The sequence below is a fragment of the Negativibacillus massiliensis genome (genome assembly GCF_900148495.1).
GTDB lineage: Bacteria > Bacillota > Clostridia > Oscillospirales > Ruminococcaceae > Negativibacillus > Negativibacillus massiliensis.
Genome location: NZ_FTRU01000008.1, coordinates 1 through 230,686, shown reverse-complemented (window position 1 = coordinate 230,686; position 230,686 = coordinate 1). Strand labels below are relative to the sequence as shown.

Here is a 230,686-nt window from a genome sequence, read left to right as displayed (position 1 = left end):
TCATCAACAAAGACATTGACTTTTGCTACCTGGAAGCCAGTTGCTTCTTCCACAGTATAGCGAACCTTGTTGACAATGCTCTTAACGATAGCCGAGATATTGACGCCATAGGTAACAGCAATGTGCAGGTCAATGACCAGACCGCCGCCAACATAGCGCACCTTTACTCCCTTATCCTGTGCCTCATCTTTTTTCAGAATATATCGTAATCCCTGGGAAGCCGTGCTTTCGACCATTCCGGCAACACCAAAACATTCCGAAGCAGCGTGGCCTACCAGGTTTGCAAAATAATCCTGGGAAATTTCGATTGATCCGAGATGATTTTCAAATTTAATCATAAATCACACGTTCCTTTCTTTGCGCCGGAACGACGCTTTTTAAGGGCATACCTATCAATGATATAATTATACCTTATTTACGCCCGTTTGAATAGACTTTCCCGTTTATTTTTCGCTATTTCATGCTTTATTTACAAATATGTGGGAATGGAAATTCCATTCCCATGTTAAGTTTAACAAGTGTTACAATATTCTTACTGCCAATCTTCCATCTGATAGAACAGATTATTGCGGGTCGCATTTACCGAAAGGGAGTATTTTCTGGCAAGTGAGAAGGTATTGTTGCGAAATGCCAGCGGAATAACCGGATATTCCTGCTGGAATGTGGTAACAAAAGTATCCCAGCCTTCCCCGGTAGAAAATGCGGTCTGATAGGCAGCTGTCAGCGCCTCAGATGGTGCTGAACCATATCCATATCGCTCTCCTTTGGTGAGCAGATGACTCAGATCCATATCGTCTCCAAGCAGAATCTCTCCCAAATACAGGTCATAAGAACCGGAATTGAGCGTCGAAAAATATTCCTCCTGATTTTTCGCTTCCAGCGTCACTTCGATTCCAACCTCGGCAAGCTGGGCCGCAATCTGGTTGGCTGTCTGCAAGCGATCTGCACCGTCACTGCAATAAAGCAAACTTAATTGCAGTGTACTTCCTTCCGAAGTAAGTCCTGCATCTGAAAGCAGTTTTTTTGCTCCCTCCAGATCCTGTGTTGGTGTACTGGACAAAAAGTTAGGGTGAAGCGGCGAAGCAGAAGCAATCGCAGAAGTCGAAAATGCTGACTGAATTAGATACTGTCTGTCCAAAGCAAGACTGATTGCCTGGCGCAAAGCTGCATTGGCAGTATCTCCTCTAGTCGAGTTTGCTCCCAGGAAAATCAACTGGTTTGAGGTAACTGGATAATTGCTGGTAGAAAGATTTGCAATATCCGAAGATGCTCCTTCGGTATAAAGTCCATCGATCTCACCCAGTTTCAGGCTGTAGGTTGCAACATCCTTTTTGGTCAGTGAGATCAGTTCAATCTGGTCGATGCTGGAAGCCTCGCCCCAATAGGATGGGTTTTTCTTTAAGATGGTACTGTCCTGTGAGGATTCTCCCTTTGCTGAGTAAACATATTTTCCCGTACCGATATAGGTGCTTCCAGAAAGTTTTGCCACCGGAAAGGTCAGAAGATTTGCAAACAGAGCGTCCGCTGTGTTCAATGTAACCTCCACCTGTGTATCGGATGTCGCCTTATGGGAACTGATATTGGTTAAAGCATTGCGGTAATAGGAACCTTCCGCCATTGCCATTGTCAGGCTGTTATCGATGTCCTGTGCTGTCAATGCAGAACCATCTGAAAAGGTCACCCCATCCCGAACTGTTAGTGTCCACTGTGTTCCGGAACCGGAAACAGTCACCAAAGCTGGTTCTGCCTGAAATTGCTGTGTCAGGAAAACAGGGGAATCATAAAGAAGCATCGCTGCCTTGCGGCTGTTCTGATCCGCACAATTCCACGGCGAAGCAATCAGGGAATCATAGTCACAGGGAAGCTTGAGAGTGTCTACCTTCTGCTGTGTATTCTCTTGGGTTTGCTCCTGAGATTCCCCCACTGTCAAATTCGGATTAAAAGACTGTTTTTCCCCAATCGTCGATGGACCGCATCCTGAAAGCATCAGGATACCCATAAGCAGCGCGATCAAGCGAACTGTCAGTTTCATCGTATCCTCTCCCAAAACTCCAGAAGATTATCTGGGTTATTTTATCATAGCACAAAGTTATGTCAAAAGCTCGTACTTTTTGTTTGCCTGGTTTCCATTCTTCCATTATTCTTCGATACGGATGCGCTGGATATCCTGTGCTTTTCCGCTTGCATTGTCGATTTCGATCAAAACCGCATTGAGTTCCATATCCTGATGGTCATACTCAAAGCGTGCCGGAAGATTGGTTAAAAACTTCTGGATAATGATTTCTTTTTTTACACCCAGCACTGAGTTTTTGCCGCCGCACATTCCGGCATCGGTGATATAGGCAGTTCCTTTTGGAAGGATCCGTTCATCCGCGGTCTGAACATGGGTGTGTGTTCCCAGAACAGCGGAAACTCTTCCATCCAGATAATAGCCCATTGCTTTTTTCTCGGAAGTCATCTCAGCATGAAAGTCTACCAGAATATTTTTATACGGAAGTTCCTGTAACAGCTGATCGATCTTCTCGAACGGATTGCCGCAGGGTTCCATTCCAGCCTGTCCCTGAAGATTGATGACACAAAGCTGCCAGCGCAGCTTGTCCAGCACAAACACACCGGTTCCCGGAGCACTGTGATGATAGTTTGACGGACGGATAATTCCGTTTTGTTCGTCCAGTTTTGGAAAGATTTCTTTTCGTTTCAGGACATGGTTTCCTGTTGTGATGACATCGGCTCCGGCGTCAAACAGCATTCTTGCGCTGTCCGGTGTAATTCCGTTTCCTTCTGCCGAGTTTTCTCCATTGATAATACAAGCATCCACTCCATACGTTTTTTTGATGCTTCCCAGATGCCTTGCCACAAAATCGCATCCTGATTTTCCAACAACATCTCCCAAAAACAAAACTTTCAATCTATTCGCTCCCATCTGCCTCTGATACAAAAACACTAAATGTTGATAACTTACTATTCTGATAAAATTTGTCTGAGCTTTTATTATAACACTTCTTTGGAAAACTTCCAAACTAATCTGTAAATTTTACAAAAATTACCGTAAAAAAAGCGGGAACCTTCGTTCCCGCTTTTTTAACTATAATACTTTAGACAAAAATTCTTTCAATCTTGGATCTTTTGGATGGGAGAAAAACTCTTCCGGAGGTGCCTGCTCTTTTACAACACCTTCGTCAATAAACATAACGCGGGTTGCAACTTCTTTTGCAAAGCCCATCTCGTGAGTAACCACTACCATGGTCATACCGTCATCTGCAAGTTCCTTCATCAGCTGCAGTACTTCTCCTACCATCTCTGGGTCCAGTGCGGAGGTAGGTTCGTCAAACAGCATTACATCCGGATTCATAGCCAGAGAGCGCACAATAGCAATACGCTGCTTCTGTCCACCAGAAAGCTGTGCCGGATAAGCATTTTCCTTATCTGCAAGTCCGATTCGGGAGAGCAGTTCTCTTGCTTTTTTCTCTGCATCCTGCTGATTCATCAGGCCCAGTTTTACTGGAGCAAAGGTGATATTCTGCAGAACGGTCATGTGAGGGAACAGGTTAAACTGCTGGAACACCATTCCCATTTTCTGACGGATCTTCTGGATATCACATTTTGGATCGGTGATGTTTTCTCCCTCAAACCAGATTTCTCCCTGAGTTGGTGTCTCCAGAAGATTCAGGCAGCGCAGGAAGGTCGATTTTCCCGAACCGGATGGACCGATTACAACCACCTTTTCTCCTTTGTTGATGGTCTCGCTGATTCCTTTGAGAACATGGGTATTTTCGTCAAAACTTTTACACAGATTTTTAGTGGTGATCACTTGCTGCCAGTCTCCTTTCAAACATTCCAAGCAGTTTGGTCAGGCCTAAAACGATAATCAGATAGATGCCCGCGGCAATGAACAGCGGAGGCAGAACATCCCATGTTCTGGAACCGATGTACTGTGCTGCCTTGGTCACGTCGGTAACGGCAATCGCACCTGCAACAGCGGTCTCTTTGATCAGGGTAATAAACTCATTGCCCAACGCCGGCAGGATATTTTTGATTGCCTGTGGAAGGATAATCGATTTCATGATGGTTCCCTGGCTGAGACCTAAGCTCTGACCTGCCTCAAACTGACCTCTGTCGATCGACTCGATTCCGGCACGGATAATTTCCGAAACATAAGCACCGGAGTTAATGCCGAAGCAGGTAATTGCGGCATAGATTTCCATATTGCGGGCAGTAAAAATCAGGTTTGCGATAATAAAGATCTGAAGATAAACCGGGGTAGCTCTGATTACTGTTACATAAAGTTTGCACACCTTATCCAAAAAACGAATAACAGGATTTTTGCTTCCCTTTGCAACATATTTCACCACTGCCACCAGCACACCCAGCAGCACACCCAGCAGTACCGCAAACAGCGAGATAATCAGCGTATTTTTAATACCCTCCAGATAAGCTGTATAGCGGGCATCAGCAAAAAATGCGTCGTAGTAACGCTGTCCCAGATTGAGAATGTAATCCAAAATTGCACCGTTCCTTTCTTTATCCTGATAAAGTATCTCAAAACATGACGCAACAGCAGACACTACACTGCGCCTGCTGTTGCACTGATTTTATTCTGTTTCTTATTCTGCGGTTGCGTGATTTGCAGTAAATTCTTCGATCTTGCCGTCTGCGATCAGCTGATCGATTACCTCATTGATCTGGTCAAGCAGTTCCTGGTTGCCTTTTTTCACTGCAATTGCATACTGGTCAACGAACAGTGGGTTTTCTTCGTCCAGAATCTTCAGTTCTGGGTTTGCTGCTACCAGTTCCTGTGCTGGATACAGGTCCATAACGATTGCATCAATCTTGTTGTTTTTGAGGTCCTCAGCAGCCTGAACAAATTTGGTATAACGTTTTACCTCTGCATCCGGATAATTATCGGTTACCCAGATATCTGCAATATTGCCCTGCTGAACACCGATTACCTTGTCAGCAATCTCTTCGTTTGTATTGACAGTACCTGCACTTGCGTTAACAACTACAACATCGCTGGAATCAACATAGTTGTGGGAGAAGTCCATTACCTTCTGACGTTCTTCATCAACCGAAACAGCTGCTGCAACAAAGTCTACCTGACCCTGCTGTACTGCATTGAGCGCTCCGTCAAAGTCCATGTTTTTGATTACCAGCTCTTTGCCCATTGCATCTGCAATTGCATGTGCAATGTCCATATCAACACCGACTACTTCGTCACCGGACATATACTCATATGGTGCAAAACCAGCCTCAGTACCAACATACAGTTTGTTGTCGTCGGATGTTGCTTCTGCGGATGTGTTCTCGCTGCCTCCGCATGCGCCCAGGGAAAGAACCATAGCTGCGCACAGAACAGCTGCAAATAATTTTTTCATTTTGTTTTCCTCCTTAAAATACTCTCTCTTTTCTATCGCTCGATATATTAATTCCAAAAGCTTACCGCTTATCCTTTGCGGTTTTGATCGATGTTCTTTATTATACTGAATATTTTTGCAATTTCAAGAGGTTTTTTGAAAAAATATTCATTGCAGCTCTTTTTTGTTCGTTTTGCATAAATTATAACAAATCGTGGATATTTTATACCAACTTTTGACGATCGTTATTCCCCTTATCCGCTTATTTATCCGCATTATTTTTTGTTTGTCTTTGTTTTCTATTCCATTATTCCAAAAGATATTCAATGCTTTACAGAAATAAAGTGTTGGATAACTTATGTATATTTATTCGTTTATATCGAGGTTTAGCCCCATTTTTATACAAAGTTCTTGCATATCCGGCAAAAGCGGACAATCCACCCTGATTTCTTCCCTGCTCACCGGTTGAGGAAATGCAATATGCCGGCAGTGAAGTGCCTGACGGGAAATCAGTTCACTTTTTCTTCCGTACAGTTCATCCCCCAAAACCGGACACCCAAGATAAGCCATGTGCACTCGGATCTGATGGGTTCGTCCGGTTTCCAGCACAAAATCAACCAAGCTTAAATTTCCGCTTTGCACCAGTACCCGATAATTGGTGACGGCGCGCTGTCCGTCATCTGCGACGATACGACGCATTTCCTCTGGAAATTCTCTCCGAATCGGGACATCCACTCTGCCTTCCATCTGCGGCGGAATTCCATCCAGAATCGCCTGATAAGTCTTGTGAAAATTATTGGTAACAGTGGCTGCTGCAAACCGATTTTTAGCAACCAGCACCGCTCCGCTGGTATCGCGGTCCAGACGGTTGAGCGGACGATACATCAAATCCATTCCCAACTTATCACAGTGCGCAGCAAAAACATTTGCCAGAGTGTCTGCAGCATGTCCGCAGGACTGATGGCAGGGCATATCCGCAGGTTTGTTAAAGACGATTAAATCGTGGTCTTCATAAACGATCTGAACCTGACGGTTGGAACGAATGAAATGCTCCACGCCATGTTCTTCGCTGTCCAGAAAGGTAATTTCCAGCACATCTCCAGGGTGAAGCAGATCGATGGTTCGGGTGTGTGCCCCGTTTAAATACATTCCTCTGTCATAGTGCTTTAGCTTTACGATAGTGCGGCTGGAATAGCCATGTACCTTTTTCAGGTATCGCTCGACGTTCATTCCGTCATATTCCGGTGTAATTTCATATCTGAGTGTTCTCATCCCATTCTCCTCTTAACACAAAAATCAGGGGCAGGTGCCCCTGATTCTTTCTGCTATTGTTTTTTTACATTTCCTGAACATTTTCGCTAGTAAATTCCGGCATTTCAATTTCAATATCTTCGTTACGATTTTCGATCAGACTATGGATCTCCATGCTCAGTGCACAGGTTTCCGGAATGTCCGTAGTTTCGGTCACTCCTAACGCTTCCACCAGACCTTTGAGTGCAAATTCCATATCCATCTTCATGGTCTGGTCATTAATCACTCCGTTTTCAATCAGCATATCGCAGTTGATTCCCGAAATTTTGAGAGAATTGAACAACTGTTTTTCCATTTCAACAACTGCAGCAATCTGCTGTTCGATCAGAGTATCCAGCTGATCCTGACTCATTGTTTCCGGATCGAGCTGCATACTTTCCATCATCGCATTGACCTGTTCCTTGACGCTTGCGCGCATCTGTTCCTCCATTGCTGGAATTACGTCGTCAATCATCATGCTGCTCATGCTCTGCTGCATACCTTCCAGCTGTTCCTGCGGCATGGTAAAGCTCACGCGAAGCCCTTTTTCTTCTTCGGCAAAGGCAAAATCTTCTGCTGCTTTTGCACCTTCTATATAAAGATCAACCATTTCGTCCTGTCCCAAGGTGAGCAGTTTCTGGTAATCCATCATTGCGGTTGGAGACTGTATTTTGATGTACTGTTCACTCGATGGATCTTTGGTATAGCTAAAACCATCCAGCTGATAAACCTCACTGTCAATCGGCATTCCCATAATTGTACCGCTTATCTTCATTGCCATGGTCTGCATCTGGTCTTTTACTGCTCCATCGATTGCAAGTTCCATCGGAATGGAATCTTCGCCCAGAGTAACCTGTGCATTCATCTGCGCAGAAATCTTGCCGCTGTTCATCTCGTATCCGGCATTCAGTGCTTCTCCCATCTGCTCAATCGCTTTTTCCTTGTTCATGCCGCATCCGGTAAGCAGGGTCAAAAGCATTACCATCGACAAAACTACCGCTGTTATTTTCTTTGTTTTCATACTCACGCCTCCTTCTGGATTGTTATCCTTTCGATTTTTATTATACTGCATTTTCCGATTCATGTAAATAATAAGCTGCCCGAATTTTGTGTGTTCGGACAGCTTTTGTAAGCCAAAGCTATTTCATGTTTTTATAGTACAGAACGCGCAGACCTTTGAGCAAAAGATTTGGGTCATGTGTAATTTTGTGTTTGCAGTATGGAACCACATTTTTTGCCAGACCGCCGGTTGCAACGACTGCCAGCTCTCTGCCCATTTCTTCCTGAATGCGATCAATCATTCCGTCAATCATCGAAGCGGTTCCATAAATCATGCCGCTGTCCATCGCATCGGTAGTATTTTTTGCGATAACACTCTTTGGAGGAATCAGATCGATGTGTGGAAGCAGGGAAGCCTTGCTGGAAAGCGCTTCCAACGAGAGACGCAGTCCCGGCATGATTGCTCCACCGATAAATTCTTCCTTCTCGTTAATAACCGACATGGTGGTAGCTGTTCCCATATCCACTACCATCAGCGGAAGCTGGTAATCGTGAATCGCTGCTACAGTATCTGCGACGCGGTCTGCACCCAAAGATGTCGGATTATCCAGCTTGATATTGAGTCCTGTCTTAAGTCCCGGACCAACAACCAGCGGCTTTTTGCCGGTAATGGTGCGCAGTGCCATCTTCATCACACTGGTCAGCGGCGGAACTACCGAGGAGATAATCGAACCTTCCATCTCCTTTGCACTGTATCCATACAGGTGCAGGATCTGGTGGATTTCCACCGCATACTGCTCTTCCGTTCGGCGGACATCGGTTGCTACCCTTGCGGTAAACTCGATGCTGTCATTTTCAAATCCGCCAATCACGATGTTGCTGTTTCCAATATCGATGGCTAAAATCATTTGGGATTCCCCACTTTCTTCTCTATCTCAAAACAAAACTTATTTCTTTATAAACTTGAGCAGAACCTTGCCCACTGCGGTGGTGATCAGCGCCGCTACAATCGCCTCCGGAATACCATTTGTTGCAATGACAGCAAGAATAGTCTTATAGATCATATCTGCTGCAACGCCCTTTGCACTGCCCCAACTTTCTCCAAAAAAGACGTAGATCAGGTTCATAACCAGAATGGTATTGACCATCGAACCGATAAATCCGGCAATTCCAAGTGCAATAGAATCCCTCTTGCTTAATTTCCTGATTCCCTGATACACAAAGTACGGAACGACTCCTACCAGAATGCGGGGTACAAAACAGATGACCAGACTCCAGAAGTTTCCGTGTGCGTCACCGAGCGAATAAAATGGTGTAAACACAAAGGAGGTAAGGTTTGGCGTAATGGTATTTACCATAAAGCTGGTCAGCCCAAACAATCCGCCTAAGACTGCGCCTGACTTCCATCCAAGTAAAATCGAGCCTAGAATGACGGGGATGTGGATGGTAGTTGCCTTGATGACGCCAAGCGGAATATATCCCAGCGGCGTTAAGGACAGTACCACAATGATTCCCGAGAACAGTGCCAGTTTTACCATGTCCTGTGTTTTTCTGCTTGCTTGATTCATATTCAATTCTTCCTTTCGCTGTTGTTCTCCCACTGGATGCTGGAAAAAGCTCCGAGAGATACAATGCAAATATTTTTAAAACAGCTAAATTATATAGTATCTGTTCTGCAATTGCAAGTAGAGTTAACAGAATTTCTGCACCAAAAAAGGAGCAGGATTGCTGCTCCTTTTGGGAAATTTTATTTTGCCTTTGTACTGTTCTGCTCCTGAATGTAAGCAATTGCTGCTTCTTTGAGCTCATCTCTACCCTCTTTGATTCCCTCAACTGTTGGATACACTTCTATATCAGGCGAAAGGCCAATTCGCTGGGTCTGGCCACCGTCTGGAGTATAAATTCCTAAACTCGTAAAAGTAATCTTATGGCCGTTTAGAAGCGGAAGATAGGTAATGTTCCCATCTGCACCAATAGAATTGTTTCCCAGCACAGTCACATTTTCTCCGGTACGCAGGGACATCGTTGTATATTCCGCATTGCTCTGCGTTGTCTCACTTATTAATATCACTACTGGTTTATCATAGTAATAGCTTTCTTGACCTGGCATCATCATTCCAGAGTAAACCTGTCGCTTCCACATAATTCCTGGCACTGCCTGGGATGGACACGCTATTGTTACAAATGGAGAATAATTTTTTTTGAGATAAGGTGCCAGCGTAAGCTGTAAGGTTGTATCTGATGGATACTGACGCAAATCCACGATCATTCCATCCGTTGTTCTGAGCTCCTGCATGATGGTGTCGATTTCTCTAGATTTGAGTGCAGACGGATTGATCAGTCCAATATTTCCCTCCAGAATTTCGTGAGAAATTAAAGGTTGTTGCGGCATACTATACAGCATATTTGGTACACCTTTAACGTGAACGATCTCTTCTTTTCCATCCCGCAGCACTGTAAGAGAGATCATCTGGTTATCGGAACGAAGTAAATATGGAAAAACCTGATTTGCAAGCTTTTCTTTATTTGGAACTGAGATATACTTTATAAAATATGTCGCTACATCTTCTATTGACAGATCGTCCTGCTTCAAAACGACGTCACCTGCCTGAAGAGAGCAATCTGTCCCATAAACTTGTTTGATAACAAACTTTCCATCCGCTCGAATCAAGTCCACAGGCACAGCGTATTTTTTTAACAAGTAATCCGTTTCTCCTCCATTCATCAACATGACATGAGCGTCATGGAGATGTGCGGTCAATTCCATAATTGTCAATTCAAAACTTTCTAAGTCGGAACCCTCCATCATTTTTGGAATATACTCACTCAAAAGGTCGTCCCAATCTTCATCCATGATCTCAAAATATGGAAAATAGTATTCCAATATGTTCCAAACACGGAATAGTCCCAGTAAACGATAATTCTGATTGCTATAATCAATATTCTCGTATGTCTTTTCATTAGAAAAATCTGGTACTCCAATACTGCTAAAACTTACTGGTGCTTTACCTCTGTTTACATTAGGAAGCGGTTCAAATTGCTGTAAATCTGCCGACAGTTCTTTTCCCAGATAATCTTCACTAATCCAAGCAGTATCCGTACACACAATTTTATTTTCTTCTGTTACTCCAACCCATTCTGGTACTTTACTAATTGTTTTGTAGTCTATCTCTCCCAAAGATACGAACCATTCATGCAGAATACCGTTTACCTCATTTTCTTTTGCTTCGGAGACAACTGGAATAAGGTTTAACAATTCTTCGTCCCAATCTTTTTGTCCAAGCAAAAAAGCAGGGTGATTATACTTGGTATAGCCCCACACCTTGCACAGCTTTTCCAGATTCTGCACTTCCTGCGAATATTCTTTTTTCTCATGTCCTGCTGGCGCACAGGAGGTAAACAACATACAAATACACAACAACACCGCTACTAATTTGGCCATTTTCTTCATAACAACGCCTCCTCTTATGACGTTATTTTATTTCGCATTCTGCTCCTGAATGTAAGCTACTGCTGCTTCTTTGAGCTCATCTCTACCTTCTTTGATTCCCTCAACTGTTGGATACACTTCTATATCAGGCGAAAGACCAATTCGTTGGGTCTGGCCCATCTCTGGGGTATAAATGCCGCAACTGGTAAACCAAAGACCATTTCCATTCGGAAGCGGCAGCTCTGTAATATCTCCGTCTGTTCCAAGCGAAGTATTTCCCAGCACAACCACATTATCTCCGGTGCGCAGATCCATAATACTAAATTCTGTATTGCTTATGCTCGATTCATCCATCAGCACTACAACCGGCTTTTCATAATAAAAACTTGCCGGAGTAACTCCCATAGATACCATTTCCTGTTTTATAAAAGTGCCGGGAACAGACTGAGAAGGAACCGTCATGATATTATATACCGTTCCAACCTTTTGGAGATACATCGACAGAAATATGTGCATATTTGTATCAGACGGATATTGTCTAAGGTCAATAATCAATCCATCCGTATCTCGAAGATCTTCCATCACCTGTCGAACTACCGTTCCAGTATCCCCCGTCGACAGCGAATCAGGATTGATAAGCCCGATATTTCCGTCCAAAATCTCATGAGATTTTTCCCTTTTTCTTGCCATGCGCGTATATTCTGTCGTTCCTTTTACAGAGTATGTTTCTTCCTTTCCATCTCGCAGAACAGTGATTTCCATCTCTTCATCCTTTGATCTGAGCAGATATACACCTAATGGATTGTTGAGTTTTTCATCGTTGGAAACTGAGACGTACTTCTTTCTATTTTCTTCTACCTCCTTAATATCGGTTCCATCCAACTTCAAAATGACATCTCCTGCCTGCAATGGGCAATCCCCGCACAAATCGCTGACAACCCACTGTCCTTCTTCTGTTCGCAGCATATTGACTGGAGCTAAATATTTACCCACAACAGCTTTTAATGGCTGACTCTTTATAAATCTAACATGTACATCGTGCAGGTGTGCCGTCATCTCACAAATTGTCAACTCAAAGCTTTGCACATCACTTGCTTCCAATATCTTCGGAATAAATTCGTTCAGCAAGTCATGCCAACTTTCATCCATGATATCAAGATATGGAAAATAATATTCAATTGCGTTCCACACACGGAACAGTCCCAACAGCCGTTCTTCTTCTGTTTGATAGGAACAACCCGTATCCGTGTTTTCTATTTTAAAATTAGGCACACCTTGTCTTGTGCTGAATTTTACCGGAGCTTTGCTGCGGTCAATTTTAGGAACCGGACCCATCTTTTGCATATCCGCCGATAATGCTTCTCCCAGGTAGGCTTCATCTAAAATCCAGTTGGTATCTGCCTGTACGACCGCTTCGCTTTCGATCGGTTTCGATCCAGGTCTGCTGGTGCCGTAATTAATCTCCCCCAAAGACACAAACCACTCATGGAGGATATCATTTACCTCATCTGATTTTGCCTCGGACACAACTGGGATAAGATTTAACAACTCTTCGTCCCAATCTTTTTCTCCAAACAGAAAAGCAGGGTGATTATACTTTGTGTAGCCCCACACCTTGCACAGTTTTTCCAGATTCTCTACTTTTTGAGAATTCACTGTGTTTTCGCTACTGTCTACGCTCTGTCCTGCTGGTATACAAGAAGTAAACAACATACAAATGCACAGCAACACTGCTACTAATTTGGCTATATTCTTCATAACAACGCCTCCTCTTATGACGTTATTTTGCATTCTGCTCCTGAATGTAGGTAACTGCCGCTTCTTTGAGCTCGTCTTTTCCCTCTTTGATACCCTCGATGGTAGGATGGACCTCAATATCAGGGGTAAGGCCAATGCGCTGCACCTGCTCCATATTCGGACCATAGACACCAAAACAGGTAAAGCTAAACTCTCTTTTTTCTCCTTGGCTAGTTTGATCTGGAAGCAGAATCGTTTTTCTATCGCCATCAGAACCTATGGTATTTTCTCCCAGAAGAATTACATTTTCATTGGTCTGATAAATCATTGCTATGTATTCCCCAAAACTCCATGTCCCTTCATCAATGATAACAACAACTGGCTTCTCACTATATTCTCCCTTGTGCTCTGAAATCGTGTTCATCCCCATTGTCTGATCACGATATAGGTACGCCCCCGGATAATAGGTCATTGGATCTCCCCACTGCATCGGTACCTTTCCAAGTCCCTTCGACAGGTACCTTTGCATCAATAAAGCAGCATTATAATGTGGGTACACTCTTAAATCCAAAATAAGACCATCGGTCTCTACCATCTTGTCCATCGTTTCATTGATGTTTTCTTCTGTGAGCGTTCCCATCTGAATATATCCAATATTTTCTTCCAAAATTTTGCTGGTAATTATTTTTTTCTTGGACGCAATTTCTCGAATCTGTCCGTAAACTTCTTGTCTTGTATAGCCTTTTACTTCAAATGTCTGCTCTTTCCCATCTCTTAAAACAATAATTTCCATCATCTGTTCGTGGGAAGTCAGCAAATAATCATTTAAAACCATACTTCTTACTTTTTCGTCTGTGGAAGTAGAGATATACTTCTGACGTTCTTTGATGACTTCCCAGATTTCCTGTCCATTAAACTTGCGTATTGAATCTCCTATTTGCAGCTGACAATCTTTCGAAAAAATATCAACTACTACAGGATAACCTTCTATCAGCATCAAATTAACCGGAATCAAATATTCTCCAAGCTCTTCTGTGATAGATTCTGTGTCTGTAAATGATACATGAGGATCTCTAAGTTTGGCGGTCATCGAAGCCAAGATCAAATCATAGCTGTGTCGATCATTGGCATTAAGCATCTGAGAAATATATTCTGGCAGTAAATCATGCCAGTTTTCATCCATTAAATCCAAATAAGGGAAATAATATTCGACTGCATTCCATACCCGAAATAACCCAAGCAAACGATCATTTAAATCACCATAATCAAAATCAGGATAATTTTTCTCATTAAACTGAAGCATTCCATTGCTGCCATTGTTCTTAACCGGAGGAGTCGATTCTCCTTTTACTGTTGGAAGTATTTCAATTTTCTGCAAGGCTGATGACAGTTTTTCACCAAGATAATTATTGTCTTTGCTCCAACTAATATCTGCTTGAATATCGATTTTATCAGGGTCCTGGTTTTTCCAAGACTGATGATTTCTGGTTTCTCCAAAATCTGCCTGACCCAAAGATTCAAACCAGTCATACAGAATCTGATTGGTTTCCTTATCAGTCTTAGCTTCCTGCACTTGAGGAATCAGCGCGAGTAATTCCTCATCCCAGTCTTTTTCCCCAGTATAAAACGCTGGATGTCGATACTTGGAATATCCCCACACCAAACAGAGCTTTTCTAAATTCTGCACTTCTTGAGAATATTCTGAAGTCTCTGCTGGCGCACAGGAGGTAAACAACATACAAATGCACAACAACACTGCTACTAATTTGGCTATATTCTTCATAACAACGCCTCCTCTTATGACGTCATCTTATTTTGCATTCTGCTCCTGAATGTAAGATACTGCCGCTTCCATCAGTTCATCTCTTCCCTCTTTGATGCCTTCGATGGTTGGATGCACTTCGATGTCGGGGGTAAGGCCAATGCGCTGGGTCTGTCCCATTTCCGGAGTATAAATACCAATGCTGGTAAACATCATATTAATTCCACCTGGTAAAGGCAGATACGCGATATCACCATCTGAACCGACTGAATTTTCTCCCATCACCGTGACATTTTCTCCATTTCGAATGGACATAATCAGATACTCTGGCTGACTCTGTGTCTTTTCATTCATCAGAACAACAACTGGTTTCTCGTACAAAGGAACTTTTGAATCTTTCGCTCTTCCAATTGTCTTCTTTTCCCCTAAGAACGTTCCCGGATAATTTCCATATGGAGATGCATAAATTAAAAATGGTTTTACTCCATCTACCAGATACTCTGCGAGAAATGGGATGATATTATACCCTGGATACTGGCGTAAATCAATCACCAAACCGTCTGTTGATTCCAGCTTACTCATAACCAACGGGAGCGTTCCGTCTTGCAATGCTGCCGGATTCAACAATCCAATATTTCCGTCCAGAATCTCATACGATTGTTCTGCTGTTTCCATCATCGGGTGATATTCCATCTCTCCGGTTACTTCCAAAACCTGCTCTGTTCCATCTCTCAAAACGGTCAGTTCCATATTTTTATTGTTGGAACGAAGAAGAAAGTGCCCAATCTGATTGATAAATTTATCCTCTGTTGTAACCGAAATATATTCCATCCTATCAGCAAGTACATCCTTAATATCCTTACCATCTAGTTCTTTAATTACATCCCCAACCTGAAGAGGGCAATCATCTTTTAAGACCTTGGAAACAACAATCTCGTTTTCCGCTTGCAAAATCTCCACCGGAACTCCATAAACACCGGCTTCAAGGACTACATATTGTGAGTTATATAAAGCAATGTGTGCATCCTGCAGCTTTGTACTCAGCGATGCTATAGTCAGTTCATAGCTCCTTTGGTCGTCCCCTTCCAGCATTCTGGCAATATATTCTGGTAGAAGCTCATGCCAGTTATAATCCAAAATATCCAAATAAGGATAGTTATATTCCATCGCATTCCACAGGCGGAACAGACCAAGTAAGCGATAACCCTGATCTTTATAATTCATATCCTCATAAAACGGTTCATTAGAAAAATCCGGTGTCTTTTTATCAAATTTTACTGGTGCCTTGCTGCGATTGACTCCTGGAAGCTGTCCAAACTGGGACAAATCTTCTGCCAATTCTGCTCCTAAATACTCTTCACTGATCCAGCTGGTATCTGCCTGTACAAATTTTATGGCATCTTCCGGAATGCTTCCTTTTCTGCTGGTGCCGTAATCAATCTCCCCCAAACCCACAAACCACTCATGGAGGATATCATTTACCTCATCTGATTTTGCCTCGGACACAACCGGGATAAGGTTTAACAATTCCTTGTCCCAGTCTTTTTGTCCGAACAGGAAAGCAGGGTGATTATACTTGGTGTATCCCCACACCTTGCACAGCTTCTCCAGATTCTGCACTTCCTGCGAATATTCTGAGTTTGCTGTTTTTTCTCCATTTGTTCCCACCGGCGCACAGGAGGTAAACAACATACAAATGCACAACAACACCGCTACTAATCTGGCTATTTTCTTCATAATGAAGCCTCCTTTATGACGTTATTTTATTTTTCATTCTGCTCCTGAATGTAGGTAACTGCCGCTTCTTTGAGCTCGTCTTTTCCCTCTTTGATGCCTTCGATGGTTGGATAAACCTCGATATCGGGGATAAGGCCGATGCGCTGAGTCTGCCCCATTTCTGGAGTATAAACTCCTAAGCCTGTAAAGCGGATTACATTTTTGTTTGGAAGCGGAAGAAAAACAACATTTCCATCCGTTCCGTGAGAATTGCTGCCTATGACAGTAACGTTTTCTCCTCCGCGTAGTATCATCACATGAAACTCCGAAGCACTCACACTTTCTTCATTCATCAACAGCACAACCGGTTTTTCATAATAATAAGATGGATATTGTTCCGATGCTCCACCATAGCTCTGTTCTTCCAAAACCATAACACCCGGAATCGATTGCGACGGAAAAGCGATCACAGAACATACTGTAGGTTCTTTCTTTAGATAAGATGCCAGATAGTCTAACTCGCCGTTACTTGGATACTGTCTGAGATCAATGATTAAACCATCGGTATCTTTGTATTCCTGCATGATGTCTTCCAGTTTTTCCTCCTGAAATGCCTCCGGATTGATCAAACCAATATTTCCATCCAGCATTTCATAGGCTGCTGTTTTTTTCTTCTTCTGATTGAAAGCCCCGACATAACCCTGTGCGGAAAGAACCTCTTCTTTTCCATCCCTCATAACGGTAACTTCCATTGTCTGGCTGTCAGACCAAAGCAGATATGAGGAAATATGTGGAACGATTCGTTCCTTATCAGAATCAGACAGGTATTTTTGCCTTTCCTCGATAACCTGTTCGATTTCTACGCCATCCAGCTTTAAGATAATATCTCCCCTTTGAAGTGGACAAGTATCTCCAAATACATTCTGAACAACTACCTTTCCTTCTGCCTGTGTCAGCTCAACCGGTAAAGAGTATTTTCCCAAAGCATTTAAAAATACCTTTTGATCGAGCAGAGCGACATGAGCATCCTGAAGATGTGCTGTAAGCTCTGCGATTGTCAGTTCAAAGGTTTTCTGATCCCGTCCTTCCAGCATTTTGGGGATATACTCTGCAAGCAATTCTCCCCAGTCCTCGTCCATAATATCGAGGTAAGGGAAATAATACTCGACTGCGTTCCACACACGGAACAGTCCAAGCAGACGATTGGACATATTCCCATAATTAAAAATCATATGCGTTGCTTCGTTGGAAAAATCAGGATATTTTCCTTGATTAAATTTTACCGGAGACTTGCTGCGGTCGATATTCGGAATCGGTCCAAGCTGCGACAAGTCCTCTGTCAGCTCAGCCCCCAAGTAATCTTCTCTGATCCAACTGGTATCTGCCTGCTCAATCCGTTCCTCCTCTGGCGGCAAAGTAATTGATTCACTATTTCCGTAATCAATTTCTCCTAAGGATACAAACCATTCATGCAGAATATTGTTCACTTCCTCTTCTTCTGCCTCAGATACGACTGGAATTAGTTTTTTCAGTTCTTTGTCCCAGTCTTTTTGTCCGAGCAAAAAAGCCGGATGATAATACTTGGTATATCCCCAAACTTTGCAGAGTTTTTCAAGGTTTTGCACCTTTGGGGAATCTGCCGATAACTCCTCGGTTGTTTCTGCTGGTGCACAGGAGGTAAACAACATACAAACACACAATAACACCGCTACCACTCTGGCTATTTTCTTCATAACAACGCCTCCTTGATGACGTTATCTTATTTTGTGTTCTGCTCCTGAATGTAAGCTACTGCTGCTTCTTTGAGTTCGTCTTTTCCCTCTTTGATACCTTCAATGGTGGGATGCACCTCGATATCTGGCTTAATTCCTATAATCTGGGTTTGCTCTCCGGCAGCGCCAGACACACCAACACTGGAAAAAGCCAATAACTGGCCATTCGGTAATGGTAATTCAACGACATCCCCATTTGAACCATTGCTGGTTTCCCCAATCGTTGTAACAACACTCGATTGTTTTAATGCCAATATAACCGTTTCGGCCTGACTCTTGCTCGTTTCTCCCATCATTACAACAACTGGTTTGTTATAATGATAAATATCATAATTCTTTAATAAACCAGCTTGTGAATTGTTGGAAATTATTTGTCGAACGAAAGTTCCCGGTACCGCTTGAGATGGAAGATTCAGTTGTGCAAATGGTTGAAAGCTATCTTGTATGTATGCTGATAAAACTGATGCAAAGTTTAATTGTTCACTGTTTGCTGGATATTGTCTCATATCAATAATCAATCCGTTTGTGTTTTTTAACTTCTCCATTGCATCAAATAAACGATCTGCTGGCATTTGAAATGGGTTTATTAATCCAATATTTCCTTGCAGAATTTGATATGGAACATCTGCTTCCCAAATTCCAATTGTTACATCTTCTGTACTTCCCTTCACCTGTAATGTCAATTGACTTCCGTCGCGCAAAACAGTAATTTTCATTTGTGGATTCTGAGAACGCAGCAAATACGGTACAAGGTTTTTCGTACTTCTGTCTTTATCTGCAAGTGTGCAGTATTGCTTTCTTTGATTTGCAACTTCTTGAATTTCTTGTCCATCTAATTCAAGGATAACATCTCCTATCTGCAACGGACATTCTTTTTCCAACACCTGAAAAACTACATACTTTCCTTCTGCTTTCACTAGTTGTACCGGTGCAGTATATTTGCCAAACTCATCATCGAAAAAATCATCATCCAAAAATTTCACATGCCCGTCCTGTAATGTACAGACCACTTTTTCTAAGACTTTCTGAAATTCATGTTGATCTTGTACCTGCAATACCTGCAGAATCATTTCTGGCAAGAGATTATTCCAATGATCTTCCAGAAGATTCAAATACGGATAATAATACTCCAAAGCATTCCATATCCGAAATAAAGTTAACAGACGATTATCCTTTCTGGACTCATTAAAATCAGAATAAATTGGTTCGTTTAGAAAATTCGGAACTCCAGATTGTTCAAAAACAACTGGAGCTTTTCTGCGATCAATATTTGGAATTGGTCCAAAACAAGATAAATCCTCTGTCAGTTCTTGCCCCAGATAATCTGCACTAATCCAGCTTGTGTCAGCCTGCACACTTTTATCCTCTTCTTTAGCTGCTACCCATTGAGGAACTCGGTTGAAGGAGTCATACTCAATCTCCTCCAAGGATATAAACCATTCGTGCAGAATATCATTTACTTCATCTTCTTTTGCCTCAGATACGACTGGAATAAGGTTTAACAGTTCCTCATCCCAATCCTTCTCTCCAAACAAGAAAGCCGGATGATAATACTTGGTATATCCCCAAACCTTGCAGAGTTTTTCGAGATTCTGTACCTCCTGTGAATATTTCAAATCTGTCGATTTTTCATCTGATACTTCTGCTGGAGCGCAGGAGGTAAACAACAAACAAATACATAGCAAGCTTGCCAGCAATCTTGTCCATTTTTTCATAATGGCGCCCCTTTTCTGATATTATTTTATTTTGAGTTCTGCTCCTGAATGTAAGCTACTGCCGCTTCCATCAGTTCATCTCTTCCCTCTTTGATGCCTTCGATGGTTGGATAAACTTCGATATCGGGGGTAAGGCCGATGCGCTGGGTCTGCCCGCCGTCTGGATTCAGGATTCCCATTACTGTAAAATACACCGTATTTCCATCTGGCATCAGGAATTCTCTCCGTTCTCCATCGCAGCCTGCCGAAGGATTGCCCAGAATCGTGACATTCTCATTAGTCCTGTAAATCATGGTAAAGAATTCCGGCATACTCATAGTTTGTTCATCAATAATGACAACAACCGGTCTATCACTATATTTTCCCTGATACCCTGGCAGAGAACTCCCTGCCTCAAAATCTCGAACAGAATATGCTCCCGGATAATATCCCACCGGATTTAACTGCAAGTAAGCCGTTTTGCTTCCTTCGTCTGTGATCTCCCCCTGAATCAGCCATGCCGCCTGGTAGGACGGATATTGGCGCAGATCGATAATCATTCCATCTGTTTCTGAGAACTCCTTTATCACACCATCTACATCATTATCTTTTAACAGCTCCGGATTGATTAGCCCAATATTGCCTTCTAGAATTTCATGAGAAACATCTGCTCGTGGATAATGCTGTGTAAAGGAACCACTATATTCCTTCTTTCCTATCACAGAAAAAGTCTGTTCCATACCGTCACGCAAAACGGTAATTTCCATATCTGGATCATGAGAGCTTAAAAGCCAGTCATAAACCCCGCCCCCACTCAGCAGTTTATCATCTGTTGGAGTTGAAACATATTCTTTGCGCTCCGCTATTGCCTGTTCTATTTCCTGCCCATTCAGTTTTAAAATAACATCCCCTATCTGGAGTGGACAATCTTCTCCATAAACATTCGTCACCACCGGATGTCCCTCTGCCGTTTCTAAATAAACAGGAGCGTAATACTCTCCAAATTCTTCGTCCATATAGCTTTCATCTTTAAAATTGGCGTGTGCATCCCTCAATTTAGATAATAATGACGCTAATGTTAGATTGTAGCTATGCTTATCTTGACCTTGCAGCATTTTTGCAATATATTTCGGCAAGAGGTTACACCAGTCTTCATCTGTCAACTTCAAATATGGTGAATAATATTCTATTGTATTCCACAAACGAAATAATCCTGATAAACGGTCAGCTGTATTGCTGTAATCAAAATTTTCATTGATTTTCTCATTGAAGTTTACTGACTGTGACGAATTCGCTGTGCTTACGACAACTGGAGGGTTTTTAGGATTCGAAATGTTAGGAATTATTTCTATCTGCTGTAACGCTGCTGATAGATTCTCTCCAAGGTACTTGATATCTTTTGTCCAGCTGATGTCTGCTTGAATATCAATTTTATTGGGATCTTGATTTTTCCAAAACTGATGATTCCGAGTTTCTCCAAAATCTGCTTCGCCCAAAGCTACAAACCAGTCATACAAGATCTGGTTAGCATCTTTGTCACTCTTTGCTTCCTGTACTTGTGGAATCAGTGTGAGCAGTTCTTTATCCCAATCCTTTTCTCCAATATAAAATGCTGGATGACGGTATTTCGTGTATCCCCACACCAAACAGAGTTTCTCCAAATTCTGCACTTGCTGTAAAGCTGTCGATTTTTCATCCGATACTTCTGCTGGAGCGCAAGAGGTAAACAACAGACAAACACACAATAAACCTGCTAACAGTTTTACAAGTCTTTTTCCCCTTTTCATGATGAAACCTCCCTTAGCTTTTCCGGATAAAGATTTCTTTTACATATTCGTATCATCTTATTCCCAGAATAGCACACCCACTAAACTAACTCCATATCATTTTATGCAAATCAATTTATGGTCATTTTCCTTTAATCAAGCCAGATATTCTCTTTTGCTCTGTCTGACAAACTCTCGTACGGACTGCATTCCAAAACTCTGCCCTGCTGCATCACAATGATTTGGTCATACTGTGACAGAATCTCTTTGGTATAGGTGTGAGAAATACTGATAATGGAATATTTTTGATTCAGAAGATATTGTTCCAATTCCTGTCTGGTATCAACATCCATTGCTGAAAAAGCTTCATCCAACAGGTAAAAGGACGGGCTTTTCAGCAGGATGCGTGCTAATGCCACTCTCTGTTTCTCTCCTCCTGACAAATGATGCACTCTGGTTTCGTCTGGATCTTCGATCAGGTGGGTTATTTTTAAAACCTTTCCGATTTCCTGAAGCTTCTTCTCAGAATATGGCTGATAGAGTGTGATGTTATCCTTAACTGGAGCGGTGAACAGATAGGACTCCTGATAATCCATCAAAACATTTTGACTGAAACTTTCCTGTGTAATCTGTGGATAAAGCGTACCATCCATCCTGATTTCTCCTGCATCAGGGGTAATATTTCGGTTAATCGTTTTAAGCAAGGTGCTTTTGCCACAGCCATTTTTTCCAACAAGCAGATATCGTTTGCCAGCATTCAGTTCCAAAGTAACATGGTCCAGAATCGCTCGTCCATCCCGCACTACAGACACATCACTTAACCGGATCTTCTGCACCGGAGGCGCAGTTTTGCTCTTGGTAGATTTTCGAGGTTCATCCTGCACCATCTTCCAAAGATTTTGTTTGATCGGCATTACCGCATGCAGAGCGTTGATGTGGTAGGAAAGGGTCGTGATTGGGTTTGCAATGATGTTGGAAATCTGAATTACTGCAAGCAAGGCTCCCACTGTCATGTGTCCATTTATAATCAGGTATACCCCGATTACCAAAACCAGAAAGTCATTGAGATAACCAATCAGCATACTGGCGAGATTAGCATTTTCCTGTACTTTTGTGTAGTGATAATCCGCATCATTTGCCTGCTGACCTGCCTGATTTACATGACACAACATTTCCTTTTCGGCAAGGTAAGACTTGATCACCGGGATACAGAAAATGCTGTCCTTTAGGCTGACATTATAACGTTTGAGTGTCTCTGAAATCTGTCGTTTATATCGCTGAAGTGCCTGCTTAAATGCCATCGGAACCACAGCCAGCAGCACAAAATTCAAAACAACCATCAAGGCGATCCATCCATTGATATTGGCAAGAGCTGTCATAGAAAAAAGAATGGTAACCACCGAGTAAATCATACTCAGGATGGTCTGATAGTAGTCGCTGCAAACCATGGGGATATCATTATTAAATACTGATAAAAATTCCGCTTCCTGCTCTGAGGAAAGTGGTTCGCTATGCTTTGCAAAAATATGATCCAGTATTTTCTCCCGATAAAACTGCTTGACCAGATTGAGATACCGCTTCTGACTGAGCGCCCGCCCTCTGGAACATCCAACCAAAAGCAGAATGCTCAGAAACAGCAGGAAAAATAATCCCTTCAACTCCCCAAAACTGCCGCCGGACAACTGATCCAAAATCCTCTGTGTCAAAAGAGGATAAGCCACATTGGCACACACATATCCCAGCACAAACAACTGTACCAGAACAAATTTCTTCTTCACTGAAAAACTCATTTTGCCCTCTCTCCATTTTCTTATTTCACTAAATTTTTTTATAATTTTCTATTTATTTTGTATGATAGCACAGCGTTCTACAGAAGTCTATATCATTTTGTGTAAGTTTTTCTCATTCTCTGTAAGTTATTCCCTGGCTTTTAGTCTGCAACATCTATCGCAATGTATCTGCCACTGCTTCTCCCTTCACAGTAGAATGAAACTAGACTTTCTTCTCTCTTCCTGCTATACTAAAGACACTTGCAACCAATCAAAAAAGGAAGTGCTTTTATGCTACAGGGAAAAACTGTTGTATTAGGAATAACAGGCTCAATTGCCGCCTACAAAATGGCAAATGTTGCCAGCATGCTTGCAAAACAGCACTGCGATGTACAGGTCATCATGACCAAAAATGCTACCCAGTTTATCACTCCGCTCACCTTTGAAACACTTTGCAACACCCGCTGCATGGTTGATACCTTTGACCGCAATTTTCAATATAATGTTGAACACGTTGCTCTTGCAAAACGTGCAAACCTTGTAATGATCGCTCCGGCTTCGGCAAACATCATTGCCAAGATGGCACACGGCATCGCTGATGACATGCTCTCGACTACCGTACTTGCCTGCCGCTGCAAAAAACTGGTCGCTCCTGCAATGAACACCAACATGTTTGAAAATCCTATCACCCAAGATAATCTCAATACTCTGCGTCATTATGGATTTGGCATCATTGAACCTGCTGTTGGCATGCTTGCCTGCAAGGATGTCGGTGCCGGAAAATTGCCGAAAGAGGAACTGCTGTACAACCACATTTTACAGGAAATCCTGTACGAAAAAGACCTCGCTGGCAAGAAGGTGCTCATCACCGCAGGTCCTACCTGCGAGCCGGTCGACCCGGTACGCATCTATACCAATCGTTCCAGCGGAAAAATGGGCTATTCTCTGGCAAAGGAATGTTCTCTGCGCGGCGCTGATGTCACCCTTGTCACTGGAAAAACCGCACTGGAGTCGTGGCCTTTTGTCAAGGTCGTTCCAATTGAAACCGCTCAGCAGATGTTTGAGGAGGTAACCTCCCGCGCACCTGAGATGGATATTATTATCAAGGCGGCAGCGGTTGCAGACTATCGTCCAAAAACAGTCGCAGATGAGAAGATCAAAAAGAGTGATGGAGAATTTGTCCTCGAGTTTGAGCGTACACAGGATATCCTCAAATATTTAGGCGAACACAAACCGGACGGACAATTCCTGTGCGGCTTCTCGATGGAAACTGAAAATATGCTGGAAAATTCCCGCAGCAAGCTCTCCAAGAAAAATGCTGACATGATCGTTGCAAACAATCTGAAGGTACAGGGTGCAGGTTTTGCTGGTGATACCAATGTGATCACCATAATCACCAAAGACTCCGTAAAAGAACTGGAACTGATGAGTAAAGATCAGGTGGCTCACCATATCGTCGACGAAATCGTTTCCAGAATATAAGTTCAAAACCAAAGAGAAAGGAAACCGCCCCAATGGCTCATTATGTTGTGTCAGACATTCATGGAGAAGACGACCGCTTCCATGCAATGCTTCAAAAGATAAACTTTTCCAAAGAGGACACGCTGTACATCTTGGGGGATGTTGTAGATCGCGGCCCTCACCCTGTCGAACTTCTGAGGGAAATCATGGCAACTCCCAACATGAAAATGCTGCTTGGCAACCATGAATTTATGTGCCTGCGCTATTTTGCACCGGATGCTTTGGAAAAACATATCCAGCACTGGAACCGAAACGGCAATGCTACAACGCTGGAAGGATTCAATAAACTTACCGAACAGGAAAAGCAGGAAACCCTTGATTTTCTGCGTGCTTTGCCGACCCACTTTGAAATCAGTGTCGGTGGCAAAAACTTTTATCTGGTACACGGACTGCCTGCCGATACCGTCTATGATGAAGTGTGGTTTCGTCCGTACAAGGACCCCATCCGTACGATACCAAATTGCCAACTTATCATCGGACATACACCGGTATCCTGCTTTGTACACACCGAAACAGAGGCTTACAGCCGCAGTGATGAGGAAGAACTCGCTTATGTGCAGGAAATGTGTGAGCGTGGTGAACTGTTTTCTATCTTCCACCATCCGCAGTATATTGACATCGATTGCTGCTGTGGTTACGATTTCCCGAACAGACGTCTTGCCTGTCTGCGACTGGAAGATATGGAAGAATTTTATGTATAAAAAAAGAGGAGCAAATGCTCCTCTTTTTTTAGTTTGAAATCAAATAAAAATTTGGGGTCGAGCTTTTTTCAAAAAGTTCGTGGGGGTACGGGGGCAACGCCCCTGTGAAACTTATTGATATATTTTAGTTATTATGTTGGGGCTACTTGCCCAGGGCACATCCATGAGACCTTACCCTCGCAAACTTTTGTGTACGAAAAGTCAGTTGAAAACTCGTTTTCAACTCCAAAAAACTTCTGTTTTTACTTTTTCGTTTTTGCCAGAATCGACTGCACAAACTCGGTCTTATGCTCACAGTAGGTATCCACATCATACCGATATCTTTCTGCAAGTTCTTCCTTGATGCGCTGATATTCGTCCCGCGCATCCGGGTGCTCCCGCAGATAGTCACGGAAAGCAATGTGCTCCAGATACGGCTTTGCATCTTTGTTGCAGACATAAAAATGGTATTTTATCACGTTCTTTTCCTGTTCGTCATAATCTCTGGGGCGGAAAAATGCCTCTCGTCCCGGCAGTCCCAGATCTCCCTGATGAACATAACCGTACTTAGCAAGCTGCTCAATTACTTTTGGCAGATTACCTTTATCTTTGAGCACTGCATCGACATCAATAATCGGCTTTGCTCCCAGTCCTTCCACCGAAGTGCTGCCGACATGCTGAATACTTTCCACATATTCCCCGATATAACTTTGAATCATTGCCTTGATTTTCTCAAATTCCGCCTTCCACTGCGGGTCATATGGAACAATTCGCACTTCTTTGGTGGAAAACTGCTGCTCGTTAGCCTCCAATTTACTGTTTGACAAACTGGATCGCCTCCTGCAAAATCTGTTCAAAGTTTTCCGGATAGTCATGCTCCAGATCTGGACAAAGTTTAAACTCTACTTCAATGCCGTTGTCATCCAGAATCTCGAACAGAGCTTCACTGCCTTCAAAGCAGTCCTCATCTGCGTCACCGCAGCAGATATAGACAGCTGTTCCAGCCGCTTTCAGTTTGCTCAGGTCTTCCGTCCATTCTTCCAGCTCTGGCAGCCATGGAGAAACCAGAATCAAACCTTTTGGTGCGATTGCTCCGCTTACTGCCGCATAGAATGCAGCTCGTCCACCAGAAGAGAATCCGCAGAGGATACTGTTTTCTATATCGACGCCCTGTTCTTTGAGTGCGTTCCATTGGTCGCTGATTTCCTCCGCAGCGGTTTCCTCATCATCCCAGAGGTAAGCTTCGGACATCTGTACCTGCGAGGACTGAGCCAGTCCCAGACCATAGCCCAATTCCTTTGCGCTCTGCCAGTAAGGAGCTGTCTGTGCCGCATTCTGCTGATCGCCATGGAGAACAAGCAGGCAAGGCTTTCCTGCTTCTACCTCTTCCTGGACCAAAATCGATTCTGCAGATTCCAGTGCTGCCTGCTGGCGTTCCCGGCAGAGATTTGCCATCGTTTCAAACTCGCTGTGTTTGCGAAGCTCCTCGAGGTCTTCGTCCTCCATCAAGTAATTATAGTCGTACCAATAGCCCTTGGTATACAGCGCTTCTTTCATCAGTCCCAGCGCTTCCTCTGTTTTTCCGCTCAGTGCTGCAAAGCAATAAGCGAGATTGTAAAGTTGCGCCTCGTTTGCATTCTCTACACTCTGCCATTCCTGTTTTACCAGTTCATACGCTTCTTCTGCACCCTGCTCATCAAGCAATTCCAGTGCCTGATTAAAAAGCTGCGAATATGTCATCGTCGTCATCTCCCTGTAAATCATTAATTTTTCTCTTACTATATCATATCAGCTTCCAAAAGTACAGCTCGAAACGTCTTTCAGTTTGTACCGTCAAAAATCATCCGCTGGATAATTTTTGAGGTTAGTTTAGAAAAACAATTTGAAACAAGTTTTCAACTACCAAAAACTTTTGTTCCCTTTCGGCGCATACCGAACGAGAGAGTCCAAAGGACGAACGACCTGCGCGAGAACGAAACTTTTGAGTTCACAGTTAACCGACTACGCGAACAGCGTGCAGGCTCAGCCTGCCGAGCGCCGCGCGCTGGAACCAAAGCCCCGCAGAAAACTAAAGCGCGATACAGTGTCCAGCTTCAAGCTGGTTTCTCAGAAAGTAGAGAAAGTCATGACCACCCCTAAGAGGGGTGGCATGACGAGCGGCCTATAAGGCCGTGATAAAAGCCAGCGCCTAAATGACGCTGGCTTTCACTTTGTTCAAGCCTCTGGTGGTATGATTACTTGCTACCCTTGAAAGGGTCTACATACTCCTTCTTGCTTAAACTATCTTCTATTTGATCTTGCTTTTCTTGCTCTCGGATATATTTTTGTATTGTCGCAGTATTGATTCCTACTGTACTTACATAATATCCTGTTGCCCAGAAGTTTCTATTCCCAAACTTGTATTTTAGGTTTGCATGCCTTTCAAATATCATCATCGCACTTTTCCCTTTGAGGTATCCCATGAATTGGGATACACTGTATTTGGGCGGTATACTTACCAGAATATGTACATGATCCGGCATCATATGCCCTTCTATAATTTCTACACCTTTCCACTTACACAAATCTTTTATGATTTGCTGGATATCTTTTCTCAATTCTTTATAGATTATTTTCCGACGGTACTTTGGTGTAAAAACGATGTGATACTTGCATACCCATTTGGTATGTGCTAAACTATTTGCCATAAGAAACATCCTTTCCTGGTTTTTTAGAGGCTTGAACAATCTCTATCTTACCAGAAAGGATGTTTCTTTGCTTAAGCCTTAATCCACCCGCATAGCGGGCGGTTGTTGAACTTTCGCTTATTGGCGAAAGTTCTTTGCTAAAGCACTAATATAAAAGCCCGAACCGGAGTGGTTCGGGCTTTTGAGTACATTTTTTTGTGTGATGGATTATACCATGGAGTGTGGGTCGAGGATCTTGTTGATCTCTTCGTCGGTGAATTTGCCACTCTCGTGCAGCAGTTCACGAACGGACTGACCGGTCTTGATTGCTTTCTTAGCAATGTCAGCAGCAAACTGGTAACCTACCTGTGGGCAGATTGCAGTGATGATACCAACAGAACCATCAACCAGAGCCTGACAGCGATCAGCATTAGCGGTGATACCGGTTACGCAGTTGTCAACGAAGGTTTCAACAGCGCCAGCCAGAGCGTTGATAGACTCGAACAGTTTGTGGTAGAGAACTGGCTCTGCGTAGTTGAGTTCGAGCTGACCAGCTTCAGCAGCCATGGTGATGCAGACATCGTTACCCATGATGCAGAATGCAGCCTGAGACATAACTTCTGGAATAACTGGGTTAACTTTACCTGGCATGATGGAAGAACCATTCTGTTTTGCAGGCAGGTTGATTTCCTGGAAGCCACAACGTGGACCGGAGGACATCAGACGGAAGTCGTTAGCCATCTTGGAGCAGGAGATTGCACAAGTTTTCAGGGATGCAGAAACGTATGCATAAGCATCCAGGTTCTGTGTACCGTCAACCAGGTCATCAGCTTTTACCAGTGGCAGACCAGTGATTTTAGCAAGTTCTGGAGCCAGAGCTTCAACGTATGCTGGGTTAGCGTTGAGTGCTGTACCAACAGCAGTACCACCCATGTTTACAGCGTACATGCCTTCCAGAGCGGTGTTCAGACGAACGATATCACGTTTGATAGCTTTGCGGTATGCACCGAATTCAGCACCCAGACGGATCGGAACTGCGTCCTGCATCTGAGTACGGCCCATCTTGATGATGTCGTGGAATTCTTTTTCTTTTTCAGCCAGAGCAGCTTCCAGACGTTCTACCTGAGCAATTGCTTTTTTGAGCAGTTTAGCAGCAGTCAGTTTAGCAGCAGATGGGAAAACGTCGTTGGTGGACTGAGCTCTGTTTACATGGTCATTTGGATGAACGATGGAGTAATCGCCTTTTGTGCCGCCGAGGATTTCGATTGCACGGTTAGCGATAACTTCGTTTGCTGTCATATTTGCAGTTGTGCCTGCACCACCCTGGATTGGGTCACACAGGAACTGATCATGGAGCTTGCCAGCGATGATCTCGTCACAAGCCTGGCAGATTGCATCTTTGATCTTAACATCCAGCTCGCCAACCTGACAGTTGCAGATTGCACATGCTTTTTTGATCTCTGCCATGGAGTTGATGAACTCTGGCTGCATTCTCTGACCAGTGATGTGGAAGTTTTCACAACCACGCATAGACTGTACGCCATAGTAAGCGTCTACTGGAACCTGTTTTTCGCCGATCGAATCTTTTTCAATACGATATTCCATGATTTCTACCTTCTATCCTTTTTAATGTCTTGTTTGGGGTTTGTTACTTTTTCGAACATTTTTGACGCAAATCCTGCATCATTTGATTTCATTATAGCAGGAGTCCGGAAAAAATCAAGTGTTTTCTCTTGTAAAATCCCTTGTTTTGATAGTTTTAATTCATTTTTTTGCAATTTGTCCATCATTTCGGCAAATCTTTGTACGCTTTTTCTATTGCGTTTTTTTTCACAAAAAGAGTACAATAAAAGTATCGAATTTCTGCTGGAAGTGATTCTTTTTGCAGGCAAAAATTCGCGGGAGTTCCTGTTTTGCCTACCGGCATTCTGGGGACATGTAACAGTGTAAAACACGATTTAAGTTTAAGGAGGATTCCCGAAATGGACGTTTATGAAAAATCTCTTGAACTGCACAAAAAAGCACATGGTAAACTGTGCGTAGAGTGCAAAGTTCCTCTCAACGGTGCAGAAGACCTTTCTCTTGCTTATTCTCCAGGCGTTGCTCAGCCATGCCTCGAAATCAATAAAGACTACAATACAATCTACGATTATACTGCAAAAGGCAACATGGTTGCTGTTGTAACAAACGGTACTGCTGTTCTGGGCCTTGGCAACATCGGCGCTGGTGCTGGTCTGCCGGTTATGGAAGGTAAAGCTGTTCTGTTCAAATCCTTTGCAGGCGTTGACGCTTTCCCAATCTGTCTGGACACCATGGATCCTGACAAGATCGTTGAAACCGTTAAACTGATGGAACCAACCTTCGGCGGTGTAAACCTCGAAGACATCAAAGCTCCAGAATGCTTCTACATCGAAAACAAACTCAAAGAGATCTGCAACATTCCGATCTTCCACGATGACCAGCATGGTACCGCTATCGTTACTCTGGCAGGTCTGCTCAACGCTCTGAAAGTTGTTGGCAAAGACATCAAAGATCTCCACGTTGTTGTAAGCGGTGCTGGCGCTGCTGCTATCGCTATCACCAAACTGCTGCTCTCCGCAGGTATTGCAGATGCAATCCTCTGCGACAGCAAGGGTGCAATCTACGAAGGACGCGATGGCCTCAACGATGTTAAAGTTGAAATGTCCAAGATCACCAATGCTAAGAAACTCTCCGGTTCTCTGGCTGACGTTATCAAAGGTGCAGACGTATTCGTTGGTGTTTCCGCTCCTGGCGTTCTCACTCAGGATATGATCAAAACCATGGCTGACAAACCAATCATCTTTGCTTGCGCTAACCCAACTCCAGAAATCGATCCTGCTCTGGCTAAAGAAGCTGGCGCTGCTGTTGTTGGTACCGGTCGTTCCGACTATCCAAACCAGGTTAACAACGTTCTCGCATTCCCAGGTCTTTTCCGTGGTGCTCTGGACGTTCATGCTACCAAGATCAATGAAGAGATGAAGATCGCTGCTGCAAAAGCAATCGCTTCTCTGGTTTCCGATGAAGAATGCAACGCAGAATACGTTATCCCATCTCCATTCGATCCACGTGTTGCTCCAGCTGTTGCTAAATTCGTTGCACAGGCTGCAATCGACACCGGTGTTGCTCAGAAAACTGACATCACTCCTGAACAGGTTGCTGAACATACCCGTCAGCTGGTTAACAGAAAATAATTTTTCTGAGATAACTGTTTAGACTTCTCAAAAGCCTCCGCATCAAACTGCGGAGGCTTTTTTTGTAACCTCATCTAAAAAATACGCTATAGATGGAAATTTATTTCCTGTCGTGATAAAATAATCCTATCATCTGAAAATACAATCAAAGGAGGGATTTTATGTGGAAATATCCTGATGACAATACCCGTGCCGTCATCACTGCAAAGGAACATATACAGTCCGGGCACAACCCGCAAAATCTTTGTCTTCCTCAAACTGCTGTTCTCTTTTATATGCACAGTGGAGAGGAATATCTGCGGCAGAATTATCCAACTCATTTACTTTGCGAAAAGCTGCCCCGATTTTTAAGAGGCTGTCCGGTTTACCAGTTCGATTTAGATAACCATTTCTGTTTTTTGGACGGCGGAGGAGGTGCGCCGCAGGCAGTGGACACTCTGGAAACGCTGGCCGCTCTTGGAGTAAAAACTGTCGTTACCGTCGGAATGTTCGGTGCCTTTGGGGAAAATGTCAACAGCGGCGATATCATCATCCCGAACAAAGCATTTGTGGAGGAAGGAACTTCTCTGCATTACTATGATTTTATCGAATACTCCGTTCCCTCCCCTTCCCTCTATCAGCGAGCTGTAAAGGAAATTACCAGTGCAAAATCTCTCCCTATCGTTTCCACCGATGCAGTCTATCGTCAAACCTTCTGGAAGGAACATCTCTGGCGGGAAAAAGGCGCTGTCGGTGTGGATATGGAAACCTCAGCCCTCTTTTCAGTTGGAAGTTTTCTTGGTGTCGATGTTGTATCTGTCTTGATTGCTTCGGACAAACACCCACTGCGGGAAGAAGACCCTGCCTGGGCATGGACTATGACGCAGGAAACCCGCCACCAATTTTTTGAACAGGTTTTACAGTTTGTAAGGAGGCTGTAAAAATAGGAAGTGAAAAAAGATGAAAATAGTCCTGATCTTTCTCGTTGTCTGTCTTTTGTTCTACATACTTTGGATCAGCGGATACCTTATTATCAATCAGAAAAGGGCACTACTTTATTTTGATCGCAGAGGTAAAGACTCTGCTAGCCGCAAAATCACCTTTTCTTCCTGCACCGGATACACTAAGCGTGTTCTGAATCTGTCTAAAAATCATTTGTATCAGTTTTCTTTTTCCTCTGACATCACCAAAGGAACCGCAATAGCAGAGATTCAGGATAAAAATAAAAACGTTCTGTTTTCTCTGGACAACATCCATCCTGTCCAAAGTTTAGATACCTCTCAGATCAGTCGATATTATCTTATCTTTCGCTTTCAAAAAGCAGATGGAACAATCTGTTTGGAATGGAAAGAGTTATAACATTATCTATAAAGCACTAAAAACAGGAGGTCTTTTTATGCTGAAAAAATTAGTTGCCGTGGAACGGCTCAATCTTACTCCAAATGCAAACGAAGAGTTTGCAAAAAGAGCCGAAGAATACATCTTTTACGATGATATTCCTTCCAGTGAGGAAGAGGTCATCCAACGAGCAAAAGATGCTGACGGCATTCTGGTCAATATCACCACTCAAATCACTGCAAACATCATTGAACACTGTCCAAACCTGCGCTACATCGGCATGTGCTGCAGCTTGTACGATGAAAACAGTGCAAGTGTAGATATCCGCTGTGCAAGAGAACGCGGTATCACCGTTTTGGGTGTGCGGGATTATGGTGATATCGGCGTTGGAGAGTACGTTATTTCCCAGCTGACCGATCTGCTTCATGGCTTCCACGGCAAACGCTGGGGTGATCGTCCTTTGGAATTAACCGGTATTCCGGTTGGCATCATCGGAATGGGCGCCACCGGTCAGGTGGTAGCACGGTCACTGCGCTTTTTCGGAGCAGATGTCACCTATTACAGCCGCAGCCATAAGCCTGAAATTGAAGCAGAAAGCATCGCTTATCTCCCTCTGGATGAACTGCTCCAAAAAAACATCTGTATCTGCACCTGTTTAAATAAGTTTGTCACCCTGCTGCACCAGGAAGAGTTCGAAAAATTTGGCAATCACAAAATCCTGTTTAACACAGGTCTTACTCCTGCCTGTGATCTGGATGCGTTAAGAACTTGGCTCTCTCACGGGGACAACTACTATTTCTGCGACAGCCTGATGGCCTTGGGAGATGAATCGCTGAAAGAAGTGGAAAACGTCAGCTGCTACGGCGGTTATTCCGGCGGTTCCTATCAAGCAATCGAACGTCTGACCGAAAAATCTCTTGCAAACCTTGACCAGTTTCTTGCAAGGTAATATACCGGCACAAAATCCGAACACTCCCGAACATAATAATCAAATCCCAAAACAATCAGTACAAAAATAGAAACATATTCATTCTAAGGAGGTTTTTGAACATGGAGATCAGACCTGTCTTAACACAGGAAGTTGATTTACTTGCTGTACTTGCCGCAAAATTATGGCCTCACCACAGTAAGGAAGAACTTCACGAGGAATTTTGCGAATTTCTTTCCTGTGGAATTATTTTTGCTGCTTTTGAGGATAGTCAGATGGTCGGCTTTGCACAGTGTTCTCTCCGAAATGACTATGTGGAAGGATGTTCACACAGCCCAGTCGGATATCTGGAGGGTATCTTTGTATTGGAAGATTACCGACAAAAAGGCATCTCCCGTCAACTGCTTTTATCCTGTGAAACTTGGGCTAAAAAACAAGGCTGCCGGGAATTTGCCAGCGATTGTGAGCTGGATAATACCCAGAGCCTTTCCTTTCATCTTGCCTGTGGTTTTGAGGAAGCAAACCGAATTATCTGTTTTAAGAAAACGCTATAAATTGTTTTGAAAGAATAAAAAAGGGACCTCCTCAGAGGTTCCTTTTTTATTTATCGTATCTCACAAACTGTCAATGTATGCTCACAAACGGTAAAGCAAACTTCCATCCCACCAAAGAAAAATCCGTATACTCTGTCGGGATCATCCTGATAGGATGGTCGTGGGTCGTGACCCAGCACCCCAATCAATGCTTCCAGTTTATCCTGTGGAATTTTTTGCTTCCATTCATCTGGAATGATGACAGTAAGCGGGTTCAAATGAAGTTCGTCAGTAAATCCACCCTTTGCCTGCGGATGGCTGTCAGTATAAGCAAGATATGGCTTGATATCCAGAATTGGTGTTCCATCCATCAAATCTGCTCCCGACACCCGCAGAACCATCCCATATTTTGGATGTTTCTCAATCGCTTCCAACTTTACCGAGGAAAGTCCAATCGGGTTAGGACGAAATGGAGATCGAGTAGCAAATACTCCCATTCGTGTGTTTCCTCCAAGCTTTGGCGGCCGCACTGTCGGAGACCAGTCTTCCCGCACTGCTTTGGAAAACTGCCAGATCAGCCACAGGTGGGAGAAATCTTCCAATCCACGCAGCGCCTGTGGATTTCGGTACTCTGGTTCAAAGACGATAAGCGACTGCAAATTTTCCACCAGTCCGCTCTGTCGCGGAATTCCAAACTTGGAAGGAAAATCGCTATGTATCCTTGCGATAATCTTTACTTCAAACATCTCTGCCATATTATGCTTCCTCCGTCAGCTGCAAGCGATCTTGCTCTGTAATCTTTCTCAGCACGCGGCAGGGACTTCCCACTGCTACCACTCCAGCCGGGATATCACGGGTAACCACACTGCCTGCTCCAATGACACTACCTTTTCCGATGGTAACTCCACCGCAGACAGTACAATTTGCTCCCAGCCAGACATTTTCCTCCAGAATGATAGGGGCAGATGTTCCAATTCCTTCCTCAACCCTCTGCTTTTCGTCCAGAGAGTGTCCTGCACAGCTCAGGCAAGTTCCGGGTCCAATAAATGCTCCCGCTCCAATATGGATTGGTGAGGTATCCAGCATCACACAGTTATAGTTAATGACAGCCAAACCATAGGAATGAATATTAAAACCATAGTCACAACGAAAACTCGGCTCAATAAAGGTAAGTTCATGGCAGGTTCCAAGCAGCTGTTTCAAAATTGCATGGCGCTTTTGCGCTTCCGAAGGTCTTGTCTGGTTATATTCCCAAACAAGTTCCTTTGCCCGCAGCTGCAGCTCTGGCTTAATCTGTCCATGTTTTGCACAGTAAGGAGTGTTTGTTTTCATTAACTGACTGATATCCAATTGCTGGTTCCTCTTTTCCAAAGTTTATTTTTTATAAAAATATATGCTTACCTGCATTTTCTGCGGTCATGCTGTCTTTGACAGTAAAATTCCCGCTTTTGTTCATACATAAACCTGTCTGCTTCATCAATCTGTTCCCTGATATTGTATTGGGAATTACGCCATGAGATCCCCACGGAACAGCTGATTCCATCATGCTCCATCGTTTTCTGTACCGCATACACCGCTGCCTTAAAATCATCTTCTGCAAGAGTGTTGTCGATTACAACAAACTCGTCGCCGCCGATCCGGTATGCTTTCCCTTCAAAGCCTTTCTTCAGGCATTCTGCTGCACGATAGATTAAAACATCTCCCGCACGATGACCATTCCTGTCATTTACTTCTTTAAGGCCGTTTAAGTCAAAACAGGCAACTCCTATTCCAAACTGGTTCGGACCTTGCTCTATATTCAGATCCTGATTAAATTTATTTCGATTATATAATCCTGTCAAAGAGTCCTCATAGCTCAGACGCTTTAACTCCTGTGTCTGCTCTGCAATCTTTTTTTTCTGTTCTGCAACTCGTTCCTGCAGATACTGATACGACTGCTGTGCCATCTTTACAGGAAAACCGATATCATCTTCCACCATTTCATCGTATGGATTGGAAACATGAATATGGCAGCAACGAAGTTTACCTTCTATATTGCGAAAAATTGCTGCAATACGCTGGTGAACTCTGAGACTGATTTGGGTAGAGGAATCCGTCACAATCCACATCCGTCCGCTGCACAGATAAACCTCAGGAGCGATCGTCAACACGTGATACTCTTCCTCTGAAATATTACATTTTGGAATCTGACCTGCAAACTTTCGAAAAATATCAATTACTTCTTTTCCAACGGCATATTCGTGATCTCCCGCACCAATCCAGACAATATCTTCATCCAGATATTCTATCACCGCTTCAATATCATTTGCACAGTAATGCTTGTGCACCATAAAGCTGATAAGTTCAATAACTTTTTTTTCTTCCGGACTTTGTTTCACTTTAAAAACCATCCATTCTTCCTTTTGATCCATCTCAATAATCTTTTTTACTCCTGTTTATCCACACGCAAAAGATTTTTGTTTTTAAAATGAGTCTTAAAATCCCTGATTTTCCAGAAATTCCTTTTAATTGTGATGTTTGTCCACAACCTTTTCTAAGAGAAATTACTATTTGACTGTGTTTTTCCTGATTCATCCATACAATCTCATAAATTATATCTTATTTATGGGATTTGTTCAATATCATATTGAAATGATTAAATCCTCCAGTAACTTTTGAAAGCACCCTGTTATGACACCAAAACATCTTTCTCCGAAAAAATGGATTTCCAAACTCTTTTTGTTTTGATCCTCTTTCTTCTGTATTTACTCATTCCTATTTATCTTTTCCATTTAGACAATTTCCTAATCTTATTGTGCTATATCCGCCCCCTCTTATAAAATCACTTTGAAAAAGCCTCTCATTTATATAGGGACAAAAATATGGAAAAACTCTCACTTAAATTGAAAAAACATATAAAAAAGAGCTATCAAATTGATAGCTCTAAAAAACAATCTATTTATATTCCTTTTTGAGTCGTGGCATAAACAGTTTATCAAATAACACACCGATCATTACCGTTGCTATTGGGAGTGCATAGGCAATGTGCTGCACCCAGCTTCCATAAGAGATCAGCAGATTATAGGTACCATGAAATGCAATCGATGCTCCCAAAAGTCCCAGTGTACCAGCAATTTTGAGCCATTGGCGATTCCATACATAAGCAAGTCCATAGCCAATGATTGCTCCACAGACAATATGCATTGCTCCCGCACCAAGACCGCGTATCAACAGATAATCCAGGTTTTCCGCTCCACCTTCGATCAAATAACAAATATTTTCAAAAGTAGCAAATCCTGCGGCAAGGGTGAGGACAGCGTTTTTGATTTCATCTGGTTTTGGCTCAAATACAAACAGATAAAACATCAAAGGCAGCAGTTTCATCACTTCTTCCACCACCGGTGCAATTTCTACCGTGGCATGAAAAGCAGTCGTTTGATACAAAGCCGCTACAAAGGTATTCACATACGCCGAAAGCAGGCACACACCCATTCCTTCCAAAATAAACACAAAGAAGCTCAGATATTTTTTGCCCATACACAGTGCAGTGATAACCAACGGTGCCGCAACACATACAAAGATATTCTCGATATACGTCATACTTCCACCGCCTTTCTGACCGATGGCAGAATAAGAAATATCGAAGTTGTAAGCATAAAATCAATCCAAAAATAAGGATTCGTCCAGGTGTCGCTCACCCATGGATAGCTGGACAGCCAAAGGCAATTTTCCAACGCAACAAAAACAATTACTGCAAGGTGAAATTGCCATTTGTTGGAGCCCGGTTGCTTTTTCTGATAAACAAATCCTCGCACCGAACACCAGGTGAGTGTAAGCATAATACCACCTATTATGATATTATAAATCAAGCTTCCGATGCTGATATAATACAATGTGAAGAAAATAATGACTGCTGATGCAACATACATTCTGCTGCAGCGAAAAGCACGCTCTTCCTTATCAGAAATGCTGTATTGGAGCAGATACAAAAAAAGGTAACTTGACAGCCAACCGATTTCTGATACATAAAACATAGGAGGTGCATCGGTAACCAGGATCGTATAGAGCATCCAGTAAAGCCCTGCCAGCATAAAACATCCATAAAAACAGGTTAGAATAAAAAAAGGTTGTTTGCGACTCTTATAATAGAAAACGCCGGATATGATACATCCCAGCATAGCAACCAGAACCTGTGAAAGGTTATCTATGATTTCTATCATCCTTGTCCTCCATTTCTTTTTCTTCCTTCTGAAGATTATGGATGTGCAGGCACAGAATTGTAACACACACGCCCAGGACAAACGCAATCAATCCGATCAAAAGGTATCCAAACATTGTACCTTCGGTAAAGATACTGGCTGTTGTCTTAAATGTGTCATAATCTGATACTATAATGTTTTGAGCAACTCCGGGCATTACAGAAGCTAAACCCACAATGATCACAAGGCAGATTGTCACAGAAGACACTGCCATCATATAACTGCGGCGCTGCTTTTGTTTGTACTGAACCTGTGCAATCCTTTTTTGAACTTCTTCCAAACGCTCCTCATGATTTCGCATCCGTAATTCCCTCCTTTTCCAAAAGTCCCCGCAGACTGTGCTTTCCTCGATAAACCATATTGGTAATCTGCTTGACACTTTTCCCCATAACTTCAGCAGCCTGTGCATAGCTCATATTTTCAAAGTACACCAGATACAATGCCTCACGATAGTTTTGCTGAAGCTGTTTCATACAAAAATGAAGAATTTCATTTTGTTCTTTGGTTTTGACAACCTCTTCCACCAGCAAATCACTTTCCGGTTCTTCCGAAAGATTTTCCATGCTGAAAGATAAATGCAGCTTTTTCCGGTGCCGTATCGCCATGTGTCGTGCTGATTTATAGAGATAGGCCTTGAGTCCGCCTTCCCGAATACGGGGTTTCTTGACAAACAGATAGGTAAAGACCTCGATCATCAGATCTTCTGCTTCATGAAGATCATGAAGATATCCGTTAATATACAAAGTAAGTGCACTGCCATATTTTTTCATCAGCTCACTCAACCCTGTTTCATCACCGTCCAGATAGAGGCGGTAATATTGTTCATCGGTCATATTTGCCGCCTCCTTTTCCTGATTAGTCAGCGTCAGAACATTATCTTTTCTTTAATCGACAATTCAGTTCGTACAATGCCGTTCGGTTGGAATCCCATCGAAGCTTTTCATATACATCCTGATAAGAAAGCCACATACATTCGGTATGCTCGTGAGACAATTTTATTTCTTCGGTACATTCAAAGCCAAATGCATATTCTGGCACAACATAGGTATCCTCCGACCAGTTGTACAGATGCATTTTGGGAAAAATATTGGTCGGAATATAGCACATGGACTTTAGCTCCATCATACGATTAGCCAAAATGCCGCCTTCTTCCAATACTTCACGTCTTGCTGCCTGGAGTGGCGTTTCATTATCCTCACCGCCTCCAGCGATAAATTGCCACTCACCAGAATCTATACGATGGAACACACAATATACCGGAACCTGATTAACAAACCTGTACGGTATCGCAAGTATTTGAAATGGTGCTCTCATTTTTTGTTTCCTTTTTTACAGCAATCTTATCTATTTCTAATCAACAGTGCGACTGCTTCAACTGTTGTTTCGTTGTCCCAACTAAGTTCCTGAATTTCTTCACCGTCAAAAAATACCGGAAACTTAAATTTTATATGCTTCAAAAATCTTCCGTTCGGCTGTTCATCCTCGTAAATATCAACTCTTTCAACAAAACTGTTCATAAATTCTTTTTTCTCCATATCGGTGAATTTATCATACAGTTTGTCAAAGTACAAAAGATATTGATACACTCCATCCTCAGAAATTTTCTGCTGACGGATATACTCTTTTCTGGATACTATATCATCGATCAGACTTTCCAGTCGTTCAATCTCATCATACAAACCATTTAACCGATCCTGCATATCCTGATACTTCCTGTCATACATTTTATCAGAAATATCCAGATTGTCCATCTGTTGTCCTAACCTATTTTTAGCTCCCAATACTTGCCGCAGCTGTTTTTTCAAGTTCTCATGCTCTGTTTCCAATTCTCCGGTATCTATCTTAGAATTGATTTTTGCACGTATAGCGGCTTCAAATTTCGGATTATTCACCAGCTTTTTAATAACTTCTGCTACCGCATCATTTACTTTTTCTTCGTTCCACTGCTTCCGGTAATCACATTTATGACCATTCACATAATACCTATGCTTGCAGGCATAATAAAAATAATCCTTATAAAATGTTCCGTCTTTTTTCTTCTTACGGTTTACATTTCCATACATTCCCTTTCCACAAATTGGACATTTAAGAATTCCGGACAAAATATGTTCATGCTCCAAACTATGGATTTTCTCATGCTTTACTCCATTTATATTTCGTTTCTGTTTTGCCAAGTTCCAATCATCTTCGGAAATAATGGCTTCGTGAATACCATCACTTAATATATAAGAATCCTGCTTTACAATACGGAATTCATTTCTCTTGCCTGGCACTCTTTCAGTTTTCCTTCTTCCAAATGCCAATTTACCACAATAAATAGGATTATCAAGGACACCCTTTATAAAAGAAGTAGCAAACGCATCCAACGTATTATTCTGTCTCTTTTTCTTCTTGTAGCCATGCTCATTCAGATAGGCTGCAATGCCATTTACTCCCATATTGGTATGAATATATTTATCAAAAATAATACGAATGATTTCTGCCTCATCTTCTGCAATTTCCAGTTCTCCATTTAACAGCTTATATCCGTACGGAGCAAATCCGCCGTTCCATTTGCCATCTCTCGCCTTTTGTCTGCGCCCCTCCATTGTCTGTACCAGAATATTTTCACGTTCAATTTCTGCTACCGCAGACAGAACAGAAATCATCAGCTTACCGCTGTCTTTAGAACTGTCTATACCATCTTCAACACAGATCAAATTTACTCCAAAATCCTGCATTCTCTGCAAAGAATTAAGTACATCTGCAGCATTTCTTCCAAAACGGGATAACTTATATACCAAGACAAACTCTACACGATCTTTACCTTCTTCAATATCCCGAAGCATTTGCATAAATTCCTGCCGTCCTTCAATACTTTTTCCTGACTTTCCCTCATCCGAATACTCTCCGACAATCACCATTTCCTGAAAATCTGCATATTTTCTCAATCTTTCTTTTTGTGCTTCCAAGCTGTATCCTTCTACCTGCATAGACGTAGATACCCTTGTGTATATATAACATCTTCGCTTTTTCATTTATATTCTCCATACCAAATTACAGTTTACTTTTTATTTGTCCCAACTATATTTTACCGTAGCTGCACATACTCGTCAATATAGGTAAAATGCACAAATATCACGCAAGAAAAAAGAGAGCCAACATCTATGCTCTCCCTAATCATTTCCCAATGTATTCTGTTGCTGCTCTTGCTGGCAGTTATCTTCTGCTTTGTCCTCCTTCGGTAATCCATTCAGTTCCTGAAGGAGCTCACTGCCATATTTTTCTATCATTCTGGCAAGAAAATCAACACATCGTTCAAATTCAACTGTGTGTGCCATAGCTCCTCCTTCCAAACCGATATTTCTTGTCACCACGCATTTTTCGGCGGTACTCTTTAGCTGATCTGGAATTTGTGCTATAATTTCTATTAGACCAACTCCGTTCAGCCTGATGTCAGTTTAATGGAATTTCATAAGAAACTCATTGAGCATAGATTGAGCGGAAATTGAGTATTTTACAGAACAGGAGGGGATTCTATTTGGAAAGATGTGATTTTGGTTCGATTATGACGATCATTCGCCGTTATATCAGCGAAGATAAAGGAATGAATCAAATAGATTTTACCTATCTGTTATTTGACACGTTTATGTGCAGCGATGAAGCCATAGACTTTGATTTTGACAATGGACAGGTCTGCCGTTGGATGACAGGACAGGCAAAAGTAAGTCCCCGGATCGTAACCTACTTTTTAGATAAAGAACATCAATTAGAATTGGCAGGAAACATTCAGCGACATATTATTCCTCTGATGTATGATTCTGCTATGGCAGCAAAAGAATTATATGAGTTAGTATTACAGGATACATCTATTTCAGAGCCAAAAAAACAGGAACTAATCTGTTCTTATTCTCCCGCTGATATAGACACCATACATATTTTCATAACAAGGGTTCTGTGTTTCGGAATGGAACGGAATTTTGTGAAACGTGACACACGAACCAAGAAATTATTAGCCGCCGGAAATCTTTCTCCTGTCTTAACAGATTTTGTAATGGGAAATGACGTTCCCCGTCCATGCAGGCATTTTTGTGGACGTTCTGAAGAAATCGAAGTGCTGCATTCTCTGTTGGAAAAAGAGCGTAAAGTATTTTTATCTGGAATTGCCGGAATCGGGAAAAGTGAACTGGCAAAGGCTTATGCCCTGCAGTATAAGAAAGAATATACCAATATCCTGTATCTCACCTACAGCGGTGATTTAAAACAGGATATTACAGACATGGATTTTGCGGATGATCTTCCGCAGGATTCTGATGAAGAACGCTTCCGAAAACACAACCGTTTTCTGCGTTCTCTCAAAGAAGATACTTTGATGATTGTAGATAATTTCAACGCCACTTCCATACAGGACAGTTTTCTTTCGGTCATACTCAAATACCGCTGTCAGATATTATTTACTACCAGAAGCCGTCTGGACGGACATTCCTGTATGCTGTTGGAAGAAATTTCCGATAAAACAACGCTTCTGCAACTTGCAGGAAAATTTTTCTCCGACACAGAAGAAAAATCTGATGTCATAGAACAGATCATAGAAGCTGTCCATGCCCATACGCTCGCTGTAGAACTGGCATCACGCTTACTGGAAACCGGAATATTGGAACCAGAAATGCTCTTAAAAAAATTGTTGGAAGAAAATGTCGCTCTTGATGCAACTGATAAAATCAATATTATAAAAGACGGGCAAAGCAGCAAAGAAACCTACTATGGACACATACATACTTTATTCTCTCTATATCAGCTTTCTGAAACTCAACAAGATGTAATGAGATGTCTGTGCCTGATTCCTTTAACCGGTATTCCGGCACGAAGATTTGCTGCATGGCTGAATTTACCGGATTTGAATGCCGTAAATGATTTAATTGAAATGGGATTTATTCAGCCAAAAACCGGAAGAACCATTGTACTGCATCCCATGATACAGGAAATCGCTGTTGCAGATATGCAGCCGTCTGTAAAAACCTGTTTCCCTTTACTGGAAAGTCTGCAAAACATCTGCCTTTTACACGGCAATGATATTTCCTACTACAGACTTGTTTTCCAAACCGTTGAAAACATTATTACAAAAACAACTAAAGATGATATTTCTGGTTATTTATTATTCTTAGAAGATGTTTTCCCATATATGGAAAAATACCACGAAGAAAATGGTATGCAAAGAATCCTGCGTGAACTATCTTCTTTGCTGGAAGACACTTCTATCGGAACCGTGTCTGACCGGGCATTATTACTGGACTATAAAGCTACCCTTGAAAGAAATATTGGAAAAGCCGTAAAGCTGGAAAAAGAAGCGATGTCTTTGCTTTCTCCTGTTACACCTGAAAACGCCCACCTCGTCGCAAATCTATATGGAAATCTGGGTGGACTATATCACCAGCAGGGAAATACCGAACTGGCAAAACAGGCTATGGAGCAGGGAATCAGCTTATTAGAACAATACCAGCTTCTCTATATGAATGACAGTATTGTTCAAATCTGCAACTATGCAGCTCTCCTTACAGATACCGGTGAAGCGTCTCGTGGATTATCCTCCTTACGCAAATGTGCCCGGCTGGTAAAAGAATACAATTCCGATCAGTGTCTGGACTATGCCATTATTCAGGAAGCTATGGGAACTGCCTATCTGGTACAGGCTGATATAGAACAGGCTACCTCCCATCTCAAAAAAGCTATGGCAATCTATGAAATAGTATGGGAATCTGAACCGGAAGCTATCGATAATAAATACCAACAAATACAAGAATTGTATATCAATGCTGGAATACAAATTGGACAACAATTATTGAGCTCTACTAAAAATGTCTGAATAGTCTACAAATCAAACTATTCAGACATTAAAACTTATAACAATATGAATATTTTATATTAATTAGTCGGCAATAAATTTCCCATACTCTTCAAACTGATAGCTAAAGTAGAAGTATTATGTAGTAACGCAGAGGTCGTTGGTTGAATAATTCCTGCCACTCCTAGTGCAATCAGCATTGCATTAATACCGACAATCCCCCTGTAATTCCCCTGAATACGGTGCATCATCGCATTAGACAAACGTTTCAGTACTACGATTTCCCGCAGATCCTCAGCAGCAATCGTAATGTCTGCGATCTCTCGCGCAAGTTCTGCTCCATCACTGATTGCAATTCCCGCATCTGCTGCTGAAAGCGCTGGCGAATCATTGATTCCGTCACCGATCATCACTACTTTTCTTCCTGCCGCTTTCTCTCTTTCAATGAATCCTGCCTTATCTTCCGGAAGTACTTCGGAATAATATTCATCCACTCCCACTCGTTTCGCAATAGATGCTGCAGTACGTTCACTGTCTCCCGTCATCATGACGATCTTGGAAACACCTTCTTCTTTCAAAAATCTTACCATCTCCCCGGCTTCTTCCCTGAGAGGATCTTCAATACAGATTACAGCAACTAATTCTCCGTCAATGGCAAGGAACAAATGAGAGTATTCTTCAGGAAGCGTATCAAATCGTTCCTGATATTCCGGACGTATCCGGCACTTTTCATCCTCAAACACAAAATGACTGCTCCCTATTATGGTCTTCTTTCCTTCTATATAGGAGGAAATACCATGGGCTACAATATACTCCACTTTTGAATGCATTTCTTCATGATACAGACTTCTTCTCTTTGCAGCATCCACGACAGCTTTTGCCATGGAATGTGGAAAGTGTTCTTCCAGACAGGCAGCAATCCGCAGAGCTTCCGGTTCAGGATAATCGCCAAACACAATGACTTCTTTTACAGTTGGTTTCGCCTTTGTCAGCGTACCGGTCTTATCAAATACGATGGTATCTGCCTCTGCCACAGCCTCCAGATACTTCCCACCCTTTACGGTAATTCCATTCTGTCCGGCTTCCCGTATTGCAGAAAGGACAGAAATCGGCATAGCCAGCTTCAATGCGCAGGAAAAATCCACCATAAGAACAGAAAGAGCTTTTGTCATATTGCGTGTGACAGCCCAGACAAGCCCTGTCCCCAGAAGCGTATATGGTACCAGACGGTCCGCCAGATGCTCTGCCTTGCTTTCCAGATTGGATTTCAACTTTTCTGAGTCTTCAATCATAGTCACAATCTTTTCAAACCGGGTAGCACCTGATACGGCCCTGACTATGATTTCCAACTCTCCTTCCTCCAAAACGGTTCCTGCATATACGGACTGACCCTCAGTTCTTCGTACCGGAAGAGATTCTCCGGTCAAAGATGCCTGGTTCACCATTCCTTCTCCGCAAGACACCTCTCCATCAAATGGGATTACATTGCCCATGTGTACGATCACTCTGTCACCCGGCAAAATATCGGATGCCGGAACAAGAATTTCCTGCTCCTCTCTTTTCAGCCATACTTTCTTTATGTTTAAAGACATGCTGCGTGCCAGATCTCCTACAGACTTTTTATGTGTCCATTCCTCCAGCAATTCTCCAATTCCCAGCAGAAACATGACAGAACCGGCAGTATTAAAGTCTCCTCGCAGCACGGACACGCCAATCGCTGTAGCATCTAATACCGGCACCTCTATCTTCCGTCTGGCCAGACATCGAATCCCTTTTCCGATATATTGGACCACTTTAAAAGTAAGCCATATTTTTCTCACCGAATTTGGCAAGAGCAATTTCCCTCCATAATGGAGCAATGTTTTTGCTATCAGCTTTTCCCTGTATGCGGAATTTAAAGCACGCCCTGAACTTGATAATACATTATCCGGAACATCTGCTTTCTCAAAATGAAACTTTTTTAATTTATGGATCAGTTCTTCTCTGTCCCCTGTATAATAGATCACAGCATCTGCGGTGCGCTCATATACTTTGACCTTTATAACACTTTTCTGTTTTTCAAGAGCCCAGCAAAGAACATCCGCCTCCGTACATGTCATTCGGTTTCGGATAACGTGGATACGGAGACGGCCCTGTACTTCATGCTTGATAAGAAATCTCATCTTTTACCTATTCGTTTTCTTCCTGTTCAGACGCACCATCCTCCTGAACATCATCTTCCTGCACCTGCATTGCCTCTTCCTGTGCACGCTTTTCATTGATCTGTTGTGCTTCTGCAAGGATATCCTCTGCGTTCTCCTGCACTGTTGTAGCAGTCTTCATAACACAGTCTTTTGCCCGCAGTACAGCCGCAGTGCAGTTTGTATATACTTTTTTTGCGTCCTTACTGGAAAGGAGCTTTACACCCGCAGTCCCAAATACGACTCCTCCTACAAAACATCCGATTTTTTTCAAAGTAGAATCACTAAACATCCTATGTACCTCCTGATTATTTGTGTTTATAGCCTGTATAGAATACCATCAAAAAGCAAAAGACGGACGCCCACGCCCAAAACCTATGTTGTTTCACAACCACATCACTTCCTTTTCTATAAGACTCTGTTTATTTTTTCATAGTAACAACTTTCATTTAAGATAGTCAATTCTAACAGTCCTTATTGATAAATTTTGTCATTTGCAGGCTACTTATATACGATTTCTCTGCTAAGCACCCCGATATTCTCCAATTCCTTTACCAGACGGTAAACGGTTGCCATCCCAATGCTCTGGTCAAGTTTCACCACCCGGGCATAAATTTCCTTGCAGCTGGAACACCTGTCTTCCAGGATAATATCTAAAATCATTTTACGCTGCTTTGTAATTCTGCAGCCATTTTCTTTCAGTTTTATAATAATACTTTCTTTTTCACCGTTCATACCCGCTTTCTCCCATATGAAATACCACGGTCTAGCTTTGAATAGACTCAACTAAAAACCCTGCTTTTTCTACTGCGCAGATCAGGATATCTTCCCCTATTTCACGATCAAGGGATATCTCAGCACAACTTTTATTAAGATCTACTCTGGCGGAGACTCCATCAATCCGATTCAAGCTATCTGTCACACTTTGTACACAATGTTCACAATGCATTCCTGTAATAAACATGGTTTTCTTTGCGATGACCGGACCCGTCAATTTCTTTTTTTTCTTTTTATTTTTGCTGCTGCAATTTCCTCCCGCTGGACATCCAACACATTTCACTCCGCTTCTTTTTGCCTTAATAAGATATGCAGCTGCACTCCCTACTAAGATTACAATAACAAGAACTGCTATCATATTTTCCATAGAGCATTTCACATCCTTTTCTAATAAAAATGGTGGACAAAGTACTTCTTCTCTGTCCACCGTCTGCTATAACTTTTATCCTTTATGATTTTACAGAATGCAGGCTGTATTCTGAAGCAAACTCTTTATCTGACTTACGGATTCTCCAGAGAATAATCAAAGCAAATACAATAACCGCGATAAGTCCCGGAATAAATGCGGTGCCAAAAGATCCTGTTGTGATCAATGTACCAATCTGATATACACCAAAAGCTACGGTATACCCCGTTGCAAGTTGGAGACAGATTCCTCCAAGCAGCCATTTTCCACTCTTCATTTCTGAATTCATCGCTCCAAGAGCTGCAAAACAAGGTGGTGTGTAAAGGTTAAACATCAAATAAGCAAGAGCTGCTACCTTTGTCAGTCCCATAACAGTTGCTACTTCATTCCCACTTCCAACCAACGCCAGTTCATCTGTATCTATTAAGTTTGTGATACCGTAAACTACTGCAAGCGTCCCAACTACGTTTTCTTTTGCGATAAAACCTGTCACTGCCGCTGCTGCAAGCTGCCACACTCCAAATCCAAGCGGTATGAACAAAATCGCAAACGGATGGGCAATGGATGCCAAAATAGATGCCCCTTCTGCACCTTCTTCTACAAGCTGGAACTGCCAGTTAAAGCTCTGCATGATCTGTACCACCGTATTGCATACCAGAATGATCGTTCCTGCTTTTACGATATATGCTTTTCCTCGCTCCAGCATAGAGCCGCATGCCCTTTTCAAGCTTGGAAACTTATATTCCGGAAGTTCAATAATAAAGAAAGATTTTCTGTATTTTTGTCCTGTAATCTTTTTCACAAGTAAAGCTCCAAGCAAAACTAAGAGAATACCCACCAGATACATAGTTGCTGAAACCCACCATGCGTCCGCAAAGAATGCACCTGCAAAAAGAGCAATCACTGGGATTTTAGCTCCACATGGCATAAATGGTGTAAGCATCGCTGTGGTACGACGTTCTCTTTCGTTACGGATTGTACGGCAAGCCATAACGCCCGGAATCGCACATCCTGTACCAATGACCATAGGAATGACAGATTTACCGGAAAGCCCTACTCTCTTAAAAATCGGATCCAGAACTACTGTAGCTCTTGCCATGTATCCACAATCTTCCAATAATGCAATTAAGAAGTACATGACCATAACAAGCGGAAGGAAACCGACAACTGCACCAACGCCACCGATGATACCATCTACAAGGAGTGCATACAGAAGCGGGTTTGCATTTTCCATCAGTCCGCCGACCCATCCCTGGAAAGTCTCGATCCATGCCACCAGCCAGTCTGCGATCCAGGTACCGAGCGTTGTCTGGGATATGTAGAACACAAGGAAGATAACTGCTGCGAAAATCGGTATACCGATAATCTTATGTGTGATGATACCGTCAATCTTATCCTGTACGTTTCTATCCTTTGTAAAAACTTTTCTCTTCTCTACCTGCTTTACAATTCCATTCACAAACTCAAAACGCTTTCTGTCAGCCGCTTCTACTGCCGTTTTATCTTTGAAATCAATATCCCCCTGCACATAAGGTGCTTTCTGACCTTTTCCTCTTAATGCAGCCGCAGCATTTACAGTCTCTTTGAGTCCTTCATGTCCGGAAGAAGTGGAAATCGTCTTGATTACCGGACAGCCCAGCTTTTCAGACAGAATCTTCTCGTCAATTTTTGTCTGTTTCTTATTAACGATATCGCTCTTATTCAGTGCGACAACTACTGGAATCCCAAGTTCCAGAAGCTGTGTGGTAAAAAACAGGCTTCTGCTCAGATTCGTAGCATCCACGATATTGATGATCACATCCGGATTCTCATTCTTGACGTATCCGCTGGTAATGCTTTCTTCCGATGTAAAAGGAGACATAGAATAAGCGCCCGGCAAATCTACCGCAACTAACTCCTCCGTCCCGTCATAATAACCTTTCTTGATCGGACTTTCTTTTCTTTCGACCGTAACGCCTGCCCAGTTCCCGACACGTTCATTCCTGCCGGTAAGTGCATTGTACATGGTCGTCTTTCCACTGTTGGGATTTCCTGCAAAAGCAATCCTCATAATTCTCCTCCTTTTCGACGTCTTTAATTATACGCATCTTATCTTTATTAGTATGCACTAACCTTTGTGCAAAAAAAATAGTGGAAACTACTATTTTTTTATTATATTGAAATGGCTTTCGCCAGATCAGTATCAATATTATAACGCCCATCCTTAATGGAAACTACACAGCCACCCTTCAGATGAGAAACCACTGTAATTGGTTCACCACTGTAACAGCCAAGAGAAAACAGAAAAGAGGTCAGTTCTTCATCATCTGTCAAAATTTCCTTAATGATATATTCTTCCCCTTCTTTGGCTTCTGTTAAATTCATATCCACTCGCTCCTTATAGTCATTTTTACAATTATACTTAAAATTTACTCACAGCTATTCGATGTTTTTTCTCATTTGACGTTGTTAGTATATTCTAATCCCGGTGAGTTGTCAATAATTATTTAATACTTTTTTATTTTTCTTTTATAAATATATCTGGCTGAATACCATGAATCATGATACAATAACTATACAATTTTTATAAAAGAATCCGAATGATATAGGAGGTGACAAGCTATGCACATAAATTCGTCTGGTGAAAACTATCTGGAAACTATTTTAATATTAAGCAAAAAACGTCCTGTTGTTCGTTCTGTGGACATCGCTACAGAATTAGACTTTAAAAAACCCAGCGTAAGTGTGGCTATGAAGAAACTGCGTACAAGCGGACATATAACGGTATCTCCGGAAGGATATATTAATTTAACTGAATCTGGAAAAGAAATAGCTACACAGATTTATGAACGCCATGTTCTTCTTTCTTCCTGGCTAGAACGTCTTGGTGTTGATCCGGATATTGCCGCACAAGATGCATGCAGGATAGAACATGTCATTAGTTCTGAAAGTTTTGAAGCCCTCAAAAAGCATATCAAATAACTCTCTTCTCACTATAAATTGAATGGCATTTTAAAACCGGGAATTTCATACTTTCCCGGTTTCTAAAATCTTTTCATTTTCCATATTTAGTATTGCATTATTGATTTTTATCGTGCTTCTTATATCGAATATGCCCAACAATACCTGCAGCAAAGAAGAGTATTGCGGCTAAAAGTTGCATGCTTACCACAAAATCAACCCCATCTTTTCTGAAACTGTCAAAAAAGTTAGTCAGCCATATTACTGCGCCTACAAACCACAATAAATACCATCGTTTTCTTTTGCTTTTCATAACTTTTTTACCACCACACAAATCCAACCTTTTTTTGTTTTATCTACTTTTACTCCTCTAAAACCGGCATCCTCCAAAGATTTTTCTATTTGCTCAGAATTGTAAATCTTCATCCCCTGTATTATCTTCGTCCACTTTTCATCCTTTGGATTTTCACCGTTTGATTCATTGCAGATCATAAACGTTCCGCCGATTTTCAAAATTTTATATACCTTCTTAAAAGCCTCACTAATATCCGGCCAGAAATATATTGTTTCAAATGCAGTAATTACATCGAAAGTTTCACCTCTGAAAGGGAGTTTCATGACATCCCCCTGCAGGATTTCACAACGCTTACTTTCTATCCCTGCTTTATTGATTTTTTTGCTTTTTTCTACACTGATTTCTGAATGATCAATGCCAACCACTCTGCCATACGGACTTTTTTCTAATAACTTTCTGACATTTGCCCCACCGCCACATCCAATATCCAGACATACATTATCGCTTTGAATTTCCATATGTGTAAATCCCCATTCAGCCATAGATGAATGACCAGTATTCATCATATGAACCATAATTTTGCCGCCGATTCCTTTTGGCTTACAAGTATTTTGAAAAAAAGACATAACCTATACCTCTATCAACTCACCAAAACAATATCTATTCTTAATATATAAAAAAATTTCGCTACATACAGATACTTCCAAGAATCTCCTGTAACGCATTTTTGCTACTTGAATGGCATCTCACTACATCCGCATTGCAGCGTTCCGCCTCCTCCACTGCACACCTGGCCATCTTATGGGAAACCGTATTCGTGAACAGTACAATCAAATCTGGATTCCCAATCTGTTTACTTAAAGTTGCAGACATCTGTGTAAAGACTTTCGCTTTACAATTAAAACTTTTACAAACTTTTTTGTACTGACAGACCATTCTATCATGCCCGCCTATAATAACAACACTCATACCCAACCTCCCATTTTTAATATATTCATAAAACGCTCCGATAGCAGATATCTACAAAATCATCCGTTCTTGATCATCGGTTGCGTTCTAAATCGTATTATGGGAACGCTGCTATTAACTGATTAAAATCTTTTCTCGCAGCATTCCCCAATATTTATTAATCCAGATTTTCACCCAACGCTTTGCAGGATTGAATCCCCTCATCATCGGGCATTTCATTGCAGATCACGCTTTCACAAATCAAGACAGCTCCCGCCTCTTTGCATCTTGTCTCCCAGTCTCTCATCCACTCTCCATCTCCCCAGCCATAAGAGCCAAACAGTGCAATTCTTTTTCCTGAAAGTTTTGATTCACAAGAAGCAAACATCGGTTCAAATTCCTCTTCTTCCAATACTTCTGCTCCCATTGCCGGGCATCCAAAAGCGATCGCATCATAAGAATCCATCATAGAAACATCAAATTCATCCGGAGTTAATAATACAACCTCTGCCCCCTTCTCCTTCGCGCCCTCCAGTACTGCCTTTGCCATGGCTTCTGTATTTCCTGTGCCACTCCAATAAACTACTGCAATTTTACTCATGATTTTTACCTTCCTTTCTGAAGTTTGTGATTATATAGTAATCGTAAGCTGTTCAACAGCCACGCCACTTTTCCATCTCCTGCAATAAATTTCTGTGCATTTTTTATATTTTTTAAACAGAATCCTCGCGGCCTGTTCATCCCCGTACACCTTCCAACACCCAGAACATTTGCTGCAGGCCGCCTTATTCTCAATAAATCCTTTTACATCCTCTGCCGGATACCCTAAGAATAAACCTATTTCATGCGGAAAGTCTGGGTCACTCTGCAGTTTTTGAATCAGTCTGCAGATGCACTGTGATAGATTCGTACAATCATATCCCTTACATTTCAATATGATCTGAGTTTTCTCATCAGAAAAATCTTCTTTTAACTTTTCTGGACGATAGACATAAACCAGCATCCGTTTGTCTGATATGCGAACCGGGATAATCCGGATCCCTTTCTGTGTCAGTTTTTGATTAAATTCACGTATTTCTTTTATAATCATCTTTTGTGAACTATAAGGGCATGAAAAAAGACTTCCCGTTTTCAGTCCTGCTAACGTAGGTGAACAATGGCATACTAACATTTCCTCTGACATTTTCTTTCACTTCTCCTTAAACATCTTTTCTGAAAATGAATCTACTCTACCCAGTAAGTTTTCTTTATCAATAGTTAGTTTTAACTAATTCATGTGAAAAAAATATGCACACCTTGCTTTCATTAAAAACATCAGATGTACGTTTCTATAATTTTATAAACCTATCCCATTATCTAAACATAAGCCGTTTTTTAATTAGCTTTAACTAACTTTAGTTTACTTTATTTTTTCACTGTTGTCAATCCATAAATAGATGTGATTAATAAATAATATTTACTAACCTGATTATACACCCGTTTTTTCGTTGTAACTATTCCTGTTTATATTTGAAAGTTCATTGTAACTCAATTCTCACTCAATCCCGGCTCAATGCCATTCCCCCTTCTTTTCAATAAACTAATCCTGTGCGAAACATCCGCACAAAAGATTATCGGAAAGGAGGATTTTTATGAAAACACAAAGAGGAAGTCCTGTTACAGATGAAAAATACTGCAATAGATAAGTGTTCGTCATCTGAGGGGAGGTGAGTGCATGACAACCTTTCTTACTGCAAACAGTACTCTACCGCCATATATGGCATTTCCCAGTTTTCTTCTGGACTGTGATTTCTCCGAAACCACAAAACTGCTCTATATGGTGCTTTTAAACCGGGCAAGATTATCACAAAAAAATGACGGCTGGATTGATAAAAAAGGTCATGTGTTCTCCTATTTCACCATTGAAGATATGGCAGCAACACTTCGCAAAAGCCAGACAACCATCAAAACATCTCTGAGTGCTTTGGAACAAGTAGACCTTATCTGTCGTGCTCGTCAGGGAACCGGGAATCCCAACCGGATTTATGTAAAAGTCCCGGCTGATTTTTCAACACAGACAGAAGAAAAACTGTCTGTTAGACAGTCAGAAAACCGTCCCTTTGACAGACAGAATTCTGTCCGCCAGACAGTCAGAAAACTGTCCCCTAATAATAAAGAGAAGAAAAATAATGATTCAGTAAAACGCCATTATGAATGTAAGGAGGATGAAAGCCTATGATAAAACCACAAAACCTACTGCCGAACCTTTCTCCCCGGCAGCCTTTAGAAGATGAATATATCAGCGAAACGGACGGTCTGATCTACTGTTCCAAGTGCCACACCCCACGGCAGAAAAAGATAGAATTTTTAGGAAAAATCATGTTTCCGATCATCCGCTGCCAATGCCAGCAGGAACAATATGAAAAAGAAGAAGCAAAACGAAAACACCAGGAATTTCTAGAACACATCTCCCGGCTGAAATCCAGCGGTCTGCAAGACCTGGCTTTAAGAGAATTCACTTTTGCTCACGATAACGGTATCAACCCGGAAATTGAAAAGGCAAAAAATTATGTTACTCACTGGGAGGAAATAAAATCCAAGGCCATGGGGCTGCTGCTCTGGGGTGATGTCGGCACTGGGAAATCCTTTTTTGCAGGCTGTGTTGCAAACGCTCTGCTAGATAAAGGGGTTCCCGTACTCATGACGAACTTCGCCAAAATCTTAAATTCTCTGACCGGAATATATCCGCAGGATCGGAATGAATTTATCAATAGTTTAAATCAGTACAGCCTGCTGATCATTGATGATTTGGGTGTGGAACGAAATTCCGAATTTGCTTTAGAACAGGTCTTCCATGTAATCGACAGCCGTTACCGCAGTATGAAACCTATGATCATTACAACAAATCTGACGTTGGAAGAATTAAAACATCCGGAAGATTTAGCACACAGCAGGATCTATGACCGGATTCTGGAGCGTTGTGTCCCACTAAAGATCAACAACCAGAATATCCGGGAACTGAACGCTGTAGCTAATATGTCAGAAGCCCGAAAACTACTTGCTTAAAAATCTGACCGGAAACGGTCATAGAAGAAAGGAGGCCAATATGACAGATAAAAAAACACAAACAGAAATCAGAAAAGAATTATTACAGGCAAGACACAGAGCAGAGGAAGCACAGGCACGGAACCGTGTGAAAGAGCGAAATGCCCGGACACGCAGGCTGATTCAGGAGGGTGCCGTTTTGGAGAGCATCTTCCCGGAATTCCAGACAATGGAGCCGTCGCAGATCAGACAGGAATTGTTAAACCGTTTCAAAAGAATCTGACACTAGTTGACACCAGCAATTTCTCATCCCGAAGGGCGCACTTACTCACCACCTGATAAATCAGGCAGTGGTATCCCCTTCGGGGCTCGTGCGCTCTGCCGAGGGCTTTATCCGCTGTTGCAGGCAACATCGAAAGGAGGTGCCAGATATGGCAATTTATCATATGCAAGCCAAAGTCGTCAGCCGCGGTTCCGGTCGGTCTGCTGTTGCTGCTTCTGCTTATATGAGCTGTAGCCGCATGTACAATGATTATGACGGCATCCAGCATGACTATACCAGAAAGCAGGGGCTGATCTATCAGGAGGTGATGCTTCCTCCAATGGCTCCATTGGAATGGAATGACCGGGAACAACTCTGGAATGCTGTGGAAGAAAACGAAAAGACCAAAGACAGCCGACTTGCAAGAGAATTTGTTGTCGCACTCCCCGTTGAGTTGGATAAAGACAGCAATATTTCTCTTCTTCAAGATTTTATTAAAAAAAATTTTGTAGATATGGGGATGTGTGCTGATTTTGCCATTCACGATACAGATGGTCACAATCCCCATGCACACATTCTTCTTACTGTCCGACCATTAAATGAAAATGGAACATGGCAGTATAAAACAGAAAAAGAATATCTCTGTATCAAAGATGGGGAAGAAAAAGGGTTTACTGCTTCTGAATTTAAAACTGCTCAGAAACAGGGATGGGAAAAGCAATATCGCTATAAAGTTGGGAAAAAGAAAGAATATCTGACTTCTTCTGTTGCACAGGAAAAAGGATATGAACGAATTGATAAACACCCCAAGAGCAGCCGATATGGCAGACAGAATCCTATTTCCCAACAATGGAACAGTGATGAACAACTTTGTATCTGGCGGGCAAACTGGGCAGATGCCGTAAATAAAATGCTTGCACGTAATCAGATAAATGCTACCATTGATCACCGCAGCTTTGCAGATCAGGGAATCACCGAACAGCCAACCATCCATGAAGGCTACATTGCCCAGAATATGGAAAAGAAAGGCATGATAGCAGACCGCTGTGAAATCAACCGTCAGATTCGTGCGGATAACAAAATGCTCCGAGAATTAAAAGCAAAGGTAGCAAAACTGGCTGAAGCTGTAGAAAAGTCTATTCCAATAATAGCTGAAACGTTAGAAGCGATCCGCAATCATATGATTTTTATACAGTATCATTTACTTCATAATGAGATGCAAAAAGAAGTGATCCATGACTGGATGAATCATTTCAATCCAATACTGAATAAATACAACACAGTTAAAAAGGAACTCAAAGCTAAAGTTACGGAACGGAAAGAACTGAATGTGCAAAAGGATAAAACCAGTATTTTGAATCCCATCCGGCATATAAAATTAAATCAGCAGCTTACCACTATTACCGAAGAAATCGAAGAACTGAAATCAAGGAAAGAGCAGCTAATCTTCCAGGCAGAATGCTCTACCAATAAAGATATGACGAATCTATCCAAGAAATATGACCAGATGAATAAAAATCTGGATATCCTGTATTCTCAGGACACCTCGCTCAAAAAGCAGCTTGAAAAAGACGCCGCCGCTTTCCGGGAAGAAAAATTTCGTCCTGAACCAGAACAGTATACAGAATTGCTGGACACCCGAATCCAGATACGTCCTGATTTTCGGGATAAGCTGATCGAACAGCTCAAAGGTACTTTTGGTAAGTATTATGACTATCACCGCCGTGATATTGCAGCCAATGAGGTAGATTATCTCAATGTGGAAGATCCTGATGTTTTTTCCCATCGTGCCTGGGAACTTGAATATCAGAGGAAACAGGAAATACGGCGAAATCAGCCTGCTCGAACTAAGAAAAGGTCGTATGATATGGAATTATAATTTGGTTCTTCTTTGCCCATTATAAACACAAGAGCTGAACAAATAGGATTTTTCGTCCTACCTGTTCAGCCCTTTGTTTACCTGTAAATCAATTCTTTCAACACAATCTCTTCTGCAGCATTCCGGACATTATTTACCGCTCTAACCCATTCCATCTGGTCACGAGCTTTCAATTCTTCCGTAATGCCCTGCTTCTCCATCATCTGACTCACCAGAATATCCATTTTCTCCTGTGTTTCATCGTCCACCGCATTCAGATGTTCTGTCAATCTGTCTTCCAACATATACAGTGAATACATTGCCGGACGATGCTCTTTCAGATATGTTTTCCGCAACATTCCGTATTTCCCATAATGCGGTTCTTCATCTGTACTGACAAGATTCGGATAGTAAATTCCGTCTGCGCCAAGTGTGTAGGTTCCACCCATTTTTTCAAATGTGCTTTTCATGTGTTATTCCTCCTTGAAATCAGCGATGTCCTTAGATCATCGCATAATATTTCAGGGCAGCCTTGATAGCATCTTCTTTCTCTTTCGGGCATTGTGGAACTCTTGCATTTTCTGATTTTGGAAGATTATAGTTTTCTCCCACTTCAATTCCACATTTGCGTTTTACCTGAGAAATATATAAACTTGAAACCTTCAAGCCAAATTCTTTCAGCACATAATCTTTGATTTCCTGATAGGTTGCTTTCAACTCGGCACTGGTGGCATCCAGCTCGTCCAGGTCTAAGTCGATCTCTATCGTGTCATCTGGTTTTTGTTGGGACAAAAGAACAACCGTCTCCACATGAGTTGTCCTCGGGAACAGATCGACCGGTGCTGCTTTCTCCAGATGATAGCCCAATGCTTCAAGCTCCTTGCAATCCCTTGCCAGAGAAGCACTGTTGCAGGAAATCATGACCAGACGTTTTGGAGCCATAGCAGCAATTGCCTGTAATACCTCAAGGTCACAGCCTTTTCTCGGCGGGTCCACAACAATCACGTCAGGATGTAGATTTTCCGCAGCCAGCTGTGCTGCAGCTTCCTTTGCATCTGCACAGATAAACCGCGCATTTTCTACTCCGCAGCGCTTTGCATTTTCCTTTGCATTCTCAACTGCGTCCGGCACAATCTCTACCCCGATCAGCTCCCGCACTTTGGAAGCCATCGAAAGACCGATGGTACCTGCTCCACAATAGAGGTCAATCAGCAGTTCGTTTCCCTCAAACTGAGCCATCTCAGCTGCAAGGCGGTAAAGCTTTTCAGCTGCCTGGCGGTTTACCTGATAAAAGCTCAGAGGAGATAACTCAAATCGAACATCGCAAAGAGTGTCCTCGATGGTGTCCTTTCCATAGAGAGTAATACATTTTTGTCCCAGAATGACGTTGTTCTGTTCACGGTTGATGTTGAGCACCACCGATACTACCTGTGGGCAAACCTTGAGCAGACCTTCTACATATTCTGCTGCATGCGGCAAACGTTCGGAATTAACCACCAGACAAACCATGACTTCGCCGGAAACTTCTCCGTAGCGAATATAGAGATGACGTACCTTTCCTTTTCCTGTCTGTTCGTCATAAGCTGAGATGTGGTACTCTTCCAAAAACTGTTTGGTATATTCGAGAATCTGTTCAAAAAAGGCTGGCTGCAAATCACAGCTTGCACAAGAGATGACTCTGTGGCTGCGCTTTGCAAAGAATCCTGCTTCGATTTTTCCATCGTATTCACGGATTGGATACTGTGCCTTGTTTCGGTAACCCTGTACCAGCGGAGATGGTGTGATTGGCAGCATAACCGGATCTAATCCGCCCAGTCTGCGCAGATTGGATTGTACGAACTCCGCCTTGTGGCGCAGCTCCGCTTCATAAGAAATATGGCGAAACGCACAGCCGCCGCATTTTTTATAAACCGGACAGTGGTCATCCACCCGGTCCGGGGAAGGCTGCAGGATTTCCTCTATGATGCCAAAAGAATAGTTTTTCTGCACCTTTACGATTCTGATTTTCAGTTTATCCCCAACGGCGGTATAAGGAACAAACACAACCATTCCATCTATTTTTGCGATGCCATTTCCATCCGAGGACATCGCAGTAATTTCTGCCTCTTCTATCTGATTTTTCTTAAGCATATTTCTCCTCCCCCAGGCTAAGCCTAGATCCTATATCGCACTTTCATTTTTTACTTAGTAGGTAAACTTTGGTATATCTATCCCATTTCAAGGATTGAAAAAATGGACGCCGCTGCTCCAATTATGCAAACCAGAAAAACTCCAGCCGAAAAAACAAAAGTACTTTTTTCAGTTGATTATCCATAGCAAACATTTTATCTATCTGGTCCGAAAACAGTGCACAAACAATAGCCGCCAATAAAAGCAACCCGTATGCTTTCGTACTGTTCTTTCTTCTTTTCTCTATTGTCCTTTTAGTATATCAAAAAATGCCCTGTCCTTCAACAAAAGCCCTTCTGTTTCCCCTTATTTTTTGGTATACTGAATAGAAAGTATCTGTTACCGGAAAGGAAACTGAGTATGGGAAAAAAATCCAGCAAACCTTTTAAGAAAGCCTATCTCGAAATCACTAATATATGTAACCTTAACTGCTCTTTCTGCCCTAAAACAAAACGTTCCCCACGTTTTGTTTCGACAGAGGAATTTCTGCACCTGATCGACGAGGTAACTCCTTTTACCGACTATGTTTATTTTCACCTGATGGGTGAACCACTCCTTCACCCGAACCTTAAAGAATTTTTCACCATCTGCGGTGAAAGAGGTTTAAAGGTATCGCTCACCACAAATGGAACCCTGCTCAAAGAAAAACAGGACATCCTGCTTTCTTCCCCATCCCTGTACCGGGTCAGCATTTCGGTCCACAGTTTTGAAGCAAATCAGACCGGACAAACGCTTGAGGAATACTTGCAGGATATCCTGCAGTTTTGTGCCCTTGCTTCCCAACAAACCAAAACCTACTTCGTACTTCGTCTCTGGAACAAGGACAGTGCTGTTTTAAAGGCGGCAAACCAGTGCAATGTGGATATTTTTCATCAGGTCAGAGAATTTTTTCATCTCGACTTCGACCCAGCTGAGGCTTTGGAACATAAATCCAGTATCTCCCTTTGCGATAGGGTCTACCTGGAAACCGCGGAAAAATTTTCCTGGCCGGATATTCAGCAGCAAGAATCGTTTGACAGTGTGTTCTGTCATGGGCTCCGCGATCAGTTCGGCGTTCTTGTTGACGGAACAGTTGTTCCCTGCTGTCTGGATTCCGAGGGAAACATTGACCTCGGAAACATCTATGAAAAACCACTTTCAGAGATTCTCTCCTCTCCTCGTGCTAAGGCATTGTACGACGGTTTTTCACGCCGAACCCCATCCGAAGAATTATGCCGGCGCTGCGGTTATGCTCAGCGTTACTCCATCCTATAATCGGTTTAACTTTTTTCGCATCCAGAAAGCCAGCTCGCTGACTGGGATGCTCAGCAAAAACCACAGGGAGGTAAATCCCAGACAGACCTGTCCCATTAGATTGAGCGGCTGGTCAGCATAATTCCAGACATCCCAGCCAAGCCCCAGATTGACCACACAGCCTGTTATGAACTCCAGGAAGGTGATCGAAAGAGTGGAAAAAAAGCAGCAGAACCACAAAGGTAATCTACCGCAGCACTGTTCTGCCAGAATTCCCATCAGAAGATAACAAAATCCTCCCAGCAAGAACATGCTCCAGTGGGTAAATCCGCGCCACAACACCTCAATAAAAGAGTAACCGATTCCGCCAAACAAAAACAAAATCAGCGAATATGCACCTTTTTTTATCACACACATCACCACAACATTTTTTCTTTAGTATAACAAAAAAGGCGGGAAATATACTTCCCGCCTTTTTGTTATATAATCCTATATAATAACTATTTGTTTACCGAAGCTTCACCAAACCAGTACATTCCATTTGGCAGAATGCTCCAACCGGATACCTTCGCAGTATCGCTGGTGGTTGTGATGGTCTGCTGATAGAGCGGCATCACATATCCGTCTTCGAGCAGGGTGGTTTCTGCTTCAGAAAGTTTTGCTGTTCTTTCTTCGCCCGATGCCTGCATTGCATCCAGCATCAGCTGGTCGAAATCAGGATTTGTGTATCCACAGCCCGACTGAACATTATAGGAAAGGTATGGTTCTAGATAAAGCTGCTGATCCTGTGCATCTGCTTCCCATACGCTGCACAGAATATCTGCATACTGCAGGCTGTTTCTGCTGAGCTTAAAGGTCTCTGCATCCTGAGCAGTCAGGGTTACCGAGAAGCCCAGCGCTTCCCAGGAAGATTTTACTGTTTCCAGAGCTGCTGCAAGTTCATCATTTTCCAGATAAACAATCTCAATGGATTTATCATCTGCAGTCTGTTCTTCTGTATCGGTTGCTTCTTCCGAACCTGCACCATTTATCATGCTCAGTGCTTTTTCGGTATCTGCTGTTGCAGAGAGATTTTCTCCTCCCAATGGGCTTACCGACAGCAGTGCCTGTCCACCTGCTGCTTCGGCTGCTGCAGTACGATCCAGTGCCAGAGAAAGTGCATTTCTGACGTCTGCATTCTTCAGCAGAGAATTTGTAGTATTAGTGTTAACCACCAGGCTGACTACAGTTGAAGATGGTATTGTTGCTGCAGTGACAGTATTTGCAAGCTGTGGAACTTCCACGGTATTTCCTTCGGTATCGGTCTGGTTTTCCGGCTGAGAAACCTCTCCCTCAGTCAGCATAATATCACCAAATGCCATGCCAACCGGCGCAAAGTTTTCATCCAGCATTCTTGCTACAATATAATCCAGAGATACGTTTTCCTTGTTCCAGTACTGATCATTTTTCTGGAGAACAAATTCCGTTCCTGCTGTATATCCAGCCAGAGTGAATGGACCGTTGGAAACTGCTCTCTGCGGATCCTTGGACCAGCTGTCATCTGAGCCGACCATATCCTCTCTCAATGGCATAAATGCCGGCAGAGTGAGCAGTTCATTAAAATATTCTGTTGGCTGTTTGAGTGTTACTTCCAGAGTTTTATCATCCACTGCCTTTACATCCAAAGTGTCGACCTCAGCAAGTCCCTGAGCAATATCGTCGTAATTTGCAAGATATCCCATCAGATAAGCGTTTTCCGCATTATTAGCAGGATCTGCACAGCGTTTCCATGCAAACTCAAAGTCGTTGGCAGTAACTGGCTGTCCATCCGACCACGATGCATCGCGCAGTGTGTAGGTCAGTGTTACAGTTCCATCCTCATTCTCTGTTTCCTGCGGCATATCCTGTGCCATTGCCGGTTCTACACCGTTTGCATTTTCGCGCATCAATCCTTCGAAGGTGTTGTTGATCACGCTCATGCTGTCATCAGATACTGCTTTTGCCGGGTCAAGAGTCTGGCTGTCCACACCAAGGTTCCAGGTAAGCACGCTTCCTTTGCAGTCAGCGCTGACCATATTTCCTTCAGTAGAAGTGCTCTGCTCGGCAGTCTGCTGCTGTTCGCCGGTTTCTTCTTTAGAAGAGCATCCGCTGAACATCGAAACAGAAAGGATCATTGCGAGTAATAAAGCAATCAGTTTTTTCACTGTTTTTCCCCCATTTACCCTACGGGTCTTTTGTTCTGTGAGCAGAGGAATGTTGCACTTTCTTCCACCCACATTTTATCTTCATAATCAAAATTTATGATACCATTTCTCAGCCGATTTGTCAAAGAACCAAGGGCTTTTGTCGGATATTTTACAGTTTGGAAAAATATTAACGACACTGTTCTCCTTTTTCAAAAAAGCTTTGAATCTCTCCGGCAAGATACAACGATCCCAACGCGCAGACCACTGCATGATCTCCCGCTTTTTTGATTGCAGTCCTGATTCCCTCGTTGACCGTCTGACAAGCAGTTGCCTGCACCCCATATCTTTCCCTCAACATGCGGCACATATCATTTTGATCCATTGCGCGCTGGCTGTCCGGATGGATACAGACAAATTCCTGCGCAAGCGGCACCATCTCTTCAAGCATCCGATCTGTATCCTTGTCCTGCATCATTCCAGTTAAAAATACTACTTTTTTATCTGGATAGAATGCTTTTAATGCTTCTGTCGCTGCCTGAACACACTGTGGATTGTGTCCCCCATCCAGAAGGAAATCAGGATTTGTGCAAAGGCGCTGCATTCTGGCCGGCCATTTTGTTTGCCGGATTCCATCTACGACTGCATCATTCGAAATCTGGTATCCTTGCTGTTTTAATACTCCCACCGTTTCCAATACATTGGCCAGATTTTTTACCTGGTGTGATCCGGCAAGCGGAAGAAAGATAGCTCCATATTCTTTATCCTCGATCTGCTGTCCCTCTACCGAGGAAGACAGCACCTTCATGCGGGAAACGGAAGCAATGGTCAGCGGAACCTGTTTTTGTTTACAGATTTCTCTTACCACATCCATTGCAGATTCCTGCTGTTCTGCCATGACAGCATAACATCCAGGTTTTATGATTCCACCTTTTTCCGCTGCAATCTTTTCAAGGGTATCTCCCAGCGTTTCGGTATGATCCAATCCCAACTGGGTGATAACCGCTACCTTTGGGGAAGGAATACAGTTGGTCGCATCAATGCGTCCGCCGATCCCCACTTCCAAAATCACAATATCACACTGTTCCTTTGCAAAATACCACAGTGCCATCAGGGTCAATATTTCAAAAACAATCGGAATCCCTCCCATTTTATCGCAGACTTCCTTTACGGTCCCGGCAGCCTCGATAAAATCTTCATCCGGGATATCCTGTCCATTTATTTTCATTCGTTCGTTATAGCGCATCAGGTGCGGTGAAGTATACAGTCCCGTTTTGTAACCGGCTTTGGTCAGAACAGAGGACAACATGGCGGCAGTGGAACCCTTTCCGTTGGTTCCTGCCACATGAACAAACGAAAGCTTCTTGTGCGGGTCATTCAGCTGATGAAGCACTTCTTCCAGCTTGTTCAGACCAAATCTTCCACGTCCCTGCTGACATTCTTCAATATAAAAACAAGCTTGCTGATAATTCATCTTGTTTCCTTCCTTAAAAACTCCCGTATTTTGTCCAAAACCCGAAAAAAGGACACCGTCTGAGGTGTCCTTTTTCCTAGGTTACAGACACTTAGTCTGTGATTATTTTACGTAAGCGATTGCTTCAATCTCTACCAGAGCGCCTTTTGGCAGTTTAGCAACTTCGTAAGCTGCACGAGCTGGGCACTCTTCGGTGAAGTATTCTGCATAAACTTCGTTCATTGCGCCGAAATCACCGATGTTCTGCATGAGAACGGTTGTTTTTACAACGTTTTTCATGGAGAGACCTTCAGACTCGAGGATTGCTTTGATGTTTTCCAGAGACTGTTTTGTCTGTGCCTGGATGTTTGCTTCAGCCAGTTCGCCGGTAGCTGGGTTGATTGGCAGCTGGCCGGAAATGTACATATTGTCACCAGCTACGATTGCCTGGGAGTATGGACCGATTGCGCCTGGAGCTTTTGTTGTTGCAACTACTTTTTTCATGGTAATCTCTTCCTTTTCGTTATCATTTTTTCTGGGCAATTCAACCAGAAAATATAGGAACCAAAACGTTCCTTCTGTATTTTTTATTGTAGCACAAGAGGCAGCCAACTTTCAAGAGTTTTTTCCCGTACTGAGTGCAGATGGTTGGCTGCAAAACTACAGCCTATCTCACCGTTCCCTTGCGGAATCTCTAAAACTGCTTCTCTGGTTTTATTAAATGTTACAGGGGTGCCCGCAAACTTCTGTTTTTGACAGACATTACTTCTCTGCTAACATTAATTTTGCACACTTATAAACGTCGCCGCATCCCAAGGTGATGACCAGATCCCCTGGCTGAGCATGGCTCATGACATATTTTGAAATTTCCTCAAAGGTCTCAAACCACACACATCCTGGAATCTTATCTGCAAGGTCCTTGGCATAGATATTGTAGGTATTCTTTTCCCTGGAACCCATGATTTCTGATAGAACCACATGATCTGCAATCTGCAAAACTCTTGCAAAATCATCCAGCAGCATTGCGGTTCTGGAATAGGTAAATGGCTGATGTACCGCCCAAACCTGTTTGTACTCCATTGCTTTTGCTGCTTTTAAGGTAGCCTCGATTTCCGCCGGATGATGTCCGTAATCGTCTGCAATGGTAACTCCTTTGTTTTCGCCCATAATCTCGAATCGTCTGCCAGCTCCTTCAAACACACTTGCCGAAGAAAGCGCCTGCGAAACGCTGCATCCAGATTCGATTGCCGCAGAAATTGCCGAAATACTGTTTAAAATATTGTGATCTCCTGGTACATTGAGCAATACTTCCCCTAAATTTTCCCCATGGTAATAAAGGGAATAGCGGGTATGTCTGCCATCCTTGTGGACAATATTCTTTGGATAGTAGTCGTTTTTCTCATCCATACCAAAGGTAATCATCTTTTTGCCGGTAACTCCCTCCACTGCCTTGCAGGAGTTTATGTCATCCCCGTTATAAATAACTGTCTTTGTGGTCATCTGAGCAAACTTATGGAAGGAAGCAATGATGTTGTCCAGCGTCTTAAAGTATTCCAGATGGTCAGCATCTACATTGAGGATAACTGCAATATCCGGATGACACTTTAAGAAATGATCCTCAAATTCGCACGCTTCGCAGACCATAATATCACTTTTTCCAAGACGTCCGCTACCGCCGATTGCAGGCAGCTTGCCTCCTACTACTGCCGAAGGGTCCATCCCGCATTCCATAAACATCTGGGTAAGCATGGCAGTGGTAGTTGTCTTACCATGTGTACCACAAATACAAACGCAGTTGTCAAACCAGCTGGTGACCAGTCCCAAAAGATCGGCGCGCTCAATGGTCGGCACACCGCTTTCTCTTGCTGCAATCAGTTCCGGGTTGTCATCCATAATTGCAGCAGTGTGTACAATCAGGTCTGCCCCCTTGATATTTTCTGCTTTCTGTCCCAGAACAACCGGAATATCCATTTTTTCCCGCTCAAAATCGATGGTATCCCCAGGATTGTTGTCCGAGCCTGTGATATAGTATCCCATACCGTGCAGAATCTGCACCAGCGGGAACATTCCCGAACCACCGATTCCAATAAAATGGATATGTTTTTTATCGTTTAAAAAATCCTTGCGAATATGTGTCATACAAACCACCTTTTCTGTTAGAACAAAGTGTTCTGCCTTTCTGTTTTGTCTTAAAGTGAATCAGCTGTGTTAGCTTTTCTCCTTCTTCTATTATATTGCCTATCGAGCGGAAAATAAACAGGATTTGTGCGATTTTCCTCGGTTTTTTCTTTTTTCTGCGCTTGGTATAAGAAATATGTGGATGCACATACTATCGTTGACACCATCTTTTCCCTGAAAACTCTGCATCATTTCTAGACAAAAGGAGAACACTTATGAATATCACCGATATCCGAATCCGAAAAACCTATTCTGACAACCGCCTGCGCGCACTGGTTTCCATCACGGTGGACTATGACCTTGCTGTACATGATATCAAAATCATCGAGGGACCGGAACGCCTGTTTGTTGCAATGCCCAGCCGCAAAGATGAAAACGGTACCTTCCGGGATATCTCCCATCCCATCACCCCTCAGGCAAGAAAGCAGTTGGAAGATGCCGTATTGCAGGCTTACCAGCAATACATCACCCAGCAGCAGGAAGTGGGCGACAATTCTATGCCCGACTCTTTTTCTGATTCTTCTCCCGCTGCAAAACAGCCTTCCCGTCAAACTACTTTGTGGGAGCAAAATCTTTACCATAATCCAAACATTACCTTTCATGCATAAAAAAGAGCTCCCATCAGGGAGCTCTTTTTATTTTCTCTCCTTATATTCCAATATCATCAGGGCAATTATTCCCACAAGCAGGCTCACCAAAGCATTTGCCGATGGTATCCCAAAGTACGCTAGCAGCATTGCTGCAGAGACCATAAAAATCTTTACCCCTATATTTTGATTCATCTTCCAGAATCCTTTCGTTTCATGATGAATTCTTTGATCTGTGCTGATTCAGCCAGGATAAGATAAATAACCCCAACGATCAGATTAACGACACTAAGTGCCGGAAGAAAAATCCCAGTATACTCGAGCCCTGCGGCAAACAGATCCATACTCCAGCTGGCACCCCCGCCCATAAACATCGCAGCGGAAAGATTCCAACAACAAAAGAAAAGGGCTGCAATCAAACAAAAAAATACGCCTGCACCTCGTCGATTCATTCTGATCATTCCTCCTTTTTTCCATCATACCATAGTTTTCTTTTGCTCACAAGCATAAATCGTTTATATTTGTAATAAAAGGCAAACAAAAAGTCCTCCATCCGGGTGGAGAACCAGATGGAGGATCTTTTTTAGTCTTTTATCAAAACTCTTTGAAAAAGAGCTTATCTTTTCTTCTTACCAAGAAGTACGATACCTGTCAGGGAAACTACTGCCATAGCAGTCATCAGTCCTACCAGATCCTCTGCACCGGTATCCGGATTTCCCTTATCGCTGCTGCCGCCGCCGAGGTAATCGTTGTTCTCCTGGTTTTCACCCTGAGATGGGGTTTCTTCTACAATGCCGTTGTTGCCGGAATTGTTGGAGTTATTTTCGTTGGAGTTGTTGTCAGAACCTTCGTTTTCTGTCTCTGCGCTCAGATCCAGTTTGGATGGAGTGAGAACGTACTCACCGAGGTTTCTGGTTTTCAGTTCCATTGCTTCATTTTCTTCGTTGTATACAGCGTTGGTTGTTTTGAGTGCGCCATTTACAACTTCGTACAGGTACATTTCCTCTTCAACTGGGATGGTCAGAGTACCGGTTGCGCTGAAGGAATCCAAATCGCCTCTGAAGTTATAGAAGTACAGGTCTTCCGTGTAACGATTTGCAACTTCTTTATTGTAAGTACGGTCGAAATCGAGCATTACCTTATCGCCACCGAACATTTTTACGGTGTAGTAAGCATCATCGTTAAAGTTAAAGGTTGCGGTGCCGTCCTGATCTTCCGCTACTTCCCAAACTGCTTTTTCAAACACCTGGTTTTCCCATTCGAAGTCTACCATGTTTTCGGATTTTGGGTTGCTGTATACACCTTTGAGCTGAATCTGCTCGGTCTTGTTCTGGGTATAACGCTCAGAAACGAACACGCCAATGTTAAATTCCAGATCATCCAAGCTGTTATATGCTGCCTTAGTCTGTGCTTTTACATAAACTGCACCTTTTACCAGAGCTTTATCAGAAGAGTTTGCCTTGTAAAGTTCCGCTGTCTCGATCATATCCTTGGACTTATCGATGAAGTTCAGTTTCCAGTTTTTATCGATGGAACCTGTGTATGGAACATGGCCGGTCATCTCTTCTTTGGAAGCACCGATTGTAACGCTTTCACCTTCTTTTGTGGTGTAGTAAAGCGGCAGGTAAACGGTGTCGCCCGGCTGAAGGTCAAATTCATTTTCTTCAGCAAGCGGATAGCTGAGTGCCTCTTCACCACGCACCACCTTGATTTCACCGCCAAAACCAAATTCATTTGGCCATTCGTTCTTTTCTTCCCCTACAATTCCTGTGCTGATATCCGCAAATGCTGCTGTACCCATGGTAAGCATCATCGCTGCTGCTGTCGAAAATGCAATCATTTTTTTCATCTGTGTTTTCCTCCTATGAATTCATTGATGTCGGACCCCACAGCTGTCTTTTTCCCTTGGACGTTTCTCCACTTGTTTTACGTCTGTCGATATTATAAACGCTATCTTTGTTTTTTGCAATAGTTTTTGATGTGGTAAATTCTTGGAGAAATGGCGCTTTTGTGGCGCTTTTCTATATTTTTCTAAAAATGTCATTTTACATAGACTTTTGTAATTGGATATAGTATCATAAACTTATCTTAAATTCTTTTTAGGGCATTAAGGAGGTTTCTTATGAAGATTGCTTTAGCTTCTGCAAAATTTATCAATAACGATATTGCGTATAACCTGCATCAGATGGAACGTTATGCTCGCCGTACAAAGGATAGCGGAGCTGACCTGATCTGTTTTGGAGAAACTTTCTTACAGGGATTTGATTCTCTTAGTTGGAATTACCAAAAAGACAAAGAAATTGCTGTGGAACTTTCCTCCCCGCCTATCCAGAAAATCTGCCGACTTAGCTGTGATATCGGGATTGATTTTCTGTTTGGATTTGTAGAGCGGGAAGAAGAAAGACTCTATTCCTCCTGCGCTCTTATTTCAAATGGACAGATTCTGTACGACTACCGCAGAATTTCACCGGGCTGGAAAGTCTCTCGCCTAACTGACCATCATTATCAGGAAGGTAATCTGGTACAACCATTCGAATATCGAGGGAAACAATGTCTGATTGCTCTCTGCGGTGATTTATGGGTTTATCCAGAACGTTTCGATCTTGGGCAGGATATTCTTTTCTGGCCAATTTATGTCAATTTTTCTATCGATGACTGGCAGCAAAGCTTACAGGACGACTACACACAACAGGCAGGAAAAATTTCTTCAGATGTGCTGATGATGAATTCTTTATCGCAAAATCCTGATGCCTTTGGCGGATGCTTTCACTTTCGCAATAAAGTTCTTCAGGATTTTCTTCCTTACGGTCAGGAAGGACTTTTGATCGTCAAAATATAGAATTTTTTCGGTAATTTCTTGTACTGTTTCCTCTTTACACATATTACTCTAAATTTTTCCACATTCCATCTGGCAAATTTGGACAAAATCTGCTATATTAGTATCATATTCGTTTGAAATTAGGACAATTGACAAAAATTGTATTCTACGACACGCTCAAACAACATGATTTTCAGATAATTTTTATTACGGGAGATCGATGCTGAGATGGAACAACTTTTTATCGGCGAATTAATCAGACAAAGAAGACTGGAACTTGGATTAAAGCAGTGTGAATTATGCGAAGGAATCTGTGAACCTGTTACTATGTCCCGTCTGGAATCAGGAAAACAAACCCCGGGAAGCAATAAGTTGCGCATGCTGATGCAGCGCCTTGGACTTCCAGAGGAACGCTACTACGCATTGGTTAGCAAAAATGAACTTCGTATTTCCGAATTGCAGACCGAAATCGTTTCCAGCAACGTGCTCCACGACTCTTTGCGAGGATTGGAAAAAATCGAGGAACTGGAAGCAATTGCAGAACCAAACGACAATCAGGTCCGTCAGTTTATCCTTCGTTCCAGAGCGATCCTTGGCAAGCTGGTTGATGGCAAGGTTGAGCCATATTCGCTGGAAGAAAAACTAGAGATGCTCTTTGAAGCAATCCGGCTCACCTCACCTTACTTTGATATCGACCATATCGGCAAAGGATTGTACTGCATTGATGAGGTCAAGGTTATCAACCAAATTGCCAATATCTATTCCAAGCAAGGCAAACGTGAACAAGCGCTTCAAATTTTTGTTCAGCTGATCGAATACATCAAACAGCATTTTCATAACGTCAAGCAGTCCGGTGGTCTGCTTCCGTTAGTTTCTTTCAACTATGCTCGAGAATTGGATTTGGATGGGCAGTATGAAAAAGCCATTGAGGTTGCCCATTTGGGCTGGGAATCCTGTGTCCAGTATGGTCAATATGCTACGCTTCCCTCTTCTATAGAAATTATTGCAGAATGTTATCATTTTCTCGGCGATGATGAAAAGAGCAAAGATTATTACAAACAAGCATACTATATCTATAAAGCAATCGGTGATAGTCATGGTTTGGACAGTATGAAAACAGAAATTGCTAAATATTTTGGAAGTGATTTCCAGCTTTAAGCTTCCCTCCAAAAATTTCCCCTGCCTTTTCTTTTAAATGTTGATAGAATTGCTTTAAATCGGGCACACTGATAATGAAGCCATTTTAAAACCAAAAGAAAAGAGGGAAAAACATGGATCTTACCACCAAAGAACTGACCGCTATCGAAGAGCAGCTTGGGCAGGAACAGCTGATGATTCAGAAATTTAAGATGTATGCCGAAATGACACAGGATCAGCAGCTCAAAACCACCTGCGAACAGATTGCAGCAAAGCATGAAATCCACAAAAACAAACTGCTCAATCTGTTGGGTTAACCAAAAGGAGGAACCAAGATGCCAAAACAGACTCTTACTGACCGCGAAATGCTCACCGACGCGCTCTCGTCCGAAAAATTCATGACCGAAAACTACAACACCTATGCAAATGAATGTGCCTCCCCTTCTCTGATGAACGAATTCATGAACCTGCTTTCTGAAGAACACCAGATTCAGCATGATGTTTTCAGCGAATTGCAGAAACGCGGCTGGTATCCAACCCAGTCCGCTCCTGCAGAAAAAGTCCAGCAGGCAAAGATGAAATTTTCCAATCTTTCAAACTAAATCTGTTAAAAAAATGCAGCCTAAAAAAACGGCTGCATTTTTTTGTTTAATCTGTACTTTTTACTTCTCTATAATTATCATAAACAACGAGATGACAAATATTTGTCAAAAAAAACAGCTTGATTTCTTTTAATATTCATCTTGATTTCACACTTAAGATAAGTTACTCTAATAGATAAGCACTTTTATTTTATATTCCTATATTTTTTCAGGAGGTTTTTTTGTGAACAACATTTCTTCCCTTTTACATACAATTTCCCAGGGTGAATATGATTCCACTTTCTCCGTGCTCTATCATGAAGATTCCATCGCTCACCAGAGGGAACGCTACACCCATCTTCTGGAACTGTTTGCAAAAACTTTTCCAGACAGTGACACTCCGCGACTGTTCAGTGCGCCGGGACGCACCGAAATCAGTGGTAACCACACCGACCATCAGCATGGATGCGTCGTTGCTGCCAGCATCAATCTGGATATGATTGCTGCTGCATCCAAAAACAGCAAAAACTCTGTCCGCATCCAGTCCGAAGGCTTTGATTTTGAGGAAATCTGCCTGGATGACCTGAGTGTCCATGAAAACGAAATCAACACCACCGCTTCCCTCATCCGCGGCACCGCTGCTATCTTCCATGAGATGGGCTATCAGATCGGCGGTTTTGATATCTGTGTTACCTCCGAGGTATTAAGAGGTTCCGGACTTTCTTCCTCTGCTGCTTTTGAGGTGCTGATTGGCACTGTATTTTCTTATCTTTATAACGATGCTAAACTTGACTCGGTTCTGATCGCTCAAATTGGTCAGATGGCAGAAAACCGCTACTTCGGAAAACCATGTGGTCTGATGGACCAGATGGCATGCTCTGTCGGCGGATTTGTTGCAATCGATTTTTATGATCCTGCTCATCCAATCGTGGACAAAACCCAGTTTGACCTTTTCCGTTGCGGATATAGCATGTGCATCGTGGATGTAAAGGGCGATCACTCCGATCTGACTGATGAATATGCTGCTGTTCCTGCCGAGATGAAATCGGTTGCTGCTTTCTTTGGAAAAGAGTATCTCCGCCAGGTTCCTGCTGCAGAATTTTATCAGAACCTTCCAGCCCTTCGTGAAAAGACCTGCGACCGCGCTGTTTTGCGTGCTCACCACTTCTTTAACGAAAATCTGCGTGCTCAGGAAGTTTCTCAGGCACTCAAGGATGAGGACATGCCGCTGTTCTTAAAGCTCTGTCAGGAATCGGGACGTTCTTCCTATATGTATCTGCAAAATATCTATCCAAGCTTCTCCGCCCTTTCCCAGCCGGCGAGTGTTGCTCTGATGGCTGCTGAACACCTGCTCAAAGGAAACGGCATCTGCCGTATCCATGGCGGCGGCTTTGGCGGCACCATTCAGGTTTTCATCCGCAACGAAGCTGCAGCTGACTTTGTTCGAGAGATGGAAAAAATCACTGGAGAAAACACCTGTCACCTGCTTTCCATCCGTCCATGCGGCGGCATTGAAGTGACAACAAAACTTTAATTTTGTACAACTTTTCTTTTTGATATAAGGAGGATTTTATTATGGCTGAACTTCGCTGGCACCCACTCATTCAGGACTGGGTTATGATCAACTCCAACCGCCAGAATCGCCCTCAGATGCCAAAGGACTGGTGTCCTTTCTGTCCAGGTTCCGGAAAGGTACCGGACGACTATGAGGTGCTCAAATACGACAACGACTTCCCTGCCCTTTCCCAGAACCCACCGCAGCCAGATGACGTTGCAAACGACTTTTTCAAGGTCAGACCATCCTACGGAAAATGTGAAGTTATCCTGTATTCTCCAGGTCACCACACCACCCTCAAAGAGCTCAGCGATGAACACATGAGAAAACTGGTCGACCTGTGGGCAGAGCGTTATGCTGACATCAGCAAGGATGAAAACATCAAATATGTCTTTATCTTTGAAAACCGCGGCAGCATGGTCGGAACTTCCATGCCGCATCCACACGGACAGATCTATGGTTACTCGGTAATTCCGAAAAAACTGCAGCTTGAACTTCAGTCTGCGCAGGAATACCGCAAAGAAAAGGGAAACTGTCTGTTCTGCGATATGCTCAAAGCAGAACAGGATTTTGGTAAACGAATCGTATTTGAAAACGATTCCTTCACTGTTTTCCTCCCATTCTTTACCGAGTATCCATACGGCATCTATGTTTTCTCAAAACGCCATATCTCCCATATCACCCAGATGACCGACAAGGAAAAGACCGATTTTGGCATCACCTTAAAACAGATTGTTGGCATGTTTGACACCATGTTTGATAAGGAATTCCCATACATGATGTGTATGCACAACGCTCCAGTAAACTCCGGTGATGTTGAGGAAGATTTCCACTTCCATGTTGAATTCTTCCCACCGCTTCGTTCGGCAAACCAGCAGAAATTCAACGCTTCCAGTGAAACTGGCGCATGGGCTCACTGCAACCCAAGATGTCCGGAAGAAACCGCTGCTGAACTTCGTGAAGCATACGACCGCTACAAAAATAGCTTGTAACAAAAAACGGACAGCTTTCGCTGTCCGTTTTCTTTTGCTCTGATTTACTTGTCTTTGTAAGGTAGACAAGCAGGAACAGGTTTATACTATCCGAAAACTTCCCACTGGGAACTTTTCGAGGATGCTCTCTGCTTACAATTGGTTTTTGAAAACTTTTTCTCTTGCAAAAAGTTTTCAACTACAAAAAAACTTTATTTTTGTGTCCTACTGCCCGTCCTTGCGCCGTAGGCGAACTGGGTGCAGGCTCAGCCTGCTGTACCATCTTCACTAAATATGGTTGAATCTGTGGATAAGTCATGTTCTCCGGCAGGGTGTCAAACAGTTCCACTCTCTTCATCTCAAAATCCCGGGGAAGGGTATCAAAGGAATGGATTTGTGCAAAATACAGCATCCCAAAATCTTCCTGTTCATCCCGTTTTACCCCATAAACTCCGACTTCATGCAGATCATATTCTTTCGCTCCGCTTTCTTCATACAATTCCCGTCTTGCCGCTTCTTCGGGAGTTTCTCCCGGTTCAATATGTCCTCCGGGCACTTCCCAGGTACTGCGCTGTTTATGCTGGCAAAGCACCCATTTTCCCTGATATTGGCTGACAATCACCGAAAATGTAATTGGCAGATTTTGTGTATCCTCGTTTACCATCCGGACTTTCAGCATATTCCCTTCCTCCTTTATTCATAAAGCCCTTTTCTTTCCCATAAATATGGTATCAGGGGGCGTGTTTATGGATCAAACTGTTTTATTTTTTATTCTGATTGCCTGTATCATCGCGCAGGCGCTCTTTTTACTCAATCATCGTTACTTTTTGCGTGGAATCATTTTCTCTGCTGTAAGCGGCGCTGGGTGCCTTGTTTTGATGCAAAGTTTTTTCCCTTTTCTTGGACTTGCCGTCACTGTACCCAGTCTGATCATAAGCTCCGCTTTTGGAATTCCTGGATGTATCTTTCTTCTGCTTTTAAAATTGATTTGTCCGCTGTAATCGGATATAATAGAGCTATCCCAATTATGAGGAGGAATCATCTTGGCTAAAAAGCAGGAATATGAATTTGTCTGGACACAGGGAAAAAAAGGCAGTGACGACGCATTTTTTGTTCGCGCAAATGTTTTTGTAATCGAACAGGGTTTTAAAGTAGAATTCGATGATCTGGATAAGGTAAGCTGGCATCTGACCGTTTATGACCGCGAAGAACCAATCGGTGCTGCCCGCATCTACAAAGGAGAAGACGGTGTATGGCAGATCGGCCGCATCTGCGTACTGGAAAATTATCGCGGCAAACATCTGGGCAATCAGATCCTCAGCGCCTGTGAAGAAAAGATCCGCGAACTTGCAAAAGGTCCAGCTGTTGCTCACCTAAGCGCACAGGTCCGCGCAAAAGGCTTCTACCGCAAAAATGGCTATGTGGAATCGGGAGAAGAATATCTCGATGAATACTGCCCGCACATCTCGATGTCCAAACAACTTTAAGGTAAGGGAAACACTCGCAGAAAATCTGCGAGTGTTTTTTGTTATCTGATTCTTAAAAATCAAATATTCTTCTTTATCATCCTGTAAAAGGTACTGCGGCCGATATAGGTTTCCTGTTCAATGACATCCCCATCGATTACAAAACCCGCTTTCTGGTAACACCGGATTGCTCGTTCATTCCATGTCCTGACTTCCAGATACAAAGGTTTTCCCGGATATTTTTGTGCACAGATTTGGGATGCGATTTCCAGTATTTTCTGTCCATATCCTTTGCTGCAGCAATCTGGATTTACACCGATTCCAATGAATACCTCGGTCTCTTCCTCCAGAATGTTGGTAAAGCCCACTAAAGTGTCATGGTCAAAATAGGTGTAAAAATTCTTTTCCTTCTGTGGGTTTGCAAACCCCAGGTTTTTCTCCTTTATTTGCTCGTAGGAAGGCAGATTATAAATACTGTACTCGCCGTCATATACCCATTCGCAAATTGCCTGCTTTTCATCCTCTCTGATTGGATGATAGGAAAGAACGATTTCCATTTTTGTTTTTCCTCTTTTACTATATTTTCTAGTTCAAATAAGCACGGCTTACGCCGTGGTGCTGCCGCACCACAGCATCGAAACAGTGCCCAGCCACTGATGTACTGCTTTTTTATTTGTTTTTGTTACACAGGGGGCACCCCCCGTACCCCTGCAAACTTTTGTTTGCCTCCGGCGATCTCAAACGAGAGAGTCCGGAGGACGAACGATCTGCGCGAGAGCGAGGCTATCGAAATACACTTAACTAATTATGCGAACTGCTTTGGTACTTTCTCAGAAAGTACCAGACTCAGTCTGCCAGCACGAAATTCACCTGACCAGCAGAAACATCGACCGAGGCAACCTGTACCCGTACTTGCTGACCGATCCGGTAAACCACTCCACTGCGTGCTTCTTTAAGCTCAATACCTTCCTCCAGTACATATTCTCCCATTGGCAGATCATGCACCGAAACCATGCCTTCCACGCTGTTTGCAAGCTCCACATAGAAGCCATATGCGGCAACTCCGGTGATTCTTCCCTCGAATTGCTCACCGATATAGCTGGACATATATTCCGCCTTGTAGCAGGCCTCGCAGTCGCGCTCAATATTCATGGCGTTGACTTCCATCTGGCTGGAATTTTTGCTGGCACCCGGCACAAAGCTGCCATAGCGCTTTTTAAGCTTATCCTTTGGCATGCCGTTTAAATAACTTGTCAGGATGCGGTGGATCGTCAAATCTGGATAGCGGCGGATTGGGGAAGTAAAGTGCGCATAATTTTCAAGCACCAGACCAAAGTGTCCGATATTCCACTCGGAGTAAATTGCTTTTGACATAGTACGCAGAAGCTGCCCATTGACCGCAGGTTCCAGCTCGGTTCCGCGAACACTTTCCAGAATATTCGCAAAATCCTTCGGCTGCGGATTTTGCAGAAGTTTCTCTGCCGGAACGCCAAGCTTTGTCAACAGATTATGCAGGAAATTTACCTTGATAACCGGTGGTTGCTCATGAACACGGTAAACAAATGGCATTTCCTGTTCCATCGCAAGGGTAGCCGCCGCTTCGTTTGCGGTGAGCATAAATTCTTCAATCATTCGCTCACTTTCTCCGCCCGGACGCGGAACAATATCCTTGATTTTGCCGTTTTCGATGATGAATTTAGATTCATTGGAACTAATGTTCATCGCTCCCCGGTCAAAGCGGCGCTTTCTTAAGATGTGCGCAAGCTTCTGCATCAACTGAATCTGAGGAATCAGCTGAGCATATTTTTCCACAATTTCCTGTGGGGCAGTGTTGTCCAAGATCTGGTTGATCTCGCTGTAAACGCCCTTAACGCGGGAACGGATATAGCTCTTGACAAAGCGGAAGCCTTCAATTTCGCCGCTCTTCTTTAAAGTGATGAGTGCCGAGAAGGTGAGTCTTACCTCGTCAGGATTGAGCGAACAGATTCCGTTGGAAAGTTCTTTCGGCAGCATCGGAATTACCTGATCTGCATAGTAAACGCTGGTACCGCGGCGGTAAGCCTCAAGGTCAAGCGGGCTGCCCTGGCGAACATAGTGGCTGACGTCAGCGATGTGCACACCGAGGAAGAAATGCTCCTCGTCCTCCTCGAGGGATACTGCGTCATCGAGGTCCTTACTGTCGGAAGAGTCAATGGTAAAGATATCCATATCGGTCAAGTCCATACGTTCGGAAAGTTCCGAAATCGGGATGCCGCGTTCCGCGATTTTCTGCGCTTCCAACAAGGTAGCTTCATCAAACTCGGTGCGTGCGTTATAGTTTGCAAGCACTGCCTGACAACAAACCTGCGCAAGCTGCGCGCTGCCAAAGGTGTTGACCACCGAAACCTTGTGGGAAAAGTGGCTGTCACCGCGGTGGGTAATCTTCACCAGTACCTTGTCGCCATCCTTTGCACCATGAAGCTGTCCCTTTTCAATTTCCAGCAAAAAGCGTGCCAGGCGGTCCGGGCGCAGATAATATCCATCCGGCTGACGGACAACCACTCCAGTAAATGGTGCATCATTCTCCTTTAAAATCTGTACAACAGCGCCTTCCCGATTTTCTCCTTCCTCCGCCTTGCCCTTCTTTGGCTCAACACGGAGCATAACAGTGTCGCCCGGCATTGCTCCGAGCATAAATCTTCCGGGAAGGAAAATATCCTGTGCCTTATCAGCCGGTAGTTCCCCTTCAATAAATGGGCGGGCAAATCCGAACTTTTCGTTCAGGGTAACGATCTGCGCCTGAATCAGTCCCTGATTTTTGCTCAGCACAACCGAATTTCTTCTGCGCCAAAGCTCTCCGCTTTTTTGCATCTGTTCCAGCAGATCATAAAACTCACGGCGTTCGTCATGTTTTAACTGTACCTTAACTTCCAACGCATGGATGCCAATTGGCTCCTGCTTTTGATGTTTCAGCACCTGCATTACCCGAGTTTTAACATCCTGCCGGGAGAATCCAGGTTTTGCGCGAAACGCCTTTTTATGCGAAAGTTTTCTTGCCATAAAATCCCCGTCCTTTCCGAGTATTTCTTTTCCTTATTATACCCCAAAGGGTGGATTTGTACAACCAGCTTGTACTTTCTGAGAAAGTACCAAAGCTGTTCGCCTACGGCGCAAAGACGGGCAGCTTGCACGAACGAGCGAGTGTGTTAACGCGAGCGAGCGCCGCGTGCTGAGGTTACAACCTCATACAAAACCAAAGCGCGAAACAGTGTCCAGATTCAATCTGGACAAAAAAAATCCTCCCCGAAGGGAGGATTTTTTCTACTCATATTAAACTAAGTTATTTAAAACTTAATTATTTTTTGAGAGCCAGAGCGCCAGCAGCTGCTACGGAAACTACTGCCAGGGATACTGCCAGACCTACGAAGTCTTCAGCACCAGTGTTTGGGTTTGGTTTGTTGGTTTCTTCAACAACTGGTTCTTCAACAACTGGTTCCTCAACAACTGGTTCTTCAGTTGTTGGTTCTTCAGTTACTTCTTCTTCTTCACCGAGTTCTTCAGTGGAGAGAACGTAGTTGCCGAGCTGTTTTGTGTTGAATACGAAGCCGTTTACTTTCTGGTTGGTGTGAGCTACTGCGTAGTTCTCAACGTATTCAGCGTCAACTGCAACGAAGTTGCCGTCTTCATCAATCTGGTATGGAACCAGGGAAGAATCGTTAGAAACGATCAGCAGTTCGCCAGTTCTTGCGAAGTTAGCGTTTGTGTTGTCGAATTTGTAGAAGGAATCAGCTTCTGCATCCATTTCGCCAGCGATAGCTTTGTCGTAAGCTGTCTTGAGGTCGAGGTACATTGTTTCGCCTTCGTACATTTTAACGGAGAAGAATGCTTTATCAGCAAAGTCAAATACTGCGATGCCGTTGCCTTCTTTTACTTTCCAGAGACCTGGTTTGGAAGCGTCGTTTGTCCAATCGAAGGAAACTTCACGAACGTCTGTGTTAGCATATTTACCGGAAACCCAAACTTCGTTTGTTTTCTGGGTGTTGGATTTGTTGTTAGCTACGTATACGTAGTATTTCAGAGTTTCAGAAGAAGTTGTCTTCCACTCGTCTTCAAGAGTGATCTTGAGGTATACTGCGTTTGGAGCAATTTCATCGGTGTATTTGTGGTAAGAAGTGTAATCAGCAGCGGTAGCTTTGTACAGCTCAGCTTTTTCGATCAGTTCAGCAACGCCGGTGGATTTTTCGATCAGGTTGATGGACCAGTTCTTGTCGATGTTGCCGGTGTAGTGACCATGGGAAACTACTGTTTCAGTAACATTTACATTGTTGGTATATCCTGGTTTGATTGTACCAGCATTTTCATCAACACCTGCAACTTTTGGCAGACGAACTTTGATAGTAACATCTTTCAGTTCTGTACCTGCTGGAACATCTGTTTCTTTGCTACCTGTAATTGTTACATTATCAGAAATTCTGTCGTTGTCTTCACCGAATTTCAGTGTAACTGTCTGTTCATTAGCAAGATATCTTGTTGCTTTAGAATCGTTATCAGTATCTTTCAGAACTTTAGATGCATTGTCAGCAGACAGTTTTACATCCAAGGAATAGTTGTCTGTGCTACCATTCATGCTCATACCACTAGTAGACAGAGATGCAACATTGCTAGAGAAGTTAATAGTAGTAGTGCCAGCAGAGAAAGCAGAAGGATCTGCACTCAGTGTTGGAGCAACTTTTACAGAAACTTCTTCTTTAACAGTGTGAGCTTCTACTTTCTCATACAGATCAGCACCAGAAGCCTGTCTGCCGTTAGCATAAGTTGTGAAGTCACCACTCTTCAGTTCAACATATCTCCAACCATCTTTGTTGCCTGGTTTTACCATGTTGTAGTAGTAAACTACTTTGTTCAGTTCATCAGTGTAGCTGAATGGAAGAACTGTACCGTTCTTATCAACTTCAACTTCACCTACTTTTGCCTGACCCTGTTCTGCAACGTTCAGAGTAATTGTTGTAGCAGCAACTTCATCCTGACCGTTTTCAACAGCACCATCAACAGTGTAAACTTTCTGATTATCAGCGTACAGAGGCATCCAGATAACGTCACCTGGTTCGAAATCAACTGCTTTATTGGAGTTGATGTCGGTTGTTGCTTCTTTGATGATATCACCGTCTTTGTTTGTTACAAAGAGGGAACCTTCAAATGCAAAACCTTTTGGCCAAGAAGCTGTGTCGTTGGAACCGCTATTGTAGGTGATAGCAAAAGCGTTAGCGCCCATGCCCAGTACCATAGCAGAAGCCATAGCTACGGAAAGTACTTTTTTCATAGTCTTTCTTCCTCCTAAAAATTTTCTTTGTCCGGTTGTAATAAAACCTTGGACATTTAATTTGTTTGTTATGCGACATACTATCGTGCAAAATGTTGTTTACAACATTGAGTAACGATACGTCGTATAACTGCCTTGGAAGATTCTCCACAATCTCCCTCGGTCTGCCATTAATATATCACAACCAAAACCAAATTGCAACCCCTTTTCGTAAAAAAAATGTAATTTTTATCCCGAATTGGTAACAACACTGTCATTTTTATTGATGGTTAATAGACAGTTTTTCCTTTATTTATGCGGTTTCTGAACATATTTTAGCCAGCAACTTTTACCCTGTATTTTTTTGTAATTCTTTTGTTACAATCTCATTTTGATGTAACATCTGTTTTGTTTTCACCCCTAAAACAGGGTGCAAAAAGATAAAAAAACAGGCTCCCGATTCTGGGAACCTGTCTTTCATCTGTATTTATTACAGTTATGTTCTAATCATTAGCAAGCGCAGTCGCGATTTGCGGAACCTTTCAGGGAAGAACCGTTGTCACGGCTAGCGGAACCTTTCAGGGAAGAACCGTTGTCACGGCTAGCAGAACCTTTCAGGGAAGAACCGTTATCTCTGGATGCAGAAGATTTCAGGGATGTACCATTATCTCTGGATGCAGAAGATTTCAGGGATGTACCATTATCTCTGGATGCAGAAGATTTCAGGGATGTACCATTATCTCTGGATGCAGAAGATTTCAGGGATGTACCGTTGTCTCTGGATGCAGAAGATTTCAGGGATGTACCATTATCTCTGGATGCAGAGGATTTCAGGGATGTGCCGTTATCTCTGGATGCAGAAGATTTCAGGGATGTACCATTGTCACGGCTAGCGGAACCTTTCAGGGAAGAACCGTTGTCGCGGCTAGCAGAACCTTTCAGAGAAGAACCGTTATCGCGGCTTACTGCGTCTTTCAGACAGCTTGCATTTACGCTGATGGAAGAACCGATGGTCAGCATTGCAGCAACTGCCAGGGAAACTACTTTCTTGTTCATAACGTTATCGCTCCTTTTTTAAGTATGAGACCCGCTCGCTCCATCAAACAGTTCCCACAAGACGGGCTTACTGTTTCGAACGTTCTCAGTGTGGTAAAAATGGGGAAGATTTAATAAATCTCCATCATATACGGTTTCATTGTAGCATACTCGTCCGCTAAAATCAACCAAATTTTACAGGGTGTGGGACTTTTTTTGCCGGATTTATGCCAGAAAACGCCTACTCAGCAATGACGTACTCCCCAAGCTCCTTTGTCTGTACCACAAAGCCGCTCATTTTCTTTCCGTCTTTTCCAACATACATTCCATCCTGTACATACTCAGCTTCCATCTGAGAAAAGCTGCCGTCTTCTTCAATCTGATACAGGGTCTGTCCTTCCTCTGCCTGCAAAAACAGTTCGCCTGTGCGCAAAAATTCCTGCTCGCCGGTATCAAAGCGGTAAAAACGGTCCGCTTCCATTCCGGTCTGCTCAAACAGGCTCTGGGACAGCTGCTTATCATAGGTTGTGTCAAGCTCAAGATATACGCTTTCGTTTTCCTGCATCTTTACTGCAAAAAATGCGTCGTCACCAAAATCAAACACTGCTTTTGCGCTCGACGCGCTCACCGGAGCCGAACACAGGCAGATCATCATCGCTGCCGCTGCTGCGATCAATCTTTTCATCACAATTCCCTCCCCACTTGTTTTGCTTTTCCAAGAAGCCAGATCCTTCCTAATAAATAGGAAACATTCCCCTCCCTGGAAATATCTTTATTATATACCCCCCTTTTTAAAAAAGCAACCAATTCACGGCAAAATTTGAATCAGGTAAAAAATTCCTGTTTTATTTTTGTAAACCCAAAACACTTTGACGAAATTGTAAAACATTTTTTGGTATTCTTGCAAAAAAATACAGGCCGTGCTACAATGAAGCTGGAAAGGGTGATAACAATGAAGATTGAAACTCAGTGCCTGCACGCCGGCTATACACCAGGAAACGGTGAACCGTTGACCCTGCCGATCTATCAGAGCACTACGTATAAATATGAATCCACCGCACAGGTTGCAAAGCTGTTTGACCTGACTGCTGACGGACACATGTACTCGCGCATCTCCAACCCGACAGTTGCTGCTGTCGAGGCAAAAATCGCCGCTCTTGAGGGCGGTGTCGGCGCACTGTGCACCACCTCCGGACAGGCCGCATCGCTCATCAGCGTGCTCAATATTCTCTCCTGTGGGGATCACATCCTGTGCACCTCCACCATCTATGGCGGAACCATCAATCTCTTTGCTGTAACATTAAAACGATTTGGCATCGAAGTTTCCTTCGTTGACGCTGATGCAAGCGAAGAAGAACTGAAAAAACAGCTTCGTCCAAACACAAAAGCTGTCTTTGCTGAGACCATCGCAAATCCTGCAATCGCTGTACTGGATATTGAAAAGATGGCACATGTGGCTCATTCTCACGGTGTTCCACTGATTGTGGACAATACCTTTGCTACACCGATTCTCTGCCGCCCATTTGAGTTTGGCGCAGATATCGTCATCCACTCCACCACCAAATATATGGATGGACACGCAACCCAGCTTGGCGGTGTCATTGTAGACAGCGGAAAATTTGACTGGACAAACGGAAACTTCCCAGAATTTACCCAGCCGGACGAATCCTATCACGGCGTTGTTTATACCCGCGACTTTGGAAATGCCGCTTATATCACCAAAGCTCGTGTTCAGCTGATGCGTGACCTTGGATGCTATCCTTCTGCACAGGATGCTTTCCTGCTCAACCACGGATTGGAAACTCTGGCTCTTCGTATGGAGCGTCACTGCCAGAATGCAGATCGCGTAGCACACTTCCTGGCTTCCTGCGACAAGGTTGAATCGGTCAATTACCCAACTCTTGACAACAGTCCTTACAAAGAACTTGCTCAGAAATATCTGCCAAAAGGATGCAGCGGCGTCATTGCATTCAGCATCAAAGGCGGACGTGATGCTGCGGTTCGTTTCATCGACAACGTAAAACTGGCTTCTCTGGTTGTCCATGTTGCAGATGTTCGCACCTTGGTACTGCACCCGGCAAGCTCCACCCACCGTCAGCTCACCGATGAGCAGCTGGTTGCTGCCGGAATCAATCCGGGATTAATCCGTCTGTCGGTAGGTATTGAAAATATCGATGACATCATCGAGGATCTGACACAGGCTCTTGCCAAAGCCTAATGATCTTCGGATGCTCAATATAAAATAATTTTATGGAGGTATGTACCTATGAAAAAATTGCTCACACTCGCTCTGGCTGCTTCCATGACACTGGCTTTGAGCGTCAACACCTTTGCTCTTGGAAACTACGTTCTTGCTACCGATGAACTCGGCACCGAGGATGAAACCCCAGCAGACGAGGATACTGAAGAAGAAACCCCAGAAGAACCAGAAGAAGAAACTCCTGTTCCGGATGAAAGCGATAAGGTAAACCCTGATACCGGCGCAGAAGATTTTGTCGGCGTTGCTGCAGCAGCTGCTGTTCTTGCTGGCGTAGGCTTTGTTGCTCTGAAAAGAAAATAATCCCACATAAAAAAGCTGGTCGTTTGACCAGCTTTTTTTCTTTTACAGCATTTTCTTTTTTCTAAAATAAATCACTTCCAGCACAATAATGAGGATGCTTATTACGATCACTGCCGGATATCCATATTTCCAGCTCAATGCCGGCATATTTACAAAATTCATCCCATACCATCCTGCAATCAAAGTAAGCGGCATGAAAAGAGTTGTCACCACGGTAAGCAATGTCATGATACGGTTTTGCTCCATATCAATTCTGGACTGGTATAATTCCCGCAGCTGGACAACATACTCCCGAAGCATTTCTACATGGTTGTGCAGCCGCTCTGTACGGTTTGCATACATCTGCCAGGCTCTCAATTCCTCTGCCGGCGTCTGGTCGGACAAAAATTCCTGTATCTGGTCGCTCAGATTCATCAGCTGCTCATAGTAGGAATGGTAGACGCTGATCTCTTTACGGCAGGAAATAATGCTTTGATAAAAATGATCTGGAATCTTTTCCAGAAGTTTTTCTTCAAATCCACTGATTCGATCCTCGATGGTTTGAAGGTACAAAACATCTTCCGCAATCAAAAATTCCAGCAGTAAAAGCAGAAAATAGCGCGGTGTCATACACCCACGAACACTTTGGCTCATCTTCCCAATCAGGGCAGAGAGCCTTTTTTCATCTCCAACCAGTAAAATTCCTTCCTGATTAAGATAAAAACCAAAGATCAGTTTTTCTTTTCCTTCTTCCTGCTTTTTGGGAATACATATTGTTCCCTGCACACACTCGGCAAAAATTTCCACCTTACAGTAACGTGCTGTACGGATGCTTTTTTCCAGGACGAGATGATGAGGATACTTTTTTTCTTTTTGAAACTGATCAAATGTCATCAGTAAAATGCTGCTTTGTTCTTCCTGAGGTTCAAACAAAATACGGCCATCCTGCTTTGACAAACCATATCTTATCATACTATCACCTGCTTTAAACAGATCATAAATTTTTCTCTTCTTTATCCTGCCTGAGCCTTTCTTCCGACTGCCTGATTACATCAGAAACTATCTTCTTTTCCTTTGCATACATCTGCAGGAACAGTTCGTAACGATACCACAGTGAGTCCTCTCTGGAAGGAAATCGTATCTTCTTTCCAGAGATTTCTTTCCCTTCCAGTTCCAGACGGGCAATGGCATCATCCAAAACGGCAAGATACAGACATTTTTTATGATATTCCCTGTTTTTGTCCTGCTGTCTTTTCCAATAAAAGCCACATCCTACCGCAAGTACGGACAGTAAAAAAAGTAAATTTATTTTTTTCTTCATCTTGCTTCACCACTTCCAGTGAAAAAACATTGATGACATCTACATCCGGGCAGCAAAAGCGGATATCTCCCGCCTTACTGACCGGAACTGTCCCTCCATAACGCAAAATTTCAACATAAGGAAAGGCAACATGGGCTGCCATCGGACAAAGCTCTCCTCTTTGGGTATCATAGTCGAAAACATCCCCGACCTTATGCCCATGATGGCAACCACATTTTCCCAAACGGTCCACCAGTTTGATTTTAATTTGGGGTCGCTTCATAATAAGACTCTCTCCTAGTTTCGTGTCAAAAGACAGATATTTTCACAGTGTGCTGTCTGTGGGAACATATCAACCGGCTGAATTTCCTTTACCTTATATCCACCTGCTGTCAGGGTTTTCAAATCCCTTTTCTGAGTCTGTGGGTTGCAGGAAATATAAACTACCTTCTTTGGCTTCAATCGGCATACTGACTGCAAAAACGCTTCATCGCTTCCGTTTCTCGGTGGGTCCATAAAGACAACATCCACCTTTTCTCCTCGTGCGGCCATCTCGGTCATAAAGTGTCCTGCGTCATCGCAGAAGAATCGTACATTTTTGCTGTTATTCTGCTTTGCGTTGCCGATGGTGTCCTTTACAGCGTCGCGGTTTAGCTCAACACCGATCACTTCCTGTGCCTTGTCCGCCGCAATCAGCGAGATGGTTCCAATTCCGCAGTAAGCATCCAGTACACGCTCTTTCCCGCTCAATCCTGCCATCTGCAAAGCGCGGCTGTACAGCACTTCGGTCTGTGATGGATTTACCTGATAGAACGATTTGGAAGAAATCCGGAAGCGCTTTCCACACAATGTGTCTTCAATCCAGCCTTTGCCGTACAGCACACGTTCCTGATCTCCCAGAACCATGCTGGTCTTTTTTGGATTACAGTTCATCACGATGGTGGTAATCTCCGGATGTTTCTCCCGAAGCAGGGAAACAAATTTGCTTCTTGCCGGAAATACCATCGAAGCAGTAACCAGAACAACCATGGTCTGACCGCTTTCAAAGCCGCGGCGAATCAGCACATGACGCAATAAACCAGTTTCGTTATCCTCATCAAACGGGAGAAGCTTGCACTCTTTCATGATCTGTCGGATGGAGCGGACAATTTCATCTGCCTTTTCATCCTGAATCATGCAGTGGTCGACCGCTACTACGCGATGACTGTTCTCCTCATAAATTCCGGAGATAATCTGACGCTTTGCGTTCATGCTGAAGGTCGAATGGCTCTTGTTGCGGTAGCGCCACGGTTCCTGCATTCCCAAAATCTGATAAAATTTTGCTCCGGCATCGATATGTTCCTTCATCAGGCGTTCAACACTTTGCTGTTTGTATTCAAGCTGTCCATCATAGGACAGATGCTGCAGGCGGCACCCTCCGCACAGATAAAAGACCGGACATTTTGGACTTACTCTGTTTTCTGCTGCCTTCTGAACGCGAATCAGTTTGGTATGCAGCTTTCTCTTTCCGGATACCTCCACCGTAACCTGTTCATGAGGAAGCACTCCCTCTACACTCAGTTTTTTCCCTTCAATGCGGATAATTCCGTTTCCGTCCTCATTTAATCCAATACATTCTGCCTGATATTCTCCGGCAGGAATTATTTCCTCCTCATAGTCGTCAGCAATCTCCCATCCATCTCCGAATGGATGGTTTTTCTTTGGTTTCTGTTTCTGACGCGGCTGCATCTGGGCATAAAACGGCTTTTTCTTCTCTGTCTGATAGAGCTTTTTGCCTGCCAGACGGTCCTTTTTTAATGGTTTCTGTTTTGCCATATTCTATCTCATCTCCCGGTATTTCATTCGTCTTATTTTCTTCTTCCCATTATACCAAAATCTTTGATGCAGGCAAACCTCTTTTTTCAGATTCCAAGCCTTCAAATCCATCTTTTAACCAAATTTGAAGATTTTCATAAGATAAAGTATCCTTATCTTTTTTGTTTCCCATGGAGGTGGTCTTTGTGAACAGCTTATCCCCCAATACCTGCTTTGGTGTCGTGGGCGGAGATCTCCGCCAGGCAGCACTTGCCAAAAAGCTCTCCGAGCAGGGATTTTGTGTCAAAGCTTTTTTTCTGGAGCATTTTCCCCAGTTTCTTTCCCCCGAACTTTGCTGCGATGACCTGACAAAACTTTCTGATTGTGACGTCGTTATCCTTCCGCTGCCGGTCAGCATCAATGAAGCCTTCTTAAACGCCCCTTTAAGTGACCAATCTGTTTCCCTTTCGGTTGTCCTTTCCTTCTGCAAAAAGGATGCCTTGATTTTTGGCGGCAAGGTTTCTTCTGGTGACCTGCAAAAAGCAGAACAGCTGGGACTTTCCATTTCTGACTATCTGAAACGGGAAGAAATGGCAGTACTCAATGCGGTTCCTACTGCCGAAGGGGCTGTGGCTTTGGCTCTTTCCGAACGTGCAAGCACCCTTTGGGAAAGCAACTGCCTGATTACCGGATTTGGTCGCTGTGCCAAAGCGCTTGCTTTGTTGTTAAAAGGCTTTGGTGCGCATGTCACTATCGCTGCACGCAAGGAAGGAGACCTTGCCTTTGCAAGAACACTGGGACTTTCCAGCTGCCACCTTTCCGAGCTTCCTATGGTTCTCCCCAAACAGGAAATTTTGTTTAACACCATCCCTCACATTATCTTTGACCGAGATCTGCTGAGCATGGTACCGGAGGATTGCCTGATGATTGACCTTGCCTCCCGCCCTGGCGGCATCGATTTTGAAACTGCCTCAGAACTTGGCCGCAAGACGATCTGGGCACTTTCCCTTCCTGGCAAGGTTGCTCCGATCACTGCCGGTAACATTATCTGTCAAACGGTAATAAATATGATAAGATCCATTGCATAATCCTGATCGATTGAGGTGAATTTTCTTGACAACAACATTACAAAAACCGGTTCAGGTCGGATTTGCCTTTACCGGTTCCTTCTGTACTTTTTCTCAGGTCATCTCCCAGCTGGAAGCAGTTGCGCAGCATCCAAACTGGGAAGTCATTCCCATCATGTCCCCAAACGCTTATTCCATTGATACCCGTTTTGGTCTGGCCAAAGACTTCCGGGCTCAGATCCAGAAAATCTGCAATCACGAGATCATACATACCATCTTCGACGCAGAACCAATCGGCCCTAAAAAACTTTTGGATGTGCTGGTAGTTGCCCCATGCACCGGAAACACCCTTGGAAAGCTTGCAAACGGCATTTATGATACCAGTGTCACCCTTGCCGTAAAAGCTCATCTGCGCAATGCCAGACCGGTTGTCATCGCTGTTTCCACCAATGATGCGCTGGCAAGTTCTGCAAAAAACATCGGTACTCTGTTTAACAACCGACACATCTTCTTTGTCCCGATGGCGCAGGACAATGCGCAGAGCAAGCCAACTTCCATTGTCGCGGACTTTACCAAACTGATTCCTTCCATCGAGTCTGCACTGGAAGAAAAACAGCTCCAGCCTGTTTTACTTGGATAACCCCATTTTCTTTTCTATTCCTATTCCTCCTGAACAAAGGAAGAGCCGAAGCAATTAAAAGCTTCGGCTCTTCCTTTTTCTGTTTCAGGTATATTTTTCTTTTCCTTCACATAACCTGTACTGTTCTTTGATCAAAAGGAGTGATGCCCTTGAAGTTAAAAAAAGTTTTTTCCTGTCTTTGTTCTGTTCTCTTGTTTTCTGCACTGAGTTTACAAGCCTTTGCCAAAACAAACGAACAGGCGCTTACACTTTCTCCGGTTTCTCTGGAGGAATATCCCCTGTATCAAAAAGAAGATCGCTCCGCCAGCGCTTATATTGTGATGGAAGCCACCACCGGTCGGGTATTGTACGGGAAAAATATCCACGAGCGCCTTGCCATGGCAAGTACCACCAAAATTATCGGCGCACTGATGGTTTTGGAGCAGGAAAATCTTGACGAATACTTTATGGTAGATTCGGATGCTATTCAGGTAGAGGGTTCTTCTATGGGGCTGACGGAAGGTGACCTTGTTTCTCTGTACTCCCTTGCATGCGGAATGATGCTTCCCTCCGGAAACGATGCCGCAAACGCTGCCGGTGTACGCCTGTATGGGAGTATTGACGGATTTGTAGAAGCAATGAACCAAAAGGCAGAGGAATTGGGACTTTCGGACACCCACTATGTCACTGCCTGCGGATTGGATGCACCAGACCATTATTCCACTGCCTTTGACCTTGCAAAACTCACCCGCATTGCGCTGCAAAACGAGGATTTTGCCTATATCTGTTCCCAGTCGAATATGAAAGTGAAGTTTGGTGATCCACCCTATGAGCGGTGGCTCAAAAATTATAATCGACTGCTCGAGCTTTATCCCGACTGCATCGGTGTCAAGACCGGATTTACCGATGATGCCGGCCGCTGCCTTGTTTCTGCCGCCGAGCGCGACGGAATGACACTGATCTGCGTTACATTAAATGCACAGGACGACTGGAGCCTTCATGCTTTCCTGTACGACAAATGCTTTGAAAGCTACTCGATGACCCCTCTGCCGGATATTCCTTCAAGCATTACTCTGGCAGGTGATAAGCTTCAGGAAAACGGAATTGAATCAGAACTGATGTTAAAGCCTGCTTACGAGGCTTTTGTCCCCTTAAAATCCGGAGAATCAGCCCGACTTACCGCTACTGTACTGTGTGAACCATTTGCTTACGCTCCTGCTCAGCCTGGCAGAGTATATGCACAGACACTTTTTTCTCTGGATGGCTATCCGCTGTGTTCGGTTCCCATGATTGCTTCTTCATAAAATCACTAAAAAAACTGGTATGCATCCTGCACACCAGTTTTTTATTTTACCTTTTATCCGATTACTGCATCCCAGGCTTTTTGTGCCTGTTTTTCTGCTTTTTCCAACGCTTCTTCTGCTTTGGAAATCCGTTCTTCCAGATAACCTTCTGCCTGCTCGATCAGCTCATCATAATCCTGATCTGCGTCCGAAACTGCATCTTCATAAGCGTTATCAACCTTAGAATATCTCTTCTGATACTCTTTGTCCATCTCTTCCCCATCTTCTGCAGAAAGGTAGGTATAATACTCAAATTCACCGATCTGATCAAGCTTTTCGTTATAATCATCCGTTGCCTTGTCCATTGCATCTCCATACAGGTCAGATGCGCTGTCAATCGAACGGTCATAGCGGTCATACGCCTTTTCCATTGCCTGCTCGTATTCTTCAAGGGCAGGGTCCAAAATCTTGTCGTATGCCTTTTCTGCCTTCTCCACAGTATGGGAGAACAGACTCTTTGGTTCATCCACCGAAACTGCAATCGTTCCACTGGCTTCGGATACAACCAGGCGAACACGATAACGTCCTTTTTCCAGTGTCAATGTCTTTGTTGTCTGCTTTCCGTCGGTCGATTCCCAAACCGGCGTAATGGTTTTGTTGTCCTTGGTAAGAATAATCTTTGCTTTTCCGGACAGGTCCGAATCGATGGTGATGGTGTGTTTTTCACTTGCTGTCAATGTAAAATCGAACAGAGTCATGATACCACTTGCCTTGGAAAACGAAAGCTCTGTTTTTTCCAGATTACTGCGAGTTGTTTCTTTTACAGTCAGAGAGCCAAAACTGCCTGCACTGTCTGGGTTGAGCAGAGTAGTTTGGTCGGTATATCCACCAAACTTTCCAAAACTGATTGTTTTTGCTTTGGAAATTCCATCTGCCACCTCAGCCATTGTTTTCGCCAGAGGATTTAATACGTCCGGCAATTTATTCTGAGTAACCGGCCGAGAGGTAAAACCGCTCAGGCAGGTAATGAGTGCTGCACCAAGCGCAGCTGCTTTTAACAGACGATCTTTTTTCATTTGATACCCATCCCTTTCACGGTAAAATGATCTGTTATCATTCTACCAGATAAAACGGGTTTAGAAAAGTTCTTTCTTCAAAATTATCAAAAGAACAAACCAAAATCCACCCTGAAACATAAGATAATAGTAAAAATGTATGCGGAAAAATACCGCAGCAATCAAAGCACAGAAAGGAGAGTCGTCTGTATGGAAGTATTCCTGCAATGGGGAATTATGCTTCTGGGTATTTTGGGGGTGGTTCAGCTTGGAGAACTGTTGTCCATCTGGCTTCGCCGCCCCAAAAAGCATCCCGCCAGCTTTTGTGTCATGCCGCTTCATGGCAGCATTGGCAATGTCGAACAGGTACTTACTTATTTTCAGGAGGTCGCACTGTGGAGTCCGGAGGTACAGCTTGCCTTTGTCATCGACTGCGGTCTGGAGGAACGCAGTGCCCTTGCCTGCAAAGAATGGTGCAATCAGAAAAACCGCCTGATTTTCTGCACACAAAAAGAATTCGAGGATATTTGCAAAGGATTTCAAGATAGAGTATACTAAAGAGAAGACTTATAATAAAGGGTATGAGAAAACGGTATGCAGAAAGAAAATTTAGTGGAAATCAGCGGAACGGTGGAAACCGTGGTCTATAAAAATGAAGAGACCGGCTTTGCAGTATTAGAGCTGGATAAGGACGGGGAACTGATCACGGTGGTCGGGGAACTTGCTGCAGTCGGGGAAGGAGAAATCCTGACCCTGCACGGCAATTTCCGCACCCATCCAAGCTATGGAACCCAGTTTAAAGCGGTTGCCGCCCAGCAAAAACTCCCTTCCTCTGCCGCCGCGATTCTGCGCTATCTTTCTTCCGGTGCCATCAAAGGAATCGGCCCGGTGCTGGCATCCCGCATGGTAGCTCAGTTCGGTGATGATACCCTGACCGTACTGGAAAAAGAACCGGAACGCCTGTCTCAGGTTCAGGGAATTTCCCCTGCCAAATGTCAAAAGCTCAAAGAAGAGCTGGGACGGATGTTCGGGATGCGCTCCATCATGCTGTTTCTCTCCCAATTTGGAATCGATTCTTCCTCCTCCATCAGTATCTGGAAACGATGGGGAACCATGGCACAGCGGATGATTGAAGAAAACCCTTATCTTCTGTGCTGTGAGGAAATCGGCATGGACTTTGATCAGTGTGAGCAGATTGCAAGAAAGCTGAATATTCCACTGGACAGCTCCTACCGCATCGAAGCAGCAATCCAGTTTGTCCTGCGCCACAATCTTTTTAACGGTCATACCTGTCTGCCGATGGATAAACTCATTCCAACCGCTCAAAATCTGCTCTCACAAAGTCAGGTGATGGTGGAAAACTCAATGCAGGCACTGCTCAGACGCAGAGAGATTATCAATGTCGATGTAAACGGGCGTGCCTACTGCTATCTTCCAGAATACCTGGAAGCTGAACGCTTTATTGCGTCCCGCCTTAAATTCATGATCATGGCTGGGGAAGAAAATCTGCTCGGTGCCAAAAAGAAGCTTGCCCAGCTGGAAGAAAAAAATGGGATTTCCTATGCTTCTCTTCAGCAGGAAGCTATCCTGCAGGCAATCTCCCACCAGATCTTTATTCTGACCGGTGGTCCTGGTACCGGTAAAACCACCACCATCAACGCCATCATCGAACTTCTGGAGGACAGCGGCAGCAAAGTCGCTTTGTGCGCTCCAACCGGACGAGCAGCCAAACGAATGTCTGAAGTAACCGGAAAGGATGCCAAAACCATCCACCGCCTGCTGGAGGTGGATTTTGCAAATCCCTCCGCCCTTCACTTTAAACGAAATGAAAAAAATCCGCTTCCCTTTGATGCGGTAATCGTGGACGAGACTTCGATGGTGGATATTCCCCTGATGCGCTCGCTTATCTGCGCGCTCAAGATGCACTGCCGACTAATTCTGGTTGGAGACAGCGACCAGCTGCCTTCGGTTGGTCCTGGAAACGTCCTGCGCGACCTGATTGAATCGGAGATCGTCCCGCAGGTGCGCCTGACCGAGATTTTCCGTCAGGCACAGCAGAGCCTGATTGTCACTAACGCTCATGCCATCGTTCACGGGCAGATGCCGGATTTAAAGCGGCACGACAATGACTTTTTCTTCTTAAAACGAGAGCTTGCCGAACAGGTAAGAAACACTACCCTCGATCTGGTGGCAACTAGGCTTCCCAAAAGCTATGGATATTCCCCTACCACCGATATTCAGGTCATTGTTCCGACCCGAATCGGAGCGGTGGGGGCAAACACGCTCAATCAAATGCTTCAGCAGACACTAAATCCGCCTTCTCCTCAAAAAAGTGAATTTGAAAACAACGGCAGAAAGTTTCGTGTCGGCGACAAGGTCATGCAGATTAAAAACAATTATGATATCCTTTGGCAGCGAGACAACGGTGAGGAAGGCATGGGCATTTATAACGGTGATATCGGTTTTATCGAACGCATCGACCGTCCCGGCAAAATGATGTTGATCCGGTTTGATGACCGCGTTGCAGAATATCTGTTCGAGATGTCGCCGGAACTGGAACTTGCCTACGCTATTACGGTCCATAAAAGTCAGGGCAGCGAATTTGAAGCGGTCGTGATGCCGCTTTCCTCCTATAAGAGCAAGATGCACTACCGAAATCTTCTTTATACTGCCGTCACCCGCGCCAAAAGCAGGTTGATTTTGCTGGGACAGGAAAAGACGATCGCCGAAATGATTGCAAATGACCGTAAAACAGTTCGTTATACCAACTTAAAAGAAATGCTTCTGGGCGAGGTAGAAGAATAATTTCCTGACAAAAGCCCTTGAAAATCAGGGAAAATCTATTCTATAATAAATAACGCAAATATGAATGTAATGGATATAACCACAAAAGAAAAGGATGGTGCCATGTGGACGTCGGAATTGATTTGGGAACCGCCACTGTAATTATTTATATCGGCGGAGAAGGTGTCGTATTAAAGGAACCTTCTGTTGTTGCTGTCAACATGAAAACCGAGACTGTCATCAGTGTCGGAGAAGAAGCATATAAAATGATCGGGAAAACCCCTTCCCACATCAAAGCAGTCCGCCCGTTATCCAAGGGTGTTGTCTGCGATTATAAAATGACCGAGGAAATGGTCAAATATTTCATCAAAAAAATCTGCAAGGACAGTCTGGTGAAACCGAGGATCGCACTGTGCGTTCCATCCGGAATCACTAACGTCGAATCCAACGCCGTGATCGACGTTGCGATCTCTTCCGGTGCAAGAAAAGTCTACCTCATTGAGGAGCCTGTTGCGGCGGCAATTGGAGCACAGATTGATATTGAAAAGCCAAACGGCAATCTGATTGTTGACATCGGCGGCGGAACCACCGATATTGCTGTTTTGTCGTTAAACGGTATTGTCAATAAAAAATCCATCAAGGTTGCCGGCGATACCATCAACGATGCTATTATCAAATATGTTCGCGCTAGCCACGGCGTGCTGATTGGAGAAAAGATGGCTGATCAGATTAAGCAAAACGTTGGCAGCGTGTTCTTTGAACCGGATGAAGATGTTTCTGCTACAGTAAAAGGACGCAATCTGACCACCGGACTCCCATGCAGCATCGAAATCAGCCGCTCGATGCTCTATGACTGCATCATGAAGGAGACCGAACAGATCATCACCGCAGTCAAAGAGGTTATCGAAAAAACTCCACCGGAACTGGTCGGCGATATCTATACCAACGGAATCACCATGACAGGCGGCGGAAGCCTGCTGCACGGCATGGACAAACTGCTTGAAAAACAGACTAAGATTCCTACCCGCATTGCAGAAGATCCCGTTGACTGCGTCGCAATCGGAACCGGAAAATCCTTTGATTACTTGGACAAGCTGGTTGACGGCTTTGTTGTGCCATCCATGCAGAGGTTTTAATCATGCCGGATTTTGACTATACCATGGAAAAACTTTCGGATGACCTGTCCATCTGTGTTACCAAAGATCACCGCTTCGGTACCGATGCGTTTTTGCTCTCGGACTTTGCTCGCGTCCGCCGCAAAGACCTTGCCTGTGACCTTGGAACCGGCTGCGGTATTATCCCACTGCTGTGGTTTCGGGACCGAGCTGAGGCTCCTAAAAAAGCATATGGTGTGGATATTCAGGAGCTTGCAGTGAAACAGCTTACTTTTACTGTGCAAAACGCAGGACTTGGTGAGCAGATGATCCCGGTACAGGCAGATCTTTCCGACCTGTCTGCACTGAAGGAAAAGCTTCCCTTTGGCAGCTTTGACGTGGTTACCTGTAATCCACCTTATAAAAAGGCAAATCATGGCATTCTAAGCGAAAGCAGCAGCGACATCATCGCTCGCCACGAGACCATGTGCTCGATTGAAGATGTCTGCAAAGCCGCTGCAAAACTGCTCCAATTTGGAGGAAGGCTGTGCATCTGTCAGCGCCCAGAACGCCTCCTTGATGTTATGGAAGCGATGCGCAAAGAAAAGATTGAACCAAAGCGTGTACGCTTTGTGCAAAAACGCGGAGATACCGCACCGTGGCTCTTTCTGGTGGAGGGACGCAAAGGCGGTAACCGTTTCTTGAAAGTAGAACAACCGCTTATCATCCAGGATGAAAACGGCGATTTCTCCACAGAACTCAAAAAAATCTACCGGCTGATCTAAAAGCCGATTTTTAATCAGAAATGAGGAACAACATGTCAGGCAAGTTATATGTGGTCGGCACACCGATCGGCAATCTGGAGGACATGAGCGTCCGCGCAGTAAAGACCCTTCAGGAAGTTGACTTTATTGCTGCCGAAGACACCCGTGTCACCTTAAAACTGTTAAACCATTTTGAAATCAAAAAGCCCATGGTCAGCTACCATGAACACAATGCCCGCGAAAAGGGCGGTGAGATTATCACCCGCCTGCTTTCCGGTCAGACCTGTGCTATTGTCACCGATGCTGGAATGCCTTGCATCTCCGATCCTGGGGAAGATCTGGTTCGCCTGTGCGCAGAAAATGGAATCGATACCGTTGTAATCCCTGGACCAAGTGCAGCAATCTCTGCTTTGGCTCTGTCGGGACTTTCCACCTCCAAATTTGTGTTTGAAGGTTTTTTAAATCCACAGAAAAACGCCCGTCTCGAACGTCTGGAAGAGCTCAAGCGAGAAAAGCGCACCATCATCTTCTACGAAGCGCCGCACAAGCTGTGTGACACTCTATCCGCGATGTATCAGGTTCTGGGTGACCGGAAAATCACCCTTGCAAGAGAACTGACCAAAATTTATGAGGAAGTTATCCGCACCACCCTCTCGCAGGCAGTTGCTCTCTTTGAGGAGAAAGCACCAAAAGGAGAATTTGTGCTGGTAGTCGAAGGAATGGTGGAGGAAGAGCAGAGCCTTACCTTTGAGCAGGCACTGGAACTGATTCAGGCGCTTGTCGATAAGGGAGAGCCTCTTTCCAAAGCGGCAAAGGATGTTGCCCGTCAGACCGGATTCAAAAAGGGTGAACTCTACTCCCGTTTTTTGGCAGAGTAAAGCTGTAAACTACATTAAAAACAGAAGTTTTTGGTCGAGCTTTTTACAAAAAGCTCGCGGATTCTAAAGGCAGAGCCTTTAGTCGCTCGTCGCAACGAGCGAAACACTTTATCCGTAAAAGCGCATTTTTGAGAGCTCGAGAACTTTTTGCAAGAGAAAAAGTTCTCGAAAGTTGATTGTAATCACAAATTAATCTCAAAAATTATCCGGTGGATGATTTTTGATGGCTGAAATCCGTTTCTATCATTTTGGTGATTTATTGTTAAGTGTCACAGGGACGTTGCCCACAGCACATTTGCGCTGTTTACCCCCACAAAACTTTTTATTCGCCTCCGGCGCAAACAATCTCACTACAATCATGCAAAAAAACACCTTCCTTTCGGAAGGTGTTTTTTTATATCTTCAGTTCTCTTTTACATTTTAAGTACCAGCCAGGATAAACCGTTTTAAAGTTATCATACCAGCAAAGAACTTCTTTTGCCTGCTGTTTCATGACGGCAATTTCTCCCTCTCCGAAATCTATCGCCCAGGAGATGGAAGCAAGGGTATTGCTTCCGATATAAAAAGCAAGACACCGCCAGAAAGCTTCGGGGATTGCAAAATCAAAATAACCGTCCAGCATCCCTGCTCCGAAAAACGGAACCTTCTGCGCACACCAGACAATGCGGTTAAATTCTTCCCACGGGTCACCGAAACTAAACCGGTCAAAATCGATGATGACAAGCTCCCCGTCCCGCATCATCATATTGCCGATGTGATAATCTCCATGCTGAAAGCTCTGCGGCCGATTCTTCAAACAATCTCTGTTTTGGCTGAGATAATTGAGGATATCTTCTGCCCCTTCCAGCGCAATTGGACAGTTCTGATATCGTCCGATATTTCGGTCCGCCTTTCGGTTAAAATAAACTTCCCATTCCTCCGTATCGTCCGGTGCTGGAATAGAATGTATCTTCTTTAAAATTTCTCCTGCTTGAATTCCAAGGTGGTACTGTTCCTGTTTAGAAAGCTTCGGGATTATTTCTTCCGCATCCTCTCCCTCAATCCATCCGTACAGAAGATACTCTCCATCTTCACACGTTCCGACTTCCAGTGCTCGGCACATTGGGATATCCAGCGTTTCCACCCTTTGCAGCAGCTCATACAGCTGTCTTCGATTTTTCTGCTTTTCATACGGCGTAATCCGCAGCAAAAGTTTTTGACCGTCTGACAGCATCACACAATATTTTTGATCGACCGACCATCCCTTATTAATTGGCTCGCTGCTTACAATCTGTTCATAGAGCATTTTTCTCCCCCCTCGCCAAAATTTCGGTTAAAAAAGAGGACAGTAACCTGTCCTCTTTTTATTTGCTATTTTACTCGTTCAAAGAAGATTGGACAAACTGCATCGGTGGAAAGACGCATCCAAAGATTGCCGTCCTCATTGAAGTTTGCGCGGTAAGTGCGGGTATCCATAACCTCAAAGCCGACAAACTTTCCGTCTCCCAGATAATCAAACTCCTGATCCATCAATCCATAATGCTGGCGCAGATGGCCGTCCTGATAGATAAATTCCATCACGCCGTAGCCTGGATTGTAATACTGTCCAATGAACTTCTGCGCTTCCTGCTCACTCAATGCAACGGTTTTCTTTTCTTCCTCGGTATAGTCAGGACCAAGGTTTACGCTGCGTTTGTAAGCATCGATGAGGAAGGAATAATCGTCCGCTACATCATCGAGAATCAGGTCACACAGCAGATATTTCAGGCAGTTGTATGCTGGTGTGTCTACGGTATTAACCGACAGAGCAAATGCTGCATTTTCTTCCGGGAAGAATCCGACCATCGAGTTAAATCCGTTGGTGGAACCGGAATGGAATGCAATTGGATGACCCTTATAAACTGCGGTAATCCATGCAAGTGCATAGGATTTCTGCAGCTCTGCCGGATGTGCCGAACGTCCCGGGATGCAGACATTTGGTTTGATTAATTCTGCAAAGCCTTTTTCACTGATGATGCGTTTGCCATCAAGTTCTCCTCCGTTTGCCAGCATCCGAATCCAGCGTTCCAAGCTGTCCAAATTGGTATAAAGTCCGCCGCATGGATTGCTTGCCTTACCTACAACCTCTGGAACCCGGTAAATTTTGCCGTCCTGCTGGCTGTATGGCATTGCAGCGTTCTTGTCTTCGATGGTATCAATTCCTCGGAAGTACATATCCATTCCCAGCGGGTCACCGATCTTTTCCTTGAGCAGTTCCTCCCAGGTCTTACCGGTCAGACGCTCACACAGGTAGCCCAGTGCAACATACATCTGGTTCTGGTAGCTGTATTTTTCGCGGAAACCAAATGCCGGCGGGAAATAAGCGATACGGCGAACCAGATCTGCTCTGTCCTCCCGAACAAAGGTTCTCATGACATCGTGACGGCATAATCCAGTGCGGTGACATGCCATATCACGTGGGGTCACGTGTTCCTCGGCATATTTGTCCATCATTTTAAAGTCCGGCATCAGTTGTTTTACCGGAGTATCCCAGGTCATCTTGCCTTCATCGCACAGCTGACCTGCAACCATGGTGGTAAATGCCTTGGAACAGGATGCAATCTGAAACAGAGTCTTGTTGTCATTGAGCTTTCCTGCTTCTGCGTCTGCATAGCCGAAGCTCTCTTTTAACAGGACCTTACCGTCTTTGACTGCAACCAGAATGCCTCCTGCCAGTCCAAACTGTTCTCGAATTTGTGCTATTGTCTTTTCCAAAATTTCCATTATCTGTTTCCCTCCCAGATTTTTTTTAAATTATAGCACCACTCCCCATAAAAATAAAGCAAAAACTTTTATTTTCTATCAATCATCCACAAAAATTACTGTCTTTTTGGTTGTTCTACCCGATAGAAAATCTGATATCCATCACCTTCCGGAAGAACTTCAATCCAAATTGCCTGTCCTTGATAATAGCTTCCGTTATAGCCCCAGCTGTTTTCTCCGTCCGGCTGATATTCTTTGCCTTCTGCGTTGTACACTTTAAGCTTTTCTTTGTAAAACTCGATAATATCTTCCAGCTTATCTCCATACCAGGTACGGTTACTTACCTCGGCGCTGATTCCTTTTCCTGTACTAATTCGACAGATTCCATCCTGACAGGTCTTTCCATAGGAAGCTGGATATTCAAAAGCGCTTGCAATATATTCTTCCCCTGTCATGGAACGATATTTCCAGGAATCTCCTTCTTTCTCAGCAACAAGCGTACCAAAGGCAATTGGAATATTATCTGCGTCATAAAGCTGATACTCCATCACCAGCTGATTGCCTTCCTCCTGTGCGCCCACAATCTGGAAAGTTCCTCCTCCGCCGATTCCTTCCATCTCATATCCCTGATTTTGTTCATCATAGCAGTCCGCTTCCCTGATTCTTTCCACTGGAACATCAAAATGAGCGGTAACTACCTTCTCCAACGATTCCTGTCCAACAAGTTTTGCCGAATCTGTTTTGATAATTGTTTCCTCTTCCTTTACTTCCGGGAAACGGGAGCGCAGGTACTGATAATAAACGACAAATTTATTCGGGTCAATTTTCATTGGGTTATCCCAGTTTCGATTATAAATATCATAAATGCCATTCAGCACAACGCTGTGCTGATCATTGATTTCTTTGAGCTCCTCCTCAACTTCCGGTAGTTCCACTCTGTCCGGCATTGGTTTTGACAAACCAATGATCAGTTCCTCTTCCTGTACGCTTTCTTCTTTTGGCTCAGCTTCCGAACTTGGATTTTCCTTCTGTTCTGCCTGCTGTGTACATCCTGACAAAATCATCATACCAATCAAAATCAATGAAAACCATCTTTTCACACCGAACACCTCCTGCTAATCTGTTATGCTTTTCTTTATATTACCATTATAACGATTTCTCCATCGTTCCACAATTGTAATCATTCACAACAGATCTTTGCAAAATTCAGCCAATATACAAAGATCCCCTGCTGTGCCCACGCACAACAGGGGATCTTTTTCAATATAAAAATACTATTTTACAGCAGCCAGCAGAGCTTCAACCTTGTCGGTCTTTTCCCAGTTTACACCGAGATCTTCTCTGCCCATGTGGCCGTAAGCTGCCAGATTGCGGTAGATTGGACGGCGCAGGTCGAGAGTTTTGATGATCTGAGTTGGACGCAGATCAAATACTTTCTCTACTGCTTTTTCCAGAACTTCATCTGCAACAGTACCGGTACCAAAGGTGTTTACGTTGATGGAAACAGGCTGTGCAACACCGATTGCGTATGCCAGCTGTACTTCACAGCGTTTTGCCAGTTTTGCTGCAACGATATTCTTTGCAACATATCTTGCTGCATAAGCTGCGGAACGGTCAACCTTTGTCGGGTCTTTTCCGGAGAATGCGCCGCCGCCGTGACGACCCATACCGCCGTAGGTATCAACGATGATCTTTCTTCCGGTCAGACCGCTGTCTCCCTGAGGGCCACCGATTACAAATCGTCCGGTTGGGTTGATAAAGATCTTGGTATCTTCTCTCATCAGTTCTTTTGGAACGATAACATCGATAACGTGTTTCTTGATATCTGCACGAATCTGCTCCATCTCAACATCTGGGGAGTGCTGGTTGGAGATAACGATGGTTTCTACTGCAACTGGAACATCGTTTTCATATTCGATGGTAACCTGAGTTTTGCCGTCTGGACGCAGATAAGGCAGAGTGCCGTTCTTGCGAACTTCAGCCAGACGTTTGGAAAGTTTGTGTGCCAGAGAAATTGGCATTGGCATCAGCTCTGGTGTATCATCACATGCAAAACCGAACATCATGCCCTGGTCGCCAGCACCGTTGTCCTCTTCATTGCTTTCGGTCTCTTTTGCTTCCAGACCCTTGTCAACACCCATTGCGATATCACCGGACTGTTCATCGATCGAGGTGATAACACCACAGGTATCGCAGTCAAAGCCAAATTTTGCGCGGTCGTAACCGATCTCGCGGATTACCTCACGAGCGATTTTTGGAATGTCTACATAACAGTTAGTGCTGATCTCACCCATTACCATTACCATACCGGTGGTAACTGCGGTTTCGCATGCAACACGGCCGTTTGGATCTTTTTCGAGGATTGCATCAAGTACTGCGTCAGAAATCTGGTCGCAGATTTTATCCGGATGTCCTTCAGTAACCGATTCAGAAGTAAATAAGTATTTTGCCATTGCTTCTCGTTCCTTTCTTTTTCGTTTCTTTTGTCTTGATTCTTATATAAACCAAACAGCACGCAGCTTGTTCGAGGTAAATTTCTCATGTTTTTGGACATGAAAAAAGACTCGACCGCTGAGATCGAGTCATTGCTTCCTCATCTCTCGGCTTACCCGCAGGATTTGGCACCTTACAAAGCCGCCGCTTTGCAGGTTGCCGGACTTCACAGGGCCTGTCCCCTCTGTCACTCTTGATAAGGCTGTTTTCGTTTATGACGATATGATAACCCCTTTTGATTTTTCTGTCAACGAGGTTCCAAAAAAATTGTCGTATTTTACAAAATCGATGAATAGGAGCCAATCGATTTTAGCTTTGTTGTCTTTAGAAAATTATTCTTCTACCCGGTACATCTGTGCAGCACTTTCTTTGGTCGCATATTCGCTGACAGACAGCACCTGTACTTTGAGTGGGCGGTTACCCATCTGGATTTCAATGGTGTCCCCTTCTTTTACCGCATAGGAAGCTCTTGCCACCTTACCATTTACCAGAATTCTTCCGCCATCACAGGCTTCATTTGCCACAGTACGGCGTTTGATGAGTCGGGTAATCTTCAGATATTTGTCCAGTCTCATATTGCTTCTCCTTCCCTGATAAAAACAACAGCTCCGGCATCGTTCCGGAGCTGCAATCTACCCGTTAAGGCAATTTCTTTGTAAAATTCCCTTATTTGGAAACTACTTCTTTCAGAGCTTTACCAGCTTTGAATACTGGCAGTTTGGATGCTGGGATTTCGATTTTCTCTTTCGTTCTTGGGTTGATACCCTCTCTAGCAGCACGCTCTTTTACTTCGAATGTGCCAAAACCAACCAGAGCAACCTTTTCGCCAGCAGCCAGTGTCTCAGAAATTGCATCGATTACAGCAACAACTGCTTTTTCGCTGTCTTTCTTGGAAAGTTCTGTTTTCTGTGCAACGGCATTGATCAGTTCTGCTTTAGTCATATTTGTTATCCTCCATTTTAAATGCATTCTTTCATAAAATTTCTGCGGAAAATCCCGCAAAAGTTTTATCCAAAGGTGTTCTTTTTCCCGCAAGCCGATGTTCCCACCAAGGCTGTGCCGTCAACACCTTTTTTACTTTTTCTTTGCCTGTTTCCACAATTTATCCATATCCTGAATGGATATTTCGGAAAGTTCGATTCCCTGCTCTTTAGCAAGTTCCTCTACCTTGCGAAAACGGTCTATAAATTTTTCAGTCGACGCGTTCAGGCTTTCTTCCGAATCAACCTTCAAAAAGCGCGCAACATTGACTGCCGAAAACAGTACATCGCCCAGTTCCTCAAAACACTGCTGCGGGTTTTCATCCTCAATCGCGCACTGCAATTCATCCAGTTCGCTTTCCAAATCTCCCATTGCCCAGTACAGATCCGGATAATCAAAGCCTGTTTTTGCGGCTCTCTTCTGTACTTTCTGCGCGCGCATCAGCGCAGGGAAGGTTTTTGGAACGCTTACCAAAGTTTCGGTCTTGGTCGTCTGTCCCTTACTTTCCTCTTTGATCTGCTCCCAGTTTTGCAAAACCTCACCGGTACTGCTGACCTGAGTATCGGCAAATACATGCGGATGACGAAGAATCAGTTTTTTGCAGATTCCATCACACACATCCTGGAAATTAAAGGTTCCCTGTTCTTCTTCGATTCGTGCATGGTGAACCACCTGAAGCAGGACATCTCCCAGTTCTTCTTTGAGCAAATCACGGTCATCAAGGTCGATCGCCTCGCATACTTCGTATGCTTCTTCGATCATATCTTTGCGCATCGATGCGTGAGTCTGTTCTCTGTCCCATGGACATCCCTGTTCGCTTCTTAAAATCTCCATGATCTGCAGAAGGTCATTGATGTCATACTTATCTTTTCGTTCATAAGACACGCCCACAATATCACACTCCTATGCTTTCAGACGACAAATTCGGTTTTTCCTTTTTTGCGACTTTATATATATTACCCTAAAAGCGAGTACTTTTCAAGTATTTTTGCCATTTTTTCACCCTTTGGAAGGGTCATTAGCTCCTCTTTTTTGATTACACGCAGCAAAAGCAGGGCCAAAAGGTAAACAAGCGCACCCGTAGCCACCGAAATCAGCACTGCAAAGCGGGATTGTGTATATCCATCCAGCAGATTCTGCACTCCTCTTGCAGTGGCTGCACACAATATCGCTGCCAGCAAAGGTTTTCCAAAAGAGGAAAATAATTCCAGGCTTCCAACTGTCTGGTACAATGCGATCAAACTCATCAGCGTAATCACCACATAGCAGACAAGAGTGGAATAAGGTACTGCACGAATGTTAAGCTGTGGAATTCCAACTAGGATATAGTTCATCCCCAGCTTTATGATACTGCCCAGCACAATCAGTTTGACCGGCAGAGAAACCTTGCCCACCGCCTGAAGCAAGCTGTTTGTTGTCGCAGTCATGGCAATAAAGATAGAAGCAATTCCCAAAACTGCAAGGAGCGGCGCTCCGATTGCCACCTCGTTGCTATAACCAAAGAACAATTGGCAGATTTCCTCTGACAAGACACTGATTCCCAATCCTGCCGGAATACAGATGATTGCCGTCATGCGAAGCACCATCTGTACGCTTTTCTGGGTGCGCAGACGGTTGTTTCTTGCAAAGCTCTCCGCCACTGCTGGCAGTGCGCTGACTGCAAGCCCTGCGGTCAGTGCCGGTACAAGATTAGCAATAACTTCTGCTTTTCCGGTATATGCCCCGTAAAGATAGTTGTGCACTGTCTGATTAGTAACCTCAATCTGTGGAATCAGCTCTCCAAAGCCACTCAGCAGCGCCTGAGGCGCTGTATTCATAACATCGTCAAGCCTTCCGGTCACGGTCATCATATCAATAAAGCCGGAAAGATTTACTGCCAGCGAACCCATACATACCGGAACACCGATCATCACAATCTTCTTTAAAATTTGAGAAGATGCTTCCGGCTTTGGCGCATGCATCACCAGACTGTCCTGTACGCCGTCTCCCTTTCTTTTCCAAAGGAAAACCAGGTATAATAACCCCGCTACTGTGGAAAGGCTCACGCCCAGTACAGCCGCTGCACTCGCGATCTGTGCGATGACTGCCTGCGCCTGTTCGTAGGAAGAATAAGAAACTCCCAGGACAGTCTGCGTATTTTGGTACTCTCTTTGGGTCAGATAGAGTACCGCACCGCTCAGCCCCAAACCGAAAATCATCTTGGTGACAGCCTCGATAATCTGTGAAATCGAGGTCGGATACATGTTCTGCATTCCCTGATAGTATCCCCGATATGCCGACATTAAACAGCAGGTCAGCACCGCCGGAGCCAAACACATAATCGACAGTTTTGCTCCTGGGTTTGGAATCATTGCGGCAAATTGCCCTGCTCCCAGCACCATGATCACCATACATACCAAACCGGTGACCAAAAAGAACATTCTGGAAATCCTGAAAATACGCCGGTTATCACGATATCTTCCCAGTACACAGTTTTCCGATACCATTTTGGACACCGCTACCGGAAAACCTGCCGCGGCAATGGTCGAAAGCAGGTTAAAAATCTCATAGGCATTGGTAAAATAGGAGTATCCTGTTCCCCCCAGCATATTGCTGACCGGAATCTTGAACAGCATACTCACCACTTTAACCGTCACAGTTCCGATCATCAAAATCATTGCGCCCTGCACAAATCCCTGCTTCTGACTTTCCTTTTTCACCTGTTCACCCGCCTTCTCCAAAATCCGTCATGTTCAGTAAGATACCATACCTTCCCAATTTCTTCAATTCTCTTTCTGTAAATCTTTTCTTAAAAAAGCCTCAAAAAAATTCTTTTCTTCTCATTATATGCTTTTTTTAAGTTCTCCATACCCAAATAAAAAAGGACCGGATAAACCGGTCCTTTTTTTACAGGTTTTCTTCAATTAACGGCTTTTCTTCGGATTTTTCCTCCGGCTGATTCTCAGGCTGTGTTTCCTGAGGCTGAGCTGGCTGTTCTTCTGCTTCTGGAACAGTTAAATCTGTCTCTTCATGCAGTACCATGCCGCAGCGGGAACAGAAATGAGAATCTACGCTGCAGGAAGCGCCGCAGTTTGGACATTTCTTTACTTTTTTCAGTTCTTCCCGTTTGGACTGAATCTGTGCAAGTTCTTGCAGAAGATCATCTACCTGCGAAATGATTTCTGTAATCTCTGCCTCATTATCCAGACCGGATTTTCTGCTGCGGTAAACCAGCGAACCGATACGTTCATAGCAGTTTTGCAGATCTGCGTTGAGGGAAACTTCCTGCAGTTTCAGCTTGGAAACTTCAACCATTTCCTCTGTTTTTTTTCCTGCCACGTTTGCTACCGACATTGCTTTATCCAGCAGAGAATTTAATGAATTCAAACTCATATTGATTGCCCCTTTCCTGTTTATATATTGATTTTATTTTTCTTCTTTTTTTCCTATAAACTCACGGATTACGCTGTCCTGCGGAATACAATTTACATCGTTGATATCAAAAAACTCATCCAGCCTCTGATACAGATCATCCAGCTTGCGGTAATGCTCCGGTGCAATCCCCCTGCGATCTTCCAAAAATGGCAGCAAATAGCTGTGGAAGATATTCGGTTCATAGTCAAGGGTAGTGTCCAGCTTAAAGTCAGCACTGTCACGATATGGGTTGATATACTGCGATTCTCCCTCACAAACTTCATCCCACATCGCCATTGTTTCCTCCGGCGTTGTATTCCTGCTGTTTCGGTCTCTCACCATACGGCGCATCAGACGAACATCCTGTGGTGTCAGGATTACCCTGTCATGATCTTTAAAACGGGAACGGACACTTGCAAATATTCTGGTTACTTTATCCTCTCCCACGACCTGAGTCAGCAGAGGATTGAGCCCATGCAATCCCTCGATGATTACAACATCATCGCCGGAAATAATAATTTCCTTCTCTCCGCCTTCCAAGCGGCTGTGTGTGTGAAAGTCAAAGGTTGGAATGATGGTTTTTCCCTTGTTTACCAGTTCGTCAATGCAGCGATTGATCCGCTCAATATCCAATGCATAGATGCTTTCAAAATCTGGTTTTCCCTTACGGTTTAAGGGTGTCTGATTGGTATTCAAATAAAAATCGTCCAACGAGATAACTCTTGCCTTTCTTCCATTGCTCTGGAAGCTTCTTGCAAGTGTATAGGCTGTTGTGGTCTTACCCGATGCAGAGGGTCCAGACAAACAGATAATATCCGTTTTATCCCGATTTTCTGACATCTGGGTTACCACCGCATGGATCTGTTTATGATAAAAGGACTCTGCCTGATCAATCAGCTGAAAATAGTTTTGGATTGCCTGCTGATTTACCTCGTCCTTCTCAATCGTTCCGTAGTGAAACGGGTCTATTTTCCTCAAAGAAATCCACCACTCTTTCCTTACGTTTTAAAACTTCGTCAAACAATTCGACATATTCATACGGATACTTGTAGTTAAAGATTCTTTCCAGCTTACCGGTACGGTTGGATTTAAGCTTGGTTACCGATCCTCCGCCCGCTGCAAGAATGGTTTGGGTTTCGTCCATGATATAGATATTATACCTGCCTTCGTACCCTTTTTTGCAGTATCCGGTATTTTCCAGATTGCCCAGCGTGTTGCGCTGTTTATACAGATAATACGGCATCCATCCGCCCTGCATCAGATGACTTTGTGCATAGGAGACCATCTGACCAACTTTACAGCCCAGTTCCAGCGCTTTTTTGCGTTCTTCCCAGCTTGCACCATATTTTGCGCTTCGCTTGATGGATAAGGTATGTACTGTGATATTTTCCGGATCAAGCGCAATAATGCGGTCGATGGTATCGCAGAAACCTTCGACAGTATCTCCCGGCAGTCCTGCAATCAGGTCCATATTGATGTCATCAAAACCTTCTTCACGCGCCATATAGAAACAGTCGATAATTTCCTGAGCGGTATGTTTTCTGCCAATTCCTCTGAGCACTTCATCATTTAATGTCTGAGGATTGATGCTGATACGGGTAATATTGTACTTTTTAAGTACTTTCAGTTTTTCTCTGGTAATGGTATCCGGACGTCCTGCCTCTACCGTATATTCTTTTAAACGGGACAGATCAAAGTTTTCCTCCACCGCGCGGCAAACCTGATCAAGCTGCTCTGCTGACAGAATGGTCGGGGTTCCTCCGCCAAAATAAACGGTGGTGAGGGTAATCGGGATCTTCGCCATCGTTTTGCCGATCGACTCTATCTCTTCACAGAGCTTATCGACATAGACTGGCAGAATTTCCTTTGCCCGCTTGCTTGCAATATCGTGCGATACAAAAGAACAGTAGCTGCATCGAGACGGACAAAATGGAATCGAAATATATAAGCTGTAGGTGTCGTCGGTCGCTTCCTTTAAGATCGGTGCCTCGTGCTTGGCTGTTTCCAGCGCAAGCTCAATTTTTTCCTGGCTCACATGAAAGTGCTCAGCAAACTCCCTTGCTGTCTCTTCCGGGCTTTTCCCTGCATCCAGACGCTTGTGGAACAGCTTTACCGGACGTACACCGGTAATCATTCCCCATGCAGGTTGCACACCGGTCGCACGGCTGAGAAGCTGATACATCATATCGCACATGATAAATTCCGCCTCTTCATAAGGGGAATTTGCCACCGGTAAAACCGGCTGGCTCATCGAGGAAAGTTCCCCGTTTAAAAACAGGGTAACCTTCATCACACCGTCTTCCAGACGATTTTCGATAAAATCTTCATCCTGCGGCAAAACGGCACCTGCCTCATATTGGGCGGTAACTATTTTTTCATCCGGAAAAAACAGCATTGCAACGCATTCCGCCTCATATTTCATGCTGTGACCGACATTCCTTATATTCATATGCTGTTTTTTCTCCTTTTGCTCACTACATTTTGATTGCTCTTCTTAAGAACGGATTGGCAACTTTTTCATCGTCCAGATTCGTTGCACTTCCATGTCCCGGAAATACTTTATAGTATCCTTCCAGCTGTCCCAGACGCTTTAAGGAAGCAAACATTGCTGTATCATCACCGCCATAAAGATCGGTTCTTCCCATGCTTCCCTGGAACAGAGTATCTCCGCAGTACATCTCATTTCCCTTAAAATAAGTAATACCGCCCGGTGTGTGTCCCGGTGTTTCCATAACCGTGAAAACCGTATTTCCACTTGTAATCTGGTCGCCTTCTTTCACCAGAATATCCGGTGTAAACGGCTTTGCATAAGGAGCCACTGCATTTGACATACTCTTTTCTCCGTCACCGATCATTTCCAGGTCGCGTTCGCCCAGAACGATCTTGATCTGAGGGAAGATCTCTTTTAAGTCAGCTGCCCCTCCCATATGGTCCCCATGACCATGTGTCAGGAGCAGATGGGTCGGAGTCAGTCCTTTTTCCCGAATAAAATCTGCTACCTTGTCAGCATCACCGCCGCAGTCAACTACGACGCAGTTTTTATCTTCATCCCAGCTGATATAGCAGTTGGTTCCAAGCAATCCTACGTGGATAATTTCCAGATTCATTTCTTTTCTGCTCCCTTCCCGATCTATTTTTTCGGCATGATCTCATCGGTGTCCAGCATGATGGTAACTGGACCATCGTTTAACAGTTCAACCTTCATGTCTGCGCCAAACTCACCGTGCTGTACATTCTGCACACCAGCATCCTTTACTTTCTGCTGGAAATATTCATACAGTCTGTCTGCCTCTGCAGGTGCTGCTGCTCCGATAAAGGATGGACGTCTGCCATGTTTGCAGTCTGCATACAGGGTAAACTGGGAAACAACCAGCATCTCACCGCCGATATCCAGCAGCGACAGATTCATCTTGTCGTTTTCATCCACAAAGATGCGAAGGTTCGCACATTTTTCTGCCAGGAAATCCGCCTGTTTTTCGGTGTCCTGCGGGCCAACTCCCAGCAGAACCAGCAGTCCTTTTTCAATTTTTCCAATACAGTTTCCCTCAACGGTTACGCTTGCATGTTTTACTCTCTGAATCAGTGCTCTCATAAATTAATTTCTCCGTCTTATTGTAATATTACTGAATGGTTCTTCTGACATCCTCCACGCCCTTGATCGAACGTAGGGAATTCAGCAGATAGTTTAACTGGTCAACGCCGTTTACTTCAACGGTGACCTGAATCATAATGGCAGAATGATCCTTGCTCTCCTTGGCAATCAGTGAATGCAGCGGAATATGCATGTTGCTCAAGGTAATGCTGACATCCGCAAGCAGGGTATCTCTCGGCTGAGAGGTAATATCGATGGTAGATTTGAATTTTTCGGAAGTCACCACCGATGCCCACTCTGCTCTGACCCATCGGCCTTCATTTTCTTCCGAGGAGTTAAGCACGTTGACACAATCCTGTTTGTGGATGGATACACCATAGCCGCGGGTAATAAAACCAATGATCGGATCGCCTGGCAGAGGATTACAGCATTTTGCAAATTTGACAAGGCAACTGTCCAGTCCTTCCACGATAACTCCGCTGGTCGGTTTGCTCTGTTTTTTATTTGCGGTTTGCTGTTGCTGCTGTACCAGAGCCGCTTTTTTCTGCTCATCCGCTACCGAACGGTAAGCCTTCTGGAATTCTTCCTTCACACGAGGCATCAAACGAGAAAGAAGAACGCCACCATAACCAATAGCAGCATAAAAGTCGTCCAGCGTATTGATATGCTGACGGCGGGCAAATCCCATAACAAACTCTTCAAAATCCTCTTCCGGAACATTGATGAGATTGCGTTTGAATTCGCGCTCCAGCTCTTCCTTACCGGTGATGATATTTTCTTCCCGGCGTTCCTTTTTAAACCATGCACGGATCTTGGTTCTTGCTTCGCTGGTCTTAACAATCTTGAGCCAGTCTCTGCTCGGACCGTTGCCCGGACCTTTTGAGGTGATGATTTCAACAATCATACCGGTTTCCAGTTTAAAATCAAGCGATACGATTCTGCCGTCCACCTTCGCTCCGGTCATGCGGTTGCCGACCTCGGAATGGATGGCATAAGCAAAGTCGATTACAGTCGAACCGGTCGGAAGATTGATGACATCGCCTTTTGGTGTAAAGACAAAGCATTCTTCCGGCGCGATATCCGACTTGATTGAGCGAACAATATCCTGTGCATCGCCCGAATCCTGCTGGACTTCCAGAAGCTGACGAACCCAAGCCAGTCTTTCTTCCAGTTTATCCTTCTTTTCAATACCTGCCTTATACTTCCAGTGTGCAGCGATACCATATTCTGCGGTATAATGCATATCCCAGGTACGGATCTGAATTTCAAACGGGATACCGCCTTCCTTATCCAGCACCGTTGTGTGCAGGGACTGGTACATATTTGCTTTTGGAGTAGAAATATAGTCTTTAAAACGCTTTGGAATCGGGGTAAACTCATCGTGCATGATACCCAGAACCGAGTAGCACTCGATAGAAGTATCTACAATAACGCGCACCGCATAAACATCGTAAATTTCATCAAAGTTTCTGCCCTGCATATATACCTTGCGGTAGATTCCATAAATGCTCTTAACACGGCTTTGCAGGAAGAACTTCATGTGTTCCTTGTCCAAGCGTTCCTTGATCTTCTGCTGGATGGTTTCCAAAAACTTTTCCCGTTCGTCCTTTTTAAGCTTGAGCAAACGCTCAATTTCTTCATAGGCAATCGGGTCCAGAAAACGCAGGGAGATGTCTTCCAGCTCTTCCTTGATCGGACGGATACCCAGTCGGTCAGCAAGCGGAGCATAAACTTCCATTGTTTCCAGTGCTTTTTCCCGGCGTTTATATTCTTTCCAGTACTCACCAGTACGCATATTGTGCAGACGGTCGGAAAGCTTTACGATAATAACGCGCACGTCTTTTGCCATTGCAAGCAGCATCTTACGGACGTTTTCCGCCTGACGCTGTTCCTTGCTGGAGTAGGACAGTTTTGTCAGCTTGGTGACGCCGTCCACCATCAAAGCAACATCTGCGCCAAAAATTTTCTTGATTTCCTCAATCGTGGATGATGTGTCCTCCACTACATCGTGCAAAAGTCCTGCACAGATGGTCTCGGTATCCATTCCCAGTTCCACCAGAATCTGAGCGACGGCTATCGGGTGGGTGATATATGGTTCTCCGGACTGACGCATCTGTCCATCGTGCGCTTTTTCCGCATAACGATAAGCCTCGGTGATTTTGTCAAAATCATAAGGCCTGTTGCTGTCCTTTAATACTTTCATTAAATCTTCAAACACATACATAAACTTATTCACCAACCTTCAATCGTCTGAGTATGCTGGACTGCTCCAGCTGTGTTTTGGCGACCTTATCTGGAAAACGGAGAATTGGTCCGGACGCTGTGTGTTCCACCGAAATCAGTCCCAATTCCTGCATCACATCGATGCAGATCATCATTTTGCAGTAATTGATCTTTCCCAATCTGCACCATAAAAGATCATATCCATACGGAAAATGTCTGTATTGGCGTAAAAAACGATAAATTTGTGCCACGTCTTCCCGCTGTGGACAAATATAATTTTTAATCTTGTCCTCAAGCGGTTCCTTGCGGCAGTATTTTTCATAATACTGTTTTCCCACAATCAGTTTTTCCTGATTGACTCCATGCAGTCTGACATCCTTGATCTTAATCGAGAGGTTTTTCTCTCCATTATACTCGTTAATATCCAAATTTGCCGCCACGTCAACCAGATCTCCCGGATAAAATGGGAATTTTTCCGGCGGCATTCGAAAATATACTGCCTGAAACAGTTTGCCCTGATAAGCAAGTTTCAGACGGATATGGCGGTTTTCACTCAACGGAGTTACCGTCTCGATACGGCATCCCATCATGGCAACCACCGGTTCCTCATTTCCGCATCCAAACGGCTGAAGAATCCGCATTCCCTGCACGGTATCCAACCTGAGCTGCTGCTGCGAAAGAACAGCGTCCACATTGAGCTGATCAACCGGCATAATATCAAAATGTTCCTTTGCATCCTGCAAAATCTCATCAATAAATTTCTTTAAATCTTTGGTCGGCACTGTCAAACCTGCCGCCTGATTATGTCCGCCGTAGCGGGTCAAAAGCTGACTGCATCGGGAAATAGCGTCGATCATGGAATATCCTTCCACGCTGCGGGCAGAGCCTCTCGCTTCTTCCCCTTCTATGGAAAACAGAATACACGGCTTTGCATATTCCTCCACCAGTCTTGCTGCTGCAATCCCAATGACACCGTGGTGCCAGCCCTTTCCATACAAAATAATCAGTCTTTCCCGCAAGATCTCCGGATGCTGGGCAATCTTCCGGTCAATTTCGGAATAGATTGCATCCACCAGCTGTTTGCGGTGTTCATTGAGAGAGTTAAGCTCTGTCGCCAGCTCGAACGCTTGGGAAAAACGATCGGACAGCAGCAGTTCCATCGCCAGATCTGCCTGTCCCAATCTTCCAGCGGCATTGATGCGGGGCGCAATTCCAAATGCAAGTGAGGTAGAATCGAGCCTTTTTTCATCCAGCCCCGCTACCTCGATCAGTGCTTTTACCCCAATCTGTTCTCCCAGCGTGATACATTCCAACCCTTTTTGAACAATCAGGCGGTTTTCGCCGGTCAACTCCACCACATCTGCTACGGTTGCGATAGCTGCAAGTTCTCCAAAATGCCAGATCATCTCCTCACCGGAAAGATCCCCTTCCATCGCACAGATCAATTTAAATGCGACACCTGCTCCACACAAGCATGGAAATGGATAATTATCATCGGCACGATGCGGGTCAACCACTGCGCAGGCTTTTGGAAGTTCGGGGCGGGGTTGATGGTGGTCGGTGATGATCAGATCAATTCCCACCGATGCCGCATAGTCCGCCTCTGCTAAGGCGGAAATGCCGTTATCAACTGTAACAATCAGGTCTACCTGCTGTTCTTTTAAGAAATCGATTGCCTGACAGTTTAATCCATATCCTTCTTTATCCCGGTCCGGGATATAGTAAATGACTCTTGCACCCAGATCTTCCAGATAGGTATAAAGCATAGCTGTTGCGGTGATTCCATCACAGTCATAGTCACCATATACCGCAATCTGCTCATCCTCCTGCACCGCGCGGCTTAAACGCTCCACCGCCTTGTCCATATCCGCCATCAAAAACGGATCGTGCATCTTTCCTTCTGCACCGGCAGTATAGGCGGATACATCCTGTACACCTCGGCCGTCCAGGATCTGTGCTGCTATCTCAGGAATCCCCGTTTGCTGTATTAAATTTTTGATTCGTTCGGGATCTGCCTGCGGCAGCTTCCATTTTCTAAATCCCAAGACTGATTCCTCCGTGTCCACTTGTTCTATCTGGATATACTTTAACTAGTATATTTTATCATTTTTTGTCCATATATTCAATCATTATTTAGCAAAAATCGCAAAAAGAAGGCGGCTCCAACTTAAAAAAGTTGGGCCGCATCCTGATTTTAGCCGTTTTGACTGCTGCAATCGTCCCGAAATTCACTCAATCTCGGTGGAAAAAAGTCTTCCATCGGGAACTGAATTTTCTTGAACATTTCACACGGATCACCGGTGGAATATTCACTTTCCTTATCCGGGATACAGAAATCGTATGCCGGAATCATCATCTGGACTTTACGCTGCAGCTGAACGATGGTAAACAGACCGAGTGTAATATAGACCTCTTTGCTTACCTGAACATCCTGGAAGTTTCCGCCAACCTGTGTGCAGATCTGGCATGGGATCACCGAGCCTGGACAGCAGGTCTTTGCCGGACACTCCACATAGCGGCAGGCAAGACAGATTGGATCGACAATCTGTACCACTGCATTTGGCATTGCGGTCATCTGCTCGTTGTTGCTGCAGCAGCCTGAATGGGAAGAAAAGACTCTGGCATTTGCTTCGCTTCCATACAGGATTACTTTCTTGGAGAAGTAGGAAATACCGCAGCAGTTGACTGCTGGTGTTCCAGGAGATAAGTACGCGGACAGTTCCACCAGGAAGTAGAAGGTCATATCGACCGAATAGAATCCCTTATTAAATGGGACACTCTCTACATCCACACAAACATTGATTACCTTTACTTTTTTGCACTTGATGCTTGCTGCCTTATCGATGATAGGCTGGGTCTTGTCGCTGAAAAAGACCTGAAGATCCTCCAAACAATCCTTGTCGCTGCAAGAATCATAGATTCTCTCCGCATCGATACAGACAGCCTCTTTAAAGCAGGTGCAGTCATTAGGTCGGAATGCTTTCGATTCTGCCATAATATCCCTCCGTTTGATTCCTGCGGCCTGCCAGAGGAAAAGCCGCAGCTGATGATACATCGGCGCAGCTTTGTGGGGGTCTCTGCGCTGACATTCAATATCAGTCTATGAAATCGCACGGATTTTGTGAACCGAAATTGCTTTTGTGAGGGAAAATTTGCCTGTGATTATGAAATCTTGGTAAGCTTTGCAAATTTGTACATGATCTTCTTGGTGCCGACTGTATCAAACAGCACTTCCAGCAGGCAGTCTCCGCCCATTGGGGTCATCTTAACCAGTGTTCCTTCTCCAAAGGTATTGTGTTTTACACGGTCTCCTGCCTTGAGCGTTACAGCAGCAGCGCCGGATGGAGCATCAGAGCTGTAGGAAGTGGTCTTTCTTGCTGCAGCCATACCGCCTACACCAATATCGTTGAGTGCACGTGTCTTTTTGACTGTTGAAGCTTTTTTCAGCTCTGCCTGACTTGCCTTACGGATAGTCTTATCCTCAACATCACAACAGCCTGCTGGAATCTCGGTAACAAAGCGGGAAACGCGGTTTCTTACCGTCTGACCAAAAATCATACGCTGTGCAGCGTTTGTGATGTACAGCTGTTTCTTTGCTCTGGTGATGCACACATAGGCAAGGCGGCGTTCTTCCTCGATCTGATCTGGGTTATAGATTGCCTGCATTCCCGGGAAGATGCCTTCCTCCGCTCCGCAGAAGAACACATTGTCAAACTCAAGACCTTTTGCCGAGTGCATGGTCATCATGATGACGCGGTCAGCGTTCTCATCATAGCCGTCAATATCGGTATAGAGGGTAACTTCCTCCAAAAATCCTGCCAGGGTCGGCATCAGGATCTCCGGCTGTTCATCCGGATTTTCCGGATTGATGGAAAGCTGCGGGAGTTTTTCCATCTCCTCCACATATTTTATGATATTCGATTTTAACTCATTTACGTTCTCGATACGGTTAATTCCCTCGTCGCCCATAGCGCGCAGATGGATAAGGTAACCGGTCTCCTCGATCAGAGTATCAAACAGCTCTTCCAAGCTACCATTTTCGGCAATCTCGGAAAGACGTTCGATCATCTGGGCAAACTCCATCAGCGGACGGCATTTTTTCGCGAGCGGTTGGTACTCTTCCGCATGGGCGAGCACCTCAAACAGCGGGATACCCAGCATTGCGGAAATTTCTTCCGCCTTATCCACCGTTGCATCACCAATTCCGCGTTTTGGCTCGTTGATAATTCTCTTTAAACGGATGGTATCTGCGCGGTTGTTGATAACACTTAAATAAGCGATGATGTCCTTGATCTCCTTGCGGTCATAGAATCGCTGGCCACCAACAATCTTGTAGGCAATACCGGAACGAATAAGCGCATTTTCCAGTGTATTCGACTGTGCGTTCATTCGGTACAAAATCGCGTGATCGGAGAATTTCTGACCCTTTGCAACATCGTCCAGAATGGTATCGGCAATAAAGCGAGCCTCATCCTGTTCGGAAAGCGCGCGGTAGACCTTGACCTGATTTCCTTTTGGATTCTGGGTCCAGAGGGTCTTGCCCTTTCTCTGAGTGTTATGTTCGATAACCGCATTTGCTGCATCCAGAATGGTCTGGGTACAGCGGTAGTTCTGCTCCAGACGGATTACCTTGGTATTGCGGTACTGGTTTTCAAAGTTTAAGATGTTTTCGATAGTTGCTCCACGGAATTTATAGATACTCTGGTCATCATCACCGACAACACAGATATTGTTGTGTCCACCAGCAAGCAAACTTACCAGCAAGAACTGAGAGTTGTTGGTATCCTGATACTCGTCTACCATGATGTAGCGGAAGCGGTTACGATATTTTTCCAGAATATCCGGGAACTGCTGGAACAATTTTACGGTAAAGATGATGATATCGTCAAAGTCCAGTGCATTTGCTGCTTTCAGGCGTTTCTGATAAAAGTCGTAAACTTTCGCGATAACTTCTTCCTTGTAGTCACCTGCTGCGTTGCGCAGAACATCCTGCGGGGAAAGCATCTGGTCCTTTGCGGCACTGATGGATGCTAAAATTGCCTTTGGAGCCATGACTTTTTCCTGTACTTCCAGCTCCTTCAACGCATCCCGGATGATTCTAACCGAATCATCGGTATCATAGACGGTAAAACTGCGGTCGAAACCGAGGTTATTGATCTCTCTGCGCAGAATACGCATACATGCCGAATGGAAGGTGGATGCCTGAATGTCCAGAGCCTGCTCTCCCAGCATTGCTTCCAGACGTTCTTTTAATTCCCCCGCTGCCTTGTTGGTGAAGGTGATAGCAAGGATGTTCCATGGCTTGATCGGACGATCTGCAATGATGCTGCGCAGGCGCTCCCGGGTAATGTCCCCGTCATCAAGTTTGTCATCCAGCCAATCCTGCAAGAAGATAATATCCTGTTCTCCCACAAAAGAAGGAATATATTCACTGTGATATGCGTTTCCGTACTCTACCATATTGGCGATGCGGTTTACAACAACGGTGGTTTTTCCGCTTCCCGCACCTGCCAGAATCAAAACCGGACCTTCTGTCTGAAAGACAGCTTCCCGCTGTTTGTCGTTCATTCTGGAAAATCTTTTTTCCAGCACCTTGCGTCGAAGCTGTAAAAACTGACTCTCAAATGTCTGTGGCATCTTTATCTACCAAACCTTTCTCTATCTATGATCCTTATCGGTAATAAAACAAATTTCGGAGCATTATTATAGCACATTTCACAGGGAAAATCCATCGGTAATCTGACCGAAGCGCTTGCTGAAATTAACCGTTTTCTCTGCATCTCTTGTTTGCTTATTTGACAAATTTTTCTTCTGGCATTAAACTAGAAAATAATTTTTTTGAAAGGAACTGTTGTCATGAAACGAATTTCAGATATCTTTAAACTGCTGGGAAGTGCACTCTTACTTTCTTATCTCTGGTTTTGCTGTGCACATTTAAGTTCCTGCGTTTTGTCACAGACCGCTTCGCTCATTTTTTTCTGTCTTACCACCCTGTTTATCTTTCTTTCCTGTGTGTATGTCTTCTTTTCCCCGCTCTTTTCAAGCTTTAAATTAAACCTCCTCACCATTTTGCTTGCCCTGTTTCTATTTTGTCTGTATGGATATTTGTTTGCCTACCAAAATATCTTTTCTCTCTTTGCTGCATAAAAAAGTACCCTGTAAAAACAGGGTACTTTTTGTTTAGAAGTTATTCTGTGAGTTTTGGTAATTAAACTGTTCGCGTCTTCTGCGGCGGTTTTTCTTCATCACCGTAATCGCAACCGACAGTGCCAGCGCACCTACCAGAAACAGAGGCATACTCCAGTAGTTGTAGCCTGCCTCCGCACTCATAATCTCGGTCCACAGGCGGTCGAGATAGAGGTTGGTTTCCTCAGAGAGGTTTACATAGACCTGAGTATTTTCCAGCACCTCATCGCTTGGATAGCTGATTGGATTGTTGCGTACCTCTTCATCAAGCAACTGAAGCGCTGCATCGTTTGGTGTGGAATACTGGATATATTCGATGTTTGCTGCAGCGATCTCCGGTTCATTGAGGAAGTTAATGTACATCTCGGAAGCAAGCTTTTTGAGTCTGCTTTCCTCGGTATCCTCCTTAATCTTTGGGATGCAGACTGCATCAAAGAACAGGTTTGTTCCTTCTTTTGGAATTACAAAGCGAAGGCTCTCATTTACTGCCATCATGTTGATGGCGTCACCAGCATAATATGGTGCGATTGCTGCTTCATTTCCCTGCATCTTATCAAAGATCTGGTCCATAACATATGCCTGAACCAGCGGCTTTTCATCCTTGAGAAGCTGTGCTGCCTGGTCAAGCTCCATGGTATCCTCGGTATTGATGCTGTAGCCCAGCATCAGTTCTGCAATAGCAAAAGCATCACGGGAGTTGGAGAACTGCAAAATCTGCTTTGCATAGTTCGGGTCCCACATGATGTCCCAGCTGTCCGGATCAAAGCCGAGCATGTCATAGTTATAGATCAGTCCAACGGTTCCCCAGGTGTATGGCACTGAATAGAGATTTTCCGGGTCGTAGGAAGGGTTTTTAAACTTTTCGGAAATGTACTGAAAGTTTGGAATATTGTCAAAATCCAGCGGTTCCAGCATATCTTCATTGATCATACGGGAAACCATATAATCTGACGGGAAGATGACATCATAGGTTGTACCGCCGCTCTTGAGCTTTGCGTACAACGATTCGTTGGTATCAAACTGGGTGTAGTTGACACGGATTCCGGTCAGTTTTTCAAACTCAGCATTGACATCCAGCGAATCATCGTCACCATTGGAGATATATTCACCCCAGTTATAAACGTTGATGGTAACATCTTTGTCCTTTAACTGCGAGTAGTACTCCATATCATAGTCATAGGTTTCTTCTGCCGCTGTTCCCAGTGTCATCGCAGAAAACAGCAGAACAGCCGCTGTCAGGAGACTTAATTTTTTCAGAAAACTTTTTTTCTTCATTAATATTCTCCTCCTTTTCTGCGGACTGGTTTTCCCTTTCTGCTGCTTAGTACGTTGTAAATAACCAGAATCAGCAGAACAACTGCAAACATAATGGTGGACAGTGCGTTGATCTTCGGGCTGACACGGCGACGGGTCATACTATAGATTGCAACCGGCAGGGTCTGGATGGAAGCGCCGCTGACAAAGTAGGAAATAACAAAGTCATCCATCGAGTAGGTCAGCGCCATCAAAAAGCCCGAAACGATACCCGGCATGATTTCCGGAATTACAACCTTGGTAAAGGCGGTAAACGGATTGCAGCCCAGATCCAAAGCCGCATCGTAGGTGTTTTTGTCCATCTGCTTTAACTTCGGCAGAACATTGAGGATAACATACGGCACGTTAAAGGTGATGTGCGCTACAATCAGGGTCTGCATGCCAAATTCCATCTTGAGGTAGATAAACAAAAGCATCAGCGCAACACCGGTGATAATCTCCGGGTTGATCATTGGCAGATAGGTAAAGGTCATAACGACCGACTTGAGTTTCTTGTTCATCTTGTTTAAGCCGATTGCTGCAAGGGTTCCCAGTACCGTTGCGATTACCGACGAAACGATTGCAACTACCAGCATGACAATAAATGACTGAATAATTACCCTGTCGTGGAACAGTTCTTCATACCAGCGAAGGGTAAATCCGGTCCAGGTGTTTCGGCTCTTGCTGTCATTAAACGAGAAGATAATCAGCACGGCAATCGGTGCATACAAAAACACCATGACCAGCCAGACGTACAAAGAGGAAAGCCAGCGATTTTTTCTCATAAGATTCTTCCCTCCATTTCTTCATCGTCAAAGTTGTTCATAATACTCATGCACAGCAGAACAACAACCATCAGTACCAGCGAGATCGCCGAACCGAGGTTCGGGTTGTAGGAGTTGCCCAGGAACTGCAGTTCGATGATATCACCGATCAGCTGGTTGGTACCGCCGCCGAGCATCTTGGAAATAATAAAGGTGGAGATTGCCGGAACAAATACCATGGTGATTCCGGTGCTGACACCCGGCAAACTCAGTGGAATTACGACTCTTGCCATAACCTGGAAGGTATTGCCGCCAAGGTCCTGCGCCGCTTCGATAACATCGTTTCCGATTTTACACATGGTGGTGTAAATCGGCAAAATCATAAACGGAATATAATTATAAACCATACCGAGAATAACAGCACCCTGTGTGTTGATCATGTGCAGAGGGCCGATGCCGAACAATCCCAAAAACTTGTTGATCAGACCGTTATTTTCCAGAATGGTCATCCATGCAAAGGTTCTCAGCAAAAAGTTCATCCACATTGGCAGCATGACCATGATAAACAGGGTTTGCTTTTGAAATCCCTGTTTTCTGGAAAGGATATAAGCCAGAGGATAGGCAATCAACACACACAATACGGTCGCGATTGCCGCCAGTTTGATCGAACGCAGCAAAACGCTCATGTATTCGCCGCCGCGCGCGATATTTTCCAGTGTAAACTGTCCCTGAGAATCGGTCAGAGCAAAAAACACAACCATTCCCAGTGGAATTACGATAAACGCTACCATCCACAGCACATAAGGCGCTGCCGGCAGAGCTCCCCACAGTTTGCTTTTTTTGCTTTCCGAGGTGTTTTTCATCTGCACTACGCCTCCATCTTTTTCATGATGTGGATATCTTCTGGACGAACATTCATGCCGATGTGCGCGCCAACTGGCTGGCTCTGGGTGGAGTGAATGAGCCATTTATAGCCATGTGCATCAACGGTAATCTCATAATGTACGCCTTTGAAGATAACCGATTCTACCTCGCCGCTGATTGGAGAGGTCTCATAGTCACCAACAATAATATCCTCCGGACGGATAACAACATCGACACGCTCGTTTTCTGCAAAGCCCTTGTCGACACACTTGAATGCCTGTCCGGCAAATTCCACTTCAAAGTCTTCGTACATAACACCATCGATGATGTTGCTTTCTCCGATAAAGTCTGCAACGAAAGCGTTTTTCGGCTCATTGTAGATATCCTGCGGTGTACCGATCTGCTGGATTTCTCCGTCCTTCATGACAACCACGCGGTCGGACATGGTCAGTGCCTCTTCCTGATCGTGGGTAACATAAATAAAGGTGATCTTCAGCGATTTCTGAATGCGCATCAGCTCGGTCTGCATTTCTTTACGCAGCTTTAAGTCCAGAGCGCCCAGAGGTTCGTCCAGAAGCAGAACCTTTGGTTCGTTGACCAGCGCGCGGGCAATTGCTACACGCTGCTGCTGACCGCCGGAAAGCTGGTTGATGTTTCGGTTTTCAAAGCCAACCAGACCAACCAGTTTGAGCATTTCACGCACCTTTGTGCTGATCTGCTTTTTATCCATCTTTTTGATATTTAAGCCAAATGCAACGTTATCAAAAACGTTCAGATGCGGGAAGAGCGCATAACGCTGGAAAACGGTATTAACGTTGCGCTTGTACGGCGGCACTCCGTTGATCTTCTTCCCGTCAAAAAAGATATCTCCCGAATTTGGCTCAACAAATCCACCGATAATACGCAGAGTTGTTGTTTTACCACAACCGGAAGGACCAAGGAAAGTTACAAATTCCTCATCGTGAATATCAAGGTTGATTCCCTTGAGAATTCGCTGTCCATCAAATTCTACCACTACGTCTTTTAAGCTGATCAAAATATTATCTTTCATCTGCTCTATATCCCCCTTTGCGGTTTGGTGCATCTTATCTGCACCCCATGTTTTGTCTGGAACGGTTCCAGTTTTCAGTGTCCGGACGTTTCCCGCAAAAGGATTGCTGCCGTCTTTGCCGTCCTTACACTGTTCCTTTTCTAAAATTCCCCTTTCAGGAAGCTTTGTCCCTGAAAAAATCTATCTTTTAACACTTTGTTAAAATACCATATACACTATACCATAAAGTGACAGGAAGTCAATATTTTTCGCTGTTTTTCCGAATAATTCGGTATTTTTTATCATTTATCGACTTTGTTTCTCTTTTATCTGGATAAATTCCCAAAATCCTCTGGTTTTCTTAATTTTTCATAGCCTTATTCTTATTTTTACTCAATTTTTTCTTTTGTTCGAAGTCATGACCACCCCTAAGAGGGGTGGCATGACGAGCGGCCTATAAGGCCGTGATAAAAGCCAGCGCCTAAATGACGCTGGCTTTCACTTTGTTCAAGCCTCTGGTGGTATGATTACTTGCTACCCTTGAAAGGGTCTACATACTCCTTCTTGCTTAAACTATCTTCTATTTGATCTTGCTTTTCTTGCTCTCGGATATATTTTTGTATTGTCGCAGTATTGATTCCTACTGTACTTACATAATATCACTTGTATTTTAGGTTTGCATGCCTTTCAAATATCATCATCGCACTTTTCCCTTTGAGGTATCCCATGAATTGGGATACACTGTATTTGGGCGGTATACTTACCAGAATATGTACATGATCCGGCATCATATGCCCTTCTATAATTTCTACACCTTTCCACTTACACAAATCTTTTATGATTTGCTGGATATCTTTTCTCAATTCTTTATAGATTATTTTCCGACGGTACTTTGGTGTAAAAACGATGTGATACTTGCATACCCATTTGGTATGTGCTAAACTATTTGCCATAAGAAACATCCTTTCCTGGTTTTTTAGAGGCTTGAACAATCTCTATCTTACCAGAAAGGATGTTTCTTTGCTTAAGCCTTAATCCACCCGCATAGCGGGCGGTTGTTGAACTTTCGCTTATTGGCGAAAGTTCTTTGCTAAAGCACTAATGCAAAAACAGCCGTTCTGATAAGAACGGCTGTTTTAATTATTTTTTGATACGGTGATCCCTTCTGTCAGGATATGGTTTTGCTCTGGAAGGTTTTGAGGCTTTCTTCTGTTCTTCCTTAAAGTACATGTACAGCTGACATGGAATCATACCGTTATAGAGCTTTCTGCGTTTATCTGCCATCCGACCAAAGGATTTTTCAAATTCCATATCGGGACTGATGATATAATAACGGTGCGGATATCCCTGCGAAAAGACCTTGCCCATCGTCTCATAAATTTCCTGTGCAGTCTTTAAATCGAGCAGTCGTTCGCCGTATGGAGGGTTACAGATTACAACGCCCTTTTCATCCGGCATATAAAAATCTTTTACATCACGCTGTACAATCTCGATGCGGGTTCCAACACCTGCCTGCTTTGCGTTATACTGCGCAAGCTCCACCGCTGCCGGATCAATATCGCTGCCATAAGCGCGGAAGGTGGCATCGCGTTTAATCAGGTCAAATGCACGCTGACGTTCCTGCTGCCATACCGTCTGTGGGAGCCAGTCCCATTTTTCTGCTGCAAATCTTCGGCGCAGTCCTGGTGCAATTCGCATTGCATGCATTGCCGATTCGATCAGCATGGTGCCCGAACCGCAGAACGGGTCATACAGCACTGTGTCCGGATAAATGTGTGCAAGGTCGATGATTCCCGCAGCCAGCGTTTCCTTGATTGGAGCAAGCACCGCATTTTTGCGGTAACCGCGTTTATGCAGTCCCGTTCCGGTGGTGTCCAGCGTAATCATGACATTGTCTCGATTGATGCCGAACTCCACCGCATAGGTAGTTCCGGTCTCCTCAAACCAACTGAGGTTGTATACCTCCTGCAAGCGGGTAACAATTGCCTTTTTAATAATCGACTGACAGTCCGAGATGCTGAAGAGCTGGGATTTCAGCGACCATCCGCCCTTAACTGGAAAGGCATCTTTTTTGCCGATATAATCTTCAAACGGGATCTTCTTTACCCCCTGAAATAGCTCTTCGAAACTGCGCGCCTCAAATCTGCCCAGTACCAGCTGGACACGTTCAGCGGTACGCAGACCAATGTTTGCTCTGGCAATCATGCTCTCGTCACCTTCAAAGGTGATTCTGCCGTCGGTGACCTCTAGGTTTTCTCCGCCCATTCTGCGGATTTCGGAAGATAAAACGCTCTCCAGTCCAAAATGACAGGGAGCTGACAATACTACTCTCAAAAAGATTCTCCTTTATCTTTGCCTTGTGTATGCGGCCTATCCTAAAACTTTGCTTTTAACAAAAATATCATATCAAGTTTATCCCCTGATTGCAACCATCATTTTTAATCTGCATAAACTTTCGCCGTTTTCATTTGTGATACATTTTGTACTTATTTTACCAAAAAAACTTTCACAGAAAAGATGTGTTTTTTTAGAAGAATCTTCTTGACCTTTTGAGATGAAAGTAGTATAATAATCTCAACAAAATAAAAAGGAATCAACCTGAATATTTTGTATATTATCGCAAAAGGGGTTGAAACGATGAAGATTAACATCACCGCTAGAAACACAGGTATCAAAGATTCTTTCCGTGCAAGAGTTGAGAAAAAACTTTCCAAATTTGATCGCTTTTTCGGCGACAACGCACAGTCTCAGGTAACCGTTATTCATTCCGGCGACCATGAAACTGTTGAGGTAACCATCAAATCTGAAGGACTTTTCTTCCGTGCTGAAAGAACCGCTGATGAACGTGAAGATGCTCTGGAAGCAGTTGTCGACTCCTTGTTCCGTCAGATCGTAAAGAACAAAAACAAACTGACCAAACGGATGAAATCCGCTACCTTCACACCAGAGTTTGTGGAAGAAATGTATGAGCCAGATGAATATCGAGTCGTTAAGACCAAACGCTTCCCTGTAAAACCAATGGAAGTAGAGGAAGCAATTCTCCAGATGAATATGCTCGATCATCAGTTCTTCGTTTTCCGCAACGCAGAATCCGGTGAGATCAACGTAGTTTACAAACGCCATGACGGCAACTATGCTGTAATCGAACCAGAAGAAGAATAATGGTAAATGGTACAGGCTGTGCAAATGCACAGCCTGTTTTTGATTGCAATAATTTCCCTATCCTCTCGAATTTGTGGTATTTATTACAGAACCCGCAGTGTCAGACTTGACATTTCATAAAAATCCATTTATGATAAATAAAAATCAAAAGCAAAGGCGTTGAACAGGATTAGTAGGTCAGGTCATTCCTTCAGAGAACTGTCGGTTGGTGCAAGACAGCGGTAACTCCTGACTAAACTCCCCTGGGAGCTCTGCCCCAAACCATATTTTGTGCAGTAGGCGGCAGCGGTCTTTCCGTCCGTTATTGTGGAAGCCGTAATCGGACTTAGGTCCCGTACGGATACAAGGGCATACCTTTTGAGGTATGAATCAGGGTGGTACCGCGGAAGCTACGGTCTTTCGTCTCTGAATCGACAGGGACAAAAGACCGTTTTTGTTTTGCCCCGGAAAGGAAACTGCAATGAAAAACACCGATAAATATACCCGAAATTATTTTAATCCACCTGTCAGCGAGCATCGCTGGAGCTCACAGGAATACATCTCCAAAGCTCCTCGCTGGTGCAGCGTTGACCTGCGGGACGGAAATCAGGCGCTGATTGTCCCAATGAGTTTGGAAAAAAAGTTGGAATTTTTTCAATTTCTTTGCAAACTGGGATTTAAGGAGATTGAAGTCGGTTTTCCGGCAGCATCCGAAACAGAATTTCAATTTGTCCGCACACTGATCGAGCAAAAACTGATTCCTGAGGATGTCACCATACAGGTTATCACCCCTGCAAGAGAACATATCATAAGAAAAACTTTCGAGGCATTGGATGGATGCCGTAAAGCAATCATCCATCTTTACAATTCCACCTCTGTTGCACAGAGGGAACAGGTTTTCCAAAAATCCCGCAGCGAGATTATTGAAATCGCGGTGTCCGGTGCAAAATGGCTGACCGAATATGCCGCTAAAACAAAAGGCGAATTTCTGTTTGAGTACACACCGGAAAGCTTTACCGGAACCGAACTTGATTTTGCTGTGGAAATCTGCAATGCGGTGCTGGATGTCTGGAAACCACAGAAAGAACACCCCGTCATCATCAATCTTGCTTCCACCGTTTCCCTCTCGATGCCGCACGTTTACGCTAACCAGATTGAATACATGAGCGATCACTTAAACTACCGTGAAAATGTGATTCTTTCCCTGCACCCGCACAATGACCGCGGCAGCGCCGTCGCGGAAGCGGAGCTGGGCATTCTTGCAGGTGGCCAGCGTGTGGAGGGAACCTTATTCGGCAATGGAGAGCGCACCGGAAACGTTGACCTGATTACCCTTGCACTCAACCTGTTTTCTCATGGAGTGGACCCGATACTTGACCTTTCCAATATACCGCAGGTTGTCGAAATGTATGAGGATGCGACGGGAATGAATCTTCCTCCCCGTCAGCCTTATGGCGGTCAGCTGGTATTTGCCGCTTTTTCCGGCTCTCATCAGGATGCAATCGCCAAGGGAATGCAGTGGCGCCAGAGCCATTCTGGCGCTCATTGGAATGTTCCTTATCTCCCGATCGACCCGCAGGATATCGGACGAAGCTATGAAAATGATGTGATCCGCATTAATTCCCAGTCGGGCAAGGGTGGTATCGGCTACCTGCTGGAACACAAGTACGGCATCAATATGCCAAAACCAATGCGGGAAGAATTTGGCTACATCATCAAGGGAATTTCCGACCATCAGCACAAGGAACTCTCTCCGGAAGAAGTTCACCAGATCTTTATGGACACCTACCTCAATCTGCAAACACCAATCCGTCTGGACGACTTCTACTTTGTCCACAAAAAGGAATATCATACCACTGTTTCCCTGACCGTCGGAAAAGAGGAAATGGAACTGACCGGACGCGGAAATGGTCGATTCGATGCAGTGAGCAACGCTTTGCGTCGTGGACTCAATATCCGCTTTCATGATATCGTCTACCAGGAACATGCGCTGGAACGTGGCTCCACCTCCCGAGCAATTGCTTATGTCGGCATCACCTCAGACAGCCAGAAAACCTACTGGGGCTGCGGCGTTCACACCGATATTATCGCTGCTTCCATCTTTGCTCTCTTTAGCGCAATCGACCGCATGTTGACACAGGAACAAAATGACTAAAAAAAGCTCGTCCTTTTGGACGAGCTTTTTCTTTACTTTTTCTTTGCGCGGTCACTGACCTTTTCTTTGGTGCCGTCTGGACGGACGATAACCGAATTATCCAGTGTTGCACGAAGGCTCTGACGCATGCTCTGAATATACTCCTGACGCAGTGCCTGCTGCTCAAGCTTTTCTTCCTCGGTCAGTCCCTCTGCGCGGGATTTTCTGGACAACTCTGAAATTCTTTCAATTTTTTTCTGTTCCATCTTTATTTCTCCTGTTTTTGTTCTGGCATCAAGTCATAATCAAGATGTTTGGGATTGCTGTGTTTTGGGCAAGAACTTTTCCAGTTCTTCACTCAGGTTCTGCTCATCATAATGATGTGCCACCAAGGTAATCTCTGCAATATACTGCCCTTCCCCATCCAGGTAATAGCTGTACACCACATCGGAAAATTCCCCGTCATTTTCTGCCCTCTGTTCCAGGTGCTCGACCATTTCCAGGACACATTCCTGCTGCGGCTGGGTAGTTCGTATGGTCAGGTTTCGTCCATGATAAACAAAGGAAAGCACATCTGTTTCCTCCGGGATGCTGTTGAGGATCTGAGTCAGGACGGTAAAATCGTTGCGGGGAACAAACTCAAATCCTGCAATCGCGCGGATATAGGCTTCCAGATATTTATAAACAACACTCTGAACCTTTTTGCTCTGGCTTTTTATCTTGGAGCTTTCGCTCAAACCTTCCACAAGATTGTTGATAATCTCAATTTTTTCTGCCTGTGCCACCTGAATGGTATTGCCCGCAATTCGGATTCCAAACAGAAGAATAAGCACAGCAGACAGGAAAAATGCCAGAGAAACACATCCCTTTTCAAACCAGGTATTTTTCTCGCCCCATCCTCCATGCTTTTTCTGTCCTGTCAAAATCAAACCATCCTTTATCTTGATAAGTGATCTATTCCTGAGGATCTTCAAACGGATCACGGATACCGGTATAGCCTTCCGGTACTTCCTGCTGGAGATATTCCTCCAGACAAAGTCCACTTTCCTTCATCAGTTTTGCATGGGTTTTTCCAACAAAACGATAATGCCACGATTCATAAATAATCTTGGTGATATCCTGTTTATCTTCCGGATAGCGCTGAACAAATCCGTATTCATGCGCGTGTTCACTCAGCCACTTTCCGGCATCGGTATCTGCAAATTCCGGGTCCAGAGTCTGATGAGTCGGTGTTACAATATCTGCCGCCAGTCCGGTCTGGTGTTCACTGGTTCCAGGAATTGCTGTTTCGGTTGCAGTCTGGGCATAGGCCTCTTCCTCGGTCATACCCTGTGCCATATAACGCTGCACCGAGCTATCAAACAGCTGCTGCTGTTTCTCGATCGAACGATAAGCTGAGCAGACCATCAGGTCAACCCCATCTTCTGCCGCCGCCTGAATCATCTCTCTGGCTGCTCCTGCTACTCTGGAATCCATCACAAATCCACCCTGAACTTCTTCTGTTTCCACTGTCCAATCTTCTGGCAGCGGATTGTCTGGATTTGCAAGAAGCAGATAATACTCCTCTTTTTCCTTTGCAAAGTCCTCTGCCAGCTGCTGATAGCTTTCCTCAGAAGAATTGCCGTCGGAAGAAGCATTATCCTCTTCCTGCGTGTTGTCTGGATTGTTTTCCTCCAGGGATTCCGAAGTATCTGCATCGGTATTCTGTTCATCCTGAGACTGGGTATTATCCGGATCATCTTCCAAAGGCTTGTCCGAGGACTGTTCCATCTCTTCTTCTGAACGAATTGGATTTCCCTCATCCTCTTTTTTGTGATCTGCCAGATACACTCCGATCAATGTTGCCGCAGCAAGCAGCAAAACCAGAATAAGGGTCAACGAACCCCAATGGCTTTTTCTCGATCTTCTTGTCCGATGATGGCCATGGGGATTGTGCCTGGAATCTGGTCTTCTTGCTGACTCATTGCGCGGTCTTCTGTTTCCATCCATCTTTTCTCATTCCCTTTTTTCATGAATTACTGCATATTGCCAGTTTCAAACATGATAATGGAAAGGGCCGCCAAAGGAGCCGTTTCACAGCGCAAAATTCGCTTTCCAAGCGAAAGCACCTGACAACCCTTTTCCTTTGCCTTAACTACTTCACTCTCATCAAACCCGCCCTCGGAACCGATCAGTACCGCAATTTCCTGTCCTGCCTGATCGATCACTTCTTTTGCCGGAGCAGTCGCATTTTCATAAAATAAAATCGGGCAGGAAGTTTCTGCCATCTCATCCAGCGCTTCGTTTAACTCCAGCAGTGGTTTTACCTGCGGGATTTTTCCTCTGCCGCTCTGTTTTGCCGCTTCCAGAGCAATGCGGTTATAGCGCTCCAGTTTCTTTGCCATGGATTTTGCATCAGGCTTTGACACACAGCGTCTGGTCATAACAGGAGTGATGCTGTCCACACCAAGCTCCACCGCTTTTTGAATGATAAGTTCCAGCTTGTCCCCCTTGGGCATTGCCTGATACAGATGAACCTTTACACTAGGTTCACTCTGACTTTCTTCTGCACTCAACACTTTGAGGGTCACTTCTTTGTCACTGAGTGACTCTATCATACAATGGTAGTCATATCCTTTTGTGTCGCAGACGGTCAGCTCTTCTCCAATTTTCATCCGCAGCACCTTTGCAATGTGCTTTGCATCATCACCGGTAATATAGCCGCCCTCTCTGGAAATGGTCTGTGTAAAAAATCTGGGCATTGCTTTTCTCCTACTATTTTGCTTTGCAGGCCATAGCGACCCATCCGCCGGAACTTCTTCTTTCGATAACAGTAAAGCCATTCTTGTCCAGAGCTTCCAGAACATCCTGTTCTCTGGTATCGATGATGCCAGAAGTAATAAAAATGCCGCCTTCTGCCAGATATTTGCCGACATCCTCACTCAGACGGATGATAACATCCGCAACGATGTTAGCGCAGATCAGCTGGAAGCTTCCTTCTACCTGACTGGTAAGATCGCCCTTATGGAAGGCAATCCGGTCACCAACACCATTTAAATCTGCGTTTTCTCCTGCTACCTTTACCGCTACTTCATCGATGTCGCAGCCTTTGATCTCCTTTGCACCCAAAAGAGCCGCAGTGATGGCAAGGATACCGCTTCCGCAGCCAACATCCAGTACGTGAACTTCCGGAGTGATGTATTTTTCCAGAAGCTCCATGCACAGACGGGTGGTATCATGAGTTCCAGTACCAAACGCCATGCCTGGATTTAAGGTAAGTACGACATCTTCAGGCTGTCTTTCATATTCTTCCCAGGATGGGCAAACAACCAGACGCTCTCCAACACGGATTGGATGATAATATTTTTTCCATGCGTTGGACCAGTCTTCTTCATTTACATTTTTGATTTCCATTTCCAGTCTGCCGTATTTTCCATCCGGATCTTCGGATTTAAGTCTTGCCAGAATTTCTCTTGCGCCGGCAAGCTCTTCCATTCCCTGCGGATTATCTGCAACATACAAGGTAACGCTGCTCTCGCAGTTCTTCATTTTCTTCATGACTTCCTGGTCGATATAGTCCCAGTGCGGTGTGGTATCGTGCAGAAATTCGTCAAAATCCTGAGCATCCTCAATCATAAATCCCTGAATACCAAGGCTGAGCAGACTGCCGGTCAGTGGTTCGATTCCTTCTGTGGTGGTATAAATTTTTACTTCGGTCCAGTTCATATTGCTTGTCCTTTCTTTTCGCTGTATTTCCGATTATTTTTGATATCAGGCAGCGGAAGAACCGCTCTGGTTCTCCCGCTCCTTCTATCATTAAAGTTCTTCTTCCTTATGTATTTTAAAGATCATACGTAAAATTCCCGAGAGAAATTTTGGGCTTTTGATTACAACTACTTTCATATCACATTGCCTCCTTTACAGCCAAACCATGATGGCTTTTGCTGTATTCTATGTAAAAGAAGCAAAACTTGTGATTTTACTCTCCCTGATTTGCCACAATCACCAGAATTCCCTTTTGAACACTTACCTGTGCATCCTCTCCCGGAAGGAAGGCATTGCTGACTCCGATTGGAAAGCCGTTGGTGATATCAGCGTCTTCCAGCTCATATTTTGCGTGTCGAATGCTTACACCCTGTGCTTTATCACTGTGGCAGAACACAGAAAAATGAAATCCTCTCTCATACGGAATGGTGACACTCTGGTTATCCTTGATTACCGTAATGCGGCAGCCCTTGTCGATAATCTGTGCCGATTCTCCATGCTGAACCGCATAAACCAGTGTCTGGATATTGGCAAGGGTATGGTCAAGCCTTCCGCCAAGCATCCCCACCATCAAAATTTCCTGATATCCCCGTCGGATGGCTTCTTTGACTGCAAGCATGGTGTCGGTGTCATCCTTCTCAATTGGATATCGCAGAATCTCACATTTTGGCGAAACTTTTCCGCTGTAAGAATCAAAATCCCCCAGCACCAAATCTGGAATCACATTGATCGACGAGCAGTAAGCATAACCACGGTCTGCACAGATGATGTAATCCCCTTTTTGCAGAAGGTTTTGTGTATAGCGGATATCTGCAATCTCACCGCCTCCAAAAATCACACATCGGTTCATCTTTCTGTCCCTCTTTTTATCGTCCGATTTCCCATTCCTTAATATTCTTGGCTAGTTCATACAGGTTTAAATAACTCTGGTGGCGGCTTTGGGAAATCTCTCCATTTTTGACCGCTTCCAATACGGCACAGCCTGCTTCCTTGGTATGGGAACAGCCGCGAAAACGACATTTTCCTTCATACTGGCGCATTTCCCGAAAACATCCTGCCAGTTCGTCCTTGAGGATAATCTGGAATTTTTCCAGATCCACTGCCGAAAATCCTGGTGTATCTGCAACAAAACCGCCGGATGGCAGCTCATACAGTTCCACATGGCGTGTGGTGTGACGTCCACGTCCCAACTTCTGGCTGATATCTCCGGTATCCAGGCTAAGTCTTGGGTCAATTGCATTTAACAGGGTCGATTTTCCCGCACCCGAGTTGCCGCAGAAAGCGCTGGTCTTGTCTTTTAAAATCTCCATCACCGACTCAATGCCCTCATGCTGCAAACTCTTGGTTTCCAGCACAGTAAATCCTGCCTTGCGGTAGATCTGTGCAAATTCTTCCGGATCTGCCAGATCGCACTTTGTGATGACGATGATCGGTTCGATCTCCTGATACTCTGCAATCGCAATCAATTTGTCCAAAACAAAAGCGTTTGGAGCAGGGTCTGCGATAGATACCACCAGCACCAGCTGATCAAGATTTGCAAGCGGTGGACGAACCAGACTGTTTTTTCGCTCTTCAATCTCTACCACATAACCTTTTCCCTGCGGTGTCAGTTCTACCTGTGCCCAGTCTCCAACACAAGGCTTTACGTTCTGCTGACGAAACGCTCCGCGCGCACGACACTCGATGATATTTCCCTTTTGTTCACTGTCGGCAACATAGTAAAATCCGCCCAGCGATTTTATGATTCTTCCCCGAACATTCTGTTTTGTCAAACTGCTTTTCACCTCTGTTAATATGATTCTCTGATATAGCTGTACAAATAACTGTCACGATAGCTTCCATGGTGGAAGCGATACTTTCTCAAAACGCCTTCGGCACAGAATCCGCAGCGTTCCAGCACTTTTTGTGCTGCAATATTGTCAATATCCGTATCTGCTTCCAGTCGGACAACAGGAAAATTATCCAACAGATAATCCCGACAAAGCATTAACGCTCTGCTTCCCAGATGATTGCCTCTTGCTTTTGGATCAAGAACCAATCCCAGTCGAACCAGTCCTTCCCGTACAAAATTAAGGTAAATCAGCCCAGATGCTACCTCATCCTGTTCGATCATCAGCATCTGAAACTGCGACGTACAAAATCCGTTTTCCATCAACTGATTTTTTCGCTCGATCTCCGATTCCATTTGACACTCCTGAAAAGCTCCACGAAACTCCGGACTCTGCCAGCGGGTAAGAATCGGAAGATCACGCTCTTCCAGCGGCCGGATGATGATATTTTGCTCTGCCAACATACTTTTTCCTCTTCCCGTCACTTTTGATTTTAACCGATCCATTATCTTTTTATTATACCAAAATTTCGTAAAAAAGGCGATACTTCTCTTACAAATTTCTGTAAAAAAACAGCCCTGCATCTGCAAGGCTGTTTTTTATACTACTCATCGGATGGTTGTGCGTATTCATCGTCATCTTCATTGTCGGTGCTGTCTTCCTGTGAATCACGGTTGTTCAGGTACTCACCAACTGCCTGAAGATCGGTTGTCGGAACTACAACACCGGTATCAAAGTTGACATCATAGGTCAGATAGAGCTCTCCATCAATATAGATCTCTACCTTGCTGTCACCTTTACCGGTCGGTTTTGTTGTCCAGGTAGACTGCTTGGACAGATCCGGGTCACCATATCCGGTTTCCTTGCCATCCACATAGGTCTGAACGTGAACCTTTCCATCACCTTCCGGCAGATCAAAGGAAATTTCGACCTGTCTCGGCTTGTTCGGATCTTCCCATCCTTCGCCGCCCATAACCTTAACATTGATGACCGTTCCTGCCGGAACCAATGCATCCTCATTCGGGCTCTGCTCCAGAATCGTTCCTGCCGCTACCTGACCTGCTATGGTCTTTCCGTCTTCATCAGTCTGAGGCTGTACCTCTTCCACACACTCAATTCGCAGACGTCTGGTGGAAAGCAGGGTCTTTGCCTCATGGAAGTTCATTCCTACTACCAGCGGAACTGTCTGATTCTGCTCCTGAGAACCCAAGCTGACATAAACACTGATCTCATCGCCTTCGCCGACCTCTTCGCCTGCACCTGGCGCTGTCATTACAACCGTTCCTGCCGGATATTCGTTGGAATAGGTCTCGGTCTCGGTCCAAGTGAGATTCTTGCTGCTCAGATCACGGAATACTTCGGTGGAATCCTTTCCAGCGTAATCATCCAGCACGATGGTTTCCTTACCGGTACTTACCTTGATGGTAATGGTGGAATGTTCCTTAACCGTTCTGCCCGGGTCCGGGTTCTGGTCATAGATCTCGCCTTCTTCATACAGGCTGCTTGGAGCTTTTTCTTCAACCTCAATCTTGAACTGGTCAGAATACTTGGTCTTGATGCTTTCATAGTTCATTCCTACAAGATCCGGGACCTTCACGTTTGCGACCTGCTCAAACGGTTTATTGACCAAAAACAGCATGCCAATGAAAGCTCCCGCTGCCAGAAGAAACGCAAATGCGATACCGGCCATGACCGGAATAAGCGGAAGCGGTTTTCTTTCCTCGTAATCCGCTTCTGTTTTCTTTTTGGAAGATGGTCTTTCTCGTTTCATTGGCCTTTGCTCCCTGTCTAACCCTCTCTGTTCCTCCTGATTGTGGCGCAGCTCCTGCTGGATATGCGTCTGTACCGGCTGTTCATATTTATAAGCGAACACAATGGAAGGGTTTTTCTTAAATTCGTCGATGTCGTGCAGCATCTCAGCCGCAGACTGATAGCGCTTTGCTGCATCCTTCTGCATAGCGCGCATCACGATATCCTGCAATCCTTCCGGGATATCTGGATTAATTGAGCGCGGCAGAGTTGGCTGGCTCTGGATCTGCTTGATTGCAACCGATACCAGAGAATCTGCTTCAAACGGCAGCTTTCCGGTGAGCATCTCAAACATCATAACGCCCAGAGAATAGATATCGCTGCGGGCATCGGTAAATGCTCCGCTTGCCTGTTCCGGGCTAATATAGTGTACCGAACCAATTGCCTTATCGGTAATGGTCTTGGTATTGCTTCTGGAAAAACGCGCAATGCCAAAATCGGTAATTTTGATCGTACCATCAGATAACAGCATGATGTTGTGCGGCTTGATATCGCGATGGATGATTCCTTTATCGTGCGCATGTTGAAGTGCCTTTAAAATCTGAACGGTAAAATGCACCGCTTCTTTCCAGCGCAGAACATGCTCCTGATCGATGTAATCTTTCAGGGTAATTCCGTCGATATATTCCATGACAATCGACTGAATCCGGTTGGAAAAGATAACATCGTACACCTTTACAATATTGGGATGATCCAAAAGCGAGATTGCTCTGGATTCATTGCGAAAACGACGCATAAATTCGTCGTTGTCCATATATTCTTCCCGGAGGATTTTGACCGCTACAATGCGTTTTTCCAAAACATCATACGCCTTGTAGACGTTTGCCATACCTCCGACACCAATCAGTTCCCTGATCTCGTAACGTCCGTCCAGTCTTTTTCCAATGTATTTATCCATCTAAATGCCTCCTGCAAATCGGGCGTTATTTCCGGTACAGCATAACCGCTGTAATGTTGTCCGAGCCGCCCTGATCGTTGGCGAAATCAATCAGATCGGCAAGACTTTCCTTTCGGATACAGTTTTTGAGCAGCTCCGGCAGTTTTTCTATTTCCAGATAGTTGGAAAGTCCATCCGTACACAGCAAAACAATGCTCTCTTTTTTCAGCTCATACATCTGATAATCAATATCCAGCGTATCCCCCACACCGATGGCACGGGTAATGTAATGCTTCTTCGGGTGGTTGAGCGCTTCCTGCTGACTGATTTGACCGCGGTCCAGAAGATTCTGAACCAGAGTATGGTCCCTTGTCAGCTGTTTGACTGCCTTTTTCTCCGCCATATAAATGCGGCTGTCCCCTATGTTGACGATGTGCATATTTTCTCCTACTACCACAGCCAACACCAGCGTCGTGCCCATACCATGATAGTCCGGATTCTCTTTTGCCATCGAGTATACCTTTGCGTTTGCTGCACTGATTGCAGAAAAGATCACCGCTTTAGCCGCCGATTCGCTCATCTCTTCGTTGACATCACGGTGAAAAAATTTATCAATCAGCTGGCACGCTGTTGCACTTGCGACCTCACCGGCTTTTTCTCCGCCCATGCCGTCACATACGATGGCATAGCCTGTATTTTCTCCCACTCGCCGGCAGATGAACGCGTCCTGGTTCTGCTGGCGAACCTTTCCGGTATCGGTCGCCCCCATAAACTTAATCACTGCTTTTCCTCCTCCTGGCGCTGCTGGTCATATTCCCGGCGAAGCTGTCCGCACGCGGCATTGATATCCGCTCCCAGCTCCCGCCGTACAGTGGCATTGACCCCTCTTGCCTCCAGCGCCTTCTGAAATGCCTCGATACGCTGTCTGGAACCTCGCTTAAATCCTCTCTCCTTTACAGGATTGACAGGAATCAGATTTACATGCGCCGACATACCCTTTAATCGATCTGCAAGTTCGTTTGCATGTCGAATCTCGTCATTTACTCCTTCTATCAGTGCATACTCAAAGGAAATCCTGCGTCCGGTTGTCTTAAAGTAATACCGGCAGGCTTTGAGCAACTCATCGATCGGATACCGCTTATTGATCGGCATGGTCTGGCTTCGAATCTCATCGTTTGGTGCATGAAGCGAAATGGAAAGGGTAAGACCTGTTTTTTTCTCCGCCAATTCATAGATTCTGTCTACCAGGCCGCAGGTAGAGAGCGACAGGTGGCGCAGGCTGAGATTATAACCTTCCGGTGAAGAAAGGATGTCCAGAAACTTCATAACATTATCGTAGTTATCAAACGGTTCTCCGATTCCCATGAGCACCACGTTGCTTACCCGCTGACCACTTTCCTCGGTCACGGTATAGATCTCATCGAGCATCTCAGAAGGCTCCAGGGAACGCACCAGACCTGCCAGGGTGGAAGCGCAGAATTTACATCCCATCCGACAGCCAACCTGCGTTGAGATACAGATGCTGTTTCCGTACCTGTACTTCATCAAAACTGCTTCCACACAGTTGTTATCTTTTAATCTCAGCAGATATTTTTGTGTTCCATCCAGTTTTGAAACCAGCTTTTTGATGACTGACAGCTGGTTTATGTAATACCGTTTGGAAAGATCTTCCCGCAATGCCGCAGAAAGGTTTGTCATCTCATCAAAGGATTTGACCCTCTTTTCATGCAGCCAGGAATAAATCTGCTTGCCGCGAAATTTTGGCTGACCCAGTGCCACCAGCTGTTCGGTCAGCTCCGAAAGCGTCAGCGACTTGATGTCCGCCTTGTTCTGCCACTCAAAATTCCTTTCCATCTGATCACCGCACCTTTTTTACACACGAAATAAAGAATCCATCTGTATCCGCCATCTGCGGGAATAACGTAACCTTCCATGCTGCCGAGTCTGTCAGTTTTGCCGCTTCTCTCACTTCCTGCGGCAGCGGGCAAGGTTCAAATTCTGTATGCTGACTTAAAAACGCCTCGATCACCTGATCGTTTTCTTCCCGCAGCAGGGTACAGGTGGAATAAACAAGGATTCCTTCCTTCTTTACATAACGGGATGCCGTATCCAAAATCTTCTTTTGAATCTGCGGCAGATCAGCAAGTTCTTGCTGTTTTTTATACTTGATTTCCGGCTTTCGGCCAATAATGCCGATTCCAGAGCAGGGCGCATCACACAGTACCCGGTCAAATTCGCCCAGATCCGGGCAGAAAACCGTACCATCCTGAAGCTTTGCCGAAATACTGTTAAGTCCCAGTCGTTTTGCTCCTTCGGAAATCTTTTTGATCTTTTCTTCGAAAACATCGCAGCTGATTACCTCTCCGCTGTCACCCATTCTTTCGGCTGTGGTAAAGGATTTGGAACCGGGCGCTGAGCAGGTGTCCAGAACCCTCTGTCCTTCTTTTGCATCAAGAGCCGCTGCACACAACTGCGAGGACTTGTCCTGAACATGAAACAGTCCTTCGGAAAAAGCAATAAGCTTTTCGATAGATGCTGTTCCCGAAAGAAGGAGACAGCCCTGCAGATCCGGGTCCTTCTGTACCTGTACCCCTTCTGCCTCAAGGCGTGCGATGCAGTCTTCGACACTGATTTTTGTGGTGTTGACCCGCACATACAGCGGAGGTCTGTCCAGAGAATGTTCGAGCATTGCTAGAGTGGACGGCTCATCATACTGCTCCAGCAATGTTTTGATCAGCCACTGCGGACAGGAATATCGTACTTCCAATTTTTTCAAACGATTTCCCTTGATCTGTGGAATCTTCTTTTCATCCCGCAAAAAGTTTCGCAGCACCGCGTTGACAAAGCCTGACGCGCTTGCCGCCTTCATCTTTTTGGTCAGTCCCACCGCTTCGTTTACTGCGGCGGAATCCGGCACACTGTCCAGATACAAGAGCTGATAAACCGCTGTCCGCAAAATCTCCGCTACCGCCGGGGTCAGCTTGCTGACCGGCATTTTGGAATAATGATTGATAACGTGGTCTAAAGTCAGTCTGCGTTCCAGGGTACCATAAAACAGTCTGCTTGCAAAAGAACTGTCCGCTGGCGAAAGCCCGCTTTTTTTGAGCGTTTCATTGAGTACAAGGTTGGAATAAGCGCCCTGTGTATTTACTTTTACCAGTGCGGATACCGCCGCCTGTCTTGCCGTAACTGCTGGCATAATGGACAATCCTTTCTCTGTCAAAAATCAAATGACAAATTGGTGCTGCCCTTTTACAGCACCAATTTTGCCACAAACTAATCGTTGTTTCTTCTTCCGTATAATAAAACCAGCCTCAAAAGCTGTGCAAGGCTCGAAAGCAGTGCCGCAACATAGGTTAAAGCTGCCGCCTTGAGCACCTTTCCTGCCATTTTGGTTTCTTGTGGCTCCAGAATCTGAAAATTGTCCAGCGTTCTCAAAGCCTTTGCGCTTGCATCAAATTCTACCGGGAGGGTTACCAGCTGAAACAATGCAACGGTCGAAAACAGGATAATACCCAGCTGAACCAAAACACCATAATTAAACAGCAGACCAATCAGAAGCACCGGCATCGAAAGCGAGGAGCCAAACTGGCTGATTGGAATAATGGCGTTTCGAATCTTGATCGGCACATAGCCCTCTGCGTACTGCACCGCGTGACCTGCCTCATGTGCGGCAACACCGATCGATGCGACTGACGCGCTGTTAAACACGCTGTCTGAAAGACGGATTACTCCTGCTCTCGGGTCATAGTGGTCGGTCAGATTTCCGGCAACCCGTTCGATTCGGATGTGGTACAGACCGTTTTCGTCCAGAATTTTTCGGCAGACATCTGCTGCACTCATTCCTCTGGCACTCATTACACGGCTATATTTTCCATAGGTCGAGCTGACTCGGGACTGTGCCCAAAGCGCAAAGATCATTGCCGGAACAATCAGAATCCAGTAATAACGGTCAAAATAATAAAAAAACATAAAAATTCCTCTTTCCAATACATTGAAAATTTACTTGCGCAGAAGTATCCATTCTCATATTATATTGGACAAATTTGAATCAGTTATGAAGAGTGTATTCCACAATAGTAAACATGGGGATTTTTTCCAGAACTAGTCGCCCAGTCTCTCCGGCTTTCTTCCGCGCAGGAAATCCTCGCCCTTCATGCGCTTTCCGCCTTCCATCTGCACTTCCAGCAGTTCAAGCGCACCTTCTTTGCACGCCACGATAAACTTCTTGTTGTCGATCACCGCTCCAGGTTCTCCCTTGCCGCTGCTAAGAACAGCACGGTGTACTTTAAGCAGTTTGCCGCCCACTGTTGTGTGAGCAACCGGCCATGGAGAAAGTCCGCGGATCAGGTTGTGCAGCTGCTGTGCCGGCTTGTTAAAATCAAGCTTTGCAATCTTTTTGTCGAGCATTGGCGCATAGCTGGAAAGGCTGTCATCCTGTTTTTCCCTCGGTGCTTTTCCCTGTTCGATAAGCCCGATGGTCTCAACCAGAGCCTCGGCTCCGATCTCTTTTAAGCGATCATGCAGTTCTCCATAAGTTTCATTTTCCCCGATTGGAGTTTCTTTTTTCAGGATCATGTCACCGGTATCCAGTCCCTCTCCCATATACATGGTGGTAACACCGGTCACCGGCTCTCCATCGATAACGCTCCACTGAATCGGGCCTGCTCCGCGGTATTTTGGCAGCAGCGATCCATGTACATTGATGCAGCCGTATTTTGGCAGCTCCAGAATATCCTTTGGCAGAATTCTGCCATAAGCTACTACTGCAATCAGGTCAGGATTTAACTCCTTTAAGATGGACAGAGCAGTTCCATCCTTCATCTTTTCCGGCTGATAAACTGGAATATTGTGCTCCAATGCCAATTCCTTTACCGGCGGAGCTACCAGCTTATATCCTCTTCCCTTTGGTTTATCCGGCTGGGTGAATACCCCCACAATATTATGTCCGGTCTCGATGAGTTTCTGCAAAGACGCCTGTGCAAATTCCGGCGTTCCCATAAACACGATTCTCATGCAAACCCTCCTTTGGGTCGTTTTTGTCTGTTAGTCTGCCAATTCTTCTTCGGTCAGGATTCTGGACATTCTGTCTTTAAACACAATACCGTCCAGATGGTCATTTTCATGGCAGACTGCACGTGCGAACAGCTCTTCGCCTTCCATTTCAAACCAGTTGCCGTTTCTGTCCTGTGCTTTGACGCGAACAAAATTTGGACGCTCTACCATACCGTATTCTCCTGGGAAAGACAGACAGCCTTCTGCTCCGTTTTGTGTGCCGGAAGTTTCCAGAATCTCAGGATTGATAAATTCCAGGATTCCTTCGCCTACATCGATTACAAAAACGCGGCGCAGCATGCCAACCTGAGGACCTGCCAGTCCTACACCTTCTGCCTGATACATGGTCTCTGCCATATCATCGAGAAGATCCCACAATTTCTGATTAAATTCTGTTACCGGACGGCATTTTTTATGCAGGGTATCGTAGTTGTCTGTATCCTTTACAATGTTTCGAATTGCCATAGTAATTCTTCCTTTCCAAAACAAAGATTGTTCTGATTTTTTATCAGAATTTATCATCAAAGGTCGTTTCCATTTAAATCGACCCAGATATGAACTTCTTTATGCTTTTTCTCGCTGTCAAATGCCCGCAGCATCTCCCACATCAATCTGGAGAAGCGCTCTTCCATCCGGCACTTGATCACGATACAATATCGGTATTTACCCGCTACCCGTGCAATCACCGGCTCACAGGGATTCATCATCCGGATGGGAAGGTCTTTGTACTCCCCTGAAGCTTTCTTTTGAAACTCCCTTGCAAACCACATCGCACCATGCCGGACATATTCCTCATTCTCTCCTGAAAATCCAACCTGACACAGTGTGCAGAATGGCGGATAAAGTGCAAGCTTTCTGGTTTTAATCTCATCTTTATAAAATCCATCATAATCCTGCATGGCAGCCTGACGGATGACCGGATGATCCGGAGATGTGGTCTGAATCAGCGCTCTTCCCGGCAGGGTTCCCCGCCCGCAGCGCCCTACAACCTGAGTCAGCAGAGAAAAAGCCCGCTCACAGCCACGGAAATCCTGAGAATAGATCGACTGATCCGCGTTGAGCACCCCGACCAGCGTTACATTGGGGAAATTAAGTCCCTTTGCAACCATCTGAGTACCAACCATGATTTGATATTTTCCCTCTGCAAACTCCTGAAATTTCACTTCATGTGCAAGCTTTGACATGGTTGTGTCCACATCCATGCGAAGAATCTGAGCCTGTGGAAAAATCCTTCCCAGTTCATCTTCAATGCGCTGCGTGCCACTTCCATTAAATCCCATCAGTTCGCTTCCACAGTTGGGACAACGTTCCTCCAGATCTCTGGAGTATCCGCAGTAGTGGCACATCATCCTGCGATTGGCATGATGATAGGTCAGCGCCACCGAACAGTTCGGACACTTGATAACCTCTCCGCAGCTGTTGCATTTTACTGCGGTATGATATCCTCGTCGGTTCAATAAAATAATGCTTTGCTGATTGGATTGCAGATTGTCCGCAAGCTCTGCTGTCAGCTCCTGGCTGATATCAAAGCCGTAGCTCTGGTTCATATCCACAATTTGCACCTTCGGAAGCTGATTTCCAAGATATCGTTTGGACAAGGTGACCAGATGGATCTTTCCTTTTTGTGCCTGATAAAAGGTCTCAATGCTGGGAGTCGCCGAAGCAAGCAGCAGCATCGCCTTATGATAGCGGCAACGCACCTTGGCAATCTCCCGGGCATGGTAGCGCGGGGCAGACTGCGAAGCATAAGCTCCCTCCTGCTCCTCATCTATGACGATCAACCCTAACTTTTTAAGCGGTGCAAATACTGCCGATCTGGTTCCCACCACCACATCAGCAAGTCCCTGCTGAATCCGCTTATATTCATCGGCACGCTCTGCCATGGTAAGACCGCTGTGCAAAACCGCAACCTTTTTTCCAAATCGTCGTCCGAACAGTTCCACCGTCTGCGGGGTCAGAGAGATTTCTGGAACCAGAATAATAACGCCTTCCCCTTTTTCCCGCACCTGCTCAATGAGTTTTAGATATACCTGACTTTTTCCGCTTCCAGTCACTCCATAAAGCAATGCTGTCGGATAAGAACCTTCTTCTTTTTTCTCCCAGAGATGCCAAAGAGTATCCAATGCCATCTGCTGGGAAGGCTCAAGCGTCACACCGGAATCTGTCTGTTCTTCTTGGTGGCGGTCAGCATAAGGACTGCGGAAAATCTGTCTGCCATAGTAACTGATAATCCCTGCTTCTTCCATCTTATCCAGTGTCTGACGGGTGGTACCTGCGTAATAGCAGACCTCTTTTAAGGAAGCACTCGGAGATTCTTCCAGCAGAGAGATCACCTTTTTCCTGACCTGTGTCATCCTGATTTTTCCAGATTGAAGAAGGTCGGCATATCCATCGCTTAAGCGCACCATCACGATCTTGCTGTCCGATGTTTTTTCCCGGACATTCTCCGAAAAAACAACCGCGCCGATTCTGAACAATTCCTTCAGAGCCGGCGCGTTTTTTGTTAAGCCTAAATCCATAAGCAGCTGCCCGATGTACACCGGCTTTTTCTGTTCTTTTAAATATTCCAGGATCTTCTGTTGTGCAGCGGAAGGTTCTGGCGGTATTGCCTGCTGTTCTCCCAGTGAGCACATTACCTTAACTTTCATGGTAAGTCCGCTAGGAATCACCGCACGCATCGCTTCATAGTAGGTACAGAACACCCTCTTGTGCAGATACTCGGTCAGCCAGAGCTGTTCTTCATTGAGCAGTGGTTTTAAGTCCAACAGCATCCGGATGGGTTTGAGTTTTGATTCTTCCCCTTCTTCCAGCGACATCACCAGTCCCTGACGCGCCCGATTGGACTTTCCAAACGGGATCAGCACCCGACACCCTGGTCGGATATCCTCCTGCATTGCAGGCGGGACCTGATAGGAGAAAGCAATATCAAAAGAATAAGCGGCATTTTCCACCACAACCTTTGCTATCATGCCGCTTTCCCCCTTTATCCTGCTCAAACTCATAGGAAACGGGCGGCATTTTGTTTGCAGCGTCCCTGCCATGCCGCCCGTTTTCCACATTTTGACTGTTCAAACGTTAAAATTCGATTAGTTTGCGTCTTTTTCTTTTACCAGATCCTTGACACGAACCTTGCCGGAAGCAAAATCGTCCAGTGCTGCGGTAACTGGTTTTCTTTCCATTGGCATATTGTTATCTGCCCAATAATCTGCGATCTCTCTTGCATGTCTTGCAACTGCAACAACAAACGCATAAGAGCTTTCGCCTTCACGAATAATCTGGGACATTGCTGGTCTAAGCATGTTTATTCACCTCATCGAGAAATTCTTTCATATTTTTTATACTGTAACGGTTTGCACTGATTACCTGAGCCAAACGCTGTACTGCCAGCTCCACCGTATCGTTAACAATAATATAATCGTATTCTTTTGCGCACAGAAGTTCCTTGCGTGCAATGTTTAAGCGGTTTTCCACCGTCTTGCTGTCCTCGGTCTGACGACCGGTCAGACGGCTTGCAAGCTCTTCAAAGCTTGGCGGTGCAATAAAGATCAGCAGGGCATCCGGACAGGCTTTTTTGACCTGAAGCGCACCCTGTACCTCGATCTCCAGCACAACATCGTTTCCTTTTGCTCTCTGTTCTTCCACCGGCTTTTTCGGAGTACCGTAATAGTTGTTGTTATAACTTGCATATTCGAGCATTCCACCCGACTGCACAGTCTGTTCAAACTCTTCGCGGCTTAAAAAGAAATAGTGAACGCCATGTTCCTCTCCCGGTCTTGGAGAACGGGTTGTTGCCGATACCGAATAAGCGATCTGATCGCGGCTTGCCAGATACTCCTTGAGTACCGTTCCTTTGCCTACACCGCTTGGACCGGATACTACAATCAGCTGTCCCTTTTTATTCATCTTCCTCCAGCTCCTCTTCTTCATCGTCATCATTCAGACGGTTTGCTACCGTTTCCGGCTGTACGGCAGAAAGAATGACATGATCGCTGTCGGTAATGATAACCGCTCTGGTTCTTCTTCCATAGGTTGCATCGATCAGGCTTCCGCGCTCTCTGGCATCGGTGATGATTCGCTTGATCGGAGCCGATTCCGGGCTGACAATCGCAACCAGACGATTCGCCGAAACCATGTTTCCAAAACCGATATTGATTAACTTCATAACCTTTCTACTCTTCCTTTCCAAGTTCCGTGGAACTTTAGCGCCTGTTCCCTTCCAGCCAGTCGATCAGCCATTCCCAAGCTGCGCACTTACATGCGCGGATACTGAGCGCTGCCGCCGCCAAACAGAGAAAAAGCCCTGCTTCTTCCCGTAATGCATCCGGTATATATCGCAGATGCAGTTTTTTTGTTTTGAAAGTTCCTGTTATGTCACCGACCCCTAAGACAAAAGAAAATCGTTTTTTTCTTTTTTGGGGCAATGTAAAATACCGTTTCATAACAGCTCTCCTGTACATCTACTCGATGTTCTGAATCTGTTCGCGGATTTTTTCAATCTCGGATTTTAAGTCTACAACCACCCTTGCAATCTCCAGATCCTGTGCCTTGGAGCCGATGGTGTTTGCTTCCCTGTTAAATTCCTGCACCAGAAAATCCAGCTTTCTGCCGACCGGTTCGTTGGATGCCAGAATCTGTCTGAACTGATGAACATGGCTTCCCAGACGGACAGTCTCCTCGGCTACTGCAATCTTTTCTGCAAAGATAGCAACCTCAGTGATAATCCGCTGTTCATCCAGCGCGTTGTTCTGCAAAACTTCCTGCAGTTTTGCGTGCAGGCGTTTGGAATAATTTTCCACTGTTTTTGGAGAAAGTTCCTCTACCTTTTTGACCATCTGTTCAATCAAATCCAGGCGGTACAACAGATCCTGCTCCATCTTTTTGCCTTCCACAAGGCGCATTGCAACAAAATTATTGATCGCTTCCTGTGCTACCTGTTCGACTGCACTCCACATTTCTTCTTCATCATCTGCAACACGAAGAACGGTGAAGATGTCCGAAAAACGGGTCATCTGGGAAACGGTGATATCATTTTTGATCTGGAGATCTTCTGCAAGGCTTTTCAGCGCTTCCAGATAAGAACGTGCCAGGTCATGATTGATTACAACCTGAGAATCCGTTCCGCTTACGGTCTGAATGCTTAAGGATACATCCACCTTGCCGCGGGAAACCGACGCTTTTACCAGATTCTTCAATCTGTCTTCCAGATAGGAATATGCCCTTGGAACACGGGAAGAATACTCCAGAAAACGATGATTTACCGAACGGATTTCGACGGTGATCTCCTTGTTTCCAATTAACTGCTGTGCCCGTCCATATCCGGTCATGCTTCGAACGGCCGATGTAACTGTCTGCTCAGCCTCTGTCTGGTTCGACTGCATAATTGCACACTCCTTTCCCCTTTTGGGGATTTCCCTTATCGGGAAATTTCTATGAAAATGCATTTCTCTGATTTTTCTCTTTTAAGAAGACTTCCTCAAAGAAAGCCTGTTTTCCTATCTTGATATTTTACTATATTTTCGGATGGTATGTCAATCAATCCGCCGGGATTTAGCGCATCTGTCCGCGTTTTTCTCCCTCTTGCTCTTAATTTTGTACCAGATGGATTATAATTCCATCATCTATATACAATTTATACACAATAAAGGTTGGTATCCCACGCCGGAACATAACGATAGTGACGCAGATAGAAGCGATAATCCGAACGCATGGAGGCAATTTGAAGCAAAAGTGCAAACAGATCCTCACTTCGGTGATAGGCAGCAATAAGCATTTTCGGTTTGTCCCGTTCAATGATCTTTTGACAGCCCATCAGTGCAAGTTTTTCTGCGCCCTCTACATCCATATTGATAAAGCTGACACTCTCTTCTCCGGCAATATTATCCAGCGACTGGCCCTGTACCTGGCGGATCTTGCTCTTAGCGGCACCTTCCACCCCAGTCACCAGACTCTCTTCCCGAATTGCTGACTGTCTGCCTGCGCGGCTGTCAAACTCAAGCATCTCCTCATGAGAATATGCCGCCATTTGCACACAGGTCGCACGATCGGAAAGTCCCATCTGTTCTACCGCAGCACAAAGTTTTTTGTGGGTCTTTTCATCCGGCTCAAATGCAAATACCCGCCTGCATCCTCCTGCATAATGCAGCAGCTCTGCAATGGTATCTCCGCGGTAGGCACCAAGATCGGCAAAAAATTCCTGCGCTGTCGGCTTGATAATATTATGGTAAGCTTCATCGGTATCGGTTGTACAACCTGCAAGGTAACAAAGTTTGCCGCTGAGTTTAAAGTTTACGATATCATGCAGCACCTTTCTGGACTGCTCGTCTGCAAGCATCGATTCCACCTGCAAAAACTCCTGCTCATGTTCCTGCACAAAATCCATAGTGAAAAGGTTTGTTCCCGCTACCGGAACATCAGGTGCTACCAGTTCATATTTCTGAGACAGTTCATAGAGGTAGTTTACTGTTGGCTCATCATGAACCGCAAACGCCACCACAATCAGGAAATCATCATAGCGGCTCTGAATATCCGCAAGTTTTTCCATCTTGTAGCCCATGAACAGATTACCACGGGCAAAACCATCACTTGCAAACATTGCAGCTGGTGCAACCCCATACCGCTTCATCACCTGCAGAATTTTGACAGCACCATCCCCCATTCCGTACATCACAATCGGTTTTTGGGTATTCTGTAAACGCTGCCACACATCCTGCGTTTCCCTGATCCATTCCAGCATAACTTGATCTTTCTCCCTTTTCTTGATTTCTTTTTAAAAGTATAGCACAAAATCCTGTCAAACTCAAACGAAAGAAAGGCAGGGATTTTGCGCCGGACAAATTCTCTTGACAAATTTATTGCACGCCGATATAATGAAAAAGTAAATTTCAGATGGGGGCATAGCGCAGTTGGGAGCCCGGTTGAAGCGGTAAACAACCCCCGTACAGGGAACATAAAAATTAAACATCACAATCTCTCTTATCTGGGGGTATAGCTCAGCTGGGAGAGCGCTTGAATGGCATTCAAGAGGTCAGCGGTTCGATCCCGCTTATCTCCACCATCACCAAGAGATTGTGAACGAAAACCTCACTTCTTCGGAAGTGGGGTTTTTGCTTTATGCAGCGATGGCAACGATGTCCATGCCCATGCTGAACTGCTCAAAGTCAATGTTAAAGTCGATATGCAACTTGTAGTCCCGGTAGACCTCCACCCGCTTGATAAGGCAGTTGACGATCATTTTCTTTGCCTCCATGCTGGCGGTGTCGTACATATCAGCCCAAGAGATAATGTCATCGTATTGGGCGTTCAAGTGTTCCAGCACAGCCTGTCCTTCGTCATAGGCCAGTTGCGCCGCCTCAAGCTGCTGCTGAACTTCGAGACATTTTGTCTCACAGTCAGAAATCAGAGAGCCGAGCAAGTCCTGCGAAAAAGCACTTTCGCCGCGCAGGGATTTAATGACCTCGGCCTTCAGCATATTCAGCTCGGCAGATACTTTTGTATGTTCGGCCCGGATGCTGCGGAGCAGCGCTTTCCGTTCCTCCATCTTTTCTTTGTATCGGATATTGACGATCTCACTTTTGGGGACAGCTTTCATACGCTCAAAGATCTGTCGCACCACCTTATCAATGATGCCGTCAAGGGTATGTGCCGTGTACCCGGTCTGACCGTCACATTCCGTTTGCTTGCGGGTTTTGCCGTAGCAGATATACCGTACACGCTTTACAATGCGGTTTGGATCGTCCTTGCAGGGATAAGCCTTGCCGTTTGTGGTGAGTGAGAGCCGGGAGCCACAATGACCACAAAACACATTCCCGGCCAGCAGGGACTGGCCTCGGGTGTTGAGAGGAACACGGCGCTCCTGTTCGGCAGAATTGGCACGGGAAGTGCGGATATGCTGTGCGGCCTCAAAGAGTTCCGGCGGGATAATCTGCAAGTGCAGCAGCACTTGGGATCGGCTATCGCCGCTGCGGAGTACGCCGGTATAGGTGAGGTTGCAGATGATACCCCGGATGCTGGCGTGGTGCCACATCTTACCCGACCTTGCCCGATACCCGAGCTTATTCAGATAGGTGGCGATCCGCTGGGCTCCGTAGCCCTCATGCACATACTTGTCAAAGATAATCCGCACCACAGCGGCCTCGGCCTCGTTTACAACCAGCTCATAAACCTCATGCTTTCGCTTGTTGAAGCGGCCACTTTTTACGAGATCGTAGCCGTAGGGAGCAAGCCCGCCTTTGAAACCGCCGTCCTCGACAAGCTGGCCGAGGGCGGTTTTTGTGCGGATAGAAGTCTTTTCGCTTTCACCGTCAGCTTGCCAGAAGCGGATATAGTTGGTGAGTTTGTCGGTGTGGGTATCAAAACGCTGCTCACCCTCTTGGGTACTCCATACCCGGATGCCGTTCTTGACAAACCATTCCACCACAAAGGGCGTTTCGTCAGCGATACGCCCGATGCGGTCAAACATGAACACCAGCAGAATATCGAACTTGCCCTGCTTGGCCCGTTCTTTGATGATTTGGAGTTTGTCGCGGTTTTCGGCCCGTACCTTGTGGCCGGATACGCCGTCCTCCTGTTCTTCGTGAACAATCGTCCAGCCCATCTTTTCACAGAAGCGGTGGCACTCTCTGCGCTGCATGGGGATGTCGGCTTGGCTTTTATCGTCATAGTCCACTTGCTTGTCGGTGGACACTCTATACAAACAGTCAACGCGAGTTCCGATAAGAATGTTATTTTCCATATTGATCCGTCCTTTCATTTGTCATAAGGGCAAACCAAAAGAGCGAATCAATACGCGGGAGATATGAACTTTTCAAGGTACATAGGGGCTACCCCCACTATTATTATCGCTCCGATTGGGGTGGATTGCAAGGATGTCGCCGTGGGTATGCTTGGCGGCATTGTTGGCAAAAGAGGATAGCAAAATCTGTTTCACATGGCCGAGGGCCGTTGTGTTTCTGCTATCGGCAAAGGTAGCGGATATTTGATAACCGTCAATGGCGAAAGTGGTTAATTCTCTTGTGCGCTCCATAGATGACCTCCTTCACAAATGGCGTAGAACTGATTGATCCCCGTTGTCTGTTGGGGAAACACGAAAAGGCGGCACCCGCGATTGGGTGTCGCCCTTTTGCCTTTCTCCACATTGGGACAATTTGTCTCGAAGTTAGAATAAGGAGCGCCGCGCTCATTTTCTTGGCCCGTCATAAGACAGCTATACTCGGCGCGACGCTCCTTGCTGGGGTGGTGCGGCAGCTCCGGGGGACAGGCTGCCAGCCTGTCCACTCGCGGATCGTGGCCGTGGGGTGGCAAGTCCCCACTTGCGGCGTTGGTGTGGATCGCTCGTCCTCCGTGTTGGAGAAGTCCTGGCGCACCCGCCGCCCGGCTCCTCGCACTATGCCCGGAGCCGCCGCTATTCAGTTGTGGAGAGGATCAACTCCTCTCATATACCAAGGACATTTGGAAGATGTTTTTTAACCCCCTACATCAAACATTTTGCAAATATTTTTTCATGGACTTCAAACCCTGCTGGATAGATTTATGTACGGCGGCCACGCTTACGCCATCGGCCTCGGCAACCTCAGTCATGCTCTTGCCTTCAATGATACAGGCATCAATGCGAAGCCCCTGCGTTTCGGGCAAAGTGTTCAGCGCGTTCCACAGATCGCAGAAACGCTCCATGCGCTCCAGCAGCTCCTGCGGGGTCGGCTCGGAAAGGCAGGCAGAGTATTCGATCCCATCATCACAGTCGAGGGAATACTGTGCCTTATTGCGGATTATCCGCCGCTGGTAGGCAGCCTCATACAGCTTGTCGGCCCGCAGCTCGGCGGCCACTTCATCGGAAACTTCGATATATTCATCATGGGTGTGCCAAGAGTAAAAGTCCTTCAGATTGATAGTAGTCATTATATTTTCCTCCGTTCAGATTTTTGTTGTGGGTGGACGATCTGAACGGGGGATGGCGGGGATCGGCAGCCGGGGCCGCCCCTGCCTACCTCGGGACAACTTGTCCCAAGGTGGGTATAGAAAAACGCGCTCGCATGGCGTGATGCCACACAAGCGCGTGAAATGACATTATTCTTAATGTACTGGCAAATTTCGCGTCCAATGCCGGACTTGCCCGGAGGGGGAGCTACGCTTTTTTTAGCTGGTGAAGATCATGCGTACTATGAAAAAGCAAAATGAACACGACGATCCCTCCTCGGAAACCGCCGTGTTCCTCATAAAGTCGTCGTATAACGCGGCGGCTTTAATTGACAGCCGCCGAAAACAAAAGAGCCGATAATCCGCGCCTGAGGGCTAACGGGTTATCGGCTCTGCGTCTGTGCGTCTGGCTCTGTGATAACTAAAATCTTAAATTTTTCTACGCTGATTAAAGTTTCTTGTTTGCATTTAGGACAAAACAAAGGAAAGTTTTTCAGCTCAGTATCTAACCGCAGCTTGATACGAGTTTTACTGTTACAGACAGGACATAGCAGCCACTCGAAGCTATCCATATCGTTCATTTCAAATTTCCCTGAGCGTCCAAACTTTTTGAGCTGTGATAACAGAACCAATCGCAATTATCATAGCCAATAGGAAGAACGAAAACTGTATTCCACTTATTGCCACTGTGTAAACATCGAAGAATTTTAATGGCGTTAAGCAGTACAGCATTGGAGCTTCAAGATATTCGGCGGTGATGCTGATGCCATAAAAGAGCAATAATATTCCCGCGCCTATCCGAACAGCCCCTTTATAGGTTCTCGTCAGGCTGGAGGCCAGAAGCGTGATTGCAAACAAAGTCAACCCTGTCAAAAACAGGCCCAATGTGGTGGTAAAAGCAGCGTTTCTTTGCTCTAAACCGCCTAGCGGTAAAATGGCGGTAAAATAATTACATAACCCGCTGAATACCGCAAGTGCAAGCAAATTACATACACAGGCAACTGCTTTGGCACAGACAACCTTGTTGCGACCCACTGGTTTTGTAAATAGATATTCTGCCGTTCCCTGCGCCTGTTCTTTCGCTACACACGAAACACCGAGATAGACCGCATAGCTGTTGGTTAGCATCGTGACCCAATAATACATACAGCCATACCAGCCCAAAGCAGAAGTCAGATCACCGCTCACACCAAACATAGCTTTCAGAATTTTCGGAAAATTCGATATTAGCCCTGTCAGCTCATTGAGGCTTTCCTTTAGTGACAAATACTCAAAGTAAGCGAAGCCACACAAAATCAAGACAATTCCCATCCAGATCAGCAGTAGTTTTCTTGTTAAGCGCAGCTCGTTTTTCACTAACGCCTTCATTCGTTTCCTCCTTTACACAGCCAACGCAATATCCCGCTTCAAGATTTTCCAGTATGCCAGCAGCGCAAACCCAAACAGCAGGAGCAGATACCAGAGCATATAGTCCCATGAATAAGTTCCAGCATTGTGGATTTCCGCTGGACTGAAAAAAGAAAACGGCGATAAAAAGCCGATTGCCCGGATATTGACAGTCCTCGAAAAAGAAGTGATACAATATTCCACAAACACAACCAATCCGGCTGTCAGAAGTGGGGAACGATTATTGGGGTGAAATATTCCAACCATCAGTCCCAATAGTGCAAAAAAGAGGGAGATGAGAATAAACGAACCTGCCACCAAGAAAAATTCCCCGATGGGAAATCCGAAACGGAACAGAGTCATCGTTAGAAATGAAGTCGCCAGATAAAAAATCCCTGTTACACATATTCCGGCAAGCGCACATAGCAGCTTTCCCATATAAATCTGTTTCCGTCCACAAGGCTTTGTGTATAAGTATTCAGCCGTATTTCCCGTACACTCTTCTGTATGTAACGACAGCCCCAAGTGCATCCCGAAAATCCCCCCTGCAACCATAAAAAAGCCTGTGAGGAACGAGTACATACCAAGTGGCTCCATCAATAGCTCCAGAGAAATACCAACCGTTTCAAAAAAGCCTCCCTGTGTAAATTCCACAGGCAAAGTTTCCACCGTTTCAATCATGCCATAATACACTGGCGTCATGGAGAAGATACAGACCGCAAGAGTTGCGGCCCAAATCAGAATATATTTTCGTTTTCGTTTCCATTCAAATCGAAAAATCAACATAACGACCTCCTATTCGTAGTAGTGGAGGAATACTTCTTCCAATGACGGTTCCTCAATTAAAATATCCTCCAGCTCCAGCCGATGAAGCTGGTTCATAATCATCATAACTGGTCCGCTGAACATAAAGGATACAGAAGTCTTGCTCTTGTCCCACTCTAAATTAGCCGTACCGGGAACAGAAAAGAAATCCTCTGGAATGGCGCTTTTTGCTGTCAGCGAGATTTTCTTGTATCCGTTTTCCCGCAGTTCCTTCATGGATTGAACACTGATCAGCTTCCCCTCCCGCAGAATGGCTACACGGTCACAAAGTCTTTGCACCTCACTCAAAACGTGGGAGGACAGAAAAATGGTCACACCTCGTTTGTTTTCTTCTTTCAGAATATCATAGAAAGCCTGCTGGATGAGCGGGTCAAGGCCACTGGTAGGCTCGTCCATAATCAGCAACTTCGGAGAGGGTAACAGAGCCGACACAATGCCAACTTTTTTCTTGTTCCCTAAAGACAAATCGCCAATTCGCCTGGATAAGTCTAAATTCAACCGCTCCGCTAATTCTTCCATCCGGCTGTGGGCATTCACACCATAGAGTTCTGCTGTGTAGAAAAGCATTTCTTTTACTTTCATATTGTTGTAGTAACAGTTTTCGCTGGGAAGATACCCCACATCCTTTGCGATACGGGCGGGCTCCCGACTACAATCTAACCCAAAGATAGAGGCTCCTCCGTTGGAGGGTTTCAGCAGGCCCATTAGAGTACGGATTGTGGTAGATTTTCCTGCTCCATTGGGGCCAATAAAGCCGAAAACCTCGCCTTGTTCAACAGTAAAGCTAATGTTTTCAATTCCTCGATGTTTTCCATAGCTTTTTGTAAGTTCGTTTAGGACAATTACCGGCTTGCTCATGGCAAATATTCCTCCTTGTAAAAGTTGTGTTTCAACATATCTAGGATGTTTCGAAACTCTTTCATCATGCTGTCATAATCCACTCCACTTTCCAACTGAACGGACATACCCTTTGCAAGCATCATAAGCATCTGAAACACTAATTCTGCATCCTCCGGGTGTCTGAATTTTTTATAATCCCGCTCATGCAGAACAAGCGATGCGATATATTTTTCATTTGCTTCTGAAAATATGGCACTTTTCAATTCAGGCGTTGGTTCCACTGCCACACTTGCAATAAACGACGCAATATGCGGGTGCTTTTTTAAGTTTTCCACTTTCATAACGCTGGCTTCCCATACACGGTCAAAGAAATCCGTAGTTTCCTCCAATGCACTCGTGTTATAGGCTTGCTTCATTTGGGCAGCGCAGTAATCAAATAAATACTGGTAAAGTGTCTGCTTATTTCCAAAATACTGGAATATAGACGCCTTTGAGATACCTGCCGCTACCGCAATATCATTGATTGACGTTTTTTCATATCCATGTCTTGCGAAACAGGCAAGCGCCGCATTACGGATTGTTGCCTGTTTCTCCTGTGAAAGCGCTAAAAATTTTTCCATTACTATTCTGCTCCTTCAAATAACCGAATCGGTTATTTGTATACAGTGTAACATAAATAACCGAATCGGTCAAGACGTTTTGCGCTATTTTGAGAGGAGCGCACAAATGGCAAGCAGGGCAAGTGTAGCCACACTTGCTATTTTTGCATCCCGTGGGGGCTGCAAAAACGCTTGTTGGGGAGCCTCCCCAAACCCGGCACTTTGGGACAAGTTGTCCCGAAGTCTGTTGTCTGCGTCACCGTTGCTTATCGCTCCTGTTCCTTATTTTTGCGCTCGTCCGACAGGCCGAGCAGATGATCGATATTCGCCTTGACCGCCACGGCCTCCCGCATTTCCTGCTGGGCCGCCCGGTACTCGGCATAGAGGGCTTTTTTTCGCGCTGCAAGTTTGCGGCGTTTTTCTTTTAGCGCGTCCATCTTCGGGAGCTTTTCACCGTCCAGCAGCTCATTGAGTGCCGCCTTCGCTGCCCGGTAGTCGGCCAGCTCCGGGCCATGCTCGGCCAGATATTTCTTGCTGTACCGGGCCGCCTTGTACCCCTCGAACACAGGCCGGGACTTGGCGTACTGCACCACAGCCTCCATCAGCGCGGAGGTTTTGGCGAGGTCAGCCTCGGTCTGACGCAGTTCCCCGGCCAGCGCATGAAACCGCTGGGCCGTTCCGTCAGCTTGCGCAGCGAGCTGGTCATACTCGGTGAGCTGGTGCTCCTGCAAAAACATGAGGGCTGCTGCCATCTGTTTGAGGTTATACACCTTGGCCCACCGTTCATAGGCCGGGCCTTTGCCGGAGCGCAGACGCTCCTGTATATCCACAATGAGATTGACACGCCTGGGCGTGGGAGCCGCCGCATCGTGGATATGCGGGACGGGTCGTTTCCCGGCAATCACGGCTCGAATGTTCTCGGGATCGTAACCTTCCCCAAGGGTGGATGCCCGGAGCCGCGTTGCCCGTTCCTGTCCGGGAACAAGGAACGAGATCACACCGCCGCGCCCATGCTTGACCGCATACCCGGACTCCGCCATGAGCCGCAGAAAGTCGGCAAAATCGGCGGGGCCTTTTGCGAGAGCATCGTTGATGGCAAGGCGCAGCCTTTCTTTATAAGAGGGCTGGCGCTCGGCTCCCAGCCATGCCCCATAGTGAAGAAAGCGGCCCTTGCTATGTAGCTTGGGATTGAGGATCACGGACAGGTCATTTTCCAGACACACCCGATCCGAGAGCCGCCGCACAGCGCGGGCCGAGCCGATGAAATCCCGGAACTTCCGGGTACAATCCAGCGAAGTAGAATTGTAGTAAATATGGTTATGGATATGCTGGCGGTCTGTGTGGGTGGCAACGAAAAAGGCGTACTTGCCCTTCGTCCAGCGCATCGCCGTTTCGTAGCCGATGCGATTGGCCTCCTCCGGGGTAATCTCTCCGGGCTTGAACGCCTGCCGGATCTGATAGCACAGCACATCGGCATCCCGGCGCTGCTCCCGGCCCGTGACAGCCCGGTACTTTGCCTTGCTTAACAGGAACTCCGCATCGGCGGTCATGTGGTCGCAGGCATAGGAAGAAATCAACTCGCCACCCTGCGTCTTATCCGGGTTTTGTCCGTATTCAAACCGATCCTTCAGCGATTGCGCGATAGTTTCTCCCTTGCTGATTTTGTGCTTTTTGAGATAGGTCGTTGCCGTAGGCAGCCCTCCTTCCTGTAAGAAAAACGGCGGCTGTGTTCAGCCGCCGTCATGCTACCTTGGGACAAATTGTCCCGAAGTATCAGCCTGTGATGAAGCCCCGCAGAGCAAAGTTGAGATTGTGCAGCTTATCCACCAGCCACTCCGCGATGGCCGGGATGCCATAGGGAGAGATCAGAAACGCAAGGACAAGGAACACGATCCCGCCCAGCGTCTGGCCGCTGATGAACAGGGCCACGGCAAGCAGGGTCAGCACCACACAGGCCACAACGAAAACCGCAGTTGCCATACAGAACAGAAAAGACACCACGGCGGCCAGAACGGTGAGCACCACCACAAAGGGGGCGGCAAGGATTTTCAGAACGATCATAAGCGGCTACCTCCTGTAAAAGTTGATGGGTTTCCTCCTACCAATATTATAACTCCGCCCATATAAGCAAACAAGGATGTCGATGGCCGGGCTACTTTGGGACAAAATGTCCCAAGGATTATATCTCAATGATGCGAATTTCCTTTTCGTTTGCCTGTGCAAAACGAATGGTGTAAAAAGTGCCGCCCGTGGATCTCCCGTCATAAACGGCAATTACCCGATCCGAGGAAAGTACCATGTAGCGGTTGCGTTCATGGTAGCATTGGCGATTGGATTTTTCAGACTGAACATACACGCGATCACAACAAGCAAGCAATTCTTGAAACAAGGGAGATTTAGCATTGATACGGTTTCGATATGGGAGCGCGGCCTCCAACTGCAAACAGCTATTTTGTTTCTTTTCCGCTGCAACTATGGCGGCAAAAGTGAGATCAACACCATCGGCAAACCCGGAGATAAAACGGGTATATCCCGCTGCAATCGCAGCCAGCACTTCTTTCCGTAGTGCTTCTTCCACATACTGCTCCTTGCCGACTGGCACATCACGATGGCCTGTTACACAACAAGTTTTCTCTCCCATTATCCAAACCTCTTTTCTGAAATTGCCCCGCCTTGGTATGGGCAATATTGCCTATCACGCTTTAGGTCAATTATAGGCAATAATGTTTATATAAGCAAGCGTGAAAGGAGGTAGGCCGGATGATCTCATACGCCCCATTGTGGGAAACTATGAAGCGCAAAAATGCAACCACATACACTTTGCAGGTCAAAGGGGAGATCAGTAGCTCCACGGTGCGTAGGCTGAAAGCGAATGAATCCGTTTCTACCAACACGCTGGATGCCCTTTGCAGAATACTTGATTGTGAGCTTGACGACATAATCGCATATTTGCCCGATGAAACAGAATAATGCGGGGAGCAAGGTATAAACCTGTGCTCCCCGCGTTTTGTTATAGCTCCACCACCTCCGACAGCTTTTTAATCAGAACGGACAGCGGCCCCCACAGGTCTGCATAGTCCTTTTGCAGCGCAGCGATCTCCGAGGGGTAGATGCCGTAGGTATTGGCATGGATCGCCACTTGGTTGAGGTTGTTTGCACACCGCCGCTGCAAGGACACCAGCTCCCGCACATCCGCAAGATCAACATGGAGCACATACCCATTGAGGGCCATTTTCCGCATATATGCTCCCATATTTTGAATACCCGCCTCGGCCATGCGCTCATAGATCAGCTCCTGCTCCTCGGGCGTTACCATGACATTGAGATGGACGCAGCGACGGCGCTTTTTCGTCAACGCTCCTCGCGCTCCCTGCTGCGGCGTTTGGGCGGGATCTCCCGCACCTTATCCAGCGGCTTTTCCTCGGGCGGGAGCACCGGGGCCGGGCCGTTGTTCAGAATACCGTCGATCATATTATAGTTCTGCTCGGTGGTGAGTTCCGCGCTTTTCAGCGGGTCATACTTTTCGGGCATAGCGATCCTCCTATCTGTCGCCCCTGTCGGGGGTAGTCTTTTTCGGGGCAGCGCGGCCCCGGTCAGCCTCGGCCAGCTTTGCGGCCTCTTTCATCTGCTGGGCAATCGTGCGGGGCTTGACCTCCTGCACCTTATACATCCGCTTGTAGTCGGCGGCTCGATCCTTGAAATCCTTTTGAGCCGATGCCTCGTCTGCGTGGTAATGGCCCCAATAATAATCCCGCCGCCCGTTCTCTTCGGCAAACTGCCATGTGACAAAGGGAGCCGGGACTTTGGGGTTTCCATGCTCCGCGATGGCAAATCCCCGTTTGTTGTCAAAGAGAACGGACTCGCGGATCACATATCCGGCGTTTTTCTCCACGGTACACCTCCTTCAAAAAGTGGAAAGTATTTTGCGAAAACAGGGGTGGGGTATGAAATGATACACCCCACCCCACAAGCGGCCCCGAAAAGCCTTGATACAGGCGGTTTTTTCGGGCCTAATTTTCCACGGGTCAGCGCCTTGTTTTACGCATATAATCCCGCTTCTGTTTTCGCAGGGCAGTAGCGGAACAGGCCGCAGAGCAATACCGTGTCCGGCCATCCGGGAGGAAAGGTCGCCCACAGATCGGGCAGGGCCGCGTTTCCGGGACCGGGCCTTCGGCGGTCAGCGCCGCCTCCAGCACCGGATCATTGGGCAGAACGGCATCCCGGAAGTAGCGGCAGTAGGCTCCCGTCCAGCATTTCCCCAGCATATAACAGGGGCCGTCCAGCGGTAAGCACCCATACTCCCGATCATAGTTCGCACACAGGGAAAACACCAGCTTGCGGATCGCCCTCTTTTCCTCGCGGGTCAGTTCCCGGCTCATACCTCGTCCTCGTCCCAAGGGGGCGTATCGTCCTCGAGATCGTCAAAGGCATCCAGCTCGTCCCCGTAGTCCTCCTCAACCGCTTCTGTGGCCCGCTGCTGCTTGGGGCGGTAAACCTTGAAATACCAGCCAGCACCGCCGCCCACGGCGGCAATCGCCAAAATGAGCAGGATCGTACCCATATTGCCGTCTGTGTCCTCGGGCTGCTCCGGCTCGGGATCGTCCACAGGCTCGGTGTCCTCCACCGGCTCGGGCTCCACGCCCACGCACTCGGTCATGTTGGTGGCGCATACGGGGCAATCGGTGTTGATGGCCCCGGCCATGCACTTATCCGTACAGGCACAGGCGGGGACTTCCATCCCGGCGGCTTCCATAGCAGCCAGCAGATCGGCCTCGTCCACAATGCTGAAAAAGTATGTTTCGTACTGTTCGCCGTCCTCGTCCACGGGCTTATCGTAGTCAATGACGATATAGAATGTATTGCCGCCGCTGGTCTGGACGGTGATAAACTGCTTGTTGGTGTGCTCGTCATAGAGCAGATCGCGGGTGACAAGGTTGCCCTCGTCAGAAAAGCCTACCCCCGGCTCGGTGGTGGGGGTAGGCTCCTCCAGCCCTTCCCACTGGTCGGTAGGCTCGATGTACTCGTCACCGCCCCCGGCATGGGCCGTCACGGTAAAGCCGCACATGAACACGGCCACGCAGAGCGTCAGTAAAAGAACACGCAGCTTTTTCATTCCGCAGCCACCTCCTCGGACTTCGGGACATTTTGTCCCAAGGTTTTCCCGGCCCGGAGCTGCTGGAGCACCAGCGGCAGCTCCGCGAGAGGGATGCTCATGCCGCGCACGATGTCCACGATCTCGCTGTTTTCAGCCTCCACCTTGCGCTGTTCCAGTTCTTTCAGTTTGGTCTGCTGTTCCGCGATTTTGGCCTTGACCTTTTCGATCTCGGCTTCGATTTTCGCGCTTTTCGTAGTTGCCATAGATAACCTCCTTCACGATAACCGCCCGTAGGCGTAGAAATGAGACTGCCAGTAGCTTGTGTTGAGATTGGCATACCCGATGGGATCGCCACAATGGAGCATCCAGCCATCGCCCACATAGATACCCACATGGGAAACGCCGGGGGTATCATAAGTCCCGGTGAAGAACACCAGATCGCCGGGGCGGGGTGAGCTGGTGCGGCGGCTGATGTTATACAGCCCCTGCGCCCCCAACCGCCCAAAGTCCCAGCCGCATTGATTGTAGACATAGGACACGAAGCCGGAGCAATCAAAGGATGTGCTGGGCTTGTACCCACCCCATACATAGGGATAGCCGATATATTTCTCGGCCTCCTCCAAAATGGCGGCAAAGGTTTCGTCGGCCAAATACGCCTCCGGGATCTCATGCTCCACGGGATCGGCGGTGTACTTTGCCACATAGGGGGACGATGGAAACAGGTCTGGACGGTTGCCCAGCGCCGACATATACAGGGCGTACCGGGAGAGCTGATCCTCGCCCATAATGTAGATGGGCAGATGGGACAGGTTGAAGTTTTCCAGCGTCACGGTGCAAATGTAGTAATCGTAATAGACCCGGTATGTGTCGGTATGGGTGTTGCCCTCTTCGTCCGTCCATGTGTCCGTTTCGAGGTAGTAGCGGCGCTCCGTCACCACCGTTTCCGTCAGAATGTACTGCTTTTCAAAGAGCATTTGCAGCGTTCCCTGTACCTCGTCCACCGTCCACGCCCCTTCGTGTATGGCGCTGATAATAGACAGCAGCACATAGGGATCGTGTTCAATGTCATCCAGCTCAAAGTGGTATTCGTCATAATCGTGAGTGCTTTCGTAGCTGTCCAGATAGTCTTGCAGCTCGGCCTCCAGCCCGCAGTAGGCGGCCTCGGCCCCGCGCAGATCGGCATCCTCGGCGGCATAGGTGGACGCGCCGATGGCCCCCACCACGCCGTTGCCAATCGTCACCGCAGAGGACATACACGACTGCATGAGCACCAGCAGCAGAAAACAGGCAAGGAACAGCAACACCCCCACAGGATGCCGCTTGACAAAGGCCACGGCCCGGGCCGCCAGCTTTTCCGTTGTGACCGCCGTTTTCTCTGCGGCCTTGGCCGTCTGCTTTGCAGCCTCCCGCGCTTGCTTTGCGTATTGCCGCTTGATTTTCTGCTTTTGGATATACCGGGACACCGCGCCGCCCTTTTGCATTTCCGGGTGGGCCTCCACCGTGGCCCGGTACTGATAATCCGCCGTAGCCTTGATGTGCCTGGACTCGGCCTTTTGCACCGCTTTGGCCGGGTGCTCCCGGATTTGCTTTTTTACATACCGGGATGTGGAGCGCAGGGCGGCCTCACCGACCAGCTCGGATCGGTGGGCGCTTTCGGTGCCGACATTCTCATGCTCTACCTCATATAGCTTGCCATGCACATACCCATGAACGGTTGCACCCGCCGCCCGGCCCGCCTTTTTCACGGGGCCGGACTTTTTCGGCGGTTTCTGCTTTGCCAGCTTTTTCTTGGCCTTATCCAGTTGTTCGCCGCGCTTTTCCATACGCAGCTTGGACTCGGCGGTTTGCTCCTGCTGGCTTTTGGCTCTAAACTTGCTTTTGGGGGACTTTGGGACTTTTTGTCCCGAAGTGGCCCCGCCCTTATTCGTCCTTTCGCTCATGGGCCATATCCTCCGGGCGGGTGGTCAGCAGATTGTAAATCTCACCCTTGGGGAAACGATCCACAAACGGGATGGTCACGGAGCCGTAGAACAGCAAACCCTCGCCGGAATTGCTATGGGTGATATAGGAGAGCTGATGCTCGGAAATGCCGAGCTGCTTTGCGAGGATCGCCCGGTCACTTTGGGCCTGTGACAGCAGGATCATAAAGTCGGTGTTATCCAGAATGGCCTCGATTTCCCGGCTTGCCAGCAAGTCCTTCACATTCTGCGTCAGCGCCGAGGGGACGCAGCCCTTTTTACGGAGCATCTTCCACACGGCCACAAAGTAGCTGGCCGTCAGCGGATCGCGGAGCAGAATATGGAACTCATCAAAGTAGCACCAAGTAGCAAGGCCCTCGGCATGGTTGGTGTTGACAGCCGATGTGACAAACTCGTTTGTAATGTGCATGGCGATCTTGCGGAGGTTTTCGCCCATGCCTTTCAGAACGATGCACACCACACGGGCATCCGTCTGGACATTGGTGGGGTGGTTGAACAGGTTGAGGGAGCCTGTGCAGTAGAGCTCCAGCGCCGTTGCCACACGCCGGGCCTCCGGCTCCGGCTGTTTCAGCAGTTCCTCATACAAGTCCTGCAGCAGCGGCATATCCCCGCTACCGATCCCCAGCGCCAGCTCCCGGTAGACCAGCCGCACACAGCGGTCAATGACCGTCTTTTCGATGGGCTGCAAGCCCTCCTTGCCGCCCACGATCAACTCGCACAGGGACAACAGGAAGTCGGCCTTCATGGACAGGGGGCTGTCCTCGTCATTGGTGGATAGCTGGATGTCCATAGGATTGATATGGTTGGGGCTGTCCGGGGCGATCTCGATGACCTGTCCACCCAGCCGCCTCACCAGCGGGGCATATTCGCCCATCGGGTCTACCACCACGATCCTGTCGCTGGTGGCAAGGAACACATTGATCAACTCTCTTTTTGCCGCAAAGGACTTGCCCGATCCCGTGGAGCCGAGGTACATTCCGTTGGCCGATTTCAGCTTTTTGCGGTCAGCCATGATGACATTATGGGAAAGGGCGTTCATGCCGTAGTACAGGGCCTGTCCGTCCATACGCAGCTCACGGGTCATAAAGGGAATAAAGATCGCCGTGGAGCTGGTTGTCATACCGCGCTGGATCTCAATGCCGTTGTACCCCAGCACCAGCGAGGACAGGAAACCCTGCTCCTGCTGCCAGTCCAGTCTTTTCAGAGCGCAGTTGTATTTCTGCGCGATGCCGGACACGGTAAATACATCGTTTTCCAAACGCTGGCGGCTGGGCGCAAGGTTGATGACGGTAAAGGTCAAAAGGAACATTCGCTCGTTGCGGGATTGCAGATCGGCCAGCAGCTCTGCCGCATCCTTGGAAAAGGTAATGAGGTCGGGGGGCAAAATCTCCATATCGTACCCGGCCCGGACAGCCTTTTTCTGTTCCTCGGCCTTCATGCGTCCAATATCGGAGATTTTACCCTTGATGGTTTTAATGGCCTTGAGCTGATCCACCGTCTGAACATGGAGCGTCACCGTCAGCTCGGCATCCAGCTCCAAGATTTCAGCCAGCAGCTTATCCGACATTTCCGACGCCAAAATCTGCAAGTAGGACGCAGCTCCCCAAGACTGGCCCACCCGGAATGTACGGCTCTGCCGGAAGTCGAAGCTGTCCGGGGCAATAAAGTCTTTCGTACCCATGCCAGTTCTGGGAATATCCTTCCACGCAAATCGGAAAGGCTCCCGACTGCCGGGGTGGAGCTGCCCATGCAAGGCGGCCAGCCGATCCCGGCCATCGAGGGGCCGGGACTGTACCCCCAGCCGCTTGAAGTTGCCCATCACATCGGCCTCTACACGATCCAGACGGGGCCGGGCCTCGGCCACGCTGCCAGCGGGCAGACCAAAGGTGATGTATTTGGAGCGTTCAATGCCGTTGTTGCTTTTGGCAATCTGGCCTTTGAGCATATCCACGAACTCGCCCCGGATGCTGTTGAACGCATCCTGCTGGGCCGGGATATTCACCTTGTAACGGTGGGTAGACCGGGAACGCCGATTGACGAAAGAAAGCTGGAACGGCAAGGAACTGTCAAAGTAATTGAGGAATGAGCTCCAGCCGCCAAAGATAGCAGTCTGATCCTCGGTGGACGCAACGGCATAATTGATGTCCTCATATTCCACCGTTTTCGTGTAAAGCCCGCCGGGGAGCTGACAGATGCCGTCCGGGTGCATCGCCACATAGGGGATCGTCTGCTGGGCAGACACCACGGCCCGGCGCTTACTTGCCTTTGGCTTGCTTTTACTTTTTGTTTTCTGCAATAGGCTCCTCCTTTCCTGTGAATGACGCATAGATGTTCTGCGTCTTGTAGGGCCTCACACCGGGCCGCAGAAACCGGGTGTTGAGGATGTTTCGCAGCACCTTTTCAAAGGGCAGCCCGTCTTTTTCATACATGGCCATCATAAAGGCCGGGAGCATGATCACCAGCATGACGAACAGCGCCCCGGTGTTGCCGATGGCACCACGGGAGAGCAGATAGGCCGGGACGCCCACCGCCGCGCCGATGCCGAAACAGACAAGCTGGCGTTTGGTGAGGTTAAAGGCGATTTTCGTTTTGATTTTGGATAGGTCGTTGGGGACATTTACATAGGGCATCCGTCACACTCCTTCCTTGGGACAAATTGTCCCGAAGTCCCGGATTGTCGGCTCCACCTCGTTGCCCCATACATCCCAGCCGGGCGGGGTCTGACGGGCGAACAGCTCCACACGGGGCAGATCGCCCATGAGGGAAATAATTTTGTCCCTCGTTTCGTCCGGCTTTTTGCTATGGGCCTCGATGGGAGAAATGATAAACTGGTGGACATCGGCGGCCTGCCGTTTGGGGTGGCCCCGTGTGGCAAGCAGACAGATCTCCGCGTTGCCCCGCGTCCAGAAACCCAGCCCATAAAACCAGCTATCGGCCTTCTTGTTCTTTTTCAGCCACACAAAGGCCACGGATTTATAGTTGAAGCCCCACGCCTTAATGAGCCGCAGGGCCTCCGGGAGCTGCGGGAATGTTGCCCACATGAAAAGTGCGCTGTCCGGGGCCGCAATCTCGGCCACAGGCAGCGCACATAACTCGTCTATGCTCATGGTGGGGTAATGGTTTTCAGCCGCCCCCTGTACCTTGCTCCGCTGGTACTGCCAAGGGGGATCGGCATAGATGATGGAATATCCTCCGATATTGTCACACTCCTTTCCCGCCCCCGGCCACGGCCAGCCGCGCCTGTTCAATGCGTTCCACGGCGGGGCCGTAGAACACGGGGGCATTTTCAAAGCAGATGAAGCGGCGGCCTGTGTTCAGCGCGGCAACGGCAGTTGTGCCGGAGCCGGCGCAGATGTCAGCCACCACCTCGCCCTCGTTGGTATAGGTCTGAATGAGGTACTCGCACAGCTCCACAGGCTTTTGTGTGGGGTGGATCGTGTGCGACACCGTAGGCACAAAAAGGACGTTGCTGGGATAGCGTCGCCCATCGCTGGACTCGGTGCCGACCCGTTCAAACTTGCCATAGTTGGGACTGCTCCCGCTTCGGGCATGGGTTTTGCGGTACGGCTCCCCATAGGTGAACTGCGGATTATATACCGGGGGCTTTTGGTAGAACACCAAAATGTTCTCGGACTTTTTCAGCGGGGCGCGGTTGGCATTGAGAAAGCCTGTTCCGCGCTCTTTGTACCATATCCACTCATAGCGGAGCATGGCAAGGTTGGATGCCCCCAGCACCTTATCATAGGGGCATTGGGAAAACAGCAGCACCGCGCCGTCCGGCTTGACCGCCCAGCGCACCGCCTCCCAAAACTCGATCAGCGGCAGCGGCACATCCCAATAGTTCCGGGTCGTGCCGTATGGGGGATCGGTCAAAAGCATATCCACCGAATGACGGGGCAAGGAGCGCAAGCCCTCGATCCCGTCCATAAGGAACAGGCCGCTGGGCTCCAACACCCGGCCATCCGGGGCCTTTGGGACTCGTCGGCACAAACTCCGCTCTGCTACTTCGGGACAATTTGTCCCGAAATCCGCCCGCTCCGTTGCGCCTCCTCTCCCCACAAAGTCTGCCGACTTTGCGGGGTACCCCTTGTTTTCCAAAGTGGTTTTGTTCATGGCGTTGTCCTTTCTTAATGCGCGCCGAATATGCTCTTTGCCACCGAGCCAGTTTTGAACAGGGTGAAGCACAGCAGCACCGTATAGCCGATGCAGCTCCAGATCGCCCCGATGGGATCGCCGCTTGTGGCAATACCCTGTACCAGCACCGCATAGATGGCCACGCACACAAGGATCAGCAGACCTTGGAAACCGACAGCAAACAGGGACTTGATATAGTTCTGGCCCATACTGCCAATTTCACGGTTGGAGAGCGTAGCCACGGGTATGGGGGCCAAGCTGGTGAGCAGATATATTTCAATCATGCGCCCATAGACGATGACGAAAATAATAATGTTCAGCGCAAGCATGGTAATGTGAATGAGGAACGACTGGAGCCACAGACCCAGCAGGGGGCCGACTTCCATCGCCTCCAAGGTAGCCTCCAGATTATCCAGCATGGACGCGCTGATGTCGGTGGAGCCGCGCACCAGCCCTGCGGCGTTGGCAATCACGCTCTGGGACATATCAAATACCGCCATGACGATATTGAATGTATTGGAGAGAATGAGAATAGCCGCCGCCGTTTTGAAAATCCACTTGAAGAAAATCCAGTAGTCCAGATCGTGTAGGTTGTTCTTTTCGATAATGAGCTGGATCAGCTCATAGGTGGCAACAAAGGTTAAAATCAGACCGGCAATCGGCAGTATCACCGTTTCAGAAAGCTGCCGTATGAGGGAAAAGACCCCGGCGTTCCAAGCCGCCGGGGTCGTCCCTACTTGCACCGCAATCTCTCCGACACGGGTATTGACCGTATCAAAAAGGCCCGTGAGGTTGCCCATGATACCCTCAATCAGCAGCCCTTTTATCCAGTCTGTAAGCCAGTCGGTGAGAAATCCCATAAGCTAAACCCTTAAAACAGGGAGGACAGCAGGGGGATCAGAGTGGTGCCGAGCACGATGATGCCGCCGCCAGCCATGAGCTGCTTCATACCCTGGCTCTTCGCGCCGGGGTTATCGGAGCCGTAGCCCTCCAGCAGGTTGACAACGCCCCACACGCCAAGGCCAGCGCCGAGGGCAATAACGAGGGTCTGCAAAGTGTTGATGGCAGAAGCGAAAAACTGCATATATTACTCCTTTTCTCCGGGCTATACCCGGCCATGAAAAAAGCCGCCCCGTGTAGGGCGGCAGCGTCCGTACCTCGGGACTCGTCGGCACAAACTTCGCTTTGCTACTTTGGGACAAAATGTCCCAAACTCCGCACGCTCCGTTGCGCCTCCTCTTCCCACAAAATCGCTGATTTTGCGGGAACCCTAAAAGCCCAAGGTTTTATACAAAAGCGTCTGGATCGTCGAGGTCGTCATAGTTGAGGATGTCCTCGTCCTCTTCTGTGAGCGCCTCGGCGGGCACATCCACTTCGTACACCTCACAAGCCTCGTTGGGGCCGGGCCGCCTGCGGCGGTTTATCAGCCTGTCGAGGTTAAAGGCGTTTTTCTTGTCGGCCTCAGCCGTAAACTTGTAGTTGGGGTGTTGCTTCAGATCGTATTTGCGGGAATAGAACGGGGGCAGGCCCCGGAGCTGCAAGATGCACCGATCACCGGGCATTGTGGCAAGCTCGCTGGGGGTCATCAGCTCCCGGCCCAGCCGCTGGATGTTTTGGCTGTAACTTTCGGACTGGCCCCGTGTGCGGCCATCCGTCTGCATGGAGATCGTGGACTTGCCCAGCCAGTTTTCCGATATTTCCTTGATAGTGCTGGCCTCGCGGCCACCGAGGAATATCACGCTGTCCATGTTGCCGAGGATCGTTTCCGCATTTTTATCGTAAATGGCCTTGCATTGAGCAAGCTGCTGATAGAGCAGTACAAGGCTCACCTCGCGGGAACGAATGACGGCCACCAGCTTTTCCAGCCCCGGCACTTGGCCCGTATTGGCCGCCTCGTCCCACAGGACGCGCACATGATGGGGCAAGCGTCCCCCATGCACATTGTCGGCCCGTTCACACAGGAGATTGAACATCTGCGAAAAAGCCAGCGCGACCAAAAAATTGTAGGTGCTGTCCGTATCGCTGATACAGAAAAATGTTGCTGTCCGTCTGTCACCCATACGGTCAAGTTCCAATTCATCGTAGCTCATAATCTCCCGAAGCTGGGGGATGTCAAAAGGAGCCAGACGAGCGCCGCAGGAAATCAAAATGCTTTTGGCCGTCTTGCCGCTGCTTAACTTGTACTTTTTGTACTGCTTCACAGCAAAGCAATCCGGCTTTCGCTTTTCCAACCCGGCAAACATATAGTCCACCGCGTTCATAAAGTCCTCGTCATCCTCCTTGACCTCCATGCCGGAAATCATATCCACCAGCGTATTCATATTGCGATCTTCCTCCGCACCCTCGAAAATGATATAGCCCAGCAGGGCGCAGTATAGGAGCGTTTCAGCCTTCGTCCAGAACGGATCGCCTTCTTTGCCCTCACCCTTGGTGTTGGAGATAAGGGCATTGACGAACTTTAGGATGTCGGACTCGTTCTTGATATACGCCAGCGGGTTATAGTGCATGGACTTGGAGAAGTCGATGCTGTTGAATACCTTGATTTTGTACCCCCGCTTTTGGAGAAAGCTGCCCACTTGGGACAGGACGCCGCCCTTTGGGTCTACCACCACGAAAGAGGAATGGGCCTGTAAAAGCTGGGGTGTAAGCCAAAAGCGGGTTTTGCCCGAGCCGGACGATCCGATGACACAGGTATTGAGGTTTCGGGCGTTGGCCGGGATCTTGGGCCGGGTGTTCATGGTGAGAAACTCCGTTCCGGTCAGAATGACATTGTTTTCAAACTTGGGATCGACAAAGGGCTTGATGTCCTTTTCGTTGCCCCACCGGGCCGAGCCGTACTCTTCGTCACGCCGGAACTTCTTGGCTTTTTTGCTTTTCATGTGGATGAACAGACGGAATGCCACGGCTCCCACGATACCCACCAGCCAGTCAACAGGGTTTAGCCCCGGTGCGAAATCGGCAAAGGCTGGGCCGATGGTCTGGCCGATCCCCATTACTTTTGTTAGGAAATCCGCGCCAGCGGTCAGACGATAGGCCGTACTCAATTTGAGGAATGCCCAGCCGATGAACACATACGGGATATTGGGAATGAGGAATTTTCGGAGCTTATCTGTTTTCATGCACCGCCTCCTTCACGCGCTCCCGCTGTTTGGGCTTTTCACGGGTAAGCTGATCTCCGGCCCGCTTGATCTGATCCCGGATGGGGATACGCCTGGACTTGGACTTGTTCAGCACCTTTTTGGAATACTCCGAGAAACAGGCGGTCATGGCATCAGCCTGTCCCGCCTTGAAAAACAACAGGTATTTGTCCGGGCCTGTCTTGTAAAAGGCATAGTCCACATTCCATTTCCGGGCCACCCGGTCAAAACTTTTGGTATCGCCGGACAGCTCCAGACTGTTGGTAGACACGCCATGCCGCATAAGCTGCTTGACCGTCTGTTTGCCGTGAGGGATCTGCCGGGCGCGGTGTTCTTTGGCAATTTTGCGTCCCACAGCGGCCACCACATAGGCAAGGCTACGCGCCGTCAGCTTACTGGCCCGGACGGAAACTGCAACAGTACGCCGGGAAATATCTTCTTCTATCAGCTATGCCGCCTCCTTTCTCACCTCGGGACAAGTTGTCCCAAGGTGTGTTATCGTTCCGTATGGCCCAGCGTGGGCCGTTTCCGTTCACCCTCCAGCGAGGAACGGTCTATAATTTCCTTGAAAGCAGACATCTGCTCCCGGATAGACAGCTTGGGCATGGAGAAAACACGGTGCTCGTCTGGAATGTCATCCCGGCCTGTGTAATGCTCAATGAAGCTGCTGCGGTTGTCGGCCACATATCCACCGGGGGCATAGTGGCCGCTTTCGTTGATCCGCACATCCCGTCCGTATGCCTCATAGTCGATATAATCAATGAGGTGTTCCGGGACTTCCACACCGCCGAACTCCAGCACATACATACGGCCCAATTCCTCGTCACTACGGACACCGGAATAGAACTCAAAGCAATCCAGATTTTGTGTGAGGTTGATTAAGTCCTTGACGCTGCCTGTGTATTCGCCAGCGTCTATGACCGCCTCAAACTTTTCAATATCGCTCTGATCCATTTCCGATAGCAGCGCGGCCAGATAGTTGAGCTCGTCAATGCTTTCATATTCGCCCAAGTGTTCATGCAGCCCCAGCACATCGCCGTCAAAGCTGGTAATGAAAATCTCCTCATACCGTATGCCGTCTACGCCGATGCGCTTTAAGAGGGACTGCACCTCCTCCGCCGTGGTGGGGAATTTCAGCGTTTCGCCCACAAGCTGCCCCTCGGCATATTTGCCGAGGTTGGTAATGTAGGCTTCCAGCAGGGCCGCCATATCAGCGGCGGCCCTGTCCCTTGACCGTCAAGATGCCCTCCAGCGTGGTTGCCGTGATACCCAGCCGCTGGGCAACGGCAATATCATTCTTCATGGCCTCGGTGACGGTATGGCCGCATACCACCAGCACATGAGCGCGTTTGAGCAGATTACGGGCCATGTCGATCCCGCTTTTGTGCTCCTCGGGAATGGCATCATTGAGGAACAGGGGATGGAACAGCGTGGGGCAAATGGGCGAAAAGCCCGCCTCATACACGCTGCGGCAATACTGCGCTGCCTGTTTTGCATTTTCGGCATCGCTGCCGCACCACGCAGCGGTGATATATGCGAGGGGTCGTTTCATTGTTAAAACCTCCATTCAATGAAAAAACCTCGGGACAAATTGTCTCGAGGTTACAGGCTCTTATCCGTTTTCTTTTCGGGCTTGCCCAGCTCGGGGGGCTGCTTGGCCTTCCAGTCATCCAGCAGGGCCATGATCTGATCCTTCATCTGACGGGGAGACTTGTCCTTGCCGAAATACTTTTCCAGTTCCGCGCTATTGATAATCACCTTATCAACCTCCTTCTTTTCTTCCATCAAAATGCCGTCGATCACATCGCCGTTCAGCTTGCCCTCTTGATCCATTTTTCGGAGCCGCTGGGCTTGGGACAGGGACGGAGAGGACTGCTGGCCCTCAATGGACACGGCGATATACTTCTGATGCTTGGGCCGGATAAAGGAAATCTCCACGGCGGGTGTAAATGCCAGCTTTTTCTCGTCCAGCATTTTCTGCAAATCCGGCACCAGCTCGGTCAAGCGGATATACCGCTGCACCTGTTTGTAGTTCATGCCGTTTCGATCACCTACGATCTGCGTGGAGCGTTTACCCGCCTCCTGTGCGTCCTCACCGGGACGAGCGCCTTGGTGCTTGATGGCCTCTACCTGCATTTTCAAAGACTGTGCCTTTTCCGTGGGCAAAATCTTTTCGCGGTGGCGCAGGTTGTCATCCGTCATAGCGAGGATGGCCTCGTCATCGGTCATGTTACGGACGATACAGGGCATATTCACAAATCCGGCCAGTTCACTTGCCCTCTGGCGGCGGTGGCCCGCGATGATCTCATACCCGCCGTCCTCAGTGGGACGCACCAACGCGGGCTGGTTTACACCGCTTGCTCGGACAGACTCCACAAGGCCCTGCATCTCGGCATCGTCACGGACACCAAAGGGATGATTTTTGAACGGGCGCAGCTCGGACAGATTGAGGTAGACAATTTCCTCTTTTTCTGCGCGGGTAGCGTCACGGGGCGCGGCGGGCTGTTCCGGCGCGGCAGGGGTGGGAGCCTCCTGCAGATTGGGCGCGGCATTTTCCGGGGCGGCCTTACTTTGGGACATTTTGTCTCGCGTGGGCGACTTGGCCTTGTCGGGGGCCGCCTTGTCAGCCTTTGCCGGGCGGCCCTTGCTGGCCTTGGCCGCTGCTTTGTCCTTCGGCTCCGTGGTTTTCTGTTTGGGAGTTTTCTGTTTCGGGGCCTTGTCCTTTTCGGCCTCCTCACGGGCGGCGGCAAAATCCACCACCTTGCCAGAGGGAGCCGGGGCGGGATCGCCCTTGTCCGGGGTATCCGTCTGCTTGACCTCCTTGTCGGGCTTGGGCGGCTCGGGAGCCGCAGGGCCGGGAGCCTCCGGGGTGGTAGGCTCGGCCTTTTCCGTGGGAGCCGCCTTTTCAGCCGGGGTGGGATCGGCCACAACAGGCTCGACCTTTTCGGGAGCAGGCTGTTCCGGCGCGGGGGCCGTTTCAGTCTTTTCTACCTCGGGGCCGATATTCTTTTTATCGTCTGCCAATGTCAAACCTCCTTTGTCTTGAAATGAAAAAAGCCAGCCCGATGGCTGGCAGCAGATAAGGGACTCCTCCTTTCAAGTTGTGGTGTATGAAAACGCCGCCCATAGTCTCACTCGGGCGGCGTAATGCTCAATATGAAATTGTTTTAGAATAAATACCTTGCTTGACAACTCGGATTTAATTTTAGATTAGATTTTTTCGCGGTGGCCTTCGTTCCACATTTTTTCATCGACATCGGCCATCATCAGCTTTAACAGGATGTCCGACATACTTTCACCGTTTTTATCATAACGGGGCTCCACGATAAAAACGCGATTGCCGATCTCATATCTTTGCGGCTCACCAGCTATATATTCTTTCTCCATACTCAACACCCCCTTTCGCTATGGAACAAGGAAATTATACCATGCGAAAAGGGAATTGCGGTATCGAGCTTGTTTTCAAATTTAGTATTGATATGCGGTCTGGCCCCAGCTATAATGAATTTCAAGAAAAACGCCGATGGTTTTGCGGCTTTTGGTGGGGTGTCCCGCGTATTGAACGCTCTATTGGCCCGATTTAGAGGGGTATGTAACCGATCTAACCGGGAGCGCGTTTGAATGGCATTCAAAAGGTCGTCGGTTCGATCCCGATTGTCTCCACCAGATTATAAAAAGCACCTGCTTTTGCAGGTGCTTTTTTTGTTTTTCTAACCTATTTACTTGGGAGCAGGTAAGCTGCTGGATCTGCAGATACACCGTCTTCCTGAATCTCAAAATGTAAATGTGCCAAAGGAGCAGTATTGGTTGTTTCAACGTTTCCTATTGTCTGTCCTGCTTTTACTGTATCTCCTTTTTTTACCTCAAGATTTCCTAAATTTCCATACAAGGTGGTAACTCCATCTCCATGATCTATAATCACATAGTTCCCATTTCCGCTTTCTGCCTGGACTAAATTGAGGTTAAGTACATCTGCATCTGGAGTGGCAGTATCATATGAACTAACACAAATTACCTTTCCATCTCCAGCAGCAACTACCGGCTTTCCGTTCGTATCCTTTCCTACAATATCTGTACCCATGTGGAAAGTAACACCGCCTATTCCTCCCTCCGTTTCAAACTCCATACCGAAAGGAAGTGCAATCAGATAGCAATCAGGAACCGGCCATCTCATCTGACCTTCTTCCAGTTTTACATTCTTTTTACTCTGGAAAACGCTTCCCTGGGTATACTGCTTGAGAATACCTTCCTGGAAATCACTAAATTTCTGATTCATTTGCTCATGATATTTTTCCGGGTCCTGCTGATAAAGTTTTTCCAAATCTTCGATGTTAACAGCTGCTCCTTTCGAAACCAAACTTTCCGAAACCGAGCTGCTTTCTCTTTGCTGTACAGCATCCTTAAGGGTAGCCGATGTTCCTGTTTTTGCAGCGGAAACATCCACAAAACCGACCATGCTCATTCCCGCAATTACAACAGCCATTGCAGTGAGCAAAATTCCTTTTCTTTTCTTTCTAATATCCATAATTGTCTCGAACCTCCTGATAATCTGTTTCTTCTGTTCGAAAAATCCCGTTGTCAGCGGCAGATATTTTTCTTTTTCTCCCTGTAAAAAAGACAGAATAACTGTTCCATATTCTCCCCTTGCCTGCATTCCGCTTCCCCTTAATACTGCATCATCACAGGCTTTTTCGATGTCCGCAGATGCCCTTTTTCCCATAATCCACACCAGAGGATGAAACCAATGAACGCTCTGCGCAAGCAAAATCAATAACTTAAGCCATAAATCTTTTCGGCGATAATGGCTCAATTCATGGCGCAGCACATAGGAAAGACTCATCTCGTCCAGTTTTCTCTCCGGAAGCAGAATCATTGGGTGCCAAAATCCCATCAGCATTGGAGTGGACAAAATAGAACATTGGTACAAACTGATTTCTCTCTTTATTCCACATTCTTCTTTACAATGGTTAAAAACTTCCATTGTCCGTTCATCCTGCACTTGGATGCTCCACCGCAGGATTTTTCTTCTGGTCTTTTGATAAAGAACAGCATGTGCCAACAGAGAAAGACCTGCTCCTCCTAACCAAGTCCAGGACAAAATCTCCATAAATGGGATTTCCTTTCTCTGCACCTGTATTTCTCCATGGATTTTTGTCACTTCCGGAGTAGAGGTTATTTCCACAACTGGTTCTGGCATTTCCTCCTGCTCCAGAGAAATCTGATAGGACGGAACCGGTATCGAAATCTGTGGTTGCTCACCTGGGATAGTCGGAAGCAGTAATCTTACCGCCACAATCGCCCAGAGGAAGCAGCTCACCTTAGGTTGGAAATATTTTTGCAGCAAAGGGGAAAACAGCAGAATCGGCACCAGAAGCAGGGTAACAGAAAATGACGTTCCCAACACAGCGCAGAATACAGATTCCAACATGTTACTCCTTTCCCTTTTCCAAAAGGGCTTTGATTTTCTGAATATCATCCTCACTTAAGGCATCATTCTCAATCAAAGCGGCAAACAGCTTGCTTCCCGAATTCTGGTACATCTTTTCCAGAAAGGAAGAGGTTTCTTTTTCCCGATATTCGTCCAGCGACACAAGTGGTGTGTAATGATTGAGACGCCCAATCTTTTCGCATTGAACAAATCCTTTTCCTTCCAGACGATTGAGCGCATTTTGCACCAGCTGCACACTTTTCTTTTCCTTTAAATGCTGCATGATATCACTGGTACTGACCTTTTCTTTTCCATCCCAGATAATCAGCATCACCTCAAGCTCTGAATCCGGCAGGCGTTTCCATCGTTCCATTTTACATCCTCCTTTTTATTCCTTACATGCAAGATATTGTTATACAATCAATTGGTTGTATAACAATCATATCGTGTATTCCTTCATTTGTCAAGAATTTCTTTTTTTATTTTCTAACTTCAGAATTAAATCAGGATGAAAAAATTAATATTATTTCATTTATAATGTCAAAATATAATATTTATGCAAAATTATGCTTATTTTTTGCATTTTATAACGTCAAAATTAATAATATAAAGCAAAAAAATTTCATATTCATCAACAAAGTTTATAGCTAATACCTAAAAATATAACGATATTATTTGGTTATATTATAGAATATCCGCATTTTTACTTTAACTTGTTGAAAAATCGTATATTGCGCTGTATAATATGAATTGTTAACAAATAATGAAAAGTGACTATGCGCTTTTCATTTTGAGGAAAATCCTCAAAACCAAATTTAACAAGGGGTGTTGTTATGTTAAGCTTACTTGGCGTAGTTGTTGTTATCATTGGTTTCGCACTGAAACTGGAACCTATCGCCATCATCGTTGTATCTGCCATTGTAACCGCTGTATGCGGCGGAATCAATGTGGTAGATCTGCTGACCTCGGTTGGTACAACCTTTGTAGCAAACCGTAACCAGTTGATCACCATCATTTTGATGATTCTCACCGGTACACTGGAAAAAAATGGTCTGAAAGAAGCCGGAGCTGCTCTGATCAGAAAAGCAAAAGGCTTAACAACCGGTATGTTAATCGCAATTTGGGGTGTTCTGGATGAAATCTTCATCATCTTCAAAATCCCGATTGGCGGTATTCCATCTTATGTTCGTCCTATCCTGATGCCTATGACCCTTGGTATCATTGAATCTAAAGGCTATGAAGTTGCTCCAGAACATGAAGAAACGATCAAAGCTCTCTACGGTAAAGACTACAACGTATCCAACTTCTTTGGTCAGTGTCTGTTTGCTGCAAACTCTTCCGTTCTGCTGATCCAGTCCACTCTGGCAAGCATCGGCTATGAAGTTGACGTAATGCAGATTGTTGCTGTTCAGATTCCAGTTGCTCTGTTTGCAATGCTTGTCAACGCAACTCAGACTCTCATCGTTGATGGACGTATGGTTAAGAAATACTATCCTGATATGAAGAAAAAGGCAGCATAGCAGAAGGAGGAATTTTTCATGTTAACTTACTTTTTAAGTCCGGAGTACACTATCTCCGATAAACTGGTACAGATCATGTACCTTCTTTCCGGTTTCTTCTGCATGTACTGTGGTGTGCGTGCATGGATTGTAAAAGCAAACAAGCACTTCCTGCCAACCGGTTTGTTCTGGTTCACTCTGGGCATCGTTGTTGCATTTGGTCAGTGGTTGCCTCCGCTTGCAAGCGGTATTCTGGTTGCTATCACCTGTATTCCTGCTGCACTTGGTATGGTTAAACGCGGCAATCTGCAGTCCCCAACCAAAGAAGAACAGCAGAAGAACTACAATAAGATCGGTATGAAGATCTTTATCCCTGCATTTGGTGCCGGTGTTTTCTCCATCCTGATTTCCCTGTTCCTGCCTGGCTGGAGCTCGTTGCTTGGTTCTCTGTTTGCAACCATCGTCGGCGTTATCCTGCTGGTAATCTGGAACCGTGAAAACAAAGCTATGACCTTCCTGGAAGAAGGTCGCCGCTTCCTGGATATGACAAGCGCTGTTTACATCATGCCTCTGCTGCTTTCCTGTCTGGGTACAATCTTTACAAACGCTGGTGTTGGTGATGCATTTGCTACTATCTTCGGTAAAATCATCCCACAGGGCAACGTTTATATCGGTATCGTTGCATACGCAGTTGGTATGGTACTGTTCACCATGATCATGGGCAACGCTTTTGCTGCTATCACTGTTATGACCGTTGGTATCGGTGTTCCATTCGTTATCAGCCTGGGTGCAAACCCTCTGTACATGGTAACTCTGGCTATGACCTGCGGTTACTGCGGTACTTTGCTGACTCCTATGGCTGCAAACTTCAACATCGTACCTGGTGTATATCTTGAAGTAAAAGATAAATACTCCATCATCAAAATGCAGCTGATCCCATCTATCCTGATGCTGGTATTCCAGATCATCTACATGTGCCTGATGGTAAATAAGCCTTTTTAGTCTAAAACTGAAAGAAGGGGTCTGATATCAGACCCCTTCTGATTTAATAAATTATTCAGAAAGGCCGTGAGTCGATGTCTTCCAAGATGCAAAAGGGAGCCGACATTGTTATCCACCGCTGGTGTCAGCTGAAACGCGGAGAAAAACTACTGATCATCACCGATCATTCTCATTTAAGAGAAAGTGCTGCTCTGCAAAAATCTGCTGAAATCATCGGTGCTTTTGTCGTCACAATTGTTATCCCGGAAAACTGTACCCAGGCCGGCACCCTGTTTGATTCCATGCTGGAATTTTTGCTCAGCAATGATGTCATCATCGGTGCCACCAACTACTCTCTGATTACTACCCGTGCTGTCCGGGAGGTTTTAACCCACGGCAGCCGGTATCTTTCTCTTCCCCTTTCTACCAATAATGGCCGTTCCATGCTTGCATTTGACTTTATGGGAATGGACCCGGAAGAAGCCAGAAGATGTTCTGCCAACATGATTCATTATCTCAATGAATCGGATACTGTGCGCATTACAACGCCGCTCGGAACAAACTTGACCTTTGGAAAGAAAGGAAGAACTGCCGGACTGTTTCATGGCATGGCATCTCATCCTGGACAGGTCGGCTCTTCCAGCTTTGAGGTCTATATTGGTATCGAAGAAACCAAAACCAATGGACATGCTGTTCTAGACGGTTCTATGGGTTATGTCGGACGTCCTCCAGAACATATTCAGCTGGAATTTCGTGATGGACGTTTGGCATCGATTGAACATAACGAATCTGGCATCTTTTTGCAGGATTACATGGAACGTTTTGGTGATCCTGGCATTTTTGTTGCAGGCGAACTTGGAATCGGACTGAATAAAAAGTCCCGTTGTCTGGGAAACTGTTATATTGAGGACGAATCCACCTACGGTACCTTCCACATTGGAATGGGAAGAAACCTTGCTCTTGGCGGTGTCCATGATGCTGCCGGACATTTTGATCTTGTTTTTCACTCTCCGACCATCTATGCCGGAGATGTTGTAATTATGAAAGACGGACTTGTTGTTGCGTCTTAAATAAAACGTAAAGGAGAATGTACCATGAAAGTTGTTGTTACTGGTTTCCAGCCTTTTGGCAAAGAAACAATGAATCCATCTTTTGAGGCAGTTCGCCTGCTCCCAGATGAAATCAAAGGCGCTCAGATCGTAAAGAAAGAAATTCCTGTTGTATTCCGTAAAGGCGGTCAGACTGTTCAGGAAATTGTACGCGCTGAAAAACCAGACATTGTTATTCTGGTTGGACAGGCTGGCGGCAGAACTTCCATGAACGTTGAACGTGTTGCAATCAACTGTGAAGATTGCCCAACCGGTTTCCCAGACAACGAAGGTAACTGCCCACAGGGTGAAAAAATCTATGAAGACGGTCCTGATGCATACTTTGCAACCGTTCCTGTAAAGGCAATGGTTAAGAAAATGATGGACAATGGTGTTCCTGCTGCAATTTCCAACACTGCTGGAACCTATGTCTGCAATGACCTGATGTACCATCTGCTGTATCAGCTCAAACATGAGTTCCCAAATGCACGCGGCGGTTTCATCCATGTTCCATATGCAACCATCCAAAATCATCCAAACATGGCTTCCATGACCATCGAAGAGATGAGCAAAGGTCTTGCACTCTGCGTTGAGGCTGCAATTGAAAATGAACATGACATCACTGCTGCAAGTGGTGCTACCCATTAGTAACTGGAACGTGTCCCTCATACTTCAGGGACACGTTTTCTCTTAGGAGGTTTTGTATGTTTTCTTTCTTTAAAAAAAAGCAACCATTTTCTGTCAGAATCAAAGAGTATGACAATGTTCGATTAATTGCCGGTATGGAGATCACAACCTGTCGAAAAAGCATGAAAAAAGATGTTTCTCAACTTCAGAAAAAAGTTCAGCAGCATCAGTCCGAGCTCAGGGAGCTTTCCAACCCAAGCGGTACCATGGTCATCTCAACAACACCGGATGAAACAGGCAATTTTTCTTACTTTCTTGGAGCATGGGTTGATATTGAAGAACAGGAACCTCCTTTTATTGTAAAAAAGCTTCAGCCCGGACTGTATGCCCACATCCAGGTAGATTTTTCCGTTCCAGAAAACCTTACTTTAAATGTAGCAAAAGCAAAACACTATTTTTTTGAAAAATGGCTTCCGGACTCCGGTTACAAGGTGGTTGACGGCATTGATTCCATCGAGCTGTACGACCGCCGCAGCCAGATTGGGCTTCCTTCCATCGACCTCATTTTTCCCTTGGAAAAGAAATAATTTGTAAAAGCCTGTTTTTTGATCTGGAAAAACAGGCTTTTTGTTCTATTTGGTTGTTCTACAGAACATCTTTACATTTTTTGACTTTTCCTGTACAATCTAAATAAATAAAGCTTTTGCTTTTCTTTTCATTGGTTTACACTTTTCAATCAGAATAAATTTATTTCAAAAAGGACAGGAAATCTATGGACGTTATTCAGAAAATTCACAACCTTTATCCCGAAATGACTCGTAAGCAGAAGAGTATTGCCGACATTCTGCTGGAATCTCCGGAAGACATCGCCTATATTACACTGGCTAATTTGAGCCAGAAAACTTCCTCTTCCGAACTGACTCTGCTTAGATTTTGCCAGAAACTGGGATATTCCAACTTCCTTGAGATGAAAGCAGCCTTTCGTGAATATACCCAGAGTATGGTTAAGTTGCTTTCCTCCCCACAGTATTTTGTTCCGGATGCTACTATCACCGATGTGGAGGGAAAATCCGAACTTCTCCGTCAAATCTGCCGGGAAGAAGCGGAAGCTAGCCAGCGCTTTTTCTCTTCCCTGGATCTGCTTTCTATTATCTCTGCTGCCGAAGCGATCCGCGGCGCAAAACGCATCTTTATCTGTGCTCATGATATTTCACATGTCCTGGCAGAATTCCTGTATGCCCGCTTAAAGCTTCTCTATTTTGATGTATGCTTAATCGATCTGACCGATCTTAACGATACACAGGATAAGCTGGATATGCTCACCTCACAGGATCTGGTCATCTTTATCGCTTTTCCAAAATATTATTATCCATTGGCAAGTATTGCTAAAAACGCATTTTCTCATGGAGCAACTATCCTCACTATCACAGACAGCGTCTCTTCCCCAACAGCACAGTACAGCAAGCATCTGCTTGTTTGCTACACTGCAACCCGCGTTTTCTATAACTCGCTGACTCTGCCGATGGCGATGGCAAACTTGCTGTTGTCCTATCTGGTTATCGATCTTGGACCGGACTACCGCAGCCGGGATTTGAGCAATGCAAACGCGTCAAATACAAACAATTTAAAATAACAAATTGTATTTTTATGTCGTTTAATTACAAATTTCTTGAGGAATATCAGAATTTAATTCAAAATACAAATCTCCAAAAAGGTTATCAGGAATTTATTCGTCTTTTTCGCTGTCTTCGGATCAATCTGCAAACACGATTTTCCTCTTTTCATTTTCAGGAGAATATTGTAGAAAACAATATGGAATATTCCTACTTTCAGTTTTCAGATGATACCCTCAAACAGATGGGACTCAAGATTGTAGTTGTTTTTGTTCATTCTGATTTTCGATTTGAAGTATGGATTTCCGGATGCAACAGGCAGATCCAGCGCCAATATTATAACCTTTTGATGCCATCTTCTCTTCCTGTTTTCCTGACACCAGATCCCGATCACCTGGATTACATCGTAAAATTTCCCATTGAAGCTAATCCTGCACATATAGACTGTGACGCTCTTTTGGATATGGTTTCGGATACTTGTGTACAGGCAATTCATTTTGTGGATGAAAACCTAAAAACGGAATAAAAAATCCCCCTCATAACGAGGGGGATTTTTTATTCTTCCACCATTTTTTCTTCTGCTGCAAACAAAATCATAACAGGCGCTTTCGTCTCAGCATCCTGCTCTGCCAAGCTGTGCGAACAGAAAAACTCAATTCCCTGTTCCTCTGCTTCTTGAGAGAGCTGCTGTGCTCTGTTTAAAAATTCTTGCTGCTGTTGACTTGCTTCCAAAATATCACTTCCCAGCCACAAAAGCAGGCTGCGTTCTTCACAAGGCTCTTCATGGGTAAAGTTTGTAAAACGAATAATGATATCCTCCAATTGACCAAACACATCAAAGCCTTCTTCCAGTGTCTGCTGGGCAAGCATAGCAAACAGGCGCACAACATCCTGTTCGTCGTTCTGTGAGGTCTTTACGAAAGCTGCGTCATATTTCTCCGGCAAAATCTCCGGTGCACTCTGAGCAAACCACAGGAGCATACACGGGCATTCTTCAATCAGGGAATCGATCTCCCCTTCTATTCCAACTGCCAGCAAAATTTCCAGAGACTGGCAAAACTCCTCTACTTCCTCTTTGCTCATTTTAGAATAATCTGCACTCTTAATATTTTCTCCTGTAATCTGGCAATCCTTTCCTTCTCCGTACAGGATACCAACCTGCTTTAACTGATCAATCATCTGTTTTCCTCCTTTTCCCTAATAGCAAGACAGGGACGGCTTTTGCACCATCCCTGTATCTTTTTTCATTATTTGCTTTCTCCAACCCAGCGCTCTGCTGTTTCCAGCACCGCCCGGTGTTCTTTCAGGCTCTGCGGAACATTGATAATTCTCTGGTTTTTGCTTCCGCGAAAACGTGCTTCCAGCGTTCTCTGTTCCATCAAAAATGGTCCGTCCACCAGAATATCAATATTTTCCAAGAGCTTCATCTGTTCCGGCGTACCGTCCAGCAGCTGTTCAAAGGTATAGCCGCTGTATGCCGCAACCTCATAGCCGTTTTCATGCAGCAGTTTTGCAAGTTCTGCATGTTCTGCTGCCTGAGAAAATGGTTCTCCTCCTGAGAGAGTAACCCCACGGATCAGAGGATTTTTCTTTACCATCGACAAAATATCCTGTGGTTCCATTCTGGTGCGCTCACTGAACTCCCAGGTCTCCGGATTCTGGCAGCCTGGACAGTGATGCGGACATCCCTGACAAAATACCGTCAGTCGGATTCCAGGACCATCCACGATACTTTCGCCGACGATTCCCGCTACATTAATGCTCATGATTATTTACAGCCGCAGGACAGGCCATGTTTTACACGGTCATGCTCTTCTGCCTTCTTAGCGTCGTTCCATTTATCCATGGTACCAACCAGATAACCGGTAATACGGCGGATTCTTTCAAAGCTAACATCTTTTCCTACTGTGGACTGTCTCTGCATTGCGGACATAAATCATTTCTCCTTTATCTTTATTTCAATTACTTTTTAATAGGCTTATTCAATACCGCGGAATGTTGGGATATCCGGATACTGTTTGCGAAGCTGTGCCAGCTTTTCTGGGCTGATTGCTTCACCATCGCGTCTGCCGCAGCGTGGGCATACATCGCCGATTACACCGACATAGCCGCAAACCGGGTCACGGTCAACCGGATGGTTGATCGAACCATAACCGATTCCTGCATCGTGCATGCAGCGAACAACCGATTCAAACGCATCTACGTTGTTGGAGGTATCTCCATCCAGCTCAACATAGCTAATATGACCTGCATTGGTCAGTGCATGGTATGGTGCTTCCTTCTGGATCTTCTCAAATGCACTGATGTTGTACCATACCGGAACATGGAAGGAGTTTGTATAATAGTCACGGTCTGTAACACCCGGAATGATTCCGTAGCGTTTTTTATCCATACGGATAAATCTGCCGGACAAGCCCTCTGCCGGTGTTGCAAGTAAAGTAAAGTTCATCTTGGTTTCCTGGCTTCTTCTGTCGCAGTAAGCACGCATGTAACGGACAATCTCCAGACCTTTCTGCTGCATCTCATCGCTTTCGCCGTGGTGATGACCATAAAGAGCGGTCAGGGTTTCTGCAAGACCGATGAAACCAATCGAAAGTGTGCCGTGCTTGAGCACTTCACGAACCTCGTCATTTGGTCCGAGCTTGTCACTGTCGAGCCATACACCCTGTCCCATCAGGAATGGGTAGTTATATACGCGTTTGGATGCCTGAATTTCAAAACGGTCCAGCAGCTGGTTTGCCACCAGATCCAGCATCTCATCCAGCTTCTGATAGAAGACCTTTTCGTCGTGGTTTGCTTCGATTGCCAGACGTGGAAGGTTGATCGAAGTAAAGGACAGGTTTCCTCTGCCATAGCTGATCTCTCTGGATGGGTCATAAACGTTGCCCATAACGCGGGTACGGCATCCCATAGTTGCTACTTCTGTTTCCGGACGTCCTGGTTTATAGTACTGGAGGTTAAATGGAGCATCCAGGAAGATGTAATTCGGGAACAGTCTCTTTGCACTTACTTTGCAGGAGAGTTTGAACAGATCGTAGTTTGGATCGCCCTCGTTGTAGTTAACCCCTTCTTTTACCTTAAATACGTGGATTGGGAAGATACAGGTTTCGCCATGTCCCAGACCTGCGTCAGTTGCAAGCAGGATATTGCGGATAACCATTCTGCCCTCTGGGGTAGTGTCAGTTCCGTAGTTGATCGAGCTGAATGGAGTCTGTGCACCTGCACGGGAATGCATGGTGTTCAGATTATGTACAAAGCCCTCCATTGCCTGATAGGTGTCACGATCCGCTTTGCGGTTTGCTCTGCGGCGAGCTACCTCAACCAGGTGAGCTGCTTTTTCCTGTGGAATGTTGTATTTCTTTGTGATCTGTTCGGATACTGCTGCATCAAATTTTTCTGCATCGGTTTCCAGACGTGGGGACATGCCGGTAGCTTCCTTCACATCTGCAAGGATTTTAGTAACATTATCCTTCTCGTCTTCAGTATCCAGGAAATCTTCCAGACCTTCGGTCAGCTTATTGGTGTAAGCCTTGCGGAAGGTCTTTGCAACGCCCAGAGCCATACCGTAATCAAAGTTTGGAATACTCTGACCACCGTGCTGATCGTTCTGGTTGGACTGAATTGCAATTGCTGCCAACGCTGCATAGCTCTGAATACTCTGTGGCTCACGCAAAAATCCGTGACCGGTAGAGAATCCGCCATCGAACAGATTAACAATATCAATCTGGGTGCAGGTAGTGGTCAGCGAGTAAAAATCAAAGTCGTGGATATGGATATCACCCTCACGATAAGCCTTTGCCTGCTGTGGAGTTAACAGATATGCCTCATTGTATGCTTTTGCACCAGCAGTACCGATCTGGAGCATGCTGCCCATTGCAGTATTGCCGTCGATGTTTGCGTTATCGCGCTTTACATCGCTCTGTCTTGCATCCACCTTGGTGATCTCATCGATGGTTTTCATCAGGCTTGTGTTCGCCTCACGAATACGGGTACGATTTGCACGGTAGAGAATATACTGCTTTGCTACCTCGTCAAATCCCATGCGCATCAGCTCGTGCTCCACAATATCCTGGATCTCTTCAATCTTTGGTGGGGTCTGCTGATAATGTTCATCCAGATGGCGGCTGACCGCTTCTGTCACCGCTGCTGCTCCCTGTGACGCCGTACAGCCGGCTGCTTTCATTGATTTCTCGATCGCTGCAAGAATCTTGCCGCTGTCAAAATCGACGACACGACCGTCTCGTTTGATGACTTTTGTTATCATGCCAATCCCCTTCTCTATCGTAACCTAAAAATTCATTTATCTGCAAATATTAAAGCAAGTATACACTTTGTATTGGCGTTTTCATCAATACTTTGTGTTGCCTTGTCATTTATACCACTATATCTGGGTATTGTCAAGTCAGAGAAAATGGAAGCAAATAAAAGAAAACCTATGATTTTTGACGCTTAATCCCCTCTAGTTCACTTTCCATCTTTTTTTGAGATCCACAAGATTTTGGGAATGGTACAAAAATATCCTGTTTTTGTTGGGGGCTTATGACAAGACTTACAAGAATACTATATTAGTATAGTTTAACTTTTCCACACGACTTTTCACATTTTTTTCGCTTTTCCTCAACAGTCAAAAAATAGCCATTACCCATTGTATAAATTACAAACTCTGGGATTTCTGCAAAATTATTATGGCTATGAAATTTATCCTCTTTCTGACCCTCTTATTATAAAATAGCATTTCACAAAGAAAAGTGTCCGCATAATGCGGACACTTTTCTTCTGCTTCATCCTTATTTATCCCAAAAGTTCATTTGCAAAACGATTGAGCTGTTCACATGGTTCCTGTTTGGTACGGTAACCGACCCCATCAATCACTACAAACGGGTTATACCCCATAATAGAATGTTTTGTTCCATCGGTCATAGTAATAGTAAATATCACACCTTGCCCTGCATAATCGGTATAAGATTGATCCTTTTGATAGGTAACAATTTGGGAAATCAACGTTGCTGCCTGCTGTATTTGTTCTGGTTCCAGTTCGATTGTCACATCCGGCGGTGTCAATGTTACCGTCATGGAGGCAATCTGCTCTGCCTTCAAAGATCGAAATGGGCGCTTTCCCATCATCATAACAGCTGCCAATACCAGCAAAATGATCACGATTACAATAACAGCATATTTCTTGCTCTTCATTCTGCCTCTCCCTTTCATAGAAGTTTTTTAAAAACACAGCCTTCCTACCTTTAAAGTGTAAAACAGAGACCCTTTTTATTGTGGCTTTGAGCAAAAAATTCCGTTCCTATCAATTTTATCATAAAATGAGCAGAGTTGCGATATTGTGTCCAGCTTCAAGCTAGTAAGCTGACCGGAGCTTGAATGGTTCAAGTCCGTTTCTATTTTATACCAAAAAAATGCCAGACCTATTAGGGTCTGGCATTTTTTTGGTGCCGCTGACCGGACTTGAACCGGTACGGATTTTACTCCGAGGGATTTTAAGTCCCTTGTGTCTGCCTATTCCACCACAGCGGCATTTTCCTTATAAAAAGTACTGTAATATGATACAATATTTTCCACAAGAAGTCAAGTCCTATCCCAGATTCTTTCGATCTTCTGTCTGTACATAAAAAAAGAATCCGTTTTCCATTCTTCTCAAAACGTTTCTTAGAGTCAGTGTTCCAACCCTTACAAAACTGTTCTTCCGCTTTTCCCAAAAAGTGCGGGACGAAAGCCGGATGAAGATTGTGGATACCGGATTCTTTTTACCGGTATCCCTTCTTTCGAAACAGGAAAAGGAGTGATAACCGGATTTTTTGTTTCCCCTTTCCGGGATTTATGCCTTCCACCGAAAAGAGGTGTGCCGGCTTTCATCCCGCAAACGCTTTATCTAACAAGGAATGGGTGAAACAATTATAGTTTGTGCTTGTTTTTTTCCTTTATTCATGCAAAAAAATATTTTTTGAGAAGCACAAGCCCTTGAAAAAAAATCCGCCTTGTGCTATCATAATTAAGTTAGGTTATGATGCGGGAGAAGTCTGTTCATTTAGCAGTTTCCGCTGATTTGTTTATCATTAGGAGGTTTCCCATGGGCGTAATTGATATCATCTGTGGTATTGTTCTGATTCTTGCTTCCATTATGATCATCGCTCTTGTTTCCATGCAGGAAAGCAAGAGAGGCATGTCTGCCCTGACCGGCGGCCAGTCTGAAGCGGTTAATCGTAACTATGGCAGAACCAGAGACGCTTTGCTGGTAAAAGGCACAAAGATTCTGACTGTTGTCTTCTTTGCTCTGACCATTCTTGTTTCGATTATCGACAAGTTTACCGCTTAATTTACCACCAAAACTTAACGGCAAAAAACGGACAGGTTTTCCCTGTCCGTTTTTATCTGCACAAAAATAACCCCTCTCCAGTTTTCTCCTGGAAAGGGGTTTTCTTTTTCCTTAAAGTGAGCAAGCACATAAGCCGGGTTCTGTTGTGATGACAATCTATCTAGACCGGCGATTGCTCGACGGTTCAAGCCACATAGACCGCTGACAAAGTCATAAAAGGTGCGACGGGCCGCCGCAGATCTTTTGCAGTCACGGTGTTGCTTCGGATAGGGTTTACATGGCAGTGCAGTCTCCTGCACCCCGGTGAGCTCTTACCTCGCCTTTCCACCCTTACCGGGAATTCCCGGCGGTATCTCTCTGTTGCACTGTCCCTAAAGTCGCCTTCGGCTGCCGTTAGCAGCTATCCTGCCCTGTGAAGCCCGGACTTTCCTCATTCGGAGATCTCTCTCCGCCCGCTGCCATCCTGCTTACTCACCCTAGGATTATAGCCTATTTTGCAAAGATAGTCAATCCTTCAAATTTATACAAATCATTGAAAACTGACTGTTTTGGGTTTATAATAATTCTTGTACTTTTCTGGGATAAAGTGCACAGACACTTTTCTCAGGATATTTTTCAGCTATTCTTTTAGAAAGGAAGCACAAAATATGAGCATCAAAAATCCATATCTTCAAAAAGTTTATCAGCAGGTTTGTCAGCGTGACGCAAACGAACCTGAATTTTTAAATGCGGTGATGGAAGTTCTTTCCACCTTGGAACCGGTCATTGAAAAACATCCGGAATATGAAGCTGCCGGACTGATCGAGCGTCTGGTTGAACCGGAACGTGCCGTACAGTTCCGCGTTGCATGGCAGGACGATCAGGGCAAAACCCAGGTTAACCGTGCATTTCGCGTTCAGTTTAATTCCGCAATCGGTCCATATAAGGGCGGTCTGCGCTTTCATCCAAGCGTAAATCTTTCAATTATCAAATTCCTTGCCTTCGAACAGACCTTCAAAAACAGCCTGACCGGTCTGCCAATGGGCGGCGGCAAGGGCGGCAGCGACTTTGATCCAAAAGGAAAATCTGATGCTGAAATCATGCGCTTCTGCCAAAGCTTCATGACCGAGCTTTCCCGCTACATCGGCGCGGAAACCGACGTTCCAGCTGGAGACATCGGCGTTGGCGGCAGAGAGATCGGCTACCTGTTCGGTCAGTACAAGCGCCTGCAGAACCGCTTCTCCGGCATTCTGACCGGCAAAGGACTTTCCTACGGCGGTTCGCTTGTCCGCACTCAGGCAACCGGCTATGGCCTGCTGTACTTTGTTCAGGAAATGCTTTCGGTTATGGCAAATGACAGCGTAAAGGATAAAGTAACCGTCATTTCCGGTTCGGGCAACGTTGCTATCTATGCTGCCGAAAAGGCACAGGAACTGGGAGCAAAGGTGGTTGCTCTCTCCGACTCCAACGGTTATATCTATGATAAAAACGGCATTGACCTTAACGTTGTAAAACAGATTAAGGAAGTTCGCCGTGGACGCATCCGTGAATATATGGATGCTGTTCCTTCTGCTGAATATCATGAAGGCTGCCGCGGCATCTGGAGCATCCCATGCGAGATTGCACTTCCATGTGCTACTCAGAATGAATTGCTGCTGGAAGACGCTGAGAAGCTTATTGCAAATGGTGTAAAACTGGTTGCTGAAGGTGCAAACATGCCTTGTGCTCTGGATGCAGTTGCAGCTTTCCAGAACTCCGGCGTTCTGTATGCTCCTGGTAAAGCTGCAAACGCAGGCGGCGTTGCTACCAGCGGTCTGGAAATGTGCCAGAATGCAATGAAATATTCCTGGAGCAAAGAAGAAGTCGATCAGAAGCTGCATCAAATTATGGTTGGTATCTTCCACGATGCTTACAATGCTGCCAAAGAATACAACATGGAAAACGAGCAGCATCAGGCAAATCTGCTTGCTGGTGCAAACATTGCTGGTTTTGCCAAAGTTGCTGATGCCATGATGGCACAGGGTATCCTGTAATTTTGATCAAAGAAAAAGACCCGATGATTTGGTAAATACCAAATCATCGGGTCTTTTGTTATTCTTCTCTTTTTCTGACAGGAAGCCATACCTCAAAGACAGAATCCTGCGGATTCGGGGTAAGATACGCCTCGATATCCGGTGCGTCTGCATACTCATATCCGGAAGAAGGAAGCCAATCGGTAAAAATCCTGCGTTCTAAGTCCCGAATCGCTTCCGGCATCCTTCCCTTTCCGGAAAAGACTGCCCAATCCGATTCTGGTACCAGCAGACTCTCCATTGTGTCCGGCAGCACTTCTCCCTGTTTGGACGCAACTCCGATATAATATCTCCACTCATCTTTTATCATGCCGCAAACTCCCAAAAGTCCATTGGGATACCCACCTGATGGAACTAATTTTTGCACAAGACCTGCAATCACTCCGGTGATAGCTGCATCGGTCCACATTTGTGGAATAATCTGTGCGTTTTGTTCCATCGTAGCCCCAACAACACGGCTAATTCCAACAACATAAAAAGGTGGTTTGTGCTCCATGCGATATTCCATCTGTTCTGCCCCCTTAATCGTAATCTGGAAGCGGATTCTGGGATAGGCTTTCAGCTTAACACCCTCTTTTTTTGCCTCGGATGGTGTAACTCCATGAACTGTCTGAAATGCCCGATTAAACGCAGTCGGAGAATCATATCCATAGAAAAGCGCAGTATCAAGTACCTTTTCTCCAGCTCTGAGATGCCCTGCTGCCAGAGTCATCCTGCGCCGGCGCAGATATTCAGACAAGGTCATTCCTGCAAGATAGGAAAAGATGCGCTGATAATGATATGCCGAACACCGTGCGATTTTTGCTGCTTCCCCCGCAATCTGTTCCAGCTGCATATTTCCTTCCAGCTGCTCCTCGATATAATCAAGAGAGCAATTTAATTCCAAAAGCCATTCCATCCCAATTTCCTCCCTGTCATCAATATAACAGATCCGGAAAGAAAAATCCTCTCTTTTTCCGATCAGATTTTAGCAGATAGTTTATCTACATCTGCGCCATTTTCAAAAAATCGCCTCGAGATGGCAGATCTTTTGCCAGATAGCGGTGTTCATCCTCGAACATTCCCTGCTCATACATCACCGCTTCGGATACTGTGGAACCTTTTGTCAGCTTCATTACCTGAATACCCTGCTGCTCCTTGGTCGCCTTTGCCTGCATCAATCCGGTCGGCAGAATAAGCATTCTGCCATTGCTTGCAGTAATCAGAACATTGGTATCCTCACGGATACATAAAACAGCACTCAGCGGCTCCTTCATGCTGTAAGCATTGAGCAGTTTCTTTCGGTTTGTCTTGGTTTCATAGGAATTGAGGTTTACCTTTGCCACCTTACCATTCTGGAAGAAGAACAGCATATAGCCGGCAAAATCAGAGGTAACCGCCATGTAAACTGCATTTTCCCCTTCGTCCATTCCAAGTTTTGCCGGAACAAAATCGCCCAGAACACTTGCCTTGGTGTCCTCAAAGTCGCAGGCTCTTGCTTTATAGACCTGACCTTTATCGGTGAAGAACAGAAGGTTATCGGTGTTGTTTCCTTCCACATGCTGCATCACGCGGTCTCCCTCTTTGAGGTACTGCTCACTGGACATGCGGTAGGACTGCGGTGTAATTTTCTTGAAGTAACCCTCTTTGGTAAAGAACAGGTTGACCGGATAATTTTCGATGGTTTCCTCTTCTGTAAAGGTCTTAACCTCTTCGTGCATCAAAAGCAGAGTCTTTCTTGGCTGGGCATAATTTTTGATCACATTTTTAAGCTCAGTAATCATGATCTTGCTGATCTTTTTCTGCTCATCCAGGATAGACTGCATCTGCTCAATTTCATCGGCAAGAGAGTCAACCTCTTCGGTCCGTTTGAGAATATATTCCTTATTAATATGTCGAAGCTTGATCTCCGCTACATATTCTGCCTGTACCTCATCAATTCCAAAGGCAATCATGAGGTTTGGAACAACCTCTTCTTCCGATTCCGTTTCGCGGATGATGCGGATTGCCTTGTCGATATCAAGCAAAATCTTCTGCAAGCCCTGAAGCAGATGGAGCTTTTCCTTTTTCTTGTTAAGGTCAAAATAAACTCTTCTGCGGACACACATCCTGCGGAAAGCAATCCATTCTTCCAAAAGTTCCCGCACGCCCAATACCTTTGGCGTTCCGCCAATCAGGACATTGAAGTTACAGGAAAAGCTGTCTTCCAATGGGGTGAAGCGGTAGAGCTTCTGCATCACTGCATCCGGATCTGCGCCGCGCTTAAGGTCAATCGCAAGTTTCAAGCCGGAAAGGTCGGTTTCATCACGCATATCCGAAATTTCTCGAATCTTGTTTGCCTTGATCAGATCGACCACCTTATCGATAATTGCTTCGGTGGTGGTGGTTGGTGGAATTTCGGTGATCTCGATGCAGTTGCAGCTCTTATCACAACGATAACGTGCCCTGACCTTAAAAGAACCGCGTCCGGTCCGGTAGATCTTGTCCATCTCTGCCGGATTGTAGATAATCTGTCCGCCGCCTGGAAAATCCGGTGCAGTCAGCGTCAGGGAAAGTTCATGGTTTGGATTCTTAATCAGCTCGATGGTGGTGCTGCACACCTCTTCGAGGTTAAATGGACAGATAGAGCTTGCCATACCTACCGCGATGCCGGTGTTTGCGTTGACCAGCACCGATGGAAAGGTCACCGGCAGCAAGGTCGGTTCCTTGAGCTTGTTGTCGTAGTTATCCACAAAATCTACCGTGTCCTTGTCAATATCCCGAAACAACTCCTGACAGATTGGGTCCAGCTTTACTTCGGTGTATCGGGAAGCTGCAAACGCCATATCACGAGAATATGCCTTACCGAAGTTACCCTTGGAATCGACATAAGGGTGCAGAAGTGCTTCGTTTCCGCGGGAAAGACGCACCAGTGTTTCATAGATTGCCATATCTCCATGCGGATTTAATTTCATGGTGGAACCGACAACGTTTGCTGATTTGGTTCTTGCACCGCTCAGTAGTCCCATCTTATACATGGTGTACAAGAGTTTTCGATGGGATGGCTTAAAGCCGTCAATTTCCGGAATTGCCCTAGACACGATGACGCTCATCGCATAGGGCATATAGTTTTTTTCCAGTGTACTGGTAATTTTCTGGTCAATTACCTCTCCGGCATGTTCAATATATGCCTTTGCATCCGATGGATGGGAGGAACGTTCTGTTTGTTTTTTTCGTGCCATAATTTTTTCCTTCTCTGATGATAGCATTGATTGTAGGGGGTGTCGCTCCGAAGGTAAACCAAAGTTTTTGGTTGAGCTTTTTTCAAAAAGCTCATGGGGGTACGGGGGCAACGCCCCTGTAACAAATAAGAAAAAATATTTAAAACGATAGGGGCAGCAAAGCTGTTTCGATGCTGGGGTACGTTAGTACCAGGCTAAGCTGGCTTAGCCTAATTGAGAACGCAGATTCAGTAAAACAGAAGCAAGTTTCTGCTTCCGAAAACTTCCCACTGGGAACTTTTCGGGGATAGATTGTACAATTCGGTAATTTATGGCCCCCTTTTGCAAGTGAAAAGGGGGCCATACCCCCGAAAATGCGCTTTCACGGATAAAGTATTTCGCACTCTACGGAGTGCGACTAAAGGCTCTGCCTTTAGAATCCGCCACCTTTTGTAAAAGGTGGACGAAAACGTCTATTTTTTGTTCTAACGCAGTTTCATCACGATAAATCCAATTCGTCCAGATACTGTGCTCCATTCTCAGCGATATACGACTTTCTGCCCTCCAGATTGTCACCCAGCAAAAGAGAGAACATCGCTTCGGTCGCCTCGGCATCCTCTGGAGAAACCTTGATCAGCCTTCTGGTCTTCGGGTTCATGGTGGTCAACCACATCATGTCCGGTTCGTTCTCACCAAGTCCTTTGGAGCGCTGTACATCCACCTTCTGCCCTTCCAGCTTGCTGAGAATTTCTGCCTTTTCCGCATCGGAATAAGCAAAATAGGTCTTGTCCTTATGACGGATTTCAAACAGCGGTGACTCCGCGATATAGACATACCCTTTTTCGATCAGGGTTGGTGTCAAACGGTAAAGCATGGTCAAAATCAAGGTTCTAATCTGGAAACCGTCCACATCGGCATCGGTACAGATAACAACCTTGTTCCAGCGCAGTCCGTCCAAATGGAAGGTGGAAAGTTCCTTGTTTGCTTTGGAAGTGACCTCAACACCGCAGCCAAGCACCTTGATAATATCGGTAATAATTTCATTTTTGAAAATCTTGTCAAAATCTGCTTTCAGACAGTTGAGGATCTTACCTCTGACCGGAATAATCGCCTGAAACTGTGCGTCACGTCCCAGCTTACATGCACCCAGCGCCGAGTCACCCTCTACAATGTAGATTTCGCGTTCATTGACATCCTTGGAACGACAGTCTACAAACTTTTCGACACGGTTTGCAAGGTCGATCGAACCCGCCAGCTTCTTTTTGAGGTTAAGTCTTGTCTTCTCCGCATTTTCACGGCTTCGTTTATTAATCAGAACCTGTTCTGCAATCTTGACTGCTTCGTCCGGATTCTCGATAAAGTAAACTTCCAGCTGACGTTTGAGGAAATCGTTCATTGCCTCATAGATAAACTTGTTGGTGATTGCCTTTTTGGTCTGGTTTTCATAGGAAGTCTGGGTGGAAAAAGAGGAAGAAACCAAAATCAGACAGTCCTCCACATCCTGGAAGGTAATCTTGCTCTCATTTTTCAGATATTTCCCGTTCTGTTTTAAATAGCCGTCAATCTTGGAAACAAATGCCTGCTTGACTGCCTTTTCCGGCGAGCCACCGTATTCGAGGTGAGAGGAGTTGTGGTAATATTCCAAAAACTTCACCCGGTTGGAAAAACAGAACGCAACCGAAAGTTTTACCTTATATTCGTCCTTATCCTCACGGTCGCGGCCTCTCTGCTCAGTTTCCCAGTATTGAATAGTCGTCAGACTCTGTTCTCCTGCAATTTCTCCAACATAGTCGGTAATTCCGTTTTCGTAGAAGAAGGTTTCTTCTGCAAAGCTGCCGTCCTCCTGCTCAATTCTGAGCAGGAACTGCAAACCTTTATTGACAACTGCCTGTTTTTTGAGGACATCTCGAAAATATTCAACCGGTATATTAATATCGGTAAATACTTCCAGGTCTGGTTTCCAGCGTTGGCGGCTTCCCGTCTGCTTTTTGTTAGTTTCTTCCTTTTTTAATCCTCCGATATTTTCTCCCTTTTCAAAATGCAGATTATAACGGTAACCATCCCGATAAATCTCGGCATCAAAATATTCGGAAGAGTACTGGGTCGCGCAGGAACCAAGTCCATTGAGTCCCAGTGAAAACTCATAGCTTTCGCCCTGATTGGTGTTGTATTTTCCACCGGCGTACAGTTCACAGAAAACCAGCTCCCAGTTATACCGTTCCTCTTTTGGGTTATAGTCAACTGGTATACCGCGTCCAAAGTCCTGCACTTCGATGGAATGGTCGCGGTAGGTAGTAACAATGATTCGGTTGCCGAAGCCTTCTCTTGCCTCATCAATCGAGTTTGAGAGAATCTCAAAAACAGAATGTTCGCATCCCTCCAGTCCGTCAGAACCGAAGATGACACCCGGACGCTTTCTGACACGGTCCGCACCTTTGAGTGAGGAAATGCTTTCATTTCCATATCCTTGATTTTTCTTTGCTGCCATAATAGCCTCCTCATTCTGATGTCTGTGGGGCTTGCCCCAGCCACAATTATCTTTATCATAACACATTTTGCTTTTGATTGACAACTGAAAAAAGTAGTTCCCTGTTTTATCTGGTTTTATTTGATGCAAAATATACAATTTATTTTGTTGTTTACGATTTATTTATAAATTTTATGAGCTTTTCTTTACTTTTTTTGCTTTTTGTGATACTCTTGATTTGAAATTATATTTTTATAATTTCATACCAGTATAAAAAAGGAGAATTAAAAATGAAGAACAAGCTCATGCGTTCCGTGACTGCAATGGTCGTTGCAGTTACAGTGCTGATTAGTTCTCAGGGTGTTGTAACCTCCTTTGCTGATGGTGGAGATTATTCGGACATGTCCGAATCTTCATCTGTACAGATGAACGAGGTAGGCAACAACGGAACCGATCAATCGACTGAAGATGGTGCTGCTCAGTGTAATTGTGGAGCTACTGATGGCGAGGCTCATAAGGAAAGCTGTCCTCTTTATGTAAAACCAGATGGCGACAACACTGATGGCAACAACATCGAAGATGATGCTGCTCAGTGTACCTGCGGTGCTAAAGAGGGTGAACCTCATCAAGAAAACTGCCCTCTTTATGTAAAACCAGATGATGGCAACACCAATGATGGCGACACCGATAATAGTGCTGGTGAAGATGCAGATATCAAATCTGTTGTAGATGCTATCAATGCTCTGCCTGCAGCAGGAACAATCACCGAGGAAACTGACCTTGTATCACTGAAAGATCAGGTTAATGCTGCTCGCGCTGCATATGATGCACTGTCTGCAGAAGAAAAGGCTGCATTTGAGACTACTGTTCTGGAGAAACTGACTGCGCTGGAAGCTAAAATTTCTGAGCTGGAATCCGGTGAGCAGGAAACTGAATCTTCTGAAGCAGTACAGAATGTCATCGAGAAAATCGATGCTGCGGTTGAACAGATCGACTACACAACAGAAACTATTACTGCAACCGATGGAACAACTGTCACTAAAACACACATTACCATGCTCAAGGACCTCGACCCCGCAAACAATGCAGAGCTCAAAGCTCTCATCGACAAGGAAGCAGCTCATGAGCAGGATGAAAATCAGCCAGCTCTGACAGACGAAGAAGCTGCTAAACTCTCTGAGGCACGCAAAGCATTTGAAGATGCCAAAGCAAAATACCTGAGCGAAGGTTTCTCCAACGCACAGCTTGCTGCAAGACAGGCATACGATGCACTTGCTACTGAGGAAGAAAAAGCACAGGTAACAAACTACAGCCTGCTCGAAGCTATGGAAGAAAACATCGCTTACATCATGCAGGCAGTTAACACTTTGCCGGAAACTCCTGAAAATACTATTACACCTACAACTGAAAATCCTAATTCTTTATTCACTGAATTCGATGAAGTTTACATTCAAGGTGGTAACTACAATAATAAATTTTCTATCAATGTTCCTTCTGGTAAAACCCTGATTGTCGATGGTGAAGTTACAGGTTTAACAGGTCTTTCCCTAAAAAATGCTACATTAAAGGGAACCAACAAAGCTAATGACCAAATTATCCTCACAGGTCTTACTTCTGAAGTAACTTTTGAGAATGGTGTTACTCTCGAAAATGTTACCCTTGATATCACTGGTGCTGTTCATAACTATTTGTTAAATTGGAAATCCGGTAACGTGACAGTCGATAATTCTTATCTTTCTGCCAGCAATAATACCAAAGGATGCGGTCTGTATGCTGGTGGTGGTACAGCAGGTTCTGTCTTCTATGCTAATAAGAGCGAAGTTCACTTCAACAACAATGTACAGGGAGATGGCGGCTCCGGAATCTGGGCTAACTCAGATGGTAACCAAAATGCTGTCTTTGAGTTTGAACACAGTACACTGACTATGAATAACAACGGTCTGAACGGCTTTTTGGGTCAGCCTGCATCATTGCTCGGGGGAACTGCTCCAACGCCAACATTTACTTTTACCAACACCAATGTAGAAGCTAAAGGTAATGGCAGCCCAGCCGATGGTGGTAATGGTGATGGTTTCAGCTATGGCTATATCACGCTGAAAAATACTGATAATGGACATTACACTTTCGATGTAAGCGGTAATGATCAAAACGGTCTGGACGGCGGTCGAGGAAACAATGCGGCACTGGACGCTCAGGGCTACCATATCATTGCTAATAATAATGGAAAGATTGGTATCAACATTTCCAAACTCAATGAAGAAAAAACAGAGTCCTCCATTATAGACTGTATTGTTGATGCAAACGGAAATGGTTCTTATGGATTACAGATTAAACAGCCTTGCAGCATAACTGATTCTCAGGTCACAGCAAATGGAAATGGAGCAGATGGAATTAGATTCTTTTCATCCAGCGGAAATCTGTCCATCAATAATTCTTCTGTAACCACTGACAGCAATACTGGAAATGGACTGTACTTCTCTGGTAAAGAACTCACAACTTCCGGAGAAAAAGCTACTATAATTGCTAATGAAAATACAAAGAGTGGTCTGTATTTCTCTGGAACATCCTTTACAACCTTCGAGAATACTATTATTAATCTGAACAGCAACCAAAACAGCGGTCTGTATGTATATAGAGGTACTGCTGATTTATCTGGTGCAGATGTAACTATTAAGGAAAACTTCACTAAGTTTACTTCTAAATATAGTACAGATGGAAATGGTGGTGGTATCCGCAATCAAGGTACTCTGACCCTTCCTAACGGTGCAAAGGTTTATAACAACCATGCTGAAACATCCGGCGATGATATCTACAATGCTAACGGCGCGACCATCACAAACCTTCCTTCAGTTGGAACTGACTGGATTTTGGATGATTGTAATGACTTGATTGACGGCTGGTATGATGACTCCGCTAAAGTAGATGGTGAGCCAAACACAGGACGTTGGGAAATGCATGACGAAACACAACGTCATATTCTCCCATTTACAGAATCCACAATTAGCGAAGTAACCGCATTGAAAGCAGCACACGGTATTCCAACTCCACCGGTTGACCCTGAAGACCCAACTCCAACCCCAGACCCAGATCCAACCCCACGTCCGAGTGGCGGTGGTGACGAAGATGATGATACCCCAACCATCATCAACGAAACACCGGTTCCAACCACAACAATCGAGGATGAAGATGTCCCAATGGCTGATCTGCCGGAAGATACCGTCACCATCGATGATGAGGAGGTTCCTCTCAAGGATATCCCGAATACCGGCGATATGATTCCAGTTCCTGCAATGGTTGCAGCTGTAATCTCTATTGGTGGTATTGCTCTTCTGATGAAGAAACATAAATAATCTTCAGTCATGACCACCCCTAAGAGGGGTGGCATGACGAGCGGCCTATAAGACCGTGATAAAAGCCAGCGCCTAAATGACGCTGGCTTTCACTTCGTTCAAGTCTCTGGTGGTATGATTACTTGCTACCCTTGAAAGGGTCTACATACTCCTTCTTGCTTAAACTATCTTCTATTTGATCTTGCTTTTCTTGCTCTCGGATATATTTTTGTATTGTCGCAGTATTGATTCCTACTGTACTTACATAATATCCTGTTGCCCAGAAGTTTCTATTCCTAAACTTGTATTTTAGGTTTGCATGCCTTTCAAATATCATCATCGCACTTTTCCCTTTGAGGTATCCCATGAATTGGGATACACTGTATTTGGGCGGTATACTTACCAGAATATGTACATGATCCGGCATCATATGCCCTTCTATAATTTCTACTCCTTTCCACTTTCATAAATCTTTTATGATTTGCTGGATATCTTTTCTCAATTCTTTATAGATTATTTTCCGACGGTACTTTGGTGTAAAAACGATGTGATACTTGCATATCCATTTAGGTCAGTTTACAAGGAACTACACGCAGACCGTGAAACGGGCTGCTGACAACAAACGGCGCTATGCTCCCGGCTGGGTGCATAGCACCTGTTTGTTGCGGGGGTTTCCAAAGGGGGCAGCGCCCCATTTGGCACACGACTTTGCGGAGCAAAGTGTAGTGTGTTATACGCTCTGTCGGCGTTGCCCTGAAAATACCGTTGCCGCCGGGGAGGGCAAGGGCATTTGACGCGGCAGGAAAGCAGGGCTTTGTTTGGGGCTGGTAAGCCGGAAACAAAGGGCTGATTTCAGCAGCAGACAGGGCGTATTATGAAAGCCCCCGTCCCTCGTCCTCCGCCCCCGGCCTATGGGACAAAAAGTCCCAAAGCTCTGGACACCGTGACCAGATGTGTGGCCACACTCCGGGAAAAGTAGCAGGACGGCAGGAAACCGTCAAGGCTGAAATGAATGGGCTGACGCCCGGCCTTGACCGTTCCCCGCCGCCCCGCTGGATGGGTGGACAAGGTGGCCAATCCCTAAAAGTGTTTGGCCGCACTCGTTCATTTTGGGGCCTTTCTTCTCCCAAAATTGAAATGGGCGGGAAAGCCCTAAAATGGCTTTCCCGCCTTGATTACCCATTAGCAAAGACGGGCGAGACTGTCAACGGCGGCGCTGAAAGCGCCGTTCATCTTGACCGTTGACTGGCTCGCCTGGCTTTGCTACTGCCCGTAAGAGATGGAAAAACAAGATGGAAAACAAGGTTAAAAATGGTTGACAAGTCTATCGGATGTGTGTTATACTGTGCGACAGTTTGAGATTGGAAGGAGGCTTACGTGTGTTAATTTGTGTACGCTAATAAGCAATAAAAAGTAGAAGTACCTTTCCACATGATGGTGGGCTTTTTTTGCGTGCGTATGCAAAGGAACACGTAGGTTTGACACGAGCAGTCTTTGAACTGTATCGTGGTGTTTTTTCGTGCTTTGTTGTTATGCAGGCGTCTGCCCTCTCTGTGGGACAACGCCTGCTTTTTATTGCAGAAACAAAGGAACAATGCAATAAAAAAGGAGGTTCGCATTATGACCCAAAACAACAATTCATGGAGAAAAACTTATTTTACACTTCTTGCCGGACAAGCAATATCCTTTATTAGCAGCGGTATTTTGCAAATGGCCATTATCTTTTATTTGGTTGCGAAAACTAATTCTGCAATCATATTGACGGCGGCAACACTGATTGGATTTTTGCCGCAAGCCTGTTTAGGCCCGTTTGCAGGTGCTTTTGTTGACCGGCACAGCCGTAAAAGCGTAATGATTGGTGCGGATTTGATAATTGCCGCCGCTGGCGGTATTCTGGCGCTGGTGGCGTTTTACATGGAATTGCCCGTATGGTCTATTATGGTTGTCCTGTTAATCCGAAGTGCGGGAACTGCTTTTCATTCTCCAGCATTCAGCGCAGCAACACCTATGATTGTGCCAAAAGAGGAACTTACAAAATGCGCTGGTTACACGCAGACCATGCAAGCAGTAAGTGCGATTATCAGTCCAGCTGCCGCAGCGTTTTTATATGCTGTTTGGCCTCTTAATGCAATTATATTGTTAGATATTGTGGGTGCAATCCTTGCCTGTGTGACTGTTGCGATTTCGTCCATACCAACGCCTGAACTATGTCCAGAAACGAAAAGACAACAGTTTTTACAGGATATGAAAGAGGGGTATGTGGTATTAAAGCAAAACAGGGGCCTCTTTGCTCTGCTCTGGATTGGTGTAATTTATATGTTCTTTTATATGCCAATCAGTACGCTTTTTCCTCTCATCTGTATGTCATACTTCAAAGGAACACCGGCCCATGCCTCTGCCGCTGAAATTGCTTTTGCGGTTGGTATGCTGCTTGGCGGAGTCATTCTGAGCATTTGGGGCGGTTTTAAGAAACGGCGGTACACCATCGGTCTTTCCGTTCTCCTGATGGGCGTTAGCAATATGCTCTCCGGGCTTTTGCCGCCAGACGCATTTCTTGTCTTTGTTGTGTGCTGTACTGTTATGGGAATTTCCGCTCCATTTTACGGTGTGCAAGATGCGATTTTTCAAGAAACGGTCAAACCAGAATATCTGGGGAGAGTTTTTTCTCTACTGACAAGCGCCGCTTCCCTCGCCATGCCGTTTGGCCTTGTCATTTCCGGGCCTCTGGCGGAGCGGCTGGGAGTTGAGAAATGGTTTGTCATTTGCGGAATTGGCATTATCATCGTTGCGCTTGCCGTATTTTTACTACCCGGTTTGAGAGAGATTGACAATACGCAATAATCAACTGCACCTTTTTCTATTACTAAACAAAATGCCTGGATGGTGGTTCTGAAAAACCAGAACCGCCGTTCAGGCATTTTTTATCTTCGTCCTCTCTGCGGTTTTGGATTCTTCAGCAAGTCGGATTTTTCCGCAATCTTTTTCAGCCACTTCCGTTCTTCTACTGACAGCTTCCTAAAATTCAGCTTGAGCCGTTTGCAGATAAACGCCAAGTACGCTTGTTCCGTGTCGCTGTCCTGGCTGACGATTTCACCAGCAGTTTCCAGCATTTCTTTTAGCGGGTTATCCTCTGGGACGCTGAAAAAATCGTCCTTGTGTGTTTCCCGCAGAGCAAGGGCAATCCCGTTTATGTCCCGTTGTATCACATAGCGGCAAAACTCGTCCTCATCAATATGGGCGGTGATAAGCTGTCTTAACTGCGTATCACTCATGCCAGGATTATGCTTTTTTATAACAGTTGCGCTCATCGTGTCCACTATGGCGTTTGCACCCTGCGCCTGTTTCAGTGCCGTTCCGTTCACATAGATTTCAAGGTCAGCCATCAGCCGGGGGAAATCCGGGTGCGCCGCCAGCTCACACAGCAGGGTATTGTCTATCCTCCCGCTTTTCAGCAGGTCAATCATTTCATCACTCAAACGCAGGTCTGCAAGATCGGCGTTTGGGTGATTTTTCATTTCAGACAGCCCCAGCAGATAATCAGCGGTCACACCGTAAAACTTCGCCAGCCGGATAAGGGCATAGTGGCTGATGTCCTTGAAGTCTTCCGTTTCGTAACTGCCCAGCGCAGACTTGGAAAGCCCGGTCTGCTCCGCAAGCTGCCCCAGCGTCAAGCCACGCTCCACACGTAGGTCTTTTAATCGCTCTTGTATGGATAAAGACATATTCACCCTCCTTGCTAGCTCAACGAAAGAGAAGCCGTTATGCTATGTACTATGCTCATAGCATAACGGCATAGGCATTTACAGTTTTATTTTACCATTTGCTACATCTTCACGAAATTTATCAACAAGCTTCGCTGTCAGCTTGGATTTACCGTAGTGTTCAAGTACAAAAGTACGATAACTTTTTCCATCTACAAGCACATCACTTTTTCTGGTCAACAACCAATTTCCGTTACCTCCTCCCTGTTCTCTAATATTCCAGTCTTTCCCATATCTTTTATAGATTTCATCTTTTTTACCTTGAACAGACATTGATTCGCTTGGAATATAAACAATTTGCATAATAGCTCCTCCTTTATTTTGTGCAAGAAGACCAGAAACCTGAATTTGTCTTTTATCTTTTTTTGATTATATCACAAATCCGAGAGCGTGGAAATAGGGAGTTTTTCAGGCTGATTTCCTACCTCTTGGATATACGGCACAGGCGGTCAAAAAGGTGTAGACTTGGGATAGTTCATCGATGGACAAGCACCTTGGAAACAGAACACGCCAAAGAAAACGGAGGGACGCATGAGCAAAAGACCCTATCAACACCTGCCGCCGCTGGAACACAGGCCGGACGGCTCCCCCTACCGCATAACCCCGCCCCAGAAGAGACGAGCCAGCGGCCTGATACGCCGGGAGTGCTGCAACTGCGAGGACGGAAACTGCCTTGCGCTGGACGATGGCGACACCTGCGCCTGTCCGCAGATGATTTCGTTCTCCGTCTGCTGCAAGTGGTTCCGCTGGGCGGTCTTGCCGCTGGACAGGACGCTGGAAGCGGAGATTTACCGGGACAGGGACTTGAAACGCTGTGCGGAGTGCGGCGGTGTGTTCGTCCCGAAGTCCAACCGGGGCAAATACTGCCCGGACTGCGCCGCCAGAGTTCACAGGCGGCAGAAAACAGAAAGTGAACGGAAAAGGAGGTCTGCTGTGGACAGTTAAGAGCGGGAAAAGCCTTGATTTGCAAGGCTCCGCAAGCCCTCAACCGGGGCGGCTGGTATCATTTATCATTCGCCCCGGAAAACGGGCCTCTAACCGTCCACAAAACACGCTATGACAAACACGATTTATATTCACCAGCCGGAAAAGGCGTTCAGTTTCACCCGGCTCCCCAATTTCCTTTTTGAAGCACCCACATTCCAGCCCTTGAGCAACGAAGCGAAGGTGCTGTATGCCTTTGTCCTGCGCCGGGCGGAGTTGTCCCGGAAGAACGGCTGGGCGGACGAGTACGGGCGGGTCTACCTGTACTACCCCATCTGCGAGGTGGTCGCTTTGCTCCGCTGCGGGCGGCAGAAAGCGGTCAACACCCTGCGGGAGTTGCAGTATGCGGGGCTGGTGGAAATCCAGAAACAGGGCTGTGGAAAACCCAACCGCATTTACCCGAAATCCTATGAAGCGGTTCCAAACACCGACTTCAAGAAATCCGGTTATGGTACGCCGGAGGGCTGAAAACCGTACTTGGCGAGTACGAAAATCAATCCTCTTGAAGTACGGAAATCTGACGGTATATAGAAATACAGAGATTAAAACCATCTATTTACATTCATTCCATTCCAATCCTATCAGAGATATTTTCGGCGGGAAAACCCGCCGGAAAGGAATGGAATGGGGAAAGGAGTTCAATGGCACAACACGCAATTTTGCGATTTGAGAAGCACAAGGGCCACCCGGCGGGGCCGCTGGAAGCCCACCATGAACGGAAAAAGGAGCAGTACGCCAGCAACCCGGACATTGACACCAGCCGGAGCAAGTACAATTTCCACATCGTCAAGCCGGATGGCCGCTACTACCATTTCATTCAGAGCCGCATCGAGCAGGCCAGATGCCGCACCCGCAAGGACAGCACTCGGTTTGTGGACACGCTGATTACCGCCAGCCCGGAGTTTTTCAAGGGCAAGTCCCCAAAGGAGATAGCGGCCTACTTCCAGAGGGCGGCGGACTTCCTCATTGACCGGGTGGGCCGGGAGAACATCGTTTCGGCTATGGTACACATGGATGAAAAAACGCCCCATCTGCACTTGGTCTTTGTGCCGCTGACAAAGGACAACCGCCTGTGCGCCAAAGAAATTATCGGCAACCGGGCCAATCTGACGAAGTGGCAGGACGATTTTCACGCCTGTATGGTGGAGCAGTACCCCGACCTGGAGCGTGGGGAAAGCGCCAGCAAGACGGGCCGGAAGCATATCCCCACCCGGCTGTTCAAACAGGCGGTCAACCTCTCCAAACAGGCGAGGGCCATTGAAGCGGTTCTCTCCGGCATTACCCCGCTGAACGCCGGAAAGAAGAAAGAGGAAGCCCTCTCCATGCTGAAAAAGTGGTTTCCGCAGATGGAGAACTTCTCCGGGCAACTGAAAAAATACAAGGTCACAATCAATGACTTGTTAGCGGAAAATGAAAAGCTGGAAGTCAGGGCAAAGGCCAGCGAAAAAGGCAAGATGAATGACACGATGGAACGGGCGAAGTTAAAAAGCGAACTGGACGATATGCGGCGGCTGGTTGACCGTATCCCGCCGGAGATTTTAGCGGAACTGAAACGGCAACAGCGGCAGCATGGAAAGGAAAGGTGATCTTATAAGTAATATCAGATACAAAAAGGAAATCGAAATCGTGACTTTTCAGGGAAAGGAAATCACACTGGAAAATCTCTCCCCGGTGTTCACGCCGGAACAGGAAGCAGCCAAACGCCGGGAACTGGAACAGCAGCTTTATGAGGTGTTCCGCAAGTACGCCGACAAGCGGGAGAGTGAGGAAGCCGGGACATAAGGTTTTCCAAACCCATCATTGATTTGCGGGGCTGCTGGCGGTATAATAGAACTGTCAGCAGCTCCGTTTCTTTTTTAAGAAAAGGAGCGACAATATGAACAATCGGATAGACGCAATCTATGCAAGACAATCGGTAGACAAAAAGGACAGCATTTCCATTGAAAGCCAGATTGAATTTTGCAAATACGAGTTGAAAGGCGGTAACTGCAAGGAATACACAGACAAAGGGTACAGCGGCAAGAACACAGACCGTCCGAAGTTTCAAGAACTGGTGCGGGACATCAAGCGGGGCTTGATTGCAAAGGTCGTGGTTTACAAGCTCGACCGTATCAGCCGTTCCATTCTGGACTTTGCCAACATGATGGAGCTGTTCCAGCAGTACAATGTGGAGTTTGTGTCCTCTACGGAAAAGTTTGATACCTCCATGCCGATGGGACGGGCCATGCTGAATATCTGTATCGTGTTCGCCCAGCTTGAACGGGAAACGATACAGAAGCGGGTAACGGACGCTTACTACTCCCGCAGTCAGCGGGGCTTTAAGATGGGCGGGAAAGCCCCTTACGGCTTCCATACGGAGCCTATCAAGATGGACGGTATCAACACAAAGAAGCTGGTGGTAAACCCGGAGGAAGCGGCCAATATCCGGCTGATGTTTGAGATGTACGCCCAGCCCACAACTTCCTACGGGGACATTACCCGGTACTTTGCCGAACAGGGGATTTTGTTCCATGGCAAAGAGCTGATACGCCCCACGCTGGCGCAGATGTTACGCAATCCTGTCTATGTGCAGGCAGACCTTGATGTGTACGAATTTTTCAAAAGTCAAGGTACAGTCATTGTCAATGACGTTGCCGATTTTACGGGCATGAACGGCTGCTATCTGTATCAAGGGCGAGATGTAAAGGCCAGCAAGAAAAACGACTTAAAAGACCAAATGCTGGTACTGGCTCCCCATGAGGGTATCGTCCCCTCCGACACCTGGCTGACCTGCCGCAAGAAGCTGATGAACAACATGAAAATCCAGTCTGCCCGGAAAGCCACCCACACATGGCTGGCAGGAAAAATCAAGTGCGGGAATTGCGGGTATGCTCTTATGAGTATCTACAATCCCTCCGGCAAACAGTATCTCCGCTGCACGAAACGGCTGGACAATAAAAGCTGTCCTGGCTGTGGGAAAATCATCACTTCGGAACTGGAAGCGGTTGTTTATCAGCAGATGGTAAAGAAGCTGGCAAGCTACAAGACGCTGACAGGAAAAAAGAAAGCGGCAAAGGCAAACCCGAAAATCACCGCCCTGCAAGTGGAACTTGCCCATGTAGACAGCGAGATTGAAAAGCTGGTGGACAGTCTGACGGGGGCAAACAATGTCCTGTTCTCCTATGTGAATGTGAAGATAGCGGAACTGGACGGGCGCAAGCAGGAACTTCTGGCAAGGATAGCGGAGTTGACTGTGGAGGCCATCAGCCCGGAACAGGTCAGCCAGATTTCCGGCTACCTCGATACCTGGGAGAATGTATCTTTTGATGACAAGCGGCGTGTGGTGGATTTGATGATCACCACCATAGCCGCCACAAGCGACAGCTTGAACATCACATGGAAAATCTGACTGGCGGCACCCCTCCCGTCAGATACCTACCCTGTGTAGTCCCTTGTAAACTGTACTTTGGTATGTGCTAAACTATTTGCCATAAGAAACATCCTTTCCTGGTTTTTTAGAGGCTTGAACAATCTCTATTTTACCAGAAAGGATGTTTCTTTGCTTAAGCCCTAATCCACCCGCATAGCGGGCGGTTGTTGAACTTTCGCTTATTGGCGAAAGTTCTTCGATAAAGCACTAATGCAAAAAGCGGAAGCTCAAATGAGCTTCCGCTTTTCTTTTCTCTTTTTAGAGTTAAACTACCCAGGTGTGTTCAATTTCCTTTTTCTTTGGTCTTCCCATCAGATCCCGAACGGCATCTTTCGGGCTTTTTCCCTCATACAACACCTGATAGGTCTGGCTGGTGATCGGCATCTCGACTCCCATTTTTTCAGCCAGATCATGAGCAACTTTAGTACAAGAATATCCTTCTACCACCATGCCCACCTGTTCGAGCGCCTGTTGTACCGGCACTCCCTGACCGACCAAAATTCCAAATCTTCGATTTCTGGAATGCATGCTGGTACAGGTAACCACCAGATCGCCGATACCGGAAAGTCCGGCAAACGTTTCCTGATGTCCGCCCATTGCCACGCCTAGACGGGCGATCTCGGTGATTCCTCTGGTCATGAGGGCTGCTTTTGCATTGTCACCCAAACCAACGCCATCGGCGATTCCAGCCGCCACAGCGATGATGTTCTTGAGTGCACCTCCCAGTTCAACTCCAACCAGATCGTCATTGACATAAACGCGAAAATCCGGATTCATCAGCCAGTCCTGTACCTGATGTGCCGCCGCTCTGTCTTTGGATGCAACCGTAACAGTAGTTGCTTCTCCCCTGCTGACTTCCTCTGCATGGGATGGTCCGGAAAGCACGACATTTGGATGATCCGGGATTTCCTGAGAAATAACGGTCGAAAAATCAAGGAAAGTGTCCGCTTCCAGACCTTTTGCTACACAGACAATGATACTGTTCGTACCAATATGCTCTTTCAAGCGATGTGCTGTCTGACGCACTGCAAAGGATGGAACTGCCATAATAATCAGATCACTGTACTTAGCAGGCTCCAGAGTCGCTGTAAATACGATTTCCTGTGGGATTTTTACTCCCGGCAACAGTTTTTTCTGCTCCCGTTCTTCCCGCAGCCGAATCACTTCTTCTTCCCGATGAGACCAGACGGTTACCTCGTGGCCATATCGATGACACATCAAGGCAAGCGAGATTCCAAATCCTCCTGCACCCAGTACCATCACCTTTGCCATGTGCTTCCCTTCTTTCTATCGTTTTTACAAGTATTTTTTCATGATAACAGCATCTTCCGTTCGTCCGACTTCACAAAACCCTTGTTTCAGAAACAGAGAAAGGCTTGGATTATCCACCGCGATATCATCATATACCTCGATACAGCCTATTTTTCGGCATTGAGCACACAAAAGTTCCAATCCCTTTGTGCCATATCCTCTGCCACGGAATCGGTCATGTACAATGACATTCAGAAGATATCTGCCGCTTTCCTCGTCCAGATGACAGGCTACTTCACCGACAAAGCACTTTTCCTCTCCGTTATACAGATAGGCATAAAACCGCTTTCCCTGTGTGTTTACAATCCATCGATCATACCAATCAGCCCATTTTTTCTGCGGGAAGTCAATGCAGCCGCCCCATCTGGCATTATATGCCATTGTAGCTGGATCAGCAAGCAAAGCTTGTCGAAAGGAAAGTTCTTCTATTTTTGGGGTATGCAGGGAAATCATAGCCGTCCCTCCTAATTTTTCGACTCTGTTTGAGGGATATCTGTTTTTTTATCGCCAATTCGGCGTTCGGTTCCATTAATCAAACGTTGGATGTTGCCGCGATGCTTAAAGATTACAATGACAGAGAACAACGCTGCAAACAAGAAGTCAAACAACAGCGGTTTTCTCAGGCACAGATCAACGATCAATGTAACAAACGGATAGAGCAGTGCGCCAGTAACCGAAACCAACGAAACAATTCTTGTGATAAACAAAACCGGCAAAAAGATAATCAAAAGGATAAAAAACACCAGTGGATTTACAACCAGTATAATTCCCAAAGAGGTAAGAACACCTTTGCCTCCTTTGAATCCAAAATAAATCGGGTACAGATGGCCCAACAGGGCAAAAAATCCTGCAAGATAGCCTGCGTCAAACTCTGTGACGCCAAAGACCGAAAAGATCCATCTTCCAATAACAACCGCCAGAACACCTTTGAGAAAATCTCCCAGCAGGGTAAAAAACGCTGGCATCTTTCCATAGGTTCTCAGGATATTGGTCATTCCTGCATTTTTGCTCCCGTATTTGCGCACATCGTCATGTGCATAAATTCTTGATACAATGATAGCGAAACTGATGCTTCCCAGCAGGTAGGCAATCACCCCTGCCAGCACACACGCTCCAACATTGAGCATGGTCTGTGAAACTTCCATTTTCTTCATCCTCCTTCTCTACTATTGTATCAAGTGTTTCACTATAATGCAACCCCTTGTTGCCTTTTCTTTTTATTGTCATGCGTCACAGGGGTACTGCCCATAGCACATCTTGTGCTGTTTACCCCCCGCAAACTTTTGTGTACAAAAGTTTGACAAAAAACTTCCGTTTACCTTCGGTACAAACAAAAAAGAAGCTCCTCTGATGAGGAGCTTCCCGAGAAACGCTATTGTTTTTTGTCACCTTTTTCGCGAACCAGCATACGGATTGGAGTTCCTTCAAATCCAAAGTTTTCGCGGATCTGGTTTTCCAGATAGCGCTGATAGGAAAAGTGGAACAGCTCTGCACGGTTAACAAAGCAAGCAAATGTTGGTGGTCTGGTGGAAACCTGAGTCATGTAGTAAATCTTCAGGCGTTTTCCCTTATCAGACGGCGGCTGAACGCGAGCGGTCGCATAGTTGAGCATATCGTTGAGCATACCTGTGGAAATGCGGCGAGCGTTCTGTTCATCCACTGCCTTGATCATCTCATACAGTTTTTCAACGCGCTGTCCGGTCTGCGCGGAGATGAAGACCATCGGTGCATACGGCATAAAGCTGAAGTCGATATCCAGCTGTTTCTTCATTTCCTGCATGGTCTTATCGGTCTTGTCCTCAACCGCATCCCATTTGTTGATTGCAATGATGCAAGCTTTACCCTGCTCATGAGCATATCCGGCAATTTTGGAGTCCTGCTCACTGAATCCCTTGGTTGCATCAATCATGATGATGCAGACGTTGGAGCGGTCTACCGCCATATAAGCGCGCAGCACGCTGTATTTTTCGATAGCTTCCTCAACCTTGCTCTTGCGGCGAATGCCGGCTGTATCAATAAATACAAACTTGCCGTACTGGTTTTCAATCACGGTATCGGTTGCATCACGGGTGGTTCCTGCGATATCCGAAACGATAACCGCTTCTCTGCCGGCAATACGGTTTACCAGAGAGGATTTACCCGCATTTGGACGGCCTACAATTGCAACTGTAATGCTGTCTTCGCCATATTCTCCTTCATCGGAGAAATCGAGGTACTGATATACTGCATCCAGCAGGTCACCGGTACCATGGCCATGGACAGAAGAAACCGCAATCGGCTCACCCAGTCCCAGGTTATAAAATTCATAGAATTCCGGCGGAGGATCTCCGACACCATCACATTTATTAACGCACAGAACAATCGGCTTGCCGCTCTTTTGCAGCATTGCAGCGACTTCCTGATCGGTTGCGGTAATACCAGTCTTCATATCAACCACCAGAATGGTCACTTCTGCGCTTTCGATTGCAAGCTGTGCCTGACGGCGCATCTGAGAAAGGATAATATCATCCGAGTATGGTTCGATACCGCCGGTATCAACCAGCATAATTTCATGGTTGCGCCATTCACAGGACGCATAGATTCGGTCACGGGTAACGCCTGGAGTATCTTCCACGATGGAAAGACGCTGACCGATCAGCTTATTAAACAGGGTGGATTTGCCGACATTTGGGCGACCCACCACAGCAACTACTGGTCTGACTGCCATAGAAAACCTCACTTTCTGTTGTAACTTAATTGATAGGATTCGTATGTTAGAGCAAAACAAAAGTTTTACTCAATTTTTTCAAAAAATTGTGGGTTTCCAAAGGGCAAAGCCCTTGGTTGCCTTCCGCAGAAGGCGACACACCTTGAAAAAATATAAATAATAAAAAACGATAGAGGCAGAGAAGCAATTTCGGTGCTGTCGCACGTCAGTGCGTGGCACACGGAAAGTGTGCCTGTGTACAGCGACGCGCCACACAAACTGGAACAGATTTCTACCGTCAAAAATCATCCACCGGATAATTTTTGAGGACAGTTTACTTAAATAGTCAGTTCTTGAAAACTTTTTTTCTTGTAAAAAGTTTTCAAACTTTCAAAAATACGCCTGACGATAAAAGATTTTTCGCACTCTGCGGAGTGCGCCCAAAGGCGTCGCCTCTGGACACCACGAACTTTTTGAAAAAAGTTCGATCAAAAACTTTATTTTTTACACTACCCGTCTTTACGCCGTAGGCGAACAGCGTACAGGCTCAGCCTGCTCTTGAAAAAGGTGGACGAAAACTTTTGTTTTGTTCTCTTTTTAAACAACTCGTTAGAGTCCCAGCATCCGGTCAAGCAACTCGAACGCATCGTTCTCCACCGGTGTAACCTCGACACCCAGCTTCTCCCTTACCTCTTCGAGTGTAACATCATCCAGAAACTTGTCCTGTTCATGCCGCAGCATGTTTGCAGGAATCAGCAATTCGTCTCCGATCTCCACATACTCAAGCTGCTTTAACAGATCCTGTCCGGTCACCAATCCCGCTACGGTAATGGTGTGCCCGAAAAAGTCGTTGATAATCTTTTTGATCTGCACCTGTACCTGCGGGAATTTTTCCCCGACTCTCTGTGCAAAATCATGCATCATTGGGAAGGCAAGCTCTCCGGTCGCAATGGTCACTTTGCGCGGCGCTGATACTGTCCTGTTTTCTTCCGAAAGAGCCAATGCAAAATCATGCTGCATCAGGGTCATCATGCCTACACCATTCTCCAGCTGAGCAAAATCCTCATAGAAATCATACTCCGGAAACGGCTTTCCTGCAAGGATATAAAATTCATCCGAAGCGTAAACCGTTCTTGCCCCATACTCCTTCACAAAGTAGTCTCCCCACTTTTCCAGTGTTTCGATTACCTGCTCGGCTTCCTTTGGAGAAACGGTGCGTATCGGGGCTAACCCTTCCCGATGCTTGGTGAGTCCCACCGGAACAACGGCAATGCTCTGAACATTCGGACCAAGTTTTGCAAGCTCGGAAATGCTGTATTCCAGCTCCTGTCCATCGTTATATCCCGGACACAGCACGATCTGGGTATTGACCTTGATTCCACCTTCGGTAAGCATCTTCACAAATTTGAGTGCTTCCCCCGCAAATGGGTTTTTCATCATCTCAACGCGAAGCTGCGGATTCATGGTGTGCACCGAAATATTGATTGGACTGACATGCATCTTGATGATGCGGCGGATGTCGTCCTCTTTTAAGTTTGTCAGGGTTGTATAGTTGCCGAACAAAAAGGACATGCGGGTATCGTCGTCCTTAAAATAAAGGCTCTTGCGCATTCCCGGAGGGGTTTGATCCACAAAGCAGAAGATGCATTTGTTTTTGCAGCCCATTTGACGGTCCATCAGATAGGTTTCAAACTCCAGCCCCAGGTCGTCGTATTCGTCCTTATCCACAACAACGGTACGGACCTTTCTTTCCTCATCGCACAGCAGGATCTCCAGGTGTTCATCGGTCATATAGAACCGATAGTCCAGCACGTCGGTGATTGCGTTGCCGTTGATACTGATGAGGGTATCCCCCTTGTGTATCCTTGCGCGTCTGGCGGGACTTCCCGGCTCCACGCTGGTGATTCTTACTGCCATCTGTTCGGCTCCTTTCCCTTAAAAACTGTTACATAAAAAATGGGCAGGAAGGGAAGTGATTCCCCTCTGCCCTTCTTTTGCCAGATTAGACTTTGTAATCAAAAATTAGTCTTTTTTGATTACTTCTCTGCCTTTGTAGTAGCCACAGTTGCCACATACTTTGTGAGGAGCTTTCAGCTCACCGCACTGTGGGCAGATAGAAAATGCTGGTGTGTCGAGTTTCCATACGTTGGAACGTCTTTTATCTCTGCGTGCTCTAGATACTTTTCTCTTTGGTACTGCCATTTTTGTGCATCTCCTTAAATTATCGTAAAATCATAAAAAGTGTTAAGATGGAAGGTTCTGATCTTCTTCCTCATCAGACCATTCCAGATTGTCGAATGCCTTGACTCGACGGTTTGTCTCCCATACGGGTTCCTGACAGCTGCATGTTTCCTTATTAAGGTTGCAGCCACACATTGGACACAGTCCTTTGCAGTCCTCCGAACACAGCATCCTGATTGGTAGCTCAAGAAGTATGTCGTCCTGTGCAAGGGTATCCATATCCAGAATACCGTCTTCGCAGACAAGATAATCATCATCTTCCTGCTGGTTGAGCTTGCGCACCACAGTATGGAAAAACTCCTGGTGTTTTTTCTGCTCTACCGGTTCCAGGCATCTGGCACAACTTGCGGAAAGGATATAATCCGCATCATAGCGTACCGTAACGATACCTGCGCGGTTCTGCACTTCGCCTTTGATTGCGATCGGTGTTTTAAATGGACGATCGCCCCACTGTTCCACTCCGCTCAAATCAAGTTCCATCGAAAACGGAAGAACCTGTTCTTCGGCATCGAACAATTTTTTCAGGTCAAGCTGCATAATAATTTTCCTTTCCCATAAAAATGGTATCCCCATTCTCTGCAACAGCTTTGCTTCGGTCCTGTTACAGCACAAACTGACCCCGTCCGCTCCGCCAGAAGCCGACCTTTCCGGGACAGACTTATCCCTCCGAATCAGTCCGTAACAGAATTAATTATAGTATCCAAACTCTGTTTTGTCAACACTCTGCGCGCGATTTTTCGCCTGTTTATGCTGTTTTTTCGCCGAAAACCTATTTTTCTCCAACTTCAACAAATTGCAGCTGCAAAAAGAGTTTTGGATAGTCAAATTTTAAATTTCTTTTAAATTCCTCTCATTCCAAAACTATCCCAGAATCAGCCCTGACCAATAAGGGGTAGTCTGAAACAGAATCAGGATAACCATAAAAAAGTTAAAGCTTGCTCTAAAAACATAAGGATGGCGGACATGGTTTTGCTGCTGGACCTTGATTTTTTCACAGGTCTCGGTAAAATTCGTGGAAAGATTGAGCGCAATAATCAAAATCACCACCGATACTGCCAGAGCCGTTACCGCAAACAGAAGCAGATTTCGGGCATCCATTTGCTGACCATATGCCACCATCATCAGCTGGGAAAACAAGAAGAAGAAATGGAAGATGGTTGTCATGACAAGGCAGCGTGTCACCTCATAAACCATCGCTGCAAAGAGTCCCAGCATCAGCATTCCAGACCACTCACCCAGATTAGACAGCAACATGGTAATCACTCCCGAGCCGATAATGGACGGCAGGATTCCATACTTGCGCCACTCCCCATACAGACAGCGACGGAATGCAAATTCACTGACCAATGAAGACACTGCGATAAACAGAATCTGAAGCGGCAGAGTGAGATTCGACTGCATCACAGACAGTCCAATCATTGTATTGTTCTCGATCTGTGCAGACATGGAAAGAACGTTTTCTCCCATAATTGCGCACAATCCAAGCGCCGCACCGGAAAGTGCAAGCAGCAAAACTTGCAGGATTTTTTTAGCATTGATTTTGGTGGAGAATCCTTCTCCCATCATTGGGAGCTGATATTTTTTGACCCAGAAAATGCCGACGATTGCGGTGAGTGGAAGGGTCAGGACATCGAGGACCTTGATGACACACAGGACAGACATCAGATAATCTGTCTTATCTCCCTGTGGCTGGTATGGATTTGCCATAGATAGTCTCCTTTTAGGTAAAGATTTTGGAAAAACAAAAGTTTTTGATCGAACTTTTTTCAAAAAGTTCGTGGTGTCCAGAGGCAACGCCTTTGGTCGCTCGTCGCAACGAGCGAAACTCTTTATCCGTGAAAGCGCATTTTCGGAGGTATGGACCCCTTTTGCAAGTGAAAAGGGGTCCATGAGCCGATTTTGAGCAGAGAGTAACTCCGAAAAGTTTCCAGTGGGAAGTTTTCGGCAGCACCAGATTGAATCTGGACACAATATCACGCTTGGGTTTAAGGCGAAATGGTAGTTTCAGCACACGACAATGCCATAGATTCACTCAACAGATTTTTATGCTCAACAGCACAGACAGCAGAAAAATCTCCCACTGGGAGGTTTTTCTGGAAAGTGAGTGTCGTTTGTCTGTCAAGGGGGCTTTTCTCTTACAAAATCCCCCTCTTTTTCAATACAACATTTGTATTGAAAAATTCACCCACAAAGGCGCCTGACGATAAGAGTTGAACAAGTTCAACTCGAGATTCCGCCTTCTGCGGAGTGCAACCAAAAACTCTGCCTTTAGAATCTGCCACCTTTTGTAAAAGGTGGATGAAAACTTTTGTTTTCGCTTTTTGCAACAATGTCCACCCTCTGACGAGGGTGGACATCATTCATTCTAATATTGCAAATTAGTCTCTGAAGTAGTCAACTGCGCCAGCAAACATCTTCTGATCTTTGTTGCCGTCAACGTTCAGATACAGGCTGCCTGTGTAACGCTCGGAGTGACCCATCTTACCGAATACTCTGCCGTCTGGAGAGGTAATACCTTCGATTGCATCCACAGAACCGTTTGGATTGAAGCGGTAATCCTGAGTTGGGTTGCCGTTGAGGTCAACGTACTGGGTTGCGATCTGGCCGTTTTCTGCCATCTTCTTAACCAGCTCTTCGCTTGCTACGAAGCGGCCCTCACCGTGGGAGATTGCGATGGTGTGGATATCACCAACATTGTTGTGCATCAGCCATGGAGACTTGTTGGAAGCGATTCTGGTACGAACCAGACCAGACTGATGACGGTTGATGAGGTTGTAAGTCAGGGTTGGGCAGGTGTCATCGGTGGTGATGATTTCACCGAATGGAACCAGACCCAGTTTAACCAGTGCCTGGAAACCGTTACAGATACCGCACATCAGACCATCCTTATTCTTGAGCAGATCCATCACAGCTTCGGTGATCTGTGGGTTGCGGAAGAAGGAGGTGATGAATTTTGCGGAACCTTCTGGTTCGTCACCGCCGGAGAATCCGCCTGGGATTGCAATGATCTGGGTCTTTGCAATCATATCTTTCATCAGAGCAACAGACTCTTTGATCTGTTCCGAGGTCTTGTTGCGGATTACTACGATATTTGCTTTTGCGCCTGCACGCTCGAATGCACGTGCTGTATCATATTCACAGTTTGTGCCCGGGAATACTGGAATCAGTACCTGTGGCTGTGCAATCTTGGTGCCTGCGTGTGCATGCTCTTTGCACTCATAGCTGTAAGAAGGAATAACAACATTTGGAGCTTTGGTGATCATTGGATAAACCGGCTCGAGGGTTGCTTCCCATACTTTCTGGATCTCATCAAGGCAAACTTTCTCGCCGTTTACATCGATTGCATATTCCTCGGTGGTATGACCGATCTCTTTTGCAAAGGTGTCAACCTCACCTGCTGCCTCGAATACGAATGCGCCGTAGGTTGGTTTGAACAGGTGGTGAATCTTCTCGTTTGCAGCAAAACCGATGCGGTTACCGAATGCCATCTTACAGAGTGCCTCACCGATACCTTTGCTGCCCAGAGTGTAAACTGCTTTTACTTTACCTTCTGCAATCAGGCTTTCCATATGGTCGAATACCTTGCGAATGCTCTCGTAAACCGGCAGACCATTTTCGTCATATTCCGGTGTGAGCAGGTATACTTTATCGTTTGCAGCTTTAAACTCACCGCTTACAATGTTCTGAGCTTTGGTTGCAGAAACTGCGAAGGAAATCAGTGTTGGTGGAACATGGATGTCCTCGAAGGAACCGGACATCGAGTCTTTACCACCGATTGCAGCGCAGCCCAGTTCGAGCTGTGCTTTGAGTGCGCCCAGCAGAGACTGGAATGGTTTGCCCCATTTTTCTGGATCGGTGCCGATCTTCTCAAAGTATTCCTGGAAGCTCAGCCAGCATTTGTGACGGGTACCGCCAACTGCGATCAGTTTTGCGATAGATTCGATTACTGCAAGCTGTGCACCTCTGAACTGATTTTCCTCGGAGATGTATGGGTTAAAGCCCCATGCCATAACAGAACAGGTGTTGGTTTCGCCAAAACGAACCGGAATCTTTGCAACCATTGCCTGTGCAGGGGTCAGCTGGGTCTTACCGCCGTATGGCATCATAACAGTGTTTGCACCGATGGTGGAGTCAAAGCGGTCGGACAGACCTTTCTGGGAAGCGACATTGAGTTCGCCCATGATCTTCTCGAATTTTTCTTTTACCGAGAGACCTTTATTCTTGCAGCAGCATTTTTCTTTTTCTGCTGGAGCTTTTGCAATAACCTTGGTGTATTTTGGAGCACCGTTGGAATTTAAGAATGCACGGGAGAGGTCAACGATCTTCTTTTCTCTCCAGAACATAACCAGTCTTGGATCTTCAGTAACTTCCGCTACTGCAGTAGCCATGAGGTTTTCTCTGTCAGCTGCCTGCATGAATTTCTCAACATTTTCTTTTGCAACAACGACAGCCATTCTTTCCTGGGATTCGCTGATTGCAAGCTCGGTGCCGTCCAAACCATCATATTTCTTTGGAACAAGGTCGAGGTTAATTTTCAGTCCGTCAGCCAGCTCACCGATTGCAACCGATACGCCGCCTGCACCAAAGTCGTTGCAGCGTTTGATCATGCGGGTAACATCGCCGTCGCGGAACAGTCTCTGGATCTTTCTTTCTTCCGGTGGGTTGCCCTTCTGAACCTCTGCACCACAGCTGGAGAGAGATTCTACGTTGTGGGACTTGGAAGAACCGGTTGCACCGCCGCAGCCGTCACGTCCGGTCTTGCCACCCAGAAGGATGATGACATCGCCTGGAGTCGGCTCTTCACGAACAACGTTTGCTGCTGGAACTGCGCCGACTACTGCACCAACTTCCATACGTTTTGCAACATAGCCCGGATGATAGATTTCGTTTACCTGACCGGTAGCCAAACCGATCTGGTTGCCGTAGGAGCTGTAACCAGCTGCTGCGGTGGTAACGATCTTCTTCTGTGGAAGTTTACCCTTGATGGTATCTTCAAATGGGGTCAGCGGGTTGCCTGCACCGGTAACACGCATTGCCTGATATACATAAGCACGACCGGACAGAGGGTCACGGATTGCGCCGCCCAGACAGGTTGCTGCACCGCCGAATGGCTCGATCTCGGTTGGGTGGTTGTGAGTTTCGTTCTTAAACTGTAAGAGCCAATCCTGTTCTTCGCCGTCTACATCAACTTTGATCTTAACAGAGCAAGCGTTGATCTCTTCGGATTCGTCGAGGTCGGTCAGTTTGCCCTGTTTTTTCAGAGCTTTTGCACCGATGGTAGCCAGATCCATCAGGGTCATTGGTTTGTCCTTACCTGCATGGATGGTCTTTCTCAGTTCGAGATATTCGTTGTAAGCGTCCTTTACATAGTCGCTTTCAATCTCAACATCTTCAATACGGGTAGAGAAGGTGGTATGACGGCAGTGATCCGACCAATAGGTATCGATCATGCGGATCTCAGTAATGGTTGGGGTACGTTTTTCGGTTTCTTTAAAGTATTTCTGGCAGAAGGTAATATCGCCAAGGTCCATTGCCAGACCATAGTTTTTGATGAAGTCACGAAGTCCCTGCTCATCCAGGTCGCAGAATCCATCCAGAACTGCAACATCAGCCGGAACATCGTATGGTGTATGCAGAGTTTCCGGAGTTTCCAGAGAAGCCTCCATCGATTCAACAGGGTTGATCAGGTGTGCTTTGATGCGGGTAAGTTCTTCATCGCTGACGCCCTGAATTACATATACCTTTGCGGAAGCAACGGTTGGACGGTCATGCTGTGCAGCCAACTGGATGCACTGTGCAGCGGAGTCTGCACGCTGGTCAAACTGTCCTGGCAGGAACTGAACGGCAAATACCTTTTCATTCTGTGCAAAAGCAGGCAGCGTATCATATACATTATCTACCTGTGGTTCCGAAAGGATTGTTTTCTTTGCAAGTTCAAAGTCCTCGTCCGAAATATCTTCGACATCATAACGATTCAGGATACGGACACTTTCTGCTGTATGGATACCCAGCGAGCTGCGGATATCCGCAAGAACTCCCTGCGCCTCAACAGCGAAAGGTGTCTTTTTTTCAACATACACTCTGTAAACAGACATACTTCACACTCCTAAAAAACGTTTGTACTTTCTCTCTATCTATTTTCTGATTCCGAAAAAATTTTCGAAAACCATTTTACCCCATTATACCATAATCCCCAAAAGGTTAATAGCCCGAGCCTTCTTTTTAAAAAGAGAATTTTTTCCCTCTTTTGGCTCAAACTTTGCTAATATTTTACAGAAAACCCGTGTGCATCAGGGGCTTCCCCATCTTCCAGCGGTATTACGTCAAGGGAATCGACCTGAATCCACATACTTCCCTTGCGAATTTTTCGCAGAAGCTGTTCGACTGCTTCGCGATCTCCATTTAAGTACATATCGACCGAACCATCATCACAGTTGCGCACCCAGCCACCGATTTGAAGGGCCACTGCGCTGTACTGGACGAAATAACGAAATCCCACACCCTGTACTCTTCCGCAGGCGCGGGCATAGTATTTGACCTGCATCATGACCCTCCTCTCATGTATAAAAACAAAACTTTTCATCCACTTACTGCCCATCTTTACGCCGAAAGCGAACAAAAGTTTTGTCAACTTTTTGTTTTCTCTATTGCTACCCGTCCTTGCGCCGTAGGCGAACGGTGTCCAGCTTCAAGCTGGTTTCGCTCGTTGCGACGAGCGCCTAAAGGCTCTGCCTTTAGAATCCGCGAGCTTTTTGTAAAAAGCTCGACCAAAAACTTTATTTTTTACACCAGTTCTGCTGTACAGAGGTCGCCCTGAACCCCGGTAATTCGAACATCATGAATCTCTCCGCACAGTTCTCTATCACTCTTAACACAAACCGGTGTGTAATTCTTGGTGTAACCATGCTGCATTCCGTCCGACTGCTGAGTCTCAAACAATACGCTCTCGATTTTGCCGACCTGCGACTGTAAAAATTCCTGTCTGCTCTGCTCGGTCACCTCTGCCATTTTGTGGCTGCGCTGTTCTTTCTGATGGTTGGTCAGCTGATTTGGCATCTTGGCAGCACGTGTACCCGGGCGAATCGAATAGGCAAATACGTGTACCTTTCCAAATCCAATTTCCTTTGCAAAGGCAAGAGACTCGGCAAATTCTTCCTCGGTCTCTCCCGGGAAGCCAACCATGATGTCGGTGGTGATGGATGGATTATCAAACTTTGTCCGGATTCTTGCCACCAGATCGCGGTAAAAGGCAGTATCATAATGACGATTCATCCTCTTGAGGGTTGCATCACAGCCGCTTTGCAGAGAAAGATGGAACTGCGGACAGAATTTTGGCAGCGATACCAGAATTTCCAGATTTTTGTCAGTGAGCATCAGTGGTTCCAGCGAACCCAGACGCACCCTCTCGATTCCTTCTGTGGTGCACGCCAGTGTTACCGCATCTACCAGATGGCAGCCGATATCTTTGCCATAGCTGGAAAGGTCTATACCTACCAGCACCACCTCTTTGTATCCCTTCGCACTCAAATCATACAGTTCCAGCTTCAGATCTTCCAGAGACTTGGAGCGGTTAAATCCCCTTGCGTATGGAATGATGCAGTAGGAGCAGTAATGCTCGCATCCGTCCTGAATTTTGACAAACGCTCTGGTTCTCTCCAAAAAGCTGTCTGCTTTCATCTCTTCGAAGCTTTCTTCCTTGGTGTGCGGGGTAATTTTGACAATGCGTTTTCCGTCTCTGAGGTACTGGTTTACATATTCCAGCACCTTTTTCTTTTCTCCTGCGCCGACCAGGATGTCCACTTCCTCCATCTTCTGGGCTTCCTCTGGAAATGCCTGTGGGAAGCATCCAGTCAGGGCAACTACCGCACCCGGGCTGTTGCGTTTCATGCGGTGGATCATCTGGCGGGTCTTTTTATCTCCCGATGCAGTAACGGTGCAGGAATTGATAATATACACATCCGCTGCGTCGCTGCTGTCCACAATATCATATCCATAGGCAGAAAACTGCTGGATCAAAACCTGTGTTTCATACTGATTCACCTTGCATCCCAAGGTGTAAAATGCTGCTCGCATAAATCCTCTTTTCTCCGGCGTGTTCCGGCGCATTGTACGGTATGGTTTTTCTGTACCAACCACTTTTTCTTTAAAAATGACGTAAATTCCATGATATTTTTGGGAATATCTTTCGTCTTGAAAACTATTGAAAATGATATACAAATAAATTATAATGAATTTAAACAATAAATACAACCGTCTTTCGACAAATTCTTGTGACGAAAGTCGACCTATTTTATCAGGGAAGAGGAGAGATCTTACATGAAACGGGAACAGATTATGCTCAAAACCATCAATGATGTAAAAGCATTTGTTAATTCGGTCGCAAAATATGACTTTGATGTTGACCTTCTTTCCGGCAGATATGCTGTCGATGCAAAATCCATTATGGGAATCTTCAGCCTGGACCTTTCCAAGGCAATCACAATGGAAGTTCATTCGGATGACTGCCAGGATTTCCTAAACGAGATCAAACCTTTCATCGTAAAATAACACAAAACAGGAAGGAGAGCCTAAATGGCTGAATACTGGGACATTTACGATGCGGACCGCATCAAGACAAACCGCAAGCATCTGCGCGGCGAACCGATTGCGGACGGGGACTATCATCTGGTGGTCAACATCTGGATCTATAACAGTCAGGGAAAGGTACTGCTGACCCAGCGTCATCCCGACATTCCCTTTCCCCTCAAATGGGCGTGCACCGGTGGTTCTGCTCTGGCCGGAGAAGATACTCTGACCGCTGCTATCCGGGAAACCCGGGAAGAAATCGGCCTGATTCTTTCCCCGGACGAGCTGATTCCTGCCGGACAGGAACGACGTCTTCACAGTTTTCTGGATACCTTTATTGTGTGCAGGGATGTCCTCCCTGGTGAAATCGTGATGCAGCCGGAAGAAGTTGTCGATTTTTGTTGGGTCAATGAATCACAGTACCGCAAGATGCAGCGGGAAGGACTTTTGCATCCTGCCCTCAAAAATTTCTTTGAGATATACCGGGAAAAGATTCCCCGAAACAATCCGTTTGGCAAAAAACAAAACAGCAGATAAAAAAAGGAACCTTTCGTAAAAGGTTCCTTTTTTGTTTCTCTTGTTGTCCGGAAGATTAAACCAATCTGCGGATTTTTTCTTCCAGTGTGCCTGGGAGCAGGTCCATAACTGGAAGCTGAGGCATAACATAGCAACCTGGTTTCTGGCAGAGGCTTGCTCTTGCACATGCTACCATGATCTGGGAAGTCAGTGCTGGGTTGTTAATCTTCATGTTAAACTCGAACAGCTGATTGTGGGTAGTACCGGAAACGCCTTTGCGAACCAGGTTTACACCATGACCTTTATCCATCAGTGCTGCAACGGATGGTACTGCAATTACATGAGTTTCATCATGTTTAAAGTAGTCATCCTCCAGGATGGAACGTTTTACTGTCTCGAAATCATAACCATCTTCCAGTTCGATGTAAACATTTCTTCTGTGGATACCGGTTCCAAGCGGAATGGTCATGGACAGAGCATCACGAACGCCCTCTTTGCCCTTTGCTGCTACCGAGTGACCCATGCTCATGCCAGGGCCAAAGTTTGTATCGGTAATACCATTTGGAGCACATGCTTCCAGAAGGGTACGAACTACCGAGTCAGATCCCGGATCCCAGCCGGCAGAGATAACAGCAACTGCACCGGATGCTTTTGCTTCTTTATCCAGTTCACAGTGCAGGTCCCAGATCTTTGTATGGATATCAAAACTGTCTACGGTATTGATTCCTTTTGCCAGATACTTCTTTGCGTTTTCCTCAACCGAACGGGTTGGTAGACACAGCAGTGCAACCTGTGGTTTTACCGGCAGTTTATCAACGTCGTCAACAACACAGATTCCGTTCAGTTCTTTTGGCTGCTCACTGCCTGCATTGTGACGCACTACGCCGACCAGTTCAAAATCTTCGGCTGCTTCCACTGCCTGCAGAGCATAATGACCGATGTTGCCATAGCCAATGATCGCTGCTTTTACTTTTTCCATACAAAACAGTCCCTTCTATTTTTTATTACAAACGGTTAATCTAACTTTAACCAGTTAAAATAGTATCACGTATTTTCTGTCCCGTCAACGTGTAAAGTATGAATATTTATCCAGATGCCAAAGGAAAATTAAAGTTTTTTATAGTTGAAAATAAGTTTTCAACTGACTTTTCGTACACAAAAGTTTGCGGATTCTAAAGACTCTGCCTTTAGTCGCTCGTCGCAACGAGCGAGTGTGTTAACTTAAGCGTTGCCGCGTGCTGAAACTGCCATCTCGCACAAAACCAAAGCGCGAAACTGCTTTGGTACTTTCTGAGAAAGTACAGAAAAGGACACGCCTTTCGGCGTGTCCTTTTAAAGTCATCAAAACTTATTTTACGATGAAATCTTTCATTGTGATTGGCAGGTCAGCTACATCACAGGATACTGTGAAGATGATCTCTGCATCGCTCTGAACTTTAGAAAGTTTTTCAACCAGAGCAGCCAGACCTTCGTAGTCTTTTTCTACTTCGCCAACTTTGCCGATTTTGAATGTACCATCTACAAACAGATGGGTGATATCATAGTTACCAGCAAGGATGCCTGCCAGGAAACCATACAGGTTTGCAAAGCCTTTTACCTGATACTCGTCGCTGTTAATCAGACGAACGCTTGTTGGTACCTCGCGAGCCAGTTTGTCACCTTTTTCTACACAGACTACATTGCCTTTGGATGTTTCAGCTGCTGCTTTTGCCATGTCGATGAGGGTTTTGGTTTTGCCGCTGCCTTTTGTACCTACGATCAATTTAATCATTTGAAATTCCTCCCTGATAACAATTTATTTGGAACATTGCTTACGTAAAATGAAAGTGGTCAGGTCTTTGCCTGCCTTATCTCAGCTGTGCTTCCAGTGCTTCTTTCTGGTCTTCGTAACCCGGTTTGCCAAGCAGAGCAAACATATTTTTCTTGTAGCTTTCAACGCCTGGCTGGTTAAATGGGTTGACTGCCAGCAGATATCCGGAAAGAGCACATGCTTTTTCGAAGAAGTAGATCAGATAACCAAGTTCTTCTTCGTTAACCTCAGGCAGTTCCAGTACCATGTTTGGTACACCGCCCTGGGTATGTGCAAGGATGGTTCCCTGCATTGCTTTTTGGTTGACTACCGACATATTCTGCTGGGACAGGAAGTTGAGTCCGTCAAAGTTTGCCGGGTCTGCCTCAATGTAAAGATCCTGCTGTGGCTTTTTGATATCCACAACCGTTTCAAACAAAATTCTCGAGCCTTCCTGGATAAACTGACCCATCGAATGAAGATCGGTGGAGAAGATTGCCGAGGAAGGATAGATTCCTTTGTTATCCTTACCTTCACTTTCACCAAACAGCTGTTTGTACCATTCATTCATCATGGTAAATGCCGGTTCATAGGACACCATGATTTCAATTGCTTTTCCTTTGCGGTAAAGGATGTTTCTCAGTGCCGCATATCGGTAACAATCGTTCTTTTCCAGATCACAGACAGCAAGTGCTTCTCTTGCTTTTGCTGCACCGTCCATCAGCTTTTGGATATCCGAACCGGAAACTGCGATTGGAAGCAGTCCTACTGCGGTCAGTACGGAATATCTTCCGCCGACATCATCCGGAATAACAAAGGTTTCATAACCTTCTTCATCTGCCAGCTGTTTTAAGGTGCCTCTTGCTTTATCGGTTGTGCAGAAAATACGTTCTTTTGCGCCTTCTCTGCCATATTTTTCGATTGCCAGTTTGCGGAAAATCCGGAATGCCAGCGCCGGTTCGGTTGTTGTTCCCGATTTGGAGATGACATTGATCGAAAAATCTTTGCCCTCACAGATCTTGAGGATCTGATTTAAATAAGAAGGGCTGATACTGTTTCCAACAAAGTAGATCTTTGGTGTGTCTGTTGCCAGATCGTTGTACATCTGGGAATGCAGAAGCTCGATTGCTGCTCTTGCTCCAAGGTAACTTCCGCCGATACCAATTACGATCAGTACCTGAGAATTGCTGCGGATCTTCTGAGCCGCTTTCTGGATTCTTGTAAACTCTTCCCTGTCATAATCAACCGGAAGATCCAGCCATCCTAAAAAGTCATTGCCAGGACCCGATTTTTCATGGATCGTACGGTGCGCTGCCTGTACCTGAGGAAAGATTGCTTCCAGTTCTTCGTGGTTCACGAAGGGTTCCAGATATTTGGCATTGAGTGTAACCGCCATATAAATCATCCCTTTCAAATGCATCCGCCAGATAATTTCCTCTATTTTTATGAATGGATTATCTTTGGTGATATAGCTATTTTACCTTATTTCCTTTCGTTTTGCAAGCTCTTTTTTGTAAAAAATGTTCTTTTCTCTAATTTTAAGTAAAAATGGGACTTTTTCACTGCAAAGCAGGCAAGTGCTGTAAAGAAAAAAGGGAGTGTCCTAAATTGATTGACTCCCTTTTTCTTCCACATTCATTCTGTTTTTAGTTTTGCCCATTCCAGATTTTTGCCAGAATATCCTTGAGTACCAGAAAAGCGTCCTGTTGACTGTATCCATAATCTGCTTTGAGCTGATCAAGCATCTGTGTCAGCCTGTTTGTATATTCCTCTATCTTTACCTGCTGCTGGTACTGTGTCAGAATCGGATATTTAGATGCCCACATCTGTGTCCAGTCAATTTTCTGCTGGGTCTCCTCACTGGTTTTCTGAATGATTGCTTCGATTTCTTTTACCTCGATATCAAAGTCTACCAGCTCATCCAGTGTCAGGTGGTAGAGTACCGATAAGCGCTTAGACTGACGGATATCCGGCAGTGTTTCATCCAGTTCCCATTTGGAAATGGTCTGCCTGCTGACCCCCAGTTTTTCCGCTACCTCTTCCTGAGAAAGTCCACTCTTTTTTCGGGCATTAAAAAGACTGTTTCCTAAACTCATTGCTGCTGCCTCCTGCATTTTTGCTTTAGGATTTCATTTATGGTCTTAAGTATAACCAATCTCCAAAACAAAATCTACCAGTACAGCTTTCCGATTGCGCCCGTTTTCCTGACATTTTTATTGCATCGTTACTAGTGAGCGACAAAGCAGGCGAAGGCTTTTTCCAAAAGTCAGCTCTCCAACCACTTCTGTTGCCGTCAGAGGCTCTCTGCTGACCTCCTGACCATTCTTCAGAAGAACTACACTTCCAATCTGCTGTCCCTGTTCCAGCGGTGCTTCGACCTGTTCCGGGCGCTCGACGCTAACCTGCATCTGCTCCGCTTCTTCCTTGCGGATAACAGCTTTCGGCATCGTCTGAGCTTGCGGAACCACCTCTGTCTTTTCACCACGCACCACCTTGATTGGATCGAGTGCACCTTCCGTAAGCTCTCCCTCATAGATCATAAACGAGGAAAAACCGTAGTCCAGCAACTGTTTTGATTCCTCAAAGCGAGCATCACTGCTTTGGCATCCCATAATGACCGAAATCAATGACATTCCATTTCGAGTCGCAGTAGCGCACAGGCAATGTCCTGCCGCATCGGTGGTACCGGTTTTCAATCCCGTTGTTCCATCATAAAAGCGTACCAACCGGTTTGTATTGACCAGTTCTGTTTCTCCGTTTCTCAGGCTGTCCATCCAGATGGTGGAATACTTGGTAATTTCCTCACCATGTTTTGTCATCAGTTCCCGCGCCATTGTTGCCACATCCTGTGCGCAGGTATAGTGTCCTTCTTCATCAAATCCGGTACAGTTGACAAAGTGGGTGTTTACCAGTCCCAGCTCCTGTGCCTTTTGATTCATCTTCTCCACAAAGGCTTCTTCTGTCACTGCAATCGCTTCGGCAAATACAACTGCTGCATCATTTGCACTGGCTACAATCAGGGCTTTGAGCAAATCCTCCACCGTCATCTGTTCCCCTTCCTTGAGCCAGATTTCCGATCCCCCCATTGTTTTGGCGTAGGATGAACAGGTGAGTTTTTGTCCCGGTGTCAGCACACCTTCATCAAACGCTTCATAAATCAAAATCAGATCCATCAGCTTGGTCAGGGAAGCAGGAGCAAGTTCCTGTGTGGAGTTTTGCTCAAACAGAACCGTTCCAGTATCCTGTTCAATCAGATAAGCTGCCTTTGCTGTATAGCTCATCGCCACTTCCCGCTTTTCTCCATCTGCAAAAACAGAAAGGTTCCCCAGAAGCAAAGCCGCAATTAGCAAGACTGAACAGAATCGACTTCCCAGCTTTTTTGTGATATGTTTTATCTTCACGCCAATTCCCCCCAAAAGGTTTTTGTCCTATGTATATGGGAAAGGGGGGATGTTTATGTTAAGAGCAAGCACAAAAGCAAAAGTTTTCGTCCACCTTTTTCAAAAGGTGGCAAATTCCAAAGACAGTGTCTTTGGTCGCACTCCGCAGAGTGCGAAAAACTTTATCCGTGAAAGCGCGTTTTCGGAAGTTTGAAACCCTTTTGCAAGTGAAAAGGGTTTCAAGAGCCAATTGAAAACAGAAAGTGAAATCAAAAATTATCCAGTGGATGATTTTTGACGGCAGAAACTTACATTTAACTTATGCTGTTTTTATTTTTACTGACTTTCAACAAAATTTATTTATCTATAATCGGCAAATCCAGCACAGACAGCAAAAAAACCTCCCAGTGGGAGATTTTTTTGGAAAGTGCATGTCGTTTGTCTGTCAAGTGTCTGTCAAGGGAGCTTTTCTCTTACAAAACCCCCTCTTTTTCACTCCAATATTTGGATTGAAAAATTCACCCGCAAAGGCGCCTTGACGATATGAGTTGAACAAGTCCAACTCTGGATTTCGCCTTCTGCGGAAGGCGACCAAAGGCGTTGCCTCTGGACACCACGAGCTTTTTGAAAAAAGCTCGACCAAAAACTTTTGGTCGAGCTCTACTGAAATTTCTACTTACTTCTTAGTATATTTACCCAGCTTTTCAAATACAGTTTCATCTTGGGTGGAAATCTTAAACTCACTCTGTGCAGCAAAGTCCTGTCCTGCCTTGATCGCTTTCGGAATACTGGTGAGCGTTCCTGCACCGCCGACACATCCGCCTGGACAAGCCATGCCCTCCAGCAGATAACCATCCCTCTTGCCCAATTTTGCAAGGGTCAGCATCTTTTTACATTCTACCAGACCTTCTGCATGGTCTGTCTTAACTTCCAGGTCAGGAGCAAGCTCATGGATACAGTCAGCAACTGCTTTCGCTACACCGCCTGCAATACCATATCCGCGTCCCGAAGAAGTTGCTCCGTGATTGAATCCGGTATCATCCTGAAGATCAGAGAATTCAATACCATTTGCCTGGAAAATTCCCATCAATTCTTCGAAGGTAATAACAAAGTCGACATCACTGCGGATATCTGCGCGCATTGCCTCCAGTTTTTTGGAAGCACATGGTCCGATGAATACTACACGGGCATTTGGATGTTTTTCCTTGATGATACGTGCTGTCGCTACCATCGGAGTCATAGAGTCAGAAATACAGTGTGCAATTTCCGGGAACTGCTGTTTTGCCATCATAATCCAGGATGGACAGCAGGATGTTGCCAAAAATGGAAGCTTACCGGTCGGAACATTTTTGATATATTCCTCTGCTTCTTCCACTGCACCGATATCAGCACCACGGGCAACCTCGTAGATATGCTCAAAGCCAATCTTACGCAGAGCTGCACGAACCTTTTCCGGAGAAGCGAGCGGACCAAACTGTCCAACAAATGCCGGTGCAACCTCTGCGATAACCTCGTCACCGCGCTTGATCGCCTGAATCAGCTGGAAAATCTGGGATTTATCCGCAATCGCGCTGAATGGGCAGCTGACAAGGCACTGACCACAGGAAACGCATTTATCGTAGTTGATCTTTGCTCTGCCATACTCATCGCTTTCAATCGCGTTGACACCACAAGCTGCTGCGCATGGACGTTCACTCTTTACGATTGCGGTATATGGGCAAGCCTGAGCACATCTTCCGCATTTGACACATTTTGATTTGTCGATAAACGAACGACCGTTTACGATCGAAACTGCCTTGACTGGGCAAACTGCGGTGCACGGATGTGCAATACAGCTGCGGCAAAGATCCGTAACAGTATAGCTGGTTTCCTCGCAGGCATTGCAAGCAAAGGAAATTACGTTGATCAGCGGCGGTTCATAGAACATGTCCGCAATTGCGCTGTCATTGATTCCCTGAGAAACTGGTGCATGCTGGTCAACCGGACGCAGCGGCAAGCCTACTGCCAGTCGAAGACGCTCACCTACAATTGCGCGCTCCTTAAAGACGCTGTCTCGATAACTTGCCGATTCTCCCGGGATAATCGCGTATGGGATCTCTTCGATTCTGGAATAGTCCCCATCCTCATAGGCAAGACGGGCAATCTCGGTGAATACCTGTCTTCTGATTTTCGTAACCGGTGTTGTAATACCTCTCATCTGTACTTCCTCCCGTTATACATCCTGTAACTTCTCTATCTTACTGCCTTAAAAAGGCATTTTACAAAACATGGTATGCTGTACGCCGGACTATCTGGATTGTTATTCCTCTTCTTTAAAACAATCGATAATATAAGACATTACCGATTCAGAATCTGCTTTGCTAAAAACTTTTCCATTGACTTCCACCATTGGGGAATCTGCTTCATGCGAAACTCCTCCAAGGCATTTATCGGTAGTAACAATCAATTCGCGTTTTTCCTGAATCATGTCATCATCTTCCATCTGTTCCCGCAGATGGCGCAAGCTTTCTACCGACTCCATAATCTCAACGGAACCGTTCATAACACATGCTGTACAGACACAAACTTTAACCTCTACTTTTTTCATAAGTTCCAACTCCTGTTCGATTGTCAACTCTTTAACAATCTTGTTTCTAGTATACTGTTTCGTTATTTTTTTGTCAACAAAATTCCGCCAAAAAAGCGAAAAAAATTGACCTTCCATCCTCACTCTCAACACTTATTTTTTATTATACCATAGGCGCAAAAAAGAAATCAAATCCAGTGGCAATAAATTTTTTCGATGCGAAAAAAATGCTTTCGTTACTTTGTCTAAAAAAGGAAGTTCAGATATTCATTTTGTCCAAAAATGGCGTAATTTCCGGCTTTTTGGAGAAAAGAAAATTTTCAGATAGCTGTAAAATCAATTGACATAAACATTTCCGTACTATATAATGGAGAAGTAGCATTTTTGCTTTCAGGAGAAACGTTTATGGCAAAAGAAAACACAATGGGCAACTGCCCGGACCAAGCGCTTGTGCAGCGTGCCAAAAATGGGGACACCGATGCTTTGGCTCAGCTGATCACTCGTTTTTTACCACTGATAAAAAACCGAGCTGCACGCTATTCTTTTGTGGGTTTGGAACAGGATGATTTTGTTCAGGAAGGGCTGATTGGTCTTTTCACTGCGGTGAAAAACTATGATGTCGGACGCAGTGCTTCGTTTCGAACCTATGCCAATCTGTGTATTCATTCACGGATGGTATCCTGCCTAAATGATCTTCTTTCCAAAAAGCACCTGCCTCTTAATGATTATCTGCCGATTGACTCTCTGAATACTTCTCATCAGGAGATTTTGTCTCAGGGAGAATCCGACCCGCTGGAGATGTATCTTCGTCGAGAGGAAGCACAGATCAGGCAGGAAAAAATCAAAACTCTTTTGTCTGGATTAGAACAGGAAACCTTAACATTGTACCTCAGCGGTCATTCTTATGAAGAAATGGCAAAGCTTCTTCACTGCACAACCAAAGCTGTTGACAATGCCCTGCAACGAGTTCGACGAAAGCTTCGGGACAGCCAGCAGGATTAGTCCCTTTTCCGGTTGATCAACCGCAAAGCGGTTGCAAATATGCCCCTTGACTCACAGCAGAGCGATCTGATCTCTCCCATTCGGTCTTTGGGCGAATATATGAAGCGAGGTATAAAACTATGTACGAAGACAAAACATTAGTATGCAAAGAATGTGGAGCTGAATTCGTTTTCACCGCTGGTGAGCAGGAATTCTACGCTGAAAAAGGTTTCCAGAACGAGCCACAGAGATGCAAAGCTTGCAGAGATGCTCGCAAAGCTGACAAAAAAGCTGAGAGAGAAATGTTCACAGCTGTTTGCGCTGGCTGCGGCAAAGAAGCAAAAGTTCCTTTCAGACCAAGAGAAGATCGCCCAGTTTACTGCAGCGAGTGCTTTGCTAAAATGAAAGAAGAAAGATAATCTTACTTAGATTATTCTTTTGTACGATAAAACGGAGGATACAAATTGTATCCTCCGTTTTCCTTTATATTTATTTTGTACGCAGAATATCCAATTCCTGTTCCAACTGCTCCTTAAGAGTTTGAATCAAACGCAGTTCTTCGCACATATCCTTTAAACGTTTTTGGCACTGATCTTTCGTAGAAAGCAAACGAGCACGATACTGTTTTTTACTTTCATCTTCCAGAATCGATTCCAGCATGGAAAGCTCTATTTCTGCCTTTTCCTGCATTTTCTCTACCGTGTTGATCTGACAGAGCAGGCTTGGAATTTTTTTGAGATATTCATTATAGATTTCTATTTTGCACCATTTCTCACCAATCATCATTTCCATGATAAAACCCTCCTTGTCTTTCTTCCATTATACTGCAAGGAGTGCTCTTTTTTCAACTATTCACAGTGAGGAAGGTGAAAAGTTTCTATACATAACAAAAGAGCGACTCGAATAATCGAGTCGCTCTGTGTTGGCACCGCTCTATTTTCCCAGGCAGTCACCCGCCAAGTATTTTCGACACTGGTGAGCTTAACTTCTGTGTTCGGAATGGGAACAGGTGGATCCTCACCGCCATTAGCACCAACTATTTAATTAAGGGAATGTTCCCTCAAAATTGAACAATGAAAATTTATTAGCAACACTTGGTCAAGCCCTCGACCGATTAGTACTGCCAAGCTAAATACCTCACGGCACTTACACCTGCAGCCTATCAACCTTGTAGTCTTC

The 230,686-nt window shown here is 45.7% G+C and carries 225 protein-coding genes, 2 tRNA genes, 2 rRNA genes, 1 other RNA gene, 3 pseudogenes, 1 riboswitch and 1 other annotated feature (1 of these 235 cut by a window edge); of the genes and pseudogenes, 56 read left to right on the top strand and 177 right to left on the bottom strand.

Annotated elements, in window-relative coordinates; translation table 11 throughout:
• The 18 genes from BQ5375_RS07215 to BQ5375_RS07130 form a co-directional block, all read right to left on the bottom strand.
• A protein-coding gene (locus BQ5375_RS07215; RefSeq protein ID WP_022132416.1) for an Asp23/Gls24 family envelope stress response protein crosses the window boundary here: on the bottom strand, positions 1-338 show its 5' portion. Its footprint begins 13 nt before the window's first position; only the first 338 of its 351 coding nucleotides appear in the window; the start codon lies at positions 336-338; the stop codon falls past the left edge of the window.
• Between the two features lie 194 nt (positions 339-532).
• Positions 533-2,032, bottom strand: a complete 1,500-nt coding sequence (locus BQ5375_RS07210; RefSeq protein WP_022132415.1) for an ABC transporter substrate-binding protein — start codon at positions 2,030-2,032, stop codon at positions 533-535.
• 105 nt (positions 2,033-2,137) lie between these two features.
• Entirely contained in the window at positions 2,138-2,908 is a 771-nt protein-coding gene (locus BQ5375_RS07205; protein ID WP_022132414.1) for a TIGR00282 family metallophosphoesterase, read from the bottom strand.
• 177 nt (positions 2,909-3,085) lie between these two features.
• Entirely contained in the window at positions 3,086-3,811 is a 726-nt protein-coding gene (locus BQ5375_RS07200) for an amino acid ABC transporter ATP-binding protein (RefSeq protein WP_022132413.1), read from the bottom strand.
• Positions 3,798-4,502: an amino acid ABC transporter permease gene (locus tag BQ5375_RS07195; protein ID WP_076918108.1), complete on the bottom strand. Its 705-nt coding sequence runs from the start codon at positions 4,500-4,502 to the stop codon at positions 3,798-3,800. The genes BQ5375_RS07200 and BQ5375_RS07195 overlap by 14 nt, the downstream gene beginning before the upstream one ends.
• A gap of 102 nt (positions 4,503-4,604) precedes the next feature.
• Positions 4,605-5,375, bottom strand: a complete 771-nt coding sequence (locus BQ5375_RS07190; protein WP_022132411.1) for a transporter substrate-binding domain-containing protein — start codon at positions 5,373-5,375, stop codon at positions 4,605-4,607.
• A 345-nt stretch (positions 5,376-5,720) separates the two neighbouring features.
• Positions 5,721-6,626 (bottom strand): RluA family pseudouridine synthase, encoded by a 906-nt coding sequence (locus tag BQ5375_RS07185; protein ID WP_022132410.1) that lies wholly within the window; start codon positions 6,624-6,626, stop codon positions 5,721-5,723.
• Between the two features lie 64 nt (positions 6,627-6,690).
• Positions 6,691-7,665, bottom strand: a complete 975-nt coding sequence (locus tag BQ5375_RS07180) for a hypothetical protein (protein ID WP_022132409.1) — start codon at positions 7,663-7,665, stop codon at positions 6,691-6,693.
• Positions 7,666-7,783: 118 nt separating this feature from the next.
• Complete coding sequence (locus tag BQ5375_RS07175; RefSeq protein ID WP_022132408.1) at positions 7,784-8,551, bottom strand: type III pantothenate kinase; 768 nt, start codon at positions 8,549-8,551, stop codon at positions 7,784-7,786.
• A 39-nt stretch (positions 8,552-8,590) separates the two neighbouring features.
• Positions 8,591-9,211, bottom strand: a complete 621-nt coding sequence (locus BQ5375_RS07170; protein ID WP_022132407.1) for an ECF transporter S component — start codon at positions 9,209-9,211, stop codon at positions 8,591-8,593.
• A 179-nt stretch (positions 9,212-9,390) separates the two neighbouring features.
• On the bottom strand, positions 9,391-11,094 hold the full coding sequence (locus BQ5375_RS07165) for a S41 family peptidase (RefSeq protein WP_076917647.1): 1,704 nt from the start codon (positions 11,092-11,094) through the stop codon (positions 9,391-9,393).
• A 27-nt stretch (positions 11,095-11,121) separates the two neighbouring features.
• The gene (locus tag BQ5375_RS07160; RefSeq protein ID WP_076917646.1) at positions 11,122-12,831 is read right to left on the bottom strand and encodes a S41 family peptidase; all 1,710 of its coding nucleotides are present in this window, start codon (positions 12,829-12,831) and stop codon (positions 11,122-11,124) included.
• 22 nt (positions 12,832-12,853) lie between these two features.
• The gene (locus BQ5375_RS07155; protein WP_022131894.1) at positions 12,854-14,593 is read right to left on the bottom strand and encodes a S41 family peptidase; all 1,740 of its coding nucleotides are present in this window, start codon (positions 14,591-14,593) and stop codon (positions 12,854-12,856) included.
• 27 nt (positions 14,594-14,620) lie between these two features.
• Positions 14,621-16,309, bottom strand: a complete 1,689-nt coding sequence (locus BQ5375_RS07150) for a S41 family peptidase (protein ID WP_076917645.1) — start codon at positions 16,307-16,309, stop codon at positions 14,621-14,623.
• Between the two features lie 26 nt (positions 16,310-16,335).
• Complete coding sequence (locus BQ5375_RS07145; protein ID WP_076917644.1) at positions 16,336-18,021, bottom strand: S41 family peptidase; 1,686 nt, start codon at positions 18,019-18,021, stop codon at positions 16,336-16,338.
• Between the two features lie 26 nt (positions 18,022-18,047).
• Positions 18,048-19,775, bottom strand: coding sequence for a S41 family peptidase (locus tag BQ5375_RS07140; RefSeq protein WP_022131897.1), 1,728 nt, complete (start codon positions 19,773-19,775; stop codon positions 18,048-18,050).
• A gap of 26 nt (positions 19,776-19,801) precedes the next feature.
• Positions 19,802-21,541, bottom strand: coding sequence for a S41 family peptidase (locus BQ5375_RS07135; RefSeq protein ID WP_022131898.1), 1,740 nt, complete (start codon positions 21,539-21,541; stop codon positions 19,802-19,804).
• A gap of 131 nt (positions 21,542-21,672) precedes the next feature.
• Positions 21,673-23,310 carry an ATP-binding cassette domain-containing protein gene (locus BQ5375_RS07130; protein WP_022131899.1) on the bottom strand — a complete coding sequence of 546 codons (1,638 nt, stop codon included), beginning with the start codon at positions 23,308-23,310 and terminating at the stop codon, positions 21,673-21,675.
• A gap of 270 nt (positions 23,311-23,580) precedes the next feature.
• On the opposite strand from BQ5375_RS07130, the gene coaBC reads away from it, so the two are divergent.
• Both coaBC and BQ5375_RS07120 read left to right on the top strand, forming a co-directional pair.
• A complete protein-coding gene (gene coaBC, locus BQ5375_RS07125; protein WP_022131900.1) occupies positions 23,581-24,771 on the top strand; it encodes a bifunctional phosphopantothenoylcysteine decarboxylase/phosphopantothenate--cysteine ligase CoaBC in 1,191 nt (396 codons plus the stop codon).
• Between the two features lie 32 nt (positions 24,772-24,803).
• Entirely contained in the window at positions 24,804-25,511 is a 708-nt protein-coding gene (locus BQ5375_RS07120; RefSeq protein WP_022131901.1) for a metallophosphoesterase, read from the top strand.
• A 242-nt stretch (positions 25,512-25,753) separates the two neighbouring features.
• Here BQ5375_RS07120 and BQ5375_RS07115 read toward each other — a convergent pair whose 3' ends face one another.
• The 5 genes from BQ5375_RS07115 to BQ5375_RS07090 all read right to left on the bottom strand — a co-directional run bounded on the left by BQ5375_RS07115 (position 25,754) and on the right by BQ5375_RS07090 (position 30,048).
• Positions 25,754-26,317, bottom strand: coding sequence for a GrpB family protein (locus BQ5375_RS07115; RefSeq protein WP_022131902.1), 564 nt, complete (start codon positions 26,315-26,317; stop codon positions 25,754-25,756).
• Complete coding sequence (locus tag BQ5375_RS07110) at positions 26,304-27,230, bottom strand: alpha/beta hydrolase (RefSeq protein WP_022131903.1); 927 nt, start codon at positions 27,228-27,230, stop codon at positions 26,304-26,306. Before BQ5375_RS07110 ends, BQ5375_RS07115 begins: the two co-directional genes overlap by 14 nt.
• A gap of 494 nt (positions 27,231-27,724) precedes the next feature.
• Complete coding sequence (gene tnpA, locus BQ5375_RS07100; RefSeq protein ID WP_076917642.1) at positions 27,725-28,186, bottom strand: IS200/IS605 family transposase; 462 nt, start codon at positions 28,184-28,186, stop codon at positions 27,725-27,727.
• A gap of 198 nt (positions 28,187-28,384) precedes the next feature.
• A complete protein-coding gene (locus BQ5375_RS07095; protein ID WP_022131842.1) occupies positions 28,385-29,761 on the bottom strand; it encodes an aspartate ammonia-lyase in 1,377 nt (458 codons plus the stop codon).
• A gap of 5 nt (positions 29,762-29,766) precedes the next feature.
• Positions 29,767-30,048 carry a hypothetical protein gene (locus BQ5375_RS07090; protein ID WP_076917641.1) on the bottom strand — a complete coding sequence of 94 codons (282 nt, stop codon included), beginning with the start codon at positions 30,046-30,048 and terminating at the stop codon, positions 29,767-29,769.
• 90 nt (positions 30,049-30,138) lie between these two features.
• Here BQ5375_RS07090 and BQ5375_RS07085 point away from each other — a divergent pair, with 90 nt between their 5' ends.
• The 5 genes from BQ5375_RS07085 to aac(6') all read left to right on the top strand — a co-directional run bounded on the left by BQ5375_RS07085 (position 30,139) and on the right by aac(6') (position 34,167).
• Complete coding sequence (locus BQ5375_RS07085) at positions 30,139-31,368, top strand: NAD(P)-dependent malic enzyme (RefSeq protein WP_022131843.1); 1,230 nt, start codon at positions 30,139-30,141, stop codon at positions 31,366-31,368.
• Between the two features lie 161 nt (positions 31,369-31,529).
• A complete protein-coding gene (locus tag BQ5375_RS07080; RefSeq protein WP_022131844.1) occupies positions 31,530-32,288 on the top strand; it encodes a nucleoside phosphorylase in 759 nt (252 codons plus the stop codon).
• Between the two features lie 19 nt (positions 32,289-32,307).
• Positions 32,308-32,706, top strand: coding sequence for a hypothetical protein (locus BQ5375_RS07075; protein WP_022131845.1), 399 nt, complete (start codon positions 32,308-32,310; stop codon positions 32,704-32,706).
• A gap of 37 nt (positions 32,707-32,743) precedes the next feature.
• A complete protein-coding gene (locus BQ5375_RS07070) occupies positions 32,744-33,634 on the top strand; it encodes an NAD(P)-dependent oxidoreductase (protein WP_022131846.1) in 891 nt (296 codons plus the stop codon).
• Positions 33,635-33,735: 101 nt separating this feature from the next.
• Positions 33,736-34,167: an aminoglycoside 6'-N-acetyltransferase gene (gene aac(6'), locus BQ5375_RS07065; RefSeq protein ID WP_022131847.1), complete on the top strand. Its 432-nt coding sequence runs from the start codon at positions 33,736-33,738 to the stop codon at positions 34,165-34,167.
• A gap of 50 nt (positions 34,168-34,217) precedes the next feature.
• Here the strand turns inward: aac(6') and tsaA are convergent, their stop codons facing one another.
• From tsaA to BQ5375_RS14390, 11 genes are all read right to left on the bottom strand, one after another.
• The gene (gene tsaA, locus BQ5375_RS07060; RefSeq protein ID WP_022131848.1) at positions 34,218-34,901 is read right to left on the bottom strand and encodes a tRNA (N6-threonylcarbamoyladenosine(37)-N6)-methyltransferase TrmO; all 684 of its coding nucleotides are present in this window, start codon (positions 34,899-34,901) and stop codon (positions 34,218-34,220) included.
• 1 nt (position 34,902) lies between these two features.
• Positions 34,903-35,496, bottom strand: coding sequence for a sugar O-acetyltransferase (locus BQ5375_RS07055; RefSeq protein ID WP_022131849.1), 594 nt, complete (start codon positions 35,494-35,496; stop codon positions 34,903-34,905).
• A 47-nt stretch (positions 35,497-35,543) separates the two neighbouring features.
• Positions 35,544-36,536, bottom strand: a complete 993-nt coding sequence (locus BQ5375_RS07050) for a diguanylate cyclase (protein WP_022131850.1) — start codon at positions 36,534-36,536, stop codon at positions 35,544-35,546.
• A gap of 22 nt (positions 36,537-36,558) precedes the next feature.
• On the bottom strand, positions 36,559-36,720 hold the full coding sequence (locus BQ5375_RS14340; protein ID WP_159438021.1) for a hypothetical protein: 162 nt from the start codon (positions 36,718-36,720) through the stop codon (positions 36,559-36,561).
• Between the two features lie 360 nt (positions 36,721-37,080).
• Positions 37,081-37,725, bottom strand: coding sequence for a PrsW family glutamic-type intramembrane protease (locus BQ5375_RS07045; RefSeq protein WP_022131851.1), 645 nt, complete (start codon positions 37,723-37,725; stop codon positions 37,081-37,083).
• On the bottom strand, positions 37,722-38,345 hold the full coding sequence (locus tag BQ5375_RS07040) for a hypothetical protein (RefSeq protein WP_076917640.1): 624 nt from the start codon (positions 38,343-38,345) through the stop codon (positions 37,722-37,724). The genes BQ5375_RS07045 and BQ5375_RS07040 overlap by 4 nt, the downstream gene beginning before the upstream one ends.
• Positions 38,326-38,685 (bottom strand): hypothetical protein, encoded by a 360-nt coding sequence (locus BQ5375_RS07035; protein ID WP_022131852.1) that lies wholly within the window; start codon positions 38,683-38,685, stop codon positions 38,326-38,328. The genes BQ5375_RS07040 and BQ5375_RS07035 overlap by 20 nt, the downstream gene beginning before the upstream one ends.
• Positions 38,672-39,217 carry an RNA polymerase sigma factor gene (locus BQ5375_RS07030; RefSeq protein WP_022131853.1) on the bottom strand — a complete coding sequence of 182 codons (546 nt, stop codon included), beginning with the start codon at positions 39,215-39,217 and terminating at the stop codon, positions 38,672-38,674. The genes BQ5375_RS07035 and BQ5375_RS07030 overlap by 14 nt, the downstream gene beginning before the upstream one ends.
• Before the next feature lie 40 nt (positions 39,218-39,257).
• Positions 39,258-39,698: an NUDIX hydrolase gene (locus tag BQ5375_RS07025; RefSeq protein ID WP_022131854.1), complete on the bottom strand. Its 441-nt coding sequence runs from the start codon at positions 39,696-39,698 to the stop codon at positions 39,258-39,260.
• Between the two features lie 26 nt (positions 39,699-39,724).
• Positions 39,725-41,401 (bottom strand): recombinase family protein, encoded by a 1,677-nt coding sequence (locus BQ5375_RS07020; RefSeq protein ID WP_076917639.1) that lies wholly within the window; start codon positions 41,399-41,401, stop codon positions 39,725-39,727.
• 138 nt (positions 41,402-41,539) lie between these two features.
• Positions 41,540-41,704, bottom strand: coding sequence for a hypothetical protein (locus BQ5375_RS14390; RefSeq protein ID WP_008689701.1), 165 nt, complete (start codon positions 41,702-41,704; stop codon positions 41,540-41,542).
• Between the two features lie 200 nt (positions 41,705-41,904).
• Here BQ5375_RS14390 and BQ5375_RS07015 point away from each other — a divergent pair, with 200 nt between their 5' ends.
• Positions 41,905-44,226: a tetratricopeptide repeat protein gene (locus BQ5375_RS07015; RefSeq protein WP_008689703.1), complete on the top strand. Its 2,322-nt coding sequence runs from the start codon at positions 41,905-41,907 to the stop codon at positions 44,224-44,226.
• A 59-nt stretch (positions 44,227-44,285) separates the two neighbouring features.
• On the opposite strand, the gene BQ5375_RS07010 is transcribed toward BQ5375_RS07015, so the two are convergent.
• The 6 genes from BQ5375_RS07010 to BQ5375_RS06985 all read right to left on the bottom strand — a co-directional run bounded on the left by BQ5375_RS07010 (position 44,286) and on the right by BQ5375_RS06985 (position 49,932).
• Positions 44,286-46,367, bottom strand: coding sequence for a heavy metal translocating P-type ATPase (locus BQ5375_RS07010; RefSeq protein WP_008689705.1), 2,082 nt, complete (start codon positions 46,365-46,367; stop codon positions 44,286-44,288).
• A 7-nt stretch (positions 46,368-46,374) separates the two neighbouring features.
• The gene (locus tag BQ5375_RS07005) at positions 46,375-46,677 is read right to left on the bottom strand and encodes a DUF6110 family protein (RefSeq protein WP_008689707.1); all 303 of its coding nucleotides are present in this window, start codon (positions 46,675-46,677) and stop codon (positions 46,375-46,377) included.
• A gap of 209 nt (positions 46,678-46,886) precedes the next feature.
• Positions 46,887-47,120: a transcriptional repressor gene (locus tag BQ5375_RS07000; RefSeq protein ID WP_008689709.1), complete on the bottom strand. Its 234-nt coding sequence runs from the start codon at positions 47,118-47,120 to the stop codon at positions 46,887-46,889.
• Between the two features lie 31 nt (positions 47,121-47,151).
• Positions 47,152-47,529: a heavy-metal-associated domain-containing protein gene (locus BQ5375_RS06995; protein ID WP_008689711.1), complete on the bottom strand. Its 378-nt coding sequence runs from the start codon at positions 47,527-47,529 to the stop codon at positions 47,152-47,154.
• An 82-nt stretch (positions 47,530-47,611) separates the two neighbouring features.
• Positions 47,612-49,618 (bottom strand): ferrous iron transport protein B, encoded by a 2,007-nt coding sequence (feoB, locus tag BQ5375_RS06990; RefSeq protein WP_076917638.1) that lies wholly within the window; start codon positions 49,616-49,618, stop codon positions 47,612-47,614.
• 101 nt (positions 49,619-49,719) lie between these two features.
• Entirely contained in the window at positions 49,720-49,932 is a 213-nt protein-coding gene (locus BQ5375_RS06985) for a FeoA family protein (protein ID WP_008689714.1), read from the bottom strand.
• A gap of 237 nt (positions 49,933-50,169) precedes the next feature.
• Here BQ5375_RS06985 and BQ5375_RS06980 point away from each other — a divergent pair, with 237 nt between their 5' ends.
• Positions 50,170-50,529: a metal-dependent transcriptional regulator gene (locus BQ5375_RS06980; protein ID WP_008689715.1), complete on the top strand. Its 360-nt coding sequence runs from the start codon at positions 50,170-50,172 to the stop codon at positions 50,527-50,529.
• A 97-nt stretch (positions 50,530-50,626) separates the two neighbouring features.
• Here BQ5375_RS06980 and BQ5375_RS06975 read toward each other — a convergent pair whose 3' ends face one another.
• From BQ5375_RS06975 to BQ5375_RS06955, 5 genes are all read right to left on the bottom strand, one after another.
• Entirely contained in the window at positions 50,627-50,821 is a 195-nt protein-coding gene (locus BQ5375_RS06975; RefSeq protein WP_008978798.1) for a hypothetical protein, read from the bottom strand.
• Positions 50,818-51,429, bottom strand: a complete 612-nt coding sequence (locus BQ5375_RS06970) for a class I SAM-dependent methyltransferase (protein WP_008689717.1) — start codon at positions 51,427-51,429, stop codon at positions 50,818-50,820. Before BQ5375_RS06970 ends, BQ5375_RS06975 begins: the two co-directional genes overlap by 4 nt.
• A 61-nt stretch (positions 51,430-51,490) precedes the next feature.
• Complete coding sequence (locus tag BQ5375_RS06965; RefSeq protein WP_008689718.1) at positions 51,491-51,772, bottom strand: DUF2325 domain-containing protein; 282 nt, start codon at positions 51,770-51,772, stop codon at positions 51,491-51,493.
• 157 nt (positions 51,773-51,929) lie between these two features.
• A complete protein-coding gene (locus BQ5375_RS06960; protein ID WP_008689719.1) occupies positions 51,930-52,352 on the bottom strand; it encodes a flavodoxin in 423 nt (140 codons plus the stop codon).
• A gap of 30 nt (positions 52,353-52,382) precedes the next feature.
• Positions 52,383-52,934 (bottom strand): DUF3793 family protein, encoded by a 552-nt coding sequence (locus BQ5375_RS06955; protein WP_008689720.1) that lies wholly within the window; start codon positions 52,932-52,934, stop codon positions 52,383-52,385.
• 531 nt (positions 52,935-53,465) lie between these two features.
• On the opposite strand from BQ5375_RS06955, the gene BQ5375_RS06950 reads away from it, so the two are divergent.
• The 4 genes from BQ5375_RS06950 to mobQ all read left to right on the top strand — a co-directional run bounded on the left by BQ5375_RS06950 (position 53,466) and on the right by mobQ (position 56,916).
• Complete coding sequence (locus BQ5375_RS06950) at positions 53,466-53,969, top strand: replication initiator protein A (protein WP_008689721.1); 504 nt, start codon at positions 53,466-53,468, stop codon at positions 53,967-53,969.
• Positions 53,966-54,796, top strand: coding sequence for an ATP-binding protein (locus tag BQ5375_RS06945; RefSeq protein WP_076917637.1), 831 nt, complete (start codon positions 53,966-53,968; stop codon positions 54,794-54,796). Before BQ5375_RS06950 ends, BQ5375_RS06945 begins: the two co-directional genes overlap by 4 nt.
• A 40-nt stretch (positions 54,797-54,836) precedes the next feature.
• The gene (locus BQ5375_RS06940) at positions 54,837-55,058 is read left to right on the top strand and encodes a hypothetical protein (RefSeq protein ID WP_008689723.1); all 222 of its coding nucleotides are present in this window, start codon (positions 54,837-54,839) and stop codon (positions 55,056-55,058) included.
• A gap of 148 nt (positions 55,059-55,206) precedes the next feature.
• Positions 55,207-56,916, top strand: coding sequence for a MobQ family relaxase (gene mobQ / locus BQ5375_RS06935; protein WP_009243499.1), 1,710 nt, complete (start codon positions 55,207-55,209; stop codon positions 56,914-56,916).
• A gap of 77 nt (positions 56,917-56,993) precedes the next feature.
• On the opposite strand, the gene BQ5375_RS06930 is transcribed toward mobQ, so the two are convergent.
• Both BQ5375_RS06930 and rlmD (BQ5375_RS06925) read right to left on the bottom strand, forming a co-directional pair.
• Positions 56,994-57,365, bottom strand: a complete 372-nt coding sequence (locus BQ5375_RS06930) for a TnpV protein (RefSeq protein ID WP_008689726.1) — start codon at positions 57,363-57,365, stop codon at positions 56,994-56,996.
• A 31-nt stretch (positions 57,366-57,396) separates the two neighbouring features.
• The gene (gene rlmD, locus BQ5375_RS06925; RefSeq protein ID WP_076917636.1) at positions 57,397-59,025 is read right to left on the bottom strand and encodes a 23S rRNA (uracil(1939)-C(5))-methyltransferase RlmD; all 1,629 of its coding nucleotides are present in this window, start codon (positions 59,023-59,025) and stop codon (positions 57,397-57,399) included.
• A 399-nt stretch (positions 59,026-59,424) separates the two neighbouring features.
• Here rlmD (BQ5375_RS06925) and BQ5375_RS06920 point away from each other — a divergent pair, with 399 nt between their 5' ends.
• The gene (locus tag BQ5375_RS06920) at positions 59,425-60,318 is read left to right on the top strand and encodes a radical SAM/SPASM domain-containing protein (protein WP_076917635.1); all 894 of its coding nucleotides are present in this window, start codon (positions 59,425-59,427) and stop codon (positions 60,316-60,318) included.
• On the opposite strand, the gene BQ5375_RS06915 is transcribed toward BQ5375_RS06920, so the two are convergent.
• The 5 genes from BQ5375_RS06915 to murC all read right to left on the bottom strand — a co-directional run bounded on the left by BQ5375_RS06915 (position 60,313) and on the right by murC (position 66,051).
• Positions 60,313-60,708, bottom strand: coding sequence for a putative ABC transporter permease (locus tag BQ5375_RS06915; protein ID WP_159438020.1), 396 nt, complete (start codon positions 60,706-60,708; stop codon positions 60,313-60,315). The genes BQ5375_RS06920 and BQ5375_RS06915 overlap by 6 nt on opposite strands.
• 89 nt (positions 60,709-60,797) lie before the next feature.
• Complete coding sequence (locus BQ5375_RS06910; protein WP_076917633.1) at positions 60,798-62,480, bottom strand: peptide ABC transporter substrate-binding protein; 1,683 nt, start codon at positions 62,478-62,480, stop codon at positions 60,798-60,800.
• A gap of 169 nt (positions 62,481-62,649) precedes the next feature.
• Positions 62,650-63,933 carry a bifunctional folylpolyglutamate synthase/dihydrofolate synthase gene (locus BQ5375_RS06905; protein ID WP_076917632.1) on the bottom strand — a complete coding sequence of 428 codons (1,284 nt, stop codon included), beginning with the start codon at positions 63,931-63,933 and terminating at the stop codon, positions 62,650-62,652.
• 102 nt (positions 63,934-64,035) lie between these two features.
• Entirely contained in the window at positions 64,036-64,416 is a 381-nt protein-coding gene (locus BQ5375_RS06900; protein WP_022132321.1) for a RidA family protein, read from the bottom strand.
• A 258-nt stretch (positions 64,417-64,674) separates the two neighbouring features.
• Positions 64,675-66,051, bottom strand: a complete 1,377-nt coding sequence (murC, locus tag BQ5375_RS06895; RefSeq protein WP_022132320.1) for a UDP-N-acetylmuramate--L-alanine ligase — start codon at positions 66,049-66,051, stop codon at positions 64,675-64,677.
• Positions 66,052-66,305: 254 nt separating this feature from the next.
• Here murC and spoVG point away from each other — a divergent pair, with 254 nt between their 5' ends.
• Entirely contained in the window at positions 66,306-66,698 is a 393-nt protein-coding gene (spoVG, locus tag BQ5375_RS14510; protein WP_022132319.1) for a septation regulator SpoVG, read from the top strand.
• Between the two features lie 170 nt (positions 66,699-66,868).
• Here spoVG and BQ5375_RS06885 read toward each other — a convergent pair whose 3' ends face one another.
• Positions 66,869-67,129 (bottom strand): hypothetical protein, encoded by a 261-nt coding sequence (locus tag BQ5375_RS06885; protein WP_022132317.1) that lies wholly within the window; start codon positions 67,127-67,129, stop codon positions 66,869-66,871.
• Positions 67,130-67,293: 164 nt separating this feature from the next.
• The gene (locus tag BQ5375_RS06880; RefSeq protein WP_076917631.1) at positions 67,294-68,526 is read right to left on the bottom strand and encodes a hypothetical protein; all 1,233 of its coding nucleotides are present in this window, start codon (positions 68,524-68,526) and stop codon (positions 67,294-67,296) included.
• Positions 68,527-68,799: 273 nt separating this feature from the next.
• On the opposite strand from BQ5375_RS06880, the gene BQ5375_RS06875 reads away from it, so the two are divergent.
• The 6 genes from BQ5375_RS06875 (at position 68,800) to galT (ending at position 73,760) form a co-directional block, all read left to right on the top strand.
• A complete protein-coding gene (locus BQ5375_RS06875) occupies positions 68,800-69,516 on the top strand; it encodes a carbon-nitrogen hydrolase family protein (RefSeq protein ID WP_076917630.1) in 717 nt (238 codons plus the stop codon).
• A 207-nt stretch (positions 69,517-69,723) separates the two neighbouring features.
• Entirely contained in the window at positions 69,724-70,653 is a 930-nt protein-coding gene (locus BQ5375_RS06870; protein ID WP_076917629.1) for a helix-turn-helix domain-containing protein, read from the top strand.
• A gap of 113 nt (positions 70,654-70,766) precedes the next feature.
• Complete coding sequence (locus tag BQ5375_RS06865; RefSeq protein ID WP_076917628.1) at positions 70,767-70,949, top strand: spore coat protein; 183 nt, start codon at positions 70,767-70,769, stop codon at positions 70,947-70,949.
• An 18-nt stretch (positions 70,950-70,967) separates the two neighbouring features.
• Positions 70,968-71,234, top strand: coding sequence for a spore coat protein (locus BQ5375_RS06860; RefSeq protein WP_022132312.1), 267 nt, complete (start codon positions 70,968-70,970; stop codon positions 71,232-71,234).
• A 223-nt stretch (positions 71,235-71,457) separates the two neighbouring features.
• On the top strand, positions 71,458-72,747 hold the full coding sequence (locus BQ5375_RS06855) for a galactokinase (protein ID WP_022132311.1): 1,290 nt from the start codon (positions 71,458-71,460) through the stop codon (positions 72,745-72,747).
• A gap of 41 nt (positions 72,748-72,788) precedes the next feature.
• The gene (gene galT, locus BQ5375_RS06850) at positions 72,789-73,760 is read left to right on the top strand and encodes a galactose-1-phosphate uridylyltransferase (RefSeq protein ID WP_022132310.1); all 972 of its coding nucleotides are present in this window, start codon (positions 72,789-72,791) and stop codon (positions 73,758-73,760) included.
• A gap of 178 nt (positions 73,761-73,938) precedes the next feature.
• On the opposite strand, the gene BQ5375_RS06845 is transcribed toward galT, so the two are convergent.
• On the bottom strand, positions 73,939-74,418 hold the full coding sequence (locus BQ5375_RS06845; protein WP_022132309.1) for an NUDIX hydrolase: 480 nt from the start codon (positions 74,416-74,418) through the stop codon (positions 73,939-73,941).
• A gap of 364 nt (positions 74,419-74,782) precedes the next feature.
• Here BQ5375_RS06845 and BQ5375_RS06835 point away from each other — a divergent pair, with 364 nt between their 5' ends.
• The gene (locus BQ5375_RS06835; RefSeq protein ID WP_022132307.1) at positions 74,783-75,226 is read left to right on the top strand and encodes a GNAT family N-acetyltransferase; all 444 of its coding nucleotides are present in this window, start codon (positions 74,783-74,785) and stop codon (positions 75,224-75,226) included.
• 59 nt (positions 75,227-75,285) lie between these two features.
• Here the strand turns inward: BQ5375_RS06835 and BQ5375_RS06830 are convergent, their stop codons facing one another.
• From BQ5375_RS06830 to BQ5375_RS06810, 5 genes are all read right to left on the bottom strand, one after another.
• On the bottom strand, positions 75,286-75,762 hold the full coding sequence (locus BQ5375_RS06830) for a GNAT family N-acetyltransferase (RefSeq protein WP_022132306.1): 477 nt from the start codon (positions 75,760-75,762) through the stop codon (positions 75,286-75,288).
• A 289-nt stretch (positions 75,763-76,051) separates the two neighbouring features.
• Positions 76,052-78,244 carry a ribonuclease R gene (rnr, locus tag BQ5375_RS06825; RefSeq protein ID WP_076917627.1) on the bottom strand — a complete coding sequence of 731 codons (2,193 nt, stop codon included), beginning with the start codon at positions 78,242-78,244 and terminating at the stop codon, positions 76,052-76,054.
• Positions 78,245-78,539: 295 nt separating this feature from the next.
• Positions 78,540-80,504 (bottom strand): hypothetical protein, encoded by a 1,965-nt coding sequence (locus BQ5375_RS06820; RefSeq protein ID WP_076917626.1) that lies wholly within the window; start codon positions 80,502-80,504, stop codon positions 78,540-78,542.
• Positions 80,505-80,993: 489 nt separating this feature from the next.
• A complete protein-coding gene (locus BQ5375_RS06815) occupies positions 80,994-81,539 on the bottom strand; it encodes a hypothetical protein (RefSeq protein ID WP_076917625.1) in 546 nt (181 codons plus the stop codon).
• Between the two features lie 220 nt (positions 81,540-81,759).
• Positions 81,760-82,203 (bottom strand): hypothetical protein, encoded by a 444-nt coding sequence (locus tag BQ5375_RS06810; protein WP_022131763.1) that lies wholly within the window; start codon positions 82,201-82,203, stop codon positions 81,760-81,762.
• Between the two features lie 267 nt (positions 82,204-82,470).
• Here BQ5375_RS06810 and BQ5375_RS06805 point away from each other — a divergent pair, with 267 nt between their 5' ends.
• Positions 82,471-83,736, top strand: a complete 1,266-nt coding sequence (locus BQ5375_RS06805; RefSeq protein WP_076918104.1) for an O-acetylhomoserine aminocarboxypropyltransferase/cysteine synthase family protein — start codon at positions 82,471-82,473, stop codon at positions 83,734-83,736.
• Positions 83,737-83,784: 48 nt separating this feature from the next.
• Positions 83,785-84,078, top strand: a complete 294-nt coding sequence (locus tag BQ5375_RS06800) for an NPXTG-anchored protein (RefSeq protein ID WP_076917624.1) — start codon at positions 83,785-83,787, stop codon at positions 84,076-84,078.
• Positions 84,079-84,120: 42 nt separating this feature from the next.
• On the opposite strand, the gene BQ5375_RS06795 is transcribed toward BQ5375_RS06800, so the two are convergent.
• From BQ5375_RS06795 to BQ5375_RS14585, 4 genes and pseudogenes are all read right to left on the bottom strand, one after another.
• Positions 84,121-85,029: a magnesium transporter CorA family protein gene (locus tag BQ5375_RS06795; protein WP_083687537.1), complete on the bottom strand. Its 909-nt coding sequence runs from the start codon at positions 85,027-85,029 to the stop codon at positions 84,121-84,123.
• 344 nt (positions 85,030-85,373) lie between these two features.
• Positions 85,374-85,640, bottom strand: a pseudogene (locus BQ5375_RS06785) (TIGR04076 family protein); the annotation flags it as partial.
• A gap of 14 nt (positions 85,641-85,654) precedes the next feature.
• The gene (gene rlmD / locus BQ5375_RS06780) at positions 85,655-87,172 is read right to left on the bottom strand and encodes a 23S rRNA (uracil(1939)-C(5))-methyltransferase RlmD (protein ID WP_022131768.1); all 1,518 of its coding nucleotides are present in this window, start codon (positions 87,170-87,172) and stop codon (positions 85,655-85,657) included.
• Between the two features lie 49 nt (positions 87,173-87,221).
• Complete coding sequence (locus BQ5375_RS14585) at positions 87,222-87,344, bottom strand: hypothetical protein (RefSeq protein ID WP_268876790.1); 123 nt, start codon at positions 87,342-87,344, stop codon at positions 87,222-87,224.
• A gap of 13 nt (positions 87,345-87,357) precedes the next feature.
• On the opposite strand from BQ5375_RS14585, the gene dpsA reads away from it, so the two are divergent.
• The 3 genes from dpsA to BQ5375_RS06765 all read left to right on the top strand — a co-directional run bounded on the left by dpsA (position 87,358) and on the right by BQ5375_RS06765 (position 90,141).
• Positions 87,358-88,239, top strand: a complete 882-nt coding sequence (gene dpsA, locus BQ5375_RS06775) for a dipicolinate synthase subunit DpsA (RefSeq protein WP_022131769.1) — start codon at positions 87,358-87,360, stop codon at positions 88,237-88,239.
• Positions 88,240-88,264: 25 nt separating this feature from the next.
• Positions 88,265-88,858: a dipicolinate synthase subunit B gene (locus BQ5375_RS06770; RefSeq protein ID WP_022131770.1), complete on the top strand. Its 594-nt coding sequence runs from the start codon at positions 88,265-88,267 to the stop codon at positions 88,856-88,858.
• Between the two features lie 149 nt (positions 88,859-89,007).
• Positions 89,008-90,141: a D-alanyl-D-alanine carboxypeptidase family protein gene (locus BQ5375_RS06765; protein WP_022131771.1), complete on the top strand. Its 1,134-nt coding sequence runs from the start codon at positions 89,008-89,010 to the stop codon at positions 90,139-90,141.
• 53 nt (positions 90,142-90,194) lie between these two features.
• Here BQ5375_RS06765 and BQ5375_RS06760 read toward each other — a convergent pair whose 3' ends face one another.
• Positions 90,195-91,196 carry a hypothetical protein gene (locus tag BQ5375_RS06760; RefSeq protein ID WP_022131772.1) on the bottom strand — a complete coding sequence of 334 codons (1,002 nt, stop codon included), beginning with the start codon at positions 91,194-91,196 and terminating at the stop codon, positions 90,195-90,197.
• Positions 91,197-91,385: 189 nt separating this feature from the next.
• Between BQ5375_RS06760 and BQ5375_RS06755 the strand changes: the two genes are divergently transcribed.
• The 5 genes from BQ5375_RS06755 to rsmI all read left to right on the top strand — a co-directional run bounded on the left by BQ5375_RS06755 (position 91,386) and on the right by rsmI (position 96,695).
• A complete protein-coding gene (locus BQ5375_RS06755; protein ID WP_022131773.1) occupies positions 91,386-91,733 on the top strand; it encodes a hypothetical protein in 348 nt (115 codons plus the stop codon).
• Positions 91,734-91,769: 36 nt separating this feature from the next.
• Positions 91,770-93,980: an SF1B family DNA helicase RecD2 gene (recD2, locus tag BQ5375_RS06750; protein WP_022131774.1), complete on the top strand. Its 2,211-nt coding sequence runs from the start codon at positions 91,770-91,772 to the stop codon at positions 93,978-93,980.
• Positions 93,981-94,084: 104 nt separating this feature from the next.
• Entirely contained in the window at positions 94,085-95,095 is a 1,011-nt protein-coding gene (gene mreB / locus BQ5375_RS06745; RefSeq protein ID WP_022131775.1) for a rod shape-determining protein, read from the top strand.
• Positions 95,096-95,097: 2 nt separating this feature from the next.
• Positions 95,098-95,838 (top strand): tRNA1(Val) (adenine(37)-N6)-methyltransferase, encoded by a 741-nt coding sequence (locus tag BQ5375_RS06740; protein WP_022131776.1) that lies wholly within the window; start codon positions 95,098-95,100, stop codon positions 95,836-95,838.
• A 32-nt stretch (positions 95,839-95,870) separates the two neighbouring features.
• On the top strand, positions 95,871-96,695 hold the full coding sequence (gene rsmI, locus BQ5375_RS06735; protein ID WP_022131777.1) for a 16S rRNA (cytidine(1402)-2'-O)-methyltransferase: 825 nt from the start codon (positions 95,871-95,873) through the stop codon (positions 96,693-96,695).
• 394 nt (positions 96,696-97,089) lie between these two features.
• Here the strand turns inward: rsmI and BQ5375_RS06730 are convergent, their stop codons facing one another.
• The 23 genes and pseudogenes from BQ5375_RS06730 to BQ5375_RS06615 form a co-directional block, all read right to left on the bottom strand.
• Positions 97,090-97,980 carry an aminoglycoside phosphotransferase family protein gene (locus BQ5375_RS06730; protein WP_022131878.1) on the bottom strand — a complete coding sequence of 297 codons (891 nt, stop codon included), beginning with the start codon at positions 97,978-97,980 and terminating at the stop codon, positions 97,090-97,092.
• Positions 97,981-98,045: 65 nt separating this feature from the next.
• Positions 98,046-99,437 carry a serine hydrolase domain-containing protein gene (locus BQ5375_RS06725; RefSeq protein WP_022131877.1) on the bottom strand — a complete coding sequence of 464 codons (1,392 nt, stop codon included), beginning with the start codon at positions 99,435-99,437 and terminating at the stop codon, positions 98,046-98,048.
• 95 nt (positions 99,438-99,532) lie between these two features.
• The gene (locus tag BQ5375_RS06720; protein WP_022131876.1) at positions 99,533-100,516 is read right to left on the bottom strand and encodes a hypothetical protein; all 984 of its coding nucleotides are present in this window, start codon (positions 100,514-100,516) and stop codon (positions 99,533-99,535) included.
• Between the two features lie 174 nt (positions 100,517-100,690).
• On the bottom strand, positions 100,691-101,869 hold the full coding sequence (gene metK, locus BQ5375_RS06715; RefSeq protein WP_022131875.1) for a methionine adenosyltransferase: 1,179 nt from the start codon (positions 101,867-101,869) through the stop codon (positions 100,691-100,693).
• Positions 101,870-102,006: 137 nt separating this feature from the next.
• A riboswitch (SAM riboswitch) is annotated at positions 102,007-102,112 on the bottom strand.
• Between the two features lie 129 nt (positions 102,113-102,241).
• Positions 102,242-102,484, bottom strand: a complete 243-nt coding sequence (locus tag BQ5375_RS06710; RefSeq protein ID WP_022131874.1) for an RNA-binding S4 domain-containing protein — start codon at positions 102,482-102,484, stop codon at positions 102,242-102,244.
• A gap of 91 nt (positions 102,485-102,575) precedes the next feature.
• Complete coding sequence (locus BQ5375_RS06705; RefSeq protein WP_407716866.1) at positions 102,576-102,911, bottom strand: non-specific DNA-binding protein Hbs; 336 nt, start codon at positions 102,909-102,911, stop codon at positions 102,576-102,578.
• A gap of 72 nt (positions 102,912-102,983) precedes the next feature.
• Complete coding sequence (mazG, locus tag BQ5375_RS06700) at positions 102,984-103,775, bottom strand: nucleoside triphosphate pyrophosphohydrolase (RefSeq protein WP_076918101.1); 792 nt, start codon at positions 103,773-103,775, stop codon at positions 102,984-102,986.
• Between the two features lie 71 nt (positions 103,776-103,846).
• Entirely contained in the window at positions 103,847-105,589 is a 1,743-nt protein-coding gene (locus BQ5375_RS06695) for a putative polysaccharide biosynthesis protein (RefSeq protein WP_022131871.1), read from the bottom strand.
• Between the two features lie 187 nt (positions 105,590-105,776).
• A complete protein-coding gene (locus BQ5375_RS06690) occupies positions 105,777-106,262 on the bottom strand; it encodes a zinc ribbon domain-containing protein (protein WP_022131870.1) in 486 nt (161 codons plus the stop codon).
• A gap of 33 nt (positions 106,263-106,295) precedes the next feature.
• On the bottom strand, positions 106,296-107,261 hold the full coding sequence (locus BQ5375_RS06685; RefSeq protein WP_022131869.1) for a uridine kinase family protein: 966 nt from the start codon (positions 107,259-107,261) through the stop codon (positions 106,296-106,298).
• Positions 107,224-108,732, bottom strand: a complete 1,509-nt coding sequence (hemZ, locus tag BQ5375_RS06680) for a coproporphyrinogen dehydrogenase HemZ (RefSeq protein ID WP_022131868.1) — start codon at positions 108,730-108,732, stop codon at positions 107,224-107,226. The genes BQ5375_RS06685 and hemZ overlap by 38 nt, the downstream gene beginning before the upstream one ends.
• 25 nt (positions 108,733-108,757) lie before the next feature.
• A complete protein-coding gene (locus BQ5375_RS06675; protein ID WP_022131867.1) occupies positions 108,758-109,390 on the bottom strand; it encodes an MBL fold metallo-hydrolase in 633 nt (210 codons plus the stop codon).
• A 23-nt stretch (positions 109,391-109,413) separates the two neighbouring features.
• Positions 109,414-109,875 carry a D-aminoacyl-tRNA deacylase gene (dtd, locus tag BQ5375_RS06670; protein WP_022131866.1) on the bottom strand — a complete coding sequence of 154 codons (462 nt, stop codon included), beginning with the start codon at positions 109,873-109,875 and terminating at the stop codon, positions 109,414-109,416.
• 28 nt (positions 109,876-109,903) lie between these two features.
• On the bottom strand, positions 109,904-112,099 hold the full coding sequence (locus BQ5375_RS06665; RefSeq protein ID WP_022131865.1) for a RelA/SpoT family protein: 2,196 nt from the start codon (positions 112,097-112,099) through the stop codon (positions 109,904-109,906).
• A 4-nt stretch (positions 112,100-112,103) separates the two neighbouring features.
• A complete protein-coding gene (recJ, locus tag BQ5375_RS06660) occupies positions 112,104-114,143 on the bottom strand; it encodes a single-stranded-DNA-specific exonuclease RecJ (protein ID WP_022131864.1) in 2,040 nt (679 codons plus the stop codon).
• A gap of 149 nt (positions 114,144-114,292) precedes the next feature.
• Entirely contained in the window at positions 114,293-115,093 is an 801-nt protein-coding gene (locus BQ5375_RS06655; protein WP_022131863.1) for a hypothetical protein, read from the bottom strand.
• Positions 115,094-115,260: 167 nt separating this feature from the next.
• Positions 115,261-117,735, bottom strand: coding sequence for an ATP-dependent helicase (locus BQ5375_RS06650; protein ID WP_022131862.1), 2,475 nt, complete (start codon positions 117,733-117,735; stop codon positions 115,261-115,263).
• A gap of 543 nt (positions 117,736-118,278) precedes the next feature.
• Positions 118,279-119,559, bottom strand: coding sequence for an ABC transporter substrate-binding protein (locus BQ5375_RS06640; protein WP_022131860.1), 1,281 nt, complete (start codon positions 119,557-119,559; stop codon positions 118,279-118,281).
• Complete coding sequence (locus BQ5375_RS06635) at positions 119,559-120,362, bottom strand: ABC transporter permease (RefSeq protein WP_022131859.1); 804 nt, start codon at positions 120,360-120,362, stop codon at positions 119,559-119,561. Before BQ5375_RS06635 ends, BQ5375_RS06640 begins: the two co-directional genes overlap by 1 nt.
• Positions 120,359-121,204 carry an ABC transporter permease gene (locus tag BQ5375_RS06630; protein WP_022131858.1) on the bottom strand — a complete coding sequence of 282 codons (846 nt, stop codon included), beginning with the start codon at positions 121,202-121,204 and terminating at the stop codon, positions 120,359-120,361. Before BQ5375_RS06630 ends, BQ5375_RS06635 begins: the two co-directional genes overlap by 4 nt.
• A gap of 5 nt (positions 121,205-121,209) precedes the next feature.
• Positions 121,210-122,256: a spermidine/putrescine ABC transporter ATP-binding protein gene (gene potA, locus BQ5375_RS06625; protein ID WP_022131857.1), complete on the bottom strand. Its 1,047-nt coding sequence runs from the start codon at positions 122,254-122,256 to the stop codon at positions 121,210-121,212.
• Between the two features lie 506 nt (positions 122,257-122,762).
• Positions 122,763-123,197 (bottom strand): annotated as a pseudogene (tnpA, locus tag BQ5375_RS06620) (IS200/IS605 family transposase).
• A 178-nt stretch (positions 123,198-123,375) separates the two neighbouring features.
• The gene (locus BQ5375_RS06615) at positions 123,376-124,569 is read right to left on the bottom strand and encodes a THUMP domain-containing class I SAM-dependent RNA methyltransferase (RefSeq protein ID WP_022131490.1); all 1,194 of its coding nucleotides are present in this window, start codon (positions 124,567-124,569) and stop codon (positions 123,376-123,378) included.
• A 303-nt stretch (positions 124,570-124,872) separates the two neighbouring features.
• On the opposite strand from BQ5375_RS06615, the gene hpf reads away from it, so the two are divergent.
• Entirely contained in the window at positions 124,873-125,397 is a 525-nt protein-coding gene (gene hpf, locus BQ5375_RS06610; RefSeq protein WP_076917620.1) for a ribosome hibernation-promoting factor, HPF/YfiA family, read from the top strand.
• Positions 125,398-125,547: 150 nt separating this feature from the next.
• Positions 125,548-125,807: a binding site (T-box leader), on the top strand.
• A 50-nt stretch (positions 125,808-125,857) separates the two neighbouring features.
• Positions 125,858-127,531, top strand: coding sequence for a 2-isopropylmalate synthase (locus BQ5375_RS06605; protein ID WP_022131492.1), 1,674 nt, complete (start codon positions 125,858-125,860; stop codon positions 127,529-127,531).
• A gap of 32 nt (positions 127,532-127,563) precedes the next feature.
• Here BQ5375_RS06605 and BQ5375_RS06600 read toward each other — a convergent pair whose 3' ends face one another.
• The 23 genes from BQ5375_RS06600 to BQ5375_RS06495 all read right to left on the bottom strand — a co-directional run bounded on the left by BQ5375_RS06600 (position 127,564) and on the right by BQ5375_RS06495 (position 147,557).
• The gene (locus BQ5375_RS06600; protein WP_022131493.1) at positions 127,564-127,776 is read right to left on the bottom strand and encodes a DUF896 domain-containing protein; all 213 of its coding nucleotides are present in this window, start codon (positions 127,774-127,776) and stop codon (positions 127,564-127,566) included.
• Between the two features lie 39 nt (positions 127,777-127,815).
• Entirely contained in the window at positions 127,816-128,433 is a 618-nt protein-coding gene (locus tag BQ5375_RS06595) for a hypothetical protein (protein WP_022131494.1), read from the bottom strand.
• A gap of 31 nt (positions 128,434-128,464) precedes the next feature.
• On the bottom strand, positions 128,465-129,499 hold the full coding sequence (locus BQ5375_RS06590; RefSeq protein ID WP_083687532.1) for a M15 family metallopeptidase: 1,035 nt from the start codon (positions 129,497-129,499) through the stop codon (positions 128,465-128,467).
• Positions 129,500-129,525: 26 nt separating this feature from the next.
• The gene (locus tag BQ5375_RS06585) at positions 129,526-130,251 is read right to left on the bottom strand and encodes a 16S rRNA (uracil(1498)-N(3))-methyltransferase (RefSeq protein ID WP_022131497.1); all 726 of its coding nucleotides are present in this window, start codon (positions 130,249-130,251) and stop codon (positions 129,526-129,528) included.
• A 13-nt stretch (positions 130,252-130,264) separates the two neighbouring features.
• Positions 130,265-131,215 (bottom strand): 50S ribosomal protein L11 methyltransferase, encoded by a 951-nt coding sequence (prmA, locus tag BQ5375_RS06580; protein ID WP_022131498.1) that lies wholly within the window; start codon positions 131,213-131,215, stop codon positions 130,265-130,267.
• 90 nt (positions 131,216-131,305) lie between these two features.
• Positions 131,306-131,392, bottom strand: a complete 87-nt coding sequence (spoVM, locus tag BQ5375_RS14655) for a stage V sporulation protein SpoVM (RefSeq protein ID WP_143529500.1) — start codon at positions 131,390-131,392, stop codon at positions 131,306-131,308.
• Between the two features lie 76 nt (positions 131,393-131,468).
• Entirely contained in the window at positions 131,469-132,104 is a 636-nt protein-coding gene (locus tag BQ5375_RS06575; protein ID WP_022131499.1) for a thiamine diphosphokinase, read from the bottom strand.
• A 16-nt stretch (positions 132,105-132,120) separates the two neighbouring features.
• Positions 132,121-133,026 carry a ribosome small subunit-dependent GTPase A gene (rsgA, locus tag BQ5375_RS06570; RefSeq protein WP_022131500.1) on the bottom strand — a complete coding sequence of 302 codons (906 nt, stop codon included), beginning with the start codon at positions 133,024-133,026 and terminating at the stop codon, positions 132,121-132,123.
• 17 nt (positions 133,027-133,043) lie between these two features.
• Positions 133,044-133,547, bottom strand: a complete 504-nt coding sequence (locus BQ5375_RS06565) for a GNAT family N-acetyltransferase (protein ID WP_076917619.1) — start codon at positions 133,545-133,547, stop codon at positions 133,044-133,046.
• Between the two features lie 140 nt (positions 133,548-133,687).
• Positions 133,688-135,790 carry a Stk1 family PASTA domain-containing Ser/Thr kinase gene (pknB, locus tag BQ5375_RS06560; protein ID WP_022131502.1) on the bottom strand — a complete coding sequence of 701 codons (2,103 nt, stop codon included), beginning with the start codon at positions 135,788-135,790 and terminating at the stop codon, positions 133,688-133,690.
• Positions 135,791-135,815: 25 nt separating this feature from the next.
• Positions 135,816-136,550, bottom strand: coding sequence for a Stp1/IreP family PP2C-type Ser/Thr phosphatase (locus BQ5375_RS06555; RefSeq protein ID WP_022131503.1), 735 nt, complete (start codon positions 136,548-136,550; stop codon positions 135,816-135,818).
• Positions 136,547-137,623 carry a dual-specificity RNA methyltransferase RlmN gene (gene rlmN, locus BQ5375_RS06550; protein ID WP_022131504.1) on the bottom strand — a complete coding sequence of 359 codons (1,077 nt, stop codon included), beginning with the start codon at positions 137,621-137,623 and terminating at the stop codon, positions 136,547-136,549. The genes BQ5375_RS06555 and rlmN overlap by 4 nt, the downstream gene beginning before the upstream one ends.
• Positions 137,624-137,627: 4 nt before the next feature.
• A complete protein-coding gene (rsmB, locus tag BQ5375_RS06545) occupies positions 137,628-138,968 on the bottom strand; it encodes a 16S rRNA (cytosine(967)-C(5))-methyltransferase RsmB (RefSeq protein ID WP_076917618.1) in 1,341 nt (446 codons plus the stop codon).
• A 77-nt stretch (positions 138,969-139,045) separates the two neighbouring features.
• Positions 139,046-139,741 (bottom strand): zinc metallopeptidase, encoded by a 696-nt coding sequence (locus BQ5375_RS06540; protein WP_022131506.1) that lies wholly within the window; start codon positions 139,739-139,741, stop codon positions 139,046-139,048.
• Between the two features lie 132 nt (positions 139,742-139,873).
• The gene (fmt, locus tag BQ5375_RS06535) at positions 139,874-140,785 is read right to left on the bottom strand and encodes a methionyl-tRNA formyltransferase (protein ID WP_022131507.1); all 912 of its coding nucleotides are present in this window, start codon (positions 140,783-140,785) and stop codon (positions 139,874-139,876) included.
• 30 nt (positions 140,786-140,815) lie between these two features.
• Positions 140,816-141,289: a peptide deformylase gene (def, locus tag BQ5375_RS06530; protein ID WP_022131508.1), complete on the bottom strand. Its 474-nt coding sequence runs from the start codon at positions 141,287-141,289 to the stop codon at positions 140,816-140,818.
• A 56-nt stretch (positions 141,290-141,345) separates the two neighbouring features.
• Positions 141,346-143,793, bottom strand: coding sequence for a replication restart helicase PriA (gene priA, locus BQ5375_RS06525; protein ID WP_022131509.1), 2,448 nt, complete (start codon positions 143,791-143,793; stop codon positions 141,346-141,348).
• 117 nt (positions 143,794-143,910) lie between these two features.
• Positions 143,911-144,123 carry a DNA-directed RNA polymerase subunit omega gene (locus BQ5375_RS06520; protein ID WP_022131510.1) on the bottom strand — a complete coding sequence of 71 codons (213 nt, stop codon included), beginning with the start codon at positions 144,121-144,123 and terminating at the stop codon, positions 143,911-143,913.
• Positions 144,116-144,727 carry a guanylate kinase gene (gene gmk / locus BQ5375_RS06515; protein WP_022131511.1) on the bottom strand — a complete coding sequence of 204 codons (612 nt, stop codon included), beginning with the start codon at positions 144,725-144,727 and terminating at the stop codon, positions 144,116-144,118. The genes BQ5375_RS06520 and gmk overlap by 8 nt, the downstream gene beginning before the upstream one ends.
• Entirely contained in the window at positions 144,720-144,986 is a 267-nt protein-coding gene (remA, locus tag BQ5375_RS06510; RefSeq protein WP_022131512.1) for an extracellular matrix/biofilm regulator RemA, read from the bottom strand. The genes gmk and remA overlap by 8 nt, the downstream gene beginning before the upstream one ends.
• A gap of 37 nt (positions 144,987-145,023) precedes the next feature.
• Positions 145,024-145,263 (bottom strand): hypothetical protein, encoded by a 240-nt coding sequence (locus BQ5375_RS06505; protein ID WP_022131513.1) that lies wholly within the window; start codon positions 145,261-145,263, stop codon positions 145,024-145,026.
• An 18-nt stretch (positions 145,264-145,281) separates the two neighbouring features.
• A complete protein-coding gene (locus BQ5375_RS06500; RefSeq protein WP_022131514.1) occupies positions 145,282-146,202 on the bottom strand; it encodes a YicC/YloC family endoribonuclease in 921 nt (306 codons plus the stop codon).
• 251 nt (positions 146,203-146,453) lie between these two features.
• The gene (locus BQ5375_RS06495) at positions 146,454-147,557 is read right to left on the bottom strand and encodes an FkbM family methyltransferase (protein WP_022131515.1); all 1,104 of its coding nucleotides are present in this window, start codon (positions 147,555-147,557) and stop codon (positions 146,454-146,456) included.
• Between the two features lie 245 nt (positions 147,558-147,802).
• Between BQ5375_RS06495 and BQ5375_RS06490 the strand changes: the two genes are divergently transcribed.
• A tRNA-Ala gene (locus BQ5375_RS06490) sits at positions 147,803-147,878 on the top strand.
• Between the two features lie 54 nt (positions 147,879-147,932).
• On the opposite strand, the gene BQ5375_RS06485 is transcribed toward BQ5375_RS06490, so the two are convergent.
• From BQ5375_RS06485 to BQ5375_RS06430, 11 genes are all read right to left on the bottom strand, one after another.
• Positions 147,933-149,555, bottom strand: a complete 1,623-nt coding sequence (locus BQ5375_RS06485) for a recombinase family protein (RefSeq protein WP_015574134.1) — start codon at positions 149,553-149,555, stop codon at positions 147,933-147,935.
• Positions 149,556-149,627: 72 nt separating this feature from the next.
• Entirely contained in the window at positions 149,628-149,846 is a 219-nt protein-coding gene (locus tag BQ5375_RS06480) for a hypothetical protein (RefSeq protein WP_015574135.1), read from the bottom strand.
• 452 nt (positions 149,847-150,298) lie between these two features.
• Positions 150,299-150,718: a sigma-70 family RNA polymerase sigma factor gene (locus tag BQ5375_RS06470; protein ID WP_015574136.1), complete on the bottom strand. Its 420-nt coding sequence runs from the start codon at positions 150,716-150,718 to the stop codon at positions 150,299-150,301.
• Between the two features lie 401 nt (positions 150,719-151,119).
• A complete protein-coding gene (locus tag BQ5375_RS06465; RefSeq protein WP_015574137.1) occupies positions 151,120-151,317 on the bottom strand; it encodes a cysteine-rich KTR domain-containing protein in 198 nt (65 codons plus the stop codon).
• A 1-nt stretch (position 151,318) separates the two neighbouring features.
• Positions 151,319-152,104, bottom strand: a complete 786-nt coding sequence (locus BQ5375_RS06460) for an ABC transporter permease subunit (protein WP_015574138.1) — start codon at positions 152,102-152,104, stop codon at positions 151,319-151,321.
• A 12-nt stretch (positions 152,105-152,116) separates the two neighbouring features.
• Entirely contained in the window at positions 152,117-152,908 is a 792-nt protein-coding gene (locus BQ5375_RS06455; RefSeq protein WP_015544018.1) for an ABC transporter permease subunit, read from the bottom strand.
• Positions 152,909-152,917: 9 nt separating this feature from the next.
• Positions 152,918-153,805, bottom strand: coding sequence for an ABC transporter ATP-binding protein (locus tag BQ5375_RS06450; protein WP_015574139.1), 888 nt, complete (start codon positions 153,803-153,805; stop codon positions 152,918-152,920).
• Entirely contained in the window at positions 153,802-154,407 is a 606-nt protein-coding gene (locus BQ5375_RS06445; protein WP_076917617.1) for a TetR/AcrR family transcriptional regulator, read from the bottom strand. The genes BQ5375_RS06450 and BQ5375_RS06445 overlap by 4 nt, the downstream gene beginning before the upstream one ends.
• Before the next feature lie 245 nt (positions 154,408-154,652).
• The gene (locus tag BQ5375_RS06440; RefSeq protein WP_071429069.1) at positions 154,653-156,017 is read right to left on the bottom strand and encodes a relaxase/mobilization nuclease domain-containing protein; all 1,365 of its coding nucleotides are present in this window, start codon (positions 156,015-156,017) and stop codon (positions 154,653-154,655) included.
• 142 nt (positions 156,018-156,159) lie between these two features.
• The gene (locus BQ5375_RS06435; RefSeq protein WP_015544968.1) at positions 156,160-156,447 is read right to left on the bottom strand and encodes a CD1845 family protein; all 288 of its coding nucleotides are present in this window, start codon (positions 156,445-156,447) and stop codon (positions 156,160-156,162) included.
• Between the two features lie 118 nt (positions 156,448-156,565).
• Positions 156,566-157,027 (bottom strand): SLOG family protein, encoded by a 462-nt coding sequence (locus BQ5375_RS06430; RefSeq protein ID WP_015574141.1) that lies wholly within the window; start codon positions 157,025-157,027, stop codon positions 156,566-156,568.
• 119 nt (positions 157,028-157,146) lie between these two features.
• Here BQ5375_RS06430 and BQ5375_RS06425 point away from each other — a divergent pair, with 119 nt between their 5' ends.
• Positions 157,147-157,356, top strand: coding sequence for a helix-turn-helix domain-containing protein (locus BQ5375_RS06425; protein WP_015544970.1), 210 nt, complete (start codon positions 157,147-157,149; stop codon positions 157,354-157,356).
• 40 nt (positions 157,357-157,396) lie between these two features.
• On the opposite strand, the gene BQ5375_RS06420 is transcribed toward BQ5375_RS06425, so the two are convergent.
• The 21 genes from BQ5375_RS06420 to BQ5375_RS06325 all read right to left on the bottom strand — a co-directional run bounded on the left by BQ5375_RS06420 (position 157,397) and on the right by BQ5375_RS06325 (position 174,532).
• Positions 157,397-157,741, bottom strand: coding sequence for a plasmid mobilization protein (locus BQ5375_RS06420; RefSeq protein WP_022131683.1), 345 nt, complete (start codon positions 157,739-157,741; stop codon positions 157,397-157,399).
• Positions 157,738-157,917, bottom strand: a complete 180-nt coding sequence (locus BQ5375_RS06415) for a DUF4316 domain-containing protein (protein ID WP_015544971.1) — start codon at positions 157,915-157,917, stop codon at positions 157,738-157,740. The genes BQ5375_RS06420 and BQ5375_RS06415 overlap by 4 nt, the downstream gene beginning before the upstream one ends.
• Positions 157,918-157,927: 10 nt before the next feature.
• A complete protein-coding gene (locus tag BQ5375_RS06410; RefSeq protein WP_022131682.1) occupies positions 157,928-158,278 on the bottom strand; it encodes a hypothetical protein in 351 nt (116 codons plus the stop codon).
• A gap of 133 nt (positions 158,279-158,411) precedes the next feature.
• Entirely contained in the window at positions 158,412-158,765 is a 354-nt protein-coding gene (locus tag BQ5375_RS06405; protein ID WP_015544972.1) for a cysteine-rich VLP domain-containing protein, read from the bottom strand.
• A complete protein-coding gene (locus BQ5375_RS06400) occupies positions 158,762-159,499 on the bottom strand; it encodes a DUF4366 domain-containing protein (RefSeq protein ID WP_015574142.1) in 738 nt (245 codons plus the stop codon). The genes BQ5375_RS06405 and BQ5375_RS06400 overlap by 4 nt, the downstream gene beginning before the upstream one ends.
• Positions 159,496-159,744 carry a DUF4315 family protein gene (locus BQ5375_RS06395; protein WP_015574143.1) on the bottom strand — a complete coding sequence of 83 codons (249 nt, stop codon included), beginning with the start codon at positions 159,742-159,744 and terminating at the stop codon, positions 159,496-159,498. The genes BQ5375_RS06400 and BQ5375_RS06395 overlap by 4 nt, the downstream gene beginning before the upstream one ends.
• 12 nt (positions 159,745-159,756) lie before the next feature.
• Positions 159,757-161,421 (bottom strand): C40 family peptidase, encoded by a 1,665-nt coding sequence (locus tag BQ5375_RS06390; RefSeq protein ID WP_015574144.1) that lies wholly within the window; start codon positions 161,419-161,421, stop codon positions 159,757-159,759.
• Positions 161,402-163,786: a VirB4-like conjugal transfer ATPase, CD1110 family gene (locus tag BQ5375_RS06385; protein ID WP_407937709.1), complete on the bottom strand. Its 2,385-nt coding sequence runs from the start codon at positions 163,784-163,786 to the stop codon at positions 161,402-161,404. Before BQ5375_RS06385 ends, BQ5375_RS06390 begins: the two co-directional genes overlap by 20 nt.
• Positions 163,737-164,090 carry a PrgI family protein gene (locus tag BQ5375_RS06380; RefSeq protein WP_015544973.1) on the bottom strand — a complete coding sequence of 118 codons (354 nt, stop codon included), beginning with the start codon at positions 164,088-164,090 and terminating at the stop codon, positions 163,737-163,739. The genes BQ5375_RS06385 and BQ5375_RS06380 overlap by 50 nt, the downstream gene beginning before the upstream one ends.
• A gap of 3 nt (positions 164,091-164,093) precedes the next feature.
• Complete coding sequence (locus tag BQ5375_RS06375) at positions 164,094-164,657, bottom strand: MT-A70 family methyltransferase (RefSeq protein WP_076918096.1); 564 nt, start codon at positions 164,655-164,657, stop codon at positions 164,094-164,096.
• Between the two features lie 4 nt (positions 164,658-164,661).
• Positions 164,662-165,387 carry a DNA-methyltransferase gene (locus BQ5375_RS06370; RefSeq protein ID WP_076918095.1) on the bottom strand — a complete coding sequence of 242 codons (726 nt, stop codon included), beginning with the start codon at positions 165,385-165,387 and terminating at the stop codon, positions 164,662-164,664.
• A 200-nt stretch (positions 165,388-165,587) separates the two neighbouring features.
• A complete protein-coding gene (locus tag BQ5375_RS06365) occupies positions 165,588-166,454 on the bottom strand; it encodes a VirB6/TrbL-like conjugal transfer protein, CD1112 family (RefSeq protein ID WP_015574146.1) in 867 nt (288 codons plus the stop codon).
• Positions 166,455-166,465: 11 nt separating this feature from the next.
• The gene (locus BQ5375_RS06360) at positions 166,466-166,678 is read right to left on the bottom strand and encodes a Maff2 family mobile element protein (RefSeq protein ID WP_058722652.1); all 213 of its coding nucleotides are present in this window, start codon (positions 166,676-166,678) and stop codon (positions 166,466-166,468) included.
• A 202-nt stretch (positions 166,679-166,880) separates the two neighbouring features.
• Positions 166,881-168,713, bottom strand: coding sequence for a VirD4-like conjugal transfer protein, CD1115 family (locus BQ5375_RS06355; RefSeq protein WP_076917614.1), 1,833 nt, complete (start codon positions 168,711-168,713; stop codon positions 166,881-166,883).
• Positions 168,700-169,098, bottom strand: coding sequence for a PcfB family protein (locus tag BQ5375_RS06350; RefSeq protein WP_083687530.1), 399 nt, complete (start codon positions 169,096-169,098; stop codon positions 168,700-168,702). The genes BQ5375_RS06355 and BQ5375_RS06350 overlap by 14 nt, the downstream gene beginning before the upstream one ends.
• Positions 169,099-169,226: 128 nt before the next feature.
• The gene (locus BQ5375_RS06345; protein ID WP_076917612.1) at positions 169,227-169,940 is read right to left on the bottom strand and encodes an antirestriction protein ArdA; all 714 of its coding nucleotides are present in this window, start codon (positions 169,938-169,940) and stop codon (positions 169,227-169,229) included.
• Position 169,941: 1 nt separating this feature from the next.
• Entirely contained in the window at positions 169,942-170,283 is a 342-nt protein-coding gene (locus BQ5375_RS06340; protein WP_076917611.1) for a DUF7768 domain-containing protein, read from the bottom strand.
• 50 nt (positions 170,284-170,333) lie between these two features.
• Positions 170,334-171,755, bottom strand: a complete 1,422-nt coding sequence (locus tag BQ5375_RS06335) for a ParB/RepB/Spo0J family partition protein (RefSeq protein ID WP_171038627.1) — start codon at positions 171,753-171,755, stop codon at positions 170,334-170,336.
• A 186-nt stretch (positions 171,756-171,941) separates the two neighbouring features.
• Positions 171,942-172,118, bottom strand: a complete 177-nt coding sequence (locus BQ5375_RS14385) for a hypothetical protein (RefSeq protein ID WP_015574152.1) — start codon at positions 172,116-172,118, stop codon at positions 171,942-171,944.
• A 328-nt stretch (positions 172,119-172,446) separates the two neighbouring features.
• Complete coding sequence (locus BQ5375_RS06330) at positions 172,447-174,159, bottom strand: M23/M56 family metallopeptidase (protein WP_022131688.1); 1,713 nt, start codon at positions 174,157-174,159, stop codon at positions 172,447-172,449.
• 1 nt (position 174,160) lies between these two features.
• Positions 174,161-174,532: a BlaI/MecI/CopY family transcriptional regulator gene (locus BQ5375_RS06325; RefSeq protein ID WP_022131689.1), complete on the bottom strand. Its 372-nt coding sequence runs from the start codon at positions 174,530-174,532 to the stop codon at positions 174,161-174,163.
• A gap of 460 nt (positions 174,533-174,992) precedes the next feature.
• Here BQ5375_RS06325 and BQ5375_RS06320 point away from each other — a divergent pair, with 460 nt between their 5' ends.
• The 7 genes from BQ5375_RS06320 (at position 174,993) to BQ5375_RS06290 (ending at position 180,493) form a co-directional block, all read left to right on the top strand.
• Positions 174,993-175,679, top strand: a complete 687-nt coding sequence (locus BQ5375_RS06320; protein ID WP_022131690.1) for a DUF969 domain-containing protein — start codon at positions 174,993-174,995, stop codon at positions 175,677-175,679.
• 18 nt (positions 175,680-175,697) lie between these two features.
• Positions 175,698-176,660, top strand: coding sequence for a DUF979 domain-containing protein (locus tag BQ5375_RS06315; protein WP_022131691.1), 963 nt, complete (start codon positions 175,698-175,700; stop codon positions 176,658-176,660).
• A gap of 74 nt (positions 176,661-176,734) precedes the next feature.
• Positions 176,735-177,709, top strand: a complete 975-nt coding sequence (locus BQ5375_RS06310) for an aminopeptidase (RefSeq protein WP_022131692.1) — start codon at positions 176,735-176,737, stop codon at positions 177,707-177,709.
• A 24-nt stretch (positions 177,710-177,733) separates the two neighbouring features.
• Positions 177,734-178,375, top strand: a complete 642-nt coding sequence (pcp, locus tag BQ5375_RS06305) for a pyroglutamyl-peptidase I (RefSeq protein WP_022131693.1) — start codon at positions 177,734-177,736, stop codon at positions 178,373-178,375.
• Between the two features lie 56 nt (positions 178,376-178,431).
• The gene (locus BQ5375_RS06300; protein ID WP_022131694.1) at positions 178,432-178,941 is read left to right on the top strand and encodes an effector binding domain-containing protein; all 510 of its coding nucleotides are present in this window, start codon (positions 178,432-178,434) and stop codon (positions 178,939-178,941) included.
• Between the two features lie 185 nt (positions 178,942-179,126).
• Positions 179,127-179,987: a MurR/RpiR family transcriptional regulator gene (locus tag BQ5375_RS06295; protein ID WP_022131695.1), complete on the top strand. Its 861-nt coding sequence runs from the start codon at positions 179,127-179,129 to the stop codon at positions 179,985-179,987.
• Positions 179,988-180,001: 14 nt separating this feature from the next.
• On the top strand, positions 180,002-180,493 hold the full coding sequence (locus BQ5375_RS06290; RefSeq protein ID WP_022131696.1) for a DUF7000 family protein: 492 nt from the start codon (positions 180,002-180,004) through the stop codon (positions 180,491-180,493).
• A 29-nt stretch (positions 180,494-180,522) separates the two neighbouring features.
• Here BQ5375_RS06290 and BQ5375_RS06285 read toward each other — a convergent pair whose 3' ends face one another.
• The 6 genes from BQ5375_RS06285 to BQ5375_RS06260 form a co-directional block, all read right to left on the bottom strand.
• Positions 180,523-181,146 (bottom strand): hypothetical protein, encoded by a 624-nt coding sequence (locus BQ5375_RS06285; protein ID WP_022131697.1) that lies wholly within the window; start codon positions 181,144-181,146, stop codon positions 180,523-180,525.
• A 68-nt stretch (positions 181,147-181,214) separates the two neighbouring features.
• Entirely contained in the window at positions 181,215-181,733 is a 519-nt protein-coding gene (gene nrdG, locus BQ5375_RS06280; protein WP_022131698.1) for an anaerobic ribonucleoside-triphosphate reductase activating protein, read from the bottom strand.
• Between the two features lie 2 nt (positions 181,734-181,735).
• The gene (nrdD, locus tag BQ5375_RS14215; protein ID WP_022131699.1) at positions 181,736-181,900 is read right to left on the bottom strand and encodes an anaerobic ribonucleoside-triphosphate reductase; all 165 of its coding nucleotides are present in this window, start codon (positions 181,898-181,900) and stop codon (positions 181,736-181,738) included.
• A gap of 45 nt (positions 181,901-181,945) precedes the next feature.
• Positions 181,946-184,231: an anaerobic ribonucleoside triphosphate reductase gene (locus BQ5375_RS06270; RefSeq protein ID WP_022131700.1), complete on the bottom strand. Its 2,286-nt coding sequence runs from the start codon at positions 184,229-184,231 to the stop codon at positions 181,946-181,948.
• A gap of 527 nt (positions 184,232-184,758) precedes the next feature.
• Positions 184,759-185,157, bottom strand: a complete 399-nt coding sequence (locus tag BQ5375_RS06265) for a hypothetical protein (protein ID WP_022131701.1) — start codon at positions 185,155-185,157, stop codon at positions 184,759-184,761.
• Positions 185,158-185,406: 249 nt separating this feature from the next.
• Positions 185,407-185,493: transfer RNA gene (locus BQ5375_RS06260), tRNA-Leu, on the bottom strand.
• Positions 185,494-186,046: 553 nt separating this feature from the next.
• Between BQ5375_RS06260 and secG the strand changes: the two genes are divergently transcribed.
• Positions 186,047-186,292, top strand: a complete 246-nt coding sequence (gene secG, locus BQ5375_RS06255; RefSeq protein ID WP_022131702.1) for a preprotein translocase subunit SecG — start codon at positions 186,047-186,049, stop codon at positions 186,290-186,292.
• 113 nt (positions 186,293-186,405) lie between these two features.
• On the opposite strand, the gene rnpB is transcribed toward secG, so the two are convergent.
• An RNA gene (gene rnpB / locus BQ5375_RS06250) (RNase P RNA component class A) lies at positions 186,406-186,766 on the bottom strand.
• A 173-nt stretch (positions 186,767-186,939) separates the two neighbouring features.
• On the opposite strand from rnpB, the gene gdhA reads away from it, so the two are divergent.
• Entirely contained in the window at positions 186,940-188,304 is a 1,365-nt protein-coding gene (gene gdhA, locus BQ5375_RS06245; protein ID WP_076917609.1) for an NADP-specific glutamate dehydrogenase, read from the top strand.
• Between the two features lie 58 nt (positions 188,305-188,362).
• On the opposite strand, the gene BQ5375_RS06240 is transcribed toward gdhA, so the two are convergent.
• The 3 genes from BQ5375_RS06240 to BQ5375_RS06230 form a co-directional block, all read right to left on the bottom strand.
• Positions 188,363-189,241, bottom strand: a complete 879-nt coding sequence (locus BQ5375_RS06240) for an AraC family transcriptional regulator (protein ID WP_022132102.1) — start codon at positions 189,239-189,241, stop codon at positions 188,363-188,365.
• Positions 189,242-189,326: 85 nt separating this feature from the next.
• Positions 189,327-191,543, bottom strand: a complete 2,217-nt coding sequence (locus BQ5375_RS06235; protein ID WP_076917608.1) for a DNA gyrase subunit A — start codon at positions 191,541-191,543, stop codon at positions 189,327-189,329.
• 478 nt (positions 191,544-192,021) lie between these two features.
• Positions 192,022-194,010 (bottom strand): DNA gyrase/topoisomerase IV subunit B, encoded by a 1,989-nt coding sequence (locus tag BQ5375_RS06230; protein ID WP_022131825.1) that lies wholly within the window; start codon positions 194,008-194,010, stop codon positions 192,022-192,024.
• Between the two features lie 269 nt (positions 194,011-194,279).
• On the opposite strand from BQ5375_RS06230, the gene BQ5375_RS06225 reads away from it, so the two are divergent.
• Complete coding sequence (locus tag BQ5375_RS06225; RefSeq protein ID WP_076917607.1) at positions 194,280-197,339, top strand: doubled motif LPXTG anchor domain-containing protein; 3,060 nt, start codon at positions 194,280-194,282, stop codon at positions 197,337-197,339.
• A 118-nt stretch (positions 197,340-197,457) separates the two neighbouring features.
• Here BQ5375_RS06225 and tnpA (BQ5375_RS06220) read toward each other — a convergent pair.
• A pseudogene (gene tnpA, locus BQ5375_RS06220) lies at positions 197,458-197,880 on the bottom strand (IS200/IS605 family transposase).
• A 1,058-nt stretch (positions 197,881-198,938) separates the two neighbouring features.
• Between tnpA (BQ5375_RS06220) and BQ5375_RS06210 the strand changes: the two are divergent.
• Positions 198,939-200,159 (top strand): Mef(A)/Tet(V) family efflux MFS transporter, encoded by a 1,221-nt coding sequence (locus BQ5375_RS06210; protein WP_002575857.1) that lies wholly within the window; start codon positions 198,939-198,941, stop codon positions 200,157-200,159.
• Between the two features lie 80 nt (positions 200,160-200,239).
• Here the strand turns inward: BQ5375_RS06210 and BQ5375_RS06205 are convergent, their stop codons facing one another.
• A complete protein-coding gene (locus BQ5375_RS06205; protein ID WP_002575858.1) occupies positions 200,240-201,040 on the bottom strand; it encodes a helix-turn-helix domain-containing protein in 801 nt (266 codons plus the stop codon).
• A gap of 78 nt (positions 201,041-201,118) precedes the next feature.
• A complete protein-coding gene (locus BQ5375_RS06200) occupies positions 201,119-201,382 on the bottom strand; it encodes a hypothetical protein (protein WP_002575859.1) in 264 nt (87 codons plus the stop codon).
• Positions 201,383-201,610: 228 nt separating this feature from the next.
• Here BQ5375_RS06200 and BQ5375_RS06195 point away from each other — a divergent pair, with 228 nt between their 5' ends.
• From BQ5375_RS06195 to BQ5375_RS06170, 5 genes are all read left to right on the top strand, one after another.
• The gene (locus BQ5375_RS06195; protein ID WP_002575860.1) at positions 201,611-202,024 is read left to right on the top strand and encodes a cysteine-rich VLP domain-containing protein; all 414 of its coding nucleotides are present in this window, start codon (positions 201,611-201,613) and stop codon (positions 202,022-202,024) included.
• 111 nt (positions 202,025-202,135) lie between these two features.
• Complete coding sequence (locus BQ5375_RS06190) at positions 202,136-202,531, top strand: replication initiator protein A (RefSeq protein WP_002575861.1); 396 nt, start codon at positions 202,136-202,138, stop codon at positions 202,529-202,531.
• Positions 202,532-202,704: 173 nt separating this feature from the next.
• The gene (gene mobV / locus BQ5375_RS06180; protein WP_002575862.1) at positions 202,705-203,649 is read left to right on the top strand and encodes a MobV family relaxase; all 945 of its coding nucleotides are present in this window, start codon (positions 202,705-202,707) and stop codon (positions 203,647-203,649) included.
• Positions 203,633-203,845 (top strand): hypothetical protein, encoded by a 213-nt coding sequence (locus tag BQ5375_RS06175; RefSeq protein ID WP_002584948.1) that lies wholly within the window; start codon positions 203,633-203,635, stop codon positions 203,843-203,845. Before mobV ends, BQ5375_RS06175 begins: the two co-directional genes overlap by 17 nt.
• A 94-nt stretch (positions 203,846-203,939) precedes the next feature.
• A complete protein-coding gene (locus BQ5375_RS06170; protein WP_076917606.1) occupies positions 203,940-205,451 on the top strand; it encodes a recombinase family protein in 1,512 nt (503 codons plus the stop codon).
• A gap of 285 nt (positions 205,452-205,736) precedes the next feature.
• On the opposite strand, the gene BQ5375_RS06165 is transcribed toward BQ5375_RS06170, so the two are convergent.
• The 11 genes from BQ5375_RS06165 to mtaB all read right to left on the bottom strand — a co-directional run bounded on the left by BQ5375_RS06165 (position 205,737) and on the right by mtaB (position 219,783).
• A complete protein-coding gene (locus tag BQ5375_RS06165) occupies positions 205,737-206,744 on the bottom strand; it encodes an NAD(P)H-dependent glycerol-3-phosphate dehydrogenase (protein ID WP_022133155.1) in 1,008 nt (335 codons plus the stop codon).
• Between the two features lie 24 nt (positions 206,745-206,768).
• On the bottom strand, positions 206,769-207,236 hold the full coding sequence (locus BQ5375_RS06160; RefSeq protein ID WP_022133156.1) for a GNAT family N-acetyltransferase: 468 nt from the start codon (positions 207,234-207,236) through the stop codon (positions 206,769-206,771).
• Positions 207,237-207,247: 11 nt separating this feature from the next.
• A complete protein-coding gene (gene plsY / locus BQ5375_RS06155; protein WP_022133157.1) occupies positions 207,248-207,928 on the bottom strand; it encodes a glycerol-3-phosphate 1-O-acyltransferase PlsY in 681 nt (226 codons plus the stop codon).
• 227 nt (positions 207,929-208,155) lie between these two features.
• On the bottom strand, positions 208,156-209,490 hold the full coding sequence (der, locus tag BQ5375_RS06150; protein WP_076917605.1) for a ribosome biogenesis GTPase Der: 1,335 nt from the start codon (positions 209,488-209,490) through the stop codon (positions 208,156-208,158).
• Between the two features lie 588 nt (positions 209,491-210,078).
• Positions 210,079-211,386 (bottom strand): DUF512 domain-containing protein, encoded by a 1,308-nt coding sequence (locus BQ5375_RS06145; RefSeq protein WP_076917604.1) that lies wholly within the window; start codon positions 211,384-211,386, stop codon positions 210,079-210,081.
• Between the two features lie 105 nt (positions 211,387-211,491).
• On the bottom strand, positions 211,492-211,671 hold the full coding sequence (gene rpmF / locus BQ5375_RS06140) for a 50S ribosomal protein L32 (protein ID WP_022133160.1): 180 nt from the start codon (positions 211,669-211,671) through the stop codon (positions 211,492-211,494).
• A gap of 42 nt (positions 211,672-211,713) precedes the next feature.
• Positions 211,714-212,247 carry a YceD family protein gene (locus BQ5375_RS06135; protein ID WP_022133161.1) on the bottom strand — a complete coding sequence of 178 codons (534 nt, stop codon included), beginning with the start codon at positions 212,245-212,247 and terminating at the stop codon, positions 211,714-211,716.
• A gap of 324 nt (positions 212,248-212,571) precedes the next feature.
• Positions 212,572-213,417, bottom strand: coding sequence for a CPBP family glutamic-type intramembrane protease (locus tag BQ5375_RS06130; protein WP_022133162.1), 846 nt, complete (start codon positions 213,415-213,417; stop codon positions 212,572-212,574).
• A 671-nt stretch (positions 213,418-214,088) separates the two neighbouring features.
• Positions 214,089-217,805, bottom strand: a complete 3,717-nt coding sequence (locus BQ5375_RS06120; RefSeq protein ID WP_022132140.1) for a phosphoribosylformylglycinamidine synthase — start codon at positions 217,803-217,805, stop codon at positions 214,089-214,091.
• A 167-nt stretch (positions 217,806-217,972) separates the two neighbouring features.
• The gene (locus BQ5375_RS06115; RefSeq protein ID WP_205409033.1) at positions 217,973-218,257 is read right to left on the bottom strand and encodes an acylphosphatase; all 285 of its coding nucleotides are present in this window, start codon (positions 218,255-218,257) and stop codon (positions 217,973-217,975) included.
• Between the two features lie 236 nt (positions 218,258-218,493).
• Positions 218,494-219,783 (bottom strand): tRNA (N(6)-L-threonylcarbamoyladenosine(37)-C(2))-methylthiotransferase MtaB, encoded by a 1,290-nt coding sequence (mtaB, locus tag BQ5375_RS06110; protein ID WP_076917602.1) that lies wholly within the window; start codon positions 219,781-219,783, stop codon positions 218,494-218,496.
• Between the two features lie 243 nt (positions 219,784-220,026).
• Here mtaB and BQ5375_RS06105 point away from each other — a divergent pair, with 243 nt between their 5' ends.
• Both BQ5375_RS06105 and BQ5375_RS06100 read left to right on the top strand, forming a co-directional pair.
• Complete coding sequence (locus BQ5375_RS06105) at positions 220,027-220,257, top strand: HPr family phosphocarrier protein (RefSeq protein ID WP_022132137.1); 231 nt, start codon at positions 220,027-220,029, stop codon at positions 220,255-220,257.
• 24 nt (positions 220,258-220,281) lie between these two features.
• Positions 220,282-220,812, top strand: coding sequence for an NUDIX hydrolase (locus BQ5375_RS06100; protein WP_022132136.1), 531 nt, complete (start codon positions 220,282-220,284; stop codon positions 220,810-220,812).
• 55 nt (positions 220,813-220,867) lie between these two features.
• Here the strand turns inward: BQ5375_RS06100 and BQ5375_RS06095 are convergent, their stop codons facing one another.
• The 7 genes from BQ5375_RS06095 to BQ5375_RS06060 form a co-directional block, all read right to left on the bottom strand.
• Complete coding sequence (locus BQ5375_RS06095) at positions 220,868-221,770, bottom strand: diaminopimelate dehydrogenase (RefSeq protein ID WP_022132135.1); 903 nt, start codon at positions 221,768-221,770, stop codon at positions 220,868-220,870.
• 369 nt (positions 221,771-222,139) lie between these two features.
• Positions 222,140-222,562 carry a hypothetical protein gene (locus BQ5375_RS06090; protein WP_022132134.1) on the bottom strand — a complete coding sequence of 141 codons (423 nt, stop codon included), beginning with the start codon at positions 222,560-222,562 and terminating at the stop codon, positions 222,140-222,142.
• Between the two features lie 76 nt (positions 222,563-222,638).
• Positions 222,639-223,976, bottom strand: coding sequence for a glucose-6-phosphate isomerase (locus BQ5375_RS06085; protein ID WP_076918091.1), 1,338 nt, complete (start codon positions 223,974-223,976; stop codon positions 222,639-222,641).
• Positions 223,977-224,226: 250 nt separating this feature from the next.
• Complete coding sequence (locus BQ5375_RS06080) at positions 224,227-224,676, bottom strand: helix-turn-helix transcriptional regulator (protein WP_022132132.1); 450 nt, start codon at positions 224,674-224,676, stop codon at positions 224,227-224,229.
• A gap of 117 nt (positions 224,677-224,793) precedes the next feature.
• Entirely contained in the window at positions 224,794-225,981 is a 1,188-nt protein-coding gene (locus tag BQ5375_RS06075; protein ID WP_083687526.1) for a D-alanyl-D-alanine carboxypeptidase family protein, read from the bottom strand.
• 655 nt (positions 225,982-226,636) lie between these two features.
• Positions 226,637-228,157 (bottom strand): 4Fe-4S dicluster domain-containing protein, encoded by a 1,521-nt coding sequence (locus tag BQ5375_RS06065; RefSeq protein ID WP_022132129.1) that lies wholly within the window; start codon positions 228,155-228,157, stop codon positions 226,637-226,639.
• Positions 228,158-228,259: 102 nt separating this feature from the next.
• Positions 228,260-228,547: an NAD(P)H-dependent oxidoreductase subunit E gene (locus BQ5375_RS06060; protein ID WP_022132128.1), complete on the bottom strand. Its 288-nt coding sequence runs from the start codon at positions 228,545-228,547 to the stop codon at positions 228,260-228,262.
• Between the two features lie 384 nt (positions 228,548-228,931).
• Here BQ5375_RS06060 and BQ5375_RS06055 point away from each other — a divergent pair, with 384 nt between their 5' ends.
• Both BQ5375_RS06055 and BQ5375_RS06050 read left to right on the top strand, forming a co-directional pair.
• Complete coding sequence (locus tag BQ5375_RS06055; protein ID WP_022132127.1) at positions 228,932-229,528, top strand: sigma-70 family RNA polymerase sigma factor; 597 nt, start codon at positions 228,932-228,934, stop codon at positions 229,526-229,528.
• A 119-nt stretch (positions 229,529-229,647) separates the two neighbouring features.
• Positions 229,648-229,926, top strand: a complete 279-nt coding sequence (locus tag BQ5375_RS06050; protein ID WP_022132126.1) for a zinc-ribbon domain containing protein — start codon at positions 229,648-229,650, stop codon at positions 229,924-229,926.
• Between the two features lie 70 nt (positions 229,927-229,996).
• On the opposite strand, the gene BQ5375_RS06045 is transcribed toward BQ5375_RS06050, so the two are convergent.
• The 3 genes from BQ5375_RS06045 to BQ5375_RS06035 all read right to left on the bottom strand — a co-directional run.
• Complete coding sequence (locus tag BQ5375_RS06045) at positions 229,997-230,299, bottom strand: hypothetical protein (RefSeq protein ID WP_076917600.1); 303 nt, start codon at positions 230,297-230,299, stop codon at positions 229,997-229,999.
• 128 nt (positions 230,300-230,427) lie between these two features.
• Positions 230,428-230,544 (bottom strand): 5S ribosomal RNA (gene rrf / locus BQ5375_RS06040).
• A gap of 57 nt (positions 230,545-230,601) precedes the next feature.
• A 23S ribosomal RNA gene (locus BQ5375_RS06035) occupies positions 230,602-230,686 on the bottom strand; the annotation flags it as partial.

What these genes read in the sequence shown, in the direction of transcription:
- BQ5375_RS07210 (WP_022132415.1), bottom strand. Translation starts at nt 2,032, where the DNA reads ATGAAACTGACAGTTCGCTTGATCGCGCTGCTTATGGGTATCCTGATG.
- BQ5375_RS07190 (WP_022132411.1), bottom strand. Translation starts at nt 5,375, where the DNA reads ATGAAAAAATTATTTGCAGCTGTTCTGTGCGCAGCTATGGTTCTTTCC.
- BQ5375_RS07185 (WP_022132410.1), bottom strand. Translation starts at nt 6,626, where the DNA reads ATGAGAACACTCAGATATGAAATTACACCGGAATATGACGGAATGAAC.
- BQ5375_RS07180 (WP_022132409.1), bottom strand. Translation starts at nt 7,665, where the DNA reads ATGAAAACAAAGAAAATAACAGCGGTAGTTTTGTCGATGGTAATGCTT.
- BQ5375_RS07175 (WP_022132408.1), bottom strand. Translation starts at nt 8,551, where the DNA reads ATGATTTTAGCCATCGATATTGGAAACAGCAACATCGTGATTGGCGGA.
- BQ5375_RS07170 (WP_022132407.1), bottom strand. Translation starts at nt 9,211, where the DNA reads ATGAATCAAGCAAGCAGAAAAACACAGGACATGGTAAAACTGGCACTG.
- BQ5375_RS07165 (WP_076917647.1), bottom strand. Translation starts at nt 11,094, where the DNA reads ATGAAGAAAATGGCCAAATTAGTAGCGGTGTTGTTGTGTATTTGTATG.
- BQ5375_RS07160 (WP_076917646.1), bottom strand. Translation starts at nt 12,831, where the DNA reads ATGAAGAATATAGCCAAATTAGTAGCAGTGTTGCTGTGCATTTGTATG.
- BQ5375_RS07155 (WP_022131894.1), bottom strand. Translation starts at nt 14,593, where the DNA reads ATGAAGAATATAGCCAAATTAGTAGCAGTGTTGTTGTGCATTTGTATG.
- BQ5375_RS07150 (WP_076917645.1), bottom strand. Translation starts at nt 16,309, where the DNA reads ATGAAGAAAATAGCCAGATTAGTAGCGGTGTTGTTGTGCATTTGTATG.
- BQ5375_RS07145 (WP_076917644.1), bottom strand. Translation starts at nt 18,021, where the DNA reads ATGAAGAAAATAGCCAGAGTGGTAGCGGTGTTATTGTGTGTTTGTATG.
- BQ5375_RS07140 (WP_022131897.1), bottom strand. Translation starts at nt 19,775, where the DNA reads ATGAAAAAATGGACAAGATTGCTGGCAAGCTTGCTATGTATTTGTTTG.
- BQ5375_RS07135 (WP_022131898.1), bottom strand. Translation starts at nt 21,541, where the DNA reads ATGAAAAGGGGAAAAAGACTTGTAAAACTGTTAGCAGGTTTATTGTGT.
- BQ5375_RS07130 (WP_022131899.1), bottom strand. Translation starts at nt 23,310, where the DNA reads ATGAGTTTTTCAGTGAAGAAGAAATTTGTTCTGGTACAGTTGTTTGTG.
- coaBC (WP_022131900.1), top strand. Translation starts at nt 23,581, where the DNA reads ATGCTACAGGGAAAAACTGTTGTATTAGGAATAACAGGCTCAATTGCC.
- BQ5375_RS07120 (WP_022131901.1), top strand. Translation starts at nt 24,804, where the DNA reads ATGGCTCATTATGTTGTGTCAGACATTCATGGAGAAGACGACCGCTTC.
- BQ5375_RS07110 (WP_022131903.1), bottom strand. Translation starts at nt 27,230, where the DNA reads ATGACATATTCGCAGCTTTTTAATCAGGCACTGGAATTGCTTGATGAG.
- tnpA (WP_076917642.1), bottom strand. Translation starts at nt 28,186, where the DNA reads ATGTTTCTTATGGCAAATAGTTTAGCACATACCAAATGGGTATGCAAG.
- BQ5375_RS07095 (WP_022131842.1), bottom strand. Translation starts at nt 29,761, where the DNA reads ATGGAATATCGTATTGAAAAAGATTCGATCGGCGAAAAACAGGTTCCA.
- BQ5375_RS07085 (WP_022131843.1), top strand. Translation starts at nt 30,139, where the DNA reads ATGGACGTTTATGAAAAATCTCTTGAACTGCACAAAAAAGCACATGGT.
- BQ5375_RS07080 (WP_022131844.1), top strand. Translation starts at nt 31,530, where the DNA reads ATGTGGAAATATCCTGATGACAATACCCGTGCCGTCATCACTGCAAAG.
- BQ5375_RS07075 (WP_022131845.1), top strand. Translation starts at nt 32,308, where the DNA reads ATGAAAATAGTCCTGATCTTTCTCGTTGTCTGTCTTTTGTTCTACATA.
- BQ5375_RS07070 (WP_022131846.1), top strand. Translation starts at nt 32,744, where the DNA reads ATGCTGAAAAAATTAGTTGCCGTGGAACGGCTCAATCTTACTCCAAAT.
- tsaA (WP_022131848.1), bottom strand. Translation starts at nt 34,901, where the DNA reads ATGGCAGAGATGTTTGAAGTAAAGATTATCGCAAGGATACATAGCGAT.
- BQ5375_RS07050 (WP_022131850.1), bottom strand. Translation starts at nt 36,536, where the DNA reads ATGGTTTTTAAAGTGAAACAAAGTCCGGAAGAAAAAAAAGTTATTGAA.
- BQ5375_RS14340 (WP_159438021.1), bottom strand. Translation starts at nt 36,720, where the DNA reads ATGAATCAGGAAAAACACAGTCAAATAGTAATTTCTCTTAGAAAAGGT.
- BQ5375_RS07045 (WP_022131851.1), bottom strand. Translation starts at nt 37,725, where the DNA reads ATGACGTATATCGAGAATATCTTTGTATGTGTTGCGGCACCGTTGGTT.
- BQ5375_RS07040 (WP_076917640.1), bottom strand. Translation starts at nt 38,345, where the DNA reads ATGATAGAAATCATAGATAACCTTTCACAGGTTCTGGTTGCTATGCTG.
- BQ5375_RS07035 (WP_022131852.1), bottom strand. Translation starts at nt 38,685, where the DNA reads ATGCGAAATCATGAGGAGCGTTTGGAAGAAGTTCAAAAAAGGATTGCA.
- BQ5375_RS07030 (WP_022131853.1), bottom strand. Translation starts at nt 39,217, where the DNA reads ATGACCGATGAACAATATTACCGCCTCTATCTGGACGGTGATGAAACA.
- BQ5375_RS07025 (WP_022131854.1), bottom strand. Translation starts at nt 39,698, where the DNA reads ATGAGAGCACCATTTCAAATACTTGCGATACCGTACAGGTTTGTTAAT.
- BQ5375_RS07020 (WP_076917639.1), bottom strand. Translation starts at nt 41,401, where the DNA reads ATGAAAAAGCGAAGATGTTATATATACACAAGGGTATCTACGTCTATG.
- BQ5375_RS14390 (WP_008689701.1), bottom strand. Translation starts at nt 41,704, where the DNA reads ATGGCACACACAGTTGAATTTGAACGATGTGTTGATTTTCTTGCCAGA.
- BQ5375_RS07010 (WP_008689705.1), bottom strand. Translation starts at nt 46,367, where the DNA reads ATGAGATTTCTTATCAAGCATGAAGTACAGGGCCGTCTCCGTATCCAC.
- BQ5375_RS07005 (WP_008689707.1), bottom strand. Translation starts at nt 46,677, where the DNA reads ATGTTTAGTGATTCTACTTTGAAAAAAATCGGATGTTTTGTAGGAGGA.
- BQ5375_RS07000 (WP_008689709.1), bottom strand. Translation starts at nt 47,120, where the DNA reads ATGAACGGTGAAAAAGAAAGTATTATTATAAAACTGAAAGAAAATGGC.
- BQ5375_RS06995 (WP_008689711.1), bottom strand. Translation starts at nt 47,529, where the DNA reads ATGGAAAATATGATAGCAGTTCTTGTTATTGTAATCTTAGTAGGGAGT.
- feoB (WP_076917638.1), bottom strand. Translation starts at nt 49,618, where the DNA reads ATGAGGATTGCTTTTGCAGGAAATCCCAACAGTGGAAAGACGACCATG.
- BQ5375_RS06985 (WP_008689714.1), bottom strand. Translation starts at nt 49,932, where the DNA reads ATGAATTTAACAGAAGCCAAAGAAGGGGAAGAATATATCATTAAGGAA.
- BQ5375_RS06980 (WP_008689715.1), top strand. Translation starts at nt 50,170, where the DNA reads ATGCACATAAATTCGTCTGGTGAAAACTATCTGGAAACTATTTTAATA.
- BQ5375_RS06975 (WP_008978798.1), bottom strand. Translation starts at nt 50,821, where the DNA reads ATGAAAAGCAAAAGAAAACGATGGTATTTATTGTGGTTTGTAGGCGCA.
- BQ5375_RS06970 (WP_008689717.1), bottom strand. Translation starts at nt 51,429, where the DNA reads ATGTCTTTTTTTCAAAATACTTGTAAGCCAAAAGGAATCGGCGGCAAA.
- BQ5375_RS06965 (WP_008689718.1), bottom strand. Translation starts at nt 51,772, where the DNA reads ATGAGTGTTGTTATTATAGGCGGGCATGATAGAATGGTCTGTCAGTAC.
- BQ5375_RS06960 (WP_008689719.1), bottom strand. Translation starts at nt 52,352, where the DNA reads ATGAGTAAAATTGCAGTAGTTTATTGGAGTGGCACAGGAAATACAGAA.
- BQ5375_RS06955 (WP_008689720.1), bottom strand. Translation starts at nt 52,934, where the DNA reads ATGTCAGAGGAAATGTTAGTATGCCATTGTTCACCTACGTTAGCAGGA.
- BQ5375_RS06950 (WP_008689721.1), top strand. Translation starts at nt 53,466, where the DNA reads ATGACAACCTTTCTTACTGCAAACAGTACTCTACCGCCATATATGGCA.
- BQ5375_RS06945 (WP_076917637.1), top strand. Translation starts at nt 53,966, where the DNA reads ATGATAAAACCACAAAACCTACTGCCGAACCTTTCTCCCCGGCAGCCT.
- BQ5375_RS06940 (WP_008689723.1), top strand. Translation starts at nt 54,837, where the DNA reads ATGACAGATAAAAAAACACAAACAGAAATCAGAAAAGAATTATTACAG.
- mobQ (WP_009243499.1), top strand. Translation starts at nt 55,207, where the DNA reads ATGGCAATTTATCATATGCAAGCCAAAGTCGTCAGCCGCGGTTCCGGT.
- BQ5375_RS06930 (WP_008689726.1), bottom strand. Translation starts at nt 57,365, where the DNA reads ATGAAAAGCACATTTGAAAAAATGGGTGGAACCTACACACTTGGCGCA.
- rlmD (WP_076917636.1), bottom strand. Translation starts at nt 59,025, where the DNA reads ATGCTTAAGAAAAATCAGATAGAAGAGGCAGAAATTACTGCGATGTCC.
- BQ5375_RS06920 (WP_076917635.1), top strand. Translation starts at nt 59,425, where the DNA reads ATGGGAAAAAAATCCAGCAAACCTTTTAAGAAAGCCTATCTCGAAATC.
- BQ5375_RS06905 (WP_076917632.1), bottom strand. Translation starts at nt 63,933, where the DNA reads ATGAATTATCAGCAAGCTTGTTTTTATATTGAAGAATGTCAGCAGGGA.
- BQ5375_RS06900 (WP_022132321.1), bottom strand. Translation starts at nt 64,416, where the DNA reads ATGAAAAAAGTAGTTGCAACAACAAAAGCTCCAGGCGCAATCGGTCCA.
- murC (WP_022132320.1), bottom strand. Translation starts at nt 66,051, where the DNA reads ATGACACATATTCGCAAGGATTTTTTAAACGATAAAAAACATATCCAT.
- spoVG (WP_022132319.1), top strand. Translation starts at nt 66,306, where the DNA reads ATGAATATCACCGATATCCGAATCCGAAAAACCTATTCTGACAACCGC.
- BQ5375_RS06885 (WP_022132317.1), bottom strand. Translation starts at nt 67,129, where the DNA reads ATGAATCGACGAGGTGCAGGCGTATTTTTTTGTTTGATTGCAGCCCTT.
- BQ5375_RS06880 (WP_076917631.1), bottom strand. Translation starts at nt 68,526, where the DNA reads ATGAAAAAAATGATTGCATTTTCGACAGCAGCAGCGATGATGCTTACC.
- BQ5375_RS06875 (WP_076917630.1), top strand. Translation starts at nt 68,800, where the DNA reads ATGAAGATTGCTTTAGCTTCTGCAAAATTTATCAATAACGATATTGCG.
- BQ5375_RS06870 (WP_076917629.1), top strand. Translation starts at nt 69,724, where the DNA reads ATGGAACAACTTTTTATCGGCGAATTAATCAGACAAAGAAGACTGGAA.
- BQ5375_RS06865 (WP_076917628.1), top strand. Translation starts at nt 70,767, where the DNA reads ATGGATCTTACCACCAAAGAACTGACCGCTATCGAAGAGCAGCTTGGG.
- BQ5375_RS06860 (WP_022132312.1), top strand. Translation starts at nt 70,968, where the DNA reads ATGCCAAAACAGACTCTTACTGACCGCGAAATGCTCACCGACGCGCTC.
- galT (WP_022132310.1), top strand. Translation starts at nt 72,789, where the DNA reads ATGGCTGAACTTCGCTGGCACCCACTCATTCAGGACTGGGTTATGATC.
- BQ5375_RS06845 (WP_022132309.1), bottom strand. Translation starts at nt 74,418, where the DNA reads ATGCTGAAAGTCCGGATGGTAAACGAGGATACACAAAATCTGCCAATT.
- BQ5375_RS06830 (WP_022132306.1), bottom strand. Translation starts at nt 75,762, where the DNA reads ATGGAAATCGTTCTTTCCTATCATCCAATCAGAGAGGATGAAAAGCAG.
- rnr (WP_076917627.1), bottom strand. Translation starts at nt 78,244, where the DNA reads ATGGCAAGAAAACTTTCGCATAAAAAGGCGTTTCGCGCAAAACCTGGA.
- BQ5375_RS06820 (WP_076917626.1), bottom strand. Translation starts at nt 80,504, where the DNA reads ATGAAAAAAGTACTTTCCGTAGCTATGGCTTCTGCTATGGTACTGGGC.
- BQ5375_RS06815 (WP_076917625.1), bottom strand. Translation starts at nt 81,539, where the DNA reads ATGAACAAGAAAGTAGTTTCCCTGGCAGTTGCTGCAATGCTGACCATC.
- BQ5375_RS06810 (WP_022131763.1), bottom strand. Translation starts at nt 82,203, where the DNA reads ATGAAAAGATTGATCGCAGCAGCGGCAGCGATGATGATCTGCCTGTGT.
- BQ5375_RS06805 (WP_076918104.1), top strand. Translation starts at nt 82,471, where the DNA reads ATGAAGATTGAAACTCAGTGCCTGCACGCCGGCTATACACCAGGAAAC.
- BQ5375_RS06800 (WP_076917624.1), top strand. Translation starts at nt 83,785, where the DNA reads ATGAAAAAATTGCTCACACTCGCTCTGGCTGCTTCCATGACACTGGCT.
- BQ5375_RS06795 (WP_083687537.1), bottom strand. Translation starts at nt 85,029, where the DNA reads ATGATAAGATATGGTTTGTCAAAGCAGGATGGCCGTATTTTGTTTGAA.
- rlmD (WP_022131768.1), bottom strand. Translation starts at nt 87,172, where the DNA reads ATGGCAAAACAGAAACCATTAAAAAAGGACCGTCTGGCAGGCAAAAAG.
- BQ5375_RS14585 (WP_268876790.1), bottom strand. Translation starts at nt 87,344, where the DNA reads ATGGGAAACAAAAAAGATAAGGATACTTTATCTTATGAAAATCTTCAA.
- BQ5375_RS06760 (WP_022131772.1), bottom strand. Translation starts at nt 91,196, where the DNA reads ATGAAAAAAGATCGTCTGTTAAAAGCAGCTGCGCTTGGTGCAGCACTC.
- BQ5375_RS06755 (WP_022131773.1), top strand. Translation starts at nt 91,386, where the DNA reads ATGGAAGTATTCCTGCAATGGGGAATTATGCTTCTGGGTATTTTGGGG.
- recD2 (WP_022131774.1), top strand. Translation starts at nt 91,770, where the DNA reads ATGCAGAAAGAAAATTTAGTGGAAATCAGCGGAACGGTGGAAACCGTG.
- BQ5375_RS06740 (WP_022131776.1), top strand. Translation starts at nt 95,098, where the DNA reads ATGCCGGATTTTGACTATACCATGGAAAAACTTTCGGATGACCTGTCC.
- rsmI (WP_022131777.1), top strand. Translation starts at nt 95,871, where the DNA reads ATGTCAGGCAAGTTATATGTGGTCGGCACACCGATCGGCAATCTGGAG.
- BQ5375_RS06730 (WP_022131878.1), bottom strand. Translation starts at nt 97,980, where the DNA reads ATGCTCTATGAACAGATTGTAAGCAGCGAGCCAATTAATAAGGGATGG.
- BQ5375_RS06725 (WP_022131877.1), bottom strand. Translation starts at nt 99,437, where the DNA reads ATGGAAATTTTGGAAAAGACAATAGCACAAATTCGAGAACAGTTTGGA.
- metK (WP_022131875.1), bottom strand. Translation starts at nt 101,869, where the DNA reads ATGGCAAAATACTTATTTACTTCTGAATCGGTTACTGAAGGACATCCG.
- BQ5375_RS06710 (WP_022131874.1), bottom strand. Translation starts at nt 102,484, where the DNA reads ATGAGACTGGACAAATATCTGAAGATTACCCGACTCATCAAACGCCGT.
- BQ5375_RS06690 (WP_022131870.1), bottom strand. Translation starts at nt 106,262, where the DNA reads ATGAGTTTGAATTCATTAAATTCTCTGCTGGATAAAGCAATGTCGGTA.
- hemZ (WP_022131868.1), bottom strand. Translation starts at nt 108,732, where the DNA reads ATGAATATAAGGAATGTCGGTCACAGCATGAAATATGAGGCGGAATGC.
- BQ5375_RS06675 (WP_022131867.1), bottom strand. Translation starts at nt 109,390, where the DNA reads ATGAATCTGGAAATTATCCACGTAGGATTGCTTGGAACCAACTGCTAT.
- dtd (WP_022131866.1), bottom strand. Translation starts at nt 109,875, where the DNA reads ATGAGAGCACTGATTCAGAGAGTAAAACATGCAAGCGTAACCGTTGAG.
- BQ5375_RS06665 (WP_022131865.1), bottom strand. Translation starts at nt 112,099, where the DNA reads ATGTATGTGTTTGAAGATTTAATGAAAGTATTAAAGGACAGCAACAGG.
- BQ5375_RS06655 (WP_022131863.1), bottom strand. Translation starts at nt 115,093, where the DNA reads ATGGCAGAATCGAAAGCATTCCGACCTAATGACTGCACCTGCTTTAAA.
- BQ5375_RS06650 (WP_022131862.1), bottom strand. Translation starts at nt 117,735, where the DNA reads ATGCCACAGACATTTGAGAGTCAGTTTTTACAGCTTCGACGCAAGGTG.
- BQ5375_RS06640 (WP_022131860.1), bottom strand. Translation starts at nt 119,559, where the DNA reads ATGAAGAAAAAAAGTTTTCTGAAAAAATTAAGTCTCCTGACAGCGGCT.
- BQ5375_RS06635 (WP_022131859.1), bottom strand. Translation starts at nt 120,362, where the DNA reads ATGAGAAAAAATCGCTGGCTTTCCTCTTTGTACGTCTGGCTGGTCATG.
- BQ5375_RS06630 (WP_022131858.1), bottom strand. Translation starts at nt 121,204, where the DNA reads ATGAAAAACACCTCGGAAAGCAAAAAAAGCAAACTGTGGGGAGCTCTG.
- potA (WP_022131857.1), bottom strand. Translation starts at nt 122,256, where the DNA reads ATGAAAGATAATATTTTGATCAGCTTAAAAGACGTAGTGGTAGAATTT.
- hpf (WP_076917620.1), top strand. Translation starts at nt 124,873, where the DNA reads ATGAAGATTAACATCACCGCTAGAAACACAGGTATCAAAGATTCTTTC.
- BQ5375_RS06605 (WP_022131492.1), top strand. Translation starts at nt 125,858, where the DNA reads ATGAAAAACACCGATAAATATACCCGAAATTATTTTAATCCACCTGTC.
- BQ5375_RS06600 (WP_022131493.1), bottom strand. Translation starts at nt 127,776, where the DNA reads ATGGAACAGAAAAAAATTGAAAGAATTTCAGAGTTGTCCAGAAAATCC.
- BQ5375_RS06590 (WP_083687532.1), bottom strand. Translation starts at nt 129,499, where the DNA reads ATGGATGGAAACAGAAGACCGCGCAATGAGTCAGCAAGAAGACCAGAT.
- BQ5375_RS06585 (WP_022131497.1), bottom strand. Translation starts at nt 130,251, where the DNA reads ATGCCCAGATTTTTTACACAGACCATTTCCAGAGAGGGCGGCTATATT.
- prmA (WP_022131498.1), bottom strand. Translation starts at nt 131,215, where the DNA reads ATGAACTGGACCGAAGTAAAAATTTATACCACCACAGAAGGAATCGAA.
- spoVM (WP_143529500.1), bottom strand. Translation starts at nt 131,392, where the DNA reads ATGAAAGTAGTTGTAATCAAAAGCCCAAAATTTCTCTCGGGAATTTTA.
- BQ5375_RS06575 (WP_022131499.1), bottom strand. Translation starts at nt 132,104, where the DNA reads ATGAACCGATGTGTGATTTTTGGAGGCGGTGAGATTGCAGATATCCGC.
- BQ5375_RS06565 (WP_076917619.1), bottom strand. Translation starts at nt 133,547, where the DNA reads ATGTTGGCAGAGCAAAATATCATCATCCGGCCGCTGGAAGAGCGTGAT.
- pknB (WP_022131502.1), bottom strand. Translation starts at nt 135,790, where the DNA reads ATGGATAAATACATTGGAAAAAGACTGGACGGACGTTACGAGATCAGG.
- rlmN (WP_022131504.1), bottom strand. Translation starts at nt 137,623, where the DNA reads ATGGAAAGGAATTTTGAGTGGCAGAACAAGGCGGACATCAAGTCGCTG.
- rsmB (WP_076917618.1), bottom strand. Translation starts at nt 138,968, where the DNA reads ATGCCAGCAGTTACGGCAAGACAGGCGGCGGTATCCGCACTGGTAAAA.
- BQ5375_RS06540 (WP_022131506.1), bottom strand. Translation starts at nt 139,741, where the DNA reads ATGTTTTTTTATTATTTTGACCGTTATTACTGGATTCTGATTGTTCCG.
- fmt (WP_022131507.1), bottom strand. Translation starts at nt 140,785, where the DNA reads ATGAGAATCGTGTTTATGGGAACGCCGGAATTTGCACAGGCGTCTTTG.
- def (WP_022131508.1), bottom strand. Translation starts at nt 141,289, where the DNA reads ATGGCAATTCGAAACATTGTAAAGGATACAGACAACTACGATACCCTG.
- priA (WP_022131509.1), bottom strand. Translation starts at nt 143,793, where the DNA reads ATGATAGCAAAGGTTGTGGTGGAAAATGCCGCTTATTCTTTTGATATT.
- BQ5375_RS06520 (WP_022131510.1), bottom strand. Translation starts at nt 144,123, where the DNA reads ATGCTTAGACCAGCAATGTCCCAGATTATTCGTGAAGGCGAAAGCTCT.
- gmk (WP_022131511.1), bottom strand. Translation starts at nt 144,727, where the DNA reads ATGAATAAAAAGGGACAGCTGATTGTAGTATCCGGTCCAAGCGGTGTA.
- remA (WP_022131512.1), bottom strand. Translation starts at nt 144,986, where the DNA reads ATGAAGTTAATCAATATCGGTTTTGGAAACATGGTTTCGGCGAATCGT.
- BQ5375_RS06505 (WP_022131513.1), bottom strand. Translation starts at nt 145,263, where the DNA reads ATGAAACGGTATTTTACATTGCCCCAAAAAAGAAAAAAACGATTTTCT.
- BQ5375_RS06500 (WP_022131514.1), bottom strand. Translation starts at nt 146,202, where the DNA reads ATGCAGTCGAACCAGACAGAGGCTGAGCAGACAGTTACATCGGCCGTT.
- BQ5375_RS06495 (WP_022131515.1), bottom strand. Translation starts at nt 147,557, where the DNA reads ATGCTGGAATGGATCAGGGAAACGCAGGATGTGTGGCAGCGTTTACAG.
- BQ5375_RS06485 (WP_015574134.1), bottom strand. Translation starts at nt 149,555, where the DNA reads ATGGAAAATAACATTCTTATCGGAACTCGCGTTGACTGTTTGTATAGA.
- BQ5375_RS06480 (WP_015574135.1), bottom strand. Translation starts at nt 149,846, where the DNA reads ATGGAGCGCACAAGAGAATTAACCACTTTCGCCATTGACGGTTATCAA.
- BQ5375_RS06470 (WP_015574136.1), bottom strand. Translation starts at nt 150,718, where the DNA reads ATGACTACTATCAATCTGAAGGACTTTTACTCTTGGCACACCCATGAT.
- BQ5375_RS06465 (WP_015574137.1), bottom strand. Translation starts at nt 151,317, where the DNA reads ATGAACGATATGGATAGCTTCGAGTGGCTGCTATGTCCTGTCTGTAAC.
- BQ5375_RS06460 (WP_015574138.1), bottom strand. Translation starts at nt 152,104, where the DNA reads ATGAAGGCGTTAGTGAAAAACGAGCTGCGCTTAACAAGAAAACTACTG.
- BQ5375_RS06455 (WP_015544018.1), bottom strand. Translation starts at nt 152,908, where the DNA reads ATGTTGATTTTTCGATTTGAATGGAAACGAAAACGAAAATATATTCTG.
- BQ5375_RS06450 (WP_015574139.1), bottom strand. Translation starts at nt 153,805, where the DNA reads ATGAGCAAGCCGGTAATTGTCCTAAACGAACTTACAAAAAGCTATGGA.
- BQ5375_RS06445 (WP_076917617.1), bottom strand. Translation starts at nt 154,407, where the DNA reads ATGGAAAAATTTTTAGCGCTTTCACAGGAGAAACAGGCAACAATCCGT.
- BQ5375_RS06435 (WP_015544968.1), bottom strand. Translation starts at nt 156,447, where the DNA reads ATGATCGTTCTGAAAATCCTTGCCGCCCCCTTTGTGGTGGTGCTCACC.
- BQ5375_RS06430 (WP_015574141.1), bottom strand. Translation starts at nt 157,027, where the DNA reads ATGGGAGAGAAAACTTGTTGTGTAACAGGCCATCGTGATGTGCCAGTC.
- BQ5375_RS06425 (WP_015544970.1), top strand. Translation starts at nt 157,147, where the DNA reads ATGATCTCATACGCCCCATTGTGGGAAACTATGAAGCGCAAAAATGCA.
- BQ5375_RS06415 (WP_015544971.1), bottom strand. Translation starts at nt 157,917, where the DNA reads ATGCCCGAAAAGTATGACCCGCTGAAAAGCGCGGAACTCACCACCGAG.
- BQ5375_RS06405 (WP_015544972.1), bottom strand. Translation starts at nt 158,765, where the DNA reads ATGAGCCGGGAACTGACCCGCGAGGAAAAGAGGGCGATCCGCAAGCTG.
- BQ5375_RS06400 (WP_015574142.1), bottom strand. Translation starts at nt 159,499, where the DNA reads ATGAAAAAGCTGCGTGTTCTTTTACTGACGCTCTGCGTGGCCGTGTTC.
- BQ5375_RS06395 (WP_015574143.1), bottom strand. Translation starts at nt 159,744, where the DNA reads ATGGCAACTACGAAAAGCGCGAAAATCGAAGCCGAGATCGAAAAGGTC.
- BQ5375_RS06390 (WP_015574144.1), bottom strand. Translation starts at nt 161,421, where the DNA reads ATGAGCGAAAGGACGAATAAGGGCGGGGCCACTTCGGGACAAAAAGTC.
- BQ5375_RS06385 (WP_407937709.1), bottom strand. Translation starts at nt 163,786, where the DNA reads ATGCGTCATTCACAGGAAAGGAGGAGCCTATTGCAGAAAACAAAAAGT.
- BQ5375_RS06380 (WP_015544973.1), bottom strand. Translation starts at nt 164,090, where the DNA reads ATGCCCTATGTAAATGTCCCCAACGACCTATCCAAAATCAAAACGAAA.
- BQ5375_RS06370 (WP_076918095.1), bottom strand. Translation starts at nt 165,387, where the DNA reads ATGGACGGGATCGAGGGCTTGCGCTCCTTGCCCCGTCATTCGGTGGAT.
- BQ5375_RS06365 (WP_015574146.1), bottom strand. Translation starts at nt 166,454, where the DNA reads ATGGGATTTCTCACCGACTGGCTTACAGACTGGATAAAAGGGCTGCTG.
- BQ5375_RS06360 (WP_058722652.1), bottom strand. Translation starts at nt 166,678, where the DNA reads ATGCAGTTTTTCGCTTCTGCCATCAACACTTTGCAGACCCTCGTTATT.
- BQ5375_RS06355 (WP_076917614.1), bottom strand. Translation starts at nt 168,713, where the DNA reads ATGAAAACAGATAAGCTCCGAAAATTCCTCATTCCCAATATCCCGTAT.
- BQ5375_RS06345 (WP_076917612.1), bottom strand. Translation starts at nt 169,940, where the DNA reads ATGGCGGCCCTGCTGGAAGCCTACATTACCAACCTCGGCAAATATGCC.
- BQ5375_RS06340 (WP_076917611.1), bottom strand. Translation starts at nt 170,283, where the DNA reads ATGAAACGACCCCTCGCATATATCACCGCTGCGTGGTGCGGCAGCGAT.
- BQ5375_RS14385 (WP_015574152.1), bottom strand. Translation starts at nt 172,118, where the DNA reads ATGGAGAAAGAATATATAGCTGGTGAGCCGCAAAGATATGAGATCGGC.
- BQ5375_RS06330 (WP_022131688.1), bottom strand. Translation starts at nt 174,159, where the DNA reads ATGTTGGAATCTGTATTCTGCGCTGTGTTGGGAACGTCATTTTCTGTT.
- BQ5375_RS06325 (WP_022131689.1), bottom strand. Translation starts at nt 174,532, where the DNA reads ATGGAACGATGGAAACGCCTGCCGGATTCAGAGCTTGAGGTGATGCTG.
- BQ5375_RS06320 (WP_022131690.1), top strand. Translation starts at nt 174,993, where the DNA reads ATGTTAAGCTTACTTGGCGTAGTTGTTGTTATCATTGGTTTCGCACTG.
- BQ5375_RS06315 (WP_022131691.1), top strand. Translation starts at nt 175,698, where the DNA reads ATGTTAACTTACTTTTTAAGTCCGGAGTACACTATCTCCGATAAACTG.
- BQ5375_RS06310 (WP_022131692.1), top strand. Translation starts at nt 176,735, where the DNA reads ATGTCTTCCAAGATGCAAAAGGGAGCCGACATTGTTATCCACCGCTGG.
- pcp (WP_022131693.1), top strand. Translation starts at nt 177,734, where the DNA reads ATGAAAGTTGTTGTTACTGGTTTCCAGCCTTTTGGCAAAGAAACAATG.
- BQ5375_RS06300 (WP_022131694.1), top strand. Translation starts at nt 178,432, where the DNA reads ATGTTTTCTTTCTTTAAAAAAAAGCAACCATTTTCTGTCAGAATCAAA.
- BQ5375_RS06295 (WP_022131695.1), top strand. Translation starts at nt 179,127, where the DNA reads ATGGACGTTATTCAGAAAATTCACAACCTTTATCCCGAAATGACTCGT.
- BQ5375_RS06290 (WP_022131696.1), top strand. Translation starts at nt 180,002, where the DNA reads ATGTCGTTTAATTACAAATTTCTTGAGGAATATCAGAATTTAATTCAA.
- BQ5375_RS06285 (WP_022131697.1), bottom strand. Translation starts at nt 181,146, where the DNA reads ATGATTGATCAGTTAAAGCAGGTTGGTATCCTGTACGGAGAAGGAAAG.
- nrdG (WP_022131698.1), bottom strand. Translation starts at nt 181,733, where the DNA reads ATGAGCATTAATGTAGCGGGAATCGTCGGCGAAAGTATCGTGGATGGT.
- nrdD (WP_022131699.1), bottom strand. Translation starts at nt 181,900, where the DNA reads ATGTCCGCAATGCAGAGACAGTCCACAGTAGGAAAAGATGTTAGCTTT.
- BQ5375_RS06270 (WP_022131700.1), bottom strand. Translation starts at nt 184,231, where the DNA reads ATGATAACAAAAGTCATCAAACGAGACGGTCGTGTCGTCGATTTTGAC.
- BQ5375_RS06265 (WP_022131701.1), bottom strand. Translation starts at nt 185,157, where the DNA reads ATGAAGAGCAAGAAATATGCTGTTATTGTAATCGTGATCATTTTGCTG.
- secG (WP_022131702.1), top strand. Translation starts at nt 186,047, where the DNA reads ATGGGCGTAATTGATATCATCTGTGGTATTGTTCTGATTCTTGCTTCC.
- gdhA (WP_076917609.1), top strand. Translation starts at nt 186,940, where the DNA reads ATGAGCATCAAAAATCCATATCTTCAAAAAGTTTATCAGCAGGTTTGT.
- BQ5375_RS06240 (WP_022132102.1), bottom strand. Translation starts at nt 189,241, where the DNA reads ATGGAATGGCTTTTGGAATTAAATTGCTCTCTTGATTATATCGAGGAG.
- BQ5375_RS06235 (WP_076917608.1), bottom strand. Translation starts at nt 191,543, where the DNA reads ATGGCACGAAAAAAACAAACAGAACGTTCCTCCCATCCATCGGATGCA.
- BQ5375_RS06230 (WP_022131825.1), bottom strand. Translation starts at nt 194,010, where the DNA reads ATGGCAGCAAAGAAAAATCAAGGATATGGAAATGAAAGCATTTCCTCA.
- BQ5375_RS06225 (WP_076917607.1), top strand. Translation starts at nt 194,280, where the DNA reads ATGAAGAACAAGCTCATGCGTTCCGTGACTGCAATGGTCGTTGCAGTT.
- BQ5375_RS06210 (WP_002575857.1), top strand. Translation starts at nt 198,939, where the DNA reads ATGACCCAAAACAACAATTCATGGAGAAAAACTTATTTTACACTTCTT.
- BQ5375_RS06205 (WP_002575858.1), bottom strand. Translation starts at nt 201,040, where the DNA reads ATGTCTTTATCCATACAAGAGCGATTAAAAGACCTACGTGTGGAGCGT.
- BQ5375_RS06200 (WP_002575859.1), bottom strand. Translation starts at nt 201,382, where the DNA reads ATGCAAATTGTTTATATTCCAAGCGAATCAATGTCTGTTCAAGGTAAA.
- BQ5375_RS06195 (WP_002575860.1), top strand. Translation starts at nt 201,611, where the DNA reads ATGAGCAAAAGACCCTATCAACACCTGCCGCCGCTGGAACACAGGCCG.
- BQ5375_RS06190 (WP_002575861.1), top strand. Translation starts at nt 202,136, where the DNA reads ATGACAAACACGATTTATATTCACCAGCCGGAAAAGGCGTTCAGTTTC.
- mobV (WP_002575862.1), top strand. Translation starts at nt 202,705, where the DNA reads ATGGCACAACACGCAATTTTGCGATTTGAGAAGCACAAGGGCCACCCG.
- BQ5375_RS06175 (WP_002584948.1), top strand. Translation starts at nt 203,633, where the DNA reads ATGGAAAGGAAAGGTGATCTTATAAGTAATATCAGATACAAAAAGGAA.
- BQ5375_RS06170 (WP_076917606.1), top strand. Translation starts at nt 203,940, where the DNA reads ATGAACAATCGGATAGACGCAATCTATGCAAGACAATCGGTAGACAAA.
- BQ5375_RS06165 (WP_022133155.1), bottom strand. Translation starts at nt 206,744, where the DNA reads ATGGCAAAGGTGATGGTACTGGGTGCAGGAGGATTTGGAATCTCGCTT.
- BQ5375_RS06160 (WP_022133156.1), bottom strand. Translation starts at nt 207,236, where the DNA reads ATGATTTCCCTGCATACCCCAAAAATAGAAGAACTTTCCTTTCGACAA.
- plsY (WP_022133157.1), bottom strand. Translation starts at nt 207,928, where the DNA reads ATGGAAGTTTCACAGACCATGCTCAATGTTGGAGCGTGTGTGCTGGCA.
- der (WP_076917605.1), bottom strand. Translation starts at nt 209,490, where the DNA reads ATGGCAGTCAGACCAGTAGTTGCTGTGGTGGGTCGCCCAAATGTCGGC.
- BQ5375_RS06145 (WP_076917604.1), bottom strand. Translation starts at nt 211,386, where the DNA reads ATGGCAGTAAGAATCACCAGCGTGGAGCCGGGAAGTCCCGCCAGACGC.
- rpmF (WP_022133160.1), bottom strand. Translation starts at nt 211,671, where the DNA reads ATGGCAGTACCAAAGAGAAAAGTATCTAGAGCACGCAGAGATAAAAGA.
- BQ5375_RS06135 (WP_022133161.1), bottom strand. Translation starts at nt 212,247, where the DNA reads ATGCAGCTTGACCTGAAAAAATTGTTCGATGCCGAAGAACAGGTTCTT.
- BQ5375_RS06130 (WP_022133162.1), bottom strand. Translation starts at nt 213,417, where the DNA reads ATGGCAAATCCATACCAGCCACAGGGAGATAAGACAGATTATCTGATG.
- BQ5375_RS06120 (WP_022132140.1), bottom strand. Translation starts at nt 217,805, where the DNA reads ATGTCTGTTTACAGAGTGTATGTTGAAAAAAAGACACCTTTCGCTGTT.
- BQ5375_RS06115 (WP_205409033.1), bottom strand. Translation starts at nt 218,257, where the DNA reads ATGATGCAGGTCAAATACTATGCCCGCGCCTGCGGAAGAGTACAGGGT.
- mtaB (WP_076917602.1), bottom strand. Translation starts at nt 219,783, where the DNA reads ATGCGAGCAGCATTTTACACCTTGGGATGCAAGGTGAATCAGTATGAA.
- BQ5375_RS06105 (WP_022132137.1), top strand. Translation starts at nt 220,027, where the DNA reads ATGAAACGGGAACAGATTATGCTCAAAACCATCAATGATGTAAAAGCA.
- BQ5375_RS06100 (WP_022132136.1), top strand. Translation starts at nt 220,282, where the DNA reads ATGGCTGAATACTGGGACATTTACGATGCGGACCGCATCAAGACAAAC.
- BQ5375_RS06095 (WP_022132135.1), bottom strand. Translation starts at nt 221,770, where the DNA reads ATGGAAAAAGTAAAAGCAGCGATCATTGGCTATGGCAACATCGGTCAT.
- BQ5375_RS06090 (WP_022132134.1), bottom strand. Translation starts at nt 222,562, where the DNA reads ATGATTAAATTGATCGTAGGTACAAAAGGCAGCGGCAAAACCAAAACC.
- BQ5375_RS06085 (WP_076918091.1), bottom strand. Translation starts at nt 223,976, where the DNA reads ATGGCGGTTACACTCAATGCCAAATATCTGGAACCCTTCGTGAACCAC.
- BQ5375_RS06080 (WP_022132132.1), bottom strand. Translation starts at nt 224,676, where the DNA reads ATGAGTTTAGGAAACAGTCTTTTTAATGCCCGAAAAAAGAGTGGACTT.
- BQ5375_RS06065 (WP_022132129.1), bottom strand. Translation starts at nt 228,157, where the DNA reads ATGAGAGGTATTACAACACCGGTTACGAAAATCAGAAGACAGGTATTC.
- BQ5375_RS06060 (WP_022132128.1), bottom strand. Translation starts at nt 228,547, where the DNA reads ATGAAAAAAGTAGAGGTTAAAGTTTGTGTCTGTACAGCATGTGTTATG.
- BQ5375_RS06055 (WP_022132127.1), top strand. Translation starts at nt 228,932, where the DNA reads ATGGCAAAAGAAAACACAATGGGCAACTGCCCGGACCAAGCGCTTGTG.
- BQ5375_RS06050 (WP_022132126.1), top strand. Translation starts at nt 229,648, where the DNA reads ATGTACGAAGACAAAACATTAGTATGCAAAGAATGTGGAGCTGAATTC.
- BQ5375_RS06045 (WP_076917600.1), bottom strand. Translation starts at nt 230,299, where the DNA reads ATGGAAATGATGATTGGTGAGAAATGGTGCAAAATAGAAATCTATAAT.